At 65.7% G+C, this 161,704-nt stretch carries 152 protein-coding genes, 2 tRNA genes, 1 pseudogene and 1 riboswitch; of the genes and pseudogenes, 59 read left to right on the forward strand and 96 right to left on the reverse strand.

What is annotated here, in order from left to right:
* Positions 1–459: 459 nt before the first annotated feature.
* Entirely contained in the window at positions 460–960 is a 501-nt protein-coding gene (locus AC3G88_RS22710; RefSeq protein WP_488893988.1) for a 3'-5' exonuclease family protein, read from the reverse strand.
* A complete protein-coding gene (locus AC3G88_RS22715) occupies positions 957–1,505 on the reverse strand; it encodes an HAD domain-containing protein (protein WP_488893989.1) in 549 nt (182 codons plus the stop codon). The genes AC3G88_RS22710 and AC3G88_RS22715 overlap by 4 nt, the downstream gene beginning before the upstream one ends.
* Before the next feature lie 1,256 nt (positions 1,506–2,761).
* On the opposite strand from AC3G88_RS22715, the gene AC3G88_RS22720 reads away from it, so the two are divergent.
* Positions 2,762–3,025, forward strand: a complete 264-nt coding sequence (locus AC3G88_RS22720; RefSeq protein WP_488893990.1) for a helix-turn-helix domain-containing protein — start codon at positions 2,762–2,764, stop codon at positions 3,023–3,025.
* A 530-nt stretch (positions 3,026–3,555) separates the two neighbouring features.
* Here the strand turns inward: AC3G88_RS22720 and AC3G88_RS22725 are convergent.
* The 5 genes from AC3G88_RS22725 to AC3G88_RS22745 all read right to left on the reverse strand — a co-directional run bounded on the left by AC3G88_RS22725 (position 3,556) and on the right by AC3G88_RS22745 (position 10,578).
* On the reverse strand, positions 3,556–5,547 hold the full coding sequence (locus tag AC3G88_RS22725) for a hypothetical protein (protein WP_488893991.1): 1,992 nt from the start codon (positions 5,545–5,547) through the stop codon (positions 3,556–3,558).
* A gap of 10 nt (positions 5,548–5,557) precedes the next feature.
* A complete protein-coding gene (locus tag AC3G88_RS22730) occupies positions 5,558–7,120 on the reverse strand; it encodes a site-specific integrase (RefSeq protein ID WP_488893992.1) in 1,563 nt (520 codons plus the stop codon).
* Positions 7,110–8,423, reverse strand: coding sequence for a site-specific integrase (locus tag AC3G88_RS22735; RefSeq protein WP_488893993.1), 1,314 nt, complete (start codon positions 8,421–8,423; stop codon positions 7,110–7,112). The genes AC3G88_RS22730 and AC3G88_RS22735 overlap by 11 nt, the downstream gene beginning before the upstream one ends.
* Positions 8,424–8,548: 125 nt before the next feature.
* Positions 8,549–9,100 carry a single-stranded DNA-binding protein gene (locus tag AC3G88_RS22740; protein ID WP_488771378.1) on the reverse strand — a complete coding sequence of 184 codons (552 nt, stop codon included), beginning with the start codon at positions 9,098–9,100 and terminating at the stop codon, positions 8,549–8,551.
* A 227-nt stretch (positions 9,101–9,327) separates the two neighbouring features.
* The gene (locus AC3G88_RS22745; protein ID WP_488893994.1) at positions 9,328–10,578 is read right to left on the reverse strand and encodes an MFS transporter; all 1,251 of its coding nucleotides are present in this window, start codon (positions 10,576–10,578) and stop codon (positions 9,328–9,330) included.
* A gap of 392 nt (positions 10,579–10,970) precedes the next feature.
* Between AC3G88_RS22745 and uvrA the strand changes: the two genes are divergently transcribed.
* Positions 10,971–13,835 carry an excinuclease ABC subunit UvrA gene (uvrA, locus tag AC3G88_RS22750; RefSeq protein ID WP_488893995.1) on the forward strand — a complete coding sequence of 955 codons (2,865 nt, stop codon included), beginning with the start codon at positions 10,971–10,973 and terminating at the stop codon, positions 13,833–13,835.
* Positions 13,836–13,876: 41 nt separating this feature from the next.
* Here uvrA and AC3G88_RS22755 read toward each other — a convergent pair whose 3' ends face one another.
* Both AC3G88_RS22755 and AC3G88_RS22760 read right to left on the reverse strand, forming a co-directional pair.
* Positions 13,877–15,553 (reverse strand): Na/Pi cotransporter family protein, encoded by a 1,677-nt coding sequence (locus AC3G88_RS22755; protein WP_400393831.1) that lies wholly within the window; start codon positions 15,551–15,553, stop codon positions 13,877–13,879.
* 145 nt (positions 15,554–15,698) lie between these two features.
* A complete protein-coding gene (locus tag AC3G88_RS22760; protein ID WP_400393829.1) occupies positions 15,699–16,271 on the reverse strand; it encodes an adenine phosphoribosyltransferase in 573 nt (190 codons plus the stop codon).
* Between the two features lie 120 nt (positions 16,272–16,391).
* Here AC3G88_RS22760 and AC3G88_RS22765 point away from each other — a divergent pair, with 120 nt between their 5' ends.
* Positions 16,392–16,970 (forward strand): DJ-1/PfpI family protein, encoded by a 579-nt coding sequence (locus tag AC3G88_RS22765; protein ID WP_488893996.1) that lies wholly within the window; start codon positions 16,392–16,394, stop codon positions 16,968–16,970.
* 46 nt (positions 16,971–17,016) lie between these two features.
* The gene (locus tag AC3G88_RS22770) at positions 17,017–17,433 is read left to right on the forward strand and encodes a ribbon-helix-helix domain-containing protein (RefSeq protein ID WP_488893997.1); all 417 of its coding nucleotides are present in this window, start codon (positions 17,017–17,019) and stop codon (positions 17,431–17,433) included.
* A 34-nt stretch (positions 17,434–17,467) separates the two neighbouring features.
* Here AC3G88_RS22770 and AC3G88_RS22775 read toward each other — a convergent pair whose 3' ends face one another.
* The gene (locus AC3G88_RS22775; protein ID WP_153948981.1) at positions 17,468–19,447 is read right to left on the reverse strand and encodes a monovalent cation:proton antiporter family protein; all 1,980 of its coding nucleotides are present in this window, start codon (positions 19,445–19,447) and stop codon (positions 17,468–17,470) included.
* A 149-nt stretch (positions 19,448–19,596) separates the two neighbouring features.
* Between AC3G88_RS22775 and AC3G88_RS22780 the strand changes: the two genes are divergently transcribed.
* The 11 genes from AC3G88_RS22780 (at position 19,597) to AC3G88_RS22830 (ending at position 29,173) form a co-directional block, all read left to right on the forward strand.
* Complete coding sequence (locus tag AC3G88_RS22780; protein ID WP_400391318.1) at positions 19,597–20,580, forward strand: KpsF/GutQ family sugar-phosphate isomerase; 984 nt, start codon at positions 19,597–19,599, stop codon at positions 20,578–20,580.
* Positions 20,581–20,583: 3 nt separating this feature from the next.
* On the forward strand, positions 20,584–21,213 hold the full coding sequence (gene lptC / locus AC3G88_RS22785; RefSeq protein ID WP_400391321.1) for an LPS export ABC transporter periplasmic protein LptC: 630 nt from the start codon (positions 20,584–20,586) through the stop codon (positions 21,211–21,213).
* A 64-nt stretch (positions 21,214–21,277) separates the two neighbouring features.
* Entirely contained in the window at positions 21,278–21,922 is a 645-nt protein-coding gene (lptA, locus tag AC3G88_RS22790) for a lipopolysaccharide transport periplasmic protein LptA (RefSeq protein WP_153948984.1), read from the forward strand.
* A 23-nt stretch (positions 21,923–21,945) separates the two neighbouring features.
* On the forward strand, positions 21,946–22,746 hold the full coding sequence (gene lptB, locus AC3G88_RS22795; RefSeq protein ID WP_153948985.1) for an LPS export ABC transporter ATP-binding protein: 801 nt from the start codon (positions 21,946–21,948) through the stop codon (positions 22,744–22,746).
* Between the two features lie 208 nt (positions 22,747–22,954).
* Entirely contained in the window at positions 22,955–24,436 is a 1,482-nt protein-coding gene (locus AC3G88_RS22800) for an RNA polymerase factor sigma-54 (RefSeq protein WP_488893998.1), read from the forward strand.
* A 50-nt stretch (positions 24,437–24,486) separates the two neighbouring features.
* Positions 24,487–24,840, forward strand: coding sequence for a ribosome hibernation-promoting factor, HPF/YfiA family (gene hpf / locus AC3G88_RS22805; RefSeq protein WP_066739680.1), 354 nt, complete (start codon positions 24,487–24,489; stop codon positions 24,838–24,840).
* Positions 24,841–25,339: 499 nt separating this feature from the next.
* Positions 25,340–25,795: a PTS IIA-like nitrogen regulatory protein PtsN gene (gene ptsN, locus AC3G88_RS22810; RefSeq protein WP_066739687.1), complete on the forward strand. Its 456-nt coding sequence runs from the start codon at positions 25,340–25,342 to the stop codon at positions 25,793–25,795.
* A 65-nt stretch (positions 25,796–25,860) separates the two neighbouring features.
* Positions 25,861–26,832 carry an HPr(Ser) kinase/phosphatase gene (hprK, locus tag AC3G88_RS22815; protein ID WP_092603200.1) on the forward strand — a complete coding sequence of 324 codons (972 nt, stop codon included), beginning with the start codon at positions 25,861–25,863 and terminating at the stop codon, positions 26,830–26,832.
* A gap of 195 nt (positions 26,833–27,027) precedes the next feature.
* Positions 27,028–27,366, forward strand: coding sequence for a PsiF family protein (locus AC3G88_RS22820; RefSeq protein WP_488771388.1), 339 nt, complete (start codon positions 27,028–27,030; stop codon positions 27,364–27,366).
* 169 nt (positions 27,367–27,535) lie between these two features.
* A complete protein-coding gene (gene rapZ / locus AC3G88_RS22825) occupies positions 27,536–28,462 on the forward strand; it encodes an RNase adapter RapZ (protein WP_488893999.1) in 927 nt (308 codons plus the stop codon).
* A gap of 57 nt (positions 28,463–28,519) precedes the next feature.
* On the forward strand, positions 28,520–29,173 hold the full coding sequence (locus tag AC3G88_RS22830) for an LON peptidase substrate-binding domain-containing protein (protein WP_488894000.1): 654 nt from the start codon (positions 28,520–28,522) through the stop codon (positions 29,171–29,173).
* A 44-nt stretch (positions 29,174–29,217) separates the two neighbouring features.
* Here the strand turns inward: AC3G88_RS22830 and mutY are convergent, their stop codons facing one another.
* The 3 genes from mutY to mutM form a co-directional block, all read right to left on the reverse strand.
* Positions 29,218–30,381, reverse strand: a complete 1,164-nt coding sequence (mutY, locus tag AC3G88_RS22835) for an A/G-specific adenine glycosylase (protein ID WP_488894001.1) — start codon at positions 30,379–30,381, stop codon at positions 29,218–29,220.
* 71 nt (positions 30,382–30,452) lie between these two features.
* The gene (locus tag AC3G88_RS22840) at positions 30,453–32,396 is read right to left on the reverse strand and encodes a dynamin family protein (protein ID WP_488771390.1); all 1,944 of its coding nucleotides are present in this window, start codon (positions 32,394–32,396) and stop codon (positions 30,453–30,455) included.
* Between the two features lie 360 nt (positions 32,397–32,756).
* Positions 32,757–33,659: a bifunctional DNA-formamidopyrimidine glycosylase/DNA-(apurinic or apyrimidinic site) lyase gene (gene mutM / locus AC3G88_RS22845; protein ID WP_488894002.1), complete on the reverse strand. Its 903-nt coding sequence runs from the start codon at positions 33,657–33,659 to the stop codon at positions 32,757–32,759.
* A gap of 273 nt (positions 33,660–33,932) precedes the next feature.
* Here mutM and AC3G88_RS22850 point away from each other — a divergent pair, with 273 nt between their 5' ends.
* The 7 genes from AC3G88_RS22850 (at position 33,933) to pth (ending at position 40,069) form a co-directional block, all read left to right on the forward strand.
* Positions 33,933–35,753, forward strand: coding sequence for a tetratricopeptide repeat protein (locus AC3G88_RS22850; protein ID WP_228771001.1), 1,821 nt, complete (start codon positions 33,933–33,935; stop codon positions 35,751–35,753).
* A gap of 148 nt (positions 35,754–35,901) precedes the next feature.
* The gene (gene lolB / locus AC3G88_RS22855) at positions 35,902–36,516 is read left to right on the forward strand and encodes a lipoprotein insertase outer membrane protein LolB (protein WP_488771392.1); all 615 of its coding nucleotides are present in this window, start codon (positions 35,902–35,904) and stop codon (positions 36,514–36,516) included.
* An 8-nt stretch (positions 36,517–36,524) separates the two neighbouring features.
* Positions 36,525–37,403, forward strand: coding sequence for a 4-(cytidine 5'-diphospho)-2-C-methyl-D-erythritol kinase (gene ispE, locus AC3G88_RS22860; protein ID WP_488771393.1), 879 nt, complete (start codon positions 36,525–36,527; stop codon positions 37,401–37,403).
* A gap of 65 nt (positions 37,404–37,468) precedes the next feature.
* Positions 37,469–37,545 (forward strand) — tRNA-Gln (locus tag AC3G88_RS22865).
* Between the two features lie 94 nt (positions 37,546–37,639).
* A complete protein-coding gene (locus tag AC3G88_RS22870; RefSeq protein ID WP_153948997.1) occupies positions 37,640–38,593 on the forward strand; it encodes a ribose-phosphate pyrophosphokinase in 954 nt (317 codons plus the stop codon).
* A 164-nt stretch (positions 38,594–38,757) separates the two neighbouring features.
* Entirely contained in the window at positions 38,758–39,369 is a 612-nt protein-coding gene (locus tag AC3G88_RS22875; protein ID WP_153948998.1) for a 50S ribosomal protein L25/general stress protein Ctc, read from the forward strand.
* Between the two features lie 103 nt (positions 39,370–39,472).
* Positions 39,473–40,069: an aminoacyl-tRNA hydrolase gene (gene pth / locus AC3G88_RS22880; RefSeq protein WP_488771395.1), complete on the forward strand. Its 597-nt coding sequence runs from the start codon at positions 39,473–39,475 to the stop codon at positions 40,067–40,069.
* Positions 40,070–40,189: 120 nt separating this feature from the next.
* Here pth and AC3G88_RS22885 read toward each other — a convergent pair whose 3' ends face one another.
* From AC3G88_RS22885 to AC3G88_RS22905, 5 genes are all read right to left on the reverse strand, one after another.
* On the reverse strand, positions 40,190–40,450 hold the full coding sequence (locus AC3G88_RS22885) for a YfhL family 4Fe-4S dicluster ferredoxin (protein ID WP_153949000.1): 261 nt from the start codon (positions 40,448–40,450) through the stop codon (positions 40,190–40,192).
* Between the two features lie 67 nt (positions 40,451–40,517).
* Positions 40,518–41,003 carry a pantetheine-phosphate adenylyltransferase gene (coaD, locus tag AC3G88_RS22890; RefSeq protein ID WP_066739714.1) on the reverse strand — a complete coding sequence of 162 codons (486 nt, stop codon included), beginning with the start codon at positions 41,001–41,003 and terminating at the stop codon, positions 40,518–40,520.
* Between the two features lie 234 nt (positions 41,004–41,237).
* Positions 41,238–41,873 carry a 16S rRNA (guanine(966)-N(2))-methyltransferase RsmD gene (gene rsmD, locus AC3G88_RS22895; protein ID WP_488771397.1) on the reverse strand — a complete coding sequence of 212 codons (636 nt, stop codon included), beginning with the start codon at positions 41,871–41,873 and terminating at the stop codon, positions 41,238–41,240.
* A gap of 73 nt (positions 41,874–41,946) precedes the next feature.
* Positions 41,947–43,311 carry a M16 family metallopeptidase gene (locus AC3G88_RS22900; RefSeq protein WP_488771398.1) on the reverse strand — a complete coding sequence of 455 codons (1,365 nt, stop codon included), beginning with the start codon at positions 43,309–43,311 and terminating at the stop codon, positions 41,947–41,949.
* Positions 43,312–43,333: 22 nt separating this feature from the next.
* Positions 43,334–44,869, reverse strand: a complete 1,536-nt coding sequence (locus AC3G88_RS22905) for a M16 family metallopeptidase (RefSeq protein ID WP_488894003.1) — start codon at positions 44,867–44,869, stop codon at positions 43,334–43,336.
* Between the two features lie 60 nt (positions 44,870–44,929).
* On the opposite strand from AC3G88_RS22905, the gene ftsY reads away from it, so the two are divergent.
* Positions 44,930–46,207: a signal recognition particle-docking protein FtsY gene (ftsY, locus tag AC3G88_RS22910; RefSeq protein WP_488894004.1), complete on the forward strand. Its 1,278-nt coding sequence runs from the start codon at positions 44,930–44,932 to the stop codon at positions 46,205–46,207.
* Between the two features lie 130 nt (positions 46,208–46,337).
* Here the strand turns inward: ftsY and maiA are convergent, their stop codons facing one another.
* Complete coding sequence (gene maiA / locus AC3G88_RS22915) at positions 46,338–46,985, reverse strand: maleylacetoacetate isomerase (protein ID WP_488894005.1); 648 nt, start codon at positions 46,983–46,985, stop codon at positions 46,338–46,340.
* A 4-nt stretch (positions 46,986–46,989) separates the two neighbouring features.
* Positions 46,990–47,691 (reverse strand): fumarylacetoacetate hydrolase family protein, encoded by a 702-nt coding sequence (locus AC3G88_RS22920; RefSeq protein ID WP_488771402.1) that lies wholly within the window; start codon positions 47,689–47,691, stop codon positions 46,990–46,992.
* A gap of 182 nt (positions 47,692–47,873) precedes the next feature.
* On the opposite strand from AC3G88_RS22920, the gene AC3G88_RS22925 reads away from it, so the two are divergent.
* The 5 genes from AC3G88_RS22925 to ybiB all read left to right on the forward strand — a co-directional run bounded on the left by AC3G88_RS22925 (position 47,874) and on the right by ybiB (position 53,128).
* On the forward strand, positions 47,874–48,509 hold the full coding sequence (locus tag AC3G88_RS22925) for an ANTAR domain-containing response regulator (RefSeq protein ID WP_488894006.1): 636 nt from the start codon (positions 47,874–47,876) through the stop codon (positions 48,507–48,509).
* A 456-nt stretch (positions 48,510–48,965) separates the two neighbouring features.
* Positions 48,966–50,276 carry a CmpA/NrtA family ABC transporter substrate-binding protein gene (locus AC3G88_RS22930; protein ID WP_153949009.1) on the forward strand — a complete coding sequence of 437 codons (1,311 nt, stop codon included), beginning with the start codon at positions 48,966–48,968 and terminating at the stop codon, positions 50,274–50,276.
* Positions 50,277–50,377: 101 nt separating this feature from the next.
* Positions 50,378–51,247, forward strand: coding sequence for a nitrate ABC transporter permease (gene ntrB / locus AC3G88_RS22935; RefSeq protein ID WP_153949010.1), 870 nt, complete (start codon positions 50,378–50,380; stop codon positions 51,245–51,247).
* 13 nt (positions 51,248–51,260) lie between these two features.
* Complete coding sequence (locus tag AC3G88_RS22940) at positions 51,261–52,064, forward strand: ABC transporter ATP-binding protein (RefSeq protein ID WP_488894007.1); 804 nt, start codon at positions 51,261–51,263, stop codon at positions 52,062–52,064.
* Positions 52,065–52,138: 74 nt separating this feature from the next.
* Positions 52,139–53,128, forward strand: coding sequence for a DNA-binding protein YbiB (gene ybiB / locus AC3G88_RS22945; RefSeq protein ID WP_488771406.1), 990 nt, complete (start codon positions 52,139–52,141; stop codon positions 53,126–53,128).
* Between the two features lie 58 nt (positions 53,129–53,186).
* Here ybiB and AC3G88_RS22950 read toward each other — a convergent pair whose 3' ends face one another.
* The gene (locus tag AC3G88_RS22950) at positions 53,187–54,059 is read right to left on the reverse strand and encodes a pirin family protein (RefSeq protein WP_092603155.1); all 873 of its coding nucleotides are present in this window, start codon (positions 54,057–54,059) and stop codon (positions 53,187–53,189) included.
* Positions 54,060–54,413: 354 nt separating this feature from the next.
* On the opposite strand from AC3G88_RS22950, the gene rpoH reads away from it, so the two are divergent.
* Positions 54,414–55,349, forward strand: coding sequence for an RNA polymerase sigma factor RpoH (gene rpoH, locus AC3G88_RS22955; RefSeq protein WP_400392107.1), 936 nt, complete (start codon positions 54,414–54,416; stop codon positions 55,347–55,349).
* Positions 55,350–55,468: 119 nt separating this feature from the next.
* On the opposite strand, the gene AC3G88_RS22960 is transcribed toward rpoH, so the two are convergent.
* The 5 genes from AC3G88_RS22960 to AC3G88_RS22980 all read right to left on the reverse strand — a co-directional run bounded on the left by AC3G88_RS22960 (position 55,469) and on the right by AC3G88_RS22980 (position 59,698).
* Positions 55,469–56,083 carry an SCO family protein gene (locus tag AC3G88_RS22960; protein ID WP_153949014.1) on the reverse strand — a complete coding sequence of 205 codons (615 nt, stop codon included), beginning with the start codon at positions 56,081–56,083 and terminating at the stop codon, positions 55,469–55,471.
* 96 nt (positions 56,084–56,179) lie between these two features.
* Positions 56,180–57,106: a heme o synthase gene (gene cyoE / locus AC3G88_RS22965; RefSeq protein WP_488894049.1), complete on the reverse strand. Its 927-nt coding sequence runs from the start codon at positions 57,104–57,106 to the stop codon at positions 56,180–56,182.
* A gap of 8 nt (positions 57,107–57,114) precedes the next feature.
* On the reverse strand, positions 57,115–58,218 hold the full coding sequence (locus tag AC3G88_RS22970; RefSeq protein WP_488771408.1) for a COX15/CtaA family protein: 1,104 nt from the start codon (positions 58,216–58,218) through the stop codon (positions 57,115–57,117).
* 76 nt (positions 58,219–58,294) lie between these two features.
* Positions 58,295–58,930 (reverse strand): SCO family protein, encoded by a 636-nt coding sequence (locus tag AC3G88_RS22975; RefSeq protein ID WP_488894008.1) that lies wholly within the window; start codon positions 58,928–58,930, stop codon positions 58,295–58,297.
* Positions 58,931–58,978: 48 nt separating this feature from the next.
* Positions 58,979–59,698 (reverse strand): SURF1 family protein, encoded by a 720-nt coding sequence (locus AC3G88_RS22980; protein WP_488894050.1) that lies wholly within the window; start codon positions 59,696–59,698, stop codon positions 58,979–58,981.
* 99 nt (positions 59,699–59,797) lie between these two features.
* Here AC3G88_RS22980 and AC3G88_RS22985 point away from each other — a divergent pair, with 99 nt between their 5' ends.
* Positions 59,798–60,007: a twin transmembrane helix small protein gene (locus tag AC3G88_RS22985; protein ID WP_092603143.1), complete on the forward strand. Its 210-nt coding sequence runs from the start codon at positions 59,798–59,800 to the stop codon at positions 60,005–60,007.
* 131 nt (positions 60,008–60,138) lie between these two features.
* Here AC3G88_RS22985 and AC3G88_RS22990 read toward each other — a convergent pair whose 3' ends face one another.
* The 8 genes from AC3G88_RS22990 to AC3G88_RS23025 form a co-directional block, all read right to left on the reverse strand.
* On the reverse strand, positions 60,139–60,999 hold the full coding sequence (locus tag AC3G88_RS22990) for a cytochrome c oxidase subunit 3 (RefSeq protein WP_092603141.1): 861 nt from the start codon (positions 60,997–60,999) through the stop codon (positions 60,139–60,141).
* Between the two features lie 96 nt (positions 61,000–61,095).
* Positions 61,096–61,311 carry a DUF2970 domain-containing protein gene (locus AC3G88_RS22995; protein WP_092603139.1) on the reverse strand — a complete coding sequence of 72 codons (216 nt, stop codon included), beginning with the start codon at positions 61,309–61,311 and terminating at the stop codon, positions 61,096–61,098.
* Positions 61,312–61,322: 11 nt separating this feature from the next.
* The gene (locus AC3G88_RS23000; RefSeq protein ID WP_092603137.1) at positions 61,323–61,922 is read right to left on the reverse strand and encodes a cytochrome c oxidase assembly protein; all 600 of its coding nucleotides are present in this window, start codon (positions 61,920–61,922) and stop codon (positions 61,323–61,325) included.
* A 36-nt stretch (positions 61,923–61,958) separates the two neighbouring features.
* Positions 61,959–62,105: a cytochrome oxidase small assembly protein gene (locus AC3G88_RS23005; RefSeq protein WP_175460007.1), complete on the reverse strand. Its 147-nt coding sequence runs from the start codon at positions 62,103–62,105 to the stop codon at positions 61,959–61,961.
* A gap of 89 nt (positions 62,106–62,194) precedes the next feature.
* Positions 62,195–63,826 carry a cytochrome c oxidase subunit I gene (gene ctaD / locus AC3G88_RS23010; protein WP_488771410.1) on the reverse strand — a complete coding sequence of 544 codons (1,632 nt, stop codon included), beginning with the start codon at positions 63,824–63,826 and terminating at the stop codon, positions 62,195–62,197.
* A 42-nt stretch (positions 63,827–63,868) separates the two neighbouring features.
* Positions 63,869–65,134, reverse strand: coding sequence for a cytochrome c oxidase subunit II (gene coxB / locus AC3G88_RS23015; protein ID WP_153949018.1), 1,266 nt, complete (start codon positions 65,132–65,134; stop codon positions 63,869–63,871).
* Positions 65,131–65,712, reverse strand: a complete 582-nt coding sequence (locus tag AC3G88_RS23020) for a DUF2244 domain-containing protein (protein WP_488894051.1) — start codon at positions 65,710–65,712, stop codon at positions 65,131–65,133. The genes coxB and AC3G88_RS23020 overlap by 4 nt, the downstream gene beginning before the upstream one ends.
* Positions 65,713–65,975: 263 nt before the next feature.
* Positions 65,976–66,914 carry a methyltransferase domain-containing protein gene (locus AC3G88_RS23025; RefSeq protein WP_488894009.1) on the reverse strand — a complete coding sequence of 313 codons (939 nt, stop codon included), beginning with the start codon at positions 66,912–66,914 and terminating at the stop codon, positions 65,976–65,978.
* A 102-nt stretch (positions 66,915–67,016) separates the two neighbouring features.
* Between AC3G88_RS23025 and AC3G88_RS23030 the strand changes: the two genes are divergently transcribed.
* Both AC3G88_RS23030 and trmL read left to right on the forward strand, forming a co-directional pair.
* On the forward strand, positions 67,017–67,724 hold the full coding sequence (locus tag AC3G88_RS23030; protein WP_488894010.1) for a ComFC family protein: 708 nt from the start codon (positions 67,017–67,019) through the stop codon (positions 67,722–67,724).
* Positions 67,725–67,775: 51 nt separating this feature from the next.
* Positions 67,776–68,246 (forward strand): tRNA (uridine(34)/cytosine(34)/5-carboxymethylaminomethyluridine(34)-2'-O)-methyltransferase TrmL, encoded by a 471-nt coding sequence (trmL, locus tag AC3G88_RS23035; RefSeq protein WP_101679962.1) that lies wholly within the window; start codon positions 67,776–67,778, stop codon positions 68,244–68,246.
* Positions 68,247–68,273: 27 nt separating this feature from the next.
* On the opposite strand, the gene AC3G88_RS23040 is transcribed toward trmL, so the two are convergent.
* The 5 genes from AC3G88_RS23040 to AC3G88_RS23060 all read right to left on the reverse strand — a co-directional run bounded on the left by AC3G88_RS23040 (position 68,274) and on the right by AC3G88_RS23060 (position 72,098).
* On the reverse strand, positions 68,274–69,257 hold the full coding sequence (locus AC3G88_RS23040) for a Bug family tripartite tricarboxylate transporter substrate binding protein (RefSeq protein ID WP_488894052.1): 984 nt from the start codon (positions 69,255–69,257) through the stop codon (positions 68,274–68,276).
* Between the two features lie 205 nt (positions 69,258–69,462).
* Positions 69,463–70,488 (reverse strand): NAD(P)H-dependent glycerol-3-phosphate dehydrogenase, encoded by a 1,026-nt coding sequence (locus tag AC3G88_RS23045; RefSeq protein WP_488894011.1) that lies wholly within the window; start codon positions 70,486–70,488, stop codon positions 69,463–69,465.
* 131 nt (positions 70,489–70,619) lie between these two features.
* Positions 70,620–71,138, reverse strand: coding sequence for a protein-export chaperone SecB (secB, locus tag AC3G88_RS23050; protein ID WP_066739790.1), 519 nt, complete (start codon positions 71,136–71,138; stop codon positions 70,620–70,622).
* 201 nt (positions 71,139–71,339) lie between these two features.
* Positions 71,340–71,597, reverse strand: a complete 258-nt coding sequence (gene grxC, locus AC3G88_RS23055; protein WP_066739793.1) for a glutaredoxin 3 — start codon at positions 71,595–71,597, stop codon at positions 71,340–71,342.
* Between the two features lie 87 nt (positions 71,598–71,684).
* Complete coding sequence (locus AC3G88_RS23060; protein WP_249640892.1) at positions 71,685–72,098, reverse strand: rhodanese-like domain-containing protein; 414 nt, start codon at positions 72,096–72,098, stop codon at positions 71,685–71,687.
* A 144-nt stretch (positions 72,099–72,242) separates the two neighbouring features.
* Here AC3G88_RS23060 and gpmA point away from each other — a divergent pair, with 144 nt between their 5' ends.
* The 3 genes from gpmA to AC3G88_RS23075 all read left to right on the forward strand — a co-directional run bounded on the left by gpmA (position 72,243) and on the right by AC3G88_RS23075 (position 75,659).
* Positions 72,243–72,989, forward strand: a complete 747-nt coding sequence (gene gpmA / locus AC3G88_RS23065) for a 2,3-diphosphoglycerate-dependent phosphoglycerate mutase (RefSeq protein ID WP_488894012.1) — start codon at positions 72,243–72,245, stop codon at positions 72,987–72,989.
* A 205-nt stretch (positions 72,990–73,194) separates the two neighbouring features.
* Positions 73,195–74,805, forward strand: a complete 1,611-nt coding sequence (locus AC3G88_RS23070; protein ID WP_488771418.1) for a S41 family peptidase — start codon at positions 73,195–73,197, stop codon at positions 74,803–74,805.
* Positions 74,806–74,906: 101 nt separating this feature from the next.
* A complete protein-coding gene (locus AC3G88_RS23075; RefSeq protein WP_488894013.1) occupies positions 74,907–75,659 on the forward strand; it encodes a HesA/MoeB/ThiF family protein in 753 nt (250 codons plus the stop codon).
* A 269-nt stretch (positions 75,660–75,928) separates the two neighbouring features.
* Here AC3G88_RS23075 and bfr (AC3G88_RS23080) read toward each other — a convergent pair whose 3' ends face one another.
* The 10 genes and pseudogenes from bfr (AC3G88_RS23080) to AC3G88_RS23125 form a co-directional block, all read right to left on the reverse strand.
* A complete protein-coding gene (bfr, locus tag AC3G88_RS23080) occupies positions 75,929–76,408 on the reverse strand; it encodes a bacterioferritin (RefSeq protein ID WP_092603115.1) in 480 nt (159 codons plus the stop codon).
* A gap of 169 nt (positions 76,409–76,577) precedes the next feature.
* Positions 76,578–76,859, reverse strand: coding sequence for a (2Fe-2S)-binding protein (locus AC3G88_RS23085; RefSeq protein ID WP_488771420.1), 282 nt, complete (start codon positions 76,857–76,859; stop codon positions 76,578–76,580).
* Positions 76,860–77,084: 225 nt separating this feature from the next.
* A pseudogene (gene ptsP, locus AC3G88_RS23090) lies at positions 77,085–78,843 on the reverse strand (phosphoenolpyruvate--protein phosphotransferase).
* Between the two features lie 49 nt (positions 78,844–78,892).
* Entirely contained in the window at positions 78,893–79,162 is a 270-nt protein-coding gene (locus AC3G88_RS23095) for an HPr family phosphocarrier protein (protein ID WP_092603109.1), read from the reverse strand.
* A complete protein-coding gene (locus AC3G88_RS23100; protein ID WP_153949029.1) occupies positions 79,131–79,586 on the reverse strand; it encodes a PTS sugar transporter subunit IIA in 456 nt (151 codons plus the stop codon). The genes AC3G88_RS23095 and AC3G88_RS23100 overlap by 32 nt, the downstream gene beginning before the upstream one ends.
* A gap of 125 nt (positions 79,587–79,711) precedes the next feature.
* Positions 79,712–80,665: a glutathione synthase gene (gene gshB, locus AC3G88_RS23105; RefSeq protein WP_488894014.1), complete on the reverse strand. Its 954-nt coding sequence runs from the start codon at positions 80,663–80,665 to the stop codon at positions 79,712–79,714.
* A gap of 100 nt (positions 80,666–80,765) precedes the next feature.
* Positions 80,766–82,061 (reverse strand): glutamate--cysteine ligase, encoded by a 1,296-nt coding sequence (gene gshA, locus AC3G88_RS23110; protein WP_066739913.1) that lies wholly within the window; start codon positions 82,059–82,061, stop codon positions 80,766–80,768.
* 528 nt (positions 82,062–82,589) lie between these two features.
* Entirely contained in the window at positions 82,590–84,125 is a 1,536-nt protein-coding gene (locus AC3G88_RS23115) for an ammonium transporter (protein WP_488894015.1), read from the reverse strand.
* Between the two features lie 32 nt (positions 84,126–84,157).
* Entirely contained in the window at positions 84,158–84,496 is a 339-nt protein-coding gene (locus AC3G88_RS23120; RefSeq protein ID WP_066739826.1) for a P-II family nitrogen regulator, read from the reverse strand.
* A gap of 64 nt (positions 84,497–84,560) precedes the next feature.
* Entirely contained in the window at positions 84,561–85,364 is an 804-nt protein-coding gene (locus tag AC3G88_RS23125; protein ID WP_488771425.1) for a TorF family putative porin, read from the reverse strand.
* Between the two features lie 525 nt (positions 85,365–85,889).
* Between AC3G88_RS23125 and AC3G88_RS23130 the strand changes: the two genes are divergently transcribed.
* The 3 genes from AC3G88_RS23130 (at position 85,890) to AC3G88_RS23140 (ending at position 88,626) form a co-directional block, all read left to right on the forward strand.
* Complete coding sequence (locus AC3G88_RS23130) at positions 85,890–86,153, forward strand: accessory factor UbiK family protein (RefSeq protein WP_066739835.1); 264 nt, start codon at positions 85,890–85,892, stop codon at positions 86,151–86,153.
* Positions 86,154–86,238: 85 nt separating this feature from the next.
* Positions 86,239–87,777 (forward strand): YifB family Mg chelatase-like AAA ATPase, encoded by a 1,539-nt coding sequence (locus AC3G88_RS23135; protein WP_488894016.1) that lies wholly within the window; start codon positions 86,239–86,241, stop codon positions 87,775–87,777.
* A gap of 15 nt (positions 87,778–87,792) precedes the next feature.
* The gene (locus AC3G88_RS23140) at positions 87,793–88,626 is read left to right on the forward strand and encodes a YEATS-associated helix-containing protein (RefSeq protein WP_488771428.1); all 834 of its coding nucleotides are present in this window, start codon (positions 87,793–87,795) and stop codon (positions 88,624–88,626) included.
* Positions 88,627–88,698: 72 nt separating this feature from the next.
* On the opposite strand, the gene AC3G88_RS23145 is transcribed toward AC3G88_RS23140, so the two are convergent.
* From AC3G88_RS23145 to AC3G88_RS23155, 3 genes are all read right to left on the reverse strand, one after another.
* Positions 88,699–88,824: a hypothetical protein gene (locus AC3G88_RS23145; RefSeq protein ID WP_302847671.1), complete on the reverse strand. Its 126-nt coding sequence runs from the start codon at positions 88,822–88,824 to the stop codon at positions 88,699–88,701.
* An 83-nt stretch (positions 88,825–88,907) separates the two neighbouring features.
* Entirely contained in the window at positions 88,908–89,561 is a 654-nt protein-coding gene (locus AC3G88_RS23150) for a LysE family transporter (protein WP_488894017.1), read from the reverse strand.
* Between the two features lie 93 nt (positions 89,562–89,654).
* Positions 89,655–90,296: a hypothetical protein gene (locus AC3G88_RS23155; RefSeq protein WP_488894018.1), complete on the reverse strand. Its 642-nt coding sequence runs from the start codon at positions 90,294–90,296 to the stop codon at positions 89,655–89,657.
* 136 nt (positions 90,297–90,432) lie between these two features.
* On the opposite strand from AC3G88_RS23155, the gene AC3G88_RS23160 reads away from it, so the two are divergent.
* The 3 genes from AC3G88_RS23160 (at position 90,433) to AC3G88_RS23170 (ending at position 93,853) form a co-directional block, all read left to right on the forward strand.
* Complete coding sequence (locus tag AC3G88_RS23160) at positions 90,433–90,927, forward strand: thioredoxin fold domain-containing protein (protein WP_488894019.1); 495 nt, start codon at positions 90,433–90,435, stop codon at positions 90,925–90,927.
* A 129-nt stretch (positions 90,928–91,056) separates the two neighbouring features.
* A complete protein-coding gene (locus AC3G88_RS23165; protein ID WP_488894020.1) occupies positions 91,057–91,593 on the forward strand; it encodes a TlpA disulfide reductase family protein in 537 nt (178 codons plus the stop codon).
* A gap of 151 nt (positions 91,594–91,744) precedes the next feature.
* Positions 91,745–93,853 (forward strand): ATP-dependent helicase, encoded by a 2,109-nt coding sequence (locus AC3G88_RS23170; protein WP_488894021.1) that lies wholly within the window; start codon positions 91,745–91,747, stop codon positions 93,851–93,853.
* 7 nt (positions 93,854–93,860) lie between these two features.
* On the opposite strand, the gene cmdF is transcribed toward AC3G88_RS23170, so the two are convergent.
* The 4 genes from cmdF to AC3G88_RS23190 form a co-directional block, all read right to left on the reverse strand.
* Entirely contained in the window at positions 93,861–95,465 is a 1,605-nt protein-coding gene (gene cmdF / locus AC3G88_RS23175; protein WP_488894022.1) for a tyrosine 2,3-aminomutase, read from the reverse strand.
* 67 nt (positions 95,466–95,532) lie between these two features.
* Complete coding sequence (locus AC3G88_RS23180) at positions 95,533–96,855, reverse strand: sigma-54-dependent transcriptional regulator (protein WP_488894053.1); 1,323 nt, start codon at positions 96,853–96,855, stop codon at positions 95,533–95,535.
* A 23-nt stretch (positions 96,856–96,878) separates the two neighbouring features.
* A complete protein-coding gene (locus tag AC3G88_RS23185; protein WP_488894054.1) occupies positions 96,879–98,888 on the reverse strand; it encodes a sensor histidine kinase in 2,010 nt (669 codons plus the stop codon).
* 130 nt (positions 98,889–99,018) lie between these two features.
* On the reverse strand, positions 99,019–100,308 hold the full coding sequence (locus AC3G88_RS23190; RefSeq protein ID WP_488894023.1) for a dicarboxylate/amino acid:cation symporter: 1,290 nt from the start codon (positions 100,306–100,308) through the stop codon (positions 99,019–99,021).
* Between the two features lie 462 nt (positions 100,309–100,770).
* Between AC3G88_RS23190 and AC3G88_RS23195 the strand changes: the two genes are divergently transcribed.
* The 7 genes from AC3G88_RS23195 to AC3G88_RS23225 all read left to right on the forward strand — a co-directional run bounded on the left by AC3G88_RS23195 (position 100,771) and on the right by AC3G88_RS23225 (position 106,492).
* Complete coding sequence (locus tag AC3G88_RS23195) at positions 100,771–101,091, forward strand: (2Fe-2S) ferredoxin domain-containing protein (RefSeq protein WP_092603084.1); 321 nt, start codon at positions 100,771–100,773, stop codon at positions 101,089–101,091.
* 110 nt (positions 101,092–101,201) lie between these two features.
* Positions 101,202–101,846: an alpha/beta hydrolase gene (locus AC3G88_RS23200; protein ID WP_153949046.1), complete on the forward strand. Its 645-nt coding sequence runs from the start codon at positions 101,202–101,204 to the stop codon at positions 101,844–101,846.
* Positions 101,847–101,889: 43 nt separating this feature from the next.
* Positions 101,890–103,095: a D-alanyl-D-alanine carboxypeptidase family protein gene (locus tag AC3G88_RS23205; protein ID WP_153949047.1), complete on the forward strand. Its 1,206-nt coding sequence runs from the start codon at positions 101,890–101,892 to the stop codon at positions 103,093–103,095.
* Positions 103,096–103,136: 41 nt separating this feature from the next.
* Positions 103,137–103,445, forward strand: coding sequence for a DUF493 family protein (locus AC3G88_RS23210; protein ID WP_092603078.1), 309 nt, complete (start codon positions 103,137–103,139; stop codon positions 103,443–103,445).
* Between the two features lie 4 nt (positions 103,446–103,449).
* On the forward strand, positions 103,450–104,643 hold the full coding sequence (locus AC3G88_RS23215; RefSeq protein WP_488771439.1) for a class I SAM-dependent rRNA methyltransferase: 1,194 nt from the start codon (positions 103,450–103,452) through the stop codon (positions 104,641–104,643).
* A gap of 361 nt (positions 104,644–105,004) precedes the next feature.
* The gene (locus AC3G88_RS23220; protein ID WP_488894024.1) at positions 105,005–105,982 is read left to right on the forward strand and encodes an NAD(P)H-dependent flavin oxidoreductase; all 978 of its coding nucleotides are present in this window, start codon (positions 105,005–105,007) and stop codon (positions 105,980–105,982) included.
* A 30-nt stretch (positions 105,983–106,012) separates the two neighbouring features.
* On the forward strand, positions 106,013–106,492 hold the full coding sequence (locus AC3G88_RS23225) for a YbaN family protein (RefSeq protein WP_488894025.1): 480 nt from the start codon (positions 106,013–106,015) through the stop codon (positions 106,490–106,492).
* A 28-nt stretch (positions 106,493–106,520) separates the two neighbouring features.
* Here AC3G88_RS23225 and AC3G88_RS23230 read toward each other — a convergent pair whose 3' ends face one another.
* The 7 genes from AC3G88_RS23230 to AC3G88_RS23260 form a co-directional block, all read right to left on the reverse strand.
* Positions 106,521–107,771, reverse strand: coding sequence for a phenylacetate--CoA ligase family protein (locus tag AC3G88_RS23230; protein WP_488894026.1), 1,251 nt, complete (start codon positions 107,769–107,771; stop codon positions 106,521–106,523).
* Between the two features lie 19 nt (positions 107,772–107,790).
* Positions 107,791–108,606, reverse strand: coding sequence for an ABC transporter ATP-binding protein (locus AC3G88_RS23235; protein WP_400393760.1), 816 nt, complete (start codon positions 108,604–108,606; stop codon positions 107,791–107,793).
* A 237-nt stretch (positions 108,607–108,843) separates the two neighbouring features.
* Positions 108,844–110,181, reverse strand: coding sequence for an ABC transporter substrate-binding protein (locus tag AC3G88_RS23240; protein WP_488771443.1), 1,338 nt, complete (start codon positions 110,179–110,181; stop codon positions 108,844–108,846).
* A 42-nt stretch (positions 110,182–110,223) separates the two neighbouring features.
* Positions 110,224–111,300 carry a branched-chain amino acid ABC transporter permease gene (locus AC3G88_RS23245; protein ID WP_488894027.1) on the reverse strand — a complete coding sequence of 359 codons (1,077 nt, stop codon included), beginning with the start codon at positions 111,298–111,300 and terminating at the stop codon, positions 110,224–110,226.
* Positions 111,301–111,383: 83 nt separating this feature from the next.
* Positions 111,384–112,298, reverse strand: coding sequence for a branched-chain amino acid ABC transporter permease (locus tag AC3G88_RS23250; RefSeq protein ID WP_488771444.1), 915 nt, complete (start codon positions 112,296–112,298; stop codon positions 111,384–111,386).
* 18 nt (positions 112,299–112,316) lie between these two features.
* On the reverse strand, positions 112,317–113,258 hold the full coding sequence (locus AC3G88_RS23255; RefSeq protein ID WP_488894028.1) for an ABC transporter ATP-binding protein: 942 nt from the start codon (positions 113,256–113,258) through the stop codon (positions 112,317–112,319).
* Between the two features lie 17 nt (positions 113,259–113,275).
* On the reverse strand, positions 113,276–115,240 hold the full coding sequence (locus tag AC3G88_RS23260) for an AMP-dependent synthetase/ligase (RefSeq protein ID WP_488894029.1): 1,965 nt from the start codon (positions 115,238–115,240) through the stop codon (positions 113,276–113,278).
* 240 nt (positions 115,241–115,480) lie between these two features.
* On the opposite strand from AC3G88_RS23260, the gene AC3G88_RS23265 reads away from it, so the two are divergent.
* Positions 115,481–116,161 carry a Crp/Fnr family transcriptional regulator gene (locus tag AC3G88_RS23265; protein ID WP_153949055.1) on the forward strand — a complete coding sequence of 227 codons (681 nt, stop codon included), beginning with the start codon at positions 115,481–115,483 and terminating at the stop codon, positions 116,159–116,161.
* Between the two features lie 57 nt (positions 116,162–116,218).
* Here the strand turns inward: AC3G88_RS23265 and AC3G88_RS23270 are convergent, their stop codons facing one another.
* The 4 genes from AC3G88_RS23270 to AC3G88_RS23285 all read right to left on the reverse strand — a co-directional run bounded on the left by AC3G88_RS23270 (position 116,219) and on the right by AC3G88_RS23285 (position 121,633).
* Positions 116,219–117,073: a 3-hydroxybutyryl-CoA dehydrogenase gene (locus tag AC3G88_RS23270; RefSeq protein ID WP_400393989.1), complete on the reverse strand. Its 855-nt coding sequence runs from the start codon at positions 117,071–117,073 to the stop codon at positions 116,219–116,221.
* 80 nt (positions 117,074–117,153) lie between these two features.
* Positions 117,154–117,591 (reverse strand): HIT family protein, encoded by a 438-nt coding sequence (locus AC3G88_RS23275; protein WP_153949057.1) that lies wholly within the window; start codon positions 117,589–117,591, stop codon positions 117,154–117,156.
* Positions 117,592–117,691: 100 nt separating this feature from the next.
* Positions 117,692–120,988, reverse strand: coding sequence for a fused isobutyryl-CoA mutase/GTPase IcmF (gene icmF, locus AC3G88_RS23280; RefSeq protein WP_488894030.1), 3,297 nt, complete (start codon positions 120,986–120,988; stop codon positions 117,692–117,694).
* 306 nt (positions 120,989–121,294) lie between these two features.
* Positions 121,295–121,633: a DUF2917 domain-containing protein gene (locus AC3G88_RS23285; protein ID WP_488771449.1), complete on the reverse strand. Its 339-nt coding sequence runs from the start codon at positions 121,631–121,633 to the stop codon at positions 121,295–121,297.
* A 178-nt stretch (positions 121,634–121,811) separates the two neighbouring features.
* On the opposite strand from AC3G88_RS23285, the gene AC3G88_RS23290 reads away from it, so the two are divergent.
* A complete protein-coding gene (locus AC3G88_RS23290; protein WP_400393983.1) occupies positions 121,812–123,212 on the forward strand; it encodes an aminotransferase-like domain-containing protein in 1,401 nt (466 codons plus the stop codon).
* Here the strand turns inward: AC3G88_RS23290 and bcaP are convergent, their stop codons facing one another.
* The 3 genes from bcaP to aptA form a co-directional block, all read right to left on the reverse strand.
* The gene (bcaP, locus tag AC3G88_RS23295; protein ID WP_488894031.1) at positions 123,213–124,622 is read right to left on the reverse strand and encodes a branched-chain amino acid transporter BcaP; all 1,410 of its coding nucleotides are present in this window, start codon (positions 124,620–124,622) and stop codon (positions 123,213–123,215) included.
* Between the two features lie 276 nt (positions 124,623–124,898).
* Complete coding sequence (locus AC3G88_RS23300) at positions 124,899–126,416, reverse strand: CoA-acylating methylmalonate-semialdehyde dehydrogenase (RefSeq protein ID WP_400394906.1); 1,518 nt, start codon at positions 126,414–126,416, stop codon at positions 124,899–124,901.
* A 30-nt stretch (positions 126,417–126,446) separates the two neighbouring features.
* Entirely contained in the window at positions 126,447–127,778 is a 1,332-nt protein-coding gene (aptA, locus tag AC3G88_RS23305; RefSeq protein WP_153949062.1) for an omega-aminotransferase AptA, read from the reverse strand.
* A gap of 306 nt (positions 127,779–128,084) precedes the next feature.
* Here aptA and AC3G88_RS23310 point away from each other — a divergent pair, with 306 nt between their 5' ends.
* On the forward strand, positions 128,085–129,530 hold the full coding sequence (locus AC3G88_RS23310; protein ID WP_488894032.1) for an aminotransferase-like domain-containing protein: 1,446 nt from the start codon (positions 128,085–128,087) through the stop codon (positions 129,528–129,530).
* A gap of 9 nt (positions 129,531–129,539) precedes the next feature.
* Here the strand turns inward: AC3G88_RS23310 and AC3G88_RS23315 are convergent, their stop codons facing one another.
* From AC3G88_RS23315 to leuC, 4 genes are all read right to left on the reverse strand, one after another.
* Positions 129,540–130,127, reverse strand: a complete 588-nt coding sequence (locus AC3G88_RS23315; protein WP_228771006.1) for an acyloxyacyl hydrolase — start codon at positions 130,125–130,127, stop codon at positions 129,540–129,542.
* A 557-nt stretch (positions 130,128–130,684) separates the two neighbouring features.
* Entirely contained in the window at positions 130,685–131,563 is an 879-nt protein-coding gene (locus AC3G88_RS23320) for an alpha/beta fold hydrolase (protein ID WP_488894033.1), read from the reverse strand.
* A gap of 12 nt (positions 131,564–131,575) precedes the next feature.
* Positions 131,576–132,220, reverse strand: a complete 645-nt coding sequence (gene leuD / locus AC3G88_RS23325; RefSeq protein ID WP_488894034.1) for a 3-isopropylmalate dehydratase small subunit — start codon at positions 132,218–132,220, stop codon at positions 131,576–131,578.
* A gap of 13 nt (positions 132,221–132,233) precedes the next feature.
* Positions 132,234–133,649 (reverse strand): 3-isopropylmalate dehydratase large subunit, encoded by a 1,416-nt coding sequence (gene leuC, locus AC3G88_RS23330; RefSeq protein ID WP_488894035.1) that lies wholly within the window; start codon positions 133,647–133,649, stop codon positions 132,234–132,236.
* A 140-nt stretch (positions 133,650–133,789) separates the two neighbouring features.
* Between leuC and AC3G88_RS23335 the strand changes: the two genes are divergently transcribed.
* Both AC3G88_RS23335 and dmeF read left to right on the forward strand, forming a co-directional pair.
* Positions 133,790–134,707 carry a LysR family transcriptional regulator gene (locus AC3G88_RS23335; RefSeq protein ID WP_488894036.1) on the forward strand — a complete coding sequence of 306 codons (918 nt, stop codon included), beginning with the start codon at positions 133,790–133,792 and terminating at the stop codon, positions 134,705–134,707.
* Positions 134,708–134,821: 114 nt separating this feature from the next.
* Positions 134,822–135,844: a CDF family Co(II)/Ni(II) efflux transporter DmeF gene (dmeF, locus tag AC3G88_RS23340; RefSeq protein WP_488894037.1), complete on the forward strand. Its 1,023-nt coding sequence runs from the start codon at positions 134,822–134,824 to the stop codon at positions 135,842–135,844.
* A 22-nt stretch (positions 135,845–135,866) separates the two neighbouring features.
* On the opposite strand, the gene AC3G88_RS23345 is transcribed toward dmeF, so the two are convergent.
* The 9 genes from AC3G88_RS23345 to glmU all read right to left on the reverse strand — a co-directional run bounded on the left by AC3G88_RS23345 (position 135,867) and on the right by glmU (position 144,507).
* Positions 135,867–136,850, reverse strand: a complete 984-nt coding sequence (locus tag AC3G88_RS23345; RefSeq protein WP_488894038.1) for a quinone oxidoreductase family protein — start codon at positions 136,848–136,850, stop codon at positions 135,867–135,869.
* Positions 136,851–136,926: 76 nt separating this feature from the next.
* A complete protein-coding gene (locus AC3G88_RS23350) occupies positions 136,927–137,370 on the reverse strand; it encodes a GNAT family N-acetyltransferase (RefSeq protein WP_153949864.1) in 444 nt (147 codons plus the stop codon).
* Between the two features lie 371 nt (positions 137,371–137,741).
* Positions 137,742–137,816: transfer RNA gene (locus AC3G88_RS23355), tRNA-Cys, on the reverse strand.
* Between the two features lie 114 nt (positions 137,817–137,930).
* Positions 137,931–138,410, reverse strand: coding sequence for a bacterioferritin (gene bfr / locus AC3G88_RS23360; RefSeq protein WP_153949865.1), 480 nt, complete (start codon positions 138,408–138,410; stop codon positions 137,931–137,933).
* Between the two features lie 220 nt (positions 138,411–138,630).
* Positions 138,631–139,086, reverse strand: coding sequence for a PA2169 family four-helix-bundle protein (locus AC3G88_RS23365; protein ID WP_487523329.1), 456 nt, complete (start codon positions 139,084–139,086; stop codon positions 138,631–138,633).
* Positions 139,087–139,263: 177 nt separating this feature from the next.
* The gene (gene ribA / locus AC3G88_RS23370) at positions 139,264–139,860 is read right to left on the reverse strand and encodes a GTP cyclohydrolase II (protein ID WP_153949867.1); all 597 of its coding nucleotides are present in this window, start codon (positions 139,858–139,860) and stop codon (positions 139,264–139,266) included.
* A 183-nt stretch (positions 139,861–140,043) separates the two neighbouring features.
* A complete protein-coding gene (locus AC3G88_RS23375; protein WP_488894039.1) occupies positions 140,044–140,865 on the reverse strand; it encodes a hypothetical protein in 822 nt (273 codons plus the stop codon).
* 426 nt (positions 140,866–141,291) lie between these two features.
* Positions 141,292–143,130: a glutamine--fructose-6-phosphate transaminase (isomerizing) gene (gene glmS / locus AC3G88_RS23380; protein WP_488771466.1), complete on the reverse strand. Its 1,839-nt coding sequence runs from the start codon at positions 143,128–143,130 to the stop codon at positions 141,292–141,294.
* Between the two features lie 12 nt (positions 143,131–143,142).
* Entirely contained in the window at positions 143,143–144,507 is a 1,365-nt protein-coding gene (gene glmU / locus AC3G88_RS23385; RefSeq protein WP_488894040.1) for a bifunctional UDP-N-acetylglucosamine diphosphorylase/glucosamine-1-phosphate N-acetyltransferase GlmU, read from the reverse strand.
* Between the two features lie 266 nt (positions 144,508–144,773).
* On the opposite strand from glmU, the gene AC3G88_RS23390 reads away from it, so the two are divergent.
* The gene (locus AC3G88_RS23390) at positions 144,774–145,580 is read left to right on the forward strand and encodes a DUF6279 family lipoprotein (RefSeq protein ID WP_488771468.1); all 807 of its coding nucleotides are present in this window, start codon (positions 144,774–144,776) and stop codon (positions 145,578–145,580) included.
* 81 nt (positions 145,581–145,661) lie between these two features.
* On the opposite strand, the gene ttcA is transcribed toward AC3G88_RS23390, so the two are convergent.
* The 3 genes from ttcA to AC3G88_RS23405 form a co-directional block, all read right to left on the reverse strand.
* Positions 145,662–146,633 carry a tRNA 2-thiocytidine(32) synthetase TtcA gene (gene ttcA / locus AC3G88_RS23395; protein WP_488771469.1) on the reverse strand — a complete coding sequence of 324 codons (972 nt, stop codon included), beginning with the start codon at positions 146,631–146,633 and terminating at the stop codon, positions 145,662–145,664.
* Positions 146,634–146,766: 133 nt separating this feature from the next.
* The gene (locus tag AC3G88_RS23400) at positions 146,767–147,165 is read right to left on the reverse strand and encodes a dihydroneopterin aldolase (RefSeq protein ID WP_153949925.1); all 399 of its coding nucleotides are present in this window, start codon (positions 147,163–147,165) and stop codon (positions 146,767–146,769) included.
* Between the two features lie 24 nt (positions 147,166–147,189).
* Positions 147,190–148,011 (reverse strand): SDR family oxidoreductase, encoded by an 822-nt coding sequence (locus AC3G88_RS23405; protein WP_488894041.1) that lies wholly within the window; start codon positions 148,009–148,011, stop codon positions 147,190–147,192.
* Between the two features lie 16 nt (positions 148,012–148,027).
* Here AC3G88_RS23405 and AC3G88_RS23410 point away from each other — a divergent pair, with 16 nt between their 5' ends.
* The gene (locus AC3G88_RS23410; protein ID WP_488894042.1) at positions 148,028–149,206 is read left to right on the forward strand and encodes a class I SAM-dependent methyltransferase; all 1,179 of its coding nucleotides are present in this window, start codon (positions 148,028–148,030) and stop codon (positions 149,204–149,206) included.
* 20 nt (positions 149,207–149,226) lie between these two features.
* Positions 149,227–149,421, forward strand: coding sequence for a DUF2905 domain-containing protein (locus AC3G88_RS23415; protein WP_092602987.1), 195 nt, complete (start codon positions 149,227–149,229; stop codon positions 149,419–149,421).
* 18 nt (positions 149,422–149,439) lie between these two features.
* Here AC3G88_RS23415 and AC3G88_RS23420 read toward each other — a convergent pair whose 3' ends face one another.
* The 4 genes from AC3G88_RS23420 to AC3G88_RS23435 form a co-directional block, all read right to left on the reverse strand.
* Positions 149,440–150,681: a multifunctional CCA addition/repair protein gene (locus AC3G88_RS23420; protein WP_488894043.1), complete on the reverse strand. Its 1,242-nt coding sequence runs from the start codon at positions 150,679–150,681 to the stop codon at positions 149,440–149,442.
* Positions 150,682–150,683: 2 nt separating this feature from the next.
* Positions 150,684–151,373 (reverse strand): glutathione S-transferase family protein, encoded by a 690-nt coding sequence (locus AC3G88_RS23425; RefSeq protein ID WP_488771473.1) that lies wholly within the window; start codon positions 151,371–151,373, stop codon positions 150,684–150,686.
* A 201-nt stretch (positions 151,374–151,574) separates the two neighbouring features.
* On the reverse strand, positions 151,575–152,597 hold the full coding sequence (locus tag AC3G88_RS23430) for a complex I NDUFA9 subunit family protein (protein ID WP_488771474.1): 1,023 nt from the start codon (positions 152,595–152,597) through the stop codon (positions 151,575–151,577).
* Positions 152,598–152,694: 97 nt separating this feature from the next.
* A complete protein-coding gene (locus AC3G88_RS23435; protein WP_488894044.1) occupies positions 152,695–154,662 on the reverse strand; it encodes a lytic transglycosylase domain-containing protein in 1,968 nt (655 codons plus the stop codon).
* Between the two features lie 101 nt (positions 154,663–154,763).
* Between AC3G88_RS23435 and AC3G88_RS23440 the strand changes: the two genes are divergently transcribed.
* Entirely contained in the window at positions 154,764–155,396 is a 633-nt protein-coding gene (locus AC3G88_RS23440) for a 5-formyltetrahydrofolate cyclo-ligase (protein WP_488894045.1), read from the forward strand.
* A 39-nt stretch (positions 155,397–155,435) separates the two neighbouring features.
* On the opposite strand, the gene AC3G88_RS23445 is transcribed toward AC3G88_RS23440, so the two are convergent.
* The 5 genes from AC3G88_RS23445 to ahcY all read right to left on the reverse strand — a co-directional run bounded on the left by AC3G88_RS23445 (position 155,436) and on the right by ahcY (position 159,403).
* Entirely contained in the window at positions 155,436–156,206 is a 771-nt protein-coding gene (locus AC3G88_RS23445) for a Mut7-C RNAse domain-containing protein (protein WP_488894046.1), read from the reverse strand.
* Between the two features lie 41 nt (positions 156,207–156,247).
* Positions 156,248–156,610: a TfoX/Sxy family protein gene (locus AC3G88_RS23450; protein ID WP_400393563.1), complete on the reverse strand. Its 363-nt coding sequence runs from the start codon at positions 156,608–156,610 to the stop codon at positions 156,248–156,250.
* A 4-nt stretch (positions 156,611–156,614) separates the two neighbouring features.
* Positions 156,615–157,445, reverse strand: a complete 831-nt coding sequence (gene metF, locus AC3G88_RS23455) for a methylenetetrahydrofolate reductase [NAD(P)H] (protein WP_153949881.1) — start codon at positions 157,443–157,445, stop codon at positions 156,615–156,617.
* Positions 157,446–157,491: 46 nt separating this feature from the next.
* Positions 157,492–157,839: a phage holin family protein gene (locus AC3G88_RS23460; protein ID WP_153949882.1), complete on the reverse strand. Its 348-nt coding sequence runs from the start codon at positions 157,837–157,839 to the stop codon at positions 157,492–157,494.
* A 145-nt stretch (positions 157,840–157,984) separates the two neighbouring features.
* Positions 157,985–159,403, reverse strand: coding sequence for an adenosylhomocysteinase (gene ahcY, locus AC3G88_RS23465; RefSeq protein WP_153949883.1), 1,419 nt, complete (start codon positions 159,401–159,403; stop codon positions 157,985–157,987).
* A gap of 142 nt (positions 159,404–159,545) precedes the next feature.
* Positions 159,546–159,618, reverse strand: a riboswitch (S-adenosyl-L-homocysteine riboswitch).
* Between the two features lie 101 nt (positions 159,619–159,719).
* Here ahcY and thiD point away from each other — a divergent pair.
* Positions 159,720–160,550 carry a bifunctional hydroxymethylpyrimidine kinase/phosphomethylpyrimidine kinase gene (gene thiD, locus AC3G88_RS23470; RefSeq protein WP_488894047.1) on the forward strand — a complete coding sequence of 277 codons (831 nt, stop codon included), beginning with the start codon at positions 159,720–159,722 and terminating at the stop codon, positions 160,548–160,550.
* An 18-nt stretch (positions 160,551–160,568) separates the two neighbouring features.
* Complete coding sequence (locus AC3G88_RS23475; RefSeq protein WP_488894048.1) at positions 160,569–161,024, forward strand: PGDYG domain-containing protein; 456 nt, start codon at positions 160,569–160,571, stop codon at positions 161,022–161,024.
* Here the strand turns inward: AC3G88_RS23475 and AC3G88_RS23480 are convergent.
* A complete protein-coding gene (locus tag AC3G88_RS23480) occupies positions 161,021–161,506 on the reverse strand; it encodes a PaaI family thioesterase (RefSeq protein ID WP_488771480.1) in 486 nt (161 codons plus the stop codon). The genes AC3G88_RS23475 and AC3G88_RS23480 overlap by 4 nt on opposite strands.
* Positions 161,507–161,704 lie beyond the last annotated feature (198 nt).

Raw genomic sequence — 161,704 nt, forward strand, 5'->3', positions numbered from 1 at the left:
CGACGGAATTCCGCTCAGTTTCCGCCGTTGACGGCCGGTATGGCCAACGACGCAGATGGGTCGGTAGCTGCCCGTCGCCCCCCAAACCGGTCGCCGAATCGATCGGGCTCTTCCCACGGCCACTGGCGGCCGTCGCTAGCTTATTGCAGGCGTTCGCACTGCAGTTGTAAACAAGCACTGGGCCATAGATCTCAGGCTTCGCGCCCTAGGTGCCGAAGATCCGGTCTTGATGCGAGCGAGACACGTCTACCGGGCTCGCGGAGTTGGAGCTCCAGACGGACAAAAGCCCGCATCGAAGCGGGCTTCAGGCGGCCACCAATGTCGATAAAGGGCGACCTCATAGGCTAGGCCTGCTACCAGTATTCCCGAGGCGGATGGCCTCTGTCAAACATTTCCCTTCGCGGAAGCTTGAGTGGTCTATGTCATCGAAGACGTTGGTTCTGATGTCAACATCAAGACCTACCAGGAATAGCGCGAGGGCTTCACGTCGGCGACTTCAGTCGCCCCAATTAGTATGTTCGGCAACGCTGCACGTAGGGCGCGCGCGTCATGAAGCGCATGATGCCTACCGCCCTTGGCCCCGAAGTAAGCCTCTCGCCGACGTTGGTCCACCAATTGTCCAACCAGCACTCCCTTCCAGCCGATCGGGACGTCTCCCAAGAGTCCGATAGTGAGATCCCAATCTGCGATGCTGTCAACGCAAATCAAAATTTCCTCTGGCTTTCCAAGCGATGCAATCCACGCGAGAAGCTCGGTTCGTAGTTCCTCACGCGTGTGCGCACATCGAGGCAGTCGCCCCAACTGAGTTAGGACAACCTCTCGAACAAAATCACTGCAGGCCGAAAGATCGTAGTCCGACACCTCTCCGTAAAATTCGACCGTTTCCTCGCCAACCAGAGCGATGCTGATCAGTTCGCAGACTATAAAGTCGGTAAACTCGCAGTCGACGTAGAGCTTCATTGCAAACCGTCCCTATCAATGTCAGCTTCCCCTCTGTCGATGGCTTCCAGACGTTCCCGCAGCAACCGTTGAGCAATCCGATGGGAAAGGCCAGTGTCTCCATCCGTCGGAACAAGTCGATGCGCCACACTTGGGTCCCATCCCACATTATCGTCATCGATTGCAATCCACGGATCCGTAGGTTTCTTCGTTCGAAGGTAGTTTGCGATCTGCTGATACCGCGTCAGTTCGCTCCATCGATCAGGAACGCGGTACGGGCCCTCCTTGTGCAGCGCCATCTTTGAATGCCACGTGCCCCCAATGACTCGGCTCCGCAACCATGGCGACAGAAATCCTCTTGCCTTCGAAAAACCGAGTTCTCGAACCCAGGAAGTCGATAGCACTATCCTCACATCGCTGTATGGACTAAGAATTTCCTCCAGGATCGGCATCCACATGAACAGCGCACCCTCAGCATGAAGCTCAATATGGGAGTGCTTCCTGGACTGCACATAGTAAGCGGCATCCGGATGAAGCACACCGTCATAGTCGAGGAACAGGATCATTTCAGTGCAAATGGCGCTCTGGCGCTTCCTCCGGTGATTGCATCGAAGTTAGACCTCCTCGCGGCTATGAACCACCCCATATGGGACGGAGGAACGGTGCATCGTCCGCTTTAAAGGCGCCACGAGATTGAGCGCCGCCCCAACAAGCTGCGCCGGCAGAAGGCCCTCCCGTTCCAGGCCAAGTATCGACGCCGCCGTACGAAATCTGCTGATTGTCTGATCGGCTCTACCCCTGTGATGCTCGGTAAGTACCACTTCGTAGTTGCCGGCATCTACTGTGGGGTGGCCGACGTTCGATATCGTCAACTCCCCAAGTACCAGTGTTCGCTCTTCGTCGCCGTTCGGCACCAACTCGATTGTCACCTTCAACATCTTGATACCATCCAGTTCAAATCGATGGCTTGCTCGCTAAGACGTAGTGAGACGATGGCTCATCGTCACGACTTCCGCGATCCCATGTCAAGCCACTATCGGGAGGATCCATTTCCATCAAAGCGCGACGACGCCAATCGCACAATACCTGCGCCCAAACGCTATACCTCGTTAAACTTCCTCGCCGCTATGGATCCCACCCAGGTTTCGGAAGACTTTCGCATCGTCCGTCGACACGATTCGTTCACCATAGCGCCAACGACTCGCAACAACTGAACCAAGTTTCTGTTTCCAGCTTCCCGTATCTGGTATCCGTTGAGGCGACCAAAAGGCAAGCCAATTCGGTTTGGGCTCCCGCTAGAAATCATCACCCCATGCACACCGACGCTCCCCCTCACGCGTTTGAAGCATGAACTCGTGGTCTCTTTCTTCAGGCAGCAGAGCCGTTGACCAGTTTTGTGCATTTTCCAAGAAGCAATGTAGCCAAAGCGTACTTCCCCCCGCTAGGGTGACCTTCATACGCCCCCCCATTCGGAGTGCTGGATCTTGAAAGTACTCAAGAGAGGCCACATCGGCGCGCGACAATTGAACATCCAGTTCGGCCTGAGGACATGTAAACGCCATCGCCCCGGAAAGCTGTTTGACCAAGATGACGAACGCATCATCATTCTGAGGCGCGCGTTGAGCGGCTGGCGTAGCGGGCATGTTAACCACCTATTGCAAAAATCGATATTGTGTCTCAACGACCACAATATTGAAAGTGCGAATCGAAGCTGGAGGAAGGACAGTCGCTATCGCAGCGCGGTCCGCCAGACCACGGCCGTTCGCCACATTGTGACTCAACGACCACTGACAGATAGCTACCGCCTCCGCAATATGCCGGCATGTCCGGCCCTTCTTCCATCCCCGCTCGCGAACTGCTCGCCTACAACATGCGACGTTTACGCGCGGCATATGGCTGGACGCAGGAAGACTTGGCCGATAAGGCGCAGATGGATCGCTCGTTCCTGGCGCATGTCGAACGGCAAGCTCGCAATATCTCGCTGGATAGTGTCGAGCGAATTGCCCTGGCGCTGGAAGTTTCTATCGCCGAGCTATTCCGGGACATGGATATAGTTGCTTCCGGCAAAGGCGCTGGTAGGCGCTAAGCCGTCAAGAGGCAAGCCCGAGCCTACGGCGTCGTGTGAGGCAAAGCTCGTTCGTAGCCTATGTCCGATCCGGCTGACGTCGGCGAGACGTTTTGGAAGCCCTCTCCGACCCAGAATTCAGGGGAACTGTGACTGCGCGGTCCACCTTGGGCAAGGGTCGACTTAGTTCAGCTTGGGTCATACCTTTGACGTAGGCGTTGTACTGCCAAACGACGAACTGTTCGAGCAGTGCCGCGTTCTCTCTGTTAAGGCGCGTGTTTTCATTTTGCAGGCGAGCAATTCGATCAGCCGCTAGCTTGATGGAATGCGGCAACTTCCTCTCCTCACTGTATCCCTCCCTGATCCGCGCCTTCGCTGCGGCGAATGCCTCTTGTATTCGGACTATCCGAGACAGTGTTTGCCGCGTTGGACTCACCCCAATCACGCGCTGACTGGCTTCGCTCAGTGCTTCCCACGTAAGGGGGCTCTTCCAGCCGTCTAGAAGCTCCACGAGCCTGAGGATATCGATGTCTCTGAGATGTCGTGCCATCTCATTTCCCTCTCGCGGACAGACTCCGCGTCATAGACGAATCGAGCATACTGGGCCGACTGCGGAGCGCGCGCCGCAGCGGACTGAAGTCTTCATCGTCCCGAAGGCGAACAATGGTCCCGTCTGGTATGTCCCGGTTCTCCAGTATGGAAATCAGCTCGATCAATCGATTCTTGGTTTTAAGGTGGATCTCGTACCATCGGTCCGCTCCAGCGGTGCCTTGGGCGATCTGCTCTTCCGCGCGCGCCAACAGCCCTGACACCTCCTGAAGGCGAAGACGCAGACGATCCAGCCGGCGATCTCCCTTAATGCATACCTGCTCCGTGCAATTCAGACAGTCGCGGAAGCGCTGGCAAGGAGACATCACGTAATCGTGGATGCAGAAGCCGAACTCTGTAACATGCGCGGTGGGCATCGCTAGCGCGTTGAACTCCAGTTGCGTCAGGGGTAGCTTCTCGGCGAGCCGCCGTGATATTTCTTCGAAGGGGCGATCCCCTCTAAGTTCATTGTTTCGCGCACGCAACATATCAACGAGCTCAAACTCTGACATATGATCGTATGCGCGATTCTGCCGCACGTCGGTGCGCCCAGACCATCGCGCTACCTCTGCTTGTCCTAGCCCGCCGCGTTGCGCCAAGGTGTTCAGGTAATGACGGAACTGATGCGAAGTGATCTTGTAAGGCAATCCATCTGGCCCTTGATAGCCATAGCGCTCAAAAATTGATTGCCCGCCAACCGTTGGGCGGTCTCCCATGTCGTTGTTGAACACATTCACAGTCGGCCATGACAGTTCAATCGCGCCGGGGCATCTGCAATAAGTTAGCAGTTCCCCCCTGCGAAATATGAACAGAGCGTCTCGACACTTAACGCCCCGTTTCGCGTCACGAAAAGGAAAATCTCCCGGCAGTCGTCCATGGGCCCATCGATTTAGATCGCTCAGACAATGGGCGCCTTCGGCTCTGGACAAGCCGAGACTGGTCAAGTAGGTGCTCCAGCCGGACAAGTTGCCAAGGCCCAGCGCCTCAAGGACTTCTTGGCTCCGAAGCGGCTGGTCTTCCGGTAAGTTCGGTGACGTTTCGTGTGGAAAAAATCGCTCGGGACAATCTTCCAACCAGGCGGCGAGTCGGCGTGCCTCTGCTGTCACACGTCTTAGTCTGGAAATCGCCTCCTGCGCAATGTTCTCCATGGCGGACGGTATCCACTTGATCCCGGGGGGGGCTCCCTTCCCTGGCTGAAATCGCCATCCATATGCTGTTGTACCATTGCTCTTTTTTTCCCACACCTCACAATCTGCGCGCAGTGCTAATAGCTCGGAAATACGACAGGGAGCGCAGAGCAACATGGCCGCCACGCTGGAACTGAATATGTCGCGCGGATGGTTCGGATTGGAAGCGAAGATGGCGGCCATAGCATCAAGCGCGTCCTGTGCGGGAAGCCTACGGTCCCGTAGCGCCTTTGCCGTTGCCCCGGTGCGCACCGAGCCATTCGGACGTGGAATAGAATTTTTCCAGTCTATCGGCTGAAGCGAGAGCCGCATTGAGGTCAGGAAGGCAGCCAGCAGATGAAGTTCCCTGCCGACCCTGTACGCGAATAGCTCCGAGTAGTATTCCCGTGCTATAACAGCGGCGCGATCAAACGTCGCCATGTCCGCCTGCGCCACGATGGATTCTCCCGTGCAATCTAACAAGGCGCGCTCCAGACATCGAAGCGCGAAGAGTTTGCGTCCTGCTGACTTTGGTTGAATCCCCTCGTGGTATCGGCAATAGGCTTTCGCAAAGTCGCGAAAGGGAGTCGTCATTAATAGACTGTCATCCAGCATGCGCGTACGCTGATCGGCATTCCCAAACGTTACGCCCGCCGCAGGCCAAGAGTTGCTGTCCCAATCGAAGTCAGCGCCGAATACAGTTAGATCATGACGACAGTAGCGAATGAACTCCTTTATGACCGTCTCAGCTTCGGCCCCACTGCGGGGAGAAAAGTGAAAAATTGTCACGGGTACCCCATCATTCCATGCTCGCCTTCCGTACATCGCACAGCTGTATGACTTGGGCCACCGCAAACATGCTGCGATCTGTCACCGAAGCGATCGTATTGTCGCCAGTCAGTTGACCCACCCGCGCACGATCCGCCTCAAGCCACGACAGGACCTCGCGGTGTGGACCATCAAGCCACGGTTGAAAGTGCTGGCACGTGTAACAGGCGATCGGCGCGAGGGCGCCACAAAATCCGTAGTGACCGCATGTGCCAACGCCATGCCCACCATCGGTCCTCACACAACTGGATGGATGATTTCCACGAATCGCTGCGCTCTCACGATCCACCAAGACGCCTGCAAATGCCTGGGCGATCGGCGCAAGTTGCATCGCTACGGCTGCATTAATCGCGTCGACATGCTCTGGCACGTTCTCTACATATACCTTCACCTGCTGCGTGTCAGAATGATCCAAAAGCTCTGCAATCACCAGTTCCCCGTAGCCAGCCTTCGCCGCCCGCGTACCCAAAGTGCGCCGTAGACGCCTCGATAAAACGCGAAGCGGTGCACCGGTTCGTTCCGAATGCACACACAACGTATCAATGATCCGAGCCAGGCAGTTCTCCAGTGCAACGGTTTTCATATGCAAAGCTTCCGACTGCAGCAGTTGTCGGAGTGCTTCAGTCGAACTGCAACAAAGGTCCGCCAGTTGCTTCCACTTTGGAAACATCGGCACCAATTCGACAAGATCGGCATGTGTTCGAAGCGCTGGGATTGCGTAGCCCAGTAGCGTTTGATTTTCGCTCAGCAGTTGACCTATTGCCTCTCCGAGATCAGCAGTCAAAGCAAACGGCTTGAATTCGTTGCGCCAATTCGCTCCTCTCTGCTTCCGCCTAGGCACATTTAGTATGTAATCCTTATCGCCGTTTTTAGCGCTGACGCGAATGAAGTCACCGAACTTTAAGTCTCCCAACTGAACTGGTCGTCTGCCGGTCGCAATCAATAGCCTGACAAATACGTACTCAGCCAAACATATGTTTCCGGATTCGAGATTTTGATCCAAGCCGCTAAGTAATGCTTCATACTCAAGATCAGACAACGCTCCTTGAAGTGGGCACCTCAGTGCAACGGCTTGCCCTTTAAGGTTTCCTCGGAGCCGCCACTCTGCCAGTAGAGCTGGCACGCGTTGCTCTATGCCCGGATACCCCAATCGGCACCACGTTTTCAACATACCGGAGATGTTGGCCAAGTACCATTCATGTGCGCGATCCAACGTAGCGCGGTAGGACATCAAATCCTGTGTACGGATCTGACGAATCTTTCTCGTTGATAAGTTATTGACGAACCGCACGAATCCAGCCATGCGCCAAGCGAGGGTGCTGGTGTTAGCTGCGGAAGTAGTCAAAGCATAGTGCATCAGTACCTTACGCAAGCTCGTGCGGACTGGCTCGTCTGTCTGTTCCTCTATCCATCGCAGCGAAAGATCTACGTCACGCGACAGGCGCCAATGATCCTCGTTCGGCCAGAACTCCGAGCCACTACTAGAAAGAACTGGCTTGGCCGTGTCCCACTTTTCTAGAACGCTACGGTTCATGACGACCGCCACCTTTCGTATTTATTGTCTGGAGCTCGAGGGACGCGCGCTTGGCCAACTGTTCCGTTCGCCGGCGCAAATAGGTACTAGCTGTGCCGGAGGCTTCGCGCCATCCCATCCAATACGAACGCATCTTCTCTTCATCAGCGACCGACGCACCGTTCGCATCCATGCCTGCGGAGAACCGCTCATTCCAGGTGTGGCGCAATATGTGTGGTGTTAAGTCGCTCAGCTTTGGCTCGACATGCCGTAGCAACGCAAAGATTTTCTCCAACCCCTTGATTGACATGGGCAATCCCTCATAGGGGCCCGGCTGATGCGTCACGATCAGAAAATCATGGCGCTTAGCACGCAGAAACTTGCTGCGATCGTGCAGTACGTATTCGTAGACAGCCTTGGACAGCGTCGGTGAAAGTGGCAGCCTTCTGTCCAAGGTCTTAGCGACCGGTTGGTTTGGGCGGGGATCTTCCGGATCGTCGTGACGGCGCGCGATCACGACTTCATTAGCCTGCAAATCAAAGTCTTTCACTTTGAGGGCCAGTAGTTCGCCAGCTCGTACACCCAATTCGCTTAGCAAATGAATGATCAATGCATTGCGCGTCCGTAACCTCGGGTTGAACGGATTGCCGACGAACGACGGACAGACAAGTTCGTCCAGCCGCAGTTGCGCCACAACATTTAGAGATCGGCGCGCGGCGAAAGTACTGCGACGACGAACGCGTGGACGGCTCATCTTGATGCGGTCCACCAGTTGTGCCAAAGAAACTCGCCCTTTCTCGCTGACGCGAGATCGGTCAAGTATATAGCTCCCAACCCAACGCACGTACTGGGCGATATAGCTCAGGCGGATGTAGTGTGCATGCGTGCTGATCCGTGCAGGTGAATTTGCTGCGTTAGACATACGCGCGCCTTCGGTACGGCGTGGCAGCCCGATGACTTTGCGGCCTGCACGCCCGTTAACAGAGATTCCTGTCTGGGCAAACGCCCGAAGGGATTCGATCTCGAAATCGGTCAAAAATTTCTGCGCCTCAAACCGCTCTTTGAGATCGATGGATTGGGCCGCTGCCCAGCGGTAAAGCAACCGCAACGCATGGAGCGCGGCCAACATGGTGTTCGGTGCCTTACTGGCGTTCCGGATCTGGGTGGTGACAAATAGCGTCGGCAGGTAGGCGGGGAAGCCGCGACTATCGACCAGCATCGGAACCCGTTCACCGCTGGCGAACTTGGTGAAGCGAATTCGGAGCGAGCCTTCTTCTTCCCGCGCGTGAACCTGAGTGTGCATGCCACTGCCCCACAGAAACATGACAATGCTTCAAGGTGGAAAGAAACTCACGAACATTCAAGAAGAAAATTTACAGATCAGATGTAAAAAAGCCCGCGGTGAGCGGGCTCCAGGCTGAAACTTAACGAAACAAGGTAGGGTAGGATCTAGAACGGAATATCGTCGTCCATGTCCTCGAAGCCGTTCGACGGGGCCTGCTGCTGACGGCGCTGGCCACCCTGCTGGCCGCCACCGCCGCCCTGGGCGCCCTGCCCACGGCCGCCGCCGTAGCCGCCGCCACCGCCGCCTTGCGATTCGCGGCTGTAGCCACCGCCACCGCCGGCACCGCCGCCGTAGCCGCCTTCGTCGCCGCCGCCGCCACCCTGGCGGGCGCCCAGCATCTGCATCTGGTCAGCCACGATTTCGGTGCTGTACTTGTCCTGGCCCGACTGGTCCTGCCACTTGCGGGTGCGGATACGGCCTTCGATATAGACCGACGAACCCTTGCGCAGGTATTGACCGGCGATCTCGGCCAGCTTGCCGAAGAAGGCAATGCGGTGCCATTCGGTCGCTTCCTTGAACTCGCCACTCTGCTTGTCCTTGTAGCGGTCGGTCGTCGCGAGCCGGATGTTGGTCACGGCGTCGCCGCTGGGCATGTAGCGGGTTTCGGGGTCGGCGCCCAGGTTGCCGACGAGGATGACTTTGTTGACCGATGCCATATAAGAGTTCTCCAAGGACCGCGCCCTTTCAGCGCGGCGTTAAACGTAGTGCGAGATTCGCAGAAATTAATCGGGCCCGCGACCGCCACCCGGCACAGGCCCATCACTGGACGACCGTAAACGACATCACGCGCCGTTCGGAATACTCCGTCGGGCGCGTGTCGAATGCTACCGCCGATGCCGGGAAAAAGCGTGTCGGGCTTTTGCGGATACGTGAAAATTTGTGTCTAGGCCGCCACTGCCGAGGCGCCCTCCTTGCTGCGAGCCGGCGGCGCCTTCATGCTCCAGGCGATTATAAGCCACAGCAGCAGCACCGCCGCGCAGGCGACGAACACCGCCGGTCGGCCCTCGTGCTTGAGCAGCCAGCCGCCCGCCACGCCGCCCAGGGCCAGGCCCAGCGACTGCGTGGTGTTGTACACGCCGAGCGCGGCACCGCGGCTGGCGGCCGCGTAGCGCGACACCAGCGATGGCTGCATGGCCTCCAATACGTTGAACGCCACGAAGAACAGCAGCAGCACGCCCACGATCGGCCACAGCCCATGCACGGTGGCGAACAGCAGCTGCACGGCAGTCATCAGCGCCACCGACGCCAGCAGCACCGGCCGCACCTTGCCGTAGCGTTCGGCGGCCATCATCGGCGCCAGCATCAGCAGGAACGACACCAGCACCACGGGCAGGTACACCTTCCAGTGCTGGTCCAGCGGCATGCCGGCATCGCCCAGCATCGCCGGCACCACCATGAACATCGCCACCTGGCTGGCATGCAGCGCCAGCACGCCAACGTTCAGGCGGATCAGGTCGGCATTGAGCAGCACCTTGCGAAACGGCATCTGTACCGGATGGGGCGGCGGCGGGTTCGGCACCACGAACAGCGTCACGCCGATGGCCAGGGCGCCCAGCACGCCCATCAGCCCGAAGATGCCGGACATGCCGATGCTGTGCAGCAGCGGCGAGGCAATCACCAGCGACAGCGCAAACGTCAGGCCGATGCTGCCGCCAACCATCGCCATGGCTTTTGTACGATGCCGTTCGCGCGTCAGGTCGGCGATGCAGGCGGTAATGGCTGCCGAGATCGCGCCCATGCCCTGCAGGGCGCGGCCGATGGTGATGCCGGTCAGCGTATCGGAAAAGGCGGCGACCAGCGCGCCGGCCACGAACAGCAGCAGGCCGGCCACCATGACCGGCTTGCGGCCCACGCGGTCGGACAGCCAGCCCAGCGGGATATGCAGGAAGGCCTGCATCAGGCCGTAGATGCCCATCGCCACGCCCACGCGCTGTGCGTCGTGCCCGTCGGGCAGCGTCCGCGCGAATTCGGCGAAGACGGGCAGGATCAGGAACAGCCCCAGCATGCGCAGCGCAAAGATGCTGGCCAGCGACAGGCTGGCGTGCAACTCGCCGCGGGTCATGCGGTCGCGCACGGTTTCGGTGCGGGTGGGCTCGTTGGAAAGACTGGGTGAGGAAGGGGGGATCGACGGCATTGCGGTCGTGGGTGGAATTCTGGCTCGGTCGCGGGCTCGGTCAGCCTGGCAGCTTCGACACGCGCTGGCGCCCGGAAGTTGCCCGGACCTGGCCTTGTCTGGCATCGCAGACATCCGCGCAACAGACGCTGCCGCGATGCCTGCGGCCCCGCCGGCACGTCGCCGTCTTCAGTCCGTTTGGCGCCGGGTAACCCCGGAAACCGAAGTTCGGTATATTAGCAGGTTTGCTTCTCGCGCTTGTTCCATCACGTCCGGCTCCGGCCAGGCGTGAAATGTGCGTGAAGCGGCGGGCTGCGCCCTTGTCCGGGGCGCCCCAGGCGTCTGGCCAGGCACATCGAATTTCCGCGGGACCGACCTGCTCGCAGGCCGCCCACCGGGCGAACGAACGGTATATGGAAGAAATCAAGATCCGTGGGGCGCGTACCCACAACCTTAAGAACATCAACCTGGACCTGCCGCGCAACAAGCTCGTGGTGATCACGGGCCTGTCCGGCTCCGGCAAGTCCTCGCTGGCGTTCGACACCCTCTACGCCGAGGGCCAGCGCCGGTACGTGGAATCGCTGTCCGCCTACGCCCGCCAGTTCCTGCAGCTGATGGAAAAGCCCGATGTCGACCTGATCGAAGGGCTGTCGCCCGCGATCTCGATCGAGCAGAAGGCCACCAGCCACAACCCGCGTTCCACGGTCGGCACGGTCACCGAGATCCACGACTATCTGCGCCTGCTCTATGCCCGCGCCGGCACCCCCTACTGCCCCGACCACAACATCGCGCTGCAGGCCCAGAGCGTGTCGCAGATGGTGGATGCCGCACTGGCACTGCCCGAAGACACCAGGCTGATGATCCTGGCGCCCGTGGTGTCCGACCGCAAGGGCGAGCATTCCGACCTGTTCGATTCGATGCAGGCGCAGGGTTTCGTGCGCTTCCGCATCCGCTCGGGCGGCGGCACGGCGCACGAGGCCGAGGCGAAGGTCTACGAAGTGGACAGCCTGCCCAAGCTCAAGAAGACTGAAAAGCACTCGATCGACGTGGTGGTGGACCGCGTGAAGGTGCGCGCCGACATCAAGCAGCGCCTGGCCGAATCGTTCGAGACCGCGCTGCGCCTGGCCGACGGCCGCGCGCTCGCGCTGGAAATGGATACCGGCCGCGAGCACATGTTCAGCTCGCGCTTTGCCTGCCCGATCTGCTCGTATTCGCTGCAGGAACTGGAACCGCGCCTGTTCTCGTTCAACAACCCGATGGGCGCCTGCCCGAGCTGCGACGGCCTGGGCCAGATCACGTTCTTCGACCCGAAGCGCGTGGTGGCCTTCCCGAACCTGTCGCTGGCCTCGGGCGCCATCAAGGGCTGGGACCGCCGCAACCAGTTCTACTTCCAGATGCTGCAGAGCCTGGCGGCGTTTTACGACTTCGACACCGAGGCCGCGTTCGAGGACCTGCCCGCCGAGGTGCAGCAGGTGGTGCTGCACGGCTCGGGCGAGCAGGAAATCCCGTTCACGTATATCAACGAGCGCGGCCGCACCACGGTGCGCTCGCATGCGTTCGAGGGCATCATTCCGAACCTGGAGCGCCGCTATCGCGAGACCGATTCGGTGGCGGTGCGCGAGGAACTGGCCAAGTATCAGAACAACCAGGCCTGCCCGGTGTGCCATGGCACGCGCCTGCGCACCGAAGCCCGCCACGTGAAGATCGGCGAGGACGAGCAGGCGCGCGCGATCTACGAGATCAACGGCCTGCCGCTGCGCGACGCGCTGACGTGGTTCCTGACGCTGAACCTGCACGGCGCCAAGCGCGAGATCGCCGACAAGATCGTCAAGGAGATCTCGGCGCGGCTGAACTTCCTGAACAACGTGGGACTCGACTACCTGTCGCTGGAGCGCAGCGCCGACACGCTGTCGGGCGGCGAGGCCCAGCGCATCCGCCTGGCCTCGCAGATCGGCTCGGGCCTGACCGGCGTGATGTACGTGCTGGATGAGCCGTCGATCGGCCTGCACCAGCGCGACAACGACCGCCTGATCGGCACGCTCAAGCACCTGCGCGACATCGGCAATTCCGTGCTGGTGGTGGAGCACGACGAAGACATGATCCGGGCCTGCGACTACGTGGTCGACATCGGCCCCGGGGCCGGCGTGCATGGCGGGATGATCGTGGCCGAAGGCACGCCTGCGCAGATCGAGCAGTCGCCGGCGTCGCTGACGGGCCAGTACCTGTCCGGCCAGCGCAGCATCGAGGTGCCCAGGAAGCGCGCCGCGCCCGACCCGGACCGGCTGCTGCGCATCGTCAATGCCACGGGCAACAACCTGCGCAACGTGTCGGCCGAGATCCCGGTGGGCCTGCTGACGTGCATCACCGGCGTGTCGGGCTCGGGCAAGTCCACGCTGATCAACGACACGCTGTACAACGCCGTGGCGCGCCACCTGTATGGCTCGACGGCCGAACCGGCGCCGCACGACCAGATCGAGGGGCTGGAACACTTCGACAAGGTCATCAACGTCGACCAGAGCCCGATTGGCCGCACGCCGCGCTCGAACCCGGCCACGTACACCGGCCTGTTCACGCCGATCCGCGAACTGTTTGCCGGCGTGCCGGCGGCCAAGGAGCGCGGCTACGATCCGGGCCGGTTCTCGTTCAACGTCAAGGGCGGCCGCTGCGAGTCGTGCCAGGGCGACGGCGTGATCAAGGTGGAGATGCACTTCCTGCCGGACGTCTACGTGCCGTGCGATGTCTGCCACGGCCAGCGTTACAACCGCGAGACCCTGGAGGTGCTCTACAAGGGCAAGAACATCTCCGAAGTGCTGGACCTGACCGTGGAGCAGGCCCACGAGTTCTTCAGCGCCGTGCCCGTGGTGCGCCGCAAGCTGCGGACGCTGCTCGACGTCGGTCTGGGCTATATCCGGCTTGGACAATCGGCTACGACGCTGTCAGGCGGCGAGGCGCAGCGGGTGAAGCTGTCGCTGGAACTGTCCAAGCGCGACACGGGCCGGACGCTGTACATCCTGGACGAGCCGACCACGGGGCTGCACTTCCACGACATCGAACTGCTGCTGGCGGTGATCCAGAAGCTGCGTGACCATGGCAATACGGTGGTGATCATCGAGCACAACCTCGACGTCATCAAGACGGCCGACTGGCTGATCGACATGGGCCCCGAGGGCGGCGCAGGCGGCGGCCAGGTGATTGCCAAGGGCACGCCGGAGACCGTGGCGGCCAGCAAGGCCAGCTTTACCGGCAAGTACCTGGCGCCGCTGCTCAAGCGGAAGTAAGGCGCCCGGAAGGCGCCCGGCGGTCCAGGCGGGCGGCGTGCCTAGCGCGCCTCCGCCACGTCGCCGATCTTGCCCGGCGTGTCTTCCTTCATGCGGCTGCGGTTCATCAGCCCGGCCTGCTCCAGCACCGGGTAGGCGGTGGCGCAGAACAGCGAATTGAGCCGCTTCATTTCGCTGATCACGTCCAGGTGCAGCGAACTCGTCTCGATGCTTTCGACGGTCTGGACGGCCACGCGCTGCAGGTGCGAGCGCGCGTACTTGCGTTCCAGGTCGCGGAAATTGGCCTTTTCGGCCATCAACTGCTGTGCGCTGCGGATGTCGCCGGTCAGGAATACCGACAAACCCAGCCGCAGGTTGCCCACCACACGCGCGTGCATTTCGGCGATTTCCTGCATGCCGGCCTCGGAGAACGACAGGTTGTGCGCGATCTTCTTCTCCCGGGCATCGACGATGACACGCTCGATGAGATCCCCCGCATGCTCCAGGTTGATGGTCAGCGAGATGATTTCGGTCCAGCGCTGGCCGTCGCGTTCGTCCAGCGCCTCGGTGCTGATCTGGGTCAGGTAGAGCTTGATCGCGGTGTACAGGTCGTCCACCTCGTTGTCGATCCGGCACGTGGCGTTGGCCAGCTTCAGGTCGTTGGTGCGCAGCACGCGCAGCAGGTTGTCAAGCATCTGCTCCACGCGGTCGCCGATGCGCAGCACCTCGCGCGCGGCATTCGACAGCGCCAGCGTGGGCGTGGACAGCGCGGCGGGGTCCAGGTGGCGCGGCGTCACCTGGCTGTCGCCGGTGTTGCGGCCGGGCAGGATGGCTTCGCACAGGCGCGCCAGCGGCGCCGTGGCGCCCAGCAGCACCACGGCCAGCGCCACATTGAACAACAGGTGGAAATTGACGATCAGCCGTTGCGGGTCGGCGTCGATGTGGGCCAGCAGGTCCTCGGCCTGGGTCAGCAGCGGCAGCGCGATCACGCAGCCCAGCAGGCGCGACAGCAGGTTGCCCAGCGTCACGCGTTTGCCGGGCTGGTTGTTGCCCGACGTGGTCAGCAGCGCCGAGATGCCGGACCCCAGGTTGGCGCCCAGCACCAGCGCCAGCGCCACGTGGATCGACACCACGCCGGCCGACGCCAGCGCGCCGCAGAACAGCACCACGGCCAGGCTGGAATAACAGAGGATGGTCAGGAAGGCGCCGATCAGCATGTCCAGCGCGGCGTCGCCGGTCAGCGTGCTGAACAGCACCTTGACGCCGGCCGCCTGCACCACCGGGCGCGTGGCAATCGAAATCAGTTCCAGCGCCAGCGTGATCAGGCCCAGCCCGATCAACACCCGGCCCACGTGGCCAGCCTTGCTGCCCTTCCAGCTCAGATGCAGGATCACGCCGACGAAGATCAGCAGCGGCGACAGCCATGACAGGTCGAGCGAGAACACCTGCACCATCACGGCCGTGCCCACGTTCGCGCCCAGCATGATGGCCAGCGCCGGGGCCACGGCGATCAGGCCCTGACCTACGAAGGAACTGACGATGACGGCGGTGGCATTGCTGCTCTGCACCAGCCCGGTCACGCCCAGGCCGGCGACGAATGCCTTGAAGCGGTTCGACACGCTGGCCGACAGCACATGGCGCAGATTGGCGCCGTACACGCGCAGGATGCCGACCTTGACGATATTGGTGCCCCAGACCAGGAGCGCCACGCCGGAGAGGAGATGAAGCAGTACGCCCATTGTGCGTCCCTTGTGACCGGTGCCGGCGGGTGGCAGGAGGCGTGCCGCCCGGTCATCGCGTTGTTATCAAGGGGGCATTATGCGCCCCGCTGTCATGTGGGGCAATTGGACGGGGTCCGACGTCCGCCGAAGCGTTGCGCCGGCGTCAGTGGCCGTCGAACTTGCAGACCGTGAACAGCGGCAGGCCGCTGCCGTGCAGCAGCTTCGACCCGCCCAGTTCTGGCAGATCGACGATTGCCGCGCCCTCCACCACCGTGGCGCCCAGGCGTTCCAGCAGCTTGCGGCCGGCCATCATGGTGCCGCCCGTGGCGATCAGGTCGTCGATCAGCAACACGCGGTCGCCGGCCTTGCAGGCGTCGGCGTGGATTTCCACGGTGGCGCTGCCGTATTCAAGCTCGTATTCCTCGGCCACGGTCTGGAACGGCAGCTTGCCCTTCTTGCGGATGGGCACGAAGCCCAGGTTCAGCTCGTACGCGATGATCGAGCCCAGGATAAAGCCGCGTGCGTCGATGCCGGCCACGAGGTCCAGTTGCTGGTCCATGTAGCGGTGGACGAACACGTCGATCAGCACGCGCAGCGTCTTGGGGTTCTGCAGCAGCGGGGTGATGTCGCGAAACTGGACACCGGGCTGCGGCCAGTCCGGCACGGTACGGATGCGGTCACGCAGGTAGCCGGTGACATCGCCGAGATCGGGGGACTGGATGATGGGATCTGCCATGGGGAATCTGTCTGGAAAGAGTTCATGCGGTAACGGGCTACCACCCGCGCCCCGCCTTGCCGCCGCACAATGGCCCGGCTGCTTGGGCGTCCGCAACCCGTAACCATACAGGAGACAGCTATGGCAAAGAAGATTCTGATGCTGGTCGGCGATTTCGCCGAGGACTACGAGACCATGGTGCCCTTCCAGGCACTGCAGATGGTGGGCCACGCGGTCCACGCGGTCTGTCCCGACAAGAAGGCCGGTGACGCCTGCGCCACCGCCATCCATGACTTCGAGGGCGACCAGACCTACACCGAAAAGCGCGGCCACAATTTCACGCTCAATGCCACGTTCGCCGATGTGGACCCGGCCAGCTACGACGCCCTGGTGATTCCGGGGGGCCGCGCGCCGGAATACCTGCGCCTGAACAACCGGGTGATCGAGATCGTGCGTCACTTCGCCCAGGCCAACAAGCCGATCGCGGCGGTCTGCCACGGCGCCCAGCTGCTGGCTGCGGCCGATGTGCTGGAAGGCCGCACCTGCTCTGCCTACCCGGCCTGCGCCCCCGAAGTGCGGCTGGCCGGCGGCAAGTACGCCGATATCCCCGTGGACCAGGCCCATACCGATGGCAACCTCGTCACCGCCCCGGCGTGGCCGGCACATCCAGCCTGGCTGGCGCAGTTTCTTGCCGTGCTGGGAACGCGGATCGTAGAGTAGAGGCTTCCGAACGCGGCCAGCTCGGTCGCGGCGCACGGGAGTTCGCATGTGTGAGATCTTCATCCGGGCCAATCCGGATTCCTACCAGACCCAGTCGCGGTCGCTGCGCCTGCACGGCGTGGCGACCAGCATCCGGCTCGAAAACCTGTTCTGGGAAGTGCTGGAAGAACTGGCGCAGCGTGACGGCATGAGCGTCAACCAGCTGCTGGCGCGCCTGCACGACGAGTTGGCCGAACATCGCGGCGAGGCATCGCTCACCGCCAACTTCGCGTCATTCCTGCGCGTGTGCTGCATGCGTTACTTATTGTTGCAGAACGAAGGCCGCATCCCCGCCGATACCGATGTGCCGATCCGATCGCTCGATGCACGGTCGGCGCTGAGTGATCTACCCGCCTCCTGGGTGGACGGCAGCAGCCCGCGCCGACCCACTTCGCAGGACGGACGGCAAACGCGCAGCGCCTAAAGCCGTCCGAACCGGCAAACGGTAAAGCCGGCGCCTACTGCCGCACCAGCCGTTCTTCGGCCGATTCCAGCGCCTCGGGCGTGCCGCGCAGCACGACGATGTCGCCCGGCTCCAGTACGGTTTCAGGCTCCGGATCGAAGGCCCGGATGCCGCGCCGGCGCACCGCCGTGACCTCCACGCCGATGCGCTCCAGCCCCAGCGTGCCCAGGCGCCGCCCCACCGCCGTATGCTCGGGCCCGAGCGATACGGAATGCAGCCGCACGGTATCGCGCTCCACCATGTCTTCCTCGTCGTCGCGGCCGTGGAAGTAGCCGCGCAGCAGGCTGTAGCGCGCGTCACGCGCCTGCTGCACGCCGCGCACCACCCGGCGCATCGGCACCCCCAGCAACACCAGCGCGTGCGACGCCAGCATCAGGCTGCCTTCGATGATTTCCGGCACCACCTCGGTGGCCCCGGCCTTCTGCAGCGTATCGAGTTCCGAATCGTCCACGGTGCGCACGATCACCGGCATCGCGGGCGCCAGTTCCTGCACGTGGTGCAGCACCTTTACCGCCGAGGGCGTATTGGCATACGTGATCACCACCAGCGCGGCCCGGTGGATACCGGCGGCGATCAGCGATTCGCGCCGCCCGGCATCGCCATAGACCACGGTGTCCCCGGCCGCGGCGGCCTCACGCACGCGGTCGGGGTCGAGGTCCAGCGCTACATAGGTAATGCCCTCGCGCTCCAGCATGTGCGCCAGGTTCTGCCCGCTGCGCCCGTAGCCGCAGATGATGGCGTGCTTTTCGGTCTGCAGGCTCTGGGCCGCGATACGGGTCATGTTCAGCGACTGCATCAGCCATTCGTTGGCGGCAAAGCGCAGCACGATGGCGTCGCTGTACTGGATCAGGAACGGCGCGGCCAGCATCGACAGCAGCATCGACGCCAGGATCACCTGGATCAGCACCGGATCCACCAGCCCCATGCCGTCGATCTGGTTCAGCAGCACGAAACCGAATTCGCCGGCCTGCGCCAGCCCCAGGCCGGTACGGATGGCCACGCCCTGGCGCGACCCGAACAGCCGCGCCAGCCCGGTGATCAGCACCAGCTTGAACAGGATCGGCACCACCAGCAGGCCCAGCACCAGCCAGATATGGTCGAACACCACGCGCACGTTGAGCAACATGCCGATGGTGACGAAGAACAGCCCCAGCAGCACGTCGCGGAACGGCTTGATGTCTTCTTCCACCTGGTGGCGGTACGGGGTCTCGGAAATCAGCATGCCGGCCATGAACGCGCCCAGCGCCATCGACAGGCCCAGCCGTTCGGTCAGCGCGGCCATGCCCAGCGTGACCAGCAGCAGGTTCAGCATGAACAGTTCCTGCGACCGGCGCGCCGCCACGATGTGGAACCAGCGGCTCATCAGCTGCTGCCCGACGAAGAAGATCAGGCCCAGGGCCACCACGATCTTGACCGTGGCCAGCCCCAGCGCCCAGGCCAGGTCGCCGGGGTCGCGCGACAGCGCCGGGATGATGATCAGCAGCGGCACCACAGCCAGATCCTGGAACAGCAGCACGCTGATGATGTTGCGGCCGTGCTCGCTTTCCAGCTCCATGCGCTCGGATAGCATTTTCACGACGATGGCCGTCGACGACATGGCCAGCGCGCCGCCCAGCGCCACCGACGCCTGCCAGGTCAGCGGGAACGCCCAGCTGAACAGCCAGCTGGCCGGCAGCACGGCCAGCAGCGACAGCGCCACCTGCGACCCGCCCAGCCCGAACACCAGCCGCTTCATGGCGCGCAGCTTGCTCAGGCTGAACTCCAGGCCGATCGAGAACATCAGGAAGACCACGCCGAATTCGGCCAGGTACTTGGTCTGGCCCGTATCGCTGGCCAGCCCCAATGCGTGGGGGCCGATCAGGATGCCAACCGCCAGATAGCCCAGCATGGGTGGCAGTTGCAGCATGCGGAAGGCCACCACGCCAAAAACGGCGGCGGCCAGCAGCACGAGGGTCAGTTCCAGCGGAGAATGCATTCGGCAGGCTTCAAAAACGACGGCCGGGCACGCGCCTGAGCCGGCATCTGCACCCCGCCGGCAAAAGACGGCAAGCGCGGCGGTCGTCGGGGCAGCCGGGCGGCTTGCCGGGCCAGACGCCATCGCATTCGTTGGTATACTCCAGCGCCATGATAGCCAATTTCGATGCGAATCGAGCACTCGAGCTCGCTCGCCACACCCTCCAGATCGAGGCCGACGCCGTTTCGGCGCTGGCCGGCCGCCTGACCCCCGCCTTTACCCGGGCCGTCGAGATGATTCTCGGCTGCACGGGCCGCGTGGTGGTCTCGGGCATCGGCAAGTCCGGCCATATCGGCCGCAAGGTGGCCGCCACGCTGGCATCCACGGGCACGCCGTCGTTTTTCGTCCATCCGGCCGAGGCCAGCCATGGCGACCTCGGCATGATCACGCGCGACGACGTGCTGGTCGCCTTCTCGAATTCCGGTGAAACGGCCGAACTGCTGTCGATCGTCCCGATCGTCAAGCGCATTGGCGCCGGCCTGATCTCGATCACAGGCAACGCCGAATCAAACCTGGCCAAGCTGTCCGACGCCCACCTGGACGGCGCCGTGGCACAGGAAGCCTGCCCGCTGAACCTGGCCCCCACGGCCAGCACCACGGCCGCGCTGGCCCTGGGCGACGCCCTGGCAGTGGCCGTGCTCGACGCCCGCGGCTTCGGCGAGGAAGACTTTGCCCGCTCTCACCCGGGCGGTGCGCTGGGCCGCAAGCTGCTGACCCACGTGCGCGATGTCATGCGCACCGGCAATGCCGTGCCGGAGGTGCGCGAAAGCACGCCGCTGGCCCAGGCGCTGATGGAAATCACGCGCAAGGGCATGGCCATGACCGCCGTGGTGGACCCCGAAGGCCGGGCCGTGGGCGTGTTCACCGACGGCGACCTGCGCCGCCTGCTGGAAACCCCGCGCGACTGGAAGACCGTGCCGATCGGCGAGGTCATGCACCACAACCCGCGTACGGTCCATCTTGACCAGCTCGCCGTGGAAGCCGTGCAGATCATGGAAACGAACCGCATCAACCAGTTGCTCGTCGTCGATGGCGACGGCCGCCTGGTGGGCGCGCTCCATATCCATGACCTGACGCGCGCCAAGGTCATCTGAACGATGCCGGACTTCCTGTCCAGACTCACCGGCATGATCATGCGGCTGCTGCCGCTGCTGCTGATGGCCATCGTCGCCGGCAGCACGTTCTGGCTGGTGCAGTTGAACTCGCCGCGCGAGGCCAGCGAGCAGTCGCGCGTCAAGCGCCATGAGCCCGACTACTGGATGGACCGTTTCTCGGCCACCGAACTGGCCGAGGACGGCACCACCAAGCTGCGCTTCACGGGCGTGAAGATGGTGCACTTCGAGGACGACCAGACCTACGAGGTGACCACCCCGGCCATGCGTTCGTACGAGCCGGACCGCCCACCGGTCACCGCCAATTCCCAGCGCGGCACCATGAACGCCGAGGGCTCGATCATCGATCTCTACGGCAATGCGTTCGTGGTCCGCCAGGCCGGCGTCGACCCGTCCAAGGACCCGCGCATGACCGCGGCATCGCAATACTTCCAGTTGCTGGTCAATGACGACATCGTCAAGACCGACAAGGCGGTGGAGCTGACGCGCGGCCCGTCGGTCATGACGGCCAACGGCATGATCTTCAACAACGTCACCCGCGAAGTACAATTGCTGGGCAACGTACGCGGCACCATCATCATGAACCCGCCGCAGGGGCAGGCCAGGACCCAGTGACCCCGGGGGACGCAAACGCTCCGGCGCATCCTGGCCGCCGTCTTTATCTCACCATTCGCCAAACATGACTGCATCCCTGACGACATCGCCCTGTCGCCGCCTCGCGCCCGCCCTGCTGGCGTCCATCGCCGCCCTCGGCCTGACGCTGGCCGCGCCGGCCTTTGCCGAGCGCGCCGACCAGGGCAAGCCGCTGGTGCTGGAGGCCGACAACGCCAGCTACGATGACGTCAAGCAGATCTACACCCTCACCGGCAACGTGGTGCTGACCAAGGGCACCATGGTGCTGAAGTCCGACGCGGCCGAGCTGCGCACCGACCCCGAGGGTTACCAGTACGCCATCGCCACGTCCAAGCCCGGCCGTCAGGCGTATATCCGCCAGAAGCGCGACGGCGTGGACGAGTACATCGACGGCTGGGGCGACCGCATCGAATACGACGGCAAGTCCGAGATCAACAAGCTGATCGGGCATGCCCGCGCGGCGCGCGTGTCGGGCGTGGGCGCGAAGATCATCGACGAGATCCGCGGCGCCGTGATCACCTACGACAGCCGCAACGAGTACTACACCGCCACCGGCGGCGACAACAACACCACGGCCGGCAATACGTCGGGCCGCGTGCGCGCGGTGCTGTCGCCGCGCTCGGACGCCAGCGCCCCCGCCGCTGCGGGCGCACCGCTGGATCTGAAGCCGTCCACCGCGCCCAAGCCTTAACGCCTTACCTCCAGCCAGTCCTGATGAACGATTCCGCCACGCTCACCGCCTCTGCCACGTCCTCCGCATCCGCCGTCCGCACCGACAGCAGCACGCTGGTCGTGCGTCACCTGAAGAAACGCTACGGCACGCGCACGGTGGTCAAGGACGTATCGCTCGACGTGAAAAGCGGCGAGGTGGTGGGGCTGCTGGGCCCCAACGGCGCCGGCAAGACCACGTCGTTCTACATGATCGTGGGGCTGGTGGCGCTGGACGAAGGCGACATCGTGCTCGACGACGAGCACATCAGCGGACTGGCCATCCACGAACGCGCCCGCATGGGCCTGTCGTACCTGCCACAGGAAGCGTCGGTATTCCGCAAGCTCAACGTGGAAGAGAACATCCGCGCGGTGCTGGAACTGCAGGTGGAAAACGGCAAGCCGCTGCCCAAGGCCGAAATCGAACGCCGCCTGGATTCGCTGCTCGACGACCTGCAGATCGCCCATCTGCGCAACAACCCGGCGCTGTCGCTGTCGGGCGGCGAGCGCCGCCGCGTGGAAATCGCGCGCGCGCTGGCGTCGTCCCCGCGCTTCATCCTGCTCGACGAACCGTTCGCCGGCGTGGACCCGATCGCCGTGGGCGAAATCCAGCGCATCGTGAGCTTCCTGAAGGCGCGCAATATCGGCGTGCTGATCACCGACCATAACGTGCGCGAAACGCTGGGCATCTGCGACCACGCGTACATCATCAGCGAAGGCACCGTGCTGGCCGCCGGCCAGCCCGAGGAAATCATCGCCAACGAGTCGGTACGCCGCGTCTACCTGGGCGAAAACTTCCGCATGTAAGGCGCGGCCGCCCCCGCGGCCACACTGCCGACAGGTTTCCGGCAGGTCATCGGCAGGTCATCGGCAGGTCATCGGCAGGTCATCGGCAGGTCATTTTTACCGCACTTGCCCACGGCTATTTCAAAGCCGTTGCCGATCAGGAAGCCGAAGCGATAGGTTGTAGCAAATTCCGTTCCAACAACGGAAAGATGCGCATAGAATAGGTCGCATGAAACCTTCGCTTCAGCTCCGCCTCTCCCAACATCTGGCCCTCACGCCGCAACTGCAGCAGTCCATCCGGCTGCTTCAGCTTTCCACGCTCGAACTGCAACAGGAGGTGGAACAGGCGCTGACGGAAAACCCGCTGCTGGAACGCGAGAACGACTGGATCGAAAGCCCGCTGCGCGTGGCGGCTGACGGCTCCGTTAATCTGCAAAGCGCCCCGGCGCCGGCCCCGTCCGAACCGCAGGCCAACGGCGACGATCGCAGCGAACATGCGTCCGGCGGCGAGGAAGAAGGCTTCAGCGATTCCGGTGCCGAGGACTACGGCAACGACTGGAGCCTCGACGACTTCGCGCGCCGCCCGCAGAACGACGAAGACGAAAAGACGCCGATGCAGTTGCGTGACGCGGACCCCACGCTGCGCGAGTACCTGATGGAACAGCTGACGCCGCTCAAGATTTCGGCGCGCGACAAGGGCCTGGCCATCTTCCTGATCGAATCGCTCGACGACGACGGATACCTGAGTGCGTCACTCGAGGAAATCTGCACCGAACTGCCCGAAGAACTCGAATTCGAGGTGGAAGAAGTGCAGGCGATGCTGACGCTGCTGCAGAGCTTCGATCCGCCCGGCGTGGGCGCGCGCAATGCCGCCGAATGCCTGAGCCTGCAATTGAAACGGCTGCAGCATCCGCAGCGCGAACTGGCCCTGTCCATCGTCAACCATCATCTTGAACTGCTGGCGGTCAGGGATTACACGCGCCTCAAGAAAGCGCTGCAGGTGGACGAAATTGCACTAAAGGCGGCGCACGACCTGATCCGCTCGCTGGCACCGTACCCAGGACATGCGTACAGCCGCCCCGAGGCCGATTTCGTGGTGCCGGACGTGTTCGTGCGCAAGAGCGGCAGCGGCTGGATTGCCCAGCTGAATCCGGATGTGATGCCGCGCCTGCGCATCAACGACATGTACGCGCAGATCTTGCGCGGTGCAAAAGGCGAAGCGGGGGCTGCGGGACTGCAGCAAAAGCTGCAGGAAGCGCGGTGGCTTATCAAGAACATCCAGCAAAGATTCGACACGATCCTGCGTGTGGCGCAGGCAATTGTGGAGCGTCAGAAGAACTTTTTTTCGCACGGCGAAATAGCGATGCGGCCCTTGGTTTTGCGGGAAATTGCCGATACACTCGGTTTACATGAGTCGACCATTTCCCGGGTGACCACGAACAAATACATGGCCACGCCAATGGGTACTTTCGAGTTGAAGTACTTCTTTGGTAGCCACGTCTCCACGGAGACGGGCGGCGCGGCCTCTTCCACGGCGATCCGCGCGCTGATCAAGCAACTGATAGGAGCCGAAGAACCCAGGAATCCTCTTTCCGACAGCCGCATCGCCGAATTGCTGGGCGAACAGGGCTTTGTGGTCGCACGCCGCACGGTGGCCAAATATCGCGAAGCACTGAAGATCCCCGCAGTCAATCTCCGCAAGTCTTTGTAGCCGAGCCGCAACCGCCTGCCTGGTGCGGCTCTTTCAGAAGGAGAAGCGCTATGAACTTCAAGATCAGTGGACACCACCTCGACATCACGCCGCCGCTGCGTGAGTATGTGGAAACGAAACTGGAGCGAATTGTCAGGCATTTCGATCAGGTCATTGGCGTGAGCGTGCTGCTATCTGTCGACAACCACAAGGAAAAGGACAAGCGTCAGTACGCGGAAATCAATCTGCATCTCAAGGGCAAGGACATCTTCGTCGAAGCGCACCATGAAGACCTGTACGCTGCGATCGACTGTCTGGTCGACAAGCTCGACCGGCAGGTGATCCGCTACAAGGACCGCGTGCAGGGTCATGACCGGGAAGCGGTCAAGTACCAGATGGCTGAAGCCCAGCTACAGCAACAATAGGCTGGCAAATCCTTGACTGCCCCTCGAGGCGGACGTCAGCGTCCCCGAGAGGACTGACAGGAAGAGAGCAAAGCCGCGCATCTGCGCGGCTTTTTTGATGGCTGCGCGCCCGCGTCGGGCTGACATTCTCCGTTACCTTCCCACCACGGCCGAAACCAATTGATTTGCCGGGGGTGTTCGCATCTTGCGCGGCTCGGTGTATGCTGCGCCATACAAGAACGACAGGCAGAACGGTCCCGGTGACCCGAACGGCAGGCCACGTGACGGAAGATCATGCGGGCGCCGGCGGCAATATCCGGGTGGGCAATCCGGCCGGCCAATCCGCGGCACCACCCGCGGCGCCGGCGCTGCAGTGCACAAGCGCGCTGTGGCCCTGCTCTATAATGAGCCGGACGTTCCAATGCGGGCGTCCACCAAGCACTCGATATCCTGAATTGCCCCATCCGGCGGGACGGCATTTGTGCGCCGTATCGCCAACCTGACTTCTCGTGCATCGCCCATGAATCGTTTGGCCAAATTGCTGCCACCCGGCAACATCCATCTCGACGTCACCGTCACCAGCAAGAAGCGGGTCTTCGAGCAAGCCGGGCTCCTGTTCGAGAACAACCATGGTGTGGCCCGCGCCACCGTCACGGACAACCTTTTCGCCCGCGAATCGCTGGGTTCGACCGGCCTCGGTGCCGGCGTCGCCATTCCGCACGGCCGTATCAAGGGCCTGAAGCAGCCGCTGGCCGGCTTCATGCGCCTGGCCGAGCCGATTCCGTTCGAATCGCCCGACGGCAAGCCGGTCTCGCTGCTGATTTTCCTGCTGGTACCCGAACAGGCCACCCAGCAGCACCTCGAAATTCTCTCGGAAATCGCACAGTTGCTGTCGGACCGCGAGATGCGCGAAGGGCTGGCCACGCTGCCCACGCCCGAAGCCGTCCACCAGTTGCTGACCGAATGGCATCCGTGACGATCCGCAGGCCGGCCTGGCTGGCCGCCTGAAGCCATACCGCCCCCTCGTAGAAAGCATCCCGCATGGAACTCACCGGCGTCACCTCGCAGTCGATCTTCGACGACAACGCAGCCGACATCAAACTGTCGTGGGTCGCCGGTCTGGAAGGTGCCGACCGGGCCTTTGACGTCGAATTCGCTCGCGAAGCCACTTCCGCCGCCGATCTGGTGGGCCACCTGAACCTGATCCACCCGAACCGGATCCAGGTGCTGGGCAAACCCGAAATCCAGTATTACCAACGCCTGGACGACGAACCGCGCAAGCGCCAGATGGGCGAACTGATCCTGCTGGAGCCGCCGTTCCTGGTGGTGGCCGACGGCATGGAGCCCCCGCCCGACCTGGAACTGCGCTGCACGCGCTCGTCGACCCCGCTGTTCACCACGCCGGTGTCCTCGGCGGCCGTGATCGATCACCTGCGCCTCTACCTGTCGCGCATCTCCGCGCCGCGCGTGACGATGCACGGGGTATTTCTGGACATCCTCGGCATGGGCGTGCTGATCATGGGCGAATCGGGCCTGGGCAAGAGCGAGCTGGGCCTGGAACTGATTTCGCGCGGCCACGGCCTCGTGGCGGACGATGCCGTCGATTTCGTCCGGCTGGGCCCCGACTTCATCGAAGGCCGCTGCCCGCCGCTGCTGCAGAACCTGCTCGAAGTGCGCGGCCTGGGCCTGCTCGATATCAAGACGATCTTTGGCGAAACGGCGGTGCGCCGGAAGATGAAGCTCAAGCTCGTGGTGCAGCTGGTACGTCGCAACGATGGCGAATTCGAACGGCTGCCGCTCGATTCCCAGTACCTCGACGTGCTGGGCCTGCCGATCCACATGGTGAAGATCCAGGTGGCGGCCGGCCGAAACCTGGCCGTTCTGGTCGAAGCCGCCGTGCGCAACACGATCCTGCGACTGCGCGGCATCGACACCCTGCGCGACTTCATGGACCGCCAGCGCGCGGCCATGCAGGCCGACGTGGTATCGCGCGGACAAGGTCGCCTGCTCTGAGCCGCCACCGCGCCCGTGTGCAAACGCCCGCTTCATTCGCGGGCGTTTTTCATTTGCTTACAAGCCTGGCATAGCCCTTCGTCAACGAACTGCGGGCGGCCGCCGTTTTGTGCTGTAATGGGCGCCGAGCCCAGGTTCCGCCAGACGCCGGCATGGCGCGCGGCCACGATGTGTTTCCACAGCCAGGAGAGAAGCATGAAAAAGCTGATCGCGATGTGTTTGCTGGTTACCCCCCTGTTCGCCACGGCCGCGTTTGCCCAGGGCGCCTCGGCTCCGGCCGCTGCCGAGAAGTCCGGCAAGACCGCGCAGCAGGAGAAGATGGCGGCCTGCTCCAAGGCCAACAAGGGCAAGAAGGGCGACGAATACAAGAAGGCGCAGAGCGAGTGCCTGTCGGCCAGCGGCCCCGCCCCGGCAGCCGAGCCGAAGACCCAGCAGGAAAAGATGGCCGCGTGCTCCAAGGCCAACAAGGGCAAGAAGGGCGACGAATACAAGAAGGCACAGAGCGAGTGCCTGTCGGCCAAGCCGGCAACCTGATCGGCGCGGTTCGCACCCCCGGTTCATCACCCCGGGGTTCACAAACCGTTACGCGGCCCGATCCGGGCAATGTTCCCTCGGAAAATGGCGAATCCTCTGCGATTCGCCATTTTTGTCTGGGACAAGCTGTCATGACGCGGTTACCTTGCGGTGCTATCCTTGCGTCGCTATGCGGATCATTCTCATCACCGGAATTTCCGGCTCCGGCAAGTCGGTCGCCCTGAACGTCCTGGAAGATGCAGGCTACTACTGCGTCGACAACCTGCCGGCCCAGTTCATCCCCGAGCTCACGGCCTATCTGGCCGACCAGGGCTATACCCATCTTGGCGTGGCCACGGACATTCGCAGCCGCGAGTCGCTGGCGCGGCTGCCGGACACCGTCCGCGAGCTTTCCGCCCATCATCAGGTGCAGGTGCTGTTCCTGACGGCCAATACCGATGCGCTGGTGCAGCGGTATTCGGAGACGCGCCGCCGCCACCCGCTGTCGACCCGTGTCGGCGTAGGCCCGGACGGCGCGCCGCTGGGCGTCCTGGAAGGCGCTGGGCCAGGGGGACCCGGCGCAACGGTCAGTACATCGCTGATCGAAGCCATCGAAATGGAACGCGGGCTGCTCAGCCCCTTGTCCGAGTCCGCCCATCGCATCGATACCAGCAATGTGCGCACCAACACGCTGCGCAGCTGGGTCAAGGAGCTGATTCGGAACGACAGCGCCAGCGGCCAGTCGCTCACGCTGCTGTTCGAATCGTTCGGCTTCAAGCACGGGGTGCCGAGCGACGCGGACATGGTGTTCGATGTGCGCTCGCTGCCAAACCCCTATTACGATCTGGCCCTGCGCCCGCTGACCGGCCGCGACGCGCCGGTGGCGGACTTCCTGCAGAGCCAGCCGATGGTGCTGGCCATGGCCGAGGACATTCGCGCCTATGTCGAGAAGTGGCTGCCGAGTTTCATTGCGGACAACCGCAGCTACCTGACCGTGGCCATCGGCTGCACGGGCGGCCAGCATCGGTCGGTGTTCATTGCCGAACGACTCGCCAACTATTTCCGGGCCCATGGTAATGTGCTGGTCAGACACCGCGAATTGGCCCCGGCCGGCTGACACGCGGGCTTGAGGGAACGGCCCCGGCGCCGTCCCGCCACTGGAGCGGCCAATCGCATGTCGACACTCCCCCCAGACACCGCATCCCCGGGCGCCATCATCGAGGCGCTGCCGCTGTTTCCCCTCAACACGGTACTCTTCCCCGACGGCCGCCTGCCTCTGCGGGTGTTCGAGAAACGCTACGTCGACATGGTGCGCAACTGCATGCGCGATGGCACGCCGTTCGGCGTCTGCCTGATCACCAGCGGCGAGGAAGTCGCGCGTCCCGGCCACGAGACGGTGCCCGAGGAAATCGGCTGCCTGGCGCAGATCGTCGACTGCAATATGGAGCAGCTGGGCGTGCTGCTGATTGAGACCCGCGGACGCCGGCGCTTCCGCGTGCTGTCCCACGCCACGCGCGACGACGGCTTGCTGGTGGCCCAGGCCGAAGTGCTGCCCGACGATGTCATCGACTGCAAGCTGGAGCTGCTGAGCGAGTGCCTGGAGGCGCTGCGCCGCATCGTGGCGTCAGTGCATAGCGAACAGCCCGACAAGTCCCGGCTGCCGTTCGCCGAACCCTATCTCTGGGACGACCCGACCTGGGTGGCCAACCGGCTATGCGAACTGCTGCCCGTGCCGCTCAAGGCCAAGCAGATGCTGATGGCGCTGCCCGATGCCGGCATGCGCATCGAAATCGTCCACCGCTACATGCGGCAGCACCACATCGTCTGACGGCACCGATCGTCAGAACGCCAGAAACTCGGGAACTCAGGAATTCAGAAAAGTCCGATGCGCGCCTGGTCTTCGAGCAGGCGCCGCACGGGTGCGGGCGTGCCCAGCGCGTCAAGGTCGTCCAGCGACAGCCAGCGCCGCGCCTGGCCCATATCGCCGTTGGCGGGCCGCGTTGCCGCGTCGAGGTCCACGCGGACCGCACGGATCAGCAGCCGGAAGTGCGTGAAAACGTGCGTCAGTTCGCCGGCCAGATGCGCGCGCACGGGCTGGCCGAATTGCCGCGCCGACTCCAGCGCGGCATCCTCGGCGGCTTCCGCGTCGAACGGCAGGCCGTCCACGGCGATCTCCGGCAGGCTCCACAGCCCACCCCAGATGCCGCTGTCGGGCCGCAGGTTGACGAGCACATCGCGGCCATGGCGCACGATCAGCATCACGGTGCTGCGTTCGGGAATCGCGGCGCGCGGCTTGGGCGTGGGCAGCAGCGCCGTCAGGCCGTCCCGGCGCGCCACGCAGTCCACCGCGAGCGGGCAGCTGTCCGCATCGCCCAGGCACGCCGGCTTGCCACGCGAGCAGATCGTCGCGCCCAGATCCATCAGCCCCTGCGTATAGGCCACCATGTCTTCGGCCTGGTTCGGTCCGGCCGGCGGCAACGCCTGGCCGGCCAGCGCCCACATGCGCGTCTCGACGGCACGTTCGCCGGGGTAGCCGTGGATGCCGAACACGCGCGCAAAGACGCGCTTGACGTTGCCGTCAAGGATGGGCGAGCGCACGCCCGCGCTGAACGCGGCGATGGCCGCCGCCGTCGAGCGCCCGATGCCGGGCAGCGTGACGAGCACGGCCGGATCGGTGGGAAACACGCCGCCGTGGTCTTCCATGACGGCCTTCGCGCAGCGATGCAGGTTGCGCGCACGCGAGTAGTAGCCCAGGCCGGCCCACAGCGCCATGACCTCGTCGGCCGGCGCGGCAGCCAGCGCCGCCACGGTGGGCAGCGCCGACACGAATCGCCGGAAGTACTCGATCACGGCCGCCACCTGGGTCTGCTGGAGCATGATCTCCGAGAGCCAGATGCGGTACGCGTCGCGCGTGTTCTGCCACGGCAGGTCATGCCGGCCATGCTGGCGCTGCCATGCAACCACACGCATGCCGAAATCGGCAGGTACGGCGGTTTCATCGGGGAGCACGGGCACGGCAGCAGGCTTGCGGGGCATTGCGGGGCGTCTGGAATAGAAAAGGCGCCGCTCGAAGGCGGCGCCACATGATACCAACGATGGCGGAACGGCTATGCAGCGCGGGCCGAAGCCTCGACCGGAACCTCCACCAGCTTGCGCGTGAAGGATTCGATCCGGGTGCTGCGCTCGTCCAGGCCGTTCAGCACATCCTCCAGTTCGGCGATGCGGCTTTCCAGCGTGTCGGTGGCCTCGTGGATGCGCTCGATCGAATCCACGCGGCGGCGCAGCTGCTTCTGGTGCTCGCGCACCTGCGCTTCCAGCGGCGTCATCACCGACTTGAGCCAGATCTCGATGTCGCGGTTCAGGTCCCGGAAGTTCTCCAGCACGCGGCTGGCCATCGTCGCAAACGCATTCTGGACCAGTTGCGGACGCGAACGCGTCAGCATGTTCACGGTGCCGAAGTGCGCGTTGACCAGCGCCAGCGTCTCGTTCAGCTCGGCGGCGTAGCGCGATGTCACGAACTGCATCGGCGACGGCAGCGTGAAGCCATGCTCGGCGTTGAAGCGGCGATACATGCTGTCCACCAGCTGGTGCAGGCCGGCGATCTTCTGGTCGGCGTCCTGGATCAGCCCGGCAAGCTGGCCGAACAGCGCCTCCATGTCTTCGCGCAGGCCGCGCGAGAAGAATCGCTCCTTCATCTGCTCGCGCTTGTCGCGCATGGTGCGGCGCACGTCGCGCAACTGCAGGCTCTTGATGATGTCGGCGCTGTGGCGGCCGAACACCAGGCGCAGCGCCTGGAACTTGGCGATGCTCTGCTCGAACTCTTCCTTTTCGCTCTGCACGCGCATCAGCATGTGCTTCACCATCGCGTGGTTCTTGCCGCGCAGGCCGCGCAGTTCGAACAGCTGCTCGACGATATCGCGCCGGCGGCTCTGCAGCAGCTGCTGCGCACCGCGCGACATCTCCTGCACCAGGCGATGCACCTGGTCGGACACGATCTCGCGCCGCTGCGGAATCAGCTGGTCGGACAGCACGTTCTCGAACTGCATCAGGTTGCTGCGCACCAGCATGGGCTGATCGTGCGTGACCTTGGCCACCAGGCCCTTCTGCGCCGACACCGGGTACACGCGGCGCTCCTCGATGCCGAGCGTCTGCGCCGTCGTGCGAACCTGGCGCGCGATCTCGCCCGCGATCTCGGGCGACGACTTCAGTGGGTCCCACAGGCCGTCGATCTTGTTGAGCACAGCCAGGCAGCCCCGGCGATGGCCTGCGCCCACGTGGCTGCGCCACAGCGCAAGGTCGCTCTTGGTCACGCCGGCATCGGCGGCCAGCACGAACACCACCACGTGCGCATCGGGAATCAGCCGCAGCGTCAGTTCCGGCTCGGTACCGATCGCGTTCAGGCCCGGTGTGTCCAGGATCACCAGGCCCTGGCGCAGCAGCGGGTGCGGGAAGTTGATCACCGCATGGCGCCAGCGCGAGATCTCGACCATGCCGTCGGCATCGACCGAATAGGCGGCATCGGGGTCGTTCTCGTTGTACAGGCCCAGCGATTCGGCCATGGCCGGCGTCACGCGCGTGGTTTCCACCACGTGCTGGAAAGCGGCCAGCATGCCCTCGGGCGACGACGGGTCCAGCGGCACCGTGGTCCAGTGCGAATTGGACGAGCCGGGCTCCATGAAGTCGGCCGTCGAGGCGTCCTGCAGGCGCGTTTCGATCGGCAACAGCCGGATGCAGGGCGGCTCGTGCTCGTCGTAACGCAGCTCGGTCGGGCACATCGTCGTCCGTCCGGCGGACGAAGGCAGGATGCGGCGACCGTAGTCGGCAAAGAAGATGGCGTTGATCAGCTCGCTCTTGCCGCGCGAAAACTCGGCAATGAACGCCACCTTGAGGCGGTCGCTCTTGAGCACGCTCTGGATGCGCTGGGCGCGGTCGTCCGCGGTGGCGTCATGCAGGTCGTACTGTTGCAGCCAGGACTGGAATTCGGCGAGTGACTGAAGGACCCCGGTTCTCCAGGCGCCATATTGTTCGAATTGTTGGGCGAGGCTCGTCATGAGGGATTCGCTGTGTCGGCTTGGATTTATGGTGTTGGGCGCGTACTGCACGACTGGCACCGGGCTTGTCCGTTGACCCGCGGACCCGAAGCCACTCGTCTTCGCCGGACGCCATTGTCATTGGGGCGAATCCGGCCGTTTTTGTAACTTTTTATGACTGGGCACACGATACAGGTTTCCGGACACATTTTGTGGAATTCACGTCCCTTGTTACGGTTCTGTGGCCGGAGTGTTGCGCCGACCCATCGGCAATGGTTTGCGACAATGTTTCGCCATCGGATTGCCATGGCCGGTGCCGTGCCAGCCAGCCCCCACCGTTGCCGGCTCAAAAACGCCGGACGGCAGTTCTGGGGGGCCGTTTCAGTGCTGGCAATGCGGGCAGTAGAAGGTGGAACGCTGGCCCTGGACGATCTGCCGGATCGGTGTGCCGCAAACGCGACATGGCTCGCCTGCGCGGTCATAAACCAGGCAGTCGAGCTGGAAGTAACCGCTGCTGCCGTCACTGCCCACGAAGTCGCGCAGCGTGCTGCCGCCCCGCGCAATGGCTTCGGTCAGCGTTTCCCGCACGGCGGCGGCCAGCTTGTCGTATCGCGCCAGGCTGATCTTGCCCGCTGGCGTGGTGGGACGGATGCCCGCGCGGAACAGGCTTTCCGAGCAGTAGATATTGCCTACGCCGACGACGATCTCACCGGCCAGCAGCGCCTGCTTGATCGCCACCGAGCGGCCGCGCGTGAGCCGGTGGAACCACCCGCCGTCGAAACGCGGGTCGAAGGGCTCGATGCCCAGCCGCCGCAGCAGCGGGTGTTCGGACAGCGCCGCTTCGGCCAGCGGGGTCCAGATGATCGCGCCGAAGCGGCGCGGGTCGCGGAAGCGCAGCACCATGAGCGGGCCGTCTTGCGCGTCACCCGGGGCGCCGGCCGATGCCAGGGCGACGTCGAGGTGGTCGTGGGGGCCAGCCGGCGGCGCGTCGGGGTACACACGCAGTGTGCCGGTCATGCCCAGGTGGACAAGCAGCCAGCCGGGCGAATCGTCTCCGGGCCCCGGGCTGCGCCCGCCAGCGGGCGCCGGCAGGCATTCCAGCAGCAGGTATTTGCCGCGCCGTTCGATGCGGCCGATCACGCGCCCGGTCAGGCGCGCCTCCAGTTCGGGCTCCACGGGCCAGCGCAGTCCGCGATGACGCACGGTCACCTGGACGATGTGGCGCCCCACCACGTGCGGCAGCAAACCGCGCCGCGTGACTTCGACTTCCGGTAGTTCTGGCATGGCACCCCGTGATTTTCGGCCGGAATCCGGCCCCGCTTTCCCACCGTTGCAGAACCTATGGAGGGCTTTTGCGCTCCAATGACGCAGGGAATTCCCTGCCGCCAGGCCTGCATGTGCGGGTTCCCATACGTAAGCGCCCCGCGGGGCAAGCAGCGCATTGTAGCGGCAGGCTACAATGCCCCCAATCCATTCCCACGCCCCGTGCGCCGGAGCTTTGCTTTCATGCCGGACAACATCTTGCCCTCTCAAGCCATGCGCCCGGAACCCATCCAGATGAACACTTTCCGTTTCCGTCGCCATGCGCGCGCCCTGGGCGTGGCCGCGTGCCTGGCGTTTGCATCGCTGGCCCACGCCGCCCCGGCAACGGTCGCGCAGGACGATGACGAAGTCATCGAAGTACCTGCGCCGTCAACCGGCGCCAAGGCCCCACGCACACCGCTGCCGAACGTCGCATTGACCCCGGACATCCTGTACCGCGTGCTGGCTGCCGAAATCTCGATGCAGCGCGGGCTGGTGGGACCGGCCTACCGCACCTACATGGACCTGGCACGCGAAACGCGCGATCCGCGCCTGGCGCAACGGGCTACGGAAATCGCCTTCAATGCGCGCGTCGCGCAGCAGGCACTCGACGGGGCGCGCCTATGGGCCGACCTGGCACCGAAGTCGCCCGCGGCGCGACAGGTCCTGTCTACGCTGCTGGTGCTCAACGGTCGGTGGGAAGACGCCGAACCGCTGCTGGTGCAGCAACTGGCGGCCGCCCCGGCCAACCATCGCGGCGAAGCCATCCTGTTGATGCAGCAGCAGATGGCCCGCACCAGCGATCCGGCTGGCGCAGTGGGCGTGCTCCAGCGCATCACGGCCAACGACGCGAAGCTGGCAGAAACGCACCTGGCCCTGGCGCGTGCGCGCGAGGCCGCCGGCGACAATGCCGGCGCGCTGGCCGAACTGGACCAGGCGCTGCGCATCAAGCCCGACCTGGAGCCCGCCGCACTGATGGCGGCCGAACTGCAGGCCGAGTCGGCCACCGACAAGTCGATCGAGGTGCTCAAGCGGTTCCTGGCCAAGTCGCCGTCGTCGGTCAATGGTCACATCACGCTGGCGCGGCTGTATCTGCAGAAGAACGACATGGAAGCCGCCCGCGCCGAATTCGAGGTGCTGCGCAAGGTGGCCCCGAACGACCCGCGCGTGCCGCTGGCGCTGGGCCTGACCAGCCTGCAGGCCCGCAACTACGACGACGCCGAACGCTATCTGAAGGAATACCTGCAGATGGCCGAGAAGTCGCCCGCTGCCAGCCCCGACATCGCGTACCAGTACCTGGCCCAGATTGCCGAGGAAAAGAAGGACTACCCGGCGGCCATCGGATGGCTCGACAGGATCGAGGACGGCCGCCTGGCCACCGCGGCGCAGGCCAAGCGCGGCCAGCTGCTGGCGCGCATGGGCAAGCTCGACGACGCCCAGGCCGTGTTCGGCGACCTGCTGGCCGATGCCGAGGATATTTCCGATCCGTTGCAGCGCGCCCAGCGCATGACCGCGATCCGCCAGGCCGAAGTGGGCGCACTGCTCGAAGCCAAGGCCTACGATCGCGCGCGCAAGGTGCTGAACGAACGCGTGAAGGTCGAGCCCGAGAACGCCGACTGGCTCTATGAACTGGCCATGCTCGACGAACGCGAAAAGCGTTACGACAGCATGGAAAAGGGCCTGCGCAAGGTCATCGCACTGCAGCCCGAGCAGAAGCAGGGCTACAACGCGCTTGGCTATTCGCTGGCCGATCGCAACGAGCGCCTGCCCGAGGCGCGCAAGCTGCTTGAACGCGCATCGGAACTGGGGCCCGACGATCCGTACATCATGGACAGCCTGGCGTGGGTCAAGTATCGCCAGGGGGAACTGCAGCCCGCAGCCGACCTACTGAAGACCGCCTACAGCAAGGCGCCCGAAGCCGAGATCGGCGCGCACCTGGGTGAAGTGCTCTGGCAACTGGGCCAGCACGAGGAAGCGCGCAAGACGTGGACCGAGGCGGCCAAGGTGGAGCCCGAGAACCCCACGCTGGTCGACACGCTGCGCCGCTACAACCAGAGCGTATCGCTGTCGAAGTAGCCCGCATTTGGTATCTTGTCTGGCTGCCCGGGGCCCCGCGCCCGGGCGCTGCTTTCTGGCGATCCATCCGGTGCCAGGCCATCGCCCCGGCCACCGCGTTGTGTCGCCAGCGAACATCGAACGCCGTCCAACTCCCGACATCTTGCACATGCTCCGATCCCGACGCCTGGCCCTGCTCTGCGTGGCCGCCCCGCTCTGGCTTGCCGCGTGCAGCACCATCACGCCATCCCGCAGTTTCGACGCCAGCGAGACCGCGCGCAGCGAGCACTACACCGGGCGCTTCGCCGCCAACTACACGCGCTACGGCCGCAGCGAGGGCGTGCAAGGCAGCTTTCGCTGGCAGGAACAGGGCCGCAACGTGCGGCTCGACCTGATCTCGCCGCTGGGTCAGACGCTGGCCGTGGTGACCAGCACCCCGTCCGGCGCCACGCTCGACCTGCCGAATGAAAAGCCGCGCAATGCCCCCGAGGTGGACAGTCTGATGGAGCAGGCGCTGGGCTTCTCGCTGCCGGTGTCCGGCATGCGCGACTGGCTGCATGCGCGGCCCGCGCCCGGCGCGCCATCCAGCGTCACGCGCGACACCAGCGGACGGCCCGACACGCTCAAGCAAAGCGGCTGGACGGTGCGCTACGTGACCTGGCAGGACGCGCCCGAAGGCACCCCTGCCCCTGCTGCCCAGCCGCGCCGCATTGACATGGCGCGCGACGGCAACGAAGCGCCGCTGTCCGTGCGGCTGGTGATCGATCCCAAATCCGAACAATGACGCAAGCCATGACCGCAGGCACCGCCCTGCCACCCGCCGAACTGCGCAACTGCCCCGCGCCGGCCAAGCTCAACCTGTTCCTGCATGTGACGGGCCGCCGCCCTGACGGCTACCACACGCTGCAAACGGTGTTCCAGCTTATCGACTGGTCGGACACCCTGCACTTTCGCCGCCGCGACGACGGCGTGATCGCGCGGGTCACGGACATCCCCGGCGTGCCCGCCGATACGGACCTGGTGGTGCGCGCGGCACGCGCGCTGCAGCAGGCCTGCGGCACACGCTTCGGCGCGGACATCGCCATCGACAAGATCCTGCCGATGGGCGGCGGCATCGGTGGCGGATCGTCCGACGCGGCCACCACGTTGCTGGCGCTGAACCATCTCTGGGGCGCGGGCGTGCCGCGCGAAGAACTGATGCGCATCGGTCTTGCGCTGGGCGCCGACGTGCCCGTTTTCGTGTTCGGCCAGAACGCCTTCGCCGAAGGCGTGGGCGAGGAACTGACGCCCGTGGCACTGCCCGAGAGCTGGTTCGTGGTTATCCATCCGCGCCAGCATGTACCGACTGCTGCAATTTTTTCGGATGAACGCTTGACAAGGGATTCCCCGATCTCTATAGTTGCGGACTTCGCTGCTTGCACAAACAAATTCGCTTTCGGTCGCAACGACTTGCAAGCGATAGCAACAGCGAAGTTCGGCGAAGTTGCCCGAGCCCTTGAATGGCTGAGACAATATAGTCCGCATGCAAGGATGACCGGTTCCGGAGCCTGCGTATTTGCCCGTTTCGAAGACGAGCAGGATGCGCGGAAGGTGATGGAAAGGTTGCCGTCCGATTGGGATGGCAGGTGTGTGAAAAGTTTGTCTCACCACCCGCTCGCAACGTTCGCATAGCAGGTTTTCGTTTGGCGAAGTACTGAAGTAAAGTTCGGTTCGGCGACAGACGTTAAAGGTTGTGTAGGGGAGTCGCCAAGTTGGTCAAGGCACCGGATTTTGATTCCGGCATTCGAAGGTTCGAATCCTTCTTCCCCTGCCATTACTTCCTATAGTGTCCAAACGGACATGCAGATATCGCTACCGGCGCTGGCCGGTGGCGCAAAGCTCCCCCAGCAGCAAGACAGGTGCCCAGAATGAGCGTCGAAGGCTTGATGGTATTTACCGGCAATGCCAACCCTAAACTCGCGGAGGCTGTCGTACAGCACCTCGGCATTCCGCTGGGCAAAGCTCTGGTCGGCCGTTTCTCCGACGGTGAAGTCCAGGTAGAAATCCAGGAAAACGTTCGCGGCAAGCACGTCATCGTGCTGCAGTCCACCTGCGCGCCGACCAACGACAACCTGATGGAACTGATGGTGATGGTCGATGCGCTCAAGCGCGCCTCGGCACGCAGCATCACCGCCGCCATGCCTTACTTTGGCTATGCGCGCCAGGATCGCCGTCCGCGTTCCGCCCGCGTGGCCATCTCGGCCAAGATCGTGGCCAACATGCTGGAAGTCGCCGGTGTGGAGCGCGTCCTGACGATGGACCTGCACGCCGACCAGATCCAGGGCTTCTTCGATATCCCCGTCGACAACATCTACGCTTCGCCGGTCCTGCTGGGCGACCTGCGCGAGAAGAATTACGGCGACCTGCTGGTGGTTTCGCCGGACGTCGGCGGCGTGGTGCGTGCCCGTGCGCTGGCCAAGCAGCTCGACTGCGACCTGGCCATCATCGACAAGCGTCGTCCCAAGGCCAATGTGTCCGAGGTGATGAACATCATCGGTGAAGTGGCCGGCCGCAACTGCGTGATCATGGACGACATGATCGACACCGGCGGCACGCTGTGCAAGGCTGCCCAGGTGCTGAAGGAACGTGGCGCGCTGAAGGTGTTTGCCTACTGTACGCACCCGGTGCTGTCGGGCGGTGCCGCTGCCCGCATTGCGGCTTCGGAACTGGACGAAGTGGTGGTCTGCGACACGATTCCGCTGTCCGACGAAGCCCGCCAGTCCGGCAAGATCCGCCAGGTTTCGACCGCCCCGCTGCTGGCCGAGACCTTCACCCGGATCGTCAAGGGTGACTCGATCATGTCGCTGTTTGCCGACCACTGATCGGCAAGCAAGCGCAGGGCGGGCAAAAGCCTGCTAGAATTTTGGGTTTACCGCATTGGCCACCTCAGGGTGGCCAATGTGATTCATGCGGTACGGTTTGAGTGTCGTATCGTCAGTCGAGGCTGTCTGGTCGCGGACAGCCTTCTTCACATCTGGAGTTGAACATGAAAGTAGTAGCTTTCGAGCGTAGCGTACAGGGAACGGGTGCGAGCCGCCGCCTGCGCAATTCGGGCAAGACGCCCGGCATCATCTACGGCGGCGCCGCCGAGCCGAAGATGATCGAACTGGATCACAACGCCCTGTGGCACGCCCTGAAGAAGGAAGCGTTCCACTCGTCGATCCTGGACCTGGAAGTGGCTGGCAAGGCTGAAAAGGCGCTGCTGCGCGCATTCCAGATGCACCCGTTCAAGCCGCTGGTGCTGCACGTTGACTTCCAGCGCGTGTCGGCCACGGAAAAGATCCACGTGAAGGTGCCCCTGCACTTCATGAACCAGGAAACCGCTCCTGGCGTGAAGCTGGGCCACGGCATCGTGAACCACATCCTGAACGACCTGGAAGTGTCGTGCCTGCCGGCCGACCTGCCCGAGTTCATCGAAGTGGACCTGGCCGCAGCCGAACTGAACCAGACCATCCACCTGTCGGACCTGAAGCTGCCGAAGGGCGTGACCGCCATCACCCACGGTGACGACAACCCGGCCGTGGCCAGCATCTCGCTGCCGGCTGGCGCCCAGTCGTCGGAAGCCGCTGAAGGCGAAGGCGAAACGCCGGCTGCCTAAGCTGCCCGCGCTTCACGAAAAGACCGCCGGTTCGCCGGCGGTTTTTTTTCGTACGCGGTTTTCGCGTATCCTTTCACGCCTGCTTTTTCGCTTTTTTCAGCCCATGATCAAGCTCATCGTCGGCCTCGGCAATCCCGGGGCGGAATACGAGGCCACCCGCCACAATGCCGGTTTCTGGCTGGTCGACCAGCTCGCCCGCGTGGGCGGCACCACGCTGCGCGTGGAAGGACGCTTCCACGGCCTGGCCGGCCGCGCCCGGCTGTGGGACCAGGACATCTGGCTGCTCAAGCCGTCCACGTTCATGAACCGCTCGGGCCTGTCCGTGGTGTCGCTGGCGCGCTTCTACAAGATCCTGCCCGACGAAATCCTGGTGGCGCACGACGAGATGGACCTGCCGGCCGGCTCGGTCAAGCTCAAGCGCGGCGGCGGTTCGGGCGGCCATAACGGCCTGAAGGACATCTCCGCCCATCTGACCACGCAGGACTACTGGCGCCTGCGCCTTGGGGTGGGCCATCCCCGCAACACACCGGGCGGTTCCGCCGGCGGGCGCGAGGACGTGGTCAATTATGTGCTGAAGCCGCCACGCAAGGAAGAACAGCAGGCCATCGATGAAGCGATCGACCGCTGCATGGGCCCGCTCGGCGTCCTGGCGCGCGGCGAGAGCGAGCGCGCGATGATGGAACTGCACACGAACCGCTAGACCGGCGCGCGGCAAGGCGCCATGAAAAAACCCCGCCGACCTTGCGGTCGTGCGGGGTTTTTCGTTTCTGCCTGTCTGCTTTGTGGGGCCGGAACGAAGTGGCCGGATGTGTCTCCGGCTTCAGGCCACATGCTTGGCCGCTGTCAGCAGCCGGTAGCGTTGCATCAGCACCTCGTGCGTCTCGATGCGGTTCGGATCCTTCGGAATGCAGGCCACAGGACAGACCTGCTGGCATTGCGGTTCGTCGAAGTGGCCGACGCACTCGGTGCACTTGTTGGGGTCGATCTCATAGATCTCGGGCCCCATCGAGATGGCTTCGTTCGGGCACTCGGGTTCACAAACGTCGCAATTGATGCAGTCGTCGGTGATCAGTAGCGCCATGATGGTTCCTTCCAGCGATCCCACCCGCACCCGGACTGGCCACGTCGGCGGAATCGAAGCCCGTATTTTATTCCGGTTTGCCGATCTTCTCCTGAAGCCAGCGTTCCACGGAGGGGAAGACAAACTTGCTGACATCACCGCCAAGCACGGCGATCTCGCGCACGAACGTGCCGGAGATGAACTGATACTGGTCGGACGGCGTCAGGAACATCGTCTCGACATCGGGCAGCAGGTAGCGGTTCATGCCGGCCATCTGGAATTCGTATTCGAAATCCGACACCGCGCGCAGGCCCCTGACGATCACGCGCGCATTGTTCTTGCGCACGAAATCCTTGAGCAGGCCCGAAAAGCCTTCGACCCTGACATTCGGATAGTGGCCCAGCACCTCGCGGGCAATGCCGATGCGCTCTTCCAGCGAGAAGAACGGGCGCTTGTTGGGGCTGTGCGCCACGCCGACCACGAGTTCGTCGAAGATATTCGACGCACGACGGACGAGATCCTCGTGTCCCCGGGTCATGGGATCAAAAGTACCGGGATAGACGGCGACGACCATGTTTCCTCCTTTGGGGCTGCCCGTTGCCGGCCCGCGATGCCGGGGCCGCTCTCGAATACTGCCTGCGTGACGGGCGTTGGACAAACAACAGCGGCGTAGTGTAACCCCAAACGCAGCTTTTGGAAGTCTGCCCGGCCGGCTTTTTGCCGCATTGCAGCAGCCCGCAAACGCTTGCCCGGCGCGGCAACCCGCCAGGCAGTCGTCATATGACCAGCATCATCTGACGATGCGGGTTTACTGGTCCGCCCCGTTGCCGGTTCGGTGCTGCAGCAAGTGAAAATGCACGGCGCCGGCGCGCGCTTGGCGAATGATTTCCAGCGCGGCCGGCACGGGCGCATCGGCGCCGATCAGTGCCTTGTCCGACTCGACATAGACCACGCCGCCCGGCCGGGTCAGGCGTGCCGCGTGCTCCAGAGCGGGTCCGATCCAGTCCTCGGCAAACGGGGGGTCCAGAAACACCACGTCGAAACCGCTGGCCGGCATCTGTGCGGCCGCGGCGAATGCATCGGCCTGGACGATCCGCACCTGCGAGGCGTCGAGCTTGTACTGGTTGTCGCGCAGTTGCTTGGCCACGCGCGGATTGGCTTCGACCATGGTCACCGCGGCCGCGCCGCGCGAGGCCGCTTCGAATCCCAGCGCGCCCGAGCCCGCGAACAGGTCCAGGCACACCAGGCCGGCCAGATCCTGGCCGAGCCAGTTGAACAGCGTTTCCCGGACGCGGTCGGGCGTGGGGCGCAGGCCTTCGGCTTCCAGCACGGGCAGCAGCGATCGTTTCCAGCGGCCACCGATGATGCGCACCTGGGCCGGTGCCTGGCGGGACAGAGCAGTTCGCCCGCGCGGTGCGGGCGAAGGTCGGGATTGCGGATTCATGCCGTGATTGTAGAGCCTGCCACGCCCCGGCACAGGGCCATGGCGTGTCCTGCCCAACGATCCGGCCCGAAGATCACTTTTCCGGGCCGCCGACGATGACCGTCGCCATGGCATCGGGATGCACGTGGCGCTGGAAGGCGGCACGCACCTGGTCCCGCGTCACCTTGTTGATCTGCGCGGTCCAGGTATCCAGATAGTCGAGGGGCAGCCCGTACCAGCCGATATTGGCCACGTTGGTCAGCAGCTTGCGGTTGCTGTCGATGCGCAGCGGGAAGCCATTGACCAGGTTGTCCTTGGCGGCCTTCAGTTCGGCATCGGTCGGGCCCTGCGCCACATACTGGGCCAGGATCTGACGCACCAGCCCCAGCGCCTCGTCGGTGTTTTCCTTCTTGGTCTGCAGCGTGATGCTGAACGGCCCCGGCTGCTTGGACGGCGCGAAGAAGCTGTCCACGCCGTAGGTGAGCCCGCGCTTCTCGCGCACCTGATCGGTCAGACGCGAGCTGAAACCGCCGCCGCCCAGCACGTAGTTGCCCACCAGCAGGGCAAAGTAATCGGGGTCGCCACGCGCGATGGCTGGCGCGCCGATGGCCACGCTGGCCTGCTGTGCCGGGTGGGGAATGCGCTTTTCGCTGGCCGGAATCGACATCTGCACATCGGGCAGCTTCGGTGCCGCGGTGCCCTCGGGCAGGCCGCGCGTCATGTCCTCGGCAATCTGCTCGGCCTGCTTGCGGTCGATGGCACCGATCAGGGTCACCACCGCGCGCCTGGCCGTGTAATTGTCACGCCAGAACTTCAGCAGGTCATCGCGCGTAATGGACCCCACCGATTCCGGCGTGGCCGAAACGCCATACGGATGGCTCGGGTAGATCGCTTTCGACAGCGTCTTGTCGGCAATCACGCCGGGGCGCGTGTCGCCCTCGCGGATGGCGGTAATCAGGCGCTGCTTCTCGCGCGCCACGACGGCATCGGGATAGGCCGGGGCCTTGATCAGCTGCCCCGCCAGCCGTAGTGACTGCTCACGTTCCGGCGAAGCTGTCAGCGTACGCAAGCCGATGCCGCCCCGGTCGCCACCGGCTGCGCCGCCAAAATCGGCGCCGGTATCGGCAAAGGCGTCGGCAATCTGCGCCTCGTTGCGGGCGGGCTGGCCATCCTGCGCGTTGGCGCCCTTGTCGAGCAGCGCCGCGGTCAGCGTGGCCAGGCCGGACTTGCCAGGCGGGTCATAACGGCTGCCGGCGTCGAAATCGATATTGACGTCGAGCATCGGAATCGACGGGCTCGGCACGAAAAACACCTTGGCGCCGGTGGATGCCGTCCAGCTTTCGATCGGAATGGCGGCATGGGCCACCGAGCCGGCCAGCAGCGCGGCCGCCCCGCATGCGGCGGCAGCCAGGCGGCGCAGCAGGCGTGGGGATGCAATGGTCATGGCGGACAGGGACATTGTTTCTCCTTGGACTCTGTCCTCAGTGGCGCAGCCCTTCGGGCGCGGCGGTCTTGGGCTTGTTGGGGTCGATCGGCTGCGGCAGCAGCGTGGCCACGGTCAGGTTGTCGTCGCTGAAATACTTCGCGGCCACTGCCTGCACCTGGGCCGGCGTGACTTCCTTGATCTTGTCGAGCATGCGGTCGATCTGGCGCCACGAGATATTCGAAATCTCGGCCACGCCGATTTCCATGCCCTGCCCGAACACCGAATCGCGCTTGTAGATCTGTCCGGCCACCACCTGCGCCTTGACGCGCTTGAGCTCTTCCTCGGACACCCCGCTCTTTGCGATGCGTTGCAGTTCCTCGCGCAGCGCCTTCTCGATTTCCTCGGTGGTGTGGCCGCTGGCCGGCGTGCCGTCGAGCACGAACAGCGATTCGTTGCGGTTGATGCTGTCGTAGCCGACGTTCACGTCGTCGGCCAGCCGCTGCTGGCGCACCAGTTCGCGCGTCAGGCGGGCGTTGTCATAACCGTTCAGCACGGCCGACAGCACCTCCAGCGCATACGGATCGACGTCCTTTTCCACGTCATGCAGGCGCGGCACCTTGTAGGCCAGCACGATGTACGGGTTCTCGGCCGGCGCCTTGACCCAGATCCGCTTGATGCCCTGCTGGGGCGCCTCGAGCTGTGTCTTGCGCAGCGGCAGCGGGCGCGCCTTGAGCTTGCCGTAGTAGCGTTCGGCCATCGCGCGCACCTCGTCGGCCTTTACGTCGCCGGTCACCACCAGCAGCGCGTTGTTCGGCACGTACCAGGTCTTGTACCAGTCCTGCACGTCTTCCACGCGCATGTTGACCAGGTCGTCCATCCAGCCGATCACCGGGTGCCGGTACGGCATGGCCGTGTAGACCGTGGCCAGCAGTTGTTCGTAGACCTTGCCGCGCGGGGAATCGTCGGTCCGCAGGCGGCGTTCTTCCATCACCACCTTCATCTCGCGGTCGAACTCTTCCTTCTTGATGATGAGGTTGGCCATGCGGTCGGCCTCCAGCTCCATCATCTTCGGCAGGTATTGCTTGGCGATCTGCTGGTAGTAGAGCGTGAAATCGCGGTTGGTCAGCGCATTCTCGCGGCCGCCCAGCAAGGCAATCTGGCGCGAGAACTCGCCGATCGGCACCTTGGGCGTGCCCTTGAACATCATGTGTTCGAGCATGTGCGCCACGCCGGTGGTGCCGCTGACTTCGTCGCTGCCGCCGGCCCGGTAATAGATCTGGTGCGCCACCGTGGGCGCGCGATGGTCTTCCTTGACGATCACGCGCATGCCGTTGGACAGCCGGAATTCCGTGGTGCCGGCCTCGGTCTGGCCCACCTGGCCGGCCGTGGCCATGCCAGAATGCGGCCCCTGCGGCGTGGTTGCGCGAGCGGTCTCTCCTTTGGCCTGCGCCCAGGCGGTGCCCGCCAGTGGGGCGGCAAGCGAGGCGACGATCAGGGTGGAAAGAAGGCGCCGCGAGAATCTGGCGGCGCCGGTGGACGGCGATGCAACGCGGGCGGCGCCCGCCTGGGACAAGTCAGCGCAATGGTTCATGCGACCCCGTCTGCTAGAATTTTGGCGATTGATTCTACCGGGGTATTGACCCCTTTCCCAATGTTTAGTTTCTGGAAGAAGCGCAAGGCCGAGCCGGCTCCCGCGCCCGTCGAGCCGCCGGCGGCTGCGCCTTCGCCCGCACCCTCGCCCGCGCCGGCACCCTCGCCGGCCCCTGCACCGGCACCGCTTCCCGCCCCCGTTCCTGCGCCCGCTCCTGCGCCGGCGCCTGTTCCCGTCCCGGTACCGGTTCCTGTGCCGGTTCCGGTCCCCGTGCCGATGCCCGCGCCCGCCCCGGCGCCTGCACCCGCCCCTGTGCCCGTACCGGTGCCTGTGCCCGTGCCGGCCCAGGTGCCGCCGCCCCCGCCCGCCCCGGTTGCCTATGAGCCGCCCGTGGTCGAGGAATTGGAACTGGTGCCGCCGCCCGCGCAGACGGCCGAGGCCAAGCGCGGCTGGATGTCACGCCTGAAAGCCGGCCTGTCGAAGACCAGCCGCAACATCGGCGTGCTGTTCGTCGGCGTGAAGGTCGACGAAGCCCTCTTCGAGGAACTGGAAACCGCGCTGCTGATGTCGGATGCCGGCGTGGAAGCCACCGAGTACCTGCTGGGCGAACTGCGCCGCCGCGTGAAGAGCGATCGCATCGAGACCGCCGAAGGCGTGAAGGCCGCGCTGAAGGATCTGCTGGTGCAGCTGCTCAAGCCGCTGGAAAAGACCATGGAGCTGGGCCGCGAGCAGCCGCTGGTGATGATGATTGCCGGCGTGAATGGCGCGGGCAAGACCACCAGCATCGGCAAGCTCTGCAAGCACTTCCAGAGCTACCACCAGTCGGTGCTGCTGGCCGCCGGCGACACCTTCCGCGCCGCCGCGCGCGAACAGCTGACCATCTGGGGCGAGCGCAACAACGTGACCGTGGTGGCCCAGGAAAGCGGCGATCCGGCCGCGGTGATCTTCGACGCCGTGAACGCCGCCCGCGCCCGCAAGATCGACATCGTGATGGCCGACACCGCCGGCCGCCTGCCCACGCAGCTGCACCTGATGGAAGAACTCAAGAAGGTCAAGCGCGTGATCGGCAAGGCCATGCCCACGGCTCCGCACGAATGCCTGCTGGTGATCGACGCCAACACGGGCCAGAACGCCCTGGCACAAACCCGCGCCTTCGACGACGCGCTAGGCCTGACCGGCCTGATCGTGACCAAGCTCGACGGCACGGCCAAGGGCGGCATCCTGGCCGCCATCGCCCGCCAGCGCCCGGTGCCGGTGTACTTCATCGGCGTGGGCGAGAAAGTGGAAGACCTGCAGCCGTTCAAGGCCGAGGAGTTCGCGGAGGCGCTGCTGGGGTGATACCCAGCCGGCGTTCCGGCCCTGCAAAGGCAAAGCCCCGCTGACGCGGGGCTCACGACCAATTGCCTGGAAAAACCCCCGGCATCAACGCCGGGGTTTTTCTTTGCTGGCCAAAACGAACCGCCGGAACCTACTCGCTATCGGGCTGCACCCCAGGTGCCGCCTTCTGGAACGCTTCCAGTTCCATGCAGTTGGCGTGGATCTTCGCGATGGTCGGGAACGGTGTCAGGTCCACGTTGAATCGCTGCGAGTTGAACACCTGCGGCACCAGGCACAGGTCCACCAGCGTCGGCGTATCGCCAAATGCGTAGCGGCCCACGTGGCCCAGCTGCTGCAGGTTGATTTCCAGCGAGGCGAAGCCCTGCTCGATCCAGTGCCGGTACCAGCCGTCCTTGGCCTCGTCCGATACCTTCAGTTCATGCTTCAGGTACTTGAGCACCCGCAGGTTGTTCAGCGGATGGATCTCGCAGGCGATTTCCTGGGCCAGGCCGCGCACCACGGCGCGCTCGAACGGGTCTTTCGGCAGCAGTGCCGGCTCGGGATGGGTCTCGTCGAGATATTCGATGATGGCCATCGACTGGATCAGCGGACGGCCGTCGACCACCAGCGTCGGCACCACGCCGTCGGCGTTCAGCGCGCGGTACTCGGGCTTGAGCTGCATGCCGCCGTCCTTGAGCAGGTGCACGCCCTTGTAGTCGTAGGGCAGCCCCTTCAGGTTCAAGGCGATGCGTACGCGAAACGAAGCCGAGCTGCGGAAGTAGCTGTGGAGCGCAAGCATGGCCTCAGACCACCTTGACGGTCAGGTCGCCCACGCCGGCCACGTGGCACTGCATGACGTCGCCCTTGACCACCGGGCCCACGCCTTCGGGCGTGCCGCTGTAGATCAGGTCGCCCGGCTGCAGTTCGAACAGTTTCGACAGGTACGACACCATTTCGGGCACCGACCAGATCAGGTCCGACAAGTCGCCGCGCTGCTTTTCCACGCCGTTCACGGCCAGCGTCACCGCGCCCTTTTCCGGGTGGCCGATGGCGGACACCGGCACGATCGGGCCAATCGGTGCCGACTTGTCGAACGCCTTGCCGGTTTCCCAGGGGCGGCCGGTCTTCTTCGACTCGTTCTGCAGGTCGCGGCGCGTCATGTCCAGGCCGATGGCGTAGCCGTAGACGTGGCTCGCGGCCTGTTCCACGGGGATGTCCTTGCCGCCCTTGCCGATGGCCACCACCAGCTCCACCTCGTAGTGGCAGTTGCCGGTGCCCGGCGGGTACGGGAACGTGCCTTCGGTGTTGTCGGGCACGTAGCTGACCGCGTCGGACGGCTTGCAGAAGAAGAACGGCGGTTCGCGGTCGGGGTCCGAGCCCATTTCACGTGCATGCGCGGCATAATTGCGGCCCACGCAATAGACCCGGCGCACGGGGAAGCTTGCGCTGCTGCCACGGACCGGCACCCCGACGGGGGCCTGCGGGGCGAATACGAACTCGGTCATCCAAACTCTCCTGCTTTCTCTTTTTTGATGGGACGCCGCGCCGGCGCATTCGGCGTGCCCCGGTTTCGATGCGGAAATCGGGGGCGCGGCAGGGGCAAAGCATACACCCGGCGTACGGTGGCATACAGTGCAGGCAGCCCCGGCGCGAATCTTGCATATTGCAGTGCAACCCAGCGACCGTCATGAACCGCCGCACCTCGCCCCCACCTGCCAGTCCACCGCCGGCCGCAGGCTCCCGCACCCTGAGCATCCTGCTGGTGCGCGACCCGCACGACGCCGATCCGCTCAACGTGGAGACAATCCGCGCCGGATTGGCGCAGGCCGGCTTCACGACGGTGCAGACCGTGGACGCCGACCTGCGGCTGCCCGACGTGATCGCGGCCACGCTGCCCGACCTGGTCATCATCGCGTCCGAATCGGCCGCCCGCGACACCATCGAGCATGTGTGCGTGTCCACCCAGCACGCGCCGCGCCCGATCGTCCTGTTCACCGACAACGACGATTCCCAGCGCATCAAGGCCGCGCTGTCAGCCGGAATCACCGCCTATATCGTCGACGGCCTGCGCGCCGAGCGCGTCAAGACCGTGCTGGACGTGGCCTATGCGCGGTTCGAGCTCGACCAGCAGCTGCGCGCCGAGCTGGACGCCACCAAGCTCAAGCTGGCCGAGCGCAAGACCGTGGAACGCGCCAAGGGCCTGCTGATGGAGTCGCGCGGCATCACCGAGGACGACGCCTACAAGCGGCTGCGGTCGATGGCGATGGAGCGTGGCATCAAGCTCGTGGAAGCCGCCCAGCGCGTGATCGACGTGATGGGCTGAGGCCAGTCCATCCTTCCGCCATCCCTTTCGCCCGCGTCCCTCCCGCGCCCCCCAACACCAGCCCGGTGCATGCGCGGGCGCGGCGCTGCACCAGATACGCCATCCCGCCGCTTCCCCGCACGGTTTCGCGCTGACTTTCCGCTCCCGGGGCCTGCGCCGCAGGCCCCCAGCGTGCACCGTCCCCACGCTTGGCGCCTCGATCTGGTGAAAAGCGCCGCCGGCCGCACGGTGTTGTGCACCGCAACGGGCATGGCATGACGCTTGCGTAGTGGCTGACAAGGCCAACGACGGCCGGCATCACCCTGTAGTGCCCGGTATCACCCACAACATGCATGCACGCGCGCCAACGACGGCCCGCGCGGCATCGGACAACGGCGTCCTGCACCGCACCTTCCGGCTTCTGTCGACGCCTGGGGCTGCGGTCGGGACGCCTTTTTTCTTCTCGGAGCCATCGCAATGCCCTCTCGCCTCAAGATTGCCAAGCCCAACGTCGCCGACAACGCGGCCGCCGACCGCGCTCCGGCCAGCCACGGCCGCCGCCGCGCGCTGGCCACCCTTGCCGGCGCCAGCGTGATGACGCTGGTCGATCCGCTGGTGCGCAGCGGTGCCTGGGCAGCCGGCTCCGATGCGCCCGAGAAGGCCGAAGTCAGGATCGGCTTCATCCCGCTGACCGACTGCGCCTCGGTGGTCATGGCGTCGACGCTGGGCCTGGACAAGAAGTACGGCATCAAGATCACGCCGAGCAAGGAGGCGTCGTGGGCAGCCGTGCGCGACAAGCTGGTCAATGGCGAACTCGATGCCGCGCACGTGCTCTACGGCCTGGTCTATGGCGTGCAGCTCGGCATCGGCGGGCCCCGGAAGGACATGGCGGTGCTGATGAACCTGAACCACAACGGCCAGGCCATCACGCTGTCGCAGAAGCTGGCGGAAAAGGGCGTCAAGGACGGTGCCAGCCTGAAGGCGCTGATGACCCGCGAAAAGCGCGAGTACGTGTTCGCCCAGACCTTCCCCACCGGCACGCATGCGATGTGGCTCTATTACTGGCTGGCCGCCAACGGCATCAATCCGATGCAGGACGCCAAGGCCATCACCGTGCCGCCGCCGCAGATGGTAGCCAACATGCGCGTGGGCAACATGGACGGCTTCTGCGTGGGCGAACCGTGGGGCGCGCGTGCCATCGCCGACAAGATCGGCTTCACGGCCGAAACCACCCAGGCCATCTGGAAGGACCATCCCGAGAAGGTGCTCGGCACCACATCGGATTTCGTCCAGAAAAATCCGAACACGGCCCGCGCGATGGTGGCGGCCGTCCTTGAAGCATCGAAGTTCATCGACGCATCGGCCTCGAACCGCCGCAAGACCGCCGAGACCATCGCGGCCAAGTCCTATGTCAACACCGACATGGACATCATTTTGGACCGCATGCTGGGCCGCTACAGCAACGGTCTGGGCAAGACCTGGGACGATCCTGATTCGATGAAGTTCTATCAGGACGGCCTGGCCAACTACCCGTTCCTGTCGGACGGCATGTGGTTCCTGACGCAGCAGAAGCGCTGGGGCCTGCTGAAGGACCACCCCGACTACCTGGCCGTGGCCAGGCAGGTGAACCGCATCGACGTGTTCAAGCAGGCCGCCGCCGCGGCGCAGGTGCCGCTGCCCAAGAGCGATTTCCGGACCGCGAAGCTGATCGACGGCGTGACCTGGGACGCCGCCAAGGACCCGAAGGCCTACGCCGACGGCTTCAAGATCAAAGCCGGCGCCCTCTGACCCCGCACGCGTTGTTCGCGACCTGATCGCCCTCTGGAAAGGAGCCCGCCGTGAATGCCCTCGCCCCTGCCGTTACCCCCACTACTCCGCAAGGAGCCGCCATGGATGCCGATGTCCTCGATACGGAAGCCAAGGAACAGACGCGCCGCCGCGCCCAGGAGCTTGCCATCCAGGCGAAGCAGGCCGCGCGGCGCGAGGCCGTAGCCGGCTTCGTGCTCAAGTGCGTGCCGCCGCTGGCCGGCTTCGTGCTGTTCCTGCTGGTCTGGCACGGCATCGCCACGCTGATCCCGGCATTGCCCACGCCCGGTGCCACCTGGAATGCCGCCGTGCCGCTGTTTGCCGATCCGTTCTATCGCAACGGCCCGAACGACCAGGGCATCGGCTGGAACGTGCTGGCGTCGCTGGCGCGCGTGGCGGCCGGCTTCGGCCTGGCGGCGGTGATCGGCATTCCGGCCGGCTTCCTGCTGGGGCGTTTCGCCTTCCTGAACGCGATGGCGGCACCGGTCATCAGCCTGCTGCGGCCCGTGTCGCCGCTGGCCTGGCTGCCCATCGGCCTGCTGCTGTTCAAGGCCGCCAACCCGGCCGCCATCTGGGCCATCTTCATCTGCTCGATCTGGCCGATGATCATCAACACGGCGGTCGGCGTGACGCGCGTGCCGCAGGACTACCTGAACGTGGCGCGCGTGCTTGACCTGTCCGAATGGAAGATCTTCCGCAGCGTGCTGTTCCCGGCCGTGCTGCCGTACATGCTGACCGGCGTGCGGCTGTCCATCGGCACCGCGTGGCTGGTGATCGTGGCCGCCGAGATGCTGACCGGCGGCACCGGCATCGGCTTCTGGCTGTGGGACGAGTGGAACAACCTGAAGGTCGAGCACATCGTCATCGCCATCTTCATCATCGGCGTGGTGGGCCTGGTGCTGGAGCACCTGCTGCTGGCCCTGGCGCGCCGCTTCAGCTACGGCAACACCTGATCGGAGCCCCGTCATGGAAAAATTCGTCAGCATCGAACACGTCGGCCAGACGTTCAAGACGCGCAAGGGCCCGTTCGTGGCATTGCGCGACATCAACCTGTCGGTTGCCGAAGGCGAGTTCATCACGCTGATCGGGCATTCGGGCTGCGGCAAGTCCACGCTGCTGAACCTGATCGCCGGGCTGACCACGCCCACCGCCGGCGCACTGATCTGCGCCGGGCGCGAGATCGCCGGGCCCGGGCCGGAGCGCGCCGTGGTCTTCCAGAACCATTCGCTGCTGCCGTGGCTGACGTGCTTCGAAAACGTCCACCTGGGCGTGGAGCGCGTGTTCGGCGCCACGGAGGGCAAGGCGCAGCTGAAGGCCCGCACGCACGACACGCTGGCGCTGGTGGGCCTGACCCACGCCGAAGGCAAGTATCCGCACGAGATCTCGGGCGGCATGAAGCAGCGCGTGGGCATCGCCCGGGCGCTGGCGATGCAGCCCAAGGTGCTGCTGATGGACGAGCCGTTCGGTGCGCTCGATGCGCTGACCCGCGCCCATCTGCAGGACGAACTGATCAAGATCGTGGCGCGTACGAAGAGCACCGTCGTCATGGTCACGCACGATGTGGACGAGGCCGTGCTGCTGGCCGACCGCATCGTCATGATGACCAACGGCCCGGCGGCCACCATCGGCGAGATCGTCAGCGTCGATATCCCGCGCCCGCGCGACCGCGTGGCGCTGGCCGACGACAAGACCTACCACGCCTGCCGCACGGCCGTGCTGGACTTCCTGTACCGCAAGCAGCGCAACCCGGCGCTGCAGGAAGCCGCCTGAGACCCTGCGGGACCCATTGCCGGCGGCAATCGTGGGCTATCATGAACCCCACCCCCACGATTCCGGCAGTCATCATGACCACAGCAGCAGATTCGCCATTTTTGGCGGCAAAGTACATCAAGGAAATCGGCCGCGGCGTCAACGGCGCCCGCGCGCTGCCGCGCGAGGATGTCCAGGCGCTGTTCGACGCCATGCTGGCAGGCCGCGTTTCCGATATCGAACTGGGCGCGGTGCTGATGGCGTACCGGATCAAGGGCGAGGCACCGCACGAACTGGCCGGCATGCTTGAAGCCGCGCACCAGCATTGCCAGCCGCTGGCGGCGCCGCCCGACAAGCCCGTGGTGGTGATCCCCAGCTACAACGGCGCGCGCAAGCAGCCCAACCTGGTGCCGCTGCTGGCGATGCTGCTGGCGCGCGATGGCGTGCCGACGCTGGTGCATGGCGTGCGCGCGTTCCACGGCCGCGTGACCAGCATGGCCCTGTTCGACGCGCTGGGCGTGCCGCTGTGCGCCACCACCCAGGCCGCGCAGGACCAGCTGCGTGCGGCATCGAACCCGCTGGCCGTGCTGCCTATCGACGTGCTGTCGCCCGCGCTGTCGGCCCTGCTCGACAAGCGCGCGATCATCGGCCTGCGCAATTCGTCGCACACGATCGTCAAGATGCTGCAGCCGGTGGGCGCGCATACGCCGGCCGAAGCCCTGCGCCTGTACAGCTACACCCACCCCGAATATCGCGAAACACTGACCGATTATTTCTCGCACGAGCCGGCCAACGTGCTGCTGGGCCGCGGCACCGAGGGCGAGGTGGTGGCCGATGCCCGCCGCAGCACGCGCATCGACTGGCTGCACGACGGGCATCAGCGCACGATGGTGGACCCGGTGGGCGGTTCCATCGCCGAAGTGCCGGCGCTGCCCGCCGGCACCGACGTGGCCGACACGGCGGCCTGGATCCGCAAGGTGCTCGATGGCGCCGAGCCGGTGCCCGCCCCCATCGCCACCCAGATCGCCACGATCAAGGATTGCCTGCGGCAGGCCACGCGCGTGGCCTGGGCCAGCCCGGTCTGATCGCCCAACCCGGCCAGCGCGCGGAAAGGCGGCCGCGGCACGTCGGCCGCGCTGCGGCCTAACGCCGCACCGGCAGCGGGATGCGCTCGGTTTCGCCTGGCACGTGCGGAAACTTGTCGTCCTGCCAACGCTGGCTGGCTTCCTCGATGGCCTCCTTGCTGCTGGCCACGAAGTTCCAGAAGATAAAGCGGCGGCCGTCGGTCGGATCGCCGCCAAGCAGCATCACGCGCGACGGCATGGTCGCCGTGATCGTCACCGGCTCGCCCGGCGTCAACACCACCAGATGCTCGGCGGGCAGCGTCTCGCCATCCATTTCCAGGTTGCCGTCCACCGGATAGACGCCGCGCTGCACATGTTCCGCCGGAATCACCAGGCTGGCGCCGGCATCCATCTCGATGGCCACGTAGAGCGTGCGGCTGTACACCCGCACCGGGGATTCGGCGCCGAAGGCATCGCCGGCAATCACCGTCATCCGCACGCCGGGCAGTTCCAGCTTGGGCAGCGTGGCGCCCGGATGGTGGTGGAACGACGGCGGATCGTTCTCATGGGCCAGCGGCAGTGCCACCCAGGTCTGGATGCCATGCAGGCGCGGGCCTGCCTCGCGGGCGGCATCCGGCGAACGTTCCGAATGGACGATGCCGGTGCCAGCCGTCATCCAGTTCACGTCGCCCGGCCGGATCACCTGTTCGCTGCCCAGGCTGTCCCGGTGCATGATCTCGCCCTCGAAAAGGTATGTCACCGTGGCCAGACCGATATGCGGATGCGGACGCACATCCATGCCCTGCCCCGGCGCCATCTCCACGGGGCCCATGTGGTCGAAGAAAATGAACGGCCCGACGGTCTGGGTCGTGGCGGCGGGCAGCAGGCGGCGGACGGTGAACTCGCCGATATCCCGCACATGCGGCTTCAGCAAGTGTTCGATAGCAGACATGGAAACGTCTCCAAGGAATGGTGCAATGCGGCTGGAAAACAACTTCAGTGTAGCGAATCCCGCAATTCACCATCCCGAATTTGCAGTGAATTCGTCGGAAACCGATTGACCGCCGGCTTCTCTAATATTCCTGTCGGGCGCACGCTACCCGCCACGCCTTGTGGGAACTAGGGCGCGATCCGAAGCCGACGACGATCAGACGCTATCGGGATTACGACCCCGATGTGACGGAACTATCAACCCCATCGGCCCTCTAACTTAGCACTCGTCCGGTTCGAGTGCTAATATGCGTTGCAATGCGGTGTCCTTCCGGGACACACCGGCAACCCACCGCCGGATGCGAAAGGAGTCATAGTGAACGCAGTCCTGTCTGCCGATCAAAACCAAGTTTCCCGCCGTCTGCCGACGGCGCCCCAGAGTGCTGCCGCGAACAGCCTTGCGCTGACGTTTCCGGGCACGCTGGGCAATCTGGATAGCTATATCCAGGCGGTCCATCGCATTCCGCTGCTTACCCCCGAGGAAGAGCTGCGGCTGGCCCGCGACCTGCGCGACAACGATTCCGTCGATGCCGCCCGCCGCCTGGTGATGTCGCACCTGCGCCTGGTCGTGTCGATCGCCCGCCAGTACCTGGGCTACGGCCTGCCGCACGCCGATCTGATCCAGGAAGGCAATATCGGCCTGATGAAGGCCGTGAAGCGCTTCGACCCCGAGCAGGGCGTGCGCCTGGTGTCGTACGCGATGCACTGGATCAAGGCCGAGATCCACGAATACGTGCTGAAGAACTGGCGCATGGTCAAGGTGGCCACCACCAAGGCCCAGCGCAAGCTGTTCTTCAACCTGCGCAGCCACAAGCAGGGTGCGCATACCTTCACGCCCGAGCAGATCGAAGCCGTTGCACGCGAGCTGAACGTGAAGCCCGAGGAAGTGATGGAGATGGAAACCCGCATGTCGGGCGGCGATATGGCGCTGGAAGGCCAGATCGACGATGGCGAGGAAGAATTCGCCCCCATCGCCTACCTTGCGGACAACCACAACGAGCCGACCAAGGTCATCGAGGCCAAGCACAACGACCGGCTGCAGGTGGAAGGGCTGGAAGAAGCGCTGAGCAAGCTCGATCCGCGCAGCCGCCGCATCATCGAGGCGCGCTGGCTGGACGTGAACGACGACGGCTCGGGCGGCTCCACGCTGCATGAGCTGGCCGACGAATTCGGCGTGTCGGCCGAGCGGATCCGCCAGATCGAGACGGCCGCGATGAAGAAGATGAAGGGTGCGCTGGCGGCATTTGCCTGATCCGCGCCAACGCGGAACGCACCAAGCAAAAGGCCGGTCGATTGACCGGCCTTTATGTTTGCCCTGGCGCACCGGCATCGCCGCCGCGCGCCCGGCACGTCCGTCAGGACATCAGGACATCAGGACATCAGCGCCTTCAGGTCGTGGGCGATCGGCTCCGGACCCTGACCGTGGCGGATGAACAGCCGCAGCTGGCCGTTCTGGTCGAATACGTAGCTGCCGGCCGAGTGATCCATCGTGTAGTTGTTCGGCGACGAACCGGGCACCTTGGCGTAATACACCTTGAAGTCCTTGGTCACCTGCTTGAGCGCGGCCTCGTCAGCCGGGCGCAGGCCCAGGAAGCGCGCGTCGAAGGCCGGCACGTACTGGCCCAGCAGCGCGCCGGTATCGCGGTCCGGGTCCACCGTGACGAACAGCACCTGCACCTTGTCGGCATCGGGGCCCAGCTGCTCCATCACCTGCTTGAGCTCGACCATGGTAGTCGGGCAGACGTCCGGGCAATGCGTGTAGCCGAAGAACATCAGCACCACCTTGCCCTTGAAGTCGCCCAGCGTGCGGGTCTTGCCGGCGGGGTCCTGCAGCGCGAAATCCTTGCCGAAGTCGCTGGCGCCCGAGATATCGACGTTCTTGAACGACGGCTTCGGCTGCCCGCAGGCGGCCAGGAGCGCGGTGCACAGGGCGAGCAGGCAAAAGCGGCGAAATGTGGCGAAAAAGCCAGAGGCGGAGGTCGGCATGCGTCGGAGCGGATGGGAAGCAAGATACGCCCGGAAGTATCGCCGATCACGCTGGCCGTGGACTCCGGGCGCGGCAAGATGCCGCAGGCAGACCGATCAGACCTGCGGCACGAACTTGAAGTAGTGATCCACCAGCAGCGCCCCGAAGAGCAGCGACAGGTACAGGATCGAATAGCGGAAGGTGCGCTGCGCGAGCTGGTCCGAGTAGTTGCGGAACAGCTTCCAGGCGTAGCCCAGGAAGACCAGGCCCAGCCCCAGCGCGGCCACCAGGTAGATGACGCCGCTCATGCCGTAGACGAACGGCAGCAGCGTGGCCGCGATCATCACCAGCGTGTACAGCAGGATATGCAGCAGCGTGTAGCGTTCGCCATGGGTAATCGGCAGCATCGGCAGGCCGGACTTGGCATAGTCCGCGCGGCGATACAGCGCCAGCGCCCAGAAGTGCGGCGGCGTCCACGTGAAGATGATCAGCACCAGGAACCAGGCCTCGGCCGGCACGGTGCCCGCCACGGCGGCCCAGCCCAGCGCCGGCGGCATGGCGCCCGACAGCCCGCCGATCACGATGTTCTGCGGCGTGGCCGGCTTCAGCAGGATCGTGTAGACCACCGCGTAGCCCAGGAACGTGGCGAAGGTCAGCCACATCGTCAGGTCGTTGGCAAACACGTGCAGCAGCCACATGCCCGCGCCGCCAAGGATGGCCGAGAAGATCAGCGTCTGCGTGGTGGTGATCTCGCCGGTGGCGGACGGGCGCCAGGCCGTGCGGCGCATCAGCGCGTCGATCTTCTGTTCCACCAGGCAGTTGATGGCGAAGGCCGCGCCGGCCAGCAGCCAGATACCGGCGGCGCCGCCGATCAGGACCGACCACGGCACCATGCCCGGCGTGGCCAGGAACATGCCGATGACCGAGCAGAACACGGCCAGTTGCGTCACGCGCGGCTTGGTCAGTGCGGCGTATTGGCGGACCAGGTGACGAATCCGGCCCACGGAAGAGTGGGGGTGGGTAGCGGTAACCACGGGGGGCATCTTGTCCTTCATGTGGCGCGCGCCGCGATTGCGGACTGGGCGGCGGCGCCTGCGGAGCGGGTCGCGAGGCCGATATTGTAGTTGAGACGGAGCAACAGCATCAGCAACAGGGCTGCTCCGCCGTTATGTGCCACCGCCGCCACCAGCGGCCAGTCGAACACGATGTTCGACATCCCGGTGGCCAGTTGCAGCGCCAGCACGGCCAGCAGCCACTTGCCGTGGCGCGCCAGCCCTTCCAGCCGGCGGGCGCGCAGGCCGAACCACAGCAGGTAGCCCAGCACCACGAACGCAAAGCCGCGATGCACCCAGTGGATGGCCACCAGCGCCGCGTGCGGGATGTAGTCGCCATCGGCCGTCATGCCCAGCTGGCGCCACAGCGTGAAGCCATGGCGGAAGTCCATCTCTGGCACCAGCTGGCCGTTGCAGAGCGGGAAGTCGGTGCAGGCCAGTACCGCGTAGTTGGTGCTGACCCAGCCGCCCAGGAAGATCTGGACCACCAGCAGCACGATGGCCAGCAGGCCCGCCCAGCGCAGCGACGCCGCCTGGGGCGCCACCGCGTGCGGCTGGTCGTTGCGCGATCCGAGCCAGATCAGCGATGCCAGCAGCAGCATGGCCAGCATCAGGTGCGTGACCACGATGATCGGCTGCAGCTTCATGGTGACCGTGAGCATGCCGAAGGCACCCTGCACGCAGACCAGCACGAAGACGCCCGTGGCAAACCATGGCGACTGCCTGAGTTCGCGCCGCTTCACCCAGGCCAGCACCATCAGCGAGATGATCAGCACGCCCACCGCCATGGCGAAATAGCGATGGATCATCTCGATCCAGGCCTTGACCAGCGTGACCGGGCCGCTCGGCAGCGCCGTCTCGGCCGCGCGGATCGGCTCCATCGCCGCATGCGGGTTCGAATGGCCATAGCAACCCGGCCAGTCCGGGCAGCCCAGGCCCGAGTCGGTCAGCCGCGTAAAGCTGCCGAACATGATCAGGTCCAGCGTCAGGAACGCCGTGATCCACACGAGCTTGCGATATTTGTCACGGCTGCCGCGCACCATCACATAGGACAGTGGCAGCAGGGCGATCAGGATGCCGATGATGGCGAGCTGGAGCAGCATTTGGGTACAGCCGGTAATTCAACGAAAAAACGATCGGGATGGATCGGTCGGTGCGCCAGGATGGTTCCGGCGCGTGTCAGCCGATGCGCGAATACTTGAGCAGCTTCTTCAGGTCGCCGCTCACCTTCTTCGGGTCGGGGTCCTTCGGCCAGCGCATCATCAGATTGCCCAGCGGATCGACCAGGAACAGCGTGTCCTCGACGCGGCCGCCTTCCTGGGCCGGCAGCCATTGCCCGATGGCCGCACGGTCCATGCGCAGGAAGCGCACGCCGGCATAGGGTTCGTTGTAGGCGGTAGATAGCCGATCGTCCACTTTACCGGCGTCCTGGATCAGCCAGACCGGCACGATCCGCTCGCGGTCCTCGCCCTGCCCCGCGCGGATCTGGCGCATCGTGAACAGCTTGCGCGCGCAGGCTTCGTCGCAGGCGGACGGATCGGTCATCAGCATCAGCCACTTGCCGCGCATCGACGTCAGCGGCACGGCCTCGCCGCGCTCGTTGACCAGTTCGACGGCCGGCATCGGGCGCTGCGGGTCCACCAGCGCGCCATAGTTGGTGCTGCCGCCGGTCGGCTTGATCACGTAATAGGTGAAATACGAGAACAGCACCGGCGATGCGCACACCAGCAGCAGCATCAGCATCTGCAGACGGCCACGGCGCGTGCGGGCATCGATGCGGGGGTCGGGCGTGGCCGAGGGATCTTGCTGCGGCATGGAGGATGTCTGTACGTTCATCGTTCGATCAATCTGATCACTCTCGGGTCATTCGGTGGCCGTGGCCGGTCCGGCCTCGCGCCGGGCGCGGCGCCATCCCAGCACTGCCACCAGCACCACGGTCAGCGCGGCCAGGCCGAACCACTGCGCGGCGTAGCCATAGTGGCGGTCGGCGCCGGAATCGGCGGGCGCCCAGTCGCGCGCCAGCCCATCGCCCGTATCGCTCGACTGTTCCAGCACCACTGGCAGCAGTGGCGTACCGATCTCACGCGCATACGCGGCAAGGTCGATATTCTGACGTATCTTGCGGCCGGCCTCCGCGGCGGGGTCCTGGCCGAGGCTGTACACGCGCGGCACGGCGGCCAGCGCGGTGCCTTCGACGGTGACCTCGCCGGCTGGCGTCGGGAACGGCGCGATGCGCGTGCGGTCCTGCGCGTCGCGTGGCAGCCACCCGCGCAGCACCAGCACCTGCCCGCCCGTGGCCAGCCGCAACGGCGTCAGCACCAGAAATCCGGCACGGCTGTCGGTGCCATTGCCATGCGGGCGATTGTCCAGCAGCACGGTGCGGCTGTCGTCGAAGCTGCCGCGTGCGCGCACGTGGCGATCCACCAAAGCCGCGGCGTCTCCCCGCCCTGCTGTCAGATCTACCGGCGCCTGCGCCGCTGCCGCCGCCAGCCGTGCGGCGCGGCCGGTCTTCTCGTGCGCACGGCCCAGTTGCCAGTTGCCCAGCGCGCAGGTCACCGCGATCACCACCAGCGCGGCAATCATCGGCACCGCTCCCGGCGCGCGCCACCGCCTGCGGGTCGTCACGGGTTTCCTCCGGCGGCGGCGATGCCATAATGGGCGCTTGCCGAAAAGAGCCCCCACATGCGCTTTGTCATCATCGTCGCCTTTATCCTGATCATCGGCAGCCTGGCGTCCGCGCTGTTCTTCATGATGCGCGACCGTGGCCGCACGCCCAACATGATGCGCTCGCTGATGCTGCGCGTCGGCTTTTCGATCGCACTGTTCCTGTTCATCCTGTTCTCGCACTGGATGGGCTGGATTCAGAGCACCGGCATCCACATGTCCCCCTGAGCCGTCCGGATGCCAAACAAAAAGCGCCGCTGAGACTGACCTCACGCGGCGCTTTTCGTTTGTGGCTGGCTGGCTTCGCTCTCCCGCCGCGCGGGAGAGCGGCTGGGGGAGCGCGCAGACACCACCCGGTGTTACAACCAGTACACGACCACGTACAGACCCAGCCAGACCACGTCCACGAAGTGCCAGTACCAGGCGGCGCCTTCGAACGCGAAGTGGTGGTCCGGCGTGAAGTGGCCTTTGAGCACGCGGCCCAGCACCACCGCCAGCATGATCGCGCCCATCGTCACGTGGAAGCCGTGAAAGCCCGTGAGCAGGAAGAACGTCGAACCATAGACACCCGACGTGAGCTTCAGGTTCAGCTCGTGGTAGGCGTGCATGTATTCGTAGACCTGCAGGCACATGAAGATCGCGCCCAGCAGGATGGTCAGCACCAGGCCCTGGATCAACTGGTTGCGCTTGCCGGCCAGCAGCGCGTGGTGCGCCCAGGTCAGCGTCACGCCCGAGGTCAGCAGCAGCGCCGTGTTGATCGTCGGGATCGGCCACGGCCCCATGGTCTGGAAGGTTTCCACGGTGCCCGCCGGGCCGGTGTTCGGCCACACGGCCGAGAAGTCCGGCCAGATGATCTTGTTGTTCAGGTCGCCCAGCCACGGCATGGCGATGGTGCGCGCGTAGAACAGCGCACCGAAGAACGCCGCGAAGAACATCACCTCCGAGAAGATGAACCAGCCCATCGACCAGCGGAACGACACGTCGATGTTCTTGCCATACAGCCCGCCCTCGGATTCGCCGATGGCGTCGCCGAACCAGCTCTTGAGCACGAACAGGAACCAGATCAGCCCGAAGCCGCACAGGTACGGCGCCCACGGCTGCCCGTTGACCCAACCGGCCGCTCCCGCGCCGGTCATCAGCAGGCCGAACGCCGCCGTGATCGGATGGCGCGACGGGCCCGGCACGAAGTAGTACGGGGCGTTTGCGCGATTCGCACTCATTCTTCTATCTCCAGCTCAAAGTCTCGATTCATGTTATCCGCCCGTCCGGCCCCGACATCTGGCCGGCGGCGTGCTCGCTTTGTATCTGCTGCCCTGCTATGCCTGGCTGACCACGACGCGCACGATGGCGATCAGTACCGCCACGAACACCGCTGCCGCAATCAGCCCGGCGATGATCACATGCACCGGGTTCAGGCGCGCCATGTCGGATTCATGCTCCGACCCCTTGCGCAGCCCAATGAACGACCACAGCACCGCGCGCACCGTCTGTACGAATGACGCCTTGCGATGCACCGGATCGTCCGTCGCCATGCCCAGCCTCCTCAGCTGCCCTGCTGCGTTGCCGTCACCCCGGCTTCCGGGGCCTGCGCCACCGGCGTGCCGATCTCGAAGAACGTGTACGACAGCGTGATGACCTTCACATCCTTCGGCAGCTTCGGATCTACCACGAAGACCACCGGCATCTCGCGCGCCTCGTTCGCCTTGAGCGTCTGCTGCTTGAAGCAGAAGCACTCCACCTTCTTGAAATACTCCGTGGCCTGCTTGGGCGCGTAGCTCGGGATCGCCTGCGCCGAGATGTCGCGCGACTGGCCATTGGCCACTTCGTAGACGATCGTCGTCAGCTCGCCCGGGTGCACCTCCATCGAATGCCTGACCGGCCGGAACGCAAACGGGCCGCGCGCATTCGAATCGAACTCCACCGTAATCGTGCGGGTCGTGTCGACCTGGGTATTTTTTACCGCCGCGCCCGCGCCATACAGGTCGCGCGTGGTCACCACGTTGAGCCCGGTGATGTCGCAGATCGCCTTGTACAGCGGCACCAGCGCGTAGCCAAAGCCGAACATCAGCGTCACCACGACCAGCAGCCGCATCATCATGCCGCGGTTGAATCGCTTTTCGAGGGCTTTGTCCTGCGCGTCCACTGCCTTGTCTCCGGCTATTGCCTTGGTCTTATCGGATCAGCCGCCCAGGAACTTCATCTTGGCGACAAATCCCAGGAAAAAAACCAGTGCCACCGACAACAGGATCCATCCCAGGCGCCGGTTGGCGGCTTTCTGGCTGGCCTGGCGTTCCAGCTGCGACGGGCTTTTTGCTGAGGGCTGCATGATTCGGATCTCGCTGGCCGGACGCCCGTGGGCATCCGGCCGGTTCGCGCTACTTCGCAATATTTCGTAAAACTACGACGTCTCTGCGCTTACTTCACCACCGGCGGCTCTTCGAAGGTGTGGAACGGGGCCGGCGACGGCACGGTCCACTCCAGACCTTCGGCGCCATCCCACGGCTTGTCGCCGGCGGCCTGGCCGCCACGGTACGACGGCAGCACCACCGCGAAGAAGAAGTACACCTGCATCAGGCCGAAGCCCAGCGCGCCCAGCGACGCCACGGCGTTGAAGTCCGTGAACTGGGTCGGGTAATCGGCATAGCGACGCGGCATGCCGGCCAGGCCCAGGAAGTGCATCGGGAAGAAGGTCACGTTGAAGAAGATCAGCGAGCCCCAGAAATGGATCTTGCCGCGCATCTCGTCGTACATGAACCCGCTCCACTTCGGACCCCAGTAGTAGAAGCCCGCGAACAGCGCGAACAGCGAGCCCGCCACCAGCACGTAGTGGAAGTGCGCCACGATGAAGTACGTGTCCTGCAGCTGGATGTCGATCGGGGCGACGGCCGGCATCAGGCCCGTGAAGCCGCCGATCGTGAACACGAAGATGAAGCCGATCGCGAACAGCATCGGGGTCTCGAACGTCATCGAGCCGCGCCACATCGTGGCAATCCAGTTGAAGATCTTCACGGCCGTGGGCACCGCGATCAGCATCGTCGCGTACATGAAGAACAGCTGGCCCGTCACCGGCATGCCCGTGGTGAACATGTGGTGGGCCCACACGATGAACGACAGGATGGCGATCGACGCCGTGGCGTACACCATCGAGCTGTAGCCGAACAGGCGCTTGCGCGCGAAGGCCGGCACCACGTGCGAGATGATGCCGAACGCCGGCAGGATCATGATGTACACCTCGGGGTGCCCGAAGAACCAGAAGATGTGCTGGTACATCACCGGGTCACCGCCGCCGGCGGCCGAGAAGAAGCTCGTGCCGAAGTGGCGGTCGGTCAGCACCATCGTGATGGCGCCAGCCAGCACCGGCATCACGGCGATCAGCAGGTAGGCGGTGATCAGCCACGTCCAGCAGAACATCGGCATCTTCATCAGCGTCATGCCGGGCGCGCGCATGTTGAGGATGGTCACGATGATGTTGATCGAGCCCATGATCGACGACGCGCCCATGATGTGCATGGCGAAGATGGCCATGTCCATGCCCGGGCCCATCTGCACCGACAGCGGCGCGTAGAGCGTCCAGCCCGCGGCGGTGGCGCCGCCCGGTGCGAAGAACGAGCCAACCAGCAGCAGCGCGGCCGGCGGCATCAGCCAGAAGCTGAAGTTGTTCATGCGCGCGAACGCCATGTCCGAGGCGCCGATCTGCAGCGGGATCATCCAGTTCGCAAAGCCCACGAACGCCGGCATGATCGCGCCGAACACCATGATCAGGCCGTGCATCGTGGTGAACTGGTTGAACAGTTCGGGCCGGAAGAACTGCAGGCCCGGCTCGAACAGCTCCAGGCGGATCAGCAGTGCCAGCGCGCCGCCCGACAGCAGCATCGTGAACGAGAACAGCAGGTACAGCGTGCCGATGTCCTTGTGGTTGGTCGCGAACAGCCAGCGGCGCCAGCCATGCGGATGATCGTGCGCGTGATCGTCATGGCCGTGACCATGGCCGTGATCGTGCGCGTGGTCGTGCGGATGGCCCAGTGTCTCCGGGGTAGCGGTACTCATCGCAATGACTCCATCAATTCCTGAATGCGGGGCTGCCGCGGGTCAGCCTGCGACGCGGTTGCCCGCGAGGCTGGCCTGCTTGTCGTTGGTCGGCGTGGCGGCCTTCCTGGGGGCCGTGTCGCCGGCTGCGGCCTGTGCGCCGCCGCCTTCCGGGAACTTGCCGGCGCGGGCTTGCGAGAAGTCCGCCGGCTGGATCACTTCGCCGGTCTTGTTGCTCCAGCTGTTACGCGTGTACGTCATGACCGCGGCCAGCTCGGTATCCGAGAGCTGCTTCCACGACGGCATGCCGCCCTTGCCTTCCAGCAGGATGTGCATCTGGCCGGCCTTCGGGCCATTGACGACCTTCGAGCCGTCCAGCGCCGGGAACGCGCCCGCGCCCTTGCCGGTCGGCTGGTGGCAGACCGCGCAGTTGGCGGCGTAGACCTTCTCGCCGCGCACCTTGATTTCGTCGAGCGTCCAGGTCTTGTTGGGATCGTCGGCGGCCGCGGCCATCAGCTTCTTCTTGTCGTCGACCCACTTGGCGTATTCGCCATCGGACACCACGCGCACCACGATCGGCATGAACGCGTGTTCCTTGCCGCACAGCTCGGCGCACTGGCCACGGTAGACGCCGGTCTTCTCGGCGCGGAACCACGTGTCGCGCACGAAGCCCGGAATCGCATCCTGCTTGACGCCGAACGCCGGGATCATCCAGGCGTGGATCACGTCATTGGCGGTCGTGACGATGCGGATCTTCTTGTTGACGGGCACCACCAGCTCGTTGTCCACCTCCATCAGGTAGGTGTTCGACTTTTCCTGCTGGTTGTTGATCTGCTCGCGCGGCGTGGTCAACGTGGACACGAACGAGATGCCCTCGCCCTGGCCCTTGAGGTAGTCGTACCCCCATTTCCACTGGTAGCCGGTGGCCTTGATCGTGATGTCGGAGTTCGTGGTGTCCTTCATCGCCACCACGGTCTTGGTCGCCGGCAGCGCCATGGCGATCACGATCAGGAACGGCACGATGGTCCAGACCACTTCCACGGTGATGCTCTCGTGGAACGAGGCCGACTTCGCGCCCTTGCTCTTGCGGTGCTTGAAGATGGAATAGAACATCACGCCGAACACGGCGATGAAGATCACCGTGCAGATGATCAGCATCATCCAGTTCAGCCAGTGAATCTGTTCGGCGATCTTTGTAACGGGTTCGGCCAGGTTCAGCTGTCGGACGGCTGGGCCACCCGGCATGTCACTGACCGCGGAGGCCGCCTGGCTGACAAGCAGGGACGTGCCTGCAAGACATGCTGCGGATGCCTTCTTCCACATTTTCATTGTTTATCTACCCAATTTACAGATTCAAATCTGTCCCCGCCCTGCCCCGCACCCCGTCCGGTCCGGACGTCATGCAGGGCCGCTGCGAGTTCCTGCGCGAACTTGCGCCGCCGGTGCGGGTCCAGATACGACCCCACCCGCACGGTGCGCTTGCCCGACCGCAGAACCACGAGCGCCCGGAACGATTCACCCAGTTCAATCCGCACCCACTGTGGATTGAAGACTTCCCGCGTGACCCGACTGGCGCTGGCTGTCTCCACGACCAGCATGCCGTCGGTCACACTCACGCGTTCATGATCCGTCGCATGGCGCGCATACGCCAGCAGGGCAATCCCCAGCCCGGTCAGTTCCAGGCCAGCAAACGGCAGCACGAGCCAGGCCCCATGCCATACGGTCAGAAACGCCGCGATGGCAATGGAAAAACATGCGATGGAGAAGTAGAACCAGCCGACCTGGCGCGGAGAGAGCGAACAATTCCGCTTCATCAGCCAGTCGTTGGCCGGCAAGGGGGTACGTCCGCCGGGATTTCCGCCGGAGTCACCTACTGCCGTCTGGAATGCGATACCCAAGTCTTGCATCGCCAACCACTCTGCATCGGATGCACGCCCGGGACGAAATCCGCCCCAGGAGCGCACGTGCGGAGTGCCTTCCAGGAACGTTCTTGTGCCAGGGGACCACTGCGACAAACCGGCCCATTATATGGCGCTTCGCATACTCGAACAACATAGGATTTGACCGAAGTGCTTGCCATCGGCACAAATTTGTGCATGAGCTTTTTAGCCCCGATAGGCAACACAAACGGCAAGCCCCGATTGTCGGGCAACCGTCCTGCTGGCGCGCTTCAGCGGCGCGCCGGGGCGCGGCCGATCTTGTCGACGGGGATGATCGCGCGGCCCTGATCGTCAGTGGCCTGTTTGCCGCGGGCCGGGATTTTCCATGCATGGCCGTAGACAATCTCGAACGTCAGCGGGATCACGCCATCCTCGTTGCGCATGCGATGCAGGGCGGCAATCACGGCGCGGTGCCACTTGCGCCCGCGCAGCCCGACCGGGCCCGGCCGGCGCATGCCGCCGAAGGCGCGCACTTCGTCCAGCAGCTTTTCGGGCGATTCGTAGGTGACGGTCAGCGTCTCCATGTCCATCACGGGCGTGGACCAGCCGCTGTGCACGAGCATGTCGCCGATGTCGTGCATGTCGACGAAGCGCAGCGTGTGCGCGTCGAGGTCCACGTCGGCAAATGCGGCTCGCAATTCCTTCAAGGTGTCGGGGCCAAACAACGAGAACATGACGAGCCCGTCGTCGGCGGTGACCCGATGCCATTCCGGGAACACGCGGTGCGGCTCGGGATGCCAGTGCAGGGCCAGGTTCGACCACAGCAGGTCGAAGCTGGCCGCGCCAAAGGGCAGTGTGGCAAGATCGGCCTGCACCAGGTCGAACATCGGGCGCTTGCCCAGCAGCCGCCCCACCCAGCCGGGCCGGCGCTGTGGGTCTCGCCCGGCGGCCTGCTGCAGCATCGCGCCGGAGATATCGATTCCGGCAATCTGCGCATCGGGAAACCGCGCGCGCAAACCCGCCAGACCCTGGCCATGGCCGCAGCCGATATCGAGCGCGCGGCCCGGCGACAGCTTGACCACTTCCATCCGCTCCTGCATGCGCTGGCCTATCTCGCCAAGCAGGAAATCGAGCTGGCCGAAGCGCGGGCTACGGCGATCGAAGGCAAGCCGGGTCAGCCGCGCGGGCGGCAACCAGGCATCTGGGGAGTCGGAGGCATGCAGGGACACGGACAGGCGAGGCAGCAAGGGTCGAATCAGCAGGTGCGGCAAAGTGTCGCACCCTCGGAGACCGCACGGAGCGGGCCGGCGGAAGTATACGCGCCGGGACCCATGCGTGCCCGAAGGGTCTTTGCCGGACCGGCCGCACGGTTGTGGCGCGGGCTGTTGCCATCGGGCTGCCTGGTCTGCGGAGCCGTGCAGCGCGACGTGGTGTGCGCCGCTTGCGCCGATGCGTTGGCGCGGCCCGTATCGCGCTGCCCCCGGTGTGCCACGCCGGGCAGCCACGGCGCTTGCGGGCTGTGCGCGGACGACGATCCGCTCGATGCCACGCTGACGCTCGGCGACTACGCCACACCGTTCGACCAATTGATCCTGCAGCTTAAATTCGGCGGCCGGCTGCCCGCTGCGGGATGGATCGCCGACCGCCTGGCCACGGTGGCCCGCACCGGCCCCGCCCCCGATTTTTTCGACCTGCTGGTGCCGATCCCGCTGTCACCGGCCCGCCTGGCAGAACGCGGTTTCAACCAGGCCTGGGAAATCGCCCGCCCGCTGGCGCGTCACCTGGGCGTCCGCGCATCGGCCACGCTGCTGTCGCGTCGTCGCGACACAATCAGCCAGCGCACCCTGGACCTGGCCGCGCGCCAGGCCAATTTGCGACAGGCGTTCGTCGTCAGTCACAACACGTCACCGCACGGGCTGCATGTCGGCCTGATCGACGATGTGATGACCACTGGCGCCACGTTGCGCGAAGCCGCCCGGGTGCTGAAAGCGCACGGCGCGGCCCGCGTCACCGCGCTGGTGGCCTTGCGCACGCCGTGACACGACGCGGCGCACGCGGTAAGCTGCGCTCCGGTTTTTTGCTGCCATCCCATGTTCAACGTCGTCCTTGTCGAACCCGAAATCCCGCCGAATACCGGCAATGTGATCCGCCTGTGCGCCAATACGGGCGCGCAGTTGCATCTGGTCAAACCGCTGGGATTTCCGCTGGAAGACGCGCGCATGCGGCGCGCGGGGCTGGACTATCACGAGTACGCGACGATGCGCGTGCACGAAAGCTGGGACGCGCTGATGGCCGCCGAACAGCCCGACCCCACGCGCATGTTCGCGCTGACCACGCACGGCTCCACGCCGTTCGGCCAGGTCAGCTTCCAGCCGGGCGACTGGTTCGTGTTCGGATCGGAAACGCGTGGCCTGGCGCCCGAGCGGCGCGAGTGGTTTCCCGCCGCGCAGCGCATCCGCCTGCCGATGCGCCCCAACAACCGCAGCCTCAACCTGTCGAACACGGTCGCCGTGGTCGTGTTCGAGGCCTGGCGCCAGAACGGCTTCGCGGGCGGCGCCTGAGCGCGCCCACGCCAGACGCGTCCGGCGTCAGTCCTCCGGCTGCACGTTGGCGGCGCGGATCACCTTGTCCCAGCGTGCCTTCTCGCTGACCATCGTCTGCCGCAGCGATGCCGGCGCCGTACCGGCCGGCACGAAATACTGCGCGCGCATCTTGTCGCGCACGTCGGCGCTGCCGATGATCGTGACCAGTTCGCGATACAGTCGGTCCACGATCGGCGCCGGCGTCCCGGCCGGCGCAAGAATGGCCTGCCACGAGATCGCCTCGAAACCCGGATAACCCGATTCCGCCACCGTCGGCACCGAAGGCAGCAGGCCGGTGCGCCCCGACGACGTCACCGCCAGTATGCGCAGCTTGCCGGCCGTCACAAGCGGCATGGCAATCGCCGGCACCATGAAGCCCGCCTGCACCTGGCCGCCGACGATTGCCGTCGTGATCTGCGGAAATCCCGCATAGGGCACGTGCTGCAGGTCGATGCCGGCCATCGCCTTGAGCTGCTCCATCGCCAGGTGCGCCGCGCTGCCGTTACCGACCGACCCATAGTTCATCACGCCCGGCTTCGACTTCGCCAGCGCCACGAACTCGCGCAGGCTGTGCACGGGCAGCCGGGCATCGATGACCAGCACGTTGGGCGACGTGGCCACCAGCGTCACCGGCGCCAGCTGCTTCATCGGGTCATAGCTCAAATGGCGATACAGCGACGGCGCCGTCACCAGCGGGCCATTGATCGTGAACAGCAGCGTGTAGCCATCGGGCGCGGCCTTGGCCACCAGCCCCGTGCCGATATTGCCGCCCGCGCCGGGCCGGTTCTCGACCACCACGGACTGTCCCAGCACGGCAGCCAGCTTCTCGGTGACGATGCGGGCGATCAGATCCGGCGACGAGCCGGCCGGAAACGGCACGATCATGCGGATCGGCCTGGCTGGCCAGGTGTCGGCCTGCGCGAGCGCTGGCCACGCGAGCGCGGCGGCGCAGGTGGTCAGGGCCTGAAGTACCCGGCGGCGAGTGAATATGTCCATGCGGTTCTCGATGCGCTGGCCCTCTCCCCCGGCCCCTCTCCCGCCAGGCGGGAGCGGGGAGCGAACCGGCAGCCTTTGCTATGTGTTCGGTATGGCGGAAAGCGGGCCAGCAGCCGTTGCTATGCGTCCTGTGTGCTCCCCTCTCCCGCGCGCGGGAGAGGGGCGGGGGAGAGGGCCGGCCGTTCCATCACCCGATGCGTTACTCGTCCCGGGCGTCGCGCTGCAGCAAGCGGTCCACGGCATCGGCCGCCGGCAAGCCGTCGAACAGCACCGCGCACACCGCGCGCGTGATCGGCATCTCCACGCCCTTGCGCGCGGCCAGGTCGGCCACCGCCCGCGCGCAGCGCACGCCTTCGGCCACGTGGCCCAGGTCATGCAGGATCTGTTCGAGCGTCTTGCCGCTGGCCAGTTGCTGGCCCACCTTGCGGTTGCGCGACAGGTCGCCCGTGGCGGTCAGGATCAGGTCGCCCATGCCCGCCAGACCCATGAAGGTCTCCATGCGGCCGCCGAGCGCCAGGCCCAGGCGCGTCATTTCGGCCAGGCCCCGCGTCACCAGCGCCGCGCGCGCATTGAGGCCCAGCCCCAGCCCGTCGCTGGCGCCCGTGGCGATGGCCAGCACGTTCTTGACCGCACCGCCGACCTCGACGCCGATCAGGTCGTCGCTGCCATAGATGCGCATCGCGTGATGGTGGAACGCCGTCTGGGCCAGATCCGCCAGCGCGTGCGTCGAGCCCGCCACGGTCAGCGCGCACGGCAGCCCCTGCGCCACCTCCCGGGCAAAGCTCGGCCCGGTCAGCACGCCGTATTCGATCTCGCCGGGCGCCACGCCCAGCGCGTCGAGTTCCTCGCGCACCATCTGGTGCGGCAGCGCGTGGGTATCGGCCTCGAAGCCCTTGCATAGCCACAGCATGGCCAGCGGCCCGCGGCGGCGCGGCGCCAGCCGGCGCGTCATCTCGCGCAGGCCCGAAACCGGCGTGGCCACCACCAGCAGGCCCTGCGCGTCGGCCAGCGCATGATCGACGGCGCGGTCGAAATCGGCTTCGCAGGCCAGCCGGGGCGACAGCGTCACGCCGGACAGGTAGGTCGCATTGGTGCCTGTGGTGGCGATGTCGGCCAGCTGGTCCGCATCGCGCCCCCAGAGCACCACATCGTGGCGGGTATCGGCGGCAGCGTGGCTGGCCAGAGCGGTGCCCCATGCTCCGGCGCCCAGGATGGTCAGTTTCATGGCAGATCGAGGATCGGGCCGCACGGATGCGCGGTCATGCAGACAGTATGGATGTCACGGGAGCGTGGGCCATCAGAAAGCGCAAACGGGGCCGAAGCCCCGTTTTTCGTCTATTCCGGGCGTGGCGCGGATCAGTGGCGAGCCTGGCTGCCGTCCGGCAGCACGATGCCCGAGTCGCCGCCCTGGGCTTGCGCCTCTTCCATGGCAGCCTGCAGGCGTTGCTCGTACAGCGCCTGGAAGTTGATTTCCGACAGGTGGATGGCCTGGAAACCGGCACGCGTGATCACGTCGGCGATGTTGCCGCGCAGGTACGGGTACAGGATGGTCGGGCAGGCGATGCCCAGCAGCGGGTCCAGCTGCTCGGCCGGCACATTGCGGATATCGAAGATGCCGGCCTGATGGGCTTCCACCAGGAATGCCACCTTGTCCTGCACCTTGGTCGTCACGGTGCCCGTCACCACCACTTCGAAAATGCCTTCCTGCAGCTGGGCCGCGCCGACGTTGACCTGCACTTCCACCGACGGGGCTTCCGATTCGAGGAAGATGGCCGGCGAGTTCGGCTGCTCGAGCGACATGTCCTTCAGGTACACGCGCTGGATGTTGAAGAAGGGCTGGTCGTCCTGCTGGGTGGCTTGTTGCTGGTCGCTCATGAAAGGCTTCCGGATGGATCGGTTTGGGCGCGCTGCGCCATGCGCAGCCGGATGCCGAAGCCCCGGCTGTTTGGAAAGCGCATATGGTACATGACGCCGATGGCGAATTCACCGTACCGCGGCATTATCAGATTTATCGCTTGATCTGCTGCAGCGCAGCGAAGCCGGCGCCCCGCACCCGGCCGCGAGCGTCCGGCCGGCTCAGGCAGCCAGCAGCGGGACGAGGCCGCCCTGGCGATCCAGCGCGGACAGGTCGTCGAAGCCGCCCACATGGGTTTCGTCGATATAGATCTGCGGCACGGTACGACGGCCCGTACGGGTCATCATTTCCTCACGCCGGCCCGGCTCGCGGTCGATCAGGATCTTCTCGATCGTTTCCACGCCACGCTGCTTGAGCAGGCGCTCGGCCATCTGGCAATAGGGGCACACAACCGTGCTGTACATGACGACGCGGGCCATGCGGATTCTCCTTGACTGAAAAACAGCGGCGCGGACCGCCCAGGGCAGTACCGCGCCGCGTGCTGCATGTTGAAGGGGGCTGTTGTATTACTTGATCACCGGCAGGCCGGCCTGCTGCCACGCAGCCATGCCGCCTTCCAGCGCATATACCTCACTGTAACCGGCTTCCTTGAGGGCTGCTTGGGCCTTGCTCGAACGCTGGCCGTTCTGGCACACCACGATGATGGGGACCGCCTTATCCTTTGCAAGCCCGGCCGCGCGGTTGCCGATATCGGCAAGTGGCGCACTCTTGGCCTGGGGCAGATGGCCCTTGGCAAATTCGGCGGCGTCGCGGATGTCCACCACCACCGCGTTGCGCTTGTTGATCAGCTGCGTGGCGGCAGCCGTATTGACGCGCTTGCCGCCCGTGCCGGCCTTGATTTGCGGCCAGGCCAGCAGGCCGCCCGAGACCACGGCGATCGCGATCAGGGCCAGGTTGTTGTAATCGGCGAAGAAATTCACGTTGGCATTCCGTTGGGTTGGGTCGGCGGCATTATAAAATACGCGGTTTCGCGCCAGCGCCGATTATTTCGGGCGGCGCCTGCCACGCCCGGGCGTGACGCAGGCGCCGCGCGCCGCAGGTTACTTACTACCCTGGAAGCTGCAATGTACAAGCTCGTCCTCATCCGCCACGGCGAATCCACGTGGAATCTCGAAAACCGCTTCACCGGCTGGGTTGACGTCGACCTGACCGATACCGGCGTGGCGCAGGCCAGACAGGGCGGTCAACTGCTGAAGGAAGCCGGCTTCACGTTCGACGTGGCCTACACGTCGGTGCTCAAGCGCGCCATCCGCACGCTCTGGCACGTCCAGGACGAAATGGACCTGATGTGGATTCCGGTGCGCAATGAATGGCGCCTGAACGAACGCCACTACGGCGCCCTGGCCGGCCTGAACAAGGCGGAAACCGCAAAGAAGTATGGCGACGAGCAGGTGCTGGTGTGGCGCCGCAGCTACGACACGCCGCCGCCCGCGCTGGAGCCGACCGACGAACGCGCCTCGTTCAACGACCCGCGCTACGCCAGTGTGCCGCGCGAGCAGGTGCCGCTGACCGAATGCCTGAAGGATACGGTCGCCCGCGTCATGCCGCTGTGGAACGAATCCATCGCTCCCGACATCAAATCCGGCAAGCGCGTCGTGATTGCCGCCCACGGCAACAGCATTCGCGCGCTCGTGAAGTATCTGGATCAGATTTCGGATGACGATATCGTCGGCCTCAACATCCCCAATGGCACCCCGCTCGTCTACGAGCTGGACGCCGACTTGCGCCCCCGGCGCCACTACTACCTGGGCGACCAGGAAGCGATTGCCGCTTCGCTGGCCGCCGTGGCCAACCAGGGCAAGGCCCGCTGACCGCCGCCGGTGCGCGCACGCGCCGGCCCGGGCGGCATCCGGGTAGGCGCGCCACGGCCTTGTGTGGCCGCCCCCACCATGGTGTGGTGGCCCGCAGGTCTTTTTCTGCGCACCCTCTTATACTGTCGGTCAATCCGCGCCGGGCGTAACCCGTCCGGCCAGGGATTTCCCTTTCGCATCATCCACAAAAGCTCAGGCAGCCCTCATGCGTAAGACGCTCAAGAACATTAGCCTCGTCTCAGTCGGCGTCGTCGCCGGCGTGCTGGCCACGCTGCAAATCTCGGCCACCGCGCAGAACAGCTCGGGGCCGCTGCCGCTCGACCAGTTGCGGCTGATGTCCGACATCTTCGGGCAGATCAAGCGCGAGTACGTGGAGCCTGTCGACGACAAGAAGCTGCTGACCGAAGCCATCAAGGGCATGGTCGCCAGCCTCGACCCGCACTCGGCCTACCTGGACGAGAAGGACTTCAAGGAACTGCAGGAAGGCACCCGCGGCCGATTTGCCGGCCTGGGCATCGAGATTTCGCAGGAAGAAGGCCTGGTCAAGGTCATCAACCCGATTGAGGACACCCCCGCCTTCCGCGCCGGCATCCAGCCGGGCGACCTGATCACCCGTATCGACGACAAGCCCGTGCGCGGCCTGCCGCTGGAACAGGCGGTCAAGCGCATGCGCGGCGAGCCGGGCACCAAGGTCACGCTGACCATCTACCGCAAGAGCGAGGAACGCACGTTCCCGGTCTCGATCACGCGCGCCGAAATCCGCGTGCAGTCGGTCAAGACCAAGATGCTCGACAACAACACCATCGGCTGGGTGCGCCTGACAAGCTTCCAGGAACGCACCGTGGCCGACCTGGGCCGCCGCCTGAAGGACATGGCGGACAAGAACCCGAACCTGAAGGGCATCATCCTGGACCTGCGCAACAACGGCGGCGGCGTGCTGCAAGGCGCAGTGGGCGTGGCGGCAGCCTTCCTGCAGGACGACGCGACCGTGGTGTCCACCAACGGACAGGTGCCCGATGCCAAGCGCGTCTACAAGGCCACGTTCAACAACTACCGCCTGTCGTCGCTCGAGGACGATCCGCTCAAGGACCTGCCCGCGCAGTTCAAGAAACTGCCGATGATCGTGCTGACCAATGCCTACTCGGCATCGGCCTCGGAAATCGTGGCCGGCGCGCTGCAGGACCACAAGCGCGCGCTGATCATGGGCAAGACCACGTTCGGCAAGGGTTCGGTGCAGACCGTGCGCCCGCTGACCAACGACACCGGCATCAAGCTGACGATCGCGTACTACTACACGCCCTCGGGCAAGTCGATCCAGGCCAAGGGCATCCGCCCGGACATTCCGGTCGACCAGAACCCGGAAGGCGATCCGGATGACGCACTGATCACGCGCGAGATCGACACCGAGCGCCACCTGCACAACAAGCAGGAGTCGGAAGAGCCGGAAATGAACGAGCGCGAACAGCGCCGCGTGGACGAGCTGCGCCGCCTGGAAGAGGAAAACGCGAAGAAGACGCCGGAAGAACGCGAGAAGGATCGCAAGAAGAAGCCGGTGGAATTCGGTTCGGCCGAGGACTTCATGCTGCAGCAGGCCATCGCCCAGCTCGACGGCAAGCCGGTGCAGAAGTCGAAGTCGCGCCTGGAAGCCACGGGCACGGCCGGCAAGCCCGACACCAAGGAAGAAAAGGCAGGCAAGGCCCCGGCCAAGCCGGCCGCCAAGCCTGCTCCGGCTCCGGCCAAGCCCGCGCCGGCCAGCCAGCCGCCCGCGAGCGCGCCGATCGGCCAGCCGCTGGGCACGCCGACCGGTCAGAAGTAACGGATACGCGCTGCCCGTCCCCGGGCGCGCGGCGCGCTTCCCCCCTCATCCTGCGGCCCGCGGCATGCCACCGTCGGGCCGTTTTCATTTGCCGCCAAACCATGAACGACGATCAGCTGCTGCGCTATTCGCGCCATATCCTGCTGGATGAAGTGGGCATCGAGGGCCAGGAGCGTCTGCTGGCTGGCCATGCGCTGGTGATCGGTGCCGGCGGCCTCGGTGCGGCCGCCCTGCCCTTCCTGGCGTCGGCCGGCGTGGGCCGCATCACGATCGTCGACGACGACGATGTCGACCTGACCAACCTGCAGCGCCAGATCCTGCATACCACTGCCAACGTGGGGCGGCCCAAGGTGGAGTCGGCCCGGGAAGGGCTGCTGCGCATCAATCCGGACGTCGATATCCGCCCGGTGGGGCAACGCGTGGGCGATGTGGAGCTCGATGCACTAGTGGCACAGGCCGATGTCGTGCTCGATTGCTGCGACAACTTCGCCACACGGCAGGCCGTCAACCGGGCCTGCCTGAAGCATCGCCGGCCGCTGGTCTCGGGCGCGGCGCTGCGCTTTGACGGCCAGGTCAGCGTGTACGACCTGCGCGACCCCGAGGCGCCGTGCTACGGCTGCCTGTTTCCGCCGTCGGAACCGGCCCCGGAAGCGGCTTGCGCCACGATGGGCGTGTTCGCGCCGCTGGTCGGCATGGTCGGCACCGTGCAGGCGGCCGAGGCGCTGAAGCTGCTGACCGGCGTGGGCGAAACGCTGGCCGGCCGGCTGCTGATGGTCAATGCGATGACGATGGAATGGACCACGATGCGCCTGGCGCGCACGCCCGGCTGCGAGGTCTGCGGACAGGCGCATTAGGGCCGGCGAGGCAGGACGGGTACCGAACCGCGCAAGAAAAAGGAAAAAAAAGAATGTCGCCTGGAAACCTGGCGACCCGCGGTGGAGCCCCCTCCCCGCCGGGTCGCCATTTTTTTGGCGCAATGTGACTGGATGGAGACAAGAATCCGAATGAGAAGGGTTACCAACCCGCTCCGCACCGGGGCGTGGCGCCATCCTGCGCCACGCGCTTGCCCTGCCGCGCCTGCCGGTGATCGGTCACGCCGCGACTGGGTCGGAAGCCAGCGCGCTTATTGCTCGCCCGGTTCCAGCTGCGACTGCAGGTAGTTCTGCAGGCCGACCTTGTCGATCAGGTCCAGCTGCGTCTCCAGGTACTCGATATGCTCTTCGGTGTCCGTGAGGATATCGACAAGGAGTTCGCGGCTGACGTAGTCGCCAACGGATTCACAGTACGCAATGCCTTCCTTGACCGTGGCGTGCGCGGTCTGCTCCAGCTTCAGGTCGCACTTGAGCATTTCGGGCGTGTCTTCGCCGATCAGCAGCTTGTGCAGGTCCTGCAGGTTGGGCAGCCCGTCGAGCATCAGGATGCGGTCGATGAGCCGGTCGGCGTGCTTCATTTCGCCGATCGACTCCTTGTACTCGACATCACCGAGCTTCTTCAGGCCCCAGTGGCGGTACATGCGTGCGTGGAGGAAATACTGGTTGATCGCGGTCAGCTCGTTCTTGAGCTGGGCGTTCAGATGCTGGATGACCTTCTTGTCACCTTTCATTCGGGGCTCCTGATGCGGATGTTGCAGACCACAAACGGACCCGGCGAATGGACGAAGGCGACGAAATGCAGCGAGATGCAACGGTCGGGAACGACAAAACGCGCCGCGGACGAATCCGTGGGCGCGCTTTTCAATTCACGCGTTGTTCGGTGTGTGAACGCTTCCTGAATCAGGCAACCAGCGCGGTACGCTGGTCGTTCGCGACTGCCGGGTCACGAGCGTCCATTATGGCATGTGACGCAGCCGGCGAACAGGCTGAAATGTCAACGATCTGGATGGTCTTCACAGCGGCAACGCCTTCGCAAAGCACTTGCTTCGCGCAGTCGCGGCAGCGGCCGCAGCAGGTTCCCACGCCTAGCGTTTCGGCCAGCTCGTCGAGCGTGGTCACGCCAAGATGAGCGGCACCATGAATCTCATGGTCGGTAACCTGATTGCAGATGCAGACGTACACAACTTGCCTCCTGAGGGCTGGCGGCACCGGCATGCCGCACGCGATGAGAGGCAGAATAACAGAGATCGAAAATGATAACAATTCCCATTAATCCACATGGGAAGCGTCGTGCACAGCGCCATGGAAATGACCGGAAAAGGCATCTGGCACGCCACTTTTCGCATGGAAAAGTGGCGTCAGATCCGCCAACACCGAAACAAAAACCCTAAGGATTTAAGGGTTGTGCTATGCCGACAGCAGCTTCAGGGCCGCCGCCTGTTCCTCGGGCTCGTAGCAGGTCAGGATCTGGTCCACGACCTTGCACAGCCGCTCGCAGTCGGCGTGGATGACTTCCTGCTTCACCCGCAGCAGCTGGGCCGGATGCATCGAGAATTCGCGCAGGCCCATGCCCAGCAGCAGGCGGGTCATCGCCGGATCGCCAGCCATTTCGCCGCAGACCGCCACCGGCACGCCGGCGTGGTTGGCGTCACGGATGGTGCGTGCAATCAGCTGCAGCACCGCCGGATGCAGGGGGTCGTACAGGTGGGCCACGGCGTTGTCGGCGCGGTCGATCGCCAGCGTGTACTGGATCAGGTCGTTGGTGCCGATCGACAGGAAGTCCATCCGCTTGAGAAACAGCGGCAGCAGCAGCACGGCAGCGGGGATCTCGATCATCGCCCCGATCTTGATGCCCGGATCGTACGGCTGGCCGCGCGCGTCCAGCTGGCGCTTGGCCTGCTCGATCAGGTCCAGCGTCTGGTCGATCTCGCTGGCGTGGGCCAGCATCGGGATCAGCAGCCGCATCGGCCCGAACGCCGACGCCCGCAGCAGCGCGCGCAACTGGGTCAGGAACATCGCCGGTTCCGACAGCGACCAGCGGATGGCCCGCAGCCCCAGCGCCGGGTTCAGCGCGGTCTCGAAGTCTTCGCCCAGGCCGTCCAGCGGCTTGTCGGCACCCACGTCGATCGTGCGGATCGTCACGGGCAGGCCGTGCATGGCCTCCACGGCATTGCGGTAGGCCAGGAACTGTTCGTCCTCGTCGGGCATTTCGTTCCGGCGGTTCATGAACAGGAATTCCGAGCGGAACAGGCCCACGCCAACCGCACCGGCGGCCAGCGCCGCACCGGCATCCTCGGCCAGTTCGATATTGGCCAGCAGCTCGATTTCCAGCCCGTCCAGCGTGACGGCCGGCATGTGCCGCAGCCGCTGCAGCCGCTTTTTCTCCAGCGCGCGTTCGCTCTGGCGGTGGCGGTATTCCTCGAGAATGATGGCCGACGGATCCACGATGACCAGGCCGGCATCGCCGTCGATGATGATCCAGTCGTCCTGGCGGATCAGCTCGCTGGCGCTCTTGACGCCCACGGCGGCCGGGATGTCCAGGCTGCGCGCCACGATCGCGGTGTGCGACGTGCGCCCGCCTAGATCGGTCACGAACCCGTGGAACACCGTGTGCTTGAACTGCAGCATGTCGGCCGGGCCGATGTCGTGCGCCACCACGATCACGCCGGGCGCGGCCTCGCCATCGGGGGCCAGGGCCGGCACCGGCGCGGGGGCCAGCACGGGCGCGCCGGCCAGCACCTTCAGGATCCGCTCCACCACCTGCTGGATATCGGCCTTGCGCTCGCGCAGGTACTCGTCCTCGATTTCGTCGAACTGGCGCATCAGTTCTTCAAGCCGCGTGGTCAGCGCCCACTCGGCGTTGTACCGGCGCTGGAGGATCAGTTCCTCGGGCTCGCGCGACAACGCCTCGTCGTCGAGGATCATCGCGTGGACGTCCAGGAACGCGCCCATTTCCTCGGGCGCGTCGCGCGGCAGGTCGCGCTTCAGGGTCACCAGTTCCGCCCGCACGGCCGCGCGCGCCGCGCGTAATCGCTCCACCTCGGCGTCGAGACGGTCTTCGTCGACCAGGTAGTGCGAAACATCCAGCGCAGCCGGCGCCAGGATATGGCGCCCGCCCGATGGCGACCCCACGAGAAACCGGAATGCCGTGCAAGGCAAAGGGCATGACCCGCTCCGTCAGGAACGTTAAGGAATTCTAGGTGTGGCGCCAGGCCTCACTCGCCTTCGCCGAAGCGGTTGGCAATCAGCGCCAGCACGGCGTCCATCGCCTCCTGCTCGTCGGGGCCGTCGATTTCGATGGTGACCGTCGAGCCAATGCCGGCGGCCAGCATCATGACGCCCATGATGCTCTTGGCATCCACCTGGCGGCCGTTCCGGGACATCTTGACCTGGCTTTTGAAATTGCCCGCCAGCTGCGTCAGCTTGGCGGATGCGCGGGCATGGAGCCCGAGCTTATTGATGATGGTGGTGTCCCTCTGCAGCATATTTGTCGGGATGATTTGCGGTTTGATTCTGGACGGCGGTCGTGCCAATCTGCAGCACCCCTTGCGAGCCGCCGGCCAATGCCTTGGTGGCCAGCTGGTCAAGCTTTTCGGCGCGATAGCAGATCGCGCGCACGAGCATCGGCAGGTTCACGCCAGCCAGCACCTTGACGCGGCCCGGCTCGGCCAGGCGCGCGGCAATGTTGGCGGGCGTGGCACCAAAGATATCGGTCAGCACCAGGGCACCGTTTTCTTCGCATACCGCGGCCAGGCTGCGCTGGGCCTCGGCCAGCACGGCGGCCGGATCGGCGTCGGCGACGACGTCGATGGCTGCCAACCGGGGCGGCTGGCCACAGTAGACGTGGGCAGCGCAATCGCGCAGCGCCGAAGCAAGCGGCGCGTGCGCGATGATCAGAATTCCTGCCATGATGGTGAATCCGTTGGACTGCCCAAATTGTAGCAGGCAGCCTTGCGGCCTCTCCCGTGTTTATGTGCGCCCCGGCGACTGTGGCGCCTTCGCATCAACCCCGGCGTACCGCCCTGCCTGCCGGCTCAACGGCGGTCGCTGGCCACGGCCTCCTCCAGCGCGTCGATGAACATCGCCCCCACGTTGAAGCCGGTCTGCTGGGTGATTTCCTGGAAACAGGTCGGACTCGTCACATTTACCTCGGTCAGGTAGTCGCCGATCACATCCAGGCCCACCAGCAGCAGGCCCTGCTTGAACAGGCCCGGCGCCAGCGTCTCGGCGATCTCGCGGTCGCGCGCGCTCAGTTCCTGGCCGCGGCCCACGCCGCCGGCGGCCAGGTTGCCGCGAATCTCGCTGCCTTGCGGAATGCGCGCCAGCGAGTACGGCACCGGCTTGCCGCCGATCAGCAGGATGCGCTTGTCGCCCGCCTTGATTTCGGGGATGTACCGCTGGACCATCAGCGTGCGGGCGCCGTTGTCGCTGAGCGTCTCGACGATCGAACCCAGGTTCATGCCGTCGGCCCCCACGCGGAAGATGCCCATGCCGCCCATGCCATCGAGCGGCTTGACGATGATGTCCTTGTGTTCGGCGTGGAAGGCGCGGATGCGGCCCGCGTCGCGCGTGACCAGCGTCGGCGTGACGAACTGCGGAAACTGGGCAATCGCCAGCTTCTCGGAGTGGTCGCGGATGGCCTGCGGCTTGTTGAACACGCGCGCGCCCTGCTTTTCCGCCAGTTCCAGCAGCCAGGTGCTGGTCACGTATTCCATGTCGAACGGCGGGTCCTTGCGCATCAGCACCGCATCGAAGGTGGCCAGCGGCAGCAGCGCGGCCTCGCCCAGGCGGAACCAGTCGTGCGCATCGTCAAGCAGCGTCAGCGGCCGTGCCACGGCCTCGACCACGCCGGCCGACAGCGACACCTGCGACTGCAGGCAGAAGAACAGCTCGTGCCCGCGCGCCGCCGCCTCGGTCATCATGGCGTAGGTGGAATCCTTGTACGTCTTGAAGGTTTCCAGCGGGTCGGTGATGAAAAGGATGCGCATGATGGCTCGTCGCGTTGGCGTCAGGTGAAAAGCGTCCGGCGGGTTCGGATCGACCGCGCCGGACCGGGGGCGTGCGTGACAGGCGGGGGGGCGCCGCAGGTCAGAGGATCGGGTTGGGATCGGTCTTCTCGAGCTCCACCGAGGCTGCCAGCAGCGCCAGGCGAGCCACCACGCCATACATGTAGAAGCGGTTCGGCACCGCCGCGCCAGGCTTGGCGTGGCTGTCCGGAATACCGTTCGGGGCAAACGCCAGCGGCACGAAATGCATGCCCGGCGCATTCAGGTTCTCGTCGTTGCCGCGGCCCGTGTGCACGCGGTAGAAGCCGCCCACCACGTAGCGGTCGATCATGTAGACCACCGGCTCGGCCACGGCCTCGTTGACCTTCTCGAACGTGTGCACGCCTTCCTGGATGATGACGTCGGAGACCTCCAGGCCTTCCTTCACCACGCTCATCTTGTTGCGTTCCTTGCGGTTCAGGCCCTTGATCTCGGACGGGTCGCGCACGGTCATGATGCCCATGCCGTAGGTGCCCGCATCGGCCTTGACCACCACGTACGGCGTTTCCTTGATGCCGTACTCGCGGTACTTCTTGGCGATCTTCTTGAGCACGCCTTCGACGGAATCGGCCAGTTCTTCCTCGCCGATGCGCTCGTGGAAGTTCACGCCCGACTGGCGCGCGAAGTACGGGTTCACCATCCACGGGTCGATGTCGATCAGCTTGGCGAACTTCTTGGCCACTTCGTCATAGGCGGCAAAGTGGCTGCTCTTGCGGCGCGTGGACCAGCCGGCATGCAGGGGCGGCAGCAGGTACTGCTCGTTGATGTTCTCCAGGATCGGCGGAATGCCGGCCGAGAGGTCGTTGTTGAGCAGGATCGAGCAGGGATCGAAATCCTTGAGCCCCAGGCGGCGGCCCTTGGTGCCCAGCCGCGCCAGCGGCTCGACCACCAGCGTCTGGCCGTCGGGCAGTTCGATCGGGGTCGGTTCGGTGATTTCCTCGGACAGCGAGCCCAGCCGCACGTTCAGGCCAGCCTGGCGCATGATCAGCGACAGCCGCGCCACGTTCTGCAGGTAGAACATGTTGCGCGTGTGGCGTTCCGGGATCAGCAGCAGGTTCTTGGCGTCCGGGCAGATCTTCTCGATCGCGGCCATGGCGGCCTGCACGGCCAGCGGCAGCATCTCGGGCGCCAGGTTGTTGAAACCGCCCGGGAACAGGTTCGTGTCGACCGGGGCCAGCTTGAAGCCGGCATTGCGCAGGTCGACGGAACAGTAGAACGGCGGGGTATGTTCCTGCCATTCCAGCCTGAACCAACGCTCGATGGACGGGGTAGCGTCCAGGATCTTCTTTTCCAGTTCGAGCAGCGGACCGTTCAGCGCGGTGATGAGATGCGGGACCATATCCATCCTAAGGAATCAGCTTTATTGTCCGCCCCGATTGTAAGGGAACGGCTATCTGGCTGCAGGCTCGCCTTGCATAACCTTATGCGGAACCTGGCCAGGGATGGGGATATGGGGCTGATCGGCGGTTTTCAAACCCCGGAGCCGGGCCGGCCGGGGTGCCGCCGGGGGGCCGGAAGGGCCGCAGAAAAAAAAAGCGCGGCGTGGTGCCGCGCTTTCAAATGGCCTGACAGATACGGGGAGCGTTCTGCAGGTGGAGGAAACTGCCTCACTGGCACTCTATGCGCGCACCCCATTAAATACAATTGAGACTTTTTAAGATCCGATTTAAGCACCCTGCGAATAGGGCCGGCAGCCCTTGTCCCGCCTTGGGGCGTGCAAATCGGGCGGTTCCGCAGCGCGGAATGCCAGTCAGCGATCACACTGGGATTCCGCGCCGGAAAATAAAAAAGCCCCGGCGCAAGGCCGGGGCAAAACTCCTGAGAGAAGATTCCCAATCAGCTCTCCAGCACAACTCTGTTGTGGATATCAACCTTCATAGGCGGTTTCGCCGTGCGAAGTGATATCCAGGCCCTCGCGCTCTTCCTCTTCCGGCACGCGCAGACCAATCAGCATGTCCACCAGCTTGTAGGCCACCAGCGACACCACGCCCGACCACACGATCGTGGTCAGCACGCCTTCGAACTGGATCCACAGCTGGCCGGCGATCGAATAGTCGTCGGCCACCTTGTTGGCCACGTAGTCGTAGATGCCCACGCCGCCCAGGCTCGGTGCCGCGAACACGCCGGTCAGCAGCGCGCCGACGATACCGCCCACGCCGTGCACGCCGAACACATCCAGCGAGTCATCCATGCCCAGCATGCGCTTCAGGCCGGTCACGCCCCACAGGCACAGCAGGCCAGCCACCAGGCCCATCACGATCGAACCCATCGGGCCGACAAAGCCGGCTGCCGGGGTAATGGCCACCAGGCCGGCCACGGCACCCGAGGCACCGCCCAGCATCGACGGCTTGCCCTTGCCAATCCACTCACCGAAGGTCCAGGCCAGCACGGCGGCGCAGGTGGCCAGCAGCGTGTTGACGAAGGCCAGCGCGGCACCGCCGTTGGCTTCCAGGCCCGAACCGGCGTTGAAGCCGAACCAGCCGAACCACAGCAGCGACGCACCCACCATCGTGAAGGTCAGGCTGTGCGGGCGGATTGCCTCGCGGCCGAAGCCGATACGCTTGCCGAACATGAAGGCGCCCACCAGGCCCGCCACGGCGGCGTTGATGTGCACCACGGTGCCGCCGGCGTAATCCAGCGCGCCCTTCTGGAACAGCCAGCCCGACTTGGCCGTGGCTGCGGTTGCGGCAGCGGCGTCGGTGTAGGCGTCCGGGCCCGGCCAGAACCAGACCATGTGCGCCATCGGGATGTAGGCGAACGAGAACCAGAGCACCACGAACACCAGCACGGCCGAGAACTTGGCGCGCTCGGCGAAAGCGCCGATGATCAGGCCGCAGGTGATGCAGGCGAACGCGCACTGGAACGCGAAGAACACCAGTTCCGGGATCACCACGCCCTTGCTGAAGGTGGCCGCCACGGCATCGACGTTCAGGCCCTTCATGAACAGCCGGTCGGTGCCGCCGAAGAACGCATTGCCCTCGGTGAACGCGAAGCTGTAGCCGTAGATGGCCCACAGGATCGCCACCAGCGAGAAGATCACCAGGCACTGCATCAGCACCGACAGCATGTTCTTCGACCGGACCAGGCCGCCGTAGAACAGCGCCAGACCGGGCAGCGTCATCAGGATCACGAACGCCGTGGACACCAGCAGCCAGGCGGTATCGCCCTTGTTGGGAACAGGGGCCGGCGCGGCGGCGGGTGCGGCTTCGGCCGGCGCGGCGGCTGCCGGAGCCGCTGCCGCTGCCGCCGGGGCAGCCGCGGGCGCGGTGGCCGCTGCCGGGGCCGAAGCCTCGGCGGCGGGCTTGTCCTGCGCCACGGCATGGGTGGACAGGCCGAGGCCGGCCGTGCCGAGCGCCAGCGTCATCGCGCCAGCCGTCAGGAATCGCTTGAACCAGGTTTTCATGGGTCTAACCTCTGTCTCTCGTAGTTCTGTCGTCACAGCGCATCGCCGCCGGTCTCGCCGGTGCGGATGCGGATGACCTGTTCAACGGGGGCGACAAAGATCTTGCCGTCGCCGATCTTGCCGGTGCGGGCCGACTTCTCGATGGCCTCGATGGCGCGTTCCACCACATCGTCGGGCACCGCCACCTCGATCTTCACCTTGGGCAGGAAGTCGACGATGTACTCGGCGCCCCGATAGAGTTCGGTGTGGCCCTTCTGGCGGCCAAAGCCCTTGACCTCGGTAACCGTGATGCCCGATACGCCCACGTCCGAGAGGGCTTCGCGCACCTCGTCGAGCTTGAACGGCTTGATGACTGCAATGATCAGTTTCATTGGGGTTCTCCTTGAGGCGGCCCGATGGGCTCGGGCCGCCCGGCTGGGATGTGTGCTGTTTGCGTTAGAACGTCTTGGTGATCGATGCCCAGGCGGCTGCCTTGCCCAGGTAGCGGCCACGGTTGGCGCTGGTGTAGAACGACTCCTTGGCGTTGGTGTCCACATAGGCCACCGACAGCGCAAAGCCCTTGCCCAGGTCCTTGGTCAGGCCGATCTTCCAGTCCGTGTACGACGCGTCGCTGTGATGCGTCACGCCCTGGTAGCCCACGTGCGCGTTCAGCGTCAGATCCCAGAAATTGAGCGGCACGTTGGCCGACAGGTCGACGTAGTAGCTGTTCTTGCTGTCGTCGATGCCGAACAGGTTGGTCACCGCGTGCGAGTACTTCAGGAACACCGGGCCCCAGCCGATGCCGGCGTAGAGTTCGGTCGTGTACGGGCGGGTGGTCGTGTAGCCGCCCGGGTAGTAGTACTGCAGCACGCCGACGTCATAGTTGAATTCCTCGCCGCCAACGCCGAACTTGTTCTTGTAGCCGCCGTAGAAGTCCATTTCCACGGGCGCCGAGACCGACGAGTCCGCATCCTCGAGCCAGCTGATGCTCGAGTTCCAGTTGCCGACGTAGAAGCCGCTCTCGTGCGAATAGTCGAACCCGCCCTGGATGGCCGGACGCAGGTTGGTCTGGCTGATACCGCGATAGCGGTAGTCAGACACCAGCGACACGTTGGCACTGAATGTGTGGGGCGATGCCGGCTCGGCGGCGGGTGCGGCTGCCGGCGCGGCGGTGTCCGGGGCGGTCTGCGCGAACGCCACCGGGGCTGCCAGGCTCAACAGGACCGCAGCGGCGCTGACTGCGAGGCTCGACGTCTTCATCTGGTTCTCTCCTTTTCCTTGAAATCTTCGCGGGCTCGTTTTTGAGGATCTGCTGCTTTATTGCTTTGTGGTGTTGACGCTCCTGGCAATCGATACTGCAACAGCCGTGCCAGCCATCACCGCCCTGCGGCGACGCATGCCGGCAGCAGCGTCCACGGGGCTCCGGAACCACATGGAACGAGACCGCGCAGTGCCCTCGGCCGCGCCCGGAAAGCGTTAAAAGATGTGACCAGCCCTTGTCAGAGCTTTCATGGCGGGCGCCGAAGCGCCATAATCCGCGTCATGACGGGTCAAGTGCTGCGTGCTTGGCGTCCCGGTGAGACAGCCGGGCCAGCCCGGCGAGCAAGCGGCGCGATACGCCCCAGTCGGGTGCATCGGCCTGCTGGTCCCGTGTGCCAGGCGCCCCGGGCCGTCGCCCCAATGCGGTGCATGGCTGGCCGATTCGCCACTGCCCGTCGCCTGGGCCACTGCCTGCCCGGCGCGGCCTGACCCGAACGATCCATTGGTCACAACAGGAGCTTCACCATGAAACCGACCGATCTCTTCAACGACCTGCAGCAAAAGGTCAGCGAGGCGCTGCGCAATTCGCCGGCCAAGGACATCGAAAAAAACGTGCGCAGCATGATGACCCAGGGCTTTGCGCGGCTGGACCTGGTCACGCGCGAAGAATTCGACGTGCAATCGCAGGTACTGGCACGTACGCGCGCCCGGCTGGAGGAACTGGAGGCCCGTGTGGCCGCCCTGGAAGCCCGCGCCGGCGTCAATCCGCCACCTTCGACCGGGGTATGACCCCAAGGCGCCAGCCGCCTGCCCCGCATCGCCAGAAAGGCCACCGTCACCCGGTGGCCTTTTTCTTTAACAAATCCGCAAACGTATGAGCCTTGCAGTCCTGCGCAGCCGCGCCCTGAGCGGCATCGACGCGCCGCCGGTGTCGGTGGAGATCCATCTTGCCAATGGCCTGCCCGCATTCAATATCGTCGGGCTGGCCGATACCGAAGTGCGCGAAAGCCGCGAGCGCGTACGGGCGGCGCTGCTCAACAGCGACTTCGAGTTTCCGAACCGGCGTATCACGGTCAACCTTGCGCCCGCCGACCTGCCGAAGGAGTCGGGGCGCTTCGACCTGGCCATCGCGCTGGGCATTCTGGCCGCTGGCGGACAGTTGCCGGTGGAAGGGCTCGATGCGTTCGAGTTTGCCGGCGAGCTGTCCCTGGCTGGCGATCTGCGCCCGGTGCGCGGTGCCTTGGCCATGGCGATGGGCCTGGCGCGCGACAACCGGGCACGGATGGACGCCGGCCAGCCCCCGCGCGCGTTTATCGTCGCCATGGAAAACGGCCCGGAGGCCGCGCTGGTGGAGGATCTGACGGTCCATGCCGGCGCCACGCTGCGCGAGGTGTGCCATCACTTGGGGCTGCCGCCCGAGCAGGCACTACGGCGCGCCCGCCCGCCGCAACGGGTGGCCGATACGGGCGATGCGCCCGACCTGCGCGACGTGCGCGGGCAGCTGCAGGCCCGGCGTGCCATGGAAGTGGCCGCGGCGGGCCTGCATTCCGTGCTGCTGGTGGGGCCGCCCGGCACGGGCAAGTCGATGCTGGCCCAGCGATTTCCGGGGCTGCTGCCGCCCATGACCGAGGCCGAGGCGCTCGATGCCGCTGCCGTGCTAAGCCTGACGCCGGGCGGTTTCCAGCCATCGCAATGGGGCCGACGGCCGTTCCGCAGCCCGCACCACACCGCGAGCGGGCCCGCGATGGTGGGCGGCGGCGGCAATCCTCGCCCCGGAGAGATCTCGCTGGCCCACCATGGCGTGCTGTTTCTGGACGAATTGCCAGAGTTCGAGCGCCGCGTGCTGGAAGTCCTGCGCGAACCGCTGGAAACCGGCCACATCACGATTTCCCGTGCGGCGGCGCAAATCGACTTCCCGGCCCGCTTCCAGTTCATCGCGGCAATGAACCCGTGCCCGTGCGGCTACCTGGGACACCCCACCCGCATGTGCCGCTGCACACCCGACCAGGTGCAACGCTATCAATCGCGGATCTCGGGCCCGCTGCTCGACCGCGTGGACCTGCAGATCGAGGTACCCGCCCAGGGCCAGCACGACATCCTGGACGGCCCGCCCGGCGAACCGAGCGAAACGGTCCGCGCCCGCGCCGTGACCGCGCGAGACCGCCAGCTGGCGCGCCAAGGCATGCCCAACAGCGAACTGTCCGGCCGCGCCATCGACACCCACTGCCCGCTCGACAACGCCGCGCAGACCCTGCTGCGCGGCGCGATGGACAAGCTGGGCTGGTCGGCCCGCGCGTACTTCAGGGTGCTGAAAGTGGCCCGCACCATCGCCGACCTGGAAGGCGCCGAGGTACTGAACGCCGCCCATGTGGCGGAGGCGATCCAGTATCGGCGGGTGCTGCGGTCGGCTTAGCTTGGGGATTGAACAATGACTACTTCCGTTGCATTCGAATGGTTTTCCGAGTTCTGGTGGTGGATCGTGTTCGCGACGATCCTGCTTTCCGGCATTGGCGGTGGCATCGCCCGGTTCATGCAGTGGCGCACCGGAACCCGGGAGCCCGGCTGGATTACCAGCGCCGTCGTGGGGGTTGCCGCAGCATTTCTGGTGCCGATGTTCCTGAATTCGATTTCAAGCGCCTTGATCGCCCAATCCAGGGAACACCCGGAAAAGCTCTTCGTACTGATTGGCTTTTGCATTGCGGCAGCGTACTTCGCTCAGCAATTTATCGATTCAGTCGGCCGCAGGGCCCTGAGAATATCGCAAGAGGCAAAAGCCATTGCAGAGACGGCAGAACGCACGGCACGAAGTGCAACAGATCATGCGCATCGCGCGAACAATCGTGCAGTTGCCATGTGGAAAGTCATGCAGTTGGTCGACAACGGCCAGTATGCAGACGCACTTGCCGCAGCAGACCGCGTGTTGACTACGGACCCGGACCATGCGGGCTGCCTGGCATGGCGTGCCTACTGTCTGAAGCGTCTTGGTCGGGCTGCCGAAGCAGTAGCCGCCATCGACCGCGCGCTGGCGCTGGACGGCAGCGAGGTGTTTAGCTGGCTCTTCAACGCCGCGTGCTATCGCGCGCTAATCGATACACCATTTATCCAGATCAAACCCCTGCTGTTGCGAGCGTGGCACTGTGCCACGGCAAGCCAGCGCGACTGGCTTGTCGCCGCGCTCACGTCCGAGGACGATCTCGAGCGCGTGCGTCAGGATCCGGAATTCTCAGCCCTTGTCTCAATTTTCAAAAGGAATGCCACATGAGCGACACCCCTCCGACCCATTAAGCATGGCGTATCCCCAGACAAAAGGCCCGCATCGCGGGCCTTCGTCATGTCACACCGGCGGTTCCAGCGGCGGCGGGGGCGGTTCCTCGATGGGCGGCTGGTCCGCCGGGAAGCCGGGCGGGGGCGGCTCGTCGGGAGGGGGTTCGCGGTGGGCAGTCAGGGGGACATCGTGCATCGGGGGCTCCATGTACGCCGGGTCACTCCCCATTGAAGCAAACGCTGCCGCACTACGCCAGTCATTCGGCCGCCGGGGTGGCTTCAGGTGTGATGCCGGCGCACAAAGAACAGCGCGGTGCCCACGGCCACCAGCACGCCGCCGAAGAAGCGGTTCTGCCAGCGCACGGCGCGGGCGTTGCGGAACAGGCCCTGCATGCGCGACGCCAGCAGCGCGTAGCCGTGCATCACGATCAGGTCCACAAAGCACATCGTGGCGGCCAGGATGGCCAGCTGCACGCCCAGCGGATGGCCCGGGTCGATGAACTGCGGCAGGACCGCCACCATGAAAATGATGCCCTTGGGATTGGTGACATTGGTCAGCAGGCCCGTGGCAAAGCGGCGCCGACGGCTCATGACCGCCGTGCGTACCGCGCCGCCCTGGCCGTTGGCGCCGTCCTCCGGGATCGTCTCCACTTTGGATCGCCATTGCTGGACGCCCAGGTAGATCAGGTACATCGCGCCAATCGTCTTGACGACCAGGAAGGCTTCCTCGGACGCCAGCAGCAGCGCGCCAAGGCCGCCGCCGGCCACCAGCAGGATGATGACGAGGCCGGTCTGCAGGCCCAGGATCGTCGTCGACGTCTTCTTCAGGCCATACGACAGGCCATGGCTCATGGACAGCACCGCGCCCGATCCTGGCGAAACGGCGATCACCCAGCACGCGGCAAAATAAGCCAGCCACACTTCCCAACGCATCACTGCACTCCTGAAGGTAACAACGGTTAAAGACGAAAGGCTAAAGGCTAAAGGCTAAAGCCGGTTCAATCGGATCAAGCGGTCGAGTCTGCCTCAGAACGGGTGGAATCCGGTCAGGAACTGTTCGACCTGCTCGGCCTGGCGCGTATCGCGGGCGGCCTCACCCGCTTCCAGCACCACGGCCTGGTAGACGCGGGCGCCCGACGCCACCAGCCGCGCGGTGAGGCGGCGCGGCGCCTTGTCCTGCGGCGATACGCCGGCCACCGACACTTCCACGCCGGCTAGCGACACGGGCGGCTGGGCCGCCGACATCACCGTGACGGGGTGCGCCTGGGCCGGTGCCCCGGGGTGCGCACCCAGGTTAGCCACCAGTCCGGCCTGCATGGCGTCCATGGCTTCGCGGCGCATGGCGGCATCGTCGCTGGGCAACGTCACCACGCCCACCGCGAACAGCGTGCCCTCGATGTTCGCGGCATCCATGGTCATCGGCAGCTTGTGGCCGGCAATCGATACATCGCGCGCGGCGCTGGTCGGCTTGGCCGGATACATGGCGGTGTACTTGCCGTCGTTCGACACGATGGTCCGCCAGTCATAGCGCGGCGAGCAGCCGGCGAGCGCCAGCCAGAGCAGGGCGAGCAGCGGCAGCAGGCAATGACCGGGGCGAAACAGGCCGAGACGGGACGAGCTGGACGAACCGGGCGGACGGGGGCGGAGCGTGGATGGGGGCATCGGCATGGGCGGCGCATTCGTGCGCAAGCCGGTATTATCCGGGAAGCCGCCCGCCCGCGCATGTCCGACCCGTGGCTTTCATCGCCCATCGTCCCTTGCCGACCACCCAGGCGCCGGCCGGCCCGTTTTCCGTGAGGTGACCATGCCCTTCCGTTCCCTGCCCCGCCTTGCCGCACCGTGGCTGGCCAGCCTGGCCGCAGTGGCCGGCTTCAGCGCCGTGGCCGGCACCGTGCACCTGCCTCCGGTGACCGATATCGGCGCCCAGTCGGCCGCAGCCGCCAGGCAGGGCGAGCCGCTGGTGGTGCTGGTCAGCCTGCCCGGCTGTACCTATTGCGAGACGGTGCGCCGCAACTATCTGGGCCCGCAGGTGGCGGCCGGGGACATTGCCGCGCGGGAAATCGACATGACGGCCGATACGCCGATCCGTGACGTCGATGGCACCATGACCACCGCCAAACGCTGGGCGCAGGCCCACAACATCTCGGTCGCCCCGACCGTGATGTTCCTGGACCCGCACGGCCGCAACCTGGCCAAGCCGCTGCGCGGCATGCAGCCCGATTTCTATGGTGCCTACCTGGAGCAGGCCATCGACGAGGCCCGCGCCAAGGTGGCCGCCCGGCCCGGCGCGCAGCAGTAGCGCGGGCACACGCTTCCATATTGCGGCGAATTGCCGCAGCCCCGGCGGGCTTGACCGTCCACGATGCCGGCTTCCGCGCCCGGCAGTAGAATAGCCGCTGTCCGATGGCTGTCCCGGTACCGTTATTCCATGTCCAATACTGCTGCTTCCGCCACTTCCCCGCGCAAACGCTGGCCGCTCGCCGTCGCGGTCGTGATCGTCGCCCTGCTTGGCGTCTTTGGCTATCGCGCCATGTCGCCAGCCAGCAAGGTGCCCGATGCCACGTTCACGCTGCTGTCGGGCCAGAAAGTCAGCACGGCCGATCTGAAGGGCAAGGTCTACCTGGTCAACTTCTGGGCCACCAGCTGCGCCACCTGCGTCAAGGAAATGCCGCAGATGATCGACACCTACAAGCAGTTCAAGGACAAGGGCCTGGATTTCGTGGCCGTGGCCATGAACTATGACCCGCCGATGTACGTGGCCAACTACGCCAAGACACGCGAACTGCCGTTCAAGGTGGCCATGGATTCGGACGGCTCGGCGGCCAAGGCCTTTGGCGACGTCCAGCTCACGCCCACCACATTCGTGGTCGACAAGCACGGCAAGATCCTGAAACGCTACGTGGGCGAGCCCGAGTGGGATGCGCTGCACAAGCTGCTGGACGGTGCGCTGGCAAGCGCGGCCTGATTGCCTTCCGTCCCCGGTCGAAAAGGTGCCCAAGCGGCACCTTTTTTGTTGCCCGGACGCCGCGCAGGCACGTGCGGCTTGCCAGTCGAAGCTGTATGGATATACAGTGGGCGCCAGATTTTTCTCAATCCTCCCCTCTGCCCTTCCCGCTGTGCTACCGGATCTCGCCCCTGAAGCCGACGTGCCCGCCGATCTCTCCCCGGAGACGGGCGACGCGGCTGCCTACCTGTCCAAGCTGAATCCGGAGCAGCGCGCCGCCGTGGAATATGCGGGCGAGGCGCCGCTGCTGATTATTGCCGGCGCGGGCTCGGGCAAGACCAATACGCTGGCGCATCGCGTCGCGCACCTGGTGGTGGGCGGCGCCGACCCGCGGCGCATCCTGCTGCTGACGTTCTCGCGCCGTGCGGCGTCCGAGATGGGCCGCCGCGTGGAGCGCATTGTCGATCAGGCGCTGGGCATCCAGTCCGGCGCAGGGCGTGCGGCGCTGCAGTGGTCGGGCACCTTCCACGCCATCGGCGCCCGGCTGCTGCGCGAATACGCCGAGACGCTTGGCCTGGCGCCGAGCTTCACGATCAGCGACCGCGGCGATTCGGCCGACCTGATGCACGTGGTGCGCCACGACCTGGGGCTGTCTGAGCAGGCGTCGCGCTTTCCGCGCAAGGAAACCTGCCTGGCCATCTATTCGCGCGTGGTCAACACCCAACTGCCGATCGAGGTGGTGCTCAAGACCCAGTTTCCGCGCTACGCGATGTGGGCCGACGCGCTCAAGACGCTGTTCGCCGGCTATGTCGAGGCCAAGCAGAAGCAGCAGGTGCTGGATTACGACGACCTGCTGCTCTACTGGGCGCAGGCCATGACCGAGCCCGCGCTGGCGCAGGACATGGGCGCGCGCTTCGACCACGTGCTGGTCGACGAGTACCAGGACACCAACGCGCTGCAGGCGTCGATCCTGCTGGCGCTGAAGCCGCAGGGCCGTGGCCTGACCGTGGTGGGGGACGACGCGCAGTCGATCTACGCCTTCCGTGGCGCCACGGTGCGCAACATCCTGGATTTCCCGACGCAGTTCACGCCGGCTGCCGAACAGGTCACGCTGTCGCAGAACTACCGTTCCACGCAGCCGATCCTGCAAGCCGCCAACGCAGTGATCGGCCTGGCGGCCGAACGCTTCACCAAGGACCTCTGGTCGCTGCGCGAGTCGGCCGAGAAGCCCGGCGTGGTGGTGGTCAACGACGAAGCCGACCAGGCGCGCTTTGTGGTCGAGCAGGTGCTGGCACGGCGCGAATCGGGCCTGGCGCTGATGCAGCAGGCGGTGCTGTTCCGCGCCGCCGACCACAGTGCGCAGGTCGAAATCGAACTGGCCCGGCGCAACATCCCGTTCGTGAAGTTCGGCGGCCTGAAATTTCTGGAATCGACGCACGTGAAGGACGTGATGGCCGTGGTGCGCTGGCTGGAAAACCCGCGCGACCGCATGGCCGGCTTCCGCACGCTGCAGCTTCTGCCCGGTATCGGGCCGAAGACCGCCGCGCGCGTGCTCGAAGGGCTGGAGGCGGCCACCGAGCCTTTGGTGGCGCTGGAGGCCTTCGAAGCCCCACCCGCTGCCGCGCCCGCGTGGGACGACCTGCTGACGCTGGCCCGCACGCTGATGGCGCCCACGTCGCCGTGGCCGTCGGAGTTCGAGCAGGTGGTGGCGTGGTACGCGCCACATCTGGAGCGCATGCACGACGATGCCGCCGCGCGCCAGGCCGACCTGCAGCAGATCGAGCGCATCGCGGCCACCTATGCGTCGCGCGAGCGTTTTCTGACCGAACTGACGCTGGACCCGCCCAGCGCGTCCAGTGACGAATCCGGCGTGCCGTCGCGTGACGAGGACTACCTGATCCTGTCGACCATCCATTCGGCCAAGGGCCAGGAATGGAAGGCCGTGTACGTGCTCAACGCCGTGGACGGCTGCATGCCGTCCGACCTGGCCACCGGCACCACCGAGGAAATCGAGGAAGAACGCCGCCTGCTGTACGTGGCCATGACGCGCGCGCGCGACCATCTCGACGTGATCGTCCCCCAGCGGTTCTACGTGCACAACCAGGTGGGTTTTGGCGACCGCCATGTCTACGCGTCGCGCACGCGCTTCCTGCCGAACCGCGTGATGCCGAATTTCTACAGCCGGTCGTGGCCGCCCCCGCCGATGCCCGGCGAAGGGCAGGACAAGGCGTCCTTGCCGCAGGTCGATCTGGCATCCCGCATGCGCAACATGTGGAAATAGGCGGCCATCAGGCCAGCGCCACCCCCGCCTGACCCACCACTTCCACCAGCGCCCCGTCGCGCAGCAGCGCGGCCACGCGTTCGATCTCGTCGGTCATGTAGCGGTCCGTGTCCAGGAACGGCACGTGTTCGCGTACGAAGGCGAAGACCGCGCGGCCGGCTGGCGACAGGTGCTCGACCGCGCCGGCCAGTTCCGCCGCCTGGCACGCGGCCAGCAGCTCCAGCGCCAGGATGTACTGGTTGTTGTCGAGGATGCGGCGCGCGTTGCGGGCCGAGATCAGCCCCATGCTGACCACGTCCTGGTTGTCGCCGTTGGACGGCACGCTCTGGATGCTGGCCGGGCTGCAGATCGTGCGGTTCTCGGCCACCAGCGCCGTGGCCGGGTACTGGGCGCCGGCAAAGCCGCACGACAGGCCTTCGTTGGCGGCGGCCAGGAAGGCCGGCAGGCGATTGTTCAGGTGCGGGCTCAGCAGGCGGTTCAGGCGGCGTTCGGCCATCACGCCCAGTTGCGTGGCGGCGATGGCCAGGAAGTCCATCGCGAAGGCCACCTGCTGGCCGTGGAAATTGCCGCCGTGGAACAGCGCGTCATCGTCAAAGAACAGCGGGTTGTCGTTCGATGAATTGAGTTCGCGCGTCACCACGTTGGCACAGTGATCCAGCGTATCGCGCACGGCGCCGAGCACCTGCGGGATGCAGCGCAGCGTGTAGGCCTTCTGGATGAACACGCCCGTGCCGGTGTTCTTTTCGTCGCCGGCGCGATGCTTCATCTCCGCGCTGAGCGTGTCGTGCCCGGCCAGCCGCGTCGAGCCGGCCAGCAGCGCGCGCAGGTTGGCGGCGGAGCTGACCTGGCCCGGGTGTGGCTTGGCGATGTCGTGGCCGTGCGCCATGAACGCATCGGCCGATGCCGACAGCCCTTCCAGCGCCAGCGCCGCAATCGCTTCGGCCTGCCGGACCTGCGCGAGCAGCGTCTCCAGCAGCAGGCACGACACCCCAGTCATGGCGGAAGTGCCATTGATCAGCGCCAGCCCTTCCTTGTACGCCAGCGTGATCGGGGCAATGCCGTGCTGTCGCAGCACGTCGGCAGTGGGCGCCGTGCCGCCATCGGCGGTCAGCACCTTGCCTTCGCCGATCAGCGTGATGGCCACGTGCGACAGCGGCGCAAGGTCGCCGCTGGCACCGAGCGATCCCACCTGCGGCACGGCCGGCGTGATGCCGGCGGCCAGGTATTTGAGCAGCTGCTCGATCACCACCGGGCGCACCGCCGAATAGCCACGCGACAGCGCGTTGGCGCGCGCCACCATCATGGCCCGCACTTCATCGCGCGAGAACAGCGGCCCCACGCCGGCGCAGTGGCTGCGCAGCAGGTTCTCCTGCAGCGCGCGGCCGTGCTCGATATCGACCCAGTTGTGGACCAGTTCGCCAAACCCGGTGGACACGCCGTAGATCGGCACATTGGTGGCTGCCACTTGCTCGAAGCGGGCCCGGGCGTCGCGCACCTTGTCGAGGACGTCGGCAGGAACTTGCGCGGTCAACTTGCCTTGGGCGATGGCGGCGACGGCTTCGGGGCGGAGCTGGTAGCCGTCGATGGCGGCTTGGGATGCGGTGTCGGTCATGGGGCGTGCGGTAGGGATCAAGGCAGGGGCGAGAGTGTACCGCGCCCGATTCGCCCTGCCGCAGCCGTTACAGTCCGTAGCGTTTGATCTTGTCGTAGAGCGTCGCCTTGCCCACTTGCAGCAGATCGGCGGCCTGGCTGACGGCGCCGCCCGTGCGCGCGAGCGTATCGGCGATCACGGCGCGCTCGTAGCGCTCCATCCGCTCGCGCAGCGGAATCGATTCGTCGCCGCCTTCGGCCTTGCCGGCATGGCCGCCCTCGGGCACGCCCAGCACCAGGCGGTCTGCCGCATTGCGCAGCTCGCGCACATTGCCGGGCCACGGGCGTTGCATCAGCTGCTGGCGCTGCATCTCGGACAGGATCGGCGCCGGCCGCTGGTAGCGCACGGCCGCCACCAGCATGAAGTGCTCGAACAGCGGCACGATATCCTCGCGACGCTCGCGCAGCGGCGGCAGCGGAATCGTCACCACATTGAGGCGGTACAGCAGATCCTGCCGGAACGTGCCCTGCGCCACCAGCGACTCCATGTCGCCCTTGGCGGCGGCGACGATGCGCACGTCGATCGGCAGCGATGCGTTCGAGCCCAGCCGCTCCAGCGTGCCTTCCTGCAGCACGCGCAGCAGCTTCACCTGCAGCGCCAGCGGCATGCTCTCGATCTCGTCCAGGAACAGTGTGCCGCCCGACGCATGTTCGAGCTTGCCGATGCGGCGCTTGCCTGCCCCCGTGAACGCGCCCGCCTCGTGGCCGAACATCTCGCTTTCGAAGATCGATTCCGGCACCGCGCCGCAGTTCAGCGCGATGAATGGCGCGTCGCGGCGCGTGGACAGCGCGTGCAGGCTGCGCGCCACCAGTTCCTTGCCGGTGCCGGTCTCGCCGTTGATCATCACCGGCACATCGGTTTCGGCCACATTGGCGATCAGCCCTCGCACCTGGCCAATGGCCGGCGACCGGCCGATGATGCGCGTGCCGGCCGCCGGGCCGGCCAGTTCACGGCGCAGCGCCACGTTTTCGAGTTCCAGTGCGCGGCGCTCCAGCGCCCGGCGCACGGTATCGGTCAGGCGGTCCGCGCCGAAGGGTTTCTCGATGAAGTCGTAGGCGCCCTCGCGCATCGCCTGCACCGCCATCGTAATATCGCCATGCCCGGTCACCAGGATCACCGGCAGGCCTGGCGCCACGTTGCGGCAGTGGTGCAGCAGGTCCAGCCCCGACGCGCCGCCCAGGCGCACGTCGGTCACCAGCACGCCCGGGAAGTCGGCGCTCAGGTGCGGCATCGCGGCCTCGGCCGACGGCAGCGCCAGCACCGAGAATCCGGCCAGTTCCAGGCTCTGTGCCGTGGCCTGGCGCACCAGCGGTTCGTCTTCGACAAACAGCACGCGCAACCCGTCTTGCATCGCAATCATTTCGCTTTTCCTCATCACGCCGCCACGGGCTGGCGCGCCCGCCGCAGCGTCACCACAAATTCCGCGCCGCCGCCTTCGGCATCGCCGGCCACCAGCTGGCCGCCGAACTCGCGCACGATCGACGACGAGATGGCCAGCCCGAGCCCCAGGCCCTGGCCGATTTCCTTGGTCGTGTAGAACGGCTCGAACAGGCGCGGCAACGCGTCCGGCGCTATGCCGGTGCCATTGTCGCGCACCGCGATACGTACCTGCTCGTCGGTGGCAGCGACGTCGATGTCCACCCGGCCATCGGGGCGGCCCACGGCGGTAATGGCGTCGAGCGCGTTGCCCACCAGGTTCAGCAGCACCTGTTCGAGCTTCAGTTCGTCGGCCCACACGGCCAGGTCGGCGGACTCGCCGTCCAGCCCGCGTATGCGCAGCATCACCTGGCCCAGGCGCGGGGCGATCAGCTGCAGCACATGATCCAGCGCGGCACGCACACGCACGGCATTGCGGCGCTGGCGTGCCTTGCCGGCAAACAGCTTGAGCTGGCCCGTGATCTTGCCCATGCGCTCGGTCAGGTCGGCGATGGCCGACAGGTTGCCCGTCGCGGCATCGAGCTGCCCACGCTCCAGCAGCACCCGGGTGTTGTCGGAGAACGTACGCAGCGCCGCGAGCGGCTGGTTGAGTTCGTGCGTGATGCCCGCCGCCATCTGGCCCAGCGCGGCCAGCTTGCTGGCCTGCACCAGTTCGTCCTGGGTCGCGCGCAATTCGCCTTCGGCGCGCGTGCGCTCGGCCACCTCGCCTTCGAGCTGTTCGTTGATGGCCATCAGGTCGGCGGTACGCGCTTCGACGCGGCGCTCCAGCTCGTCGTAGGCGGCTTCCAGCAGGCGGCGGCTGTACAGCATGTCGCGCGCGCGCTGGCGGCGCTGGCGCAGGTTCACCAGCAGCAGGCAGATGCACGCGTACGCCAGCGCGGCGCCGATGGTCGCGCTGCGGGCATTGGCCAGCACCGGGTCCAGCGGCGCCATGACCTGCATGTTCCATCCGGCCGGGCCTACCGTGCGGTTGATTTCAAGGTAGCGGTCGCCGCCGGTGTCGGCCAGGCCGAAGCCCAGGCCCGCACCCTCCCCGCCATCGGCCGCGCCCTCGCCATCGCGCCGGCCGGTCGGGCCTACCCGCACCAGCCGCTGGCCATCGGACAGCGTGTTGTCGGCCAGCCAGCGCATGACGGGCGACGCCAGCGACTGCATCGGCAGCGGCGTGACGTCCACATCGTGGTACTGGCGCGTGCGATGCAGTTCGGCCTGCAGCGCCGGCGGCAGCGGCCGCAGCGTGCGGTACTGCCAGCCGGGCACCGACGACAGGAAGATCACGCCGTGGTCGTCGGACACCATCAGCGGCTCGCCCCGGCCCGAGCCGGCGCGTTGGAACCATTCCAGGTTCAGCTTGACCACCGTCACGCCGATCACCTTGCCGCCGGCCTCGATCGGCTGGGCGATGTAGTAGCCCGGTTCGTCGCTGGTCACGCCAATGGCATAGAAGCGGCCCACCTCGCCGCGCGAGGCCATCTGGAAATACGGACGGAAGCGATAGTCGGTGCCGACGAAGCTGCCCGGCTCGCCGTGGTTGCTGGCGGCCAGCGCCAGGCCGTTCGCGGCGATCACGTAGGTGGCCGATGCCCGGGCGCGCCGGTTGACCTCCACCAGGTAGTCATTGACGGCCGCGATGCGTGCCGGGTCTTGCGGCGACGCCAGCAGCGCACGCACGGACGGGTGCAGCGACACCAGCGCAGGCAGGAATTCGTAGCGGTCGAGCGTGGATTCGAGGGTGCCGGCGTACCGGTCGGCACGCATGGCCGTGGACTGCTGCAATGCGACGATGCCGCGCTGCACCGACAGCAGCCAGGTCAGCGTGCACAGCACCAGCAGGCCGGCCAGCAGCGCAACGGCAAAGCCCCACCAGCGCGAACTGTGCTCCGGCGCGTGCACGGAGTCAGGCGGTGCGGGGTCATGCACGGCAAGGAAGTCGTCGGAATGGGGCATCGGCGCGGGCGAAAGCTCTCGCGCCGATGATACCCGCTGGCCGCCCTGGGGGGCTCCCGAGCCAGCGGAGGGATGCTGCGGGGTGCCCGCGACGCCGTTCAGCGGGTCGGCGGGCACCTGGCCAGACATGTCAGGCGCTGGCGTCGGCGAGTTCGACGTTGTCATCGCCACCACCGCGCAGTACGCGGTTCAGGCGGGCGCGGTCAAGCTCGCGTTCCCAGGCCGACACCACCACGGTGGCCACGCCATTGCCGATGATGTTGGTCAGCGCGCGGCATTCGCTCATGAACCGGTCGATGCCCAGGATCAGCACCATGCCGGCCACCGGGATGGTCGGCACCACGGCCAGCGTGGCCGCCAGCGTGATGAAACCCGAACCGGTCACGCCGCTGGCGCCCTTGGACGTCACCATTGCCACGGCCAGGATGGTCAGCTGCTGCATCAGGGTCAGCTCGATGTTCGTCGCCTGGGCGATGAAGATCACGGCCATCGTCATGTAGATGTTGGTGCCGTCCAGGTTGAACGAGTAACCGGTAGGCACCACCAGGCCGACCACCGACTTCGAGCAGCCCAGCTTCTCCATCTTCTCCATCAGGTGCGGCAGCGCGGCTTCCGACGAGCTGGTACCCAGCACGATCAGCAGTTCCTCCTTGATGTACGCGACGAAGCGGATGATCGAAAAGCCGGTCAGGCGCGCCACGGTACCCAGCACCACCAGCACGAACACGACGGCGGTGAAGTAGAACGTGCCGATCAGCTTCAGCAGCGGAATCAGCGAACCCAGGCCGTACTTGCCGATCGTGAAGGCCATGGCGCCGAACGCGCCGATCGGGGCCACCTTGGTGATCACGTGCACGATGTGGAAGAACACCTTCGACACCTGGTCGACCATGTCGTGGATGATCTGCGCGCGGTCGCCGATGATGGCCAGGGCCGAGCCGAAGAACAGCGAGACCAGCAGGATCTGCAGGATGTCGCCATTGGCGAACGCGCTGAAGATCGTGTCCGGGATGATGTGCATGAAGAACTCGACCGTGCTCTGGCCGTGGGCCTTCGACACGTACTGCGAGATCGTCTTGGTGTCCAGCGTGGCCGGATCGATGTTGAAGCCCACGCCGGGCTTCAGCACGTGCGATGCGATCAGGCCGATCAGCAGCGCGAACGTGGACACGATCTCGAAGTACAGCAGCGCCTTGCCGCCCACGCGGCCCACCTTCTTCATGTCGCGCATGCCGGCAATGCCGGACACCACGGTACAGAAGATGATCGGGCCGATGATCATCTTGATCAGCTTGATGAACGCGTCACCCAGCGGTTTCATTTCCACGCCGGTGGCCGGCGCGAAATGTCCCAGCAGGATGCCCACGGCAATCGCGAACAGGACCTGCACGTACAGGATCTTGTAAAAGGGTTTCCTCATGATGTCGTCCTCGGTGTTTTGACCGGTGCCGGGCGCTCGGAAGGCGCCCACGTTGCACGCCTGGCCCGCGATGAGCGGGCGGCGCGTCTGGAAGTAACTATTTGCAACAGCCGTGCCACGCACGCCGGCGCGGCCAAGTCCTTGATTTGCAAGAGAAGACATCAGTACCGGCGGGCGGATCGATCCGGGAGTCCGGAAATCCGGAATCGGTGCCTCCGGGAATTCGGACGGCTACCGGCCGATTTCGTCCCAAAAAGTGCCGCGTCAGGCACGTGTGAGGCCGTCTCCGGCCGCCGGAGCCCCCGCCGGATGGCCACGCGCATCGCGATTTCCGGCATTCCGGGCAGCGCCGCCGCGCGGAACGGCGCGCGCGACCACGTATAATTCCGAGCTTCCTCGATTCATGCCGCGCCAGGCGCCCGCGTTACCGCGGTCCGGCGCCACGCAGTCCAGTTCGCCGCCATGAGCAGCTACTACAAGCACCACGTTTTCTTCTGCCTGAACCAGCGCGACGACGGCAAGGCCTGCTGTGCCGACCACAATGCGAAGGCCATGCAGGAATACGCCAAGAAGCGCTGCAAGGAACTGGGCATCGCCGGCGCCGAAGGCCGCGTGCGCATCAACAAGGCCGGCTGCCTGAACCGGTGTGAACTTGGTCCGGTGCTGGTGGTCTACCCCGAGGCCGTCTGGTACACCTTCGTCGACGAGCAGGACATCGACGAGATCATCGACAGCCATCTGATTCACGGCAAGCCCGTCGAACGCCTGATGGTCGATCGCTGATCCGGTACCCGCCGGGCCGTGCCGGGCCGCCTGCCCGGTTTTTTGTTGTGCCGCTTTTGTCGTGCCGCTTTTGTCGTGCTGTTGTCGCCGAACCTTCCTGCCCTCTCGCCATGAACGCGCATACCCAGGTCACCACCATCGCCGGCCCCGTCGGCGCCATCGACATCTCGATCGATCTGCCGCAGAACGAGCCGGTGCGTGGCCTGGCGCTGGTGGCGCATCCGCACCCGCTATTCGCCGGCACCAAGGACAACAAGGTGGCGCAGACGCTGGCACGCACGTTCGTGGCGCTGGGCTATGCCACGGTGCGGCCGAACTTCCGCGGCGTGGGCGGCACGGCCGGGGAGCATGACCAGGGCATCGGCGAGCAGGACGACCTGCTGGCCGTGATCGACTGGATGCGCACCCAGACCGCGTGGTCGCCGGACGTGGCCGCGCTGCCGCTGGCGCTGGGCGGCTTCTCGTTCGGCAGCTTCGTGCAGACGCACGTGGCACGCCGCCTGGCCGAAGCGGGCACGCCCGCGCAGCGGCTGGTGCTGGTGGGCACGGCCACCAGCCGCTGGGACGTGGCCACCGTGCCGGCCGACACCATCGTGATCCACGGCGAACAGGACGACACCGTGCCGCTGGCCAGCGTGCTGGACTGGGCCCGTCCGCAGGAACTGCCGGTCATCGTCATTCCCGGCGCTGACCACTTTTTTCACCGCAAGCTGCACCTGATCAAGCAGCTTGTCGTCAATGCGTGGGAACGGTGAACCGTCCCGCCCGCGCCATCCCTTTATCGTTGGAACACTACCCATGCTGAACAGAGCCACGCCGCATTTCGCATCCGCCCTTGCTCCCGTTGCCGTCGCCGCAACGCTTGCCACCGTGCTTGCCGCCGCCCCCGCCGCCGTCCTGGCGCAGGGCGTGCCGATGCCGCAGGTGGCCGCCAAGTCGTGGATGCTGTACGACGTGACCAGCGGCCAGGCCCTGGCGTCGCAGAATGCCGACCTGCGCATCGAGCCCGCGTCGCTGACCAAGCTGATGACCGCCTACCTGGTGTTCGAGGCGCTCAAGGAAAAGCGCCTGACGCTGGACCAGACCGTCACGCCGACCGAGATCGTGCGCAAGGTCAAAAGCGATGAATCGCGCATGTTCATCGAGGCCGGCAAGCCGGTCAGCGTGAACGACCTGCTGATGGGCCTGATCGTGCAGTCGGGCAACGACGCGTCGCTGGCGCTGGCCGAGGCCGTGGGCGGTTCGGAAGAAGGTTTCGTGGCGATGATGAACCGCGAAGCGCAGCGCATGGGCATGAAGGGCACGCACTTCACGAACACCGACGGGGTGCCCGATCCGAACCACTACACCACGGCGGTCGACCTGGCCACGCTGTCCACGCGCCTGATCAAGGACTTCCCCGAGTACTACGGAATGTACTCGCAGAAGGAGTTCACCTATAACAAGATCAGGCAGCCCAACCGCAACCGCCTGCTGTACATCGACCCGACCGTGGACGGTCTGAAGACGGGCCACACCAAGTCCGCCGGCTACTGCCTGATCTCGTCGGCCCAGCGCCCGCTGGCCAATGTGCCGAATGGCACGCGCCGGCTGGTGTCGATCGTGATCGGCACGGCCACCGAGCAGATCCGCACCCAGGAAAGCCTGAAAATCCTGAACTACGGCTTCCAGTTCTTCGACACGCTGCGCCTGTACGACAAGGGTCAGGTGCTGGCCACGCCCGACATCTACAAGGGCCGCGCCAGCACGGTCAAGATCGGGGTGGCCAACGAGACGTTCGTGACGGTGCCCAAGGGCACGGGCGGCCGCCTGAAGCCGGTGCTGGAGCGCCAGGAACTGCTGATCGCCCCGATCGCCGCGGGCCAGCAGGTGGGCACGGTCAAGCTGATGGACGGCACCAACAAGGTGGGCGAGTTCCCGGTGGTGGCACTGGAGGAAGTGCCCGAGGCGGGCTTCTTCGGCCGGCTGTGGGATACGATCCGCCTCTGGTTCAAGCGCAAGTAAGCGCAAGCAGGCGCAATGGAGCGCGCACAAGGTTACGCAAGATGACGACAGATTCCAGCAACGGTCCGCTGATCCCGGGTGACATCCCGCCCGAGCAGTCGCTGATCGAATACCCGAGCGAATTTCCGATCAAGGTCATGGGCGCCATGCAGGACGGCTTTGCCGAGGCCATCGTGACGCTGATCCAGGAATTCGACCCGAACTTCCACGCCGGCAAGATGGAGATGCGTCCGTCGCGCAACGGCAATTACCTGGGGCTGACCGTGACCGTGTACGTCACGAGCCGCGAGCATCTGGACAGCGTGTACCGTGCGCTGACGTCGCACCCGATGGTCAAGGTGGTGCTGTAACCACATGAACGTCATCACCCTGAAGCCCGGCAAGGAAAAATCCCTGCTGCGGCGCCACCCGTGGGTCTACGCCACGGGCATCGCCTCCACCGAAGGCCGCTGCGAGGCGGGCTCGACCGTGGTCGTCCGCAGCGCGGATGGCCGCTTCCTGGCGCGCGGCGCCTACAGCCCCGAATCGCAGATCCGGGTGCGCGTATGGACATTCGACGAAAACGAGCCGGTCGACCACGCCATGTTCAAGCGCCGCGTGTCGGCCGCGCTGGCCCACCGCCAGCGTTGGGTCAGTGACACCAGCGCGGTACGCCTGATCTTCGGCGAATCCGACCGCCTGCCGGGCCTGATCGTCGACTACTACGGCCAGGGCGAGACCGGGCAGCTGGTCTGCCAGTTCAACGCCGCGGGCGTGGAGCAGTGGAAGGACGCGCTGGTCCAGGCGCTGATCAAGGAAACCGGCTGCCCTAACGTCTATGAGCGCTCCGACGCGGCCGTGCGCCAGCGCGAAGGGCTGGAACTGGTCACCGGCGTGCTGGCCGGTGCCGAGCCCGATCCGCAGCTGTCGGTGACCGAACACGGCGTGCGCTACTACGTGGACGTGCGCAACGGCCACAAGACCGGCTTCTATGTCGATCAGCGCGACAACCGCAAGCTCGTGGGCGACCTGGCCGAGGGCCGCGACGTGCTGAACTGCTTCTGCTACACGGGCGGCTTCTCGCTGGCCGCGCTGCGTGGCGGTGCGAAGTCGGTGACGTCGATCGATTCGTCGGGCGAGGCGCTCAAGATCGCGGCCAGCAACGTGACGCTGAACGGCTTCGACGCCGGGCGCGCCACCTGGCTCGATGCGGACGTGTTCAAGATGCTGCGCGAGTTCCGCGCCGAAGGCCGCCAGTTCGACCTGATCGTGCTGGACCCGCCCAAGTTCGCCCCGTCGGCCCAGCACATCGACCGTGCCGCGCGCGCCTACAAGGAAATCAACCTGGTCGGCATGCAGCTGCTGCGCCCTGGCGGCCTGCTGTTCACGTACTCGTGCTCCGGTGCCATCAGCATGGAGCTGTTCCAGAAGATCGTGGCCGGCGCCGCCACCGATGCCCGCGCCGACGCACGCATCCTGCGCCGCCTGTCGGCCGGCACCGATCACCCGATGTCGGCGGCCTTCCCCGAAGGCGAATACCTGAAGGGTCTGCTGCTGGAAAAGATCTAGTCGGGCCGGGAAACGCGTCCGGTGACGGGTTTTCCGGAATTGCCTCGGAACTGTCTTCCGGTGGTCACATTCACTGCCTAAGATTCGTCTCACGGTAAGGCATTGGCAGGTGCCTGACCGTCTCTTCTTATCAGTCTTCGTGGTAATCGCCCCGCTAACCCAGCGGGGCTTTTTTTGCCCGTCGCCCTTCTTTCTCCCCTCTCCCACTGCATGGGATAGGGGAGCGCATCGCTGCCGGCATCGCATAGACTGGAGCCTCTACCCCGACTCCGCGCCCCAGCGAAACTCCCTATAATCGAACGACCGTGCATTTCGCACCGCTTGTCCGCGTCATTTCATCAGACGGATTCGAGGAGACACCATGCCTGCCGCCAAACACATTCCGCCAGCCCTGCAGAACCTTGCCCTGCCCGTCATTGCGTCGCCAATGTTCATCGTCAGCTATCCCGAACTGGTGCTGGCCCAGTGCAAGGCCGGCATCGTCGGATCGTTTCCGGCGCTCAACGCGCGCCCGGCCGAGTTGCTCGACGAATGGTTGACGCAGATCCAGGAAGAACTGGCGGCATTCGGGGCGGCCAATCCCGGCAAGCCCGTCGGCCCGCTGGCCGTGAACCAGATCGTGCACGCGTCCAACGCGCGGCTGGAACATGACGTGAAGGTGTGCGTGGAGCACAAGGTGCCGATCTTCATCACGTCGCTGCGGGCGCCGCCCAAGGAAATGATCGACGCCGTGCACAGCTACGGCGGCATCGTGCTGCACGACGTCATCAACCTCCGCCACGCCGAAAAGGCCATCGAGGCCGGCGTGGACGGACTGATCCTGGTGGCGGCCGGCGCCGGCGGCCATGCCGGTACGCTGTCGCCGTTCGCGCTGGTCGGCGAAGTGCGCAAGATCTTCGACGGTCCGATCGCGCTGTCCGGATCGATTGCCACCGGCGATGCCGTGCTGGCCGCCCAAGCCATGGGCGCGGACTTCGCCTACGTGGGCACGCGCTTCATCGCGTCGCAGGAAGGCCATGCCAGCGCCGAGTACAAGCAGTCGATCACCAGTTCGGCCGCTTCGGACATCATCTACACGAACCTGTTCACGGGCGTGCACGGCAACTACATCCGCGAGAGCATCGTCAATTCGGGCCTGGACCCCGAAGACCTGCCCGTGGCCGACAAGAGCAAGATGGATTTTTCGAGCGGCAGCTCGAAGGCCAAGGCCTGGAAGGACATCTGGGGTGCCGGCCAGGGCGTGGGCCAGATCCACGACATTCCCACCGCCGGCGAGATCGTGGCGCGCATGAAGGCCGAGTACGATGCGGCGCGCGCCCGGCTGGGGCTGGTAGCATAAGGGCGTTTTGGCGCCCCTTTTCCTGAACCGTTGCCTTCTTCCGACCCCGAAACACCGACCGGCCCCGCCGACCTGCCCGGCACGCTCACGCACCGGGAGCGCGTGATCCGCGCATTCTGGGTCACGCTGGGCGTCATCAGCCTGGTGCTCGGCTTTATCGGCATCTTCCTGCCGCTGCTGCCGACCACGCCGTTCGTGCTGCTGGCGGCCGCGTGCTTTGCGCGCGGGTCGGAAAAATTCCACAACTGGCTGATCACGCACGAGCGATTCGGGCCGCTGGTGCGTGACTGGCAGACCCACCGCAGCATTCCGTTCCGCGCCAAGTGCCTGGCGCTGTCGATGATGTGGACGTCGATGAGCATCACGGCCTGGCTGCTGCGCGCACGGCCCGTGTCGTCGCTCACGCTGATCGCCATCGGCATCGCCGTGACGGTCTGGATGGTACGGCTGCCCACACGGCCGCGCGGCGGCTATCCCGAGGCCAGCGACGGTCCGTCGTCGCAAGCGTAGGGCCGCCGCCGGCCCTGAGCCACGCCAATCAGTCGTAGCTGCGCGCGTCCTCGATCGATTTGCCGTCCTGCGGCAGCGACCCGGGCGGGACGAAGCGCACCTCTCCCCGCAGCCGCATGACCTCGCGCATCGAATCGGCCACGGCAAGCGCCAGGCCCTCGTCGATGCGCGTGGTATCGCAATGGAGCGTCATCACGTCGACACCGATCGTGCCGGTCACCACCAGCCGCGCCGCGCGGATTTCGGGGTGGCGCCGCACCACTTCGGCCACCTGCCCCGGATGCACGAACATGCCCTTGACCTTGGTGGTCTGGTCGGCGCGCCCCAGCCAGCCCTTCAGCCGGATATTGGTCCGCCCGCACGGGCTGGCGCGGTGCGACGATTCGGCCACGATGGCCGACAGATCGCCGGTGCCGAAACGGATCAGCGGGTAGTCGCCGTTGCCGAGCACGGTGACCACCACCTCGCCCACCTCGCCTTCGGGCATCGGCTTCGTGCCCCCCGGCTCGACGATCTCGACCAGTACGCCTTCGTCCACCACCCAGCCGTCGCCGCCGTCGGTCTCGAAGGCGATCAGTCCGACATCGGCCGTGCCGTACATCTGGCGCGCCGTGACGCCGTGGTCCTGCAGCCAGCCCCGCAGCGCGGGCGGGCAGGCCTCGCCCGACACCAGTGCCTTGGACAGGCTGGTGCACGGCAGCCCCATCTCGTCACCTTTCTCGATCAGCAGCTTCAGGAACGAGGGCGTGCCCGCGTAGGCGGTGGGCTGCAGGCTGGCCAGCGCCTGCACCTGCGATTCGGTCTGGCCGACGCCCGCCGGGAACACGCAGCACCCCAGCTTGTGCGCGCCCGATTCCATCATCATCCCGGCCGGCGTGAAGTGATACGAAAACGTGTTGTAGACCAGTTCGCCGGACCGGAAGCCGGCCGCGAACATCGCGCGCGCCGTGCGCCACCAGTCGGCGGCAAAGCCATCGGGCTCGTGGATCGGCCCCGGCGACTGGAACACATGGCGCAGGCCGCCCAGCGCCGTGGCATTGAGCCCGCCCAGCGGCGGCACCACGCGCTGGCGCGCACTCAGTTCGGACTTGCGCGTGACCGGCAGCAGCGCCAGCGCATCGCGCGAGGTGATCTCGCGTGCATCGAAGTCGCCCAGGATTTCGGCAAAATACGGTGCATGTGCCTGCGCATGCGCGACCTGGCGCGCCACGGCGGCAAGCAGCGCGGCCTCGCGCTCCGCAGGCGCGCGCGTCTCCAGCGAATCGAAGTATTCAGCCATATCGGTGTCCAGGGGAGATTCAGGCCAGCCAGCGTTTGCGGCGGCGATAGCTTTTCACGTCGCGGAACGATTTGCGCGCGCCGCCTTCGGCGTCGTTGGCGGCCACGCCCAGGTAGAACTCCTTGACATCCTCGTTGGTGCGCAGCGATTCGGCTTCGCCATCCATCACCACGCGGCCGTTTTCCAGGATGTAGCCGTAGTCGGCATAGCGCAGCGCCACCATCGTGTTCTGCTCGGCCAGCAGGAAGCTCACGCGCTCGCGCGAGTTCAGGTCGCGCACGATCTCGAAGATCTCCTCCACGATCTGCGGCGCCAGGCCCATCGACGGCTCGTCGAGCAGGATCATCGACGGCTTGGCCATCATGGCCCGCCCAATCGCGCACATCTGCTGCTCGCCCCCCGAGGTATAGCCAGCCTGCGACTTGCGGCGCGTCTTCAGGCGCGGAAAGTAGTCGTAGATCTTCTCCAGCGCGTCGCGCGTCTCGCCACGCGACAGGCCGCGCGTATAGGCCCCGGTCAGCAGGTTTTCCTCGATGGTCAGGTGCGCGAAGCAGTGGCGGCCTTCCATCACCTGGATCACGCCGCGCTTGACCAGGTCGTTGGGCGTGAGCTGGTCCACGCGCTGGCCGCGGTACTCGATCGATCCCTTGGTGACATCGCCCCGCTCGGCATGCAGCAGGTTCGAGATGGCCTTGAGCGTGGTGGTCTTGCCCGCGCCGTTGGCGCCCAGCAGCGCCACGATGCGGCCCTCTGGCACATCGAGCGACACGCCCTTGAGCACCAGGATCACGTGGTCGTAGATGACTTCGATGTTGTTGACGGATAGAAGGGTCATGTCTTGTCCCTGTACTGGTTTTACTCCCCTCTCCCAAAGCAACGGGAGAGGGGAGTAAAACCGATGGTGCTTCAGATGCTGCTGATCCGCTCCCCTCTCCCACTTGTGGGAGAGGGGTTGGGGGAGAGAGCCCGGCGCATCAAGACTCGGCATGTCGCAATTTGAGCCTCAATACCCTCTCCCCCGGCCCCTCTCCCGCACAGCGGGAGAGGGGAGAAAACCGTCGGCAAGCCGACACTACGACTTCATGCAGGCTGGCGTGATGCCCTTCTCCTTCGCGTACTGCGCGGCCGTGGCCTTGAACAGCGGATGGATCAGGTTCTTGTTGCCTTCGATCCAGTCCGACACCACCACCCACTTGGTGCCGTCCCACTGCTGGATCTTGACCTTGCCCGATCCCTCGTGGTTATCGCAGCTGGTCTTGATCTCTGGCAGCAGGCCCGTGGCGCCCAGTTGCTGCAGGCGCGCGCTGGTCAGGTTCAGATTCTCGAAGGCCCAGCGCATCTCGTCGCCGGTCATGACCTTGCCCTTGCCGAACTTGGCCTGCGCCACGCGGATCGCCTCCACCGTCACCACCGCCGCCGACACGCCGCGGTTATAGAGCACCGAGCCCACCTTGTTGCGGTCCTGCATGTTGCCCTTGTTGGCGCCGTAGACCACCTTCTCGATATCGGCGATCAGCGGCACGCTCTTGCCCGCCACGTTCCACGTGGCGCTCATGTAGCCCTTGGCGGCGTCGCCGGCCGGCGTGGTGTCTTCCTCGGAGCCGGCCCACCACGACCCGATCATCTTTTCGCGCGGGAAGCCCACCTTCTGGGCCGCCTTCAGCGCGGTCTGGTTCATTACGCCCCAGCCCCAGAAGATCACGTAGTCGGGATTTTCCTGACGGATCTTCAGCCACTGCGCGCCCTGCTCGTTGCCCGGGTGCGCCACCGGAATCTCCACCAGGTTGAACTTGCCGAGCCGGGCCTCGGCCTCCAGCGCGACGATCGGTTCCTTGCCGTAGGCCGAGTCGTGATACAGGTAGACGATCTTCTTGCCGGCCAGCGACCCGCCGTTCTTCGACGCCAGATACTTGACGATGGCCGACACCTGCATCTGGTACGTGGTGACCAGCGGGAACGCGTACGGGAACACCGAGCCATCCACGGCATCGGTGCGGCCATAGCCCATCATCACCAGCGGCACCTTGTCGGCGGCGGTCTTGTCGACCAGCGCGTACGAAATGCCGGTAGACATCGTGTGGTAGGCGGTGCCCTTGCTCTGGCCGTTCTTGGCCTTCAGGCGCTCGTAGCACTCGACGCCCTTGGCGTTGTTGTACTCGGTCTCGCACTCTTCCCACGACAGCTTCACGCCGTTGACGCCCCCCTCCTTGAGGTTGACGTAGTTCAGGTAATCGACAAATCCGCCATAGAACGATTGACCGTTCGAGCCATACGGGCCGACGCGGTAGCTGGGCAGCGCCACGAACTGGTCATTGGCCTGCGCCAGGGCCGGCAGGGCCGGCGCCAGCAGCGCAGCCGCGACGCTGACCACCAGGGCGGCGCGCTGCACATTGCGGAATACGGTTGTCATCACAGTCTCCTTCACCTCGAACGGGCGTTGTTATGGGAACGACTAATGCGGGAATGGCCAGAGGCGCAGCTTCTCCTTGGCAATCTGCCAGAGCCGGGCCAGGCCATGTGGCTCGACGATCAGGAAGAAGATGATCAGCGCGCCGAATACCATGAGCTGGATATGCGACACCGTGGCGTTGGTGAACGGCAGGTGCAGCAGCGCGGCCAGCGTCGGCAGCACGTTATCGAGAAAGATCGGCAGCAGCAGGATGAATGCCGCGCCCAGGAACGACCCCAGGATGCTGCCCACCCCGCCGATGATGATCATGAACAGGATGCGGAACGACAGGTCCAGCGAGAAGCCGTCCGGCTCCACCGATCCCAGGTAGCAGAACGCGTACAGCGCCCCGGCCACGCCGCAGTAGAACGAGCTGACGGCGAAGGCCAGCAGCTTGGTACGCATCAACGGGATGCCGATGACCTCGGCGGCCACGTCCATGTCGCGCACGGCCATCCAGGCGCGGCCCGTGGCCGAGCGCACCAGGTTCTTGGCCAGCATCGCCAGCACCGTGACGATGGCCAGCAAGAACAGGTACTTCCGGATCGGGGTATCGATCGCCACGCCGAACAGGTCCAGCCGCTGCGCCGTGATCACGCCCGACGAACTGTTGTTCGAGAACCAGGGGAACTTGGTCAGCGCCCACACCACGAAGAACTGCGCGGCCAGCGTGGCCACGGCCAGGTAGAAGCCCTTGATCCGCAGCGACGGCAGCCCGAATGCCACCCCCACCAGTGCCGACGACAGTCCGGCCAGGATGAACGTCAGCACCACCGGAATGCCTTCGATCCGTAGCTGGAAGTTGTAGGCCGCATAGGCCCCCACGGCCATGAAGGCCGCCGTGCCCAGCGACAGCTGTCCGGCATAGCCGGTCAGGATGTTCAGGCCCAGCGCCGCCAGCGAGAAGATCAGGAACGGCGTCAGGATGGCGTTGAACCAGTATTCGCTGCCCGCGAACGGGATGACGACAAACGCCACCACCATCAACAAAGCAAAGAAAATACGATCTTGCCGGATCGGGAAGATCTGGCTGTCGGCAACGTAGCTGGTCTTGAACTGTCCGGATTCGCGGTAGAGCATGAAATTCTCCGATCTCGGCATGCGTGACGGCAACGCGGATGGGGTGGCTTGCGGCCGCCGCTGCGCGACTTCAATTTGCTGCGCTATACGCGGTCGATGTGTTTTTCTCCGAACAGCCCCTCTGGCCGCACGAGCAGGAACAGCAACGCAAACACATACGGGAACCAGCCTTCGATCCCGCCGAAGTTGCCCCCGAACGCCGACTGGAACACGGGCGGGATATAGATCTCGGCCAGCTTTTCCGATGCGCCGATGATCAGCCCGCCGACGATGGCGCCCGGCACCGACGTAAAGCCGCCCAGGATCAGCACCGGCAGCGCCTTGAGCGCGGTCAGCGTCAGCGCGAACTGCACCCCGTTGCGCGATCCCCACAGCATGCCCGCCACCAGCGCGACAAAGCCGGCCACGCCCCAGACGATGGCCCAGATGTTCTGCAGCGGAATGCCCAGCGACAGCGCCGCCTGGTGATCGTCGGCCACCGCGCGCAGCGCGCGGCCCACCTTGGTGTACTGGAAGAACAGCGCCAGCACCGCCACCAGCACGGCGGCAATCAGCGCGGCGGCCAGGTCGAACTTCGACACCACGATATTGAAGTGGGTCAGGATCGAATCGATGGGCTCATCGACGATGCCCAGCTGGATCGGCCGCACCTCGTTGCCGAACAGCAGCGGTCCCAGGCCTTCCAGAAAAAACGACAGGCCGATGGTGGCCATGAACAGCGTGATCGGCGGCTGGTTCACCAGCTTGCGCAGCACCAGGCGCTCGGTGCTCATGCCGACCACGATCATGACGACAAAGGCGCCGATCACGGCCGCCCACATCGGCAGGCCCTTGTCCATCAGCCCCACCACCGCCAGCGCGGCAAAGTACACCATCGCCCCCTGCGCGAAGTTGAACACGCCCGACGCCTTGTAGATCAGCACGAAGCCCAGCGCCACCAGCGAGTACATCAGCCCCGAGAGCAGCCCGCCGATCAGGATTTCGAAGAAGAATGTCATCGTAGTTTCCTGATTTCTTCAGTGGGAAGTACCCAGGTAGGCCTTGATCACGTCGGGGTTGGCCTTGACCTCGGCCGGCGTGCCGTCGCCGATCTTCTTGCCGTAATCGAGCACCACCACGCGGTCGGAGATATCCATGACCACGCCCATGTCGTGCTCGATCAGTACGATGGTGGTGCCGAACTGCTGATTCACGTCCAGGATGAAGCGGCACATGTCCTGCTTCTCTTCCACGTTCATGCCGGCCATCGGCTCGTCCAGCAGCAGCATCGACGGTTCCGCCGCCAGCGCGCGCGCCAGTTCCACCCGCTTCTGCAGCCCGTACGGCAGGCGCCCCACCGGCGTCTTGCGGATGGCCTGGATTTCCAGGAAGTCGATCACTTCCTCGACCTTGCGGCGATGCCGCATTTCCTCGGCGCGCGCCGGGCCCCACCACAGCGCATGCGCCAGCAGGCCGGTGCGGAACTGTGTGTTGCGGCCCGTCATGATGTTGTCGAGCACGGTCATGCCCTTGAACAGCGCGATGTTCTGGAACGTGCGCGCGATGCCCTGGCGGGCGGCGGCCGTCGGATGCATCTTGCGGCGCTCCTGCCCCCGGAACACGATGCGGCCCTGCTGCGGGTGATACACGCCGTTGATCACATTCAGCATCGAACTCTTGCCGGCGCCGTTCGGGCCGATGATGGCGCGGATCTCGTGCTCGCAGACATCGAACGAGATATCGGTCAGCGCCTTCACGCCGCCAAACGATAGCGAGATGTTCTGCAGGTCCAGAATCACGTCGCCGCGCGTGCTGGCGTGGGCCGGGGCGTCGGGCCGATGGGCGTCGCCGGTGCGCGGGCTGTCGCCGTGGAGGGTGTCCGCGTGGCCGGGCGGGGCGAGGGTGCCGGGCGACGCCATGGCGCCCGTGGCATCGACGCGGCTCATGCCGCCCTGCCACGCTGTCTGGGTTGCCGTCATCTGTGCGTCTCCCTGTCTCACGCCGCGCGCGCGCCGCCCACGGGCGGGAATCGCTTGACGTCCACCAGCTTCAGCGTGGCCGACACACTGCCCTCGCGGCCATCCTCGAACTTCACGCGCGTGTCGATGAACTGCTCCGGCTTGCCCGCGAACAGCGCGTCCACCAGCACCGCGTATTTCTCGGCGATAAAGCCACGCCGCACCTTGCGCGTGCGCGTCAGTTCGTCGTCATCGGGGTCCAGCTCCTTGTGCAGGATCAGGAAGCGCGCCACCTGCGAGCCGGCCAGCATCGCGTCGGCAGCCAGGTCGGCGTTCACCTGCTCCACGCATTCGGCAATCATGGCGATGACATCGGGCTGGCCCGCCAGGTCCACGTAGCCGGCGTACGGCAGGTGACGGCGCTCGGCCCAGTTGCCCACCGCATCGAAGTCGATATTGATGAACGCGCAGACGCGGTCACGGCCGGTGCCAAACGCCACCGCTTCCTTGATGTACGGGAAGAACTTGAGCTTGTTCTCGATGTACTTGGGCGCGAACATCGACCCGTCGGCCAACTTGCCCACGTCCTTGGCGCGGTCGATGATCTTCAGGTGCCCGTCGGCATCGATCACGCCGGCGTCGCCGGTCATGAAGTAGCCCTCGTCGTTGATGGCCTCGCGCGTGGCATCGTCGCGCTTGTAGTAGGCCTTGAGCAGCCCCACGCCGCGCACCAGCACCTCGCCGTTGTCGGCGATGCGGATCTCCATGCCCGGCGCGGCCGGCCCCACCGAATCGAACTTCACCTGCCCGTCCGGCTGCAGGCACACATAGGCGCAGGTCTCGGTCTGGCCGTAGAACTGCTTCAGGTTGATGCCGATCGACCGGTAGAAGCGGAACAGGTCCGGCCCGATGGCCTCGCCCGCCGTGTAGCCCACGCGGATACGGCTCATGCCCAGCACATTGCGCAACGGGCCGTAGATTAGAATTTCGCCAATTCCGTAGCGCAGGCGATCCAGCGCCGGCACGGGCCGCTTGTCCAGGATGTCCGATCCGCACCGGCGCGCCACGCTCATCGCCCAGTGGAACAGCCGGCGCTTCACCCAGCCCGCGTCTTCCATGCGGATCATGACCTGCGTGAGCAGCCCCTCATAGATCCGTGGCGGTGCAAAGTAGTAAGTGGGGCCGATCTCGCGCAGGTCGGTCATCACGGTTTCGCGCGATTCCGGGCAGTTCACGGTGAAGCCGGCCACCATGGCCTGCGCGTACGAGAACAGGTTGTCGCCTACCCAGGCCATCGGCAGGTACGACAACACGTCGTCATCGGCGCCGAGCCCGTCGAACTGGCAGCCGTTGCGCGCGGCACCAATCAGACCGGCATGCGCATGGCAGACCCCTTTCGGCTTGCCGGTGGTGCCCGACGTATAGAGGATGATCGCGGTGTCATCGGGCGCGCCGGCCTGCACCTGCGCATCGTAAAAACCTGGATTTGCGCGATCGAATTCGCGGCCGATTTCCTGCACGCGTGCGTAAGACAGCAACGACGGATGATCGTAGTCGCGCAGCCCGCGCGGGTCTTCGTAGATGACGTGGCGCACGGCGCGGCCGCGCGACGCCAGCTGCGATTCCACTTCGAGCAGCTTGTCGACCTGTTCCTGGTCTTCGACGATGGCGAACTCGATCTCGGCGTCGTCGAGCACGTAGACCATCTCGCCCGCGATGGCGTCCTGGTAGAGCGGCACGGGCACGCCACCCAGCGCCTGCGCGGCGGTCATCGCCCAGTACAGGCGCGGACGGTTGTCGCCGACCACGGCCAGGTTCATGCCCCGGCGAAAGCCCAGCGCCGCCAGGCCGCAGGCCAGCGCGCGCACCTCGGCCGCTGCCTGCTGCCAGCTGTAGGTCTGCCAGATACCGAGATCCTTCTCGCGATAGGCCGGATGATCGGGCCGCTGCCGGGCATGCGCCAGCAGCCATCGCGGAAAGGTCGTTGCCGACGATTCCTGCATCGCTGTCTCCTCTCCCCTTCGGATGGCCTAGGGACCATGCCGGGTATCAAGCCGCCAGACCGGTCGCTATACTGGGCGCCTTGTCCGGTGCGACGATTGCCGCACCGCATCACGCCCGCCTTGCCTTGTTGGGTGAGGAATGCTGGCAGGGGCGGTTCCGGGTGATCGTAAGATAGCCGATGCCATTCCGCCGGGTTGTCGCGCCGGCGACAATTCCGGGTTAATCCCTACGGGAGCGCAATGCCTGCCGCCGACCCCTTCTCGTTCATCGACCGCTGTGCCTGGGCCGCCGACCTGAGCCCGGAACAGCGCGACCGTGTCAAACGTGTCATGACCGTGCGCGAATACGCACAAGGTGATTACGTCTGTCACAAAGGTGAAATGGCCGAGCACTGGCTGGGCGTGGTGGAAGGCATCGTCAAGATCACCACCGTGTCGCCGTCGGGCAAGTCGGTCACCTTCACCGGCGTGCCCACCGGCGGCTGGTTCGGCGAAGGCGCAGTGCTCAAGCAGGAGATCCGCAAGTACGACGTGATGGCGCTGCGGCGTTCGCGTATCGCTTTCGTCCCACGCGAGACTTTTCAGTGGTTGCTGGATACCAGCCTGCCGTTCACGCGCTTCCTGCTGATGCAGTTCAACGAGCGGCTCGGCCAGTTCATCGCGGCGGTCGAATACGAACGGCTGCTCGACATCGATTCGCGCGTGGCCCGCGCCGTCTCATCGCTGTTCAACGAACACCTGTATCCCAGCATCGGCTCGACACTGGAAATTTCGCAGGAAGAGATCGGCCTGCTGGCCGGCATTTCGCGCCAGCGTGCCAACCAGGCCCTGAAGGTGCTGGAACAGCAGGGCCTGGTGCGCGTGGACTATGGCGTGATCGACGTGCTCGACCTGGAGGGGCTGCGACAGTACGGGGAGTAGTGGTTTCTTCCTTTCCCGCAAGGCGGGAAAGGGGAGCAAACAATCGGTGAACGACGCCTACTTGCTGTACACGTACACGCCACGGCCGGTCTTGCGGCCCAGGTAGCCCGCGGCCACCATTTCGCGCATCAGCATCGCCGGGCGGTACTTCGGATCGGCGAACTCGGTGTACAGCACTTCCATCACCGCCAACATCGTATCCAGGCCAATCATGTCGGCCAGGGCCAGCGGGCCGATCGGATGGTTGCAGCCCAGCTTCATGCCTTCGTCGATCTCTTCCGGCGACGCCAGGCCTTCGCCCAGCACGCAGAACGCCTCGTTGATCATCGGGCACAGGATGCGGTTGACCACGAAACCGGGGCTGTTCTTGACCGTGATCGGGTACTTGCCCAGTTGCTTCGCCAGGGCCTCGACATCGGCGTGCGCGGCGTCGCTGGTCTGCAGGCCCCGAATCAGCTCCACCAGGGCCATCATCGGCACCGGGTTGAAGAAGTGCATGCCGATGAAGCGGTCGGCGCGCGAAGTCACGGCGGCCAGCTTGGTGATCGAGATCGACGACGTGTTCGACGCAATGATCACGTCCGGGCCAACGATGCCGTCGATCTGCTTCAGGATCTTGACCTTCAGGTCGAAGTTTTCCGTGGCGGCCTCGATCACGATGTCGGCGCGCTTCAGATCGTCGTACGACGTGCTGCCGTGGATGCGCGCGAGCGCGGCCGCCTTGTCGGCCTCGGTCGCCTTTTCCTTCTTGATCAGGCGGTCCATGCTGCCGGCCACCGTGGCGATGCCCTTCTGCACCGCGGCGTCGCTGATATCGACCATCACCACGTCCAGGCCCGCCACCGCGCAAGCCTGCGCAATGCCGTTGCCCATCGTGCCGGCACCCACGATGCCCACTGTCTTGATTGCCATGTCTCGCTTCCTTGCTATTTCACTGATTGGATTGGTCTGCTTGATTCGGTGCGGCCGGGGTGCGGCTGAACGACGGCCGTTCAGCCCTGCAGCTTCGCCAGGGCCGCCACCACGCGTGCGGCATGCTGCTTGAGCAGTTCCATGTCCTGCTGCTGGCGGGCATGGCCGCGCAGGGACTGGTCCGCATAGCGCGGCACGATATGGAAATGCACGTGCGGCACGGTCTGGCCGGCCGCGGCGCCGTTGAACTGGCTGATCACCACGCCGTCGGGCTGGAAGGCCTCGCGCACGGCGCGCGCCACGATCTGGGTGGCGCGGATCGCCGCGGCCGCGCCCTTTTCGGAAAGGCCGAACAGATCCACGGCAGCCTCCTTCGGCACCACCAGTGCGTGGCCGTCGGACTGCGGCATGATGTCCATGAACGCGATGGCGTCGGCGTCCTCGTAGATCTTGAAGCACGGGAGTTCGCCACGCAGGATGCGGGCGAAGATGTTGTTGCTGTCGTACTCGGCTTGCATGGGTGTCTCGGGAATGGATGGCCTGACGGCGACGGAGCAAAGAGTGTAGCCCCAGTGCTCCGTGCCGTGAACCGGCCGCCCGCCATTCACGGCGGCTTTTTCACATGTTGCGACGGTACTGGCCGCCTACCTCGAACAGCGCATGCGTGATCTGCCCCAGCGAGCACACGCGCACCGCATCCATCAACACCGCGAATACATTGCCATTGTCGATCACGGCCTGGCGCAGCCGGTCCAGCATGGCCTCGGCGTCCCCGGCATGGCGGCGGTGGAATTCCGCCAGGCGGGTCAGCTGGCTCTGCTTTTCCGCCTCGCTCGACCGCGCCAGTTCCAGCGTTTGTGGCGTCGGGTCGCCATTCGGGTTCCGGAAGGTATTCACGCCGATGATGGGCAGCGTGCCGTCGTGCTTGAGCTGCTCGTAGTACAGCGATTCCTCCTGGATCTTGCCGCGCTGGTAGCCGGTTTCCATCGCGCCCAGCACGCCGCCGCGCTCGGCGATGCGTTCGAACTCCTGCAGCACCGCCTCTTCCACCAGGTCGGTCAGCTCTTCGGTCAGGAAGCTGCCCTGGTTGGGGTTCTCGCACTTGGCCACGCCCCATTCGCGGTTGATGATCAGCTGGATCGCCAGCGCCCGGCGCACCGACTCGGCCGTGGGCGTGGTGATCGCTTCGTCATAGGCGTTGGTGTGCAGCGAGTTGCAGTTGTCGTAGATGGCGATCAGCGCCTGCAGCGTGGTACGGATGTCGTTGAAGTCGATCTCCTGCGCGTGCAGCGACCGGCCCGACGTCTGGATGTGGTACTTGAGCTTCTGGCTGCGCTCGTTGGCGCCGTACCTGTCGCGCATCGTCACGGCCCAGATGCGGCGCGCCACGCGGCCCAGCACGCTGTACTCGGGGTCCATGCCGTTCGAGAAGAAGAACGACAGGTTCGGCGCGAAGTCGTCGATATGCATGCCGCGCGCCAGGTAGGCTTCCACGAAGGTGAAGCCGTTGGCCAGCGTGAAGGCCAGCTGCGAGATCGGGTTGGCGCCGGCCTCGGCAATGTGATACCCCGAGATCGACACCGAGTAGAAGTTGCGCACCTGGTGGTGGACGAAATATTCCTGGATATCGCCCATCACCTTCAGCGAGAACTCGGTGCTGAAGATGCAGGTGTTCTGCCCCTGGTCTTCCTTGAGGATGTCCGCCTGCACCGTGCCGCGCACATTCTGCAGCACCCAGGCGCGAATCTTGGCCTCTTCGTCGGCGGTCGGCTCGCGCTGGTTGTCGGCTCGGAATTTGTCCAGATTCTGGTCGATGGCCGTGTTCATGAACATGGCCAGGATGGTTGGCGCCGGGCCGTTGATGGTCATCGACACCGACGTGCTGGGGCTGGTCAGGTCAAAGCCCTCGTACAGCACCTTCATGTCGTCGAGCGTGGCGATCGACACGCCCGAGTTGCCCACCTTGCCGTAGATGTCGGGGCGCTCGTGCGGGTCTTCGCCATAGAGCGTGACCGAATCGAACGCGGTGGACAGGCGCTTGGCGTCCATGCCTTCGGACACGAGCTTGAAGCGGCGGTTGGTACGGAATGCGTCGCCCTCGCCCGCGAACATGCGCGTGGGGTCTTCCCCCTCGCGCTTGAAGGCGAAGACGCCGGCCGTGTACGGGAAGCTGCCCGGCACGTTCTCGCGCATCAGCCATTTCAGGATCTCGCCTTCGTCCTCGAAGCGCGGCAGCACGACTTTGCGAATCTTCGTGCCGGACAGCGTGGTCGTCACCAGCCCGGTGCGGATTTCCTTGTCCCGGATCTTGACCACGTATTCGTCGCCGCTGTAGGCGGCCTGCATCTGCGGCCACATCGCCAGCAGCTTGCGCTCCACGCTGCCCAGCGACGCCTCGCGCTCGGCGGCCAGCGATGCCAGCGCCTGCCCATCGGCATCGCTATTCGACGATTTCAGCATTGCGCCGGCGGCGCGCAGTTGCTGACGTTCGCGCGCCAGCCGGCTCTGTTCGGCCACGCGCCGATGGTAGGCGCGCACCGTATCGGCAAGCTCGGCCAGATAGCGGTTGCGCGCCGGCGGCACGATCACGTTCTGGCCCGTCGAAATCCGGCCGGCCAGCTTCGGCAGCATGCCCGGCCCGACATGCAGGCCGCGCCCGGCCAGCGACGCCACCAGACCCTGGTAGAGCATGGTCACGCCGTCGTCGTTGAAGCGCGATGCCTGTGTGCCGTAGACCGGCATCTCGTCGGGCCGGGCGTGCCACTGCTCGCGGTTGCGCTGCACCTGCTTGGCCACGTCGCGCCAGGCGTCCTGCGCGCCCTTGCGGTCGAACTTGTTGATCGCGACGAAATCGGCAAAGTCGAGCATGTCGATTTTTTCCAGCTGGCTCGCCGCGCCAAACTCGGGCGTCATCACGTAGAGCGACAGGTCCACATGCGGCACGATGGCCGCGTCGCCCTGGCCGATCCCGGACGTTTCGACGATCACCAGATCGAATGCGGCCGCCTTGCAGGCCGCGATCACATCCGGCAGCGCCTGCGAGATCTCCGAGCCGGCATCGCGCGTGGCCAGAGACCGCATGAAGATGTTCGGATGGTTGATCGCATTCATGCGAATGCGGTCGCCCAGCAGCGCGCCGCCGGACTTGCGCCGCGACGGGTCGATCGAGATCACGGCAATGGAAAGCGCGTCCTGCTGGTCCAGTCGGAAGCGGCGGATCAGCTCGTCGGTCAGCGACGACTTGCCTGCCCCGCCCGTGCCGGTAATACCCAGCACCGGCGTGGTGGAGGCCCCGGCCCGCTCCTGCAGCGCGCCGACCAGCGCCGGCGCGGCCTTGCCGTTTTCCAGCGCGGTGATCAGTTGTGCCAGCGCGCGACGGTCGCCAGCGGTCACCGCATCGAGCGTGGACGGCGCGTAGCGCGTCAGGTCGATATCGCACCGCTGGACCATGTCGGCGATCATGCCGGCCAGGCCCATGCGCTGGCCGTCTTCGGGGCTGTAGATGCGCGCCACGCCGTAGGCCTGCAGTTCGCGGATCTCGTCGGGCACGATCACCCCGCCGCCACCGCCGAACACCTGGATGTGTTCGCCGCCGTGCTGGCGCAGCAGGTCGATCATGTACTTGAAGTATTCGACGTGACCGCCCTGGTAGCTGGAGATGGCAATGCCCTGCACGTCTTCCTGCAAGGCGGCGGTCACCACCTCGTGGACGGAGCGGTTGTGACCCAGATGGATCACTTCGCAGCCATGCGACTGCAGGATGCGCCGCATGATGTTGATCGATGCGTCATGGCCGTCGAACAGCGACGCGGCGGTGACAAAGCGCACCTTGTTGGCCGGGCCCTGCCCCTGGGTTGCCGGGGTCGCCCGCGGCCGGGCGGCCGCCGTCCTGCTCACATCCGAAAGATCAGTCATGGTCTCCACCGCTCTGTTATGTGGCTGGCTGCCCATGCTGGCGATGCGCCGGCGGTTCTGCGACCGCGCTGACAGGGGCCGGACGATTATATGACGTTTACGTTAACGTAAGTCCAGGGGCGCGGGAAAGCACCGAGGGCATGGCTGGCATCGTCGCACAGCGGCCGGGGCGGAAACAGGGGGAAGGCGGGGAATACGGGGGGAAGAATGCGCAAGAAGGGCCCGGAAGCCGCCGCTTCGCCGCGGGAGGTCGGCGAAGGTGACGATGGCGGCTCCGGATCCCAGGAGAGCGTGCCTGACGCCCGGTCAGGCGTGGATTTGCGGGCAGTCGCCGAAGGCGTCGGTCTTGCGGGCGTCCCAGCGGCGCTTGAACTGGCGGAGGACGCACCAGGCGCGGCGCAGCGACCATGGCGCCGGCGTCTCCGTCAGCAGGAAGCGGGACACCGGCGCCTCGCCGGACAGCCAGACCCGCTCGCCTTCGACCAGTGCGTACACATCGCCGGGGCGCAGCCAGATGTCGGCCATCTGCCCTTCCAGGGTCAGCCACAGGCTGCCTTCCAGCGCGGTCACGCTCTGGCCATGGCGCGCACGCCAGCTGACGGGCCGGCCCGGTTCATCGAGTTCGAAAGTCCTGAGTTCACGCATGGGTGTCTCCTTGTCTTGCCGGTGCAGCCGCTCTGGATCAAGGGATCGGAGGCAAAAAGGGGGCGCCGCACCACGCTTCCATTATTCATGGCGGGGACTACAATCCCATGCACAGTTCCGAACAGTTTTCGTTGAACTGTTCAGTAGTTTTGACTGACAGTTGCCGTTCCCGTCACCCATGAAACTCGTCATCGATTCCTCTACCGGCGTGCCCCTGACCGAGCAGATCGTGCTCGGCGTGAAGGACTGGATCCGCTCGCGCGAGGCCACCCCGGGCGCCCGCCTGCCGTCGATCCGCGCACTGGCCGCCGAACACGGCATCAGCCGCTTTCCGGTGATCGAGGCGTACGACCGGCTGGTGTCGCAAGGTCTGGTCGATTCGCGCCAGGGTTCGGGCTTCTACGTGGCCGAAAGCGCGCTGACGGGGCGCCGTGGGCGCGGATGGTCTGACCCGAGCCTGGCCGAAGACCTGTCGCTGCATATCATCGACCAGTTCCACCATCCCAGCGGCACGCTGAAGCTGGCGGGCGGCTTCGTGCCCGAGGAATGGCGCGATGTGGAGGGGCTGACGCAGGCCATCCGCCATATCACCCGGCACGACATCGACAGCGTGATCCACTACGCCACGCCGCTGGGCCACCCGGCGCTGCGCAAGCATGTGCTGACCCGCGCGCGGCAGGTGGGAATCGAAGCGGAACTGTCGCAGGTGCTGATCACGTCGGGCGCCAGCCAGGCGCTGGACCTGATCGTGCGCCACCTGCTCAAGCCCGGCGATACGGTTTTCGTCGAGGACCCGGGCTACTACAACCTGTTCGGGCTGCTGCGCATGCATGGCGTGCAGCTGGTAGGCGTGCCGCACACGCCGAACGGCCCGGACCCCGAGGCCTGCGAGCGGCTGCTGCGCGACCACAAGCCCAAGCTGTTCTTCACCAACAGCGTGCTGCAGAACCCCACCGGCTCCACGCTGGCGCCGCCCGTGGCGTTCCGCCTGCTCGAACTGGCGCGCCGGCACAACTTCCGCTTCGTCGAGGACGACATCTTTTCGGACTTCCAGCTCAATTTCACCGACCGGCTGGCCACGCTGGACCAGCTCGAACACGTGATCTACATCGGCGGATTTTCGAAGACGGTGTCGGCCGCGCTGCGCGTGGGCTATATCGTCGCCGACAAGGCGCTCATCAAGGACCTGATCGACGTGAAGGTGCTGACCAGCGTGGCGGGATCGCATTTTGCCGAAGCCGTGACGGCGACGATGCTGGAGCGCGGCGCCTATCGCAAGTACGTGGAGCGGCTGCGCGTGCGTACGCGCGAGGTGACGGCCGATGCCGTGAAGATCCTGGGCCAGTACGGCTGGGAGGTGTTCTGCGAGCCGGCCGGCGGCAACTTCCTGTGGGCCCGCTCGCCCGCGATCGAGGACTCGCGCGACCTTGTGGCGATGGCCGAGACCCATGGCATCTCGCTGGCACCGGGGCATTTTTTCCGCCCCGGCGGCGAGACATCGGCCTGGGTGCGCATCAACTCGGCCTACGCCGGCGAGCCGCGCTCGCGCGCCTTCTTCGAGCAGGCCGCCGCGCGCTGATCAGCCCTTGGCGTCGCCGCCGTGGTTGTGCAGCACGGCGTTGCGGCGCGAATAGGCGAAATAGATCACCAGGCCCAGCGCCAGCCAGCAGAGGAACGCCATCCACGTCAGCGTCTGCAGGTGCGCCATCAGAAATAGACAAAACGCCACGGACAGCAGCGGCACCACGGGCACGCCGGGGCAGCGGAACGTACGTGGCAGGTGCGGCTGCGTACGGCGCAGCACCAGCGTGGCGATCGAGATCAGCGTGAAGGCCGACAGCGTGCCGATGTTGATCAGCTCCGCCAGCACGTTCAGCGGCACGAACCCGGCGATGGCCGAGAACACGATGCCCACCGTCCACGTGGCCGTGAACGGCGTGGCGTGAACGGGGTGGACGGCCGACAGCGCCTCGGGCAGCAGGCCGTCGCGCGACATCGCAAAGATGATGCGCGTCTGGCCGTAGGTCATGACCAGGATCACCGTGGTCATGCCCAGGATGGCGCCCAGGTCCACAAACCCGGCCACCCAGTTCTGCCCCGCGTACTGCAGCGCCAGCGACACCGGATGATCGACGCCCTCGAACTTCATGAACGGCACGATGCCGGTCATGATGGCCGCCACCGCCACGTACAGGATGGTGCAGACCGCCAGCGATCCGATGATGCCGATCGGCAGGTCGCGGCCCGGGTTGCGCACTTCCTCGGCCGCCGAGGTCACGGCATCGAAGCCGATGAACGCGAAGAACACCAGCGCCGCCGCATTGAAGATGCCCGTGAAGCCGAACGGCGCGAACGGCTGCCAGTTTGCCGGCTTCACGTGCCAGATGCCCACCACGATGAACAGCAGCACCACGGTGATCTTGATGGCCACCATCACGTTGTTGAGCCGCGCCGACTCGCGCACGCCGTAGGACACCACCCACGTGATCGCCAGCATGATCAGGATGGCGGGCAGGTTCACCAGCGTATGGACGCCCGGCACCGAGCCCGGCGCGGCCGTGATCGCGGCCGGCAGGTGCAGCCCGAAGCCGGCCATCAGCGACTGGAAGTAGCCCGACCACCCCACCGACACCGCCGAGGTCGCCAGCCCGTATTCGAGCAGCAGGTCCCAGCCGATCATCCACGCGATGATCTCGCCCAGCGTGGCGTAGCTGTAGGTGTAGATCGATCCGGAAACCGGAATCGCGGACGCAAATTCTGCGTAGCACAACGCTGCAAAGCCACAGGCCATGGCCGCAATCACGAACGACACGGTCAACGCCGGCCCGGCCGTCAGCGCGCCGGTGCCGGTCAGCACGAAGATGCCCGTACCGATGATGGCGCCAATGCCCATCAGCACCAGATCCACCGGCCCCAGCACCTTGCGCAATCCATCATGCTCGCTCACATCCAGCATGGATTCGATGTTCTTGGTGCGGAAGAGACTCATGGGCGGCTCCGGGCGATAGTCCGTGCATTGACTATAGGTTGTACAAGTCGCACCGGCGGCCTGGACCGCACATCTTTTGGATCGTGGGAAGACAGGGGCGCCGGCGGAAGGGCGCGATGATACGCGCCGGCGGCCGCGTTGTCATGGCGGACCGGCCGCACCGCGATGCCCGCCACCGTGCCCGCGCACGCACAAAAAAAGCGCCCTGTTCAGGGCGCTTTCAAGACGACGATGCCAGCCGGCATCGGGAAATCAGAGAAATCAGGAATCTGCGATCTACTTCGCCACCGGCATGGTGAATTCCGCGCCCTTGGCGATGCTGTCGGGCCAACGCTGCATCACGCTCTTGTAGCGCGTGTAGAAGCGCACGCCTTCCTCGCCGTAGGCGTGGTGATCGCCGAACAGCGAACGCTTCCAGCCGCCGAACGAATGCCAGGCCATCGGCACCGGAATCGGCACGTTGATGCCGACCATGCCCACCTGGATCTGGCGCGCGAACGCGCGGGCGATGCCGCCGTCGCTGGTGTAGCACGACACACCGTTGCCAAATTCGTGACGATTGATCAGGTCCACTGCCTCGGCAAAGTCGTGCACGCGCACCACCGACAGCACCGGGCCGAAGATCTCTTCCTTGTAGATCGTCATGTCCGGCTTGACATTGTCGAACAGCGTACCGCCGACGAAGAAGCCGTTCTCGTGGCCGTCCACCTTGTGGCCGCGGCCATCGGTCACCAGCTTCGCGCCCTCGGCCACGCCCTTGGCGATATAGCCCTCGACCTTGGCCTTGTGCGCGGCCGTGACCAGCGGACCCATCTCGGCGTCGCCTTCCATGCCGTTGCGGATCTTCAGCGATGCGGCACGTTCGGCCAGGCGCGGCACGAGCTTGTCGGCGACCTCGCCCACCGCCACGGCCACCGAGATCGCCATGCAGCGTTCGCCGGCCGAACCGTAGGCGGCACCGACCAGCGCATCGACGGCCTGGTCCAGATCGGCATCGGGCATCACCACCAGGTGGTTCTTGGCGCCGCCCAGTGCCTGTACGCGCTTGCCGTGCTTCGTGCCTTCGGTGTAGATGTATTCGGCGATCGGCGTGGAGCCCACGAACGACAGCGCCTGCACGTCGGGGTGCGCCAGCAGTGCGTCCACGGCCACCTTGTCCCCCTGCACCACGTTGAACACGCCATCGGGCAGGCCCGCCTGCTTGAGCAGGTCGGCGATCAGCAGGCTCGGCGACGGGTCGCGCTCCGACGGCTTGAGCACGAACGTGTTGCCGCACGCCAGCGCCACCGGGAACATCCACATCGGCACCATCACCGGGAAGTTGAACGGCGTGATGCCGGCCACCACGCCCAGCGGCTGGCGCAGGTTCCAGTTGTCGATGCCACCGCCGATGTTGTCGGTGAAATCGGTCTTGAGCAGGTTCGGAATGCCGCAGGCGAACTCCACCACCTCGATGCCGCGCGTGACTTCGCCCTTGGCATCGGAAAAGACCTTGCCGTGCTCGCGCGTGATCAGCGCGGCCAGGTCGTCATGGTGGCGGTCCAGCAGTTCCTTGAACTTGAACAGGATGCGCGCCCGGCGCAGCGGCGGCATCTCGGCCCAGGCAGGCCAGGCCGCCTTGGCGGCGGCCACGGCAGCAGCCACGTCATCGGGCGTGCCCAGGGCCACGCGGGCAGCCACGTCGCCAGTGGCCGGGTTGAACACATCGGCAAAGCGGTCCGTGCCGGCGCGCTGCACGCTGCCGCCGATGTAGTGATGGATTTCGGCAATCTGCCGGTTTTCTGCGATGTTCACTGCGGTCTTCCTCTATGTCTCGGGCGGGTCTTACTGGATGCTCTGCAGGGCCTGGCGCACGGTATCGAACAACTGGTCGATCTCGGCCTCGGCAATGATCAGCGGCGGCGAGAACGCCAGGATGTCGCCGGTGTAGCGTACCAGCACACCGAGCTCCAGGCATTTCAGGAACGCCTCGTATGCGCGCGCACCCGGTGCGCCGGGGCGCGATTCCAGTTCCACACCGGCCACCAGGCCCAGGTTGCGGATGTCCTTCACATAAGGCGCGCCCCGCAGCCCGTGCACGGCGGCCTCGAACTTCGGCGCCAGCTCGGCCGCGCGCTCGAACAGCTTGTCGCGCTTGTACAGGTCCAGCGTGGCGATACAGGCCGCCATCGCCAGCGGGTGGCCGGAATACGTGTAGCCGTGCGGCAGTTCGATGCCGCCCTGCGGCGTGGCGTTGATCACGGCGTCGTGGACTTCGCGGCGCACGGCCACGGCACCCATCGGCACGGCGGCATTGTTGATGGCCTTGGCCATCGTGATCAGGTCCGGCGTGACCTTCAGGCGCTCTGCCGCGGTGGCGGCGCCCAGGCGGCCAAAGGCGGTGATCACCTCGTCGAAGATCAGCAGGATGCCGTGCCTGCTGGTGATCTCGCGCAATTTCTCCAGATAGCCGACCGGCGGAATCAGCACGCCGGCGGAACCCGCCATCGGCTCGACGATCACGGCGGCGATGTTCGACGCATCGTGCAGCGCGATCAACCGCTCCAGGTCATCGGCCAGATGGGCACCCCATTGCGGCTGCCCCTTCGAGAACGCCGCCTCGGCAATGTTCAGCGTGGCCGGCAGGTGGTCGGTGCCCGGCATCACGTTGGCCGACCACATCTTGCGGTTCGGGCCGATGCCGCCCACGCCCAGCCCGCCGAAGCCCACGCCGTGGTAGCCACGCTCGCGGCCGATGATGCGCGTGCGCTGGCCTTCGCCGCGGGCCCGATGGTAGGCCAGCGCGATCTTCAGCGCCGTGTCGACCGACTCCGAACCCGAATTCGTAAAGAAAATACGATCCAGCCCCTTGGGCATCAGGGCTGCCACCTTGGTGGCGGCCTCGAATTCCAGCGGATGGCCCATCTGGAACGGCGGCGCATAGTCCAGCGTGGCCGCCTGCTGCGCGATCGCGTCGACGATCTCCTTGCGCGAATGGCCGGCGGCCACGCACCAGAGACCGGCGCAGCCATCGAGAACCTTGCGGCCATCGTGGGTCGTGTAGTACATGCCGCTGGCCGATGCCAGCAGGCGCGGGGCGGCCTTGTACTGGCGATTGGCGGTAAACGGCATCCACAGGGCTTCGAGATCGGGAATCACGGTCTTGGCGGCGTCCATACGTTCTCCTGGTGCGGTATGCAGGGTGGCGCGCGCGAAATGCGACGCCGAGGTTTCCGGCAACTCTACCGGCGGGGTCCGGCGTAAAGAATATACGGTCACGAGATCGCCGCCTTACCGTACAGTTTAGTCATCGGCAACCGTACAGGCATGCACGCCGCGGGCGGCACGGCCGCGCGGAGGGCCGTGCGCTGTGACAGCCCTGAAACCGATCAGGCACAAGGCCTGCACGCTGCAGCGCACCAATTCTGGCGTCCTGCCCGCGAGCCAGTACACTGTACAGGTTTCGCACCTTGCAGCCGTCCCATGCTGAACCTGAACCTCGCACGAAGCCGCCGTGGCGGTGAAACCCTGACCGAACAGATCGTGGCCGGCATTGCCGGGCTGGTGGACCAGCGCGCCCTGCGTGCCGGCGCCCTGCTGCCATCGGTGCGGCGCTTCGCGCAGCAGCACAACGTCAGCACCTTCACGGTGGCCGAGGCCTATGGCCGCCTGACCGCGCTGGGCTACCTGACCGCGCGGCCCGGCTCGGGCTACACCGTGGCCCATCGGCATACGCCGGCTGGCCAGGCGCGCACGTCGCAGTGGGAGGCCCCGGCGCTCAACGCCGCCTGGCTGCTGTCCGACGTCTTCGCCGACCATTCCGTGCCGATCAAGGCCGGCGCCGGCTGGCTGCCCGGCGACTGGCTCAACGAAGAAGGCCTGCACCAGGCCATGCGCAGCGCGGCGCGCGTGCCGGCCGCGCAGGTGTCCGGATACGGCCACCCTTACGGCTTCGGCGCCTTGCGCGAACACATCGCCACGCACCTGAGCCAGTACGGCATGCCCGTGCAGGCACAACAGGTGGTGCTGACGCAGGGCGCCACGCAGGCGCTGGACCTGGTGGTGCGCACCCTGCTCCGGCCCGGCGACACGGTGCTCGTGGAATCGCCGTGCTATTGCAATCTGTTGCAGATCTTGCGGCTGGCCGGCCTGCGCGCCGTGGGCGTCAATCGCACCGAGGCCGGCCTGGACACCGATGCGCTCGAAGACGCCATCCGCCAGCACGCGCCGCGCGCACTGTTCGTCAACACGGTGCTGCAGAATCCGACCGGCGCCAGTCTGACCAGCATGAACGCGTTCCGTGTGCTGCAACTGGCCGAGCAGCACCGGCTGCTGGTGGTGGAAGACGATATCTATCGCGAACTGGCGCCGGCCGGGTCGCCGATGCTGGCGGCCATGGATGGCCTGTCGCAGGTGATCTACGTCAACGGGTTTTCGAAGACGATCACGCCGTCGCTGCGGGTGGGCTACCTGGCGGCCAGTCCGGACCTGGCCAAGGCCTTTGCGCAGACAAAAATGGCGGTGGGCCTGACTTCATCGGAAGTCACCGAACGGCTCGTGTATTCGGTGCTGACCAGCGGCCACTATGGGCGGCACGTGGCCGCGCTGGCCGAACGGCTGCGCGCGCAACAGGATCGCGTGGCGGAAAGGATGGAAGCGCATGGTCTGGAGATCATGCTGCGGCCCGACGGCGGCATGTTCGCCTGGGCCCGCCTGGCGCACGAAGATGGCGCGCCGGCACTGACTGGCAACCAGCTGGCAACGCTGGCGCTGGAGCACGGCATCTGGCTGGCGCCCGGTTCGTACTTCGAACCCGATGAAACCGATTCGCCGTGGATCCGCTTCAACGTGGCCACTGGCGATGCACCCCAGTTGTGGGCGTTTTTCGACGCGCTGCGCGGCGGCCGGGACCGCACCCGGGCCGCCTGACGCAGGCAATCAGAAGCGATAGCGCACGTAGCCGGTGTAGAAGTTGCTGCCCGGGTTAGGTTCCTTGATGCCGGCATTGGAAATGTGCTGGAACCGGAAACCGACTTCGGTATTGGCGTTCTTGCCAAAGCCCACGCCCACGCCAAGCATGTCGGAGAACTGGAAGGCGCTGCCCATGCGATGCTCGTCGGACGTACCGGTGTGCGTCAGCACGCGCACGCCCACCGAAGCCTCTGCGAACGGCACGAAGTAGCCACCGCGCTTTTCGACGCGCAGGATCGGCGAAATGCCAAATTCGAACAGGTTTTGCTGGTTGGTGCCCCCGCGCGCGTCCCAGCCGGCCACGTTGAACTCGGCCTGCAGCCTGAACAGCCAGCCTTGCGGGTTGCCGTACTGGATCGGCGTGTTGAAGTTGACGCCCAACTCGTACTTGTTGACGTCGTGGCTGGTATCGCGGCCATAGGCCACGTGCACGGCCGGATGGGCCCAGCCCACCAGCTCTTCGGCGCTGGCGGCCGAACTGGCACCAGCGACGGCTGCGGCGACGGCCAGGGTACGGAGGACGAACAGGGATCGGGGTGACTTGGCGAGATGCATGCGGCGTTCTTGTTGTGCTGTCTTCATGGTGAAGACATCGAAGAGAGTGACTCGGCAACTAGACGAAATCGACTGCCGGCCCCGCCGAAGCACCTTGGCGCTAGGGACGGGTCAGGCCCAGAGCCGCTCTACCACCCAGCTCGCGGCAACACAGATCCCGAGCCAGATGGCGAGGCAGCTTGCAATAAATCGGTACGTCATTGTGGGAATTAACAGCTGAGGAGAAGTTTTAACCGGAATTTTTGCGACGGATTATACATACATTCACGAATGCATGTAAATCGCCCAGCCGGCTGCCGATGTGCGGGCAACGCGGCAATTCCACTAAAAACATCCTCCAGCTCGCGATGATGCCAGCACATGGCCAACCGTGCAGACCGAAGGTGAAACAGGCGTATCGGCGTAAACGGCATCGCACCGCGGCCAGATGTGTCGCGAGGGCCTCATGAGCCCATCATGCAGAATCCGCCCGACACCGGCCAGTCCAAGGCACCGCGCGCAGCCGGGCGGCCGCGGCGGGCGAAGAAATCTCTGAGAAATCAGAGAGTTGCCGATCGTCAGCCGCGCAGGAACGGCAGCACTTCGGCCAGCAACAGCTCCGGCGCTTCCTCGGCGATGTAGTGCCCGCACGGCAGGGCGTGACCCGTCACCTTGCGTGCAACCTTGCGCCATTCTTCCAAAGGTGAAAAACACTGTTCCACCGCACCGTTGGCGCCCCACAACGCCAGCATGTCGCATTCGACCTTTCGGCCGGCCTCGATGTCGGCGCGGTCGTGCTCCAGGTCGATGCCCGCGCTGGCCCGATAGTCCTCGCACAGGCCATGCGCGGCGCCCGGCAGCTTCAGGCAGCGCAGGTATTCGGCCAGTGCGGCGTCGGTAAATGGCGTCATGCCGGCGCTGCGGCCGCCCATGGTCTGGCGCAGGTACAGCGCCGGATCGGCCTCGATCAGCGTTTCGGGGAACGGCGCCGGGCGGATCAGGAAGAACCAGTGGTAGTAGGCCCGCGCAAAGGCCTCGGTGGTCTGGTTGTACATGGCCAGCGTCGGCGCGATGTCCAGCGTGACCAGCTTTTCCACGGCCTGCGGATGATCGACCGCCAGCCTATGCGCCACGCGGGCGCCCCGGTCGTGCGCCAGCACCCGGAACCGCTCGAAGCCAAGCTGGCGCATGACGGCCAGCTGGTCGGCCGCCATCACGCGCTTGCTGTAGTTGCTGTGGTCCGGCAGCCCGGCCGGCTTGCCGCTGTCGCCATAGCCGCGCAGGTCGGTGGCCACCACCGTGAAATGGCGCGCCAGTTCGCCCGCCACCTTGTGCCAGATCACGTGCGTCTGCGGGTGCCCGTGCAACAGCAGCAGCGGCGGCCCCTCCCCGCCCACCACGGCGTGGATCTGCACGCCATCATGGTCGATCCAGTGCGTCTTGAAACCTTCGAACATCGTCCTGTCTCCTTAGCCCGCCAGTCGCGCCATGGTAGTGCGGGCCACATCGCGAAGCCAAGGGCTGGCCGCATGGTGGCGGCGTGCGAATGCCGCAATGGCGTCGGCGTGGGTCAGCGACATGCCAATGATGTCCAGGCCGCGCCGGAACATGTCGAGGTGCCGGTCCGACAGCGTGAACGGCGCCGTGAAGCCGCCGGCGGCCACGGTCATCGTGTCCAGATCGATGCGGATCGATGCCGGTGCCGCCGGGTCGCTCACGGCGCGCATCAGCACATCCACCTGCGCCTGCGGCAGCATCACCAGCAACAGGCGGTTGTTCATGGCGTTCGAGTAGAAGATCTCGCCGAAGCTGGGCGCGATGACCGCGCGGATGCCGTACTGCTGCAGCCCCCAGACGGCGTGCTCGCGGCTGGAACCGCAGCCGAAGTTGGGGCCGGCCACCAGCACGCCGGTATTGCGCCAGGCCGGCTGGTTCAGCACGAAATCCGGGCGCGGCACGCCATGCTCGTCAAAGCGCATGTCGTAGAGCAGGCCACGGTCCAGCCCGGCCTTGTCGATGCCGCGCAGGAACTGCTTGGGCATGATCTGGTCGGTGTCCAGGTTCGGCAGCGGCAGCGGTGCGCCGGTGCCTTCGATCAGGGTGAATGCGGACATTGTGGGTCTCCGGTCAGCGGGAAAGGCCAAGCTGGCGCACGTCGGTGATGCAGCCCGTGATGGCGGCCGCGGCGGCCATGGCCGGGCTCATCAGGTGGGTACGGCCCGCCCGGCCCTGGCGGCCCTCGAAATTGCGGTTGGTGGTGGATGCGCAGCGTTCGCCCGGTGCCAGCACGTCGTCGTTCATCGCCAGGCACATCGAGCAGCCTGGCTTGCGCCATTCGAAACCGGCTTCCCGCAGCAGCGCGGCAATGCCCTCGGCCTCGGCCTGCTCGCGTACGGCACCGGACCCCGGCACCACCATCGCCCGCACGCCTTCGGCCACCTTGTGCCCGCGTACCACATCGGCCACCGCGCGCAGGTCTTCGATCCGCCCGTTGGTGCACGAGCCGATGAACACGCGCTGCACCGGCAGGCCCTGCAGCGGGCTGCCGGGCGCCAGGCCGATATAGTCGAGCGCACGTTCGGCCGAAGCCCGCGCGATGTCGTCCGCGGCGTCCGCCGGATGCGGCACGGCGGCGCTGACCGGGATGGCCTGGTCCGGGCTCGTGCCCCAGGTCACATAGGGTTCCACCGCCGAGGCATCGAACACCAGTTCGGCGTCGAAGCCCGCATCGGCATCGGATACCAGTTGCGCCCAGGCCGTGCGCGCGGCCTGCGCCATCGCCCCGTCGATATCGGCGGCGCGCTCCAGCACATAGTTCACCGACGTGGCATCCGGCGCGATCAGCGCCCCACGCGCGCCGGCCTCGACCGTCATGTTGCACAGGGTCATGCGCGCCTCCATCGACAGGGCGTGGATGGCGCTGCCCGTGAACTCCACCACATAGCCGCGCGCCCCCTGGGCGCTGATGCGCGAGATGATGTGCAGGATCAGGTCTTTCGACGTGGTACCCCGCGGCAGCAGGCCGTCCACGCGGATGCGCATGTCCCGCGCCAGCCGGTAGACCAGCGTCTGCGTGGCCAGCACGTGCTCCACTTCGGACGTGCCGATGCCAAACCCGAGCGCGCCAAAGGCGCCATACGTGGTGGTGTGGCTGTCGCCGCACAACACGACCATGCCGGGGCGGATCATGCCGTGCTCGGGCGTGATGACGTGCTCGATGCCCTGCAGCGGGTCATTGGTATCGAACAGCGGAATGCCATGCAGGTCGCAGTTGCGCTTGAGGTTGCGCGCCTGCAGCGCCGACGCCGGGTCCTGGATCACGCGCGGCGACTCCGCATGCGTGGGGATGATGTGGTCGACCACGGCCAGTTGTTGGCCCGGCGCCGGCACCTTGCGGCCGTGCTCCGCCAGCCCCGCGAAAGCCTGCGGGCTGGTGTACTCGTTCATGATGTGCAGATCGGCGTAGAGCAGCACGTTGTCAGCGTCCAGCGTGACCACGGTGTGCGACTCCACGAGCTTGCGATACAGCGTGCGTCCGGCCATGTTGCTTGCCTGCCTGTTGTGGGGGATGGAATGACAGGCAGTCTAATCGCGGAATCCATCGCTATAATTTCGCGAATCGCATTTCATTCGTGCCGTGAATTCACCAGTCTTGCGGATGGATTTCCAGCACGATCCCCGCCATGGACACCTTTTCGGACCTCGCCTTCTTCATCCTGCTGGTCAAGCGCGGCAGCCTGGCCGGCGCCGCGCAGCAGCTTGGCCTGACGCCCTCGGCCGCCAGCAAGCGGCTGGCCGCGCTGGAGGCCCGGCTCGGCGTGCGGCTGCTGAATCGCACCACCCGGCGCCTGTCGGTGACGCCCGAGGGCGAGGCCTATCTGGACCAGGGCGCACGCATCCTGGCCGAACTGGAGGAACTGGAACAGGGGCTGGGCGGCAGCCGGGTGGCGCCGCGCGGGCTGCTGCGGGTGAATGCCACGCTGGGCTTTGGCCGCCGGCATATTGCGCCGGCCGTGGGCGATTTCCTGCAGGCGTATCCCGATGTCGAAATCCAGCTGCAGCTGACCGACCGCGCGCTGAACCTGGCCGAGGAAGGATTCGATGTCGGCATCCTGGTGGGCGACCTGCCCGATGCCCGACTCAACGCGCGCAAACTGGCGCCGAACAGCCGGCTGCTGTGCGCCGCGCCGGCCTACCTGGCGCGCCATGGCGAGCCAGCGTCGCCGCGCGCCCTGCAGCAGCACCGCTGCATCGTCATCCGCGAGAGCGAAACCGCGTACGGCACCTGGCACCTGCAGGCGGCGGGCCGTCAGGAGACCGTCAAGGTGCGCGGCCCGGCGGCCACCAACGATGGCGAGGTGGCCGTGAACTGGGCGCTCCAGGGGCACGGCATCGTGCTGCGGTCCGAATGGGAGGTGGCGCCGCTGCTGCGCTCCGGGCGGCTCCGGCAGGTGCTGCCCGAATGGTCGGCGCCGTCGGCCGATATCTACGCGGTGTATCTCTCGCGCGACAAGCTGTCGGCCCGCGTGCGCGCCTTTGTCGACTTCATGGCCGACCACTTTGGCGGATACGACACGGCGGCCGGCTATCACGGCTGGTAGCCGGCCCCGCGCGCGGCGGCGCAACAACCCCCGCGCCCCCATGGTTGTCAGATGACTGTCGGGATGCGGCTGCTACCCTAGGGACTGCATCCCTCCCGCATCACGGACTTCCTCATGCACACGCACAATTTCTCGGCCTGGACCCATTCCCACGTCTTCGACACCGGCAACCAGGCCGCCGAACGCGGTACCCGCCTGGTGATGTGGATCACGCTGGCGATGATGGCCATCGAGATTGCCGCCGGCCTGGGCTTCAATTCGATGGCGCTGCTGGCCGACGGCTGGCATATGAGTTCGCACGCGGTGGCCATCGGCCTGTCGGCATTTGCCTATGCCGCGGCCCGGCGGCTGGCGCAGGACGCGCGCTTCACCTTCGGCACCTGGAAGATCGAGGTGCTGGCCGCTTTTGCCAGCGCCGTCTTCCTGCTGGGTGTGGCCGGCCTGATGGCTTTCGGCTCCATCGAACGGCTGTTCAGCCCCGCGCCGATCCACTACCGCGAAGCCATGGCCGTGACCGCCATCGGCCTGCTGGTCAACCTGGGCTGCGCGCTGATCCTGGGCGGCGCCCACCATGGACACGACCACGGGCACGGCCACAGCCACGGGCACGATCACGGGCACGACCACCACCACGGCCATGGTCACGATCACGGCCACCCGCATCACGACATCAACCTGCGCGCCGCCTACCTGCACGTGATTGCCGATGCGGCCACGTCCGTGCTGGCCATCGTGGCACTGGCCGGCGGCTGGTGGCTGGGCTGGAGCTGGCTTGACCCGGTGATGGGTCTGGTGGGCGCCGTGCTGGTGGGTCGCTGGGCGATCGGCCTGCTGCGCCAGAGCGGTACGGTGCTGCTGGACCGCGAGATGGACCACCCCGTGGTAGCGGAAGTACGCGAAGTGCTCGACGCATTCGCCCACGGCGAAAGCCACACCCGCGTGGCGGACCTGCACGTCTGGCGCGTGGGCCGCGAGCAGTTTGCCTGCATCGCCAGCCTGGTCACCCACGACGCCACCCTGACGCCGCAACGCGTGCGCCAGGCCCTGTCGGTTCACGAGGAACTGGTGCACGTCAGCGTCGAGATCAACCAGTGCGACGATGGCCCGGCACCGGGCCGGACCCCGCACCGTCACTAGATCGCGGCCGACGTCAGGGGGGTCAGGGCTGCAGCAGGATCGCGCCGGTCGTCTCGCGGCGCTCGGCCGCCTCGTGGGCGCGCGCCACGTCGGCCAGCGGGAAGCGGGCGCCGATATCGACCTTCACATGGCCAGCGGCGATGGCATCGAACAGATCCTTGGCATTGGCGCGGAAGCGCGCCGCATCGGCGTTATGCGGGAACACCGACGGCCGGGTCAGGAACAGGCAGCCCTTCTTGTTGAGCAGCTCGGGCTCGATGGCCGGTGCCGGCCCCGATGCCGCGCCGTACAGCACGACCATGCCGAAGGTCTGGGCGCAGTCGAGCGACCCAAGGAAGGTGTCCTTGCCCACGGCGTCGTAGACCACCGTCACGCCGCGCCCGTCGGTGGCATCGCGCACCTGCTTGACCCAGTCGCCATGGCTGTAGTCGATGGCGATATCGCAACCGGCCGCCCGCGCGCGTTCGCATTTGGCCGCCGAACCGGCCGTGCCGATCACGCGCGCGCCCAGCGCCTTGGCCCAGCCGCTGAGGATCTGGCCCACGCCGCCGGCCGCCGCATGCACCAGCACCGTGTCGCCGGGCTTGACCGCATGGGTATGGCGCACCAGATACTGCGCGGTCATGCCCTTGAAGATGGTGGCGGCGGCCTGTTCGTCGCTGACGTTGCCGGGCAGCTTGACGAGCTTGTCGGCCGCCACGTTGCGGCCTTCCGCGTAGGCGCCCAGACCCGCGTTCATGTAGGCCACGCGGTCGCCGACCGCCACGTCGGTCACACCGGGGCCCACGGCCTCCACCACGCCGGCGGCCTCGAAGCCGAGCCCGGTCCCGGCCGGTAGCGGATACGTGCCGCGGCGCTGGTAGATATCGATGAAATTGAAGCCGATGGCCGTGTGCCGCACACGCGCCTCGCCGGGGCCTGGATCGGGCAGTTCCACCGATTCCAGCCGCATGACCTGCGGCAGACCAAATTCGTGAAGGCGGATGGCGCGGACGGTCGTCGGCATGGGGTCTCCTCGATGGACTGGCTGAACGTGAAGGCCCGATTATTGACGCTTTTACGAAACCTTGCCGGCGCTCACGTCAGATCAGTTCGGCGCTCATGCACAGCGCGCTGGTATCGCGCAGCCGTCGGAACTCCTGGCTCTCCAATACCTCGGTCGGCAGCTTCGACGCGTGGATCAGCGAGAAACCGTAACGCGCGAAGTAACTGGGGCAGGTGGACGTCAGCAAGACCGCGCGACGGCTGCCGTTGGCGCGCGCGCGCATCATCACGGCGTGTACCAGATGGCTGGCCACGCCCTGGTCGCGCCATTCGTGCAACACGGCCACCGATCGGATAATCGCCGTATCGCCAAATAGCTCGGCACAAGCGCAACCCACCAGTTGCGCTTCGAGCACGGCCACATGAAATTCGCCGACGAGTCGCGGCAGATCGTCTATCGGCAAGCCGCACCGCTCAAGAACGGTACCGATAGCGAGCGCATCCGACGGCTGCGCCATCCGGATTCGCAGGTCTTTAATCATTGGGAGCCTCTGTTTCTCTCATCACGTTGCGACGGATACGCCATGGAAGCCCTGCATGGTGAAACGTGTGCGCCAGCGCCGTGCCGCCACGACCCGCCGGTCGTACGACAACGGCACCAAAGAGAGCGGTGATTTGCTGACGATTGGTGCACGCGGGCCTCACAGTATCGCAATCGCGTCGCAGTTTCCAGAGGGAAATCACCGAATGCGACGCGTGCCATGCATGACCGGAAAGCGAGCATAAATAGCGCCAGGCCTGCCCGTCAGTATCGGCATGTTTCGTGAAGATAATGCGTGCGCGGGAAACTTCGTCCGGCCAGGCGACGTCAGCGGAAAAACCGGGGAGAGAAGACGGGATACGCGTCGGGGAGTGGAGGCGGGGATACGGAATCGAACCGTCGTAAACGGCTTTGCAGGCCGTCGCATAACCACTCTGCCACCCCGCCCCGGGATGCCGGCCCGAATGGGCCGTTCTGTGGTGCGGGGCGCAGTGTAGCCGAAGTCAGAAAAGTCTGCTGGACGCGGATCTGTCCTGCCGGCTGGCGAAGGGGCTGGCCCGGCTATTCCCCCGGCTCTCCCATGGCCGACTGCAGGTAGTTCTGCACGCCGACCTTGGCGACCAGTTCGATCTGGGTCTGCAGCCAGTCGATATGGTCTTCGGTGTCATCCAGGATATCGGTCACGATATCGCGGGACACGTAGTCGCTCACCGATTCGAAGTACTTGATGGCTTCCTTCAGGCTGGCCTGCGATACCAGTTCGAGCTTCAGATCGCAGCCGAGCATTTCCTCGGTGTTCTCGCCGATCATGAGCTTGTCCAGATCCTGCAGGTTGGGCAGGCCATCGAGCATGAGAATACGTTCGATCAGCCGGTCGGCATGCTTCATTTCCTCGATCGACTCTTCATACTCATGTTTGCCCAGCGCCTGGAGCCCCCAATGACGGTACATGCGGGCGTGCAGAAAATACTGGTTGATCGCCGTCAGTTCGTGCTTGAGCTGACCGTTGAGCAACTGAATTACCTTTTTGTCGGCTTTCATGACCTTGGTCCCCTTCCATCCTTAATACGGGCCGGCGACGATTTTCATGGTAATTCCCCCAACCGGAACTTCAAGCTCCGCGCGGCTTTCCGGTCGATCATTGCTCGCAAACCAGAAAATACCTCGCAACGATGATTATGCGAGTGATACTGATTCCGATTCAGACGAAATAAAAAGGCGCCTCGCAATGGAGGCGCCTTCCTTATATTGGGCGGACCCTTCATTCACCGCTGGCACGATAGCGATTGCGCAGATCCCGAATCAGGTCGTGATTGCGCAGCACGCCCTGATATTGCCGTTCGATCAGTGCACGAATATCGAAACTGAGATCGGGTTCCTGCAGCGCATCGGCGTACTTCTTCTTCGCAACGTCCTCGCCCTTCTCGGTTTCTTCCAGAATGGCCAGATCGGTGCGGTCCGTGACCGCCGTGCGCAGGCTCAGCCAACCGCGATGCAGCGCACCGGCCACGCTGCCGTGGTCTTCCGGTTTGCCGCCCAGCGCGGCCACCTGCCCCTGAAGCTCGCGCACTGCCGCACCAATCTCCATGGCGCGGCTCGAAAACAGCGTCTTTAGTTCCGGATTCTTGGCATCTTCGGCAGCCTTGCGAAACCCTTCCTCGCCGTCCCGCGAGACTTCAATCAGGTCGTTAAGCACAGAGACGTTGTTGTCAGCCATGTCGGACTCCTCTCATCAGCGCGCACGCACCGCGCGACGCGCATGGAACATCCCGCACGGCGCCTGACGCCACGCGGCCCTTGTGTTCCAAGATAGAAGAGCGGCCCCGGCGGGGATGTCGGGGGGCCTCGCAAGCCGCTGTCGGCCTATGCCTACAGGCCGGCAGCGCGCCGGAAGTCAGTCCAGCAAGTGACCCATGCGCGATCGCTTGGTCGCCAGGTACTTTTCGTTTTCGGAGTTGGCCGGCACGATGTGACGCATCTGCTCCGTCACCTTGATGCCAGCGTCTTCCAGTGCCTTGATCTTGATGGGATTGTTGCTCATCAGGCGAACCGACGTGACCCCCCATTGGCGCAGGAAATCGGCGGCAAACGCATAGGTCCGCGAATCGATCGCCTGGCCCAGCGCCAGGTTGGCATCGACGGTATCGAGGCCGGTGTCCTGCAACGCGTAGGCGCGGATCTTGTTGGACAGGCCGATGCCGCGGCCTTCGTGCCCGCGCAGGTATAGCAGCACGCCGCGGCCTTCCTCGGCGATCTTCTTCATGGCCAGATCGAGCTGCTCGCCACAGTCGCAGCGGCACGAGCCGAACACATCGCCGGTGAGGCACTCGGAATGCAGGCGCAGCAGCACGTCCTCGCCCGAGATATCGCCCATCGAGAGCGCCAGGTGTTCGGTGCCGGTGTCCACGCCCTGGAAGGCATGGGCGGTGAATTGGCCATAGCGGGTCGGCAGCCGGGCGGAGCCGATCAGCTCACTTTCTAGGTCTTTCATATTGATGTTCGCTGGAGGCGCCATGGTGCCCGCGCGGCATGATGCGGGCGCGGGGCAGGCGCGCCACGGAGCGCCGATTGGGAGAGGCGCCGACGCGGCATGCCGGCAAGGATACCGCGAAATGCAATCCGCCATCCGCAGAGGGGTTACCGGGCGGTAGGCCGCAGGCCGGTTGCGCAAGGCTCAATCGGGAACGAACAGACCGCTCGACCGCGCACGGCGGACCCGAACCGGCTGGTTGTTCCGGCCGATCAGCGTAAAGCGATACCGTAACTGGGCCGGCGTCAGAACCGCCGGAACGGGCACATGCTTGCGGCAACGATACCGCTGGAGGCCACGCTCGGTGAGCAGGAAGTCCAGGCGTTGGCGCCAGGAGGCTGCCCGCAGGTCGTCCCGCATGGCGCGATCGATGAAACCGGCGGCGTCTTCGATCAACGCCAACAGCCCGCGCAGGCGGTCTATGCTTTCGGCAGGACTTCTGGAAGGGAGCCGGTTCGTGGCGTCCGAGGTCCCGGAGGCATCCCGCATCGCGCCAAATTTCCACAATGGCTCGTGATGCGCAAGACGGTTCCTGAATGCGTGCAGTTCAAAGACGAACGACAGCGCCCGACGACGCACCTTCGTGTCACGCCATTGCGGCACCGGCGCACTTAGTGGATGAAAGGGAAATACGGCCGGCAGGATCAGATTGGCGTGCGCATGATCGATATTGCGTAGGACAGCGGGCCAGAAGCCCAGCGAAAGACTTGCCACCATCTCGTCCGCGTCAAGTGTCACCTTGGACCTGCGCTGGCGCACCTCTTCGATGCGCCGCTGAGTCGTCGGGCTCAGCGTCTTCCAGATCTGGTCATACCAGTGCGCGCTTGTGCTCCGGCCCCTTGTGCAGAACATCGACATCGCGCGATGGACGCTGTTGCGCAGCACGATCTCGAAGTATGCAAGGTGCGACGCGAAGCACGATGAAACCTCGCCATTCCACAAATACAAACCGATGGCTTCGTCCATCGTTTTTGTCTTGAAGTATCTCCGGTAGCTGTTCAGGCGTCGCGACGAAACGACGCGTTCAAAGTTCTCGATGGATGATGTCCGCATAGCGATTGACAGTGCCTATTGGGTTCTCTAGGATCCCTCCTGAGACGTCGATCGGCATACCCCGCAAGGGCGCCCCGGCGTAAGGAGTAAAAGGCCTCCCAAGCGGGAGGCCTTTTACTTTGTAGCGTGCCGGAAACACCACGGCTATGAGACAACGCCGCAATCGTGCGGGGCCTTGCGTCAGCGCTGGCCGGGACGCTCTCCAGACGGCCACTTTCGGCCCGACAGCCTGGCCCGCCAAAGACAAAGGCCGCCCGGAGGCGGCCCTTGTTCGATGGCTCGATGGGTCGATAGGTCGATGTCCCGGTGCCCCGATGTCCGGGGGCCGGACGGGGAGGATTACTCCACCGTCACCGACTTCGCCAGGTTGCGCGGCTTGTCCACGTCGGTACCCCGGGCGCAGGCCGTGTGATAGGCCAGCAGTTGCAGCGGCACCACGTGCAGGATCGGCGAGAGCGCGCCGTAGTGCTCGGGCATGCGGATCACCTGGATACCGTCCGACGACTGGATGTGCGTGTCCGAATCGGCAAACACGTACAGGCGGCCGCCACGGGCGCGCACTTCCTGGATGTTCGACTTCAGCTTTTCCAGCAGGGCGTCGTTCGGGGCTACCGTCACCACCGGCATGGCTTCCGTCACCAGCGCCAGCGGGCCGTGCTTGAGCTCCCCCGCCGGATACGCCTCGGCGTGGATGTACGAGATTTCCTTGAGCTTCAGCGCGCCTTCCAGGGCAATCGGGTAATGCAGGCCACGGCCCAGGAACAGAGCGTTCTCGCGGCGGGCAAAATCCTCGGACCAGGCGATGATCTGCGGCTCCAGCGCCAGCACGCCATGCAGCGCGGAAGGCAGGTGCCGCAGGTTGGTCAGCGCATCGGCTTCCTGCTGCGCGGTCAGGTGGCCCCGTACCTTGGCCAGCGCCAGCGTCAGCATATACAGCGCGGCCAGCTGCGTCGTGAATGCCTTGGTCGATGCCACGCCGATTTCGGTGCCGGCGCGCGTCAGGAAGCGCAGTTCCGTCTCGCGCACCATTGCGCTGGTGGCCACGTTGCAGACGGCCAGCGTGTGCGTGTGGCCCAGCGATCGGGCGTGGCGCAGCGCGGCCATCGTGTCGGCGGTCTCGCCCGATTGCGAGATCACCACCACCAGGGCGCGCGGGTTCGGCACGGTATCGCGGTAGCGGTATTCGCTGGCCACTTCCACCTGGGTCGGGATTCTGGCGATCGATTCCAGCCAGTACTTGGCCGTGCAGCCCGAGTAGTAGCTGGTGCCGCAGGCCAGGATCAGGATGCTGTCGGTCTCGGCAAACACCTGCGCGGCGTTGTCGCCGAACAGCTCCGGCGTGATGGCGGCGATGCCTTCCAGCGTATCGCCCAGCGCACGCGGCTGCTCGAAGATTTCCTTCTGCATGAAGTGGCGGAACGGGCCCAGTTCCACGGCGGCGGCATGCGCTTCCACCACGCGCTCCTCGCGCTGCACTTCGGCGTCATGGACGTCGCGGATCGTCGCGCCGGCGCGGGTCAGTTCCACCACGTCGCCCTCTTCCAGATAGATGATGCGGTTGGCGGTGCCGGCCACGGCCAGCGCATCCGACGCCAGGAACGACTCGTCGTTGCCCAGCGCCACCACCAGCGGCGAACCGGCGCGCGCGCCGACCACCACGTCGGGCTGGTCCTTGGCCACCACGGCAATCGCATAGGCGCCATGCAGGCGCTTGGTCACCGCGCGGACCGAGCCGAACAGGTCGCCACGGGTGGCGCTGCTGGGATAGGTGTAGGCCTGGTGGATCAGGTGGGCCACCACTTCGGTATCGGTCTGCGACTCGAAACCGTAGCCCACCGCGCGAAGTTCGTCGCGCAGCGGCTCGTAGTTCTCGATGATGCCGTTGTGCACCAGCGCGATGGTCTCGTCCGAGAAATGCGGGTGCGCGTTGACGGTATCGGGCTTGCCGTGCGTGGCCCAGCGCGTGTGGGCAATGCCCAGCTGGCCGCCCAGACCCGACGACTGGGTCTGCGTGTCGAGGTCGGCCACGCGCGACACCGTGCGCGCACGCTCCAGGATCGCGTCGCGCACCACGGCCACGCCGCACGAGTCGTAGCCACGGTATTCCAGGCGACGCAGCCCTTCAACCAGGACGGGAACGATATTGCGGTGCGAAACCGCGCCGACGATGCCACACATAGCTGAACCCCTTTATTTTTTCGGTTGCTTGACCGGACGCTGCCAGGCGTCGATCGTCATCTGTTTCGCGCGCGACAGCGTGAGCTTGTCGGCCGGCGCTTCCTTGGTCAGCGTGGTGCCCGCGCCGATCGTGGCGCCGCGGCGCACGGTCACCGGCGCCACCAGCTGCGTATCGGACCCGATGAAGACATCGTCCTCGATCACGGTGCGGTGCTTGTTCACGCCGTCATAGTTGCAGGTAATGGTACCCGCGCCAATGTTCACGCGCTGACCCACCGTGGTGTCGCCCACGTAGGCCAGATGGTTGGCCTTGCTGTGGTTGGCGATCTGGCTGTTCTTGACTTCGACGAAGTTGCCGATATGCACGTCCTGGCCCAGCTCGGTGCCGGGGCGCAGACGCGCGTAAGGGCCGATGCGGCCATCCGGCCCGATCTTTGCTTCCTCGAAGTGGCAGAACGGTTGCACACGTGCACCAGCGCCGACCACGGTGTTGCGGATCACGCAGTGCGCGCCGATGTGTACGCCATCTTCCAGCTGCACGCGGCCCTCGAACACGCAGCCTACGTCGATGGTCACGTCGCGGCCGCAGGTCAGCTGGCCACGCACGTCGATGCGAGCCGGGTCCAGCAGCGTGACGCCCGCTTCAAGCAGGCGTTGGGCGATGTTGCGCTGGTGGATGCGTTCGATGTCGGCCAGCTGGACCTTGCTGTTGACGCCCAGCGTTTCCCACAGTTCGGCGGGCTGGGACGACACGATTTCCACGCCGTCGGTGGCGGCGCGCTCGATGGTGTCGGTCAGGTAGTACTCGCCCTGCGCGTTGTCGTTGCGCAGCGTGGACAGCCAGCGGCGCAGGTGGGCGGTCGGGCAGACGATGATGCCGGTGTTGATCTCGCGGATGGCGCGTTCTTCCTCGCTGGCATCCTTCTGTTCGACGATGCGTACGACATTGCCGGCCGCATCGCGCACAATACGGCCATAGCCGGTGGGGTCGGGCATTTCGACGGTGAGCACGCCCAGGCGTTCGCTGCCGGCGGCCTGCACCAGGTGCTGCAGCGTGGCGGTCGAGGTCAGCGGCACGTCGCCGTAGAGCACCAGCGTGGGCTGGGCGTCATCGAGCAGCGGCAGGGCCTGCATGACGGCGTGGCCGGTGCCCAGTTGCTGGGCCTGCTCGGCAAAGGCAACATCGTCGGCACCCACCGCCTGGCGCACCTGCCCGGCGCCGTGCCCGACCACGACCACCAGCCGCGACGGCGACAGCGTACGCGCCGTGTCGAGCACGTGGGCCAGCATCGGTTGGCCGGCTACCGGGTGCAGCACCTTGGGCAGCGCGGAGTTCATGCGCTTGCCCATGCCTGCGGCAAGAATGACGATATTCACAAGGAGGTTCCTAAGTGAGTGTGTCTGAGAAGAAGCTGAAGAATCCGAGCCTGGGAGCACTGTGGCCGATGTGGCTGAACCGTTGCCACGACTGGGCTGGCGGGCGATTCGCCGGCCCCGGAAACATGCGCGCCGATTCTAGCACGCGGGCCTGTGCCGCATTGGGTCCATCACCTCGCGTTACCGTTGTTCACATTTGGTCACGCGGCGTTTTTGCATGGTTTGCAGCATTTACCATGCTCCTGGCGTTGGCTGGATGCAACGCCATGAAGCTCGGATACCAGCAGGGCGACCGCCTGGCCTACTGGTGGGTGGACCGCTATGTCGATGTCTCCGACGCCCAGGAGCCGCCCACCAAGGAAGCCATTGCGCGCTTCTTTGCCTGGCACCGGCGCGCGCAGCTGCCCGAAATCGCCACTGTGCTGACCCGCGTGCGCGGTGAAGTCGCGGGCGAAGTCACCCCGGCCATGGTGCGGCAGGTCCAGCAGGACTCCCAGCGCCTGGGCCGGCAGGCCTTCGACAACGCGGTGCCCGACCTGGCGGACCTGCTGCTGACGCTGGAGCCTGACCAGATCCAGCGGATGGAGGCCAAATTTGCCGAAAGCAACACCAAATACCGCAAGGAATTCCTGAAATCGGACCCCGCCGCCCGTACCGACGCCCGCTTCGACAAGATCATGAGCTACGCCAAGCTGATCTACGGGTCGTTCTCCAGCGAGCAGGAACGCGCCATCCGCGACGCGATGGGCCCCTACATGCAGAGCGCCGACGCGCGCTATGCCGAGCGCGTCAAGCGGCAGCAGGAATGGGTGGCCCTGGCGCGCGAAGTCTCTTCGACCCGCCCGCCCAAACCCCAGGTGGAAGCCATGCTGCGCAAGTATGCCGACGACTGGCAGCGGCCCGGCAGCGGCGAGCAGCGCAGTACCTCGGCCGGGGTGGATCTGACCGTCAGGATCGCCAACATGACCACGCCCGAGCAAAAGGCGCATGCCGTCAAACGCTTCGACGGCTGGATCAACGATACGCGCCAGCTGATGGCCGAGAGCGGCCGGGCGCCCCAGGCAGCCAGGTAGCCGCCGGGTTCGCCCCCCATCGACAGGAAAGCCCCGGGCCAGGCCACGGGGCTTTTTCGTTGCCCGGCGCGGCGGCGCGACTCAGGCCGCTGGCTGGCCCGCCGGCTCGGAAGCAGGTGCGGCGGCAGGCTCCGAGGATGGCGCCGCCCCCTTCTGGATCTTGTCGAAGCGCACGAATTCCATGCGGTTCGGTTCCACGCTGCCGCTGAACTGCAACGCCTGCTGGCTGTAGGTGGTCTCGCCGAACAGCGACGCCTCGTCCACCTTGGCGAGGCCGGTGGCCAGCCCCGTGAACGGGAACAGCTCGGTATCGGCGAGGTGCGACGGCACCACGTTGCGCAGCGCCGAGAAGATGTTGTCGATGCGGCCCGGGTGCTCGCGCTCCCACTGCTGCACCATCTCGCTCACCTTCTTGCGCTGCAGGTTTTCCTGCGAGCCGCACAGATTGCACGGAATGATCGGAAATTCCATGGCGCGCGCGTACGACGCGATGTCCTTTTCCGCGCAGTAGGCCAATGGACGAATGACGATGTGCTGGCCGTCATCGGTGGCCAGCTTGGGCGGCATCGCCTTCATCTTGCCGCCGAAGAACATGTTCAGGAAGAACGTGTTGACGATGTCGTCGCGGTGGTGGCCCAGCGCAATCTTGTTCGCGCCCAGTTCCTTGGCCGTGCGGTAGATCACGCCACGGCGCAGGCGCGAGCACAGCGAGCACGTGGTCTTGCCCTCGGGCACCTTCTCCTTGACGATCGAGTACGTGTCGGCCTCGACGATCACATATTCCACGCCCGTGGACTTCAGGTATTCGGGCAGGATGTGCTCCGGGAACCCCGGCTGCTTCTGGTCCAGGTTCATCGCGATCAGCTTGAACTGGATCGGCGCCCGCTTCTGCAGCGCCATCAGGACCGACAGCATCGTGTACGAGTCCTTGCCGCCGCTCATGCAGACCATGACGGTGTCGCCGTCCTCGATCATGCCGAAGTCGCCGATGGCCTTGCCGGTCAGCGACTGCAAACGGGTTTCAAGGCGATAGAAGTTAGCCGAGTGACTCATAAGACGTACCTGTAACGGATGCGGCGCTGAATAATGGCCGCGCGCCCGATAGAAATGCCGGAATTGACGGGGCGGTATTTTACTGGACCGGCCCGTCCGGCGCTGCAGGCGTCCCGAGTTGCCCCGGCCGGCGTCAGGCCTGCTTGATGTGGAACACCTCGACGCCGACCGAATCGCAATCGGGGTAGACATCGGGCTTTTCGGTCGACACCCGCACGGCGCGTACCTTGGGATGCTGCAGCATGGCGCGGGCCACGTCGTCGCACAGCGTTTCCTGCAGGTGGATATGGCCCTGGGCCATGCGGGCCGCCACCGTGTTGCGCATGAAGTCGTAATCGACCACTTCCTCCAGGCGGTCGGCGTGCGGGGTGGTTTCGGACAGCGACACGAACAGGTCGATGTTCACCAGCACGCGCTGTTCGCCCTTTTTCTCGAATTCATGCACGCCGATGTTGATCTGCACTTCGTAGTTGCGCAGGAACATGCGGCGGCAGTCTTGCAGGCTGGGATGGGAAAGGGCGGCAAAGGTCATGGCAGGGTCAATCAAGGTACGGCTTCATTCAGTCAAAAACATCACGTCACGGGCCAGCGGCATCAGATGCTGCCCGCCGTCGACGTACAGCGTGGTGCCGGTCACGGCGCGCGCCCCGGCCAGGTAGGCCACGGCCTGGGCGATGTCGTCGGGGGTGCTCGACTGGCCCAGCGGCGTCATGCCGTGTGCCCGCACGAAGCCAGGGTCGGACTGGTCGCCGGACACCAGCGTGATACCCGGCGCCACGCCCACCACGCGCAGGCGCGGGGCCAGGGCCTGCGCCAGCTGTACCGTCGCAGTCTGCAGCGCGGCCTTGGACAGCGTATATGACAGGAAGTCCGGATTCAGGTTGTTGAGCTTCTGGTCCAGCAGGTTGATCACCACGCCGCGCTGCTCGCCGGCATTGCCGGCACCGTTGCCGTCGGCGCCAAGCGCCTTGTGCATCTCACGCGCCAGCAGCAGCGGGGCCGCCACGTTCGTGCGCATATGGGTGTCGAGCGATCCATACGAAAAGCTCGTCGCCACGTCGTACTGGAACAGCGAGGCATTGTTGACCAGGCAGGTCGGCGCGCCCAGCGCATCGACGCAAGCGGCCACCAGCTTGCCCGTGGCGGCCTCGTCGGACAGGTCGGCCTGCAGCACGGCGGCCCGGCGGCCCAGCGCGCGGATCTGCGTGGCCAGCACCTCGGCTTCGTCACGCGACCGGTTGCAGTGGACGGCCACGTCCCAGCCCTGCGCGGCAAGCTCCAGCGCGATGGCACGGCCCAGCCGGCGCGCCGCGCCGGTCACCAGCGCCACGCCGCGCGATTGGACGCCCGTGGCGCCCTGAGTATTCGAATCTGGCATTGCTACAATTCGCGGTATGCAGAAAGTCGCTAGTCTACCCCTTCCCTCCGCCGATGCGCTTGACGCATCCAAGGCCCTTTCCATCGTGATCGGCGACGCCATCGCGGCATCCGGCGGCTGGATCGGCTTCGACCGCTACATGTCGCTCGCGCTCTATGCCCCGCGCCTGGGCTATTACAGCGGCGGCGCGGCCAAGTTCGGGCGCGGCGCCGACGACGGCAGCGACTTCATCACCGCCCCCGAACTGACCCCGTTCTTCGCCCGCACGCTGGCCCGCCAGTTTGCGCCGCTGGTCCGGATGTCGCTGCCGCGCGTGATGGAATTCGGCGCCGGCACCGGCCGGCTGGCCGCCGACCTGCTACTGGCCCTGGAATCGGAAAATGCGCTGCCCGAGTCGTACAGCATCGTCGAGCTGTCCGGCGAACTGCGCGCGCGGCAGCAGGACACGCTGGCGCAGCGCGCCCCGCATCTGGCGGGCCGCGTGCAATGGCTCGATGCCCTGCCCGACAGCTTCGAAGGCGTCATCGTCGGCAACGAGGTGCTCGACGCCATGCCCGTGCGGCTCTTCGCCCGCCTCGGCGGCCAATGGCACGAGCGCGGCGTGGTGCGGCAGGGCGATACGTTCGCGTACGAAGACCGGCGGCTCGACGCCGCCGCCGTGCCGGCGCAGCTCCACGAAATGCCCGGCGACCACGATATGGTCACCGAGACCCATGCCGAAGGCGAAGGCTTCACGCGCGCCGTGGGCGCCCTGCTCAAGCGCGGCGCGGCGTTCTTTATCGACTATGGCTTCCCGGCCTCGGAGTACTACCACGCGCAGCGCGTGGGCGGCACGCTGATGTGCCACTACCGCCATCACGCGCACCCCGATCCGTTCCTGTACCCAGGCCTGCAGGACATCACCGCCCACGTGAATTTCAGCGGCATTGCCGAAGCGGCGGTCGATGCGGGGCTCACCGTGGCGGGCTTTGCCTCGCAGGCGCGCTTCCTGATGAACGCCGGGATTACCGAGCTGATGATGTCGCTCGACCCGTCCGACGCGCGCAACTTCCTGCCGCAGGCCAACGCGGTGCAGAAGCTGCTCAGCGAGGCCGAAATGGGTGAGTTGTTCAAGGTCATCGCGCTGGCACGCGATGTCGACGATGCCCTGCCGCTGGCCGGATTCGCTCGCGGCGACCGCAGCTACGCCCTCTGACCGATCCACACGCCATCACCATGTTGCGCTGGACCTTCACCATCTTCCTGTGCGTGATCGTGCTGTCGGCGGCCTTGCCGTGGCTGCAGAAGATCGGCCTCGGACGCCTGCCCGGCGACGTGCGCTTCCGGCTCTTCGGCAAGGAATACGTCTTGCCGTTCGCCTCGACGATCCTGCTGTCGCTGGTCGCGCTGGTGATCGGGAAGGTGCTGTAGGGCCCGGACGGAAGCGATCTAGTCCGGCAGCCCCAGCTTTTCCGCCACGGCCGCCACGCGCGCCTTGTGCACCTTCTCCTTGATCAGGTCCACCCGATCGCCACACGCCTTCGCCACGGCCCCGGCATCGACCGATGCCGCCGCCTCGCGGGCCGCCAGCAGCCGCGCGGTCTGCGGATAGTCGCGATCCTCGAACCCCAGCCGGCCACGGGCGTCGGCCTCGCAGGCCTGCAGCGCCTCGGCGAACCGGTCGGGCTTGCGCAGCGCGTCGCTGCGCTCCACCAGCCGCGTCAGCGCGGCCGCGCCGAACGCTTCCGAGCGATGGATATTGCCGTGCTCGCGCGCCACCAGCAGCGCCAGTTCGCGGCAGTCGTTCGGCACGCGCAGGCGCTTGCACACCGCTTCCAGCAAATCCACGCTGCGTTGCTCATGGCCGATATGGCGCGGCAGCACGTCTTCCGGCGTGGTGCCCTTGCCCAGGTCGTGGGTCAGCGCCGCAAAGCGCACCGGCAGCGACGCGCCCTGCGCGGCGGCGTAGTCCACCACCATCATCACGTGCACGCCGGTATCCACCTCGGGGTGGTAGTCGGCGCGTTGCGGCACGCCCCAGAGCCGGTCCAGCTCCGGCAACAGCCGTGCCAGCGCGCCACATTGGCGCAGCACGTCGAACATGCGCGATGGCCGGGCCTCCATCAGGCCGCGCGCCAGTTCCTGCCAGACGCGCTCGGGCACCAGGGCGTCGACCTCGCCCGCATCGACCATCTTGCGCATCAACGCAACGGTTTCCGGCGCCACCGAGAAATCATGGAAGCGGGCGGCGAAGCGTGCCGCGCGCAGGATGCGTACCGGGTCCTCGGCAAAGGCGTCGGACACATGGCGGAACAGCCGTGCCTGCAGGTCCTGCCGGCCGCCGTATGGATCGATGATCGGACCCACGAGGTTGTCCTGGTCGTCCACGGCCTGCGCCATCGCATTGATGGTCAGGTCGCGGCGCACCAGGTCGTCTTCGAGCGTGACATCGGGCCCGGTATAGAACGCAAAGCCCTTGTAGCCCACGGCCGTCTTGCGCTCGGTCCGGGCCAGCGCGTACTCGGCCCGTGTCTGCGGATGCAGGAAGACCGGAAAGTCCTTGCCCACCGGCTTGTAGCCGGCGGCTTCCATCTGCTCGGGCGTGGCACCCACCACGACGTAGTCGCGATCCTGGCTCGGCTTGCCCAGCAGTTGGTCGCGGATGGCCCCGCCGACGGCGTACACCTGCATGATCAGCCCGTGACGATGATCGCGTCGGCCCGTTCAGGCTGCGTGCGGTAGGGTTCGTCGGCCGGCACGAAATCGCGCTCCTCGCGGGCGCCCGCCACCCATTCCTGCATGGCCGGCAAGGCCAGGATGAAATCGGCGTAGGTCTTGGCGGCTTCGGGCAGATGCACGCCATAGGTGGCGAAGCGGCTCACCACGGGCGCGTAGAACGCGTCGGCAATCGTAAATTCGCCAAACAGGAACGGCCCGCCGGCGCCATGGCGCGCACGCAGGTCGGTCCAGATCGATGCGATGCGGTCCACATCCTGCTGCACGGCCACGTTCCAGCCCAGGCCCGGCAGCACGGCGGTGCAGTTCATCGGCATCTGGCTGCGAAGGTTGCCGAAGCCCGAGTGCATCTCGGCGCAGATCGAGCGTGCCATGGCGCGTGCGGCCACGTCGGCCGGCCAAAGCTGCTTGTGCGGAAACCGCTCGGCCGCGTATTCGGAGATCGACAGCGAATCCCACACGGTCACGTCGCCGTCGATCAGCGCCGGCACCTTGCCGGCGGGCGAGTAGCGGGCAATCTCCGCCCCGAAATCCTTCGTGAACAGGCGCAGCGGGATTTCCTCGAATTCGATGCCGGCGTGGCGCAGCAGCAGCCACGGACGCAGCGACCAGGACGAATAGTTCTTGTTGCCGATGACGAGCTTCATCGTAAATTCCTTGGGGGCGGAAACAGAGGCGGATAAATGCGACGCGCGCAAAAGCACAGGCGCGGGCGCCGGTCAATCGCCAGGCGCCCTGAACCAGACATTCTATCGACGCGGCGCGCGGCGTCCAAATGAATTGCGCTCGCAAGCGCTGTGAGCGCCAATCACATCGGTGCAAATTGCGTGCCCCGTGGCGCCGGCGCTTCAGCGATGCACGCTGCCGCGCAAGGACTGGAAGAACGTGTCGCGGCTGCGGCCGGCCAGCACGTCGGTCATCACGACCTCCAGGCTCACCGGATGGACACCCAGTTCCGCCGCCATGGGCGCGCCAAGCACGTTGTCCAGGCGCATCGAATCAAGGTTGTCGCGCGACAGCACCGTGCCGCCCGGCATGTGTTCCAGCACGGCCGCCTGCATGCGCGCCAGCGCATCGGGCAGGGCGATGATCGGCCGCGGATGACCCGACGCATGGCCCGCGAACTTGACCAGTTCCTCCAGCGTGTACACCTGCGGGCCGCCCAGTTCGTAGGTCTGCCCGACGGTCGATCCGTTGGCCATCGCGTTCACGAAAGCCTGCACCACATCCATCACGAACACGGGCTGGAAGCGCGCATGGGCGCACGCCAGCGGCACCACCGGCGCCATCTGCTGCAACTGGGCGAACAGGTTCAGAAAATGATCGTCCGGGCCGAACACGACCGATGGACGGAAAATGGTCCAGTCGAGTCCGCTCTCGCGCACGACGCGCTCGCCTTCCCCCTTGCTGCGCAGGTACATCGACGGCCCTTGCGGGTCGGCGCCAAGCGCGCTCATGTGGATCAGCCGGCGAACGCCGGTGCGGCTGCAGGCCTCCACCAGCTGGCGCGGCAGATCGACATGCGCGGCGGCAAACTGGGGGCCGTACGGGTCGCCGCGGTCGCCGTGCAGCACGCCCACCAGGTTGACGACGATGCCATCGACGCCCAGCGGGCCGATCGCATCGTCGAGCGAAGCCGCGTCGGCCAGGCCCAGTTCGGCCACTTCCACACGCGGCAACAGCAGCAGATGCTGCGCATGTTCGACACTGCGAGAGCCGACCACGATGCGGTCGGGCGCGATGGGACTATCGGGATTGGAGGCCGGATCGAGCGGCGCGCCGGAAGCGGTCGCCGCGCCGGCCAGGCGGGACACGAGGTGGCTGCCGATGAAACCGGCGCCCCCCACGACAAGGACGTTGCTGGTCTTCATGCTTCGGACTCCGTGACGATTCGTGTGACGCTGCGTGATGCACGCGTCCCGACAGTCACGGAGCCGCCGCCCCGTCCCAATGCGGGGCTTTGCAGGATCAGGGCAGGCTGGTCGTCGTGACAGAGGACGGCGCGACCACCCCAAGCCGGTCTTTCAGCGACTGGGGACGGCCACTCATCAATGCAGCATAGTACGTCGCGTTGGAAAGCACATTCTTGACATACGCTCGCGTTTCCGTGAACGGGATCGTCTCTGCAAAGATCGCGCCTTCCACGGGCCGCGACAGGCTCGAACGCCACGATTTCGGGCGTCCCGGGCCGGCGTTGTACCCGGCGGACGCCAGCGTCCACGAGCTGTCGAGGTCCGTCAGTACCATGCTCATGTAATTTGTACCGAGCAGGATATTGATATTGGGGTCGCCCATCATCGACGGCGAGAAGTCGGCCATGCCGATCTTCTTCGCCACGTACTTGGCCGTGGCCGGCATCACCTGCATCAGGCCGTGCGCGCCCGCCGACGAGCGCGCATTCATGATGAAGCGCGATTCCTGACGGATCAGGCCATATGCCCAGGCCATGTCCAGGCCCACGTCGTCGGTGGCCCGCTGCATGATGTCGCGATACGGCATCGGAAAACGCTGGGCGAAATCGTGTTCGGCCTTCGTACGGTCCGACGTGTTGACCGTGCGGTCCAGCAGGTCGATCTTGCGCGCGTACTCGGCGGCGGCGATCAGTTCGCGATCGCTCATGCCGCGCAGTTCCCAGTTCCACTCGCGATTGCCCTCGAAGCGCAGGTTCAGGTCATAGAACTTCTGCGCGCGGACAAAGCCGGGGCGCGTGCGCATGGCCATGGCCTCGGCGTCGCTGACCGTGGTGCGGGCCGGCAGCGTGATCCGGTTGCCCAGTTCCTCGCTGGCCAGCTGGCCGTAGAAATGGAACTGGCCCGCGATCGACTGGAATTGCGCCTGGGCTTCGGCGCCACGGCCGTCGGCCTTCAGCGCGCGGGCGTACCAGTATGTCCACGCAGGGTCCTTGGCGCGCAGCTCGGGGCGCATCAGTTCGATCGACTGGCGCACCTGCTTCCAGTCGCCCTGGCGCAACGCGGCGCGCACGCGCCACTCCTGCGTTTCGTCTGACAGCCACTGGTTGCCGCCCAGGTCCATCTGGCGGCGGTAGTAGCCTGCAGCTTCCGGCATCAGCTTCTTGGCCGCGTACTGGCCAACCACGCCCCAGGCAGCGCCTTGCTCGTCGCGCGACAGGCCCCCGGCGATGGTGTTCAGGTACGACGCGGCCTGCGACGGGTCGTTGCGGGCCATCTTGACCACGGTGGCCAGCGCGTCGCTGTCCACGCGTGCATCGGGCACGGCGGCCGCGATCTTCGCGGCCAGCGTCGTGTAGTTCTGTTCCAGGGCCTGGCGTGCCTGGAACGCCACGTCGCTACGCTGGATCTGCTGGCTCTGCGCCAGGTAGCCCACCAGATCGACGCAGCCGTCGCCGTAGTAGCGCGGATCCACCAGCGTGGCGCGCGCCTCGGCGGCCACGTTCTGGCCCTTGAGCGCCTTCGACAGCAGCGCGTAGCACTCCACCTGCGTGTCGTCCTTGAGCACGAACTGCGGGTACTGGATATCGAAATTGGCCCAGTCGCGCTTCTTGCCCAGCACCAGCAGCCAGTCGTTGCGCATGCGGTCGGCAATCGCCTCGCCCTGGTAACGCTGCAGGAACGCCGCCACTTCGGCGTCGGGTGCGTCGATGCGCGCCTGCCCGCCGGCATCGAACAACTGCGGCTTGATGCGGAAATATTCGACGTACGACGGAATCGGGTAGTCGACCAGCGTGGCCGAAATGGCGGCGGCGCGGTCCACGTCGTTCTTGCGGGCCGCTTCGCGCAGCGCCACGAAGGCGTCGTCCGGGCTGGACGGAATCATCGTCGACGCGGCGGGCTGCTGCGGCGCCGGACGCGACGGCGCCGGCTTCTTCTGTGCGTATGCCGGCATGGCCAGCACCGCGCCTGCGAACGCGAGCCAGGCGAAGCGGCCGGCCCGGCGCAGATATACTCCCTTCGACATTCTTGGCTATCCCTTATGTGGTGGCGCGTGCCCATTCAAGAAGACAGGCGCGCATCCTTCATCTGTTTCTGATTGTCTGATCGCGGTCATTATTGCACGCCATGCCCCCATCCCAAGCCCCGGACAACGGGCCGGACGCCCGTCAATTCCAGGCCGTCACGGACCAGCCTGCCGCCCCCGCCAACGACCGGCGCGCCCTGCGCCGCGACCTGCTGGCGCGGCGCGCCGCGCTGCCCGATCGTGCCGCATCCGATACCGCCATCGACCATGCGCTGGGCGCCCTGCTGGAACGCCTGGGTGTACGGAAGCTGGGGTTCTACTGGCCGATCCAGCAGGAATTCGACGCCCGCGGCACGGTGGCGCGCTGGCTGGCCGGGATGCCCGGCCGCGTGGCCGCCCTGCCCGTGGTCTCGGCCCCGGGCACGCCGCTCGATTTCCATTTCTGGACCCCTGACACGACGATGCGCGCCGGACACTACGGCATTCCGGTACCCGACGGCACCGAGCCCGTGACGCCCGACGCGCTGCTCATTCCCTGTGTCGGTTTCAGCGCCAACAAGTTCCGCCTCGGTTACGGCGGCGGCTTCTACGACCGCACCCTGGCAGCCCTGGCCGGGCTTGGCGTCACGCCCATCGCCATCGGCATCGGCTTCGACGCCTGCGAGATCCCGCTTGTTGCACAAGCGCACGACCTGCCAATGGACTGGATGGTGACGGAGCGCGGGGTGCGGTAGCACCCTCGCCGGGTTCGCGCCGGCAAGCCGGCTGGCTGGTCAGCCTGGCGCATCGTCGGGGGCGGGCTCCTTGGCGTGCACCAACCCCTCCACCAGCTCGCGCATCCGCCTCCAGTGCGAGCCTTCCCAGAACACCCTGCGGCAATGCGGGCATGTGACAAAGCGGTCGTGGCGCGCGAACACGCCGTCGGGCACGCGGCCCTGTGCGTCGGCCTTGTCGATTCGGTGCAGCGGGACGTTGCAGGTCAGGCAGAGCGAGAACGGGCGGGCGCTGCGTGCCAGGTCGAGCCGCGCGAAGATCTCGTGCGCCTGCAGCGACGGCTTGATCGCCCGCACATAGCAGCCGTGCGTGATCTCGCGGCGCTTGAGCAGTTCGCGGTCGCGCGTCAGCACGATGCGCTGCTCGTCGGCCGCGATGCGGGCAATCTCGCTGTCTTCGAAGTGGTTGTCGTAGAGCGTGTCGAAGCCGGTCATGCGCAGCAGGTGCGCCAGGCCGCCCAGGTGCGCATCGGCGACAAAGCGGAGGTTGCGCAGCGGATGCTCGCGCACGCGCAGCAGCGGCGTCACGTCGAGGGACTCAAATTTTGGATAAACGGCTACGCGGTCGCCGTCCTCGACGAGGCGCTCGAACGGCACCGATTCGCCGTTCACGAGGATCAGTTCCACCTCGGTATGCGGCACGCCCAGCGCCTCGATCATGTGCTTGACCGTGGCTGCGCGCGCGCAGGGGCACGACAGGTCCCGGCGGCGCTGCGATGGCGCCAGAAAGTCGTTCAGTTCCTCGTAGAAACGGAAGGTGGCGGTGACCATGGCGGCGAGTATGCCACCATCGACCCCGGTTGCCGATATGCCTACTTCGCGTTGCCCAGCCGCAGCGCGGCTTCCACGGCCATGCGCGCCCAGGGCGTCATGGCGGACGGCGACTCCAGGCAGGCCGCCGGCAGGCTCAGGTAGTGACGCATCGTCACCTCGCGCCGGGCCGACTGGTAGCGGAACGGCTCGCTGCCCTCGGCCGCGAAGCGGGGCAGCGTGATGTCGTCCGCCTTCAGGTAGCACTGCCCTCCGCTTGCCAGCGCGAACATCAGCCCGTCATAGAACAGGCCATGACCGCCAAACATCCGCCTGGCCGTGACCGGCCCAATGCTGGCCGCCAGCGGCGCCATCAGTTCCAGCAGATGCTCGACGAACGGGTCCGGACGGCGCGCGGCGGGCATGCGATCAGAGCTTCAGGCGCTGCCAGATGGCCTTGGTGGCGCCGGCCGTGTTCAGCGTGTAGAAGTGCAGGCCGGGCACGCCCGAAGCCAGCAGGCGTTCGCATAGCGCCGTCACCACGTCCAGGCCGAACGCGCGGATCGATTCCTTGTCGTCGCCGAACGATTCGAGCCGCTTCGCCACCCAGCGCGGCACTTCGGCACCGCACATCTCGGAAAAACGCATCAGCTGGGAGTAGTTGGTGATCGGCATGATGCCGGGCACGATCGGCACTTCCACGCCCATCGCGCGGACATCGTCGACAAATCGGAAGTAGGCGTCGGCGTTGAAGAAATACTGCGTGATGGCCGAGTTCGCGCCGGCCTTCACCTTGCGCACGAAGTTGTCCAGGTCGTGGCGCGGCGAACGGGCCTGCGGGTGGTATTCGGGATAGGCCGCCACCTCGATGTTGAACCAGTCGCCGGTTTCGGCGCGGATGAACTCCACCAGTTCGTTGGCGTAGCGGAATTCGCCGATCTCGCCCATGCCGGACGGCATGTCGCCGCGCAGCGCGACGATATGGCGGATACCGCCGTCGCGATAGGTCTTGAGGATGTCGCGGATGCTCTCGCGCGACGACCCCACGCACGACAGGTGCGGCGCCGCCTCGATGCCCTCGCGCTGGATTTCCAGCACGGCGTCGAGCGTGCCCTGCTGCGTGGTGCCGCCGGCGCCGAACGTCACCGAGATGTACTTCGGCTGCAGCGGCGCCAGCTGGGCGCGGGTATTGCGCAGTTTCTCGGCGCCCTCCGCCGTCTTGGGCGGGAAGAATTCGAAGCTGTAGTAGCGATCAGTCATGGTTGGCACGCCGCCCGCGCGGCGCCCCGAAGAATTTCAGTCGCGCTTAATCCCGGTCGCCAAGCAGTACGCTGGCGAGAATCGTGGAGATCACGCTATAGAGAATCGAGCCAAGCAGCGCGGCGCCAAATCCGGCCACGACAAACCCCTGCAGCAGGTTGCCGACGAACAGGAACAGCAGCGCGTTGATGACGAAGATGAACAGCCCCAGCGTCAGCAGCGTCACCGGCAGGGTCAGGATGACCAGGATCGGCCGGATCAGCGTATTGACCAGACCCAGCACCAGCGCGGCAATCATCGCCGCGCCAAATCCGCGCAGTTCGATACCGCCGATCAGATAGCTCACCAGGAACAGCGACGCGGCGTTGATGATCCAGACGGCCAACAGTCTCATTGGGACTCCTTGTTATTGGATGACATCGGAACTGCACGCTTCTGGCGGAGCCCGGTCGCGCAGTCAGCTCAACGCCCTCTCCCCCGGGCCCCTCTCCCGCCGGGCGGGAGAGGGGAGAACACCGTCGGGGAGAATCTCGGGCCGATCAGTAGCGGTAGTGGTCGGCCTTGTACGGGCCCTGCTTCTGCACGCCGATGTAGGCGGCCTGCTGGTCGGTCAGCTCGGTCAGCTGCGCGTTCAGCTTCTTCAGCTGCAGGCGCGCCACCTTCTCGTCCAGGTGCTTCGGCAGCGTATAGACGCCCACCGGGTACTTGCCGCTGTCGCGCTCGGCCCACAGTTCGATCTGGGCGATCGTCTGGTTGGCGAACGAGCTGCTCATCACGTACGACGGGTGGCCCGTGGCGCAGCCCAGGTTCACCAGGCGGCCCTTGGCCAGGATGATGATCTTCTTGCCGTCCGGGAACTTGACGTGGTCCACCTGCGGCTTGATCTCCTCCCATTCGTACTTCTCGACCGATGCGATGTCGATCTCGTTGTCGAAGTGGCCGATGTTGCAGACGATGGCCTGGTCCTTCATCCGGGCCATGTGGTCATGCGTGATCACGTGGTAGTTGCCCGTGCAGGTCACGAAGATGTCGCCGTGCTCGGCGGCGTAGTCCATCGTCACCACGCGGTAGCCTTCCATGGCGGCCTGCAGTGCGCAGATCGGGTCGATTTCGGTGACCCACACCTGGGCCGACAGCGCGCGCAGGGCCTGGGCGCTGCCCTTGCCCACGTCGCCGTAGCCGGCAACCACGGCGACCTTGCCGGCGATCATCACGTCGGTGGCGCGCTTGATGCCGTCCACCAGCGATTCGCGGCAGCCGTACAGGTTGTCGAACTTGCTCTTGGTCACCGAGTCGTTGACGTTGATGGCCGGGAACTTCAGTTCGCCGCGCTGGGCCATCTGGTACAGGCGGTGCACACCCGTGGTGGTTTCCTCGGTCACGCCGCGGATGGCGGCCAGGTTGCGGCTGTACCAGGTGGCGTCCTTGGCCAGCTTTTCCTTGATGGCGGCGAACAGGTAGGTTTCTTCCTCGCTGGTCGGCTTGCTGATCAGCGATGCGTCCTTCTCGGCGCGGGCGCCCAGGTGCAGCAGCAGCGTGGCGTCCCCGCCATCGTCCAGGATCATGTTCGGCGTGCCGCCGTCGGCCCAGTCGAAGATGCGGTGGGTGAAGTCCCAGTATTCCTTGAGCGACTCGCCCTTGAACGCGAACACCGGCGTGCCCGATGCGGCGATCGCGGCGGCGGCATGGTCCTGGGTCGAGAAGATGTTGCACGAGGCCCAGCGCACGTCGGCGCCCAGTGCCTTGAGCGTTTCGATCAGCACGGCGGTCTGGATCGTCATGTGCAGCGAACCGGCGATGCGGGCGCCCTTGAGCGGCTGCGCAGCGGCGAATTCGTCGCGGATGGCCATCAGGCCGGGCATTTCGGTCTCGGCGATCGCGATTTCCTTGCGGCCCCAGCCGGCCAGGCCGATGTCGGCGATCAGGTAGTCTTGCTTCAGGTCAGTCACAGCGTTCATGTTCACTCCGATGTAAGAGTGGCGCATACGCGGGACGGGAGACGGATAAGGCCCATGAAACCAGGGCCTGGGCCGCGTCACGGGTGCCTCACGTGAGGCCATGACGGGCAGACAGGTCGACTCGCGCCCCGTGCGAACCACGGAACAGCGAGCGCCGTTGAGACATTCCGAGCCTGGCGGATGGCAGGGCATCCGTTGCAACGCTCCTCGGAGTGGCGGTATTGTAGCGTGCCTGTTCGCGCAGAGCAGGCAGAAATGCCAGATTTTTTCCCGCCTAATTGTTTCGGACTGTTCCCGTCCCGTTCCCGCCTTGCACATGCTCCCCACGCCACCCCGCACCCTGACCATCGCCGGTTCCGACTCCGGCGGCGGCGCCGGCATCCAGGCGGACCTGAAGACATTTGCCGCGCTCGGCTGCTTCGGCATGAGCGCGATCACCGCCATCACGGCCCAGAACACGCTGGGCGTGACCGGCGTACATGCCATTCCGGCCGACATGGTGGCCGCCCAGATCGATGCCGTGGCCAGCGACATCGGCGTGGATGCCGCCAAGACCGGCATGCTCGGCACGGCGGCCATCGTCGAGGCCGTGGCCGGCGCGGTGGACCGGCACGGCATCCGCAAGCTCGTGGTCGATCCGGTCATGATCTCCACGTCGGGCGCCACGCTGTCGGACGACGCCACCAGCCAGGCCATGGTGAAGCAGCTCTTTCCGCGCGCCATCCTGGTCACGCCGAACCTGCCGGAGGCCTCGTACCTGCTCGGGCGCCGCATCGCGCGCCGCGCCGAGATGGAAGCCGCCGCCGCCGACCTGCTGGCGATGGGCTGCCAGGCCGTGCTGCTCAAGGGCGGGCACCTGGAGGACGATGGCCCCGACGCCACCGGCCTGGACGACCTGCTGATGCTGGCCGACGGCACCACGCGCATCTACACGCATCCGCGTATCGACTCCCCCAACCTGCACGGCACCGGCTGCACGCTGGCGGCGGCCATCGCGTCGCAACTGGCGCGCGGCGACGCGCTGCCCGACGCCGTGGGCACCGCGCTGGACTACGTGGCCCGGGCCATCGCGGCTGGCGCGCCACTGCGCCTCGGTGCCGGCAACGGCCCGCTCAACCACAGCTTCGCCCCGCGCCAGCTGGGCTGACACGGCATCGGATTCGACATGGAAACTCTGAAAGACATCGACCTGCGCGACGATCCCGCCGCGCGCTGGTACGTGAAGGACGAAACCGTGCAGGTGGCGTTTGCCGCCGAGCCCGGCGAACTGATCAGCCGCGAAGGGCCGAACCGCTACCAGCGCGGGGATGCCATCGTGACCGGCGCCACGGGCGACCGCTGGGTGGTGTCGCGCGGGCGTTTCGACGCGCGCTATGTGGCCGCGGGGCCGAACGCGCACGGCGAGGCCGGCCCGTATCGCAACAAGCCGGTGCCGGTGCTGGTCAAGGAAATGCCGGTCGCGTTCGCACTGGAACGCTCGGCCGGCGGCGATGTGCTGACCGGCAAGCCGGGCGACTGGCTGATGCAATACGCGCCCGGCGACTATGGCATCACCGAGCGCGCAAGGTTCGTGGCGGTCTATCGCCCTACGGAAGGCCCGCCGGACGGGCCGGACGCCTAGTTCCCGCCGGCCAGCTGCACCAGCTTGAACGACGCGCGGGCCACGCAGCAGACCGTGCCCGATGCGTCGCGGGCCTCGCCCTCGCAGAAGGCGATCTTGGCGCCCCGGCGCAGGATGCGCGCCTCGAACGTCAGCGCGCCGCGCGCGGCGGCCAGGAAATGCGTGGACATGTCGATCGTGATCACGCCCACGTCCAGCGGCGCATGCGAGCGCGCCGCGCCGCTCAGCGTGAAGTCCAGCACGGCCATCAGCGTGCCGCCATGCACGTCACCACGGCTGTTCACCACGTTCGGGCTGGCCGGCAGGCGCGTACGGCATAGCCCTTCCTCCATATGCACCGGCTGCAGGCCCAGCAGGCGCATCAGCGGAATCTCGATACCGAAATAGGGCTTGTCGGGGGTGCCCGGGGCGGCGGGGATGATCTCGTTCACTGCTGTTTCCTCTCTGCGGGTCCCGTTCCGTATTGCGGAACCTCTATCCATTGGTGACTGGATGGAGAGGATATGCGGATTGTCCGGTCGCGACCAGCCGGGGTGGCCGGTCAGCGCCCAATCTGTGAGTTCCTGATACGCCAGCCCTCTCCCGGGGGGTATCCATTGCTGATGGTTCGCTCCCCTTGCTTGCACCGGAGGGCGCCGCTCCCCTCTCCCGCCTGCGGGAGAGGGGTTGGGGGAGAGGGC

The organism is Cupriavidus sp. 86D6 (assembly GCF_057815095.1).

Coding starts and splice junctions, on each gene's coding strand:
- AC3G88_RS22710 (WP_488893988.1), bottom strand. CDS start 960: ATGAAGCTCTACGTCGACTGCGAGTTTACCGACTTTATAGTCTGCGAA.
- AC3G88_RS22715 (WP_488893989.1), bottom strand. CDS start 1,505: ATGATCCTGTTCCTCGACTATGACGGTGTGCTTCATCCGGATGCCGCT.
- AC3G88_RS22720 (WP_488893990.1), top strand. CDS start 2,762: ATGTCCGGCCCTTCTTCCATCCCCGCTCGCGAACTGCTCGCCTACAAC.
- AC3G88_RS22730 (WP_488893992.1), bottom strand. CDS start 7,120: ATGAACCGTAGCGTTCTAGAAAAGTGGGACACGGCCAAGCCAGTTCTT.
- AC3G88_RS22735 (WP_488893993.1), bottom strand. CDS start 8,423: ATGTTTCTGTGGGGCAGTGGCATGCACACTCAGGTTCACGCGCGGGAA.
- AC3G88_RS22740 (WP_488771378.1), bottom strand. CDS start 9,100: ATGGCATCGGTCAACAAAGTCATCCTCGTCGGCAACCTGGGCGCCGAC.
- AC3G88_RS22745 (WP_488893994.1), bottom strand. CDS start 10,578: ATGCCGTCGATCCCCCCTTCCTCACCCAGTCTTTCCAACGAGCCCACC.
- uvrA (WP_488893995.1), top strand. CDS start 10,971: ATGGAAGAAATCAAGATCCGTGGGGCGCGTACCCACAACCTTAAGAAC.
- AC3G88_RS22755 (WP_400393831.1), bottom strand. CDS start 15,553: ATGGGCGTACTGCTTCATCTCCTCTCCGGCGTGGCGCTCCTGGTCTGG.
- AC3G88_RS22760 (WP_400393829.1), bottom strand. CDS start 16,271: ATGGCAGATCCCATCATCCAGTCCCCCGATCTCGGCGATGTCACCGGC.
- AC3G88_RS22765 (WP_488893996.1), top strand. CDS start 16,392: ATGGCAAAGAAGATTCTGATGCTGGTCGGCGATTTCGCCGAGGACTAC.
- AC3G88_RS22770 (WP_488893997.1), top strand. CDS start 17,017: ATGTGTGAGATCTTCATCCGGGCCAATCCGGATTCCTACCAGACCCAG.
- AC3G88_RS22775 (WP_153948981.1), bottom strand. CDS start 19,447: ATGCATTCTCCGCTGGAACTGACCCTCGTGCTGCTGGCCGCCGCCGTT.
- AC3G88_RS22780 (WP_400391318.1), top strand. CDS start 19,597: ATGATAGCCAATTTCGATGCGAATCGAGCACTCGAGCTCGCTCGCCAC.
- lptC (WP_400391321.1), top strand. CDS start 20,584: ATGCCGGACTTCCTGTCCAGACTCACCGGCATGATCATGCGGCTGCTG.
- lptA (WP_153948984.1), top strand. CDS start 21,278: ATGACTGCATCCCTGACGACATCGCCCTGTCGCCGCCTCGCGCCCGCC.
- lptB (WP_153948985.1), top strand. CDS start 21,946: ATGAACGATTCCGCCACGCTCACCGCCTCTGCCACGTCCTCCGCATCC.
- AC3G88_RS22800 (WP_488893998.1), top strand. CDS start 22,955: ATGAAACCTTCGCTTCAGCTCCGCCTCTCCCAACATCTGGCCCTCACG.
- hpf (WP_066739680.1), top strand. CDS start 24,487: ATGAACTTCAAGATCAGTGGACACCACCTCGACATCACGCCGCCGCTG.
- ptsN (WP_066739687.1), top strand. CDS start 25,340: ATGAATCGTTTGGCCAAATTGCTGCCACCCGGCAACATCCATCTCGAC.
- hprK (WP_092603200.1), top strand. CDS start 25,861: ATGGAACTCACCGGCGTCACCTCGCAGTCGATCTTCGACGACAACGCA.
- AC3G88_RS22820 (WP_488771388.1), top strand. CDS start 27,028: ATGAAAAAGCTGATCGCGATGTGTTTGCTGGTTACCCCCCTGTTCGCC.
- rapZ (WP_488893999.1), top strand. CDS start 27,536: ATGCGGATCATTCTCATCACCGGAATTTCCGGCTCCGGCAAGTCGGTC.
- AC3G88_RS22830 (WP_488894000.1), top strand. CDS start 28,520: ATGTCGACACTCCCCCCAGACACCGCATCCCCGGGCGCCATCATCGAG.
- mutY (WP_488894001.1), bottom strand. CDS start 30,381: ATGCCCCGCAAGCCTGCTGCCGTGCCCGTGCTCCCCGATGAAACCGCC.
- AC3G88_RS22840 (WP_488771390.1), bottom strand. CDS start 32,396: ATGACGAGCCTCGCCCAACAATTCGAACAATATGGCGCCTGGAGAACC.
- mutM (WP_488894002.1), bottom strand. CDS start 33,659: ATGCCAGAACTACCGGAAGTCGAAGTCACGCGGCGCGGTTTGCTGCCG.
- AC3G88_RS22850 (WP_228771001.1), top strand. CDS start 33,933: ATGAACACTTTCCGTTTCCGTCGCCATGCGCGCGCCCTGGGCGTGGCC.
- lolB (WP_488771392.1), top strand. CDS start 35,902: ATGCTCCGATCCCGACGCCTGGCCCTGCTCTGCGTGGCCGCCCCGCTC.
- ispE (WP_488771393.1), top strand. CDS start 36,525: ATGACCGCAGGCACCGCCCTGCCACCCGCCGAACTGCGCAACTGCCCC.
- AC3G88_RS22870 (WP_153948997.1), top strand. CDS start 37,640: ATGAGCGTCGAAGGCTTGATGGTATTTACCGGCAATGCCAACCCTAAA.
- AC3G88_RS22875 (WP_153948998.1), top strand. CDS start 38,758: ATGAAAGTAGTAGCTTTCGAGCGTAGCGTACAGGGAACGGGTGCGAGC.
- pth (WP_488771395.1), top strand. CDS start 39,473: ATGATCAAGCTCATCGTCGGCCTCGGCAATCCCGGGGCGGAATACGAG.
- AC3G88_RS22885 (WP_153949000.1), bottom strand. CDS start 40,450: ATGGCGCTACTGATCACCGACGACTGCATCAATTGCGACGTTTGTGAA.
- coaD (WP_066739714.1), bottom strand. CDS start 41,003: ATGGTCGTCGCCGTCTATCCCGGTACTTTTGATCCCATGACCCGGGGA.
- rsmD (WP_488771397.1), bottom strand. CDS start 41,873: ATGAATCCGCAATCCCGACCTTCGCCCGCACCGCGCGGGCGAACTGCT.
- AC3G88_RS22900 (WP_488771398.1), bottom strand. CDS start 43,311: ATGTCCCTGTCCGCCATGACCATTGCATCCCCACGCCTGCTGCGCCGC.
- AC3G88_RS22905 (WP_488894003.1), bottom strand. CDS start 44,869: ATGAACCATTGCGCTGACTTGTCCCAGGCGGGCGCCGCCCGCGTTGCA.
- ftsY (WP_488894004.1), top strand. CDS start 44,930: ATGTTTAGTTTCTGGAAGAAGCGCAAGGCCGAGCCGGCTCCCGCGCCC.
- maiA (WP_488894005.1), bottom strand. CDS start 46,985: ATGCTTGCGCTCCACAGCTACTTCCGCAGCTCGGCTTCGTTTCGCGTA.
- AC3G88_RS22920 (WP_488771402.1), bottom strand. CDS start 47,691: ATGACCGAGTTCGTATTCGCCCCGCAGGCCCCCGTCGGGGTGCCGGTC.
- AC3G88_RS22925 (WP_488894006.1), top strand. CDS start 47,874: ATGAACCGCCGCACCTCGCCCCCACCTGCCAGTCCACCGCCGGCCGCA.
- AC3G88_RS22930 (WP_153949009.1), top strand. CDS start 48,966: ATGCCCTCTCGCCTCAAGATTGCCAAGCCCAACGTCGCCGACAACGCG.
- ntrB (WP_153949010.1), top strand. CDS start 50,378: ATGGATGCCGATGTCCTCGATACGGAAGCCAAGGAACAGACGCGCCGC.
- AC3G88_RS22940 (WP_488894007.1), top strand. CDS start 51,261: ATGGAAAAATTCGTCAGCATCGAACACGTCGGCCAGACGTTCAAGACG.
- ybiB (WP_488771406.1), top strand. CDS start 52,139: ATGACCACAGCAGCAGATTCGCCATTTTTGGCGGCAAAGTACATCAAG.
- AC3G88_RS22950 (WP_092603155.1), bottom strand. CDS start 54,059: ATGTCTGCTATCGAACACTTGCTGAAGCCGCATGTGCGGGATATCGGC.
- AC3G88_RS22960 (WP_153949014.1), bottom strand. CDS start 56,083: ATGCCGACCTCCGCCTCTGGCTTTTTCGCCACATTTCGCCGCTTTTGC.
- cyoE (WP_488894049.1), bottom strand. CDS start 57,106: ATGCCCCCCGTGGTTACCGCTACCCACCCCCACTCTTCCGTGGGCCGG.
- AC3G88_RS22970 (WP_488771408.1), bottom strand. CDS start 58,218: ATGCTGCTCCAGCTCGCCATCATCGGCATCCTGATCGCCCTGCTGCCA.
- AC3G88_RS22975 (WP_488894008.1), bottom strand. CDS start 58,930: ATGCCGCAGCAAGATCCCTCGGCCACGCCCGACCCCCGCATCGATGCC.
- AC3G88_RS22980 (WP_488894050.1), bottom strand. CDS start 59,698: ATGATTGCCGCGCTGGTGGTGATCGCGGTGACCTGCGCGCTGGGCAAC.
- AC3G88_RS22985 (WP_092603143.1), top strand. CDS start 59,798: ATGCGCTTTGTCATCATCGTCGCCTTTATCCTGATCATCGGCAGCCTG.
- AC3G88_RS22990 (WP_092603141.1), bottom strand. CDS start 60,999: ATGAGTGCGAATCGCGCAAACGCCCCGTACTACTTCGTGCCGGGCCCG.
- AC3G88_RS22995 (WP_092603139.1), bottom strand. CDS start 61,311: ATGGCGACGGACGATCCGGTGCATCGCAAGGCGTCATTCGTACAGACG.
- AC3G88_RS23005 (WP_175460007.1), bottom strand. CDS start 62,105: ATGCAGCCCTCAGCAAAAAGCCCGTCGCAGCTGGAACGCCAGGCCAGC.
- ctaD (WP_488771410.1), bottom strand. CDS start 63,826: ATGAGTACCGCTACCCCGGAGACACTGGGCCATCCGCACGACCACGCG.
- coxB (WP_153949018.1), bottom strand. CDS start 65,134: ATGAAAATGTGGAAGAAGGCATCCGCAGCATGTCTTGCAGGCACGTCC.
- AC3G88_RS23020 (WP_488894051.1), bottom strand. CDS start 65,712: ATGCAAGACTTGGGTATCGCATTCCAGACGGCAGTAGGTGACTCCGGC.
- AC3G88_RS23030 (WP_488894010.1), top strand. CDS start 67,017: ATGCGTGCCCGAAGGGTCTTTGCCGGACCGGCCGCACGGTTGTGGCGC.
- trmL (WP_101679962.1), top strand. CDS start 67,776: ATGTTCAACGTCGTCCTTGTCGAACCCGAAATCCCGCCGAATACCGGC.
- AC3G88_RS23045 (WP_488894011.1), bottom strand. CDS start 70,488: ATGAAACTGACCATCCTGGGCGCCGGAGCATGGGGCACCGCTCTGGCC.
- secB (WP_066739790.1), bottom strand. CDS start 71,138: ATGAGCGACCAGCAACAAGCCACCCAGCAGGACGACCAGCCCTTCTTC.
- grxC (WP_066739793.1), bottom strand. CDS start 71,597: ATGGCCCGCGTCGTCATGTACAGCACGGTTGTGTGCCCCTATTGCCAG.
- gpmA (WP_488894012.1), top strand. CDS start 72,243: ATGTACAAGCTCGTCCTCATCCGCCACGGCGAATCCACGTGGAATCTC.
- AC3G88_RS23070 (WP_488771418.1), top strand. CDS start 73,195: ATGCGTAAGACGCTCAAGAACATTAGCCTCGTCTCAGTCGGCGTCGTC.
- AC3G88_RS23075 (WP_488894013.1), top strand. CDS start 74,907: ATGAACGACGATCAGCTGCTGCGCTATTCGCGCCATATCCTGCTGGAT.
- bfr (WP_092603115.1), bottom strand. CDS start 76,408: ATGAAAGGTGACAAGAAGGTCATCCAGCATCTGAACGCCCAGCTCAAG.
- AC3G88_RS23095 (WP_092603109.1), bottom strand. CDS start 79,162: ATGCTGCAGAGGGACACCACCATCATCAATAAGCTCGGGCTCCATGCC.
- AC3G88_RS23100 (WP_153949029.1), bottom strand. CDS start 79,586: ATGGCAGGAATTCTGATCATCGCGCACGCGCCGCTTGCTTCGGCGCTG.
- gshB (WP_488894014.1), bottom strand. CDS start 80,665: ATGCGCATCCTTTTCATCACCGACCCGCTGGAAACCTTCAAGACGTAC.
- gshA (WP_066739913.1), bottom strand. CDS start 82,061: ATGGTCCCGCATCTCATCACCGCGCTGAACGGTCCGCTGCTCGAACTG.
- AC3G88_RS23115 (WP_488894015.1), bottom strand. CDS start 84,125: ATGAAAACCTGGTTCAAGCGATTCCTGACGGCTGGCGCGATGACGCTG.
- AC3G88_RS23120 (WP_066739826.1), bottom strand. CDS start 84,496: ATGAAACTGATCATTGCAGTCATCAAGCCGTTCAAGCTCGACGAGGTG.
- AC3G88_RS23125 (WP_488771425.1), bottom strand. CDS start 85,364: ATGAAGACGTCGAGCCTCGCAGTCAGCGCCGCTGCGGTCCTGTTGAGC.
- AC3G88_RS23130 (WP_066739835.1), top strand. CDS start 85,890: ATGAAACCGACCGATCTCTTCAACGACCTGCAGCAAAAGGTCAGCGAG.
- AC3G88_RS23135 (WP_488894016.1), top strand. CDS start 86,239: ATGAGCCTTGCAGTCCTGCGCAGCCGCGCCCTGAGCGGCATCGACGCG.
- AC3G88_RS23140 (WP_488771428.1), top strand. CDS start 87,793: ATGACTACTTCCGTTGCATTCGAATGGTTTTCCGAGTTCTGGTGGTGG.
- AC3G88_RS23145 (WP_302847671.1), bottom strand. CDS start 88,824: ATGCACGATGTCCCCCTGACTGCCCACCGCGAACCCCCTCCCGACGAG.
- AC3G88_RS23150 (WP_488894017.1), bottom strand. CDS start 89,561: ATGCGTTGGGAAGTGTGGCTGGCTTATTTTGCCGCGTGCTGGGTGATC.
- AC3G88_RS23155 (WP_488894018.1), bottom strand. CDS start 90,296: ATGCCGATGCCCCCATCCACGCTCCGCCCCCGTCCGCCCGGTTCGTCC.
- AC3G88_RS23160 (WP_488894019.1), top strand. CDS start 90,433: ATGCCCTTCCGTTCCCTGCCCCGCCTTGCCGCACCGTGGCTGGCCAGC.
- AC3G88_RS23165 (WP_488894020.1), top strand. CDS start 91,057: ATGTCCAATACTGCTGCTTCCGCCACTTCCCCGCGCAAACGCTGGCCG.
- cmdF (WP_488894022.1), bottom strand. CDS start 95,465: ATGACCGACACCGCATCCCAAGCCGCCATCGACGGCTACCAGCTCCGC.
- AC3G88_RS23180 (WP_488894053.1), bottom strand. CDS start 96,855: ATGCAAGACGGGTTGCGCGTGCTGTTTGTCGAAGACGAACCGCTGGTG.
- AC3G88_RS23185 (WP_488894054.1), bottom strand. CDS start 98,888: ATGCCCCATTCCGACGACTTCCTTGCCGTGCATGACCCCGCACCGCCT.
- AC3G88_RS23190 (WP_488894023.1), bottom strand. CDS start 100,308: ATGAGGAAACCCTTTTACAAGATCCTGTACGTGCAGGTCCTGTTCGCG.
- AC3G88_RS23195 (WP_092603084.1), top strand. CDS start 100,771: ATGAGCAGCTACTACAAGCACCACGTTTTCTTCTGCCTGAACCAGCGC.
- AC3G88_RS23200 (WP_153949046.1), top strand. CDS start 101,202: ATGAACGCGCATACCCAGGTCACCACCATCGCCGGCCCCGTCGGCGCC.
- AC3G88_RS23205 (WP_153949047.1), top strand. CDS start 101,890: ATGCTGAACAGAGCCACGCCGCATTTCGCATCCGCCCTTGCTCCCGTT.
- AC3G88_RS23210 (WP_092603078.1), top strand. CDS start 103,137: ATGACGACAGATTCCAGCAACGGTCCGCTGATCCCGGGTGACATCCCG.
- AC3G88_RS23215 (WP_488771439.1), top strand. CDS start 103,450: ATGAACGTCATCACCCTGAAGCCCGGCAAGGAAAAATCCCTGCTGCGG.
- AC3G88_RS23220 (WP_488894024.1), top strand. CDS start 105,005: ATGCCTGCCGCCAAACACATTCCGCCAGCCCTGCAGAACCTTGCCCTG.
- AC3G88_RS23230 (WP_488894026.1), bottom strand. CDS start 107,771: ATGGCTGAATACTTCGATTCGCTGGAGACGCGCGCGCCTGCGGAGCGC.
- AC3G88_RS23235 (WP_400393760.1), bottom strand. CDS start 108,606: ATGACCCTTCTATCCGTCAACAACATCGAAGTCATCTACGACCACGTG.
- AC3G88_RS23240 (WP_488771443.1), bottom strand. CDS start 110,181: ATGACAACCGTATTCCGCAATGTGCAGCGCGCCGCCCTGGTGGTCAGC.
- AC3G88_RS23245 (WP_488894027.1), bottom strand. CDS start 111,300: ATGCTCTACCGCGAATCCGGACAGTTCAAGACCAGCTACGTTGCCGAC.
- AC3G88_RS23250 (WP_488771444.1), bottom strand. CDS start 112,298: ATGACATTCTTCTTCGAAATCCTGATCGGCGGGCTGCTCTCGGGGCTG.
- AC3G88_RS23255 (WP_488894028.1), bottom strand. CDS start 113,258: ATGACGGCAACCCAGACAGCGTGGCAGGGCGGCATGAGCCGCGTCGAT.
- AC3G88_RS23260 (WP_488894029.1), bottom strand. CDS start 115,240: ATGCAGGAATCGTCGGCAACGACCTTTCCGCGATGGCTGCTGGCGCAT.
- AC3G88_RS23265 (WP_153949055.1), top strand. CDS start 115,481: ATGCCTGCCGCCGACCCCTTCTCGTTCATCGACCGCTGTGCCTGGGCC.
- AC3G88_RS23270 (WP_400393989.1), bottom strand. CDS start 117,073: ATGGCAATCAAGACAGTGGGCATCGTGGGTGCCGGCACGATGGGCAAC.
- AC3G88_RS23275 (WP_153949057.1), bottom strand. CDS start 117,591: ATGCAAGCCGAGTACGACAGCAACAACATCTTCGCCCGCATCCTGCGT.
- icmF (WP_488894030.1), bottom strand. CDS start 120,988: ATGACTGATCTTTCGGATGTGAGCAGGACGGCGGCCGCCCGGCCGCGG.
- AC3G88_RS23285 (WP_488771449.1), bottom strand. CDS start 121,633: ATGCGTGAACTCAGGACTTTCGAACTCGATGAACCGGGCCGGCCCGTC.
- AC3G88_RS23290 (WP_400393983.1), top strand. CDS start 121,812: ATGAAACTCGTCATCGATTCCTCTACCGGCGTGCCCCTGACCGAGCAG.
- bcaP (WP_488894031.1), bottom strand. CDS start 124,622: ATGAGTCTCTTCCGCACCAAGAACATCGAATCCATGCTGGATGTGAGC.
- aptA (WP_153949062.1), bottom strand. CDS start 127,778: ATGGACGCCGCCAAGACCGTGATTCCCGATCTCGAAGCCCTGTGGATG.
- AC3G88_RS23310 (WP_488894032.1), top strand. CDS start 128,085: ATGCTGAACCTGAACCTCGCACGAAGCCGCCGTGGCGGTGAAACCCTG.
- AC3G88_RS23315 (WP_228771006.1), bottom strand. CDS start 130,127: ATGCATCTCGCCAAGTCACCCCGATCCCTGTTCGTCCTCCGTACCCTG.
- AC3G88_RS23320 (WP_488894033.1), bottom strand. CDS start 131,563: ATGTTCGAAGGTTTCAAGACGCACTGGATCGACCATGATGGCGTGCAG.
- leuD (WP_488894034.1), bottom strand. CDS start 132,220: ATGTCCGCATTCACCCTGATCGAAGGCACCGGCGCACCGCTGCCGCTG.
- leuC (WP_488894035.1), bottom strand. CDS start 133,649: ATGGCCGGACGCACGCTGTATCGCAAGCTCGTGGAGTCGCACACCGTG.
- AC3G88_RS23335 (WP_488894036.1), top strand. CDS start 133,790: ATGGACACCTTTTCGGACCTCGCCTTCTTCATCCTGCTGGTCAAGCGC.
- dmeF (WP_488894037.1), top strand. CDS start 134,822: ATGCACACGCACAATTTCTCGGCCTGGACCCATTCCCACGTCTTCGAC.
- AC3G88_RS23345 (WP_488894038.1), bottom strand. CDS start 136,850: ATGCCGACGACCGTCCGCGCCATCCGCCTTCACGAATTTGGTCTGCCG.
- AC3G88_RS23350 (WP_153949864.1), bottom strand. CDS start 137,370: ATGATTAAAGACCTGCGAATCCGGATGGCGCAGCCGTCGGATGCGCTC.
- bfr (WP_153949865.1), bottom strand. CDS start 138,410: ATGAAAGCCGACAAAAAGGTAATTCAGTTGCTCAACGGTCAGCTCAAG.
- AC3G88_RS23365 (WP_487523329.1), bottom strand. CDS start 139,086: ATGGCTGACAACAACGTCTCTGTGCTTAACGACCTGATTGAAGTCTCG.
- ribA (WP_153949867.1), bottom strand. CDS start 139,860: ATGAAAGACCTAGAAAGTGAGCTGATCGGCTCCGCCCGGCTGCCGACC.
- AC3G88_RS23375 (WP_488894039.1), bottom strand. CDS start 140,865: ATGGACGAAGCCATCGGTTTGTATTTGTGGAATGGCGAGGTTTCATCG.
- glmS (WP_488771466.1), bottom strand. CDS start 143,130: ATGTGTGGCATCGTCGGCGCGGTTTCGCACCGCAATATCGTTCCCGTC.
- AC3G88_RS23390 (WP_488771468.1), top strand. CDS start 144,774: ATGAAGCTCGGATACCAGCAGGGCGACCGCCTGGCCTACTGGTGGGTG.
- ttcA (WP_488771469.1), bottom strand. CDS start 146,633: ATGAGTCACTCGGCTAACTTCTATCGCCTTGAAACCCGTTTGCAGTCG.
- AC3G88_RS23400 (WP_153949925.1), bottom strand. CDS start 147,165: ATGACCTTTGCCGCCCTTTCCCATCCCAGCCTGCAAGACTGCCGCCGC.
- AC3G88_RS23405 (WP_488894041.1), bottom strand. CDS start 148,011: ATGCCAGATTCGAATACTCAGGGCGCCACGGGCGTCCAATCGCGCGGC.
- AC3G88_RS23410 (WP_488894042.1), top strand. CDS start 148,028: ATGCAGAAAGTCGCTAGTCTACCCCTTCCCTCCGCCGATGCGCTTGAC.
- AC3G88_RS23415 (WP_092602987.1), top strand. CDS start 149,227: ATGTTGCGCTGGACCTTCACCATCTTCCTGTGCGTGATCGTGCTGTCG.
- AC3G88_RS23420 (WP_488894043.1), bottom strand. CDS start 150,681: ATGCAGGTGTACGCCGTCGGCGGGGCCATCCGCGACCAACTGCTGGGC.
- AC3G88_RS23425 (WP_488771473.1), bottom strand. CDS start 151,373: ATGAAGCTCGTCATCGGCAACAAGAACTATTCGTCCTGGTCGCTGCGT.
- AC3G88_RS23430 (WP_488771474.1), bottom strand. CDS start 152,597: ATGAAGACCAGCAACGTCCTTGTCGTGGGGGGCGCCGGTTTCATCGGC.
- AC3G88_RS23435 (WP_488894044.1), bottom strand. CDS start 154,662: ATGTCGAAGGGAGTATATCTGCGCCGGGCCGGCCGCTTCGCCTGGCTC.
- AC3G88_RS23440 (WP_488894045.1), top strand. CDS start 154,764: ATGCCCCCATCCCAAGCCCCGGACAACGGGCCGGACGCCCGTCAATTC.
- AC3G88_RS23445 (WP_488894046.1), bottom strand. CDS start 156,206: ATGGTCACCGCCACCTTCCGTTTCTACGAGGAACTGAACGACTTTCTG.
- AC3G88_RS23450 (WP_400393563.1), bottom strand. CDS start 156,610: ATGCCCGCCGCGCGCCGTCCGGACCCGTTCGTCGAGCATCTGCTGGAA.
- metF (WP_153949881.1), bottom strand. CDS start 157,445: ATGACTGATCGCTACTACAGCTTCGAATTCTTCCCGCCCAAGACGGCG.
- AC3G88_RS23460 (WP_153949882.1), bottom strand. CDS start 157,839: ATGAGACTGTTGGCCGTCTGGATCATCAACGCCGCGTCGCTGTTCCTG.
- ahcY (WP_153949883.1), bottom strand. CDS start 159,403: ATGAACGCTGTGACTGACCTGAAGCAAGACTACCTGATCGCCGACATC.
- thiD (WP_488894047.1), top strand. CDS start 159,720: ATGCTCCCCACGCCACCCCGCACCCTGACCATCGCCGGTTCCGACTCC.
- AC3G88_RS23475 (WP_488894048.1), top strand. CDS start 160,569: ATGGAAACTCTGAAAGACATCGACCTGCGCGACGATCCCGCCGCGCGC.
- AC3G88_RS23480 (WP_488771480.1), bottom strand. CDS start 161,506: ATGGATAGAGGTTCCGCAATACGGAACGGGACCCGCAGAGAGGAAACA.